We start from the raw sequence: 187,985 nt of genomic DNA, 5'->3' as shown, positions 1-187,985 counted from the left end.
CCGGGAACTCGTACTTGGACAGAAGCTCGCGCACTTCCATCTCCACCAGCTCCAGCAGCTCGGCGTCGTCCACCATGTCCGCCTTGTTCAGGTAGACCACGATGTACGGCACGCCCACCTGACGCGCCAGCAGGATGTGCTCGCGCGTCTGCGGCATCGGGCCGTCAGCGGCCGAGCACACCAGGATCGCGCCGTCCATCTGCGCCGCACCGGTGATCATGTTCTTCACGTAGTCGGCGTGCCCGGGGCAGTCGACGTGCGCGTAGTGGCGGTTCGCGCTCTCGTACTCGACGTGCGAGGTCGAGATCGTGATGCCGCGCGCCTTCTCTTCCGGCGCCATGTCGATCTGGTCGTAGGCGCGGAACTCGCCGCCGAAACGCTCCGCACCGATCTTCGTCAGCGCCGCCGTCAGCGTCGTCTTGCCGTGGTCCACGTGACCAATCGTGCCCACGTTCACGTGGGGCTTGGTGCGCTCGAACTTACCCTTTGCCATGACTGTGACTCTCGCTGACGGTTGTGACTGCTGGTGGTGGACGTCCCGGCTGGGGGGAGCCGGACGCTTGCGGGAAGACCCGCCTGAATGGTGCTCACGAAAGGAATCGAACCTTCGACCTCCTCCTTACCAAGGAGGTGCTCTACCGACTGAGCTACGTGAGCGCTGGAACTGGTTTGCGTGTCGCAAGGTGCAATGGAGCGGGAGACGGGGATCGAACCCGCACCATCAGCTTGGAAGGCTGAGGTTCTACCATTGAACTACTCCCGCGCCGCGCGGTTGCCTGGATTTTACCGATTGATGACTGGTGGAGGGAGGTGGATTCGAACCACCGAAGGCGTAAGCCAGCAGATTTACAGTCTGCCCCCGTTGGCCGCTTGGGTATCCCTCCGGTCATCGAAGAGCCGGTGAAACAGCCCGTTATTTTGGAGGTCGGGGACGGGCATGTCAACGCATTCCGGAAGCGGGTACCGAAATCGCCCGCCACGGTACCCGACGCCCACCCGCCCGGCACCCAGGCCAGGACTCAGACGTTGAACCGGAAATGCAGGATATCGCCCTCCTGGACCCGGTATTCCTTGCCCTCCAGGCGCAGTCGACCGGCGTCCCGCGCGCCCGACTCGCCGCGGTAGCGGATGAAATCGTCGTAAGCCATGGTTTCTGCGCGGATGAAGCCCTTCTCGAAATCGGTATGGATCACTGCGGCGGCCTGGGGCGCGGTGGCGCCCGCCTTCACCGTCCATGCGCGGACCTCCTTCACGCCAGCGGTGAAGTACGTCTGCAGGCCGAGCAGCCGGTAGGCCGCGCGGATCACCCGGTTCAATCCCGGCTCCTCCAGGCCATAGCTGGACAGCATCTCGTCGCGGTCGGCGTCCTCGAGCTGGCTGAGCTCCTCCTCGATCGCGGCCGAAACCGGCACCACCTCGGCGCCCTCCCCGGCCGCGCGTGCGCGCACCGCGTCCAGGTGCGGATTGCCCTCGAAACCGTCCTCGAGCACGTTGGCGATGTACAACACCGGCTTCATGGTCAGCAGGAACAACTCGCGCACCAGCACCCGCTCCTCGTCGTCCAGCGACACCGAGCGCGCCGGCTTGCCGTCATCGAGCGCGGTGCGCAGCTTCTGCAGGATCTCGATGCGGGCCTTGGCGTCCTTGTCGCCGCTCTTGGCCACGCGCTCGTAGCGCGCGATCGACTTGTCCACCGACTCCAGGTCGGCCAGCGCCAGCTCGGTGTCGATGGTGTCGATGTCGGCGAGCGGGTCGACCCGATTGTTGACGTGGATGACGTCGGGATTCTCGAAGCAGCGCACCACGTGTGCGATCGCATCGACCTCGCGGATGTGCGCCAGGAACTTGTTGCCCAGGCCCTCGCCGCTGGCAGCGCCGGCGACCAGTCCGGCGATGTCGACGAACTCCACCGCCGTCGGCACCACCCTCTCTGGCTTGACGATTTCCGCCAGCGCGCCCAGCCGCGGGTCCGGCACCGGCACCACGCCCAGGTTCGGTTCGATCGTGCAGAAGGGGAAATTGGCCGCGGCGATGCCCGCCTTGGTCAGCGCATTGAAAAGGGTCGACTTGCCCACGTTCGGCAGGCCGACGATGCCACATTGGATGCCCATGTCTTGATCCGTCAGTCGGCGGTTGCGCCGCCTGTAAGGGGTTGAGTCAGTCGGCGGTTGCACCGTCTGTCAGGGGGTAAGGGTGTGACCGAGAGCGTCTGACGGCTACCCGCGCCACAGGCGCGGCTGACAGCGAGCACGCGAGCCACTCACTGCGGCGCCACCGTGTGCAGCCGCTTCATCGCCTCGTTGAAGTCGCCCTGGACCGCCAGCGGCAGCACGTCGATGGCGTCGTCGACGGCGCGGTTGATCATGATGTCGTCGCCGCTTCCAGGCCGGCCCAGTACCCAGGACACCACGCGGTCCTTGTGGCCAGGGTGGCCGATACCGACGCGCAGGCGGTGGAAACGTCCGTGGCCAAGCAGCTTCATGGTGTCGCGCAGGCCGTTCTGGCCGCCATGGCCACCGTCGAACTTGAGCCGGGCCACGCCGGGCGGCAGGTCCAGCTCGTCGTGCGCCAGCAGCGCCTGTTCGGGCTCGATCTTCCAGTAGCGCAGCGCCGCGGTCACCGATTTGCCGCTGAGGTTCATGAAGGTCGCCGGCCGCAGCAGCCAGACCGGGCGCCCGTCAATATCGATCTTCGCCGCCTCACCGAACAGCCTGGCCTCCAGGCCAAACCGCGCACCCGCCCGCTCGGCGAGCGCGTCGACGAAGCGGAACCCGGCGTTGTGCCGGGTCCGCGCATGTTCCGGCCCCGGGTTGCCGAGGCCGACGATGAGTCGCAATCCTTCCATCGTGACGTATCCGGGCCGCAAGGCAGGACCCGACTGCAGGACCGGCGGGCGCGCAACGCGCTGCGCCGATCCTGGACGGGATCCCTCGCCTGCGGCTCGGGATGACCTTCGCTACGCGAAGGTCACTTGTCGTCGCCGGCCTTGGTGGCAGGCACGTCGCCGCCTTCACCGTCTTCGCCCTCTTCTTCAGCCGGCTCCTCGCGGCCAAGCTTGGCGATCACGACGGCGTCGTCATGGTCCTTGCCAACCTTGAGCTGCGGGATTTCCACGCCTTCGGGCAGCTTGAGGTCGGACAGGTAGATGATGTCGCCGAGCTTCAGCTCCGACAGGTCGACTTCGATCATCTCGGGCAGGGCGGACGGCAGGCACTCGACCGCGACTTCCTTCAGCTCGTGGGTCACCACCACGTCGGCGGACTTGCCGGCGGGCGAGGTGTCCTCGTTGGTGAAGTGCAGCGGCACCGAGGTACGCAGCAGTTCCTTCTCGTTCACGCGCTGGAAGTCCAGGTGCATGATCAGCTGCTTGTACGGGTGGCGCTGGATGTCGCGCAGCAGCACCCGCTGGATGTCGCCGCCCAGGCTCAGGTCGAGGATCGACGAATAGAACCAGTCGTTCTGGCTGGCCAGCCACACCGGCTCGTGGTCGAGCTGGATGCTGACCGGATCGTTGTCGCCACCGTAGACGATGGCCGGGATCTTGCCCGCGTGGCGAAGGCGGCGGCTCGCACCCTTACCTTCGTCTGCGCGGCGCTCGACCTTCATTTGATGTGTCGTTGCCATGTTTGCTTCTCTTGTTTACGTAGGATTACCGCCTCGCGGCGGTTGGAAACGCTCACCCGCGACCAGGTGAGCGGCAGTGTCAGTCCAGGTAGAGCGAACTGACGGATTCTCCGAAGGCGATCCGGCGGATCGTCTCGGCCAGCATCTCGGCGACGCTGAGCTGGCGGATGCGGCCACAGGCGCGGGCCGCTTCAGCCAACGGGATGGTATCGGTCACCACCAGTTCGTCCAGCTGCGAACGGGTGATGTTGTCGATCGCCGCGCCCGAGAGCACCGGATGGGTGCAGTAGGCGACGACCTTCTCGGCACCGCTGGACTTGAGCGCGCCGGCTGCGGCACACAGGGTGCCGGCGGTGTCGACGATGTCGTCGACCAGCACGCAGGTCTTGCCGGCGACGTCGCCGATGATGTTCATCACCGTGGCGACATTGGCCTTCGGGCGGCGCTTGTCGATGATCGCGAGGTCCGCGTCGTCCAGGCGCTTGGCCAGCGCGCGGGCGCGGACCACGCCGCCGACGTCGGGTGAGACCACCACCATGTTGTCGGTGCCGTGCGCGCGCCAGATATCGGCCAGCAGCAGCGGCGAGGCGTAGACGTTGTCGACCGGGATATCGAAGAAGCCCTGGATCTGGTCGGCGTGCAGGTCGACCGTCAGCACGCCGTCGGCGCCGGCGGCGGTGAACATCTTTGCCACCAGCTTGGCGGTGATCGGCACGCGCGAGGAGCGCATGCGCCGGTCCTGCCGCGCATAGCCGAAGTACGGCACCACCGCGGTCACCGAGGAGGCCGAGGCGCGCTTGAGCGCGTCGATCAGCGCCAGCAGCTCCATCAGGTGCTCGGCCGAGGGTGCGGAGGTCGGCTGGATGACGAACACGTCCTGCCGCCGCACGTTCTCCTCGATCTCGACCTGCGCCTCGCCGTCGGAGAACGTCGAAACCTGCGCCCTGCCCTGCCGCACCCCGAGCTCGCGACACACCGACTGCGCCAGCGGTCTGTTCGCGTTGCCCGAGAAGATCAACAGGTTCCGATCCTCTCTCATCTCGACTACTCCGCTTCGCTCTGACCTTGCGGTGGTTCCATGATTCGCAATCACGGCGGCGATGGAAAAGCGGAGCGTGCCGCTCCCGCGTTTCGACCAACCAGCCTGATCACTCCTCGATGGCATATGGCAGGGGCGGAAGGATTCGAACCTACGCATGCCAGGATCAAAACCTGGTGCCTTAACCGCTTGGCGACGCCCCTATTGTGTTCTTGCTTCCAGCGCATCCAGCAGCGGCGAACGCACAACGCCGGCCGCCACCCAGGCACGAAGGCCCGATGGCAACGCGGCGAGCGCGGCTTCGGCGGATTCGCGCGTGGCGAACTCGACGAAACAGCCGCTGCCCGAGCCGGTCAACCGCGGCGTGCCGATCCGCGCCAGCGCAACGAACGCCGCCTCGACGGCGGGTTCGCGGCGGCGCAGCACCGGCTCGAACGCATTGCCGAGCCCAGCTCCCGAAACGAAGTCCGATATTGTCGCGGGTGCAGCATTTCGCGTCAATTCAGGCGCTTGGAACAGGACAGCCGTGTTCACGTGCACGCCCGGATCGACCAGCACGTACCAGGCCGGCGGCAGCTGGACCGGGGTCAGCAGTTCGCCCACCCCTTCGGCCCAGGCGTGATGGCCACGGACAAACACCGGCACGTCGGCACCGAGTGTCAGCCCCAGGGCAGCGAGCTCATCGGTATCGAAACCCACATCCCAGAGCTGGTTCAGCGCACGCAGGACGGTGGCGGCGTCCGACGATCCCCCGCCGAACCCGGCGCCGGCGGGAATGCGCTTTTCGATGCAGATATCGACACCTTGCGCGATCTTGCCGGATTTTTGGAGCAAGTTGGCAGCCAGAATGCCCAAATCGTCGGCTTCCGCGACCCCACTCACGGAGATGCCGACACGGCGTATCACGCCGTCGGCGCGAGGCCGCAGGCGGACCGTGTCGCCCCAGTCGAGGATCCGGAACACGGTCTGCAGCTCGTGATAGCCATCGGCCCGGCGCCGGGGAATGTGCAGGAACAGGTTCAGCTTGGCCGGCGCCGGCCAGGACGACCAGCCATCGCCGTCGGAACGCGAGAGCATGCCCTCAGTCCGCCGACGCGGCGTCGCCAGCGTCCGCACGCGCCCGAAACCAGGCCGCGAGTGCGCGGTTGTAGGTCTCTGCATAGGCCTGGGCCTGCAGCTTCAGCGCCATGTGCCGGTCGCCGATGATGGCATCGCCGCTGCCGTCGATGATCCGCATCTCCACGCCCTGCGCGACCGCCGCGCCTTCGGGCCCGAAGCCGGGCGCGAGGCAGGCAAAGCCGCAGACCGCCACCGGACGCAGGTCGCCGGCGGCGGCCCGCTCGCGCATGTCGGCGCCGGCATCGTCCAGACGCAGGGTCTGCAGCGTCCGCGCAAGCGCCTGGTCCGGGGAATCCGTGCCGGCATCCCCGGGAGGCGGGACTGCGCCCGGCACCAAGGTCCAGCTGTCGACGATCAGCCGCACCCGCGCATCGTCGCGCGTCGCTTCGATCCGCCGCGGCAGCGCCGGCTGGCCGGGGCCGGCCTCGTACCAGTCCCGGTATTCGACCTGCCATCCGGCCTGCCCGATCAGCGCAGGCAGGTTGCCGGCGCCGTGGCTGACCTTCGCCGGTCCGTATGCGGCCTCGGGCGCGACCACGGCGCGGGCCCAGTCGACCATCGCCCGGACCGGGACCTCCCAGCCGGTGGCGGCGCGCAGCAGGTCCTCGACATCCGCGCTTTCGCGGGGTCCGCCCTCGATGCCCTCGAGCCGGGCCGAGGCCGCGTCCCCGCTGAGGCGCCAGCCCTGGCGCGTCACCGGCGCGGACAGGGTGATGTCGTAGCGGTCACCGCGCTGGGTCCAGTCGATGCGGCCACTGCCGCCCTGGCGGCCACCGGAAATCGCGACCCGACCCGACAGGTTCCAGTCGGCGAGCGCGGCGCGGTGGGCAGCGGACTGCCGTGCCTGCTGCGGATCGACCGGCACCGGCGTGCGCACCGGCTGCGAGGCGCAGGCCGAGAGCAACAGCGCCGCGATCACGGCCGCGGCGTGGATGCGCAAATGGGTCATGCCCCGGTGTTCTCCAGCGCGCGCTGCAGCGAGCGGTTGTCCGGATCGAGCCGGCGCGCGTCGTCGAAGTAGCGTCGCGCCTCGTCGCGGCGGCCGAGCTTCCACAGCACCTCGGCGATGTGGGCGGCGATTTCGGCATCCTTCTGCAGGCTGTAGGCACGGCGCAGCTCGACCAGCGCCTCGTCCAGACGCCCCAGCCGGTAGAGCACCCAGCCGTAGCTGTCGACGATCGCGGCGTTGCCCGGCTCGGCCACGCGGGCGCGGTCGATCAGCTCCAGCGCCTCGGCGTAGCGATCGGTGCGGTCGGCCAGGGTGTAGCCCAACGCGTTGAGTGCGGCGACGTTTTCCGGTTCGGCCACCAGGATCCGGCGCAGGTCGGCCTCGGCACGGCCGATGTCGTCGCGGCGCTCCCACATCAGCGCGCGGGCGTAGAGCAGCGAGGGTTCGTCCGGCCAGTCGCCCAGGCCGCGTGCGTAGGCCTCGTTCTCGGCCTCGAAGTCCTGGTCCTTGGCGTGCAGCTCGCCTTCGAGCAGGTAGGCCGCGCGGCGTGCGTTCTCGTCGATCGCGGCGTCCACCTGCAGGCGCCGGAGCGCGGCGAAGGCCTCGTCCCGACGCTCCAGTTCGTGCAGCACGTTGGCCGCGCGCAGCCGCGCCTGCAGCCGCGGCTCGCCGCCGGGCACGCTGTCGTACCAGTCCAGCGCCTCGGCATCGCGATCCAGGAATTCGGCCACCTGGCCAAGCAGCAGGCGCTGCTGCGGGTCGGGATTGGCGGCATCACGGCGCAGCTCGTCGTACAGCGCCGCGAGCGTCTCCTTGTCGTCCGCACGCGCCAGCAGCGAGGCGCGCAGCGCGTAGCTGCGGCGGTCCTGCGGGCCCTGGGCCAGCACCTGTTCGGCGGCCGCGGGATCGCCGAGGGCATCGTATTCGGCCGCCATCGCCAGGCGCAGCTCGGGCACGATGGCCATCGCGTCGCGAGCCCCGGCCAGCGCATCACGCGCACCGTCCAGATCGCCGGACTCGCGCAGCAGGGACGCCCGCAGCAGGGCGATGCGCGGCTCGCCGGGGAAGCGCTCGACGATGCGCTCGACCACGTCGCGGGCCAGTTCGCCCTGCTCCAGCCGCTGCGCCAGGTCACCGAACGCCAGCCAGGCCTGCAGCTGGTCCGGCACGGCACCGGCGGCGAACAGGCGTCGCATGATCCGTCCGGAGACCTCGGGATCGCGCGGCCCGGTGGCGATCACCAACAGCGCATGGCGCCAGCCGGCCGGATCGGGCTCGGCAATCAGCGCGCGCAGCTTGCGCAAGGCCGCGCGCTCGCGCCCCTGGCGCAAGGCCAGGGTCGCCTCGGCGGCGTGCATCGCCAGCGAACCGGGCGCGCGTTCGCTCCACAGCGCCAGCGCGCGGGCGCCAAGCCGGTCGTCCTTGCCCAGCAGGGCAATGCGCGTGGCGCGCTCGGCCAGCCCCGCTTCGCCCTCGCCGGCGGCGCGGGCGGCGTCCAGGTACCAGGCTGCGGCCTCGTCCAGGCGCCCGGCCTGCAGTGCGAATTCGCCGGCCATGGTCGCGCCGAGCACGTCCTCGCGCAGCGGCGCGTCAACCGCGCTGGCGGGCGCCAGCGGCAGCGCCAGAAGCAGGCAGAACAGGGTGATCCGGCGGGCGAATTTCGGAAAAGCGGGCATCGACGTCGGCCGGGCCTTAAAATGATGTCCTGACGACCCGGAAGCTTATCGCAAGCGCCTGAACGGCAAAACGCCGGACGGGCCGCCAGCCAGCACGCAATGACCCTGTACGCCCTCGGCATCAACCACCAGACCGCACCGGTCGCCCTGCGCGAACGCGTCGCCTTCGCCGACAGCGCGGTTCCCGCCGCGCTCGCCGAACTGCGCGCGTTGCCGGGCGTGCGCGAAGTGGCGCTGCTGTCGACCTGCAACCGCACCGAGCTGTACGCGTCGGCGGACGACGATCAGGTGCTCGCCGACTGGCTGGGCTCGCATCCGGGGGAAGGCGACGACGACGCGGATCCGGGGCAGGCCCTGCATGCCTACCTGTACCGGCGTTCGGGCGACGAAGCCGCGCGACACCTGTTCCGCGTCGCCTGCGGCCTGGATTCGATGGTGCTGGGTGAGCCGCAGATCCTCGGGCAGGTGAAGCAGGCCTGGTCGATGGCGCGCGCGTCCAGCGCAATCGGCGGCGAGCTCGACCGCCTGTTCCAGCACGCCTTCGTCACCGCCAAGCGCGCGCGCACCGAAACCCGCATCGGCTCCAGCCCGGTGTCGGTCGCCTCGCTCGCCGTGCGCCTCGCGCAGGAGTCCTTCGCCCGGCCGGACGATTCGGTGGTGCTGCTGATCGGTGCCGGCGAGACCATCGAACTGACCGCGCGCCACCTCACCCAGGCACGGGTGAAGCGGCTGCTGATCGCCAACCGCACCTATCGCCACGCCCAGGAGCTGGCCGAACGCCATGGCGCGGTCGCGCTGCCGCTGGATGAGCTCGAACGCCACCTGTTCCTGGCCGACGTGGTGTTCTCGGCCACCGCCAGCCAGTCGCCGATCCTCACCCGTCCGCAGGTCGCGCAGGCGCTGGCGCTGCGCAAGCGGCGGCCGATGCTGCTGATGGACCTGGCGGTGCCGCGCGACATCGAGCCTGACGTTGCCGAGCTCGAGGACGCCTTCCTCTACACCGTCGACGACCTCGACCGCGTGGTCGAGCAGAACCGCCGCAGCCGCGGCGACGCCGCCCAGCAGGCCGAGACCATCGTCGACCTGCAGGTCGGGCGCTATGCCCAGGCGCTGGCGCTGGGCGCACGCAACGAGCCGCTCAAGCGCCTGCGCGCGCATGGCGAGGCCGCAAGGGTCGAGCTGGTCGCCCGCGCGCGCCAGCAGATCGCCGCCGGCCAGGATCCCGGCGCCGTGATCGACCAACTCGCCCACACGCTGACCAATCGCCTGCTGCACGTACCCACCGCGGCGATGCGCGACGCCGCCGCACGCGGCAACCTCGACCTGCTGCGCGCCTTCGAACCCCTGCTGCGGCCTGTCCCGCGCGACGACGATGCTGCCGACCCTGCGCCGTAAGCTCGAAGCGCTGGCCGAACGCCGCGACGAACTGGAACGCCTGCTCTCGGATCCCGGGGTGGCCGGCGACCAGACCCGCTTTCGGGCGCTGTCGCGCGAGTTCTCGCAGCTTGCGCCGCTCGCGGCCGCCCTGGCCGACGAGGGCCGCGCACGCGCCGACCTGGCCGCAGCCGAGGCCATGCGCGTCGATGCCGAACTGCGCGATCTGGCCGAAGAAGAGATCACCGCTGCGCAGGCGCGCCTGGTCGCGCTCGACGACACGCTGATGGCGCTGCTGGTGCCGCGCGACGCGCGCGACGATGGCGGCCTGTACCTGGAGATCCGTGCCGGCACCGGTGGCGACGAAGCGGCGATCTTCGCCGGCGACCTGCTGCGCATGTACACCCGTTACGCCGAGCGTCAGGGCTGGCGGGTGGAGGTCGAATCGGCCAGCCCGGGCGAGCACGGCGGCTTCCGCGAGGTGATCGCGCGCGTCGACGGCGAAGGCGCCTACGCCAGGCTCAAGTTCGAATCGGGCGCCCACCGCGTGCAGCGCGTGCCGGAAACCGAATCGCAGGGCCGCATCCACACCTCGGCCGCGACCGTGGCGATCATCCCGGTGGAGGAGGAAGGCGAGCCGATCGAGATCAATCCGGTCGACCTGCGTGTGGATACGTTCCGCTCCTCCGGCGCCGGCGGCCAGCACGTCAACAAGACCGACTCGGCGATCCGCATCACCCACCTGCCCAGCGGCGTGGTGGTGGAGTCGCAGACCGAGCGCAGCCAGCACGCCAACCGCGACAAGGCGATGAAGCGCCTGCGCGCCACCCTGGCCGATGCCGAGGCCGAGCGCCGCGCCGCCGCCACCGCCGCCAACCGCAAGCTGCAGGTCGGCAGCGGCGACCGCAGCCAGCGCATCCGCACCTACAACTACCCGCAGGGCCGGATCACCGACCACCGCGTCGAAGGCCTGACCCTGTACGACCTGCCGAACGTGCTGGAGGGCAACGTCGACGCACTGGTCGATCGCCTCTCGCGCGAGCATCAGGCCGATGAACTGGCGCGGCTGACCCATGGAACCTGATCGATGAGCAATACCGTCACCCACGCGCAGCCTGCCGACCTCGACGCGCTCGCGACCCTGTTCGACGCCTACCGCCAGTTCTACGGCCAGCCACCCGATGTCGCCGCCGCGCGTGACTGGCTGCGCAACCGCCTGCGCTTCGGCGAATCCAGGGTGCTGCTGGCGCACCGCGACGGCGTGCCCGCCGGCTTCGCCCAGCTCTATCCGATGTTCTCGTCGCTGCGGATGGCGCGCATCTGGATCCTCAACGACCTGTTCGTGCTGGCGGCCACGCGGCGGCAGGGCGTCGCACGCAGCCTGCTGGATGCCGCGGCCGCGTTCGCGCGCGAGGACGGCGCCGCGGGGATCCAGCTGGAAACCACGCAAGACAACGCCGCCGCACGTGCCACCTACCGCGCCGCCGGCTGGCAGGAGGATGCGACGCAGTGGTATTCGCTGTCGTTCACCTGACCTCTCCGGCCGGCGACACCGGGATCGCCGGTCGATGAACGACCAGGGCGGCGTCGGGTCCTTTCCCGGCGGGCGCGACCCGCGCGCCCAGGCCCGCGAGGCGGTGCAGCGCGACCCGCGCAACGCCTTCGCCTGGATCCTGCTTGCCGATGCCGAGATCGAGGCCGGCGCAGCGCAGGCCTGCATCGATGCCGCACAGCGCGCGCTGCAGCTGGCCCCCGGTCACCCTGAGGCGCTGGCGCGACTGGGGCGTGCACAGTGGATGCTCGGCCGCATCCAGGACGCCGTAGCCAGCCTGCGCGCGGCCGCGCGCAATGCGCCCGCGCATCCGGGCATCGCAGTGTGGCTGGCGCACATACTCGAGGACGCGGGCGACGCGGAAGGCGCCAACGACACCTATGCCCACGCCCATGCGCTGGCCCCCGCATCGCCGGAGATCGCCGCCTATCTGCTGGCCTGGCGACGCCGGCTGTGCGACTGGCGCGGACTCGATGCGCTGTCGGCGCAGGTGCGCGCCGCCGTCGCCGCCGGACGCGCGGCGGTCGAGCCTTTCGCCTTCCTGAGCGAGGACACCAGTGCCGCCGAACAGCTGCAATGCGCGCGCCTGCGCGCCAGTGCGATCGCCGCAGCGGTCCGGCCGTTGCCACCACCGCCGCCACGCGCGGCCGGACCGCTACGACTGGGCTTCATGTCCAACGGCTTCGGCGCGCATCCCACGGGCCTGCTGACGGTCGCCTTCCTCGAGGCCCTGCGCACCCAACCCGGTATCGAGACGCACCTGTTCGCGTTGGCGCGCGACGACGGCAGCCCGATTGCAAAGCGATTGCGCGCGTCGGCGCACTGGCACGACGTGGCAAACCTGCGCCACGTGGAAGCGGCGGCGCGTATCCGGGCGGCCGGCATCGACGTGCTGTTCGACCTGCGCGGCTGGGGCGGCGGCGGCCGCCCCGAGGTGCTGGCACTGCGGCCGGCCAAGGTGCAGGTCGGCTGGCTTGCCTACCCCGGCACCAGCGGCGCGCCCTGGCTCGACCATGTCATCGCCGACCGCTTCGTGCTGCCCGAAGCGCTGGTGCCGCACTTCTCCGAGCGCGTGGCCTGGCTGCCGCGCTGCTTCCAGCCTTCCGACACGACCCGTGCGCTGCCGGCGCCGCCGGCGCGCAGCCAGTGCGGGTTGCCGGATGGGACAACCGTGCTGTGCTGCTTCAACAACAGCTACAAGCTCAATCCCGCCAGCTTCGCGCGGCTACTCTCGGTTTTGCGGGGAGCGCCGGACAGCGTGCTGTGGCTGCTGTCGGGCCCGGGCCGCGCCGATCAACGCCTGCGCGAAGCGGCGATGGCACAGGGGCTGGATCCGGCGCGCCTGGTGTTCATGGCCAAGCAACCGCACGAGGCCTACCTGGCGCGGCTGCAGCTGGCCGACCTGTTCCTCGACACCAATCCCTACAACGCGCACACCACGGCCTCCGACGCACTGTGGGCCGGGTGCCCGGTGCTGACGCGGCCCGGCGCGACCTTTGCCTCGCGCGTGGCCGGCAGCCTCAACCACCACCTCGGCCTCGACGCGATGAACGTCGCCAGCAACGAGGCCTTCATCGCAACTGCCGTGCGCCTGGCGCACAACGCCGACGAACGCGCCGCGCTGCGCGAGCGGCTGGCCCGCGCCCGCCGGGTGTCGGGTGTGTTCGACATGGCTGGATTCGCGCGCGACTTCGCGGCACTGGCGCTACGCCTGGCCGATGGCGCGCCGGCCGCGTGATCCGGCACGCCCGCGCTTGCGGTAGGCTTTCGCCATGACCGCCATCAACGACAGGATCCCGCTCGCGCTGTGCGTGCTGACGGTGTCCGATTCACGCACGCTGGCCGAGGACGGGTCGGGCGAATACCTGGCCGCCTCGCTGCAGGCCGAGGGCCACCGACTGCACGAGCGCGCGCTGCTGCCGGACGATCGCTACGCGATGCGTGCGCTGGTGTCGAAGTGGATCGCCGACCCGGCCGTGGACGGCATCCTGGTCACCGGCGGCACCGGCTTCACCGGCCGTGATTCCACGCCCGAGGCGCTGCTGCCGCTGCTGGACAAGCAAATGCCCGGATTCGGCGAGCTGTTCCGCGCGATCTCGTTCGAGGAGATCGGCACCTCCTCGCTGCAGTCACGCGCGTTCGCTGGCCTGGCCAACTCGACCTTCCTGTTCGCCCTGCCCGGCTCGACCTCGGCCTGCCGCACGGCCTGGGGAAAGATCATCCGCAGCCAGCTCGATGCGCGCACCCGGCCCTGCAACCTGGCCACGCTGAGGCCGCGGCTGGCGGAGACCACGTGAGCGGGCCGGACGCCGGCCCCGAACCGCTCAAACGCAAACCCTACGAGGCCGCGCTCGAACCGATGCAGCACGTGCTGGTGGCGATGGCGCGATGGGTGCAGTACAGCGGGCAGCGGCTGGTGGTGGTGCTTGAGGGCCGCGACACCGCGGGCAAGGGCGGCACGATCGGCGCCATCGCCGAGCGCCTGAACCCGCGCCAGTGCCGGATCGCCGCGTTGCCCAAGCCCACCGAGCGCGAATCCGCGCAGTGGTATTTCCAGCGCTACGTGCCGCACCTGCCGGCGGCCGGCGAGATCGTGCTGTTCGACCGCAGCTGGTACAACCGCGCCGGCGTGGAGAAGGTGATGGGCTACGCGAGCGAGGCGCAGGTGCAGGCGTTCCTCGCGCAGGCGCCGGTGTTCGAAAAGCAGTTGGTCGACGATGGCATCCTGCTGTTCAAGTACTGGCTGTGCTGCGACCAGGCGCGGCAGGAAGAGCGTTTCCAGGAGCGGCTGGACGATCCGCTCAAGCGCTGGAAGCTGTCGCCGGTCGACCTGGCCGCGCGCACGCGCTACGCCGACTACACCCGGGCGCGCGAGGAGATGCTGGCGGTCACGCATACCGCGCATGCGCCGTGGACCCTGGTCGACTTCAACGACCAGCGGCGCGGGCGGCTGACGCTGATCCGCGACCTGCTCGACCGGCTGCCCGAGAGCTGCGTGCCGCCGTCCGCAATTGAACTGCCAGCGCTGCCGGGCCAGCCACTGCAGGAACGCTACGGCGTGCTCGCCCCACTGGCGCCGTTCGAGGCCTGAACGATGCGCGCGATGCTCCTGGCCGCGTTCTGCGTGCTTGCCCCTGCTGCCCGTGCGCAGGGCGCGGACCAGGGCGACGCAGCCGGTGGTATCGGCAAGAGCCAGGCCACCGACCTGGCACCGGTGCGCGTGGTGGGAAGGCGCCAGCCCGTCGATCCATTCGCGTTCCGCAACCCGGTCGAGGCCGAAGCCACGGTGTTCAGCCGCAGCTGGGACGAGCCGCCGAGCATGGAGGAAATCGGGATGCGCGGCGGCATCGTGCAGATCGGCATCAACAAGGGCCTGGAGCTGACCGCAAAAGGCATCCGCAAGCTGCCCGGCTGGCAGAACCAGATCGTCGACGCGGAAGCGCGGCCGCCACCGCTGGACCAGGCGCAGCTCGAGCGCGCGATCCGGCTGCACGAAGAGCGCGCACCGCCGCGCACCGGCCAGGAGCCTCCCCGGTAGGCGCCGTCGGACTCATGACCGTCGCCCAGACCGCCCCGGCGGCCGGGTGGGCGCGCGGAAGCGACGGGAGCGCCCATCGCTTTCATTTCGACCGGAGAACGCTGTCATTTCGACCGCAGGGAGAAATCCCGTCCGGCCGCGGGGGACGCAGATTTACCGGCTTCGCCGTTGTAAAGCACTTCTCCCTGCGGTCGAGTGACAATCGCCACCTTGCCCCGGAGGCCGCGTGATCAGAGAACGGCGAAGCCGTCCGGGCACTGTCCGGCATGCGTGAAACGCCCCACCGCCGACACCCGGGCCGCTGGCGGCCCGTCCTCCAGCCATCGCGCCAGTGCCTCGATCGCCTGCGCTTCGCCGACGGCGAGTACTTCGACGCGGCCGTCATCGAGGTTGCGCGCATGCCCAGCCAACTGCAGGCGCAGCGCCTGCTCGCGCGTCGAGGCGCGAAAATACACCCCCTGCACGCGCCCGCTGACCAGGAAGCGTGCCGCCGCCATCAGGCCGGATCCGGCTCCGCGGCCGACAGCGTGTCGAGCTTGGGCCCGCCGCTGACCTCGATCGCGGTCTCGATCTCCTTCGCCGTGACCGGGCCCAGGAACTGGCGCGCGACCTTGCCGTCGGGCGCGATCAGGTAGGTCATTGGCAGGCCGCGCGGGGTTTCGAAGTCGGCCGGCGGCTCGTACACGTCGATGATCGCGATCGGGTACGCCACCGGGTGCTCGGTCAGGAACGACTGCATGGCCGGCACGTCGATCTCCTCGTAGGCCAGACCGACCACGCTGATGTGTTCGCGCATGGTGTGCAACGCGGAGAGCTCCGGCATTTCCTTCAGGCAGGGCGAGCACCAGGTCGCCCAGAAGTTGACCACCACCCACTGGCCGCGGAGCTCGGCCAGGTCGTACTGGCTGCCGTCGATGGTGGTGACGTTGAGACCCGGCTGGTCCGGGCGCTCGGGTTCGGTGCTGTCGCCGGCGGCGGGATCGGGCTGCGCCACGTCGGGTGCGGTCAGCGCAGGAGTGCCGTCCGCAGGTTCCGATGCGGCATCGGTCGGCGCGTCGGATGCCGGCCGGCAGGCGGTCAGCAGCAGTGCTAGGAGGATGGCGGCAAAGGCGACGCGATTCATGCGGAATTCCCGGCAGATGGGTAGACGTGGGCGACGTTGCGCTTGAGGAGGTTGCGCATCGGCAGGCGGAGCTCGTCGAGCGCCGCGATCGCAGCGGTGCCAAGCGCATCGTCGCGGCACGGCAGCCAGGCTTCGGAGACCGGTACACGCAGCTGACAGGCCTCGTAGAGGTCGGCCATGGTCAGCGTGTCGAGGTCGCGCGCCAGCAGCCATTCGCCGGTTTCGGCGCGCTGCAGCAGCTGGATCTCGGTCAGTTGACACAGGAACTGCTGCAGCTGGCTGTCGGTCAGCATCGGCTCGAGGTCGAGCATCTGTTCGGTATGCAGCCCGCGGCCCTCGCTGCGCGCTTGGGTGAAGCGGCCGAGCAGGCGCAACAGCCCGTACACCTCGTAGCCTTCCGGCAGGCGCATCGCGGCCGGCTGGTAGCGGAAGGCAGAGACCGCCGAGGCGAACGAGGCACCCAGCAGCACCGCCACCCAGCCCAGGTAGATCCAGATCATCAGGATCGGCAGCGCCGCCAGCGCGCCGTACAGGCGCTGGTAGGTGGTGAACATGCCGAGGTACACGCCCAGGCCCCACTTCACCAGCTCCAGCAGGAAAGTCGCCAGCAACGCGCCCGCGAAGGCGTGGCGCAGCGCCACCGAGCGGTGCGGCACCACGCGGTAGAGCGCGGTGACCAGCAGCAGTTCGATCGTGAACGGCGCCAGCCGCAGCGCGAAGCCCGAAAGCACCTGCCCCTCGCTGGTGCTGAACACGGGCAGCGCGAACACCCAGGCCGACATCGCCAGCGAGGCCGCGGCCAGCAGCGCGCCGAGCGTGAGCACCGTCCAGTACACGAGGAAGCGGCCCAGCTGCGGCCGCGACGAAGGCACGCGCCAGATCTGGTTGAAGGTCGCCTCGACGCTGTTGAGCGTGATCAGCAGCGAGGCGATCAGGCCGATCGCACCGGCCACGGTGAGCGTGGTGGCGTCGCTTACCAGGCGCAGCAGGGTTTCCTTGACGGTGCTGGCCGCGCTGGGCACGAAGTTGGAGAAAATGTACTCGGTGAGCTGGTCGCGCCATTCGCCGAACATCGGGAAGGCCGAGAGCACGCCCAGCACCACGATCGCCAACGGCACCAGCGCGAAGATCGTGGTGTAGGCCAGCGCGGCCGCGGCCTGGAACAGTCGGTCGTCGAGGAAGCGCCGCGCCAGGAAACGCGCGAACGTGCCCACGCGCTCACGGTCGCGCACGCGGTGGATCCAGTGTTCGAGCGTTGCCAGCGATTGCATCGACGCAGCGTAGCAAAGCCGCGCCCGCCGGTGAGCCATGCGGCAAAGCCTGTCAGAATTGCCGGCCTGTCCCGCGGAGCTGCACATGCCCGACATCCTGGTGCTCTACTACAGCCGCAACGGCTCGGTCGCGCAGCTGGCGCGGCAGGTCGCGCGCGGGGTCGGCGAAGTGCCGGGCATGAATGCACGCCTGCGCACCGTCCCCCCGGTCGCCGCCGTGACCCGGACCGCCGAGCCGCCGGTGCCGGAAAGTGGCGCGCCCTACGTCGAAGCAGCCGACCTGGACGAGTGCGCCGGCCTGCTGCTCGGCAGCCCCACCCGCTTCGGCAACATGGCCGCGCCGCTCAAGCATTTCCTCGACGGGCTGGGCGCGCAGTGGGCCAGCGGCACCCTGGTCGGCAAGCCCGCGGGGGTGTTCACCTCGACCGCGTCGATGCACGGCGGGCAGGAATCCACCCTGCTGACCATGCTGGTGCCGTTGCTGCACCACGGCTGTGTGATCGCGGGGATTCCCTTCACCGAACACGCGCTCTCGAGTACCCGCAGCGGCGGGACGCCCTATGGTGCCAGCCACGTGGCGGGCCAATCGGACGACCCGACGCTGACCGACGAGGAAGCAACGCTGGCGCGTGCGCTGGGCCGGCGCGTGGCGATGCTGGCGGCGAGGCTGGCCTGATGGCCAGATCCACGCGCACGCCGCGGCGCATGCTGTCCGCGGTCCTCCTCGCGCAGGCCGCGCTGTACGTGGCGTGGTTCCATGACGACCGCAATGCGCTCGCCGCGATGCTTGTGTTCGTGCTGCCGGTGCTGCTGCTGCTCGCCGGTGCGCTGGCGGGCAGCGCCCGGGCCGCATTCTGGGCCGGCGTTCTGGGCCTGCTGCTGTTCTGCCACGGGGTGATGACGGCCTGGGCCGATCCGGCGCAGCGCTGGTTCGCCGTCGGCGGCATCGTACTGTCGGTACTGGCGGTGTTCGCATCGAGCTGGGACGGGCTGCGCGCACGCTTTGGCGGACGGGGATGAGCCGCGCCGACATGGCGTCGCGGCATCCGCGCTGACTGCATTTGAGCCCACGCGTCGACGCGCGGGCAGGAGTACGAAAATGGAAGAACTTCTGATCGTCACCACCGGTGGCACGATCGACAAGATCTACTTCGACGACAAGTCGGACTATCAGGTCGGAGACCCGCAGATCGCGCGCATCCTGGAAGAGCTGGGCGTGGCGTTCCGCTTCCGGGTGATCCCGATCCTGCGCAAGGATTCGCTGCACATCACCGAGGCCGATCGCGAACTCGTGCGCGACACGATTGCAGCGCAGCCGGCGCGCCACGTGCTGCTCACCCACGGCACCGACTCGATGGTCGAGACCGCGCGCGTGCTGGCCTCGATCGCCGACAAGACCATCGTACTCACCGGTGCACTCAATCCTGCCCGCTTCCGCGGATCGGACGCCGAGTTCAACGTCGGCACTGCCGTCGGCGCGGTGCAGTCGCTGCCCGCGGGCGTCTACATCGCGATGAACGGCCGCATCTGGAACCCGACCAAGGTGCGCAAGAACGTGGACGCCAACCGCTTCGAAGCGGCCGACTGACAGCGACGCGAAGCTTCAGTCGCCGTCGCGCATGCGCGCCTGCGGCATCGGCCCGATTCCCATCATCCGGTCGACCTCGATGTACTCGACGTCGGGGTCGCGGCGGAACGCTTGCATCAGCGCCGAGGCGGCCTCGCGATCGAGCGGCCGGTCCGCGGCAAACACGTCGGCCTCCACCGCCAGGCGTCTTTGCCAGCGCAGTACGGGCGTGGGCGACAGCTTCGCCTCCGCGGCCGTGCGCGCGAGGCGGTCCGGCACCTCGGCCTTGTCACGGGCCGGCGCGCTATCGTCGCGATAGCGGACGATGAAGCGCTGGAACGGGCCATCGCCCTGCAGTTCAAAGGGTGCCATCGCGTCCTCCCCGGTCGCCGTCGCACATGCTCCCACGAGCAACCAGGGCAGCAAAAGCAGCACGGCCAGCCGGTATTGCAGCGTGCTCGTCATCGCCTGGTTCCGCTCGTGGACATCTCGCGATCCTGGGCGGTGCCGGGTTTGCGGAGGGTGAATGATGCATCGCTCCCGGTCGCTCCCTGCCTTCGGCGAAAAGGCTGTTCTCTGGTTCGAGGGGAGAGTCTGGACAAGGTGGAATGGGTCGGATTCAGTCCTTACGGCGGGGGGGTCGTCCCGGGCCGGGGGTTGCTCTTCGGCTCGGTCAGCCATCCATGGCTGACTCGCCGCCGCAGCGCATCCATGCGCTGCTTTCCGCAACCCCCGGCCCGGAACGACCATGCCCAGTCACCGACGTCGCTTCGAAGAACTGACCATCGAAGCATCACAGCCAAAGCAGCGAGGAGCCACGTCCTGGCGGTCGGGGATCGCGGAAAGCAAAACATGGATGTTTTGCGCGCGAGTCAGGGCAGGATGCCCTGACCGAGCGAAAAGCGATCCCCGGCCGACAGGGCGTGGCGTCCATTCGAAGCCTGGCCTTCTTCAACTACGCCCAACCTCGCCTCAGCTGAGAGAAGAACCAAAAAAGACCCCGGCAAAAGCCGGGGTCCGGGGCAACTGTTGCCGTTGGGTGGCACGCATCGATCAGAAGGTGATGCTCCACTGGTTCAGCGTGCCGGTGTCGGCGCCGGCGTTGTCGGACACGTGCAGGCGCCAGCTGCCGTTCTTCGGCTCGCTCGACAGGTCGACCGTGTAGGTCGCGTTGATGTTGTCGGTGCTGCCGCCGGTGCGGTTGTGTAGCACGTAGGCCGAGCCGTCCGGCGCACGCAGGGTGACGATGAGATCACCGATCCAGGTGTGGGTGATGTTGACATGCACCTGGGTCTGCGTCGATGCGTTGCCGTTGGCGCCCGACACCGTGATCGGGCTCTCCACGCCCGCGCTGCTGTTGTCCGGGATCGGGAACGCGGTGTTGTTGCTGTAGGTCTCGCTCAGCCCGTGCGACGCGACCAGGCGCACGCCCGAGTACGCCGTCTCACCGCGCACCAGCACGTAGTAGATGCCCGGCTCCGGGTCGACGATGACGATCGTCTCGTTGTTGCCGGGACGGGTCGAGCGCCAGTCGTAGTCGGTGGTGGTCGGCACTTCCCCGTGGCTCACGTACAGCGAGACATTGCCGCTGCCGGTGTAGCTGCGGAAGCTGAGCGGGCCGGTGCCGTTCTCCGGCACTTCCAGCCGATACAGCGTGTCGCTGCCGGCTGCGCCCGAGACGATGCTCACCACGCCATTGACCAGGTCGGTCGCGTCGGGCGTGGCCTCCACGTCCACCGTCGCGGTGTGCGTATCGGTATTGGCGTCGCCATCGGTCACCGTCAGGGTCACCGTGTAGCTGCCGTCGGCGGCATAGGTGTGGACCGGGTTCTCGTCTGTCGAGCTGTTGCCGTCGCCGAAGTCCCACGCGTAGGTCAGCGTTGCGCCATCGTCGGCCGAGGTGTTGCTGAAGCTGACCATCAGCTCCTCGGCCGTCCACGTGAAGCCGGCGACCGGCAGGGTCGGGTCGGTCGGGGTCGAATCCAGGCCGTCGATGAACTCCGCGCCGGTGGTGGCCGGATCCAGCCAGTTGCTCAGGCGGGTGCTGTCGCTGCCGCCGCCGGTCCACGAGGTGAACACGCGGCCGTACCAGTCGGCGTGGTCGGTCGGGCCGGAGGTCGAGCACGAGGCGTAGCCGCCGTGCAGCTGGCCGATCACGCGGCCGTCGGGGCTGTACAGCGGCGAGCCGGACGAACCGCCTTCGGTCGTGCCCGGCTGGTTCCAGTACACGTACAGGTGGTTGCTGCCGGCGGCGCCGAGGTAGCCCTCGATGCGCAGCGGATTGCTCGAATGGGTGATGCGCTTCTCGGCCACGCGCGGATGGTGGATGCCGGTCGCGCCGGCGAAGGCGATGTCGCGGCGGTCCCAGCCCGACCAGTACAGGTTGAACTCCTCGTTGGCCGGGTCGTCCAGTTCGAGCAGGGTGAAGTCGGAGCCGGAGAAGCTCGCCAGCGGCGTCGCGCCGGTCTGGTTTTGCGCCAGGCTGCCATCGCCGTTCTGGCCGCTTTCCGCGCTGCCCGGGGTGCGGCAGTAGGAGTTCTGGTAGTTCCAGTACACCACGATGCTCGCGGCCGCGTCGGCCGTTCCCATGCTGCAGTGGTTCGCGGTCAGGAAGTACATGCTCTGGTCGTTGGCGGTGTTGTTGACCAGCGAGCCGGAGCAGTAGAACGTGCCGAAGCGCGAATACGCGCCGGCCGAGCGGATCTGCTCGCGCCAGCCGTCGCCGGCCGGGCACGCCACGTCGATGTTGCAGCTGCCGGACACGCCCTGCGGCTGCACCAGCCCGGTCCGAGCCAGCCGGTCGAAGCCGACGTAGTCATGGTTGACGCTGGTCAGGCGCAGCTTGAGTTCGCCCGCGCGCGCCTTGGGCACGGCCACCTCGATCACCGCATGGTCGCCCGGCACCACCGGCGTCCACAGCCGGCCATGGGCCTTGTTGTCGGCGCTGGTGAAACTGCGGATCAGCTCCGGGCTGGCGTTGCTGCGCAGGCCGGCCGGATAGACCAGCATGTGCCCGCCCTCGGGCATGTGGTACTGGCTGAAGCCGAAGTTGAGGGTCAGCGCGCCCTTCGACTGCACGCGCAGGCGCCAGACCAGCATCTCGCCGGCCTCGTCCCAGTCGCCGTCGGTGGCCGGTGTGATGTCGACTGCCAGCGGCGCGGCGAACCGCACCGGGGCCTCGGCGAGCTTGGCCGAGCGCCTCGCATCCTCCGCCCTGAGCCGTGCCACATCCACGCCGGGCATGCTCCGCATGTCCACGGTGTGCTCTGCCGGCAGCCTGTGACTGAACGCTGCGGGCCGTGCATCCCCGGTCGCGGCCTGCGCCGCTCCCGCTGCGAGCAAGCTCGCGATGATCCAACCGGTGAACCGTTTCATTCCATCGACTCCTCTTGCGGAGGGCTTCGCCCCGGATAAGAAAGACGGCACGCCGGTTGCCCGGCGTGCCGCCCTGTCACTTCGCCTTTCGGTAGTGCCTGCGCGCGCGCATCAAAATGTGATGCTCCAGCTGTTGATGTAGCCGGTGTCGGCGCCGGCGCGGTCGCTGGCGCGCAGGTTCCAGGTGCCGTTCAAGGGTTCGCTCGACAGGTTCAGCGTGTACGTCGAGTTGATGTTGTCGGCGCTGCCGCCGCTGCGGTTGCTGAGGTTGTAGACCGACCCGTCCGGCGCCACCAGGTCGACGACCAGGTCGCCGCGGTAGGTGTGCACGATGTTCACCGCCGCGGGCACGCTGCTGCCGGCGTTGCCGCTGCGTCCGGACACGGTGATCGGGCTGCGGATGCCGGTGGCGTTGTTGTCGGGGATGGCGTAGTCGGTGCCGTTGCTGTAGGTCTGGCTGCCGCCACCGCCGCCGCTGCCGTAGCTGGCCACCAGGCTCACGCCGGAGAACGTGCTGTAGGCGCGCAGCGAGACATGGTACGTCCCGGCCTGCGGCGTGGCGAAGCTGCAGGTTTCGGCATTGCCCGACTGGTACGGGCGGCAGTTGTAGGCGCTGGTCGTGGGCTGGCTGCCGGAGCGCACGTACAGGTCGGCATCGCCGCTGCCACCCGAGGCGGCGACGGTGAGGTTCGACGCACCGGCCGGGACGTTGATCGTGTAGTGCAGCCAGTTGCCGCTGCTGGCCGACAGTCCGGTCACGGGTACGCCGTTCTGCAGCACGCTGCCGCCGCCCCCGCCGCTGCTCACCGTCACCGACTGGGTGCGGGTATTGCTCGCCGCGTCGTCGTCGGTCACGGTCAGCGACACGCTGTAGGTGCCGGCCGCCGCGTAGGTCTTGCCTGGGTTGGTGGCGGTCGAGCTGGTGCCATCGCCGAAGTTCCAGCTGCGCGAGGCGATCGAACCGTCGCTGTCGGTGGAGGTGTCGGTGAACTGGACGCTGAGGCCGTTGACCGTCGAGGTGAAGCCCGCAGTCGGCGGCGTGTTGCCGGGCGTACCGCCCATCACCGCCGTCACTGCCGCGTTCGCGTCGATGATGCCCGCGCCGATTGGCTGGCTCGGCGTCGACGGGAACGCACGCGCGGTCTGCTTGATGATTGTTTCGATCTCCGCCGGCGTCTTCGGCGAGGGCGCTGCGGCCTGCATCAGCGCCACCACGCCAGCCACGTGCGGCGTCGCCATCGATGTGCCGCTGTTGTTGGCATACGAAGGCGTGGAGCCGGAACGGTAGGTCGACAGGATGCTGGTGCCGGGCGCGGCGATGTCGATCAGCGCGCCGTAGTTGGACGCCTGTCCACTGGTCCAGATCGAGCGCGCGCCGTTCTGGTCGTTGGCCGCCACCGAGAGGATGCTGTTGCAATTGGCCGGAGACGCGCCGGAGACGTTGACGTTGCTGTTGCCTGCGGCGATGACCACCGTGCTGCCGCGCGAGACCGCGCTGTTGATCGCGTTCTGGTAGGTGGCGCTGCACGAGCCGCTGCCGCCCAGGCTGAGGTTGATCACCTCGGCGGGATTGGCATTGGCCGGCACGCCGGACACGCTGCCGCCCGAGGCCCAGACCAGCGCATCCACGATGTCCGAAGTATTGCCGTAGCCGCTGTTGCCAAGCACGCGCAGGTGCAGCAGCTTCGCGTTGGGCGCGGTGCCGGCCACGCCGGTGCTGTTGTTGGTCACCGCCGCCACCGTGCCGGCCACGTGCGTGCCGTGCAGCACGCCGGACGCGTCGGTCGGGTCCGGGTCGCGGCCATTGCCGTCACCCGAGCCTGCATTGCCGGAGCTGGTCGAGCTGACGAAGTCATAGCCGCCGACCGAGTTCGCGTCCAGGTCGGGGTGGGCGATGATGCCGCTGTCGACGATCGCCACCACCACGCCGGCGCCGGTGGACTTGTCCCACGCAGCCGGCCCACGGATGCCGCCGGCGCTGCTGTGGAAGCCCCACTGCTCGGCGTAGCGCGGATCGTTGGGCGTCATCAGCGCACGCATGAGCTGGTCGACCTCGACGTACTCGACGTTCGGGTCGGCCGCGAGCTGCCGCATCAGGATCTCGGCGTCGGCCCGGTCGAGCTTGCGGTTGACGCGGACCACGTCGGCGCCGACCGCCAGCCGCCGCTCATGCGCCACGCGCAGCGCGCCGGCGCGCACGCCCTGCCGCTGCAGGCTGGACGAGATGCCGACCAGCGAAGCGGCGGCGTTGTCGAGGCCACGGCTGCGCAGCGCCGCATCGGCGTGTTCGGGCGCCCCGGCGCGGTACTTGACGATGAACTGGTCGAACGCGACGTCCGACTGCAGGCCCTCGAGATTGGCCTGGCCGGCGGACGCCGGTGCCATCGCGAGGGCGGACAGGGCGACGGCGGTCGCGGCCGCGAGCGCATGCAGGCGGATCTGCCGCCTGGAAGAGTGATTCATCTGGATGACCCCCGGAAACGGAGCAAGCCGCCTGTGCGGCGAAATGCCGGCGGGCACGGGACCAGATAGATGGACGATGCGTGGAACATCCCTGTGTCTCTCGCGTCAGTCGGACGTGTGCGGACTGACAAAATCGTCCGCAAACTGACGCTACACGACAGCTGAACCGTGCCGCAACGGGATGACGAGAATCAGTTGCATGTGAAATCGAGACTACCGTCACGAATCCAAAATGTCGTGCGCTGTCTGCTGCCCTACAGCATCCCGGTTTCGAGGCGCGCGGCTTCCGACATCATCGAACGGTTCCACGGCGGATCGAACACCAGCTCGACATCGGCCTCTTCGACCGTGGGGATCAGCTCGAGCTTGCTGCGCACGTCCTCGACCAGGATGTCGCCCATGCCGCAGCCGGGTGCGGTCAGGGTCATGCGTACGTCCACGGCCCGCCGCTCGTCTCCCAGCGGGCGCACCTGGGCTTCGTACACCAGGCCCAGGTCGACCACGTTGATCGGGATTTCCGGGTCGAAGCAGGTGCGCAGCTGCTTCCACACCAGTTGCTCGACCGCGGCATCGTCGGCGCCCTCCGGCAGCGCCAGTGGCTCGGGCGGCTCCTTGCCGATGGCGTCGCCGTCCCTGCCCGCGATCCGGAACAGGTTGCCCTCCACGAATACCGTCCAGCTGCCGCCCAGCGCCTGGGTGATGTAGCCGACGCTGCCCGCGGGCAGGGTCACCTCGTCGCCCTGCGGGACAAGGACGGCATCGCAATCGCGCTCGAAGCGCACGGGTTCACTGCTGCGGGAATACATGTTGGGAAGATGGGGCCGCCGGCCCGAAGTGCAATGCGCCATTGTACCGCCGCGCGCCCGGTATCCTGTGCGACCGTCCGCAACGCAGCCTCCCGATGCCGCCATCGCGCCGTCCTGTTTCCCCCGTGTTGGCCGCAGCAGTGTTGACCCTGGCGAGCCTCGGCGTGGCCGCGGTCTGGGTGCTGCTGTCGATGCGCCTGGATAGCCAGTGCAGCTGGATGGCGGTGGTCGCCGCGGCCGACGCCGCCCTGGTGGTGCGACTGCTGCGGATGCGTCCGGGCACACTGCGCATGCTGCTGGGCGTGCTGGCGACGCTGGTGGCGATCCTCGCGGCGAACTGGCTGATCGTGGCGAGCTGGCTGGGCCGGCACATGGGCCTGCTGCCGTGGGAATCGATGGTCAAGCTGGGCCCGGGGTTCGGCACGCTGCTGGTGCGCCTGTCCAACAGCCCCGCCGACCTGGCCTGGATGGCGGCGGCCCTCGTGGTGGCCGCCGTTGCCTCGCGCTGATGCGGCTCAGTGCCCGCTGTCGAGCGCCTTGAGTTCGCTCACCAGCGCGCTGGCCATCTCCGCGCCGTCGCCGTAGAGCATGCGCGTGTTGTCGGCATAGAACAGCGCGTTCTCGATGCCGGCAAATCCCGTGCCCTTGCCGCGCTTGATGACGATGGTGTTCTTCGAGTTCACCACGTCCAGGATCGGCATGCCGTAGATCGGACTGGCCGGATCGGTCTTGGCCACCGGATTGACCACGTCGTTGGCGCCGATCACCAGCGCAACGTCGGTGTTGGCGAACTCGGGGTTGATGTCGTCCATGTCGGCGATCAGGTCGTAGGGCACGCCGGCCTCGGCCAGCAGCACGTTCATGTGCCCGGGCATGCGCCCGGCGACCGGATGGATGGCGAATTTCACCTTGACCCCGCGCTCGGTCAGCCGCTGGGTCAGCTCCCAGATCTTGTGCTGCGCCTGGGCCACGGCCATGCCGTAGCCGGGCACGATCACCACGCGCTCGGCGTAGGCCATCATCGCCGCGACGTCGCCGGCCTCGATCGGCTTCTGCGCGCCCTCGATCGCCTGCGCCTCGCCGCCGCCGCCGCCGAAGTTGGAGAACAGCACGCTCTTGATCGAGCGGTTCATCGCCTTGGCCATCAGTCGCGTCAGCAGGATGCCGGCCGCGCCGACCATCATGCCGGCGATGATCAGTGCCTCGTTGCCGAGCACATAGCCCTCGAAGGCCACCGCCAGGCCGGTCATCGCGTTGTACAGCGAGATCACGACCGGCATGTCGGCGCCACCGATGGGCAGCGTCATCAGCACGCCCAGCGCGAGCGCCGCAACGAAGAACGCCACGATCCAAGGCACGCCCAGCGACCAGATCACCAGCCCGCCCAGCACCACCGTGCCCAGCGCCACCAGCGCGTTGAAGGCCTGCATGCCGGGGAAGGAGTAGCGTTTGTCCATGCGCCCGTCGAGCTTGGCCCAGGCGATGATCGAACCCGACAGCGCCACCGAGCCGATCAGCGCACCGAGCACCGCCAGCGTCAGCGGCACCGGCCCGCTGGCCTGGCCGAGCGCCGACCAGCGCAACAGCTCGACCGCGCCGATGGCCGCGGCCGAGCCGCCGCCCAGGCCGTTGTACAGCGCCACCATCTGCGGCATGTCGGTGATCGCCACCCGCTTGCCCGACACCCAGGCCAGTGTGGTACCGATCGCGAGCGCGGCGAGGATCAGCGGAATGTTGTGCAGGTCGGGCAGGAAGAAGGTGGCGACGGTGGCGATCACCATGCCCAGGCCAGCCCAGCGGATGCCGCTGCGCGCGGTCATCGGCGAAGCCATGCGCTGCAGGCCAAGCAGGAACAGGGTGGCCGCGACCAGGTAGCTGGTCTTGACCACGAGGTCGAGGATGTCCGCGCCGCTCATGCCTTCGACCCCGGCTTCCTGGACGACTTGAACATGTCCAGCATGCGCTCGGTAACCACGTAGCCGCCGGCCGCGTTGCCCGCGCCCATCAGCACGGCGATGAAGCCGATCGCCTTCTCCAGCGTGGTGTCGGCGTGGCCCAGCACCACCATCGCGCCGATCAGCACGATGCCGTGGATGAAGTTGCTGCCCGACATCAACGGCGTGTGCAGGATCACCGGCACCCGCGAGATGATCACGTGGCCGGCGATCGCCGCCAGCATGAAGATGTACAAGGCCACGAACCCGTCGATCATCCCGTCCCCCGGAACCGCTGCGTGAGGTCAGCATCATAACCGCGGCTGAACCCGGCGGGCGGCGGTCAACCGGACCGCGCCTTGCGCGTTGTCATCCCCGACCCTTCGGGAGTTCCGGCTGCAACCAGATGAGCGATGGCGGATACGACATGAGGCGGAACGCGACGGCGCAGGCCGCGCCCGCGGATGCGGCAGCGGTTAGGCTGGACGGCGTGGACAGCCCAGCACCCGCCGCCGCACCTCCGCCCGCGGTCGCCATGACGCTCGAGGCGTTCCTTGCCGGCGTTTCGACCCGTGCCTTCCGCTTCGCCGAGCTGGGTCTGCGCCACCGCGAGGATGCGCTGGATGCCGTGCAGGACGCGATGGCGAAGATGCTGGGCTATCGCGACCGCAGCCCGGCGGAGTGGACACCGCTGTTCTGGTCGGTGCTGCGCAGCCGGATCATCGACGTGCAGCGCAGGCGCACGTTCCGGCTGAAATGGCTGACCGATGCGCGTGACCCGGATGGCGGCGAGATCGACTGGGCCGATGAATCAACGCCCGACCCGTCCCGCGCCCACGACGGCCGCGAAGCCTGGGGCCAGCTGTCGTCCGCACTGCGCGGCCTGCCGACGCGCCAGCGCGAGGCGTTCACGCTGCGGGTGCTGGAGGAGCTGGACGTCGAGGCGACCGCAAAAGTGATGGGCTGCAGCGCCGGATCGGTGAAAACCCACCTGTTCCGCGCCCGCGAGGCCCTGCAGAAACAACTGGAGGATTTCCGATGAACACCCCCGACCCGGGCCACGACCGTTTCGACCAGGCCGCACGTGCCGCGCATGCCGATGCGCTGGCCCATGTGTCCGCCGCAACCATGGCCCAGCTGCATCGCCGTCGCCATGCCGCGCTGGCATCGACGCCGGCGCGCGGATGGCGCTGGCCGCTGCCGGCGGCGGCGTTCGCTTCGCTGCTGGTGGTCGCGGTCGGACTCGGCTTCGGCCTGCGCATGGCCGACGAGGCACCACCGATCCCCGCCGCGCCGGCACTCGCCGCGGCCGGCGCGGAGCCCGGCATCGAGGCCGTGCTCGACGACCTTGCCCAGAACCCCGACTTCTACGTCTGGCTCGCCTCGGGCGATGCCGACCTGATCGCGATGGAGTAAGACGAATGTCGCCCCGTACCCGCCTGCTTGCCCTGCTCCTTGCCCTGGCCCTCTTTGCGGCCGTTGCACAGGCCCAGTCCACCGCCCCTGCACCGCTGCCGGCCTGGGATCAGCTCAGCAGCGAACAGCGTGAACTGCTGCTCGCGCCCGTGCGCGAACGCTGGAACCGCAGCGAACCCGGAAAGCGCACGCACATGCTCGAGCACGCGCGCCGCTGGCAGTCGATGACTCCGGAACAGCGCGAGCACGCGCGGCACGGCATGAAGCGCTGGCGCGACCTTCCGCCGGAAAAGCGCGAGCAGGCTCGCGCCCTGTTCGAACACACCCGCGAGATGCCCGAAGCCGAACGCAAGGCAATGATCCAGCGCTGGAAGGCGATGACGCCAGACCAGCGCAAGGAGTGGGTGGACGCGCATCCGCCGCAGGCGCTGGAACGCCCGAGGTAGTCCTGCCGCAGTCCTTCGGCCCGTCGATCATGGTGCGGCGCGCCGGCCGCAGTGTCGCGAGTCAGACGGCGTTGTCGCCAGGGTCGGCCAGAGATTTCTCCCTTCGGTCGAAATGACAGATTTCGGTCAAATGACTGGCTCCGTTCGAAACGCCAGACGCCGGCCTCAGTCCGTCCCGCTCCGCTCCGGCCACACCGTCCTGGCCAGCAGTTCGTCGTCCCAGTCGAAGGCGACCGCGCCGTCCTTGAGCAGCAGCGACACGAAGTTGTAGAGGTTGCGCGCATACATCTCGCTGGCGTGCAGCGCACCCTGGCTGGCGAGGTCGAGCGGACCGGCGATGGTCACGCCGCCGCTTTCGATCGTCTTGCCAGGAACGGTCAGCTCGCAGTTGCCGCCGGTCTCGGCAGCGAGGTCGACGATCACGCTGCCGGGCTTCATGCCGGCCACCATCGCCGCGGTGATGATCTTCGGCGCCGGGCGACCCGGCACGGCCGCGGTGCAGACGATCACGTCGATGCCCTTGAGGTGTTCGGCCAGCCGCTGCTGCTGCAGCGCGCGCTCCTCTTCGGTGAGCTGGCGGGCGTAGCCGCCCTCGCCTGCGGCGCTGACGCCGAGATCGAGGAACTTGCCGCCCAGCGATTCGATCTGCTCGCGCGTCTCCGGACGCACGTCGAAGCACTCGACCTGCGCGCCCAGCCGCTTCGCTGTCGCCACCGCCTGCAGGCCCGCGACGCCGGCGCCGATGATGAGCACCTTGGAGGGCCGGATGGTCCCGGCCGCGGTGGTGAGCATCGGGAAGTAGCGCGGCACCAGCTGCGCCGCGATCAGCACCGCCTTGTAGCCGGCGATACCGGCCTGGGAGCTGAGGATGTCCATGGCTTGCGCGCGCGTGGTGCGCGGCAGTCGCTCGAGCGGGAAGGCGAGCACGCCGGCCGTGCGGATGGCTTCGGCACGCGCTTCGTCGGCCTGCGGCTGCAGCGCGCCGACCAGCACCGCCCCGCGCTGCATCCGCGCGATCGCCGCGGGCGGCGGCGGCTGCACGCACAGCACGATGTCGGCCTCTTCGAAGCCGTCGCCATCGACGAGCGCCGCGCCTGCATCGGCATAGGCCTGGTCGGGGAAGTGCGCCAGCGCGCCCAGGCCCTGCTGCACGCGCACCGTGGCACCGGCGCCCACCAGCTTCTTCGTCGTTTCGGGGGTCAGCGCCACACGCCGTTCGCCAGGCGCGCTTTCGCGCGCGACCGCAATGATCACCGCCATGCATCCATCCCCTGCGAAAGTCGCGCCATCGTAGCGAATCGACACCGCGGGCGCGATGTGCGCGCGCCGCCTGGCGCGCGACAGGGAGGACAGTTCGCCCAGGCGCGACGCCCGGCTGCTCAGCCGTGCCTGCGTTCCTGCTTCACGGCGGATACCTCGTCGGAGGCGACGTTGATCCGCTGCCACAGCTGCTTCATCGCCTCGTCGAACGGAGAATCCACCGAGCGGACCTGGGCGCGGCCTTCGGCCACCATCACCGCGAGCTCCTCCGGCGAGACCACCGTCTTGCGCAGGCCGCGGCGGTTGACGATCAGGAAGCGGCCGGTCAGCGGGCTGATCCAGGCCACGCGCCCGGCGCTGTCCTGGCCTTCCTCGTCGACCAGGCGCAGGCCTTGGCCCACGCGCAGGCGACGCATGCGCGTGGCGATGCCCGGGTCGAACTCGATCTGGGCGCTGCCGCCGGCCACGCGCAGCACGCCGTCGGCCTCGCCCGCCACGTCCTCGAGCTGGGGCTGGTGCACGGTGCGAGACGTGTCGGGCAGCGCAAGCGCCGAGATGATGCGGGCCATCGCGTCGCTGGCGGCGCCCGCCTCCATGCCGCAGCTGGTGTAGCACTCGCCCAGCGGCACCTGCAGCGCCAGCAACTGCCGGGCGACGACCGCGCCGCGCACTTCCGCCGCGTCGGCGTCCACCTGCACCATCGCGTCGCCGAGGTTGACGGCGGCCAGGTGGCGCTGGGAATCGGCGCCGTCGCGCAGCCAGGTCTGGGTGAGGTGGTGGCGCCAGTGGCGGTCGAGGAAATGCGCGACCGCCGCGGTCAACGGCCGACCGGACAGGCGCGAGGCGACCAGATCGGCCGCACTGCGCCGCGCCTGCTGCAGGCGCTCGCGGCCGTGGATGGCCTCGGCGGCGCGCTTTTCGGTCAGTTCGGCGCGGCGCCGCTGCTGGTCGAGGTGGTCGCGCAGTTCGGCAGCAGCCAGTTCGAAGATCGCCTGGTCGTCCTGGTATTCCTCGACCACCCGGTCGACCGCGTGCCCGGCCTGGTTGAGCGTCTCCTGGTCCTGCGGGGTCCTGCCGGCGTTGCCGTCGCAGGCCTCGGTGACCGCATCCAGCAGGCGCCGCGCGGGATGGCTGCGGCGGTTGAACAGCGAATCGTCGGTGAGCGCCACCTTCAGATACGGCACCACCAGCTTGCCGTAGAGCTGGCGCGCGTCGCCGACCAGGTCGTTGGCGTCGAACAGCGACTGGAACAGGATCCCGATCAGGTCGATCGCGTCCTCCTCGTCGCCGCTGAAATGCGTATTGGCCGGATCGAAGCCGATCTGGCGCACGCCGTCGAGCAGCGAATGGCGGATCACGTCGGCCAGGCGCCGTGTGTCCTCGCCGGCCAGGACCTTCTCGAACGGCGCCGGATCATCGCCCTGCAGCAGCGAGGCGAGGCTGACCAGCTCATGGGTGTCCAGTACGTGGCCGCCCGATCGGGACGTGTCCACTGGATCGTCCGGCAGTCCGGAACGCCCCTGCATGCGCGGCCCGACGTCAGGCGCTGGCGCGCGTGCACGCCAGGCGCGCAACTGGTCGCGCACCAGGTCGCGGTAGCGCAGGGGGCGGCCGCTGGCCAGCGCCTCGGCGACAACCTGCTCGCGCACGCGGCTGGTCGCCGCGCTCTCGCCACCATGGTCGGCAGCCGGGGAGTCCGCCCACGCGCCGGAGAAAGCCGCCGCGCCGGGATGATCGGCATGGAAGTCGCCTGCCGCCTGCGCGGCGGTCGCGCCGGACGCGAAGGCTGCCCCGGCGTGCGGCACCACCCCGCCGTCCGGGACCCATTCGCCGGATTCGCCGGACCCGGCCGTGCTGGCCGGAGCCTGCGACGTAGCCGACGCGGGCGCACCGCGTTGCCGGCGGACCGGCGCGCCGGCGCTGAATGCGGCGGCGTCCAGGACCGCGTTGGCCTTGTCGTACAGCTCGCCCAGCACCTTGGGCAGGCGCTTGTCGAACTGCTGGAACACCATCGAGCGCAGCCCGGCGGTGAGGTCATCGGGTTCGAACAGCGCCACGAACGCAGTCACCGCCACTTCCGGACGCATCGGGTTCGGGCGGCGGCGGCGAACGCCCAGCGCCTCGGACAGCTGGCCCAGGCGTTCGTCGAGCTGGGCCAGCGGGTGCAGGAACTGGTGGTCGAGCAGTTCGGCGATCTGTTGCCCGGCCAGGTGGATCTCCAACTCCGACTCGGACATCAGCGTCAGCGAGCGCTCCCGCTGCGGCGTGTCGTCCGGATCCTGCCAGCGCGCGAACTCTTTTTCGATCGATTCGCGGAACCGCGTTGCGAGTTCCAGCGCGCGATGGCTGAGCGCCATGACCGAGACCCGGTCTTCCTGCGCGGCGACGTAGTCGTGCCCGGCCAGCGCGGCCAGTCGCACCTGCTCCTCGATCGAGCTCCAGAACCCGGACAGGACCCCGCCCAGTTCGGTCATGGCGTCGTGCTTCAGCGTCTCCAAAACGCGAGCAGGGGCGCGCGCGGGACCTGCCCGGCTGGCTGACTGACCTGTCGGAACGGAACGAGGCATGATCTAGGGGACAATACTGCAGAGTTGAATCGCCATCACATCATTCAGTTTTAACCGGCCAGAGTCTGTGACTGCCTCCGCAAATAGCTCCCCCACCGGCCCGATCCCGCTGGATCAGCGCCGCTCCGTCCCGGCCCGCCAGCTCAGTGAGCCTGGACCCGACGACGCCACCCTGCTGCGCATGCTGCGTTCGGCGGTGCGCGTGCCCGACCACGGCAAGCGCGTGCCGTTCCGCTTCCTGCGCATCGCCGGTGGCGCACGGCAGCGCCTGGGCGAGGCGCTGGCGCAGATGACGCTGGAGCGCGATCCCGACGCTGCGGAAGCGGCGCTGGACAAGGACCGCCAGCGTTTCAGCCACGCGCCGCTGGTGATCGCCGTGGTCACGGTGCAGGACCCGGAGGACCGGCAGATCCCGCCGCAGGAACGGCTGCTGACCGCGGGCTGCGCTTGCTTCGCCCTGCTGCAGGCCGCGCAGTCGCTGGGCTTCGGCGCCTGCTGGCTGACCGGCTGGCCGGCCTATGACGCGGAGGTTGGCGCGCTGCTGGGCCTGGGCGCGGACGAGAGCGTGGCTGGTTTCATCCATATCGGCACGCCACTGCTGGAGGCGCCCGAACGCGGCCGCCCCGATCCGGCCGCGCTGCTCACCGATTTCACGCCATGAACGTTCCCGCAGACAACCTGAAGCCGGGAACGCCGGTCTATCTGGTCGACGCCAGCCTGTACGTGTTCCGCGCATGGCATTCGATGCCCGACCAGTTCCACGATGCCGACGGCCGGCCCAGCAACGCCGTGCACGGTTTCGCGCGCTTCCTGCTGGAGCTGCTCGAGCGCGAGCGCCCGCGGCATATCGCCGTGGCCTTCGACGAGGCGCTCGACAGTTGCTTCCGCAACGCCCTGTATCCGGCCTACAAGGCCAATCGCCCGCCCGCGCCGGACGAGCTGCGCCACCAGTTCACCCACTGCAAGGCGCTGGCCGACGCGCTTGGCCTGAACGTGCTCGCCCACGGCGAATACGAGGCCGACGACCTGATCGGCAGCGCGCTGCACCACGCGCGTGCGCAGGGACATCGCGGGGTGATCGTCTCTGCCGACAAGGACCTGTCGCAGTTGCTCGACGCACACGACGAGCAGTGGGACTTCGCCCGCGGCCAGCGCTGGGGCGCGGCCGGGGTGAAGGCGCGCCAAGGTGTCGAGGCGCGACAGGTCGCCGACTACCTGGGGCTGTGCGGGGACGCGGTGGACAACATCCCGGGCGTGCCGGGCATCGGTGCAAAGACCGCAGCGGTGCTGCTGGCGCATTTCGGCACGCTCGATGCGCTGCTTGCACGTATCGACGAGGTCCAGTTCCTGCGCTTTCGCGGTGCCGCGCAGGCGGCGGTGCGCTTGCGCCAGCATCGCGAGCAGGCGCTGTTGTGCCGGCGCCTGGCGACCATCGCCTGCGACGCGCCGGTGGGCGATGCGGCGCCGGCGTTCGCGCGCGCGGCCGCCGACGGCGCAGCGGTCGCCGCGCTGTGCGAACGGCTGCGGTTCGGCCCGCTCACGCGCCGGCGGCTATACGCCGCGGCGGGGCTGGAGTACCAGCCGCCGCAGGCCGACGCCGATCCGATGGATGCGGCCATCGCAGGTACCATGCCGGCATGAACACGCCTGCGCAGGACGCCGAGCTGCTGTACGAAGGCCAATGGCTGCGGCTGGTACGCCGCGGCCACTGGGAATCATGCGAGCGCACCCACGGCCGCGACGGCCTGGCGGTGCTGGTGATCGCGGTGACGCCGGACGACGAGGTGCTGTTCGTCGACCAGTACCGCGTGCCGCTGGGCGCACGCACCATCGAGATGCCGGCCGGCCTGGTCGGCGACGACCACAGCCACGACACGCTTGAATCCGCTGCGCGGCGTGAGCTGATCGAGGAAACCGGCTGGGAGGCCGGGCGCGTGGACGTGCTGCTGGTCGGGCCGACCTCGTCTGGCATGAGCAACGAGCGCATTGCGTTTGCCCGCGCGCTCGACCTGCGCAAGGTCGGCGAAGGTGGCGGCGTGGGCGACGAGGACATCATCGTCCACGCCGTGCCGCGGACGCAGGCACCGGCCTGGCTGATGCGCAAGCATGCCGAAGGCTACGAACTCGACCTCAAGCTTTGGGCCGGACTGTGGATGATCGACCATGAGCCCGATGGCTCGCCGCGCCGCTGAGCCCGTGCGCGCACCCTCCCTGCTGGCCGCAGGCGATCCGCCACCGGTGCAGGTGTTGCGCGCGGGCGCCAGTTCGCCCTGGCTGCTGATCTCCGACCACGCGGGCCAGGCGGTTCCGGCGAAGCTCGACCGGCTCGGCCTGCCGCAGCACGAGCTCGACCGCCACATCGGCTGGGACATCGGCATCGCCGGCGTCACCACAGGCCTGGCCGAACGCCTGGATGCCTGCGCGATCCTGCAGGCGTATTCGCGCCTGGTGATCGACTGCAACCGCCCGCTCGACGCGCCGGGCTCGATCGTGGCCCGCAGCGACGGCACCGATGTCCCGGGCAATGCCGCGCTGGATGCCGATGCACGCGACAGCCGCATCGGCGAGATCTTCGCGCCCTACCACGCGCGCATCGAGGCCGAGCTCGATCGGCGTGCGCACGCCGGCCAGCCGACGATCCTGGTCGCGATGCACAGCTTCACCCCGGAGATGTCCGGGATCGCGCGGCCGTGGCACGCGGGCGTGCTGTACCAGCGCGACGCGCGGTTGGCGCACGCGCTGCGCGACATGCTGCGCGAGGAAGGCGACCTGGTAGTCGGCGACAACGAACCCTATGCCGTCAGCGACGCCACCGACTACGCGATTCCAGTCCACGCCGAACGGCGCGGCCTGCCGCACGTTGAGCTTGAAATCCGCCAGGATCTGATCGCCGATGCGGCCGGACAGCAGGCCTGGGCCGAGCGGCTGGCGCGCCTGTTCGGCGCGCTGCAGGAGCGGTTCGCCGCGCGCTGAGCACCAACGCCGGTGGCGCGCCTCAGGCGAAGCCGTCGGTCGCGCGCACCAGCGCGTCGATGTTTTCCGCCTCGAAGGCCGAGTGACCCGACGCGGCTGTGATCACCAGTTCGGCCTTGGGCCAGACCTTGTGCAGGTCCCAGGCGTTCTGCACCGGGCAGACCACGTCGTAGCGGCCATGCACGATCACGCCGGGGATGCCGGCGATGCGGTAGGCATCGCGCAGAAGTTGGTCGTCGACCTCGAAGAAGCCCTTGTTGGTGAAGTAGTGGTTCTCGATGCACGCGAACGCGAGCGCGAACTGCGCGTCCTCGTGGCCGCTGACGAAATCCTGGTCGACGTGCAGGAACGAGGTCGCGCCTTCCCACACGCTCCATGCGCGCGCGGCGGCCAGGCGCGTGGCTTCGTCATCCGAGGTCAGGCGACGATGGAAGGCACCGACGAGGTCGTCGCGCTCGTCTTCCGGGATCGCGGCGATGTAGTGGTCCCAGGCCTCGGGGAACAGGCGCGAGGCGCCCTCCTGGTAGAACCACTGCAGCTCCCAGTGGCGCAGCATGAAGATGCCGCGCAGCACCAGTTCGGTCACGCGCAGGCAGTGCGCCTGGGCGTATGCCAGCGCGAGCGTGGACCCCCAGGAGCCGCCGAACACCTGCCAACGTTCGATGCCCAGGTGCTCACGCAGCGCCTCGATGTCGGCGACCAGGTGCCAGGTGGTGTTGTCGACCAGGTCTGCATGCGGCCTCGAGCGGCCCGAGCCGCGCTGGTCGAACAGCACGATGCGGTACTTCGACGGGTCGTGGAAGCGGCGCATCTTCGCGTTGCAGCCGCCGCCGGGGCCGCCGTGCAACAGCACTACCGGCTTGCCCTTCGGGTTGCCGCACTGCTCGAAGTACAGCGTGTGGCGGTCGTCGACCTGCAGGCTGCCGGTGTCGTACGGCGCGATTTCGGGGTAAAGCGTGCGCATGCGGCGCCTCCGGTAAAGAGTCGTGCCAGTCTAGTGGGGCCGTCGCATGGGTGCGACACCGTGATCTGGACGACACCGTCTCATTCCGGGCCAACGCCGGGTCCGATCCGCATCGGGCAGAGTTCTAGCTGCGGTCCAGATGACAGCACGCCGCCTCGGCCTCGCGTTGGGCCTGAAGCCTTCCTCCGGACCAGACCGTCATCCCCGCAGTCCAGCAGAGCGCCCGAGGCTCACCCGGTCGCGCTCCTCGAGGTCGCGGTGCGTGGAGACCTCGGACAACCCGGCCGCCTCCAGCAGCTCCCGCACCGCGGCGCCCTGGGTCCAGCCGTGTTCGAGCAGCAGCCAGCCGCCGGGCAGCAGGTGCGCTGCTGCGCCGGCGACGATGGTGCGGATGGCATCGAGGCCATCCGCTCCGGAGGCCAGTGCGCCCGGTGGCTCGTAGCGCAGGTCGCCCTGCACCAGGTGCGGATCGTCCGCGGCGATATAGGGCGGGTTGCTGGCGATCAGGTCGAAGCGGAGGCCCGGCAGCGCGTCGAACCAGTCGCCGCGACGGAACTCCAAGTTGCCCAGCCCGAGCCGGCCCGCGTTGGCACGTGCCACCCCGAGCGCGCCGGGGCTGGCGTCGGTGGCCAACACCCGTGCGCGCGGGCGCTCGCTGGCCAGGGCCAGCGCGATCGCGCCGCTGCCGGTGCCAAGGTCGGCGATGTGCAGCTCGCGATCGCGCGGCAGGCGCGCCAGGGCCAGTTCGACCAGCAGTTCCGTTTCCGGCCGCGGGATCAACGTATCGGGCGTGACCGCCAGGTCCAGCGTCCAGAATCCTCGCTGCCCGCATAGATAGGCCACCGGCTCTCCGCCTTCGCGACGGGCCAGCAAGACCTCGAACCTGGCCTCTGCCCCGGCCTCGATGGCATCGCTGTCGTGGGCAAACAGCCAGCCGCGGGACTGGCCCAGCACGTGGGCCAGCAGCAGCCCGGCCTCGTCAGGAGCGATCCGCCCGCGGGCGGAGTCGAGGAGGCTGCGGACGGTGGGTACGGGTCGAGGATCGGTCATCGCGGGCATCGTAGCGGCTGCACCTCCGCAGCCCGCCGCCGCGGGACCAAAAATGAAGGCGGCCGAGGCCGCCTTCAAAGATTCCGTATGCGTGTGGGAGGGAGGAACGGATACGGAACTCGACAGGACCAGCGCCATTGCGACGCCAGGTCCGATGCCCGGCCCTGCCCCGCGGTTCGAACTTTCGACTGCCGCGGACTGCAGTGCGTGATCGAAATATGCTGCACTGCAAAACCGGATGCAAGCGTTTCCGCAGTGCAAACAGGTGGAAATTCCGCCTAGTTTGATAGATAATAACTATCGTTTCGATTAATCCAATCGATTTTACATATCGATAGCCCGTGCCTATGATTCTTCCGTCGACCCGCCTACGGGTCGGATCAAGCCAGTCCTGCCAACCACAGAGGTGTCCATGTCCCTGATCAATACCGAAATCCAGCCGTTCAAGGCCTCCGCCTACCAGAACGGTGAGTTTATCGAAGTCACCGACGCGAGCCTGAAGGGCAAGTGGTCGGTCCTGATCTTCATGCCGGCTGCCTTCACCTTCAACTGCCCGACCGAGGTCGAGGACGCCGCCAACAGCTACGCCGAGTTCCAGAAGGCCGGTGCCGAGGTCTACATCGTCACCACCGACACGCACTTCTCGCACAAGGTGTGGCACGAGACCTCGCCCGCGGTGGGCAAGGCCCAGTTCCCGCTGGTCGGAGACCCGACCCACAAGCTGACCCGCGCCTTCGGCGTGCACATCGAGGAAGAAGGCCTGGCCCTGCGCGGCACCTTCGTGATCAACCCCGAAGGCGTGATCAAGACCGCTGAGATCCACGACAACGCGATCGCCCGCGACGTCTCCGAGACCTTGCGCAAGCTCAAGGCCGCGCAGTTCGTCGCCGCGCATCCCAACGAGGTCTGCCCGGCCAAGTGGAAGGAAGGCGAGAAGACGCTCAAGCCGTCGCTCGACCTGGTCGGCAAGATCTGACCACGCAGCGCGTGATCGCCTGAGTCACTGCTCCACGCTCCACCCCGCCCCGTGCCGCTTGTGCGGCGCGGGAGCGGATCGGAGCCGATGCCGGCCAGCCAGCGGGTGGAAGTCCTCCCTCCCCTCCCCTCCGCAAGCCAGCCGGCGTCGGTTCCGATCCGCTTCCGCATTGCCTCCCCCAGGAGTTTCCGTGCTCGACAACGACCTCAAGGCCCAGCTCAAGGCCTATCTCGAACGGCTGCAGCGCCCCGTCGCGATCATCGCCTCGGTTGACGATGGCGACAGCTCGAAGGAAATGCTGGAGCTGCTGGAAGACATCCGCAGCCAGTCCGACATGGTCACCGTGGAGGTGCGCCACGACGATGCGCATCGCAAGCCGTCGTTCGCGCTGACCTCCCCGGGCCACGACATCTCGTTGCGCTTCGCCGGCCTGCCGATGGGCCACGAGTTCACCTCGCTGGTGCTGGCGCTGCTGCAGGTGGGCGGGCATCCGTCCAAGGCCGCGGCCGAGCTGCTCGAGCAGGTGCGCGGGCTGGAAGGCGAGTTCCGCTTCGAAACCTATTACTCGCTGAGCTGCCAGAACTGCCCGGACGTGGTGCAGGCGCTGAACCTCGCCGCGGTGCTGAACCCCGGCATCTCGCATGTCGCGATCGACGGCGCGCTGTTCCAGGACGAAGTCGAGGCGCGCCAGGTGATGTCGGTGCCGACCATCTTCCTCAACGGCGAAGTCTTCGACCAGGGCCGCATGAGCCTGGAGCAGATCGTCGCGCGCCTGGACACCGGCGCCGCGAAGCGCGAGGCGGCGAAGATCGCGGGCAAGGATCCGTTCGACGTGCTGGTCGTCGGTGGCGGTCCTGCAGGTGCCGCCGCCGCGGTGTACGCCGCGCGCAAGGGCATCCGCACCGGCGTGGCGGCCGAGCGCTTTGGTGGCCAGGTGCTCGACACCATGTCGATCGAGAACTTCATCTCGGTGCCGCACACCGAGGGCCCGAAACTGGCCGCGCAGCTCGAGCAGCACGTGCGCGACTACGACGTGGACGTGATGAACCTGCAGCGCGCGACGCAGCTGGTGCCGGCCGGTGCCGATGGCCTGGTCGAGCTGAAGCTCGAAAGCGGCGCCTCGCTGAAGTCGAAGACCGTCATCCTGTCGACCGGCGCGCGCTGGCGGCAGATGGGCGTGCCCGGCGAGGACCAGTACCGCAACAAGGGCGTGGCCTACTGCCCGCACTGCGACGGCCCGCTGTTCAAGGGCAAGCGCGTGGCGGTGGTCGGCGGCGGCAACTCCGGCGTCGAAGCGGCCATCGACCTGGCCGGCATCGTCGCCCACGTCACCCTGATCGAGTTCGATTCGGAGCTGCGCGCCGACGAAGTGCTGCAGCGCAAGCTGCGCAGCCTGGACAACGTGCGCATCATCATCAGCGCGCAGACCACCGAAGTGCTGGGCGACGGCAGCAGGGTGACCGCCCTGGTGTACCGCGACCGCAGCGGCGGCGATGTGCACCGGATCGAACTGGAGGGCGTGTTCGTGCAGATCGGCCTGTTGCCCAACACCGAATGGCTCAAGGGCACGATTGGCCTGTCGCCGCGCGGCGAGATCCTCGTCGACGACCGTGGCCAGACCAACGTGCCGGGCGTGTTCGCCGCCGGCGACTGCACCACCGTGCCGTACAAGCAGATCGTGATCGCGATGGGCGAGGGTTCGAAGGCGGCGCTGGCCGCGTTCGACCACCTGATCCGGGCTTCGGCGCCGGCGCCGGCGCCAGCTGCGCTCGAAGCCCATACGGCCTGACCGGGTGAACCTGCGCGACCTCAAGTACCTGATTGCGGTCGCCGACCATCGCCACTTCGGCCGCGCCGCCGCGGCCAGTTTCGTCAGCCAGCCCACGCTTTCGACCCAGGTGCGCAAGCTCGAGGACGAGCTGGGCGTGTCGCTGATCGAGCGCGCGCCGCGCAAGGTGATGCTCACCCCGATCGGCGTGGAGATGGTCGAGCGTGCGCGCCGGGTCGTGTCCGAGATCGAACAGATGAAGGAGGCCGCGCGGCGCAGCCAGCGGCCCGAGGCCGGCGTGGTGCGGCTGGGCATCTTCCCCACGTTGGGCCCGTACCTGCTGCCGCACGTCATTCCGCCAATCCGCGAGCGCTATCCCGACCTGCAGCTGCTGCTGGTGGAGGAAAAGAGCGACGAATTGCTGGCGCGCCTGCGCGACGGACGCCTGGACGCGGCGATCCTGGCGCTACCGGTGCACGACGACCAGCTGCACCACGAATTCCTGTTCGAGGAGCCGTTCCTGCTGGCGGTGCCGGAAAGCCATCGCCTCGCTGCGCAGGCCACGCTGGGCATCGACGAACTCGCCAGCGAGGACCTGCTGCTGCTCGAGGACGGCCACTGCCTGCGCCGGCAGACGCTGGACGTCTGCCACCTTGCGGGCGCCCAAGAGAAGAGCGAGTTCCGCGCCACCAGCCTGGAGACGCTGCGGCAGATGGTCGCGGCGAACGTCGGCATCACCCTGCTGCCGGCGCTGGCCGTGCAGCCGCCGGTGGCGCAGCCGCGCCATATCCGCCTGCTGCCGTTCACCGGCGCGCAGCCCAGCCGCCAGATCGCCATGTTCTGGCGGCGCAGTTCGGCCATGTCCGGGTTCCTGGCCGGGCTGGCGACCGTGTTCCGCGCCCTGCCGCCCTCCCTGCGCGCCCCGCCGGACCCCGACACCGGGCGGGCAGCGACGCCACCGCCTCCCGATATGCTCTGAAGGCCCGGCCCGCCCACTTGATGCGGGCCGCCGGGAGCGCTACGTTAGCGGCACCACGAGCGGGCGACGCGCTGGACGCGCCGTCCGTTTTTCTTTGGGCCTCGGCATTCGCCGCCGCCCCGACCTGCCATGGAGCAAGACCGAGATGACCCCCCAATCCAGCGGCGGCCTGCCGCCCCCGATCGTCGTCTCACGCCGCGACGCGGCGCGGCTGGACGCCCTGCTTGATTCGCCGCGCTGGCAGAACGACGCGACCGCCGCGGCGCTGATGGGCGAGTTGACCCGTGCCGAGGTCGTCGACAACGACGCCATGCCCACCGACGTGGTCGGCATGCATTCGCGGGTCGAGTGCGTGGACGAGAACAGCGGCGAGAAGCACACGCTGACCCTGGTGTTCCCGCACGAGGCCGACGCCGGCGCCGGGCGGATCTCGATCATGGCCCCCGTGGGCTCTGCCCTGCTTGGCCTGTCGGTCGGGCAGTCGATCGACTGGAGCACGCCGCAGGGCCGTCCGCTGAAGCTGCGCGTCACCGACGTGCACCCCGCCGCCGCCTGATCCCGCGTGTCGCTGCGCACGCTGGCGCTTGCCGGCCTGCTGCTTGGGGGCCTGGGCTGGTGGTATTCGCCCTGGTCCCCGCGCACGCCGGACGCGCCAGCACCTGCCGTCGGCACGACGCAGCGGTGTCCAACGCCCGCCGGCACGCCGCCCTCCGATGGCGCACAACAGACCGAAGTCCCGCCGGGGCTGGCGCCATTCAGCCTGGAAGCCGGGACGCTGGTGCCGCTGGCGGGCTTTCGCATCGATGCGCGCGTGCTGTCGCGCGAGGACTACATGCTGGGCCGCGAGGCCCACTTCTCACCGACCGACCTCGCCCTGGGCTGGCAGCGCATGCGCGAGGATGCGGTGCTGGCGCACCTCGAGGTCGCCCAGTCGGCGCGCTGGTACCGCTACCGCTGGCGGGACGCACCGCCGCTGCCACCGCGCGAGATCATCCGCAGCAGCGCCAACATGCACATGATCCCGTCCAGCCCCGAGGTGGCACGTGCGCTGCGCGCCGTGCGCAGGGACGACCGCATCCGGATCGACGGCTGGCTGGTGCAGGCCGAAGCGCCTGACGGCTGGCGCTGGCGCAGCTCGCTGACCCGCGAAGACACCGGCAACGGCGCCTGCGAACTGGTCTACGTCTGCGCGATCCACGCCACGCCATAGGCGCAGCGCCAGCCGCGAACAGGTCCTGTTCCGCTCGAATACGCCTCTGCAGGAGCGGCTTCAGCCGCGACAGATGCTCAAGGCCCGACCAAGCCCCCCGCCTCGCTCCCGCCTCGACTAGCCGGCAATCCCGACCGCGCAACTCACCCCCGTCCCACCCAGTCCGCAATACCCCCCCGGATTCTTCGACAGGTACTGCTGGTGTTCGTCCTCGGCGTAGTAGAAGGCCGGACCCGGGAACACGATGTCGGTGGTGATCTCGCCATAGCCCGCGTCCCGCAGGCGGTGCTGGAAGTCGTCGCGGCTGCGCAGCGCCTCCGCGTACTGGGCTTCGGTCCGGCAGTGGATCGCGGAGCGGTACTGGCTGCCGAGGTCGTTGCCCTGGCGCATGCCCTGGGTGGGATCGTGGCTCTCCCAGAAGGTCTGCAGCAGGGTCGCAAACGGCAGCTTCGCCTCGTCGTGGACCACCAGCACCACTTCGGCGTGGCCGGTCTGGCCGGAACACGCTTCACGATAGGTCGGGTTCGGCGTCTGTCCCCCGGCATAGCCGGCCGCCGTCGAGTACACGCCCGGCAGCGACCAGAACTTGCGCTCCGCCCCCCAGAAGCAGCCCATGCCGAACTGCACCTGGGCGAGCCCGTCGAAGGTTTCGCGCAGCGGCGTGCCGAGCACGTGGTGGCGGTTCTCGCGCAGCGGCATGGCCGTGGACCGCCCCGGCAGTGCCTCGCCGGGCTGGGGCAGGTGTTGTTTCCAGGCTCCGATTCCAGTCATTGCCGCAACTCCGATGGGGGCCTGGGAATGTGCGGCCTTGCGGCGCGTCTTCAACCCGTCGGCGCAAGGTCAGCTGAATACCGCGGGCGCCACCTGCACGCAATTGCGCCCGTGGGATTTCGCGGCGTACAGGGCGCGATCGGCCCGCGCCAGCGCGCCTTCGGGCGTGTCCTCGGCCTCCAGCCGCGTGGCCACGCCCACGCTCACGGTCAGGCGCAGCTGCTGGCCGTTCCAGACCGGCCCCAGGTTCTCCACCGCCATGCGCAGCCGCTCGGCCGTCACGCGCGCGGCGGCCCCGCTGCGCCCCGGCAGGATGGCGATGAATTCTTCGCCGCCGTAGCGGCCGAACAGGTCGCCTTCGTCCAGCGCGCCGCGCAGGGCGACGGCGACGTGGCGCAGGCAGAAGTCGCCGCCGGCGTGGCCGTGGCGGTCGTTGACGGCCTTGAAGTGGTCGAGATCGATGAACAGCAACGAGACCGGCTGCTGTTCGCTGGCGGCCTCGCTGAAGGCGCGCGCCAGCCAATGGTCGATGGTGCGCCTGTTGAGGCTGCCGGTCAGCGCGTCGAGCTCGGCCGAGCGGCGCAGGTGGACTGCGGCGATGGCCTGGTCGACATGCTGTACCGCCAGCCGCACGAACTCGCCCGCCAAGGTCAGCTCCTCGGTGGCAAAACCGTCGCCACCCGTGCGTCGCAGCAGCAGCGCGCCCCAGGCCGGCGCACGGATCTGCAGCGGCACAACCGCCTCCATCGCCACGATCGACTGTTGCCCTTCCTCGGTCACGGGCTGCTGCAGGGGAATGCCGCTGGCCGCCTGCCGCTTGAGCGCCAGCTGGCGCCTGGCCAGCTGCGGCTGCACGGCCACCAGCTGGTGCGATGGCTCGACCAGCAGCAGGTCGTGGCCGTGGTAGCCCTGCACCACCACGATGCAGGACTGCACCGGAAGCAGCGGCATCAGCCGCTCGATCAGCAGGCGGAAGGCGGTGGCCTGGATTTCGGCCACCGGCAGCGTCCGCAGCTGTGTCTGCAGCTCCGAGGCCAGGTCCGAGCGCACGGCCTCGCGTGCCATCCGGCGTTCGCTGTCGGCACGCGCGAGCAGATCGCGGTCGCGCTGGTAGCGGTATTCGCGGATCCTGCCGACCAGGCCCACCGCGAGGAACGCCACGCCCATCGCGATCGCCAGCTGGTAGCCATAGCGCACCACCACGGTGTCGAGCAGGTGGCCGCGGGTTGCCAGGTCGGCCAGGACCACGCCGGCAAACGTCAGCAGGGCCAGCGCCGCCAGCGGCCAGGCCATCGCGATGCGCCGCCTGCCCGCGTCGACCAGCAGCGCCACGCCCAGCAGCAGCGAGATCCCGTAGGGCAGGAGCTGAAGTTGCTCCATCACCCCCGCAATCGGCGCCAGGTTGAGCAAACACAGGGCCGCCAGCGCCGCCACGCCCAGCGACACGCCGTCGACCCAGGCCTTCCAGGCCGTGGCCCCCTGCCGCGTCCCCGCATACTTCAGCAGCATCTGCAGCCAGGCCGCGCACAGCAGCAGCGAGAGCGCGATCACGCCCTGGCCGCGCCAGAACGCGAACAGCCGCAGGCCGGGCAGCTGGTAGAGATGGCCGTTGCCGGCCGAGAGCGTGAGCAGGACGACCATGGTGAAGCCGAACAGCCCCAGGAACAGCCGATCGCGCGCGGCCGAGTACAGGGCCAGCGCCAGCAGGCCGATGGTGAACAGGCTGGCGTAGATCATCGCGCTGGCGGCGACGCCGTAATGCTCCAGGTGCATGGCCTGGGCCTGGGCCATCACCTCCGGACGCAGCGCACGGCCGCCGGCGCCATGGGCGTGCAGTTCGAGTTCGACCGGTCCCTGCCAGTGCGCGGGCAGCGGGAACAGGAAGCTGCTGGGCAGGGTGCCGGCGCCCTCCTCGGGCACGAAGAAGCGCTGCGTCGGGCTCTGCCACTGGCCGCGCTGCAGCCACACCTCTTCGAGGGCGTCGCGCTCCAGGCGCACCACCCAGCGCTCGCCCTCAGCCGGCGGCGGCAACTCGAACTGCAGCCGCACCGACGAGTGTCCCGCGGGCTGCGGCTGCGACAACTCGCCAGAGCCCCCGATCGCCGTCGCCACGGGCAGCGGCGACAGTACGACCGCCACGCCCTGCGGCTGCGGCACGTCGCTGGCCACCGCGGCGGCAAACAGCACCAGCAGCAGCGCCAGGCAGACCGTGACCAGTCCTTCGTGGCGCGGGCCTGCTTCGCGGGGCACGGTCAGGGCACGCCTCCCGCACCGCGCGACGACTGCCCGGCAGGGCGGTGCCGCGAAGGGGGCGATGACGCCGCGAAGGGTCGGACAGCGGACATGCCGGGCTTCTCCTGCGCTCAGTGCGCTCCCGAATGGTAAGCAAGCATCGTGCCGACGAGCATAGCGCCGACCGGGCCCGCCGTGCGGGGGCAGCCCAGCCCCCGGGTCGTGCTGGCCGCTCGGCTACACTGGCGTTTTCCCCCGATGCGCGTCATGACCCCTCCAGACCCGGCCGCGGCCGCAACGCCGCCGACCGCCGAGCCCATCGCGGCCCGCCAGGATTTCATCCGCCAGATCGTCCGCGACGACCTGGCCAGCGGCAGGCACAGCGCGATCCGCACCCGCTTCCCGCCCGAGCCCAACGGCTACCTGCACATCGGCCACGCCAAGGCGATCTGCCTGGACTTCGGCATCGCCGAAGAGTTCGGCGGGGTGTGCAACCTGCGATTCGACGACACCAACCCGGCGAAGGAAGACCCCGAGTTCGTCCAGGCCATCCAGGACGACGTGCGCTGGCTGGGCTTCGACTGGGCCGAGTTGCGCCACGCCTCGGACTATTTCGAGGTCTATTACCTGGCAGCGGAGAAGCTGATCGCCCAGGGCGATGCCTTCGTCTGCGACCTCACCGCCGAGCAGGTGCGCGAATACCGCGGCAGCCTGACCGAACCGGGTCGCAATTCGCCCTTCCGCGACAGGTCGGTCGAGGAGAACCTCGACCTGTTCCGCCGCATGCGCGCCGGCGAGTTCCCCGACGGGGCGCGCACCCTGCGCGCCAAGATCGACATGGCCAGCGGCAACATCAACCTGCGCGACCCGGCCCTGTACCGGATCAAGCACATGCCGCATCCGATCGCGGGCGCCGGCTGGTGCATCTATCCGATGTACGACATCGCCCATGCGCTGGGTGATGCGGTGGAAGGCATCACCCACTCGCTGTGCACGCTGGAATTCGAGGACCACCGGCCGCTGTACGACTGGTGCGTGGACAAGGTGGACCTGGCCGGTTCGCCCGAGTTGCTGGCGCCGCTGGTCGCCAAGGGCCTGCCGAACGTGGCCGCGCGGCCGCGCCAGATCGAGTTCTCGCGGCTCAACATCAACTACACGGTGATGAGCAAGCGCAAGCTCACCCAGCTGGTGGCCGACGGCCTGGTGGATGGCTGGGACGATCCGCGCATGTACACCCTGCAGGGCCTGCGCCGGCGCGGCTACACGCCGTCCGCGCTGCGCCTGTTCGTGGACCGGATCGGCATCAGCAAGCAGAACTCGGTGATCGACTTCTCGGTGCTCGAGGGCGCGCTGCGCGAGGATCTCGACGCCTCCGCGCCGCGGCGCATGGCGGTGGTCGATCCGCTCAAGCTGGTGCTGGCCAACCTGCCCGACGCCCACGAGGAAACGCTTTCGTTCTCCAACCACCCCAAGGACGAGTCCTTCGGCATGCGCGACGTGCCGTTCTCGCGCGAGCTGTGGATCGAACGCGAGGATTTCGCCGAAGTCCCGCCCAAGGGCTGGAAGCGGCTGGTCCCCGGCGGCGAAGTGCGCCTGCGCGGCGCCGGAATCGCCCGCGTGGACGAGGTGGTGAAGGACGCGGACGGCAACATCGTCGAACTGCGCGGCTGGCTGGATCCGGAATCGCGGCCGGGCATGGAAGGCGCCAACCGCAAGGTCAAGGGCACGATCCACTGGGTCAGCGCACGGCATGCGGTGGAGGCGGAGATCCGGCTGTACGACCGCCTGTTCTCGGTCGCCGATCCGGACGACGAGCGCGAGGGCAAGGGCTACCGCGACCACATCAACCCGGATTCGAAGCGCAGCGTGCGCGGCTACGTCGAGCCCGGGGCAGCGGTCGTGGCATCCGAACAACCACTCCAGTTCGAACGCCTGGGTTACTTCGTCGCGGACCGCCGCGACCACGGCGGCGATGCACCGGTGTTCAACCGCAGCGTCTCGCTGCGCGACACCTGGGCGGCGAAGGCCTGAGCATGGCGACCCTGCGCTTGCGCTGTCTGGTCGGCACCTGCCTCGCGCTGTTGCTTGTGGCCTGCGCGCCGCGCGCAGACGTGGCGGCGAGTCCGGCGCCTGTGCCCACGCCGGCGCCGGTGTCTTCCCCGGCAGCGCCGACTGTGCCCGGGACGCCGGACGCGTCCTGCCGCGTCGCCAGCGACTGCGAGGTCAAGAACGTCGGCAACTGCTGCGGCCATTTTCCTGCCTGCGTGAACAAGGACGCGACGGTGGACCCGGACGCCGTGCGCGCGCAGTGCGAACGCAACGGCATGGCTTCGGTCTGCGGCTGGCAGGACATCCAGTCCTGCGACTGCGTGCAGAACCAGTGCCGCGCGGTCGGCGGCACGCTGCCGGTGGAGCGCTGATGCTGTACGCACAGGTCCACCTGACCCTGCCGGCGTGGGTGCATGAGCACGTCGATATCTCGCGCGCGTATGCGGGCGACGAAGACAAGGTCGCGTTCGCGATCGAACTGTCACGCATGAACGTCGACGCCGGCAGCGGCGGACCGTTCGGCGCGGCGGTGTTCAACGCCGACAACGATCGCATCGTCTCGATCGGCGTCAACCGTGTGCTGCCGCAGAGCTGCTCGGTGGCGCACGCCGAGACGATGGCGTACATGCTCGCGCAGCAGCGCCTGCAGCGCTCGCGCCTGAACCGCGACCTGGACGACAACGTGGTCGGAAGATTCGTGCTGGCTACTTCCGCCCAGCCCTGCTGCCAGTGCTACGGCGCGACGGTCTGGGCCGGCATCGACCGGTTGCTGATCGGCGCGCGCTCGGAAGACGTGGAGGCGCTGACGCCCTTCGACGAAGGCCCGCTCCCGACCGACTGGACCGGCGAGCTGCAGCGGCGCGGCATCGAGGTGGTGCGCGACATCCACCGCAGCGCCGCCTGCGACGTGCTGCGCAGCTACGGCGAGTCCAATGCCGGCCGCTACTGAATCCGGCCACCCGGTAGACCGCGCGCGATGCAGCCCGGGCGCCTGCGGTCCATGAACGGCCTGCTCTGCTATTGCCGTGCCGGCTTCGAACCCGATCTGGCCGCCGAACTCGGCGAGCGTGCCGCGGAGGCGGGCGTCGTCGGCTATGCGCGCGCCGAGCGAGGCAGCGGCTACGTGCTTTTCCTCGGCGACGACGAGGCGATGGCCAAGCGCCTGCCGTGGCGATCGCTGGTGTTCGCCAGGCAGTCGTTGCCGCTGTTCGCGGAACTGCGTGGGCTCGACCCGAAGGACCGCATCGCCCCCATGATCGAGGCGATCGAGGCGGCTGTAGACGAGAACCGGGCTTCGCGGCGCCATGGCACGCTGTGGGTGGAGCATCCCGATTCCGATGCCGGCAAGCCGTTGTCGGGTCTGGCGCGCAGCTTCGGCAATGCCCTGCGTCCGGCGTTGCGCAAGCGCGGCCTGCTCAGCCAGGTCGAGGATCCGGCGCTGCCGCGGCTGCACGTGTGCTTCCTCGACGGCGACCACGCCCTGCTCGCCAGCGCCGACCCCGCGCACAGCTCGCCCTGGCCGCTCGGCGTGCCGCGGCTGAAGCTGCATGCGGACGCGCCATCGCGCTCGGCGCTCAAGCTCGAGGAAGCGCTGCATGTGCTGCTTGATCCAGTGCAGCGGCGCGACCTGCTGCACCCGGGCATGACCGCGGCCGACCTTGGCGCCGCGCCCGGCGGCTGGACCTGGGTGCTGGCGCGGCAGGGTCTGCGCGTCATCGCCATCGACAATGGCCCGTTGCGCGAACACCTGTTCGACACCGGGCTGGTGGAACACTTGCGCGCGGACGGATTCCGCTGGCAGCCGTCGCGTCCGCTCGACTGGATGGTCTGCGACATGGTCGAACAGCCATCGCGCGTCGCGCGGCGCATGGGCGACTGGTTCCGCGAAGGCTGGTGCCGGCAGTCGATCTTCAACCTCAAGCTGCCGATGAAGAAGCGCTGGCTGGAAACGCGCCGCAGCCTGGACGGTTTCATGGAAGCGGCCGCAACGCCGGTCACGGTGCATGCGCGCCAGCTGTATCACGACCGGGAAGAAATCACCGTCTTCGCGCGACGCACGGGCGGCAGCTGAACCCGACCAGCGCATTCAGCCGCGAGTCGGCGACGATTGACGCGTGTTTCATGCGTGCCTGTCGAGGATGGACCCCCGTACCACACCGGAGTCCACCATGAACCGATCCATCCTGCACCGTAGCGTGCTGACCACTGCGCTGGCGCTGGCGACCGCCGCCGCGGGCGCCCAGACCGTGGGCACTGCCCAGGCAAAGGCCGTGAGCGATGGGGCGACGGAATCGGCACGCGCCGAGGCCGCAGCAGCGCAAGAAGTCGCGCAGGAAGCCCGCGAGGCGGCTTCGCATGCCGCAATGGCCGCGCAGGCAGATGCGATGACGGCACGCGGGGAGGCGAGCGCCGAATATCACGCCCACGTCGCCCATCAGGCGTCCGTCCAGGCGCAGCAATCGGCGCAGCTGGCCGCCGAGGCAGCCAACGATACCGGCGCCGCGCGCAGCGTCGCGCATGGCGGCACTGCCCAGCCGGTCGACGCCCTGGTCGATGCCCGGGTCCAGAGCCAGCGCGCGCAGGCGGCGGGGCTGATCGCGCAGCAGGCGGCAGCCGAGGCAGTGGTGTCTTCGCGCGCGGCGGTCGAAGCGGTCAACGCGCCGCCCGCACCGCCGCCGCAGCCGCGCACGCCGACCGCCGCCCAGCTTGAGCCGGACGTCACCGTCATCTCGCACGTATCGGATCCAGCCATGGTCGCGGCAAGCCGCGCTTTCGAGCAGCTCGATGTCGACGGTGACGGTGCGGTATCCGCTGCCGAGGCGGCGGCGGAGTCCGCGCTCGCCAGCGGATTCGAGGCGGTGGACAGCAATCGCGACGGCCGCATCGATCGCGACGAGTACACCGCGCGCCTGCGCTGACATCCCGCCTGGCGTCGAGGCTGCGAGACAGGCTTCCAGCGCCATACCGTGACCGACGCCGCCGGCATCCGGCGGCGTCATGCCGTCAGCCTGCCGCCCATCACCCTTCCCGATACGCGCGCGGCCCTACAATCGCCCTCCCCGGTTCCGGCACCCTCCATGGCCTCCAGCCTGCTTGTCCTGCTCGACGACATCGCCACCATCCTCGACGACGTGTCGGTGATGACCAAGGTGGCAGCCAGGAAAACCGCCGGCGTGCTCGGCGACGATCTGGCGCTCAACGCCGAACAGGTCAGTGGCGTGCGCGCCGACCGCGAGCTGCCGGTGGTCTGGGCCGTGGCGAAGGGCTCGGCGCGCAACAAACTGATCCTGGTGCCCGCGGCGCTGGCGATCAGCACCTTCCTGCCCTGGCTGGTGACCCCGCTGCTCATGGTCGGCGGGCTATTCCTCTGCTACGAGGGCGCGGAGAAACTGCTGCACCGGTTCCTGCACAGCCGCGATGAAGACCAGCAGCGCCACGTGGCACACGCGGCGGCCCTGGAACAAACCGACACCGAACTGGTCGCCATCGAGAAGGGCAAAATCAAGGGTGCGGTGCGGACCGACTTCATCCTGTCGGCCGAGATCATCGTCATCTCGCTGGGCACCGTCACCAACCAGCCGTTCTCGGTGCAGGTGGGCGTACTGATCGGCATCGCGGTGCTGATGACGGTCGGCGTCTACGGACTGGTCGCCGGCATCGTCAAGCTCGACGACCTCGGCCTGTACCTGAGCCGCGGCAATAGCGGCTTTTCACGCGCAGTGGGCACCGGCATCCTGCGCATGGCGCCATGGCTGATGAAGGGCCTTGCAGTGGCCGGCACCGCGGCGATGTTCCTGGTGGGCGGCGGCATCCTGACACACGGTTTCCATGCGGTCAGCGAGTGGATCGGCGACGCAGCGGTCGAGGCCACGCATGTGCCTGGCGTAGGCGTGGTGCTGGGCGCGCTCACGCCGATGCTGATCAACGCGGCGGTCGGCATCGTGGCAGGTGCCCTGGTGGTCGGCGTGGTCACGCTGGTCCAGCGGCTGCGCGGCAGCACGGCACCGGCGGCGCACTGAGGCTGCCGCCAGGCCTGCAGCAGCGGGTCATCCGCCCGCGGCGCGGCGCCAGAACAGGTCCAGCAGCGGCGGCATGCGCCCGGCGATGCCGAGCAGCTGCCCGCGCAGCAGGGTCGGCGCGAGCGCGTCGTTGGAGAACAGCCGGTTGATGCCTTCGAAGGTGTAGGCAGCGACCGCGTTCTCGCTGCGCCGGGTACGCGCCCAGCGCGCCAGCCGCTGCGGCGCATCCCAGGCGGCGCGGCGATCGCGCGCCTCCAGCACGCTCGCGCGCAGCGCGGCGACGTCACGCAGGCCGAGGTTCACGCCCTGCCCCGCAAGCGGATGCACGGCATGGGCCGCATCCCCGATCACCAGCACGCGGCCTCGCTGCTGGCTCGCCGCGAGCTGGCGCCGCAGCGGGAAGGCGACGCGACGACCCAGCGCCACGATGGCGCCAAGGCGCGCCTCGAAGGCGGTGGTGAGTTCGCGCCCGAACGCGTCGTCATCCAGCGCCAGCACGCGCGCAGCCTCGTCATCGGGCAGCGTCCAGACGATCGAACAGCTGCCGTCGGCGCAGGGCAGCAGCGCCAGCGGTCCGGTCGGCAGGAAGCGCTGCCAGGCGGTGTCTTCGTGGGGCTGCTGCGTGCGCACGTAGGCGACCACGCCCTGCTGGGCATAGTCGCGTGCGTCCACCTCGATGCCTGCAAGGGATCGCAGGCGCGAGGCCGCGCCGTCGGCGGCGACCGCGATGCGCGCGTCGACGCGGCTGCCGTCGTCCAGGCGCAGGCGCACGCCGTCGGCGTCGTCCTCCAGCGCTTCGACCGCCGCTGGACAGCGCAGGCGTACGCCTGCCTGCTCCAGCCGCTGCCAAAGCGCGTCCACCAGCAGGCCGTGCTCGACGATCCAGCCCAGGCTGGTGCGGGCCAGTGCATCGACATCGAACACGATGGGACTGCCGGCGGCCGCGTCCCAGACGTGCATGCGGCGGTAGGGATGCGCGCGCGCCTCGCGCACCGCCCGCCATGCACCGAGCGAATCGAGCAGCGCGGCGTTGTCGGGCGCGAGCGCGTAGACGCGCAGGTCGGGCGTGTCGCGCGACCAGTCCGGCGGACGCCTGGATTCGACCAGGCAGGTGTCCAGCCCCATCTGCGCCAGCGCCAGCGCGCAGGCAGCGCCGACGACGCCGCCGCCCACCACCACCACGTCGTGCGGATCGCGGCGGCTCATGCGGCGCTGCCGCGGCACAGGGCCGGCAAATCGCCGCGATAGCCCATCGCGCCGCCGGCCAGCAGCGATTGCAACGAAGGCACCGCCCCGATCGCCATCAGGCCCAGGCTGCGCAGCGGCCGCAGCAGGGGCGCGGGATTGGCGGTGATCCGCGCCAGTCCGTCGGAAAACGCAAGGGTGCGGCTGCGGTCCTCGTGTCGACGCCGTACGTAGACCTCGAGCAGCGCTTCGGCGCCGGGGTCCTCCGCGCCGGCCACCAGTTCGGCCAGGGTGAGGGCATCGCGCAGCCCGAGGTTGAAGCCCTGCGCGCCGATCGGATGCAGGGCCTGGGCCGCGTTGCCGACCAGGACCACGCGGCGCGCGATGGTGCGCTCGGCGACGACGCGCAGCGCGGGATACACGCTGCGTTCGCCCACCTCCAGGAAACGTCCCGCGCGCCAGCCGAATGCCTCCTGCACGCGCGCGAGAAACCCGCGCGCATCCAGCGCCGCCACCGCCGTGGCCTCCTCCGTCGCCACGCCGTGGACGATGCCGTAGCAGCCGTCGCCGCGCGGCAGCAGCGCCGTGGGACCGGCATCGCGCAGGCGCTCGTAGGCGGTGCCATCGGGCGCCCGTTGCGTGCGCAGGCGCGCCACGAACAGGCGCTGGCCGTAGTCGTGCGTCGCCGCCTCGATGCCCAAGTTCTGGCGCACCAGGCTGGCGGCCCCATCGGCCGCCACCACCAGGCGCGCGGCCAGCACGCGCTCGCCATCGGCATCGGCCACGCGCACCCGCTGCACCGCTTCGTCCCGTGAGCCGTCGAAACCAAGGAAGCGCGCCGGCCGCAGGCGCGTGAGGTGGCCTGATTCCGAGAGCCGCGACTCCAGCGCTTCGCCGAAATCGCGCGCCACCACCACCTGCCCGAACGCGTCACGCCCGAAGTCCGGCGCCTGCAGACAGGCCTGCCCGAAGTCCCCCTCGCGACTGATGTGGATGCGGCGGATCACGCCGGCGGGCCGCTGCAGGCGCGCCATCACGCCCAACGCGCCGAGCGCGTTGACGGTGGCCTCGGCGAAGCTGAGGTTGCGCTGGTCGAACACCTCCGGCATCGCGACCGGCGGCGTGGCCTCGAGCAGGGTGGCGGGCACGCCGGCACGGTCGAGCGCAAGCGCCAGGCTGGCGCCGACGAGGCCGCCGCCGATGATCAGCACGTCGTGGATCTGCGGGTCTGTCATGCCGCGGCATGATACCGGCAGCGGCCAGGCCGCCAGCGCGAAGGCCGGGCCGGCCGGCGTCTGCCCGAACGGGTAGAATGGCGGGGTTTCCACCGCCCCGCGACCACACGCCATGACCCGACCCGCCTCCGACACCCCGCTCGCACCCGGCCCCCTGGTCCTGACGGCGATGATCCTGCTGGCCGCGTTCTCGCGCCTGCTGCCGCTGCCGCCGAACTTCGCGCCGATCGAGGCGATCGCGCTCTTCGGTGGCGCGTACTTCGCCAGCCGCCACCTCGCGTTCGTCGTGCCGGTGTTGGCCATGCTGGTCGCGGACCTGGTGCTCGGCATGCTCCGCGGCGACACCTACCTGGCCTATTTCACCACCACCGCCTACCTGCCCAGCCTGCTGGCCAACTACCTGTGCATCGCCGCCACGGTGGCGCTGGCGTTCGGGCTGCGCGGCCGGGTCAATGGCGCCCGCGTGCTGGGTTACTCGCTGGCCGGCTCGGTGCTGTTCTTCCTGGTCAGCAACTTCGCGGTCTGGCTGACCTCGTTCATGGTGCCTGGCTACCCGGCCTGCAGCGCGGGCCTGCTGCCCTGCTACGTGGCCGCGGTGCCGTTCTTCAAGACCACCCTGCTCAGCACCATGGCCTATTCTGCGCTGCTGTTCGGCGGCTTCGCCCTGTTGCGCGGCCGCCTGCCCGCGCTGCGCGCACAAACCGTCTAGCCCATCGGCCGCGACGTGGGCAACCGTCTTTCCAAGATCTACACCCGCACCGGCGACGACGGCACCACCGGGCTGGGGGACGGCACCCGGATCGCCAAGGATGCGGCGCGTGTAATCGCCTACGGCACCGTGGACGAGGCCAACTCGGCCATCGGCCTGCTGCTGGCGGCGCAGTTGCCCGAGGACGTGCGCGACCTGCTGGTCTCGGTGCAGCACCAGCTGTTCGACCTCGGCGGCGAGCTGTGCATCCCCGGCCACGCCGCCATCGCCGATGCGGACATCGAGCGGCTGGAAGAACGGCTCGACCACTACAACGAGGCCCTGCCCCCGCTCAAGGATTTCATCCTGCCGGGCGGCGGCGAGGCGGCGGCGCGCTGCCATGTCGCCCGCACCGTGGTGCGCCGCGCCGAGCGCGAAACGGTGACGCTGTCGTGCAAGGAACGCGTGCGCCCGCAGGCGATCGGTTACCTCAACCGGCTCTCGGACCTGCTGTTCGTGCTGGCACGGGTGCTGGCGCGTGCCGATGGCCACGGCGAGGTCCTCTGGCGCCACGAACGCCGCTAGGGATACCGCCATGGCGCGCATCCTCGGCTACACCCATCCCGCGTGCCTGGAGCACGACACCGGGCCGGGCCACCCCGAATGCGCCGACCGCCTGGGCGCCGTGCTCGAAGCCCTGCACGAGGCATTGCCGCAGCTGGAATGGATCGAGGCGCCGCGGGCCACCCGCGGACAGCTGCTGCGCGTGCACGACCCGCGCCTGCTGGCCACGGTCCTGTCACCACACCCACCGGGCAGGACCCGGCTCGATCCCGATACGGTGGCCTCGCCCGGCTCGCCCGAGGCGGCGCTGCGCGCGGTCGGCGCAGGCATCGCCGCCACCGAGGCGGTGATGCAGGGCGAAGCCGACGTCGCCTTCTGCGCCGTGCGTCCGCCGGGGCACCACGCCACCGTCGACGCCGCGATGGGCTTCTGCCTGTTCAACAACATCGCCGTTGCCGCGGCGCATGCACTCGACCGCTTCGGCCTGGCGCGCGTGGCGATCGTCGACTTCGACGTGCACCACGGCAACGGCACGCAGGCGATCTTCGAGCAGGATCCGCGCGTGCTCTACCTCAGTTCGCACCAGTCGCCGCTGTATCCAGGCACCGGCGCCGGCAACGAACGCGGCGCCGGCAACATCGTCAACGCGCCGCTGCCGGTCGGCAGCGGCAGCGAGGCGTTCCGGCGCAGCTGGCAGGACCTTCTGCTGCCGGCGCTGGACGCGTTCGCGCCGCAGCTGCTGCTGGTGTCGGCCGGCTTCGACGGCGACCGCCGCGATCCCCACGCGCAGCTGGCGCTCGGCCCGGAGGACTTCGGCTGGCTCACGTGTGAACTGGGCCGGGTGGCCGCCCGCCACTGCGGGGGCCGCGTCGTCTCGATGCTCGAGGGTGGCTACCACCTGCAGGCGCTGGGCGAAGGCGCGGTGGCACACGTGGCTGCGCTGGCGGCAGGCCCCGCCCCGGCTGCATGAACCGGTACTGGTGGCCTGCATTGCCGCTGCACGAGGCTTGCGGCAAGCTAGCGACCTTTCCGCCCCCGGGATTCGTCGCGTGCGAGCTGCGTTCCGCCTGCTGCCCCTGCCGCTCTGCATCGCCCTGTCGCTGGCAGCCCACGCGGATGACGACATCCCGGTGAACTGGGCCCTGTGCCCGGTCGAGGATGCCGTGCCGCTGTTTCCCGACGCCCAGGCACCGGTCGGCAGCGTCGCCGATCGCGAGAACCTGCCCACCGACATCCAGGGTGACGAGACCCTGGGCGTGGACGGTGGCATCTACAACGTGACCGGCAACGTCACCCTGCGCCGCGGCGACCAGTTCCTGGGCACCGACGACATCGCGTTCTCGCAGGCCACCGGCACCTATACCGCCACCGGCAACGTGCGCTACCAGGACTCGGGCATGCGGGTGGTGGCCGAGCGCCTCGAGGGCGACCAGAACACCGACTCGCACCGCATCGACAACGTGCGCTACCAGCTGACCGAACGCCGCGGCAACGGCGGCGCAGAGCGTATCGAGATGCAACAAGCGCAGGGGCGGATGTTCGAGTCCACCTACTCGACCTGCCCGCCCAGCCAGCGCTGGTGGGAGCTGCGTGCGCAGCGCATCGACATCGATACGGATGAAGGCACCGGCGTCGCCCGCAACGCGACCCTGCGCGTGGGCAAGGTGCCCGTGCTGTACGTGCCGTGGGTGGCGTTCCCGATCGATGACCGCCGCCGCACCGGCCTGCTGTATCCCAGCATCGGCCTGTCCAGCCGCAACGGCTTCGACTGGCGCCAGCCGATCTACTTCAACCTCGCGCCCAACTACGACCTCACCCTGACCCCGCGCTGGATGAGCAACCGCGGCCTGCAGCTCGACACCGAGTTCCGCTACCTCACCGATCGCGGCCGCGGCACCTTCGAACTGCAGGCATTGCCCTCGGACGATCTGACCTGGCGCGAGCGAGCCGAGGAAATCGCCGACGGGATCCCGGTCGAGAACTACCGCGAGGACAACCGCGGGATGTTCCGCTACACGGGTGCGCAGAACCTCAACCGCACCTGGCAGGCGCGCGCCAACATGTACTGGATCAGCGATCCGCGCTGGATCGAGGATTCGAGCAGCACTGCGGAAGGACTGGCCGTGTCCTCGCTTCTCAGCAGCGCCGGGGTCTATGGACGCGGCCGGTTCTGGAATGCCGCCCTGCTGGGCGAGTACCGCCACCTCACCGACTACACGATCGACGAGTCGCGGCTGCCCTACAACCGCCTGCCGCGCGCGTATTTCCGCTGGGAGCAGCCGTTCGGCCTGTTCGTCGCCGGCGCCGACACCGAGGCGGTACGGTTCGCCCACGTCGATGCCGAGATCAAGCCAGGCGGCAGCCGCCTTGACCTCAAGCCCTGGCTCAGCATGCCGCTGGAAGGCCCCAGCTGGTATGTCACGCCGACCATGGCCTGGCGGTATACCGGGTACCAGCTGGACGATGCGTTCGCCAACCGCACGCCTTCGCGCAGCCAGCCGATCGGCACCGTCGACGCCGGCCTGTTCTTCGACCGCGACACGCGCTTCCGCGGCGAGACCTTCCTGCATACGCTCGAGCCGCGCGTGTTCTATCTCAATTCGCCCTACCGCGAGCAGGGCGACATGCCGCTGTTCGACACCCGGCCCATGACCTTCAGCTGGGGCCAGTTGTTCCGCGACAACCGCTATTCCGGCGCTGACCGCCAGGGCGACGCCAACCAGCTGACGACGGCCCTCACCACGCGCCTGATCCGCGAGGCCGACGGTCGCGAGAAGCTGTCCGCCAGCGTCGGCCAGATCCGCTACTTCGAGGATGCGCGGGTCACCCTGGGCAACGAGGTTCCGGTCCAGAAGGGCAGCTCGTCCTGGGTGGCTGATGCGAACTACGCGATCAACGATCGCTGGACCGTCGGCGCCTCCTACCAGTGGAACCAGACCAGCCGGCGCGAGGACCTGGCCAGCGTCCGCACCCGCTACCTGGTCGGCGACGACGGCATCATCAACCTGGCCTACCGCTACCGCCGCGACGTGCTGCGCCAGACCGACCTGCTCGAGCAGGTCGACCTATCCTTCCTGTATCCGATCAACCCGTCCTGGAGCCTGGTCGGCCGCTACTACTACTCGATCAAGGACCGGCAGGTGCTCGAAGGCATCGCCGGCGTGCAGTGGGAAAGCTGCTGCATCGCCGCGCGCCTGGTCGGTCGCCGCTACGTGCGCAATACCCGCGGCGAGATGAACGATTCGATCCAGCTCGAGATCGAACTCAAGGGCCTGGGCTCGGCCGGACCCGACAATCGGGGCCGGTTGCGCCGTGCTATCCTCGGCTATCACCGCGACGACCTCTATCTCGTCCCGCCGTCGGAGCTGCGCAGCGGCCTGGACGACGACGAATCTCCCGCAGAACTCTCCCCATGAAGACCCGCTTCGCATTCCTGTGCGCCGCCCTGCTGTTCGTGGGCACCCTCCAGGCGCAATCCGTCCAGCCACTCGAGCGCATCGCCGCGGTGGTCGACGAGGACGTCATCCTGCAGAGCGAGCTGGACCGCGCGGTCGCCAATATCGTGGCCCAGTACGCCAGCCGCCAGGGCCAGCTGCCGCCGCGCGCCGTGCTGGAGCGCCAGGTTCTCGAGCGCCTGGTCCTGGTCAAGCTGCAGACCGCGCGCGCGGCAGAGACCGGCGTGCGCGTGAGCGATGCCGAACTCGACACCGCGGTCGGCAACATCGCCCAGCAGAACAACCTCTCGCCCGACCAGTTGCGCCAGCAGTTGATGCGCGACGGCATGTCGATCGAGGACTTCCGCAGTTCGCTGCGCGATGAAATGGTGATCCAGCGCATGCGCCAGCGCTTCGCGCAGAGCCGGGTCAGCGTCAGCGACGCCGAGGTGGACGCAGCAATGGCCTCGCAGGCGGGCGGCGCGCAGTACCAGCTGGCCCACATCCTGGTGGCGCTGCCGGAAGGCGCGACACCCGAGCAGATCGCGACGGGACAGCAGAAGATCGACGGCATCAAGAGCCTGCTCGACCGCCGTGAAATCGAGTTCGCGGCTGCGGCGGTGCGCTATTCCGACAGTCCAAACGCCCTCGAAGGCGGCAGCCTGGGATGGCGCAGCCTCGATGAAATCCCCGTGGCATTCGCCAACGCGATCCGCACCATGTCGCCCGGCGACGTGATCGGCCCGACCCGCGGGCCGAGCGGCTTCCAGCTGCTGCAGCTGGTGGACACGCGCGAAGGTGAACAGGCTGCAGGTGGCGGTACGGTGACCCAGTACAGCGCCCGCCACATCCTGATCCGCCCGGCCGAAGGCGCCGGCGGCGATGGCGAGGCCAAGGCCCGGATCGACGGCCTGCGTGCGCGTATCGCGGGCGGCGCCGACTTCCAGGAAGTCGCGCGCGAAAGCTCCGATGACACGGTCAGCAAGGCCGAAGGCGGCGATCTGGGCTGGTTCACGCAGGACGAGTTCGGCCCCGAGTTCGGCGGCCAAGTCTCGTTGCTGGAAGACGGCCAGGTCTCCGCCGCGTTCAGGACCCAGGCCGGCTGGCACATCATGCAGCGCGTAGCCGTGCGCCAGGCCAGCGCCGGCGACGACAACAGGCGTGCGCAGATCCGCGAGTCGATCGGCCAGCGCAAGCTGGAAGACGAGTGGGACCGCTACGTGCGCGAGATGCGCGGCGAAGCCTATGTCGACATCCGCGCGGGCAACGCACAGGCCGACAGCGACGGCGGCTGAGATGTCCCGTCCGCGGCTGGCGCTGGTACCGGGCGAACCGGCCGGCGTCGGACCGGAGCTGTGCGTACGCGCCGCGCAGCGCGACTGGGAGGCGGACCTCATTTGCTTTGGCGATCCTGCGACGCTGCAGGACGCCGCCGCGCGTCTCGGCCTGCCGCTGACGCTGCTCGCGCCGGACGCCAAGGCCGCTGCACCGGGTGAACTGCGCCTGGTCGCGATCCCCGCGCCCGTTTCCTGCGCGCCAGGCCAGGCCGATCCACGCAATGCGAGCTCCGTGATCGAGGCGCTGACGCGTGCGGCGTCCGCCTGCCAGGACGGCATTTGCCACGGCATCGTCACCGGCCCGGTGCACAAGGCCACGATCAACCTCGGCGGTATCGCCTACTCGGGTACCACCGAGCTGCTGGCTGCGCACGCTGGCTGCGACGTGGTGATGATGCTGGCCAACGATATCGTGCGCGTCGCGCTTGCCACCACCCACCTGCCGCTGCGCGAAGTCGCGGACGCGATCACGCCCGCAGCGCTTGAGCGCGTGCTGCGCATCCTGCATGGCGCCCTGCAGCGCGAGTTCGGCATCGATGCGCCGCGCATCGCGGTCCTCGGCCTCAACCCGCACGCGGGCGAGGCCGGACACCTGGGGCGCGAGGAGATCGAAGTGATCGAACCACTGCTCGAACGGCTGCGCGCCGAAGGCATGTGCCTGCACGGCCCGCTGCCGGCCGATACCGCCTTCCTGCCGGCAAAACTGCGCGGGTTCGACGCGGTCCTGGCGATGTACCACGACCAGGGCCTGCCGGTGCTCAAGTACAGCGGCTTCGAGCGCGCGGTGAACCTGACCCTGGGCCTGCCGTGGCCGCGCGTCGCCGTCGACCACGGCACCGCCTTCGATCTTGCGGGCAGCGGCCGGGCGGATCCTTCGAGCCTGTTCGCCGCGATCGAAACCTGCGCACGGCTGGCGCGGCGCAATTGCTGAGGCCTGCGGACGTCGGGTTTGTTCTACCGCCTGCAGGGCTTGAAGCGCCTTGCAGTCGTTCGTTCCCGCGTGGCGACAAATCCCGCTCCCACACCCGGGTTCCCGCTATCCTCGCCATGACAGCTTCAGGCGACTGCCGATTCCCGAACATGCAATCAATCGACTGGGCCGATTTCGACAATCGCGATGTGTCGTCCGCGGCGCGCGCGCTGTGAGCGGCTTCAGCGGACCTGCCAAGAAGTCCCTCGGGCAGCACTTCCTGCACGAGCGCGGCGTGGTCGCAAAGATCATCCTCGCGGTCGATCCGAAGCCGGGCGACCGCATCGTCGAGATCGGTCCCGGCCAGGGCGCCATGACCTTCCCGCTGCTGCAGCGCCACGGCAGCCTGACCGCGATCGAGTTCGACCGCGACCTGCTGGCGCCGCTCACCGAAGCGGCACGCCCGCACGGCGAACTCACGCTGGTGCACGCCAACGTGCTGGACGTCGACTTCACCGCGCTCGCGCAGGGCGAGCCGATCCGCCTGGTGGGCAACTTGCCCTACAACCTGTCCTCGCCGATCCTGTTCCACGCACTCGACCACGCCGCGATGGTCCGCGACATGCACTTCATGCTGCAGAAGGAAGTGGTCGACCGCATGGCCGCCGCACCGGGCAGCAAGGTCTACGGCCGGCTGAGCGTGATGCTGCAGGCCTCGTGCCGGGTGACGGCGCTGTTCACGGTCGGACCAGGCGCGTTCCGGCCGCCCCCGAAGGTCGATTCTGCAGTGGTGCGGCTGGTGCCGCGAGCGCCCGACACCGTCGGCATCGACGATCCGGCACGCTTTGCCGCGATCGTCCGCGACGCGTTCGGCCAGCGCCGCAAGACGCTGCGCAACGCCCTGTCCAGGTTGTGTGACGAAAGCGTGATCCGTGCAGCTGACGTCGATCCGCAGGCCCGCGCCGAACAGTTGGCGGTGGCCGACTTCGTGCGCCTTGCAAACCGCACCGCCGAGACCTGAGCGCGGGTGCGGCGGACCGGCCGCGTGCCGCAATTCGCGCAGGCGATGCCGCAAACGTAGTCGAACCATTCACGGCCAACGCATACACTGGGCGCATGAGCCGTACCGCCGACTATAGCCTCGAGATCCAGATCGCAACGCAGTTCCTCGACGAGGAATCCGCGCCCGAGGACGACCGTTACGTATTCGCCTACACCATCCGCATCCGCAACCTCGGCCGCCTGCCCGCGCAGCTGGTGTCCCGCCATTGGGTGATCACCGACGCCAACGGCCGGACCGAGGAAGTGCGCGGCGACGGCGTGGTCGGTGAACAGCCGCGGCTGGAGCCCGGCGAGCAGTTCGTCTACACCTCCGGCGCTACCCTGCCCACCGCGGTCGGCACCATGGAGGGCCGCTACGACATGGTCGGTGACGACGGCACCCGCTTCGACGCACCGATCCCGCCGTTCACGCTCGCCGTGCCGCGCACGCTGCACTGACGCGCGCATGGCCGTCTGGGCGATCGGAGACCTGCAGGGCTGCTACGGCCCCACGCAGCGGCTGCTGGAGAAGATCCGCTTCGATCCGACCAGCGACCGGCTGTGGTTCTGTGGCGACCTGGTCAATCGTGGCGGCGAGTCGCTGGAAACCCTGCGCCTGGTGCATTCACTGCGCGACAACGTCGTCAGCGTGCTTGGCAACCACGATCTGTCGCTGCTCTCGATCGCCGAGCGCAGCGTTCCCGAGCAGCGCAAGGTCAAGCCCGACCTGCAGTCGGTGCTGTTCGCGCAGGACCGCGACATACTGCTCGACTGGCTGCGCATGCAGCCGCTGGTGCATGTCGATCGCGGGCTGGGATGGATGATGGTGCACGCCGGCCTGGCACCCAAGTGGACCACCGCCATCGCCGAACAGCACGCGCGCGAGATCGAGCACAAGCTGCGCGGCGAGGAAGCGCGCAAGCTGCTCAGGAACATGTATGGCGACCAGCCCATCTGGTCGCCGAACCTGCGTGGCTCCGACCGCGACCGCGCGATCATCAACGTGTTCACCCGCATGCGCTACTGCTCGCCGCGCGGACGCATCGCGTTCGAGGAAAAAGGGGCGCCGGGAACGCAGCAGCCGGGCCTGTATCCCTGGTACGAAGTGCCGGGGCGGGTCGAGCGCGACCTGAAGATCGTCTGCGGGCACTGGTCGTCGCTCGGGCTGTTCATCGGCCACGGTGTGCATGCGATCGATACCGGCGCCGTCTGGGGCGGCACGCTCACCGCGCTCCAACTCGACGCCGAAGGGCTGAACATCGTGCAGGTGCCGGGCCGCGACGCGTCGCACTGACCGGCGGCGTGGGGTCGTATCGTTCTCTCGAGCACCGCAGGATCGTCATGCGGGAGGACTTCCACCCGTTCGCGCCTGAAGGCGCTCCTACACGTCGCGACCCTCGCTCGTCCGCTCTTCGCAACGTACGTAATCGACAAACTCGAAATCGAACGCATGCTTCGCGTCGGCACCATGACGTTCGCGTGCGATCGCTTGCCAGGCGTTTTCATCGTACGCGGGGAAGAACGTGTCCGCGTCTTCAACCGCGGTATCGACGCGGGTCAGCCGCAGATCCGTTGCCCGCGGCAGCGCCTGCGCATAGATTCCCGCGCCGCCGATCACGCACAGTTCCCGCGCGCCCTGCTCCGCCACGATCCGCAGCGCCTCGTCCAGCGACGACACCGCACGCATGCCCTCGAACGGCACCCGGCCACTGCGCGTCATCACCAGGTTCAGTCGACCCGGCAGCGCGCGTCCCAGCGAGTCGGCGGTCCTGCGCCCCATCAGCACCGGCTTGCCGAACGTGAGCGCCTTGAAGCGACGCAGGTCGTCGGGCAGGTGCCAGGGCAGCGCATTGCCTTTGCCGATCGCGCGGTTGCGGTCCAGCGCGACGATCAGGACCACGCGCAGCGGCTGCCTGGCGATGTCGGATCCGGAACTGTCCGCCGGCCCGCCATCCACCACGACCGGCCGGCCCACGCTCACACCGCCACCGGGGCCTTGATCGCCGGATGCGGGTCGTAGCCCTCGATCACGATGTCGTCAAAGCCGAACGCAAACAGGTCGCCGACGTCCGGATTGAGCCGCAGCCGCGGCAACGGCCGCGACGCGCGCGCCAGTTGCTCGCGCGCCTGGTCGTAATGATTCGAATACAGGTGCGCATCACCCAGCGTGTGCACGAAATCGCCCACGCCCAGCCCGGTCGCCTGCGCCACCATGTGGGTGAGCAGCGCGTAGCTGGCGATGTTGAACGGAACGCCGAGGAAGATGTCGCCGCTGCGCTGGTAGAGCTGGCAGCTCAGCTTCCCGTCCACCACGTAGAACTGGAACAGCGAGTGGCAGGGCATCAGCGCCATCTGCGGCAGCTCGGCCACGTTCCATGCACTGATCACCAGCCGGCGCGAGTCGGGATTGCGGCTGATCTCGTCGACCAGCCACTGCATCTGGTCGATGTGGCCACCCTTCCCGTCGGGCCATGCGCGCCACTGGCGGCCATAGACCGGGCCGAGTTCGCCCTGGTCGTCCGCCCACTCGTCCCAGATGCCGACGCCGTTGTCCTTGAGGTAGGCGATGTTGGTGTCGCCCTTCAGGAACCACAGCAGCTCGTGGATGATCGAGCGCAGGTGCAGCTTCTTGGTGGTGACCAGCGGGAAGCCTTCGCCCAGGTCGAAGCGCATCTGCCAGCCGAACACGCTGCGCGTGCCGGTGCCGGTGCGGTCGGACTTCTCCGCGCCGTGCTCCAGCACGTGCCGCAGCAGATCGAGGTATTGCTTCATGGCGTACCGCCTGCCGGCGACGGCTGCAGGGTCGGCGCGCTGTGAGACTTCCACAGCAGGAACAGGCCCAGCGCGATGAGCGGAAGCGACAGCAGCTGTCCCATCGTCAGCCAACCGAGGGCCAGATAGCCGATGTCGGCATCGGGCACGCGCACGAACTCGACCACGAAGCGAAACACCCCGTACAGCAGTGCGAACAGTCCGGTGAGCGCATAGCGCGGACGCGGCTTCGACGAATACCACCACAGCACCACGAACATCACCAGCCCCTCCAGGAAGGCCTGGTAAAGCTGCGAAGGGTGACGCGCGAATGCGTCCAGCGCACCGGACGCGAACTGCGCCTGCATCTGCTCGGCGCTCCAGCCTGCGAAGCGCGGATCGGTCGGGAATACCACGCCCCAACCGGCCTGCGTGTATTTGCCCCAGAGCTCGGCGCCGATGTAGTTGCCGATGCGGCCCAGGCCCAGGCCCGGTGGCACCCACGGGACGATGAAGTCGAGCACATCGACCAAGTGCAGCCCCTGGCGCCGTGCCCAGTACCAGGCGGCCACGAGCACGCCCAACAGCCCACCGTGGAAGCTCATCCCGCCTTCCCAGATCTTGAGCATCCGCACCGGATCGGCCAGGTAGCCGCCGAGATCGTAGAACAGGATCGAGCCCAGCCGGCCGCCCAGCACCACGCCGATCATGCCGTAGAACAGCAGGTCGCCGAAGGCGTTGGCGTCCACCGGCAGGCGCCCGTCGCGGATCCGCCGGTTGCCCAGCCACCAGGCGCTCGCGAAGGCCAGCAGGTACATCAGCCCGTACCAGTGCACGCGCACCGGGCCGAGCGCGAACGCAACCGGATCGATCTGGTGGAGATGGATCATGGGATGCGCGTCACTCCGGGCCGGTTGCCGTCATTGTGCCCGACGCCCAAGCGCCGGGCACCACCTGCGCCTGCACTGCTCAGAGCCGCACGTCCACGCCGGTCGTGGCCCGCTCGCCGCGCCCGCGTGCATTGCGCTTGACCCAGAGGTTGAGGCATTCCACCAGCGCCGAGAAGCCCATGGCGCCGTAGATGTAGCCGCGCGGGATATGCACTTCCAGGCCTTCGGCGATCAGATAGGCGCCGATCAGCAGGATGAAGGCCAGCGCCAGCATCTTGATGGTCGGGTTGTTGTCGATGAAGTGGCCCAGCGGACGCGCCGCGAGCAGCATCACCGCCACCGCGATCAGGATCGCCGCGACCATCACCGGGATGTAGTCGCCGGCCATGCCGACGGCCGCGATCACCGAGTCCAGCGAGAACACGATGTCGATGACGGCGATCTGCGCGATCACGCCCGCGAACGACACCTTGGGTTTCGCATCCACGTCCTCCGACTCAGGCTCGCCGACGATGAGGTCGCGGATTTCCATCGCGCCCTTCACCAGCAGGAACAGGCCGCCCAGGACCAGCACCAGGTCGCGCACCGAAATGCCCTGGCCCAGGACCACGAACAGGTCCGAGGTCAGGCCCGCCAGCCAGGCCAGCGTCAGCAGCAGCCCGATGCGGGTGATGCAGGCCACCGCGATGCCGAACTTGCGCGCGAACTCGCGCCGCTCCGGCGGCAGCTTGCTGACCGCGATCGAGATGAACACCAGGTTGTCGATGCCCAGCACGATCTCGATCGTGCTCAAGGTCAACAGCAGGATCCAGACCTGTGGATCAGTCACCAATTCCAGCATCGAAGCACTTCCTCTTTTTCGGTTTCTACAGCCAGCGCGGGAGCAGGACCAGGCCCCACACCAGCAAAACGTTGAGCATGCTCACGAACACAGCGGCCGAACCCATGTCCTTGGCGCGTCCGGCCAGCTCGTGGTGCTCGGGGCCGTAGCGCTCGATCACCGCCTCGATGGCGGAATTGAGCAGTTCGACCACCAGCACCAGCAGGCAGCTGCCCAGCAGCAGCGCGCGTTCCACGCCGTCGGCGCCCAGCCACAGCGCCAGCGGAGCGAGGACGACCAGCAGGTACACCTCGAGCCGGAACGACGACTCATGGAGCCACGCCGCCTTGAGCCCCTGCAGCGACCACACGGCTGCCATCAGGATGCGGGCGGGACGGCGGGGCAGGTGTCCGGTTTCGTCGGCCATCACGCGGCGCCGGCTTCGCGCCCGGGACCGTAGCCTTCGATCAGGTGACCGGCGACATCGGAACAGGACTGCCACGGGATCGACAGCATGCGGGATTCAGCAGCGCGGCCACTGCCGCAACCCCGCAATTTTGCCACAGCGGCGCGTGATTCCCACGTCTTCCAGCGCGGGAAAGCGTTGGAAGCACGCGGCAAGCGGCTGACGACTGCGACCACCATTCCACGGGCCGGGAAAGGCCTTCAGCGCGACTGGTGACCCCGCCAGCGGGCGCGCGCGAAGTTTGTCCGGAAAGCCGACCCCCGCACCGCCCCGCGCTACGGCGACAGCTGCAGCGCGTCTCAAGCGACGCCCGGGACCGGTCGATTCAACCCTGCGTGCGCCGTGAAAGCGCGCCTTTGGCTAGTGCTACTGCTGCCGCAGCGCCTCGATCGGATCGAGCTGACTGGCCTTGCGCGCCGGGTAGTAGCCGAAGAACAGCCCGGTGGCGATCGAGAATCCCGCCGCCAGCGCGATGACCTGGCCGTTGAGTTCGACCGGCAGCTCGCTGTTGAACTGCCCGACCAGCAACGCGCCGGCGATTCCGATCAGGATGCCGAGCAGGCCGCCGCCCAGCGACAGCAGCATGGCCTCGGCCAGGAACTGGCGGCGGATATCGGTCGGCCCGGCGCCGACCGCCATCCGCAGCCCGATCTCGCGGATGCGTTCGGTCACCGACACCAGCATGATGTTCATGATGCCGATGCCGCCGACGATCAGCGAGATCGTCGCCACCGCACCCAGCAGCCACGACATCAGGCGCGTGGTGGCGGTGCGCGTGGCCACGATCTCGGACATGTTGCGCACGCGGAAGTCGTCGTCCGCACCCGGCGTGATGCGATGGCGCTGGCGCAGCAGCGATTCGATCTCGCCCTGCACCCAGGCCAGGTCGTCGGGGTTGGTGACCGCCAACGAGATTTCCATCACCGCGCCCGGCGGCATGCCCATCGAACCCATCAGCCGACGGCGCGCGGTTTCCAGCGGCACCATCACGATCTCGTCCTGGTCGCGCCCCCAGCTGCTCTGGCCCTTGGGCGCAAGCGTGCCGGCTACCGTCAGCGGCACGCGGCCGATGCGGATGGTCTCGCCGATACCGCTCTCTTCGCCGAACAGCTCGCGGCGCACGGTCTCGCCGATCAGCACCGACTTGTCGCCGCCGGCTTCGTCGAAGCCCTGGCCATCGCTGAGGGCCCAGCCGTTGATCACCAGGTAGTCCGGCTCGACGCCTTGCCAGCTGCTGTTCCAGTTGCGCTCGGCATAGACCACCTGGCTGCTGCCGCGCAGCGAGCCGGAGATGTACTGCACTTCGGGCATCTCGCTGCGGATCGCATCGACGTCGCCCTGGTTCAGAGTGTAGAAGCTGCTCGCGCTCATGCGCACACCGCCGCTGCTGCGCGCGACGTTGGGCGAGATGTCCAGGCGCTGCGAGCCCAGGCCCGCGACCATCTTGTCGATTTCCGCCTGCGTGCCCTGCCCGACCGACACCATCACGATCACCGAGGCGATGCCGATGATCACGCCCAGCGAGGTCAGCGCGCTGCGCATCCAGTTGCCGCGCAGCGCGAACAGGGCGGTGCGCAGGACGTCGCTGAACTTCATGCGGAATGCTCCGGTTGTTTCCCGCGGCCATCCATGGCGCAAGCCAGACCGCTCACGGATCGCCTGGCCCGGCCATCCCAGGCCGGGCGCTCGCAGCCGCGGCCGATGCCGATAGGGCATCGGCCAAGCGCGGCTCCTCGCCCTCGTGCAGTTGGCCGTCGTGCATCACGCAGGTGCGGTCGGCGTGGGCGGCGACTTCGGGATCATGGGTGATCAGGACCACGGTGTGATCCTCGTCGCGCAGCCGCTTGAACAGGGTGAGGATCTCCTCGCCGGTCTTCGAGTCGAGCGCACCGGTGGGCTCGTCGGCGAGCAGGATCGGCGGGCGGTTGATCAGCGCACGCGCGATCGCGACGCGCTGCTGCTGGCCGCCCGACAGCTCGCTGGGGCGGTGGTGGCTGCGGCCCGACAGGCCCACCGCCGCGAGCGCCTCCTGCGCCAGTCGCCTGCGCTCGGCCGGGGGCACCTGGGCATACCCCAGCGGCATGGCCACGTTGTCCTCGGCCGACATGCGCGGCAGCAGGTTGAAGCCCTGGAACACGAATCCGATCTTGTCGCGGCGCAGCGCGGCCAGCTGCTCGCGGTCCAGCGTCGCCACGTCGATGCCGTCGCACAGGTACTGGCCCGAGGTCGGCGTGTCGAGGCAGCCGACCAGGTTCATCAGGGTCGATTTGCCGGAACCGGACGGTCCCATGATGGCGATGAACTCGCCGCGCGCGATGCGCAGGTCCACGCCCACCAGCGCGACGACCTCGGCCTGGCTGCCTTCGGCATAGACCTTGCGCAGGCCGCGGGTTTCGATCACCGGGATGGCGGGCGTACTCATCTGCGCGCGCGCTCGCCGGTGATGATCTCGTCGCCGGCTTCGACGCCGCCGCGGACCTCGGTGCTGGTGCCGTCGCTCGCGCCCACGCGCACCTGCACCGCCTCGCGCCGGCCATCGGCCAGCCGGTACAGGGTGGCGCGGGTGGCACCGAGGGACGAGGCCAGCGCCGCATTCCAGCGCGCGCGCTGCGCCTCGTCGAGCGTACGGGTGAAACCGGCGAAGCTTTCCTGCATGCGCTCGAGCATGCGCTGGCGCATCTGCGCGCGCATGGCCGGATCGGGTGCGCCCCCGGGCCTCGCCATGCCCGGCGGGCCGCCGGCGCCTGGGCGCGATTGCCCCTGGGGGGGCGCGGCCTGGCGCTGCGCCTCGGCGCGCTCGCGTTGTGCCGCCAGCGCCGCATCGAAGGCGGCGCGCTGGCTGTCGTCAAGCTCCAGCTCCGCCGCCACGCGCTCGAGTTCCTCGAGCATGCCAGCGCCACCGCGTGCCGCGCCGCCCTGTCCAGGCTCGGCCTCGCCCACCGGCTTGTAGCGCAGTGCCGCATTGGACACCTTCAGCACGTCCTGGCGATTGCTGACCTCGATCTCGGCGTTGACGGTGAGTCCGGGCAGCAAGGTGTTGTCGGAATTGTCCACGCTCACCACCACCGGGTAGGTCACCACGTTGTTGGTGGTGGTCGCGGCGAGGCGCACCTGGTCGACCACGCCGCGGAACTGGCGGTCCGGGAACGCATCGGCTGTGAACGACACCGCCTGCCCTGCCTTGACCTGGCCGATGTCAGCCTCGTCGACCGCCAGCTCGATCTTCATCTTGGACAGGTCTTCGGCGATGGTGAACAGCTCCGGCGACTGCAGGCTGGCCGCCACGGTCTGGCCTGGCTCGATGGTGCGGGTCAGCACCACGCCATCGACCGGTGAAGTGATCACCGTGCGCTCGAGGTTGACCCGGGTGGTCTCGGTGGACGCGGTCTGCTGGCGGATCTGCGCCTGGGTCGAGGCGATCTGCGCACGCGCCTGGTCCAGCGCTGCGCGCGCCTGGTCGACGTCGGACTGCGCGACCAGCTTCTGCGTGCCGAGGTCGGCCTTGCGGCGATAGTCCAGTTCGGCGTTGCGCAGCGTCGCCTGCGCCTGGGCCAGCGAGGCGCGCGCACTGGCGATCTGCGCGGCGCCCTGCTCGATCTGCGCCTCGTAGGTGCGCGGATCGATGCGCGCAAGCACGTCACCCTGCTTGACCTGGCTGTTGAAGTCGACCAGCACGTCGGTGACCTGCCCGGAGATCTGGCTGCCCACGGTCACCGTCGAGATGGCGCTGAGCGTGCCGGTGGCGGAGATCGCCACACGGATGTCGCCGCGCTCCACCTGCACCGTGCGCCAGGGCGATTCGTCGCCACCTTCGCGCGAACCCGACCACCACAGCCACGCGACGATCGCAAGCGCGACGACTGCGATCACGACCACGAGTGAACGGGGGAACGATCGCCGGCGGCGGGTCGTGGGTTGCTTCATGCGTAGGGTCCGGAGACAGTCTGGCGTCGTTGGAGGCTAACGCGCGGCCTCGGCGCCGGTTGACAGCGCCGGCACGCGATCCATCCGCGGCTCAGGAAGACGCGGGCGGCGTGAAGCGCAGGGTCGCGACGGTTCCCTGCTCCTGCACGCTGTCGAGCCTGAGCTGCCAGCCGAACCTGCGCACCAGGCGGTTGGCGATGGTCAGGCCGAAGCCCTTGCCCAGCGGGCTGAAGGCATCGGCGCGGAAGAACGGATCGTAGACATGCTGCAGGGTGTCGGCCGACATACCGATCCCGCTGTCGCGCACGATCACGGCGTCCGCCTCCACCCGCACTTCGACGCTGCCCTCCTGGGTGAAGTTGCAGGCGTTCTGCAGCAGGTTGCGCACCACCATGCCCAGCACGCTCGGCGGCGCGAAAAGCTGCGGCGCGACATCGGCCGAGACGTGCAGCTCGACCGGCTTGCCGGCAAGCAACGGACGCGCCCGCTCCACTTCCTCCAGCACCATCTCGCGGACATCGATATCCTCGCTCACCGGTGCGACGCCGCTCTCGCGCGCGAGCACGAGGAAGGCATCGATCACCGCCTCCATGTCGCGCGCGGCGCGCTGGATACGCTCGAGCGAGCGGCGCCCGTGCGGCGGCAGCGACGGGTCGGCGTACAGCATGTCGCTTGCGACCCGGATCACGGTCAGCGGCGTGCGCAGCTCATGGCTGGCATCGCGGGTGAAATCGCGCTCACGCTGCACGAACTCCGCCACGCGTCCAGCCAGCCCGTGCAGGGCGTTCGAAAGCGCCTGGACCTCATGGCTGGGCTCCCCGGAAAAGCTCGACACCGCCAGCGGCGTGGTCAGGTCGCCCTGCATCGGATCCCAGCGCGAGACTTCCTCTGCGAGGCGGTTGACGGGAAGCACGATGCTGCGCGACTTACGGTAGGTCAGCGAGGTGATCACCAGCGCGGTGAGCAGTCCCAGCAGGGTCATCACCCCGGCCGAGGTCCACATCAACTCGTCCACCGCGTGCGTGCGCAGGACCAGGTAAAGCACCCCCTCTGGCCGCCGCTCCACAAGCACGGCCTTGTGCGAGCGGTAAATGAAGTTCACGCCCTCGGGCAGCGATTCCACGTAGGGAGGGATCGCCTCCCGGTCCCGGTCCGAGGTGAAATAACCCTGGATCGTGCGCGTCGAAGGAAGGGGCGGGGCCAGGCGGCCGTCCGTCTGCCGGTCCCAGAACGCCTGTGCTTCGACGACCAGTCGCTGTCGGATCAGCGCGTCACGGGTGAGCAGGGTGAGCATGCTCACCCCAAACACCACCGCGAGGATCAGCAGCAGCCCCTGGGTGACGAACGCATAGCGGATCTTGCGGGGCAACCCCTGCGGCATTGCGTGGTCCGCAGGGTCAGGTCGGTGACTGGTCGATGTCGGCGATCCGGTAGCCCGCGCTCTGCACGGTGTGCAGCAGCGGCTTGTCGAAGGGCTTGTCGATGATCTTGCGCAGGTTGTAGAGATGGCTGCGCAGGGTGTCCGAATCGGGCAGCCCGTTGCCCCAGATCTCGCGCTCGATCTCCTGGCGGTTCACCACGCGCGGCGACTCGCGCATGAGGATGGTCAGCAGCTTCATGCCGATCGGCGACAGCTGCAGCTCGGTGCCGCCGCGGGTGGCGCGCATGCTGGCCGGATCGAGCACGAGGTCGGCGACCTTGAGCACTTCCGAGCCGACCTGTCGGCGCTCGCGCCGGATCAGGGCACGCAGCCGGGCTTCGAGCTCCTGGATGGCGAAGGGCTTGGTCAGGTAGTCGTCGGCGCCCGAAGACAGGCCGCTGAGCTTTTCGTCCAGCGTGTCGCGCGCGGTCAGCATCAGCACCGGGGTCGACTTGCGCGCTTCGGAACGGAGCCGCTTGCACACTTCCACCCCGTCCAGGCGTGGCAGCATCAGGTCCAGCACGATCACGTCGTAGCTGTTCTCCACGGCCAGCCGGTAGCCGTCCAGGCCATCGGAGGCGTAGTCGACCTCGAAACCGCGCCCTTCCAGATATTCACCCACCATTTCCGAGATGTTGCGGTTGTCCTCGACGATCAGGACCAGCCCGCCGGTTTCCTGCCCTGCACGCATGTTTGATTTCCTCGAAGGGGTCTTCAGCTTTGTGAAAGGTGCCAGCCGGACTGTACAAGCGCCGTGAAGATCGATGCTCTTCTGCGCGTCCCGCCACCTCCGGATTGCCCCATGCCCCCCGTTCGACCGCCTGGTCCCGATCCTGCTGCTGATCGGCTCCAACATCTTCATGACCTTCGCCTGGTACGGGCACCTGAAGTACAAGTCCTCGGCGCTGTTCCCGGTGATCCTGATCAGCTGGGGCATCGCGTTTTTCGAGTACTGCCTGATGGTGCCGGCCAATCGGCTCGGCTCGGCGTTCTATTCGGCGCCGCAGCTCAAGGGCATGCAGGAGGTCATCACCCTGCTGGTCTTCGCCGGGTTCTCGGCCTGGTATCTCGACCAGCCGCTGAAGTGGAACCACTGGGCGGGCTTCGGCCTGATCGTGGTGGCCGCGTGGCTGATCTTCCTGGATTAGCCGCGCCCTCGCCTGTCATCTCGACCGCAGGGAGAGATCTGCGGCCGGGATTTCTCCCTGCGGTGGAAATGACATCAGGTTGTGCGAATGGCATCGGTGCGAATGGCATCAGGCAGTGGAGGCAAGGCCACGAACGCCGCACCGTGATCTGTCGAGCCCGCCCTCAGAACCGGATCTTCCCGATGAGGATGTCCTTGAACATCACCCAGTCGCCGGCGAAGGAATAGAACGGGTGGTGGAAGGTTGCCGGCCGGTTCTTCTCGAAGAAGAAGTGCCCGATCCAGGCGAAGGCGTAGCCGCAGGCCAGCGCCGCCAGCAGCCACCATGGGTTGCGCCCGACGACGGCCAATGCGACCAGGACCAGCGCGCCGCAGCTGCCGATGAAGTGCAGCCGGCGCGAGCTGCGGTTTGAATGTTCGCCCAGGTAGAACGGGTAGAACTCGCGGAAGCTGGCGAAGCGGCGCATCTGCTCTCCGGTCAGGCGGGCCTTGGCGAGAACATGATGACCGCCATGCCGAGCAGGCACAACGCCGCGCCCAGCAGGTCCCAGCGGGTCGGCTTGACCGCGTCCACCGCCCACAGCCAGACCAGGGCCACGCTGACATAGACGCCGCCATAGGCGGCATACACGCGCCCCGCTGCAGTGGGATGCAGGGTCAACAGCCAGACGAAGAGCGCCAGGCTGGCCGCGGCCGGCAGCAGCAGCCAGCTGCTGCCGCTCTTGCGCAGCCACAGGTACGGCAGATAGCAGCCGAGGATCTCGGCGAGGGCTGTGGCGGTGAAGAGCAGGAAGGTTTTCATGTCGCGATTGTGCGGTGGATGGCGCGGACTGTCCGGGCCGTGGCCGATGCCTCGCGTGTGGGCTGGATTACTCGCCCGCTTTCACCCGCTGCCAGTATCCCTCCTGCTGTTGCAGCGTCATGTCCTCCAGCCGCACGCCATCGGCCGCCGCCAGCACTTCCATCTGCCGGAACCGGCGTTCGAACTTGAGGTTGGCGCCACGCAGCGCCGATCCCACGTCCACGCGGGCGTGGCGGGCAAGATTCGCTGCGACAAACAGCAGGTCACCGATCTCTTCCTGCAGCCGCGCCTGCGCAGCGGTATCGGCAGGTGCCGCGGCCACCGCGGCGAATTCGGCGCGTACCTCATCGATCTCTTCGTGCAGCTTGTCGATGACCGGCGCGGGGCCGGGCCAGTCGAAGCCCACGCGTGCGGCGCGCCCCTGCAGTTTCAGCGCGCGCTGCCACTCCGGCAGTCCGCGCGAAATTCCCGCCAGCGCCGATGCGTCCGCATGGCCGGCGGCCTCGCGCTCGGCGCGCTTGATCTGCTCCCAGCTCGCGGTCTGCGCCTGCGCATCGCCGATCTCCGCATCGCCGAACACATGCGGGTGCCGTCGCAGCATCTTGTCGGAGATTGCCGCGACCACGTCGCCGAAAGCGAACGTGCCCTGTTCCTCGGCCATGCGCGCATGGAACACCACCTGCAGCAGCAGGTCACCCAGCTCGTCCTTCAGCGCGGGCATGTCCCCCCGATCGATCGCATCGGCGACCTCGTAGGCCTCCTCGATGGTGTACGGGGCGATGGTCGAGAAGTCCTGCTCCAGGTCCCAGGGACAGCCGCCGTCGGGATCGCGCAGCCGGGCCATGATCGCGAGCAGTTCCTGGATGTCGCGCTGCGGCCGGTTCAATGCGGTCTCCTGCGTACAAGAATTGGCCACGGATGACGCGGATTAACGCGGATGGAAAAGCGCAAGAGGATGGACCAGCGCTCATCTCTCTCTCACAAGTATTCCTGCCTTGATCCGCGCTTATCCGCGTGATCCGCGTGATCCGCGGCAAAATCATTCTTCCAGCCACGACCGCCAAGGCAGCGAGGGATCACCCATCGCGATGAAATCGCCATTGAGCACGGTGTCGCGCTGGTTGTAGCGGAACGGCCGACCCCGCGGATCGAGCAGCGCGCCACCGGCGGCTTCGAGGATGGCCTGGCCGGCGCCGGTGTCCCATTCGCTGGTCGGGCCGAAGCGCGGGTAGACGTCCATCGTGCCCTCGGCGAGGCGGCAGAACTTGAGCGAAGAGCCGAGACCGACGGGCTCGACCTCGCCCATCCGCGCCATCAGCGCCTCGGTGCGAGCGCTGCGATGCGAGCGACTGGCGGCCACGCGCAAGGGCGCGGCGGCGGGCGCACGCACGCGCGCCGGACGCTCGCCATCGTTGTCGCAGCGGAATGCGCCCTGCCCCGGCGTGCCGTGCCAGAGCACGCCGGTGACCGGCGCCTGGATCACGCCGAACACGGCCACGCCCTCGTCGATCAGGGCGATGTTGACGGTGAACTCGCCGTTGCGCTTGACGAACTCGCGCGTGCCGTCGAGCGGGTCGACCAGCCACAGCCGGCTCCAGCCGCGGCGCGTCGCGGTATCGACCAGGTGCGCCGATTCCTCCGACAGCACAGGGATGTCGGGCGTGAGCAGCGCCAGTCCGTCGACGATGCAATGGTGGGCGGCCAGGTCGGCCTCGGTGAGCGGGCTGGCGTCGGCCTTGTGGGTGACGTCGAAGCCGCCCTCGTAGATGCGGATGATCGCGGCGGCCGCCTCGCGCGCGATGGCGATCACGCCCTCGCGCATGGCCGGGGTCACGAGGCCTGCGGAATCAGGCACGGGCTTCGCGCTGCAGGTACTGGCGGGCGGCGAACAGCGCCGCGATGGAGCGGCCTTCGGAGAAGTCCTCGCGCAGGGCCAGCTCGTCCAGCGCGTCGAAACGCCAGGGCACCACTTCCAGCTCTTCCGGCTCGTCTCCGGGCAGGCGCTCGGGATACAGGTCGCGCGCCAGTACCACCGTGGTTTCATGGCTCATGTAGACCGGCGCGAGGGTCAGCGTGCGCACCACATCGAGGCGGCGCGCACCGTAGCCGGCCTCTTCCTTGAGTTCGCGGTCCGCGGCCTGCAGCGGCGTCTCGCCGGCGTCAACCCGGCCCTTGACCAGCCCGAGCTCATAGCGGTGCAGGCCCGCGGCGTATTCGCGCACCAGCAGCACGGTGTTCTCGTCGAGCATCGGCACTACCGCAACCGCGCCGTGGCCGCGCCCGCGCAGGCGTTCGAACTGGCGGCGTTCGCCGTTGCTGAACTCCAGGTCCAGCCGTTCCAGGCGGTAGGGGCCGGCGTCATGCTCGGTGATGCCATGGATCGTCGGCAGGCGGCGGCTCAAGGCGCCACCCCGGACGGGTCACGGGCAATAATGGGGGCATGTCGACTCACGATGGCTCCATTCTAGACGAGGCCGACCGCTGGCGTTCGCGCGATCTGGCCGTGCTGTGGCACCCGTGCACGCAGATGCGCGAGCATCCGGACGTGCTGCCGCTGCTGACCGTAGCGCGAGGCGACGGCGCCTGGCTGGTGGGCCACGACGGCAGCCGCACGCTCGATGCGGTGAGCAGCTGGTGGGTCAACCTGCATGGGCACGCGGAGCCGCGCATCGCCGCGGCCATCGCGCGCCAGGCCGGCACGTTGGAGCAGGTGATCCTTGCCGGCTGCTCGCACCCGCCTGCGGTCGAACTGGCCGAGCGCCTGCTGGCGATCGCCCCGCGCCAGGTCGGTCGCGCGCCACTGTCGAAGGTGTTCTACGCCGACAACGGTTCGGCCGGGATCGAAGTCGCGCTGAAGATGGCCTTCCACTGGTTCCGCAATCGCGGCGACGAACCGCGGCGCACGAAGTTCATCGCGCTGCACAACGGCTACCACGGCGAGACCATCGGCGCGCTGTCGGTTGGCGACATTCCGCTGTACCGGCGCATCTATGCACCGCTGCTGATGGCATCGGTGTTCGCGCCCTCGCCCGACGCGTATCTCGCGCGCGAAGGACAGAGCCCGGAAGCCTGCGCCGAGGATGCCGCCGATGCGCTGGCGCATCTGCTCGACGAGCACGCCGGCGAGATCTGCGCGCTGGTGCTCGAGCCGCTGGTGCAGTGCGCCGGCGGCATGCGCATGCACCATCCGGCGTACCTGCGGCGTGCGCGCGAGCTGTGCGACGTGCACGGAATCTTCCTGATCGCCGATGAGATCGCGGTCGGCTTCGGCCGCACCGGCACGATGTTCGCCTGCGAGCAGGCGGGCATCCAGCCAGACCTGCTGTGCCTGTCCAAGGGCCTGACCGGAGGCTTCCTGCCGCTGGCCGCGGTGCTGGCCACCGGCGTGATCTTCGATGGCTTCCTCGACGACTCGCGCGAGCGCGCCTTCCTGCATTCGCACAGCTACACCGGCAACCCGCTGGCCTGCGCCGCCGCACTGGCGTCGCTGGACATCTTCGAATCCGACGGCGTGCTGGCCCGCAACCGGCGCACGGCCGCGCGCATGGCGGAGCTGGCGGCGCCGCTGACCGACCATCCGCACGTGGCCGAGGTGCGGCAGACCGGGATGATCGTCGCCATCGAGCTGGCCCGGGACGGCCGCAAGGCCACCCCGTTCGATTCCGCGCGCCGCATCGGCCTGCATGCCTACCGGCATGCGCTCGAACACGGCGTGCTGCTGCGCCCACTGGGCGACGTGCTGTACTGGATGCCGCCCTACTGCATCGACGACGACCAGCTCGACCTGTTGGCCGCCGTCACACGTTCCGCGATCGAGGCGGCGACGACGTGAGGCACGGGGGGTTTTGCCACGGATTGCGCGGATGGACGCGGATCAGGAGCAAAGGCGTGTGGTTCGTGCCGCCACCATCCGCCGGCCGGGCTCACCAGTGACCGCTTTCATCCGCGTTGATCCGCGCAATCCGTGGCCAAACACATGCGCCTGACCCGAGCCCACGTCGACCTGCCCCTCACGCCCGGCGCGCGCATCAGCCTGCCCGAGGACGCCGCCACCCACCTGCTGCGTGTGCTGCGCCTGCGCGAGGGCGATGCCTGCGTGCTGTTCAACGGCGATGGGCATGACTACGACGCGCGCATCGTCGCCACCGGCAAGCGCGGTGGCGAGGTCGAGGTGGTCGGCCGGCGCGTCGTCGACAGCGAGTCGCCGCTGCGCCTCACCCTGGTCCAGGGCATTGCACGCGGCGAGAAGATGGACCTGATCCTGCAGAAGGCCACCGAACTGGGCGTGGCGCGGATCGTTCCCGTGGACGCCGAGCGCACCGAGGTGCGGCTGGAAGGTGCGCGCCTGGCCAAACGCATCGCGCACTGGCGCGGCGTGGTGGCCTCGGCCTGCGGGCAATGCGGCCGTGCGCGCGTGCCGGAGGTGGCCGACCCGGTCGACATCGCGCGCATCGCCGGCGAGGCGCCGGAGTCGACGCTCAGGCTGACCCTGGATCCGGCCGGCACGCAGACGCTGTCGACGCTGGCCGCAGCAGTGACCGTCGGCATGACCCCAGCGATCGCGCTCGCGATCGGGCCCGAAGGCGGCTGGGCGCCGCGTGATCGCGGCCACCTGCACGCGGCAGGCTACGAAGGGCTGCGTCTGGGCCCGCGGATCCTGCGTACCGAAACCGCGGGCCTGGCGGCGATCGCCGCGCTGCAGGCGCTGTACGGCGACCTGCGCGGCTGAGACAGGCTCAGGCGGCCAACGCCCCGCGCAGCGCCAGTTCGATCCCGTCGATGTCCGGGACCAGCGCGGCCTCGTCGTTGAAACGCACGCGCGCACGCACGCCTGGCGCCAGCGGCGCGCTGTCATCGGCGTCCTCAAGGCGCTCGCGCGAAACCGTCACCAGTCGCGGGAAGCCCTTGGTCAACAGGGCGAAGTACGGCATCGTCGGCTGTCCGCCGAGGGTCTTGAGCACGACCACCTTGTGGCCCAGGCCACCCTCTTCTGGGCCCTGTCCGGTGAACGGCGCGAACGCCACCAGCGGAAGCCGCCAGCCACGCCACCGGATGGTGCCCAGCAGCCAGTCCGGGGCCGCATCGACCGGATCGGGCTCGGCGTAGGACAGCACCTCGGAAATCGTGGCGTTGGGCAGCAGCAGCCGCGCGGCTCCGGTCTGGATCAGTACGGCGCGGATGTCGGAGGGGACTGAATTCATCACTGCATCCCGTTCGGATCAGGGTTGGGGCGCTCGCCCGGCGCCGACCAGCGGTCGAGCAGGATGTTGGCCAGTTGCGTCGGGCTGCCGTGTCCGGCCCCTGCATCGATCGCGGCGCGCGCGGCGGCCGGCTCGTAGCAGCCCTCGTCGGGCGTCTGGCCCAGGACCAGTCCGCCCCAGCTGCCGTCCGCCACCGCCGGCACCAGCGCTGCATCGGCGCCGCTCAGGAACAGCACCGCGCTGTCGCCTGCGGGCAGGAGCGCGGCAGGGTCGAGCGCCTGGCCGGCATCGAAGATCCAGCCCGACGCAGCAGCGCGGATACCCAGGCCTGGCGGAACGAAGTAAATGCTTCCAGGAGAGGCCATCTGACCCGCCTCGGCCACGCTCACCGGCGCCGAGGTCGCGCGCGTCATCTGCTTGACCAGCCGGTCGTAGCGACCACCGTCCAGCGGCAGCCGGATCAGGATCGGCCTGGCGAATTCGCCGGGCAACGCCGACAGCAGCTGGCGGACCGCATCGGGTCCGCCCAGGCCAGCCTCGATCAGCACCAGCCCATGCCGCGGCCTGCCATGGCCGTAGCTGTCCGGATCCACCAGCGACAGGCCGCCGGCCAGTGCATCCACGTCGAAGGATTCCGTCGGCATCCGGTGCGCGGCCGGGGCGACCGGGGCGTGGCCGTCTTCGACCAGGCTCAGGCTCGAGAAATCCACGCGCTCCGGCGATGCAGCCGGCGTCTCCGTGGCGCGCTCGTCCGGTGCGGGCACGGTCGCGCCGGTTTCATCAGCGTCGTCCGCCGCCGTCCGCGCGTGCGCGGCCAGGAACTCCTCGATCCCGGCGGGCGCGTCCTCGGCCTGGCCAACACGGCTGAAGCGCTCGGGGTCATACGACAGTCCGTCCAGCTCCATGCCATCGCCGTCGTCGAGCGACAGGGTCAGCGTGCTGAAATCAAGGCCGGCATCCGCATCTTCCTGCTGCGCAGGGTCCACGGTCTGCGCGTCGCTTCCCGACGCGAACTCCAGGGCAGACGCCGACGCATCGTCCGCCTCGATGTCCAGATCCGGCGCGCCGGTAAAGTCCAGGTCGAAGCCTGCGTCGTCCGCGGGTTTCGGCTCGCGCGCCGCCTCGACGGCGAGCTGCGGGTCCTGCCCCAGGCCGGACTCGGGATCGGTCTCGCGGTCGCGCGGTGCGGCCAGCAGGCCTTCCAGCGCGTCCTGCGGCACCTCGTCGGCGCGCTGCTGGGCCTCGTCGGTGAGCGCGACGATGGCGTCGTTGAAATCGGCGTTGACCGGGGGCGCCTGCATCGGCTCCCCGGTCAGCTGCAGGTCGTCGTCGACCTCGGCGCCGGCCGGCAGCACGTCGTTGTGCCGGTGCAGCTTGGCCGACAGGTGGCGCAGCCAGCGTGCCGCGTCCCAGCCGGTGCGCAGGGCGGCCTGCTCGGCCTCCTCGAAGATGACCATGTAGCCCGGGTCGGCCAACACATCCTCGAAGCGCTCGATCGCGTCCTCGATGGCCGGCTCCAGCGCGACCAGCACCGCCTGCGGCTGCGCCTCGCGCACCTGGGCGGGCTCGGCCTGCATCGGATCGGCCACGAGCACCAATTCGGCGCCGGCCTCGCGCAGCGCGGTGGCGATGCGTTCGCAGGCGTCGCCGGCCCTGGCCAGCAGCGCGACGCGGGGCGCGCCCTCACTCGCGGCCATGCGAGACCTTCAGCAGCTCTTGCACGTTGCGCATCAGCTCCGGCTCCTGGTACGGCTTGCCGAGGTAGCGGTCCACGCCCAGGTCGAAAGCGCGCTGGCGGTGCTTCTCGCCGGTACGCGAGGTGATCATCATGATCAGCACGTCGCGCAGTCGCGGGTCGGCCTTCATGTGCTTGGCCAGCTCGTACCCGTCCATGCGCGGCATCTCGATGTCGAGCAGCATCAGATCGGGCACGCGCTCGTCCATCCGCTCCAGCGCATCGAGGCCGTCCTTCGCGGTGAGCACCTCGAGGTTGTGGCGTTCCAGCACGCGCCCGGTGACCTTGCGCATCGTCACCGAGTCGTCGACCACCATCACCAGCGGCACGCGGCGGTGCTCGATCCGGGGCTCGGGCTCCGCCTCGCGCGGGAGCACTACCTGGCGGCGCGCCAGCGGCGCGACGTCCAGGATCACCACCACGCTGCCGTCGCCCATGATGGTGGCGCCGAAGATGCCCGGGATCGAGGCGACCTGCGGACCCACCGGCTTCACCACGATCTCGCGGCTGCCGATGATCTCGTCCACCGCCACCGCGGCACGCAACTCGCCCGAACGCACCAGCAGCAGCGGCATCTGCAGGTGGCCCTCGGCGCGCGCCGGCGCGTGGCCGACGAGCTGCCCCAGGTCGTGCAGGACATAGTCCTCGCCGCCGTACGGATAGGCCACGTCGCCGGCCGCGAGCAGGTCGCGCTCGATCCGGCCAACGCCGCGCACCGATGCGATCGGCACCGCGAACTGGACCTCGCCGATGCGCACGAACACCGCCTGGGTGACGGCAAGCGTCTGCGGCAGGCGCAGGGTGAAGGCGGTGCCTTCGCCGCGGCGCGTGGCGATGTCGAGCGAGCCGCCCAACTGGCGCACCTCGCTGGCCACCACGTCCATGCCCACGCCGCGTCCGGCCAGGCGGCTGACCTCGTCGACGGTCGAGAAGCCCGGCTCGAAGATCAGCGCGTCCAGGTCGCCGTCGCCCAGGGCGATGCCGGCGCGAACCAGGCCACGATCCTCGGCGCGGCGGCGGATCGCCGCGCGGTCGAGTCCGGACCCGTCGTCACCGATCTCCAGCACGACTTCCGAACCTTCGCGACGTACCGCGATCCGGACCGTGCCTTCCTCACGCTTGCCCGCCTCGCGACGCTGCTCCGGTGTTTCGATGCCGTGCGCGACTGCATTGCGCAGCATGTGTTCCAGCGGCGCGGTCATGCGCTCGAGCACGTTGCGGTCGAGCTCGCCCTGCGAGCCGTCGAGCTTGAGCTGGACCTGCTTACCGGTTTCCGAGGCGGCCTGGCGCAGCACGCGGCGCAGGCGCGGCACCAGCGCGTCGAAGGGCACCATGCGCGTGCGCATGAGGCCTTCCTGCAGGTCGGAGCTGACCCGCGACTGCTGCAGCAGCAGCGTCTCGTACTGACTGGTCAGGTCGTCCAGGGTCTGCTGCAGGCTGGTCATGTCGGCCGCGGACTCGCCGAGCGCGCGCGAAAGCTGCTGCAGGTTCGAGAAGCGGTCGAGCTCGAGCGGATCGAAGGTCGGGTCGTCGACGTCGCTTTCGCGCTGGTAGCGGGCAATGATCTGGGCTTCGGTCTCGATGTCCAGGCGGCGCAACTGGTCGCGCAGACGCGTGTTGGTCTGCTCCATTTCGTTCATCGCCGAGCGGAACGCACCCAGCTGCTGTTCCAGGCGGGCGCGGTAGATCGCAACCTCGCCCGCGTTGTTGACCAGGCGGTCCAGCAGGTCGGCGCGGATGCGCACCTGCTCCTGCGGCGCGCGGATCGCGGCATCGTCGTCGGGCGCGGCGTCGGCAAAGGGTGTCGACAGCGGCGCCAGCACGCGCTTTGGAGCGGCGGGCGCGGCCTCGCCGGAGTCGGCTTCCAAGTCGAGCAGGGGACGACCGCGGGCCAGCGCATTGAACGCGTCGATCAGCGCATCGGGCATCGCGATCGCGCGTCGCTCGGCGACCCGCGTCACCATCGCATGCAGGCGGTCGAAGCCACCCTCCAGCAGGCCGATGCCGGTACGGTCGAGCTCGCAGCGCTGCTCCACCACGGCTTCGAGCATGGACTCCATGCCGTGGCCGAGCTCGCCGATGGTGAACACGCCGGCCATGCGCGCACCGCCCTTGAGCGTGTGCAGGTCACGCTGCAGGCCGATCAGCGGCTCGCGTGAATCGGGCGCCTCGCGCAGCTCGGCGAGCAGGCCATCGGAGTGGTCGAGCAGGTCCCCGGCTTCTTCCAGGAAGATGTCGAGCAGCTCGGTGTCGAGCCTGGATGTGTCAAATTCTTCGTCCGGGTCCGTGGTGGCCAGCACGCGCGCCAACAGCGCAGCGACGGCCGGGTCGACGCCAGACGCGAGCGCCGAACGCGGGACCTGTCCTGCCTCTTCGACCGGGTCGGCGAGGACTGCTTGCTGCCCTGCCGCAGTGTCGGCTTGGGGTTCGGGCGCCGTGGACTCGTCTTCCAGCGAAGGACCGGCCGCAGCTTCGAGGCGTTCTGCTTCGAGGCGTTCGGCTTCGAGGCGTTCTGCTTCGAGGCGTTCGGCTTCGAGGCGTTCTGCTTCGAGGCGTTCTGCTTCGAGGCGTTCGGCTTCGAGGCGTTCGGCTTCGAGGCGTTCGGCTTCGAGACCTTCGGCTTCGAGACGTTCTGCTTCGAGGCGTTCTGCTTCGAGGCGTTCTGCTTCGAGGCGTTCTGCTTCGAGGCGCTCGGCTTCGAGGCGCTCGGCTTCGAGGCGTTCGGCTTCGAGGCGTTCGGCTTCGAGGCGTTCGGCTTCGAGGCGTTCGGCTTCGAGGCGTTCGGCTTCGAGGCGTTCGGCTTCGAGACGTTCTGCTTCGAGGCGCTCGGCTTCGAGACGTTCGGCTTCGAGGCGTTCTGCTTCGAGGCGTTCTGCTTCGAGGCGTTCTGCTTCGAGGCGCTCGGTTTCGAGACGTTCGGCGTCGAGACGATCGGCTTCGGGACTGTCTGCTTCGACACCGTCGGCTGCGATGCCTTCCGCTGCGACACGTTCGGCTTCGAGGCGTGCGGCTTCAATGTATTCGGCTTCGACGCGCTCGACCTCGACGCGTTCGGCTTCGACGCGTTCGGCTTCGACGCGTTCGACCTCGACGCGTTCGACCTCGATGCGCTCGGCTTCGACGCGTTCGGCTTCGACGCGTTCGGCTTCGACGCGTTCGGCTTCGACGCGCTCGACCTCGGCGCGTTCGGCTTCGACGCGCTCGACCTCGGCGCGTTCGGCTTCGACGCGTTCGGCTTCGACGCGTTCGACTTCGACGCGTTCGACTTCGATGCGCTCGGCTTCGATGCGCTCGGCGTCGATGCGCTCGGCTTCGACGCGTTCGGCTTCAAGACGTTCGGCTTCGACGCGCTCAGCTTCGACGCGTTTGGCTTCGAGACGTTCGGCCTCGGCGCGTTCGGCCTCGACGCGTTCGACTTCTAGACGCTCGGCTTCGAGGCTTGCGCCGTCCATCGGCGCCGCGTCGGCGGAGCGCTCGTCCGGCGCCCACTGCGTCGACTCCGGACCGATCTGCAGGCCGGCAGTGATGAAACCGCCGTAAGCGCTGAGGTCCTCGGTGGTCAGTCGGTGCTCGGCCTCGGCGGCCGCGCGCGCATCGGCGTCGGCAGCCTCCTCCAGGCCCTGGGCGTCGACCAGCGCGGCCAGGCCACTGGCGGCCTCGGGCAGGCTGTCGCGCAGCACGACCAGCCGCGCGGCGAGTGCGTCCTGTCGTGCAAGCGCGGGCGCCGGCCGCTTCAGGATTTCGACGGTTTCCCGAACCGTTTCGGCCAGGTCCGCGATCGCATCGATGCCCTCGGGCACGGCGATCGCACGTGAAGCGAGCAGGCGCCGCGCATAGTGCTCGGCCGGGCCCAGCACGCTGTTGATGACCGGAATTTCGGTCATCGCGAACGCACCGTTCATCGTGTGCAACGCGTGCAGCAGCGGATCGCTGCCGTAGGCTTCACCTGCCCGCGCACGGGTGATCCAGCCTCCAACCGTCTGCAGGTGGCCCTGCATTTCGGCATCGAGGATTTCCAGCAACAGCGCCTCGATGCTTGCCGGCACCAGGTCGGCCGCCGGCTCCTGCGCCGCGCCGACATCGACCGATTCCGGCTCCTGCACCGGCGCAACAGCGGCAGCTTCGGTCGCAACGACCTGCGTCGCTTCGGGCGGCATGGCGTCGTCGCCCGCCGCGATCCTGTCGGCCGCGTCCTGCAGTGGCGCCAGGTCGGTGGTGAGGCTGCGCTCGCGGCGCAGCGCCGCCTGCAGCTCGGGCAACGTATAGAAGGCGCGATCGACCATCGCGATCACCGCGGCACTCGGCGGGCGCGACCGGTCGAGCACCCGGTTGAGCATGTTCTCGATCTTCCAGCTGAACTCGCCCAGCACGCGCGCGCCGACCAGCCGTCCGCTGCCCTTGAGGGTATGGAACACGCGCCGGATCGGGCGCAGCTTCTCCATGTTTTCGGGCGCGGCGCGCCATTGCGGCAGCATCGCATCGAGGTTGTCGATTTCTTCGGCGAACTCCTCGAGGAAGACCTCGCGGATTTCCTCGTCGATCTCTTCGCCCACGATCTCGAAGCCGCCGATGATCGGCGCTTCGGGTTCCGCCGGCGCTTGCACGACGGGCGAAGACGATTGCGGCGGCACTTCGACAGCAGGCAGCTGCGCTGGCACGGCCGCAGCCGCGGTCGATGCCGCATCGAACCGGGCTTCCGCGCCATCCTGCGGCGCGGCGACGACGGGCGCTTCGACCACCGACTTCACCGGTTCGGGCAGCGGCCAGTAGCCCAGCGCCTCGAGGCTGCCGCGGGCGATGTCGAGGATCTCGTCGCGGTTGCCGCGCTGTTCGCGCAATGCTTCGAGGTAGTACTCCAGGCTCGCCAGCGCGTCGGCCAGCGTGTCGAGCTGGCGGCCGTTGGGCACGCGCTGGCGCGCGATCAGTTCATGTTCGGTATAGCGGCTGACCGCGATGAGGTAGTCGGCCGGCTGCACGAGTTCCATCATGCGCAGCGCACCCGCGACCTCGTCCAGCAGGCGCGGCACGTCCGACAGCTGCTCGTGCTGCCAACTGGTTTCGACGAAGGCGACCAGCGCCTGCCGTGCCTGCACGAAGTTGGCGATCGCCTCGCGCACGATGGTGTCGACCACCTGGCGGGCTTCGCCGGCAAACAGTTCGTTGCCCGCGCCGCCATCGACGGCGTCGGCCGCACCCAGGCGCGCCACCTGGTCGTCCAGGGTGGCATCGACATAAAGCAGCGCACCGGCCACGTCCAGCAATGCGTCCTCGTTTGCGGCAACCGTGCCGTCGAGGATCGCCAGCATCGCGTCACGCTGCTGCTGCACCACCTTGCGCGCGACGCCGAGGCCGAGCATGCCGAGGGTGTCGGCGACACGGCCCAGCGTTTCGGTGTGCGGCTGCAGCGCGGCCAGGTCGTCGGACCCGGTGCGCAGGTGGAGGTCGAGCGCGTCCTTGACGTGCAGCAGGTCGTCCTTGACCGCGGCCGATACGGTGTCGAGCAGCGCGCGGTTGCGTCCGCTGATGCTGCCCTGTGCGTGTTCGAGCTCGGACTGCGTGGGCAGCGCGGCTTCCAGTTCGAAGACCTGCCTCAGCTCCTGCAGCGCCGGATGGGCGCCGTCGGGATGGTGGGCGACGTGATAGAGCAGCTGTCGCGTCGGCTCCTGGGTCACCTCGCCGCGGGCTGCGGCAAAACCGTCGCTGTCGATCAGGGCACGGCGCGCTTCACGCTCCACGCCCGAAAACACCTTGCGCAGGCCGGTCGAGATCGGCAGCGCGCCGTCTGCCAGCGCGCGCGCGACGTTCGAAGCCACCCACAGCATGCGCCGCACCGGCACCTGCCGCACGTTCGCCAGCACCGCGTCCAGCGCGGGCGCCAGTGTCGACAGCGCATTCGCCGACGTGTGCTCCTGCCACTGCGCGATCTCGCGCTGCAGCGCATCCAGCAGCGGCTGCATGTCGTCGTTGGAAGCCTTCTCCAGCCCCGATGCAATGGGCGCGGGCAACGGACGCTCCAGGTCCGGCGAGAACAGCACGCTCTCGCTGAGCACGCTCTCGCCGCGCGTGGTGCGCAGCTCGTTGAGCAGCGGCAGCAGCACGATCGGGATATCGCGGTGACCGCCCTGCAGGCGCTCGAGATAGTCGGGCAGCAGCACGATGCCGCGCAGCAGCGCGGCGCAGGCGGCGTCGCGGTCGCCGACGGTGCCGGCGTGCAGCGCCTGCGCGACCAGCTCCATTTCCTCGGCGACCATCGACGGCGCGTAGAGCTCGACCATGCGCAGCGTGCCCTGCACCTGGTGCAGGTAGCCCGCGCACAGCCGCATGCGGCCGACGTCGGCAGGATCCTCGACGTAGTCCTCGAGTTCCGCCTTGGCAAGGCGCAGCGTCTCGTCGAGCTCGGGCTTGATCCACCCCAGCGCGGTGTGTTCGAGGGCTTCGCGCAGCGCAGTCATCGCTGCACCTCGCACGTGGTCCCGGCATGCATCGGCCTGCGACCGGTCGTCGACGCGTTCATCCCGTGTCCTGGCTCCGTACTCAGACCGGCAGCTTGAAGTCGGCAACCGAGCGACGCAGGTTGGCGGCCAGCTGCGCGAGGTTTCCGATCGACTGCGCCGTCTGGTTCGCACCCTGCGAGGTCTGCGCGGTGATCGACTGGATCGTGTTCATGGTCTCGGTGATGTTGCTCGCCGCCGCCGACTGCTGCTTGGCGGCCGTCGAGATCCCGAGAATCAGGCTGGCCAGGTTGCTCGAGACGTTTTCGATCTCGCCCAGCGCGGTGCCGGCGTCCTCGGCCAGGCGCGCACCCGCGACCACTTCCGAGGTCGTCTGCTCCATCGAGCTGACCGCCTCGTTGGTGTCGCTCTGGATGGTCTGCACCAGCGTCTCGATGCGCTTGGTCGCGTTCGATGCGCGTTCCGCCAGTCGCTGCACTTCGTCGGCCACCACCGCGAACCCGCGGCCCGCCTCACCGGCGGAGGCTGCCTGGATGGCCGCGTTCAGCGCCAGGATGTTGGTCTGTTCGGAGATGTCATTGATCAGTTCGACGATCGAGCCGATTTCCTGCGAGCTTTCGCCCAGGCGCTTGATGCGCTTGGAGGTTTCCTGGATCTGGTCTCGGATCGAGTCCATGCCGGCGATCGTTTGGCGCACCACGCCCGCGCCCTTGGTCGCGATCTGCACCGAGCGCTGCGCGACGTCGGCCGATTCGGCCGAGTTGCGCGAGACCTGGTCAATGCTCGAGGCGATCTCGGTGATGCGGCTGGAGGCGGAGTTGATCTCCTGCGCCTGGTGCTCGGCGGCTTCGGCCAGGTGCATGGCGGTTGCCTGCGTTTCCTGCGCGCTGGAGGCCACCTGCGCCGAGGTGTCGTTGATCGTGCCGACCAGGTCGCGAAGGTTTTCCACCGCGAAGTTGATCGAGTCGGCGATGGCGCCGGTCATGTCCTCGGTGACCGTGGCCTTGACCGTGAGGTCGTTCTCGGCGAGCGCACCGATTTCATCCAGCAGGCGCATGATCGCCTCCTGGTTGCGGTTGTTGAGCTCCATCGTGTCTTCGTAGCGCTTGCGCTGGGCGCGGTTCAGCGACCAGAGCAGGCCGACCAGCGACAGCAGCGCGAGCAGGCCGCTGATGATGCTGATCCAGACGTTGCCCAGCACGCTCTTGTCGTTGAGCGAGCCGAACGCGGTGAATGCCGAGAACAGGTCCTGGCTGTCCGACAACAACTTGTCGGAACCGCCGGTCAGCGCGGTGGAGGCGGCCTGCGCCTGGAACAGGGCCGGCGCGTTGGCGATGATCGCGTCCAGGTCCTGCTTCATTGCCGTCCAACGCTCGGACGCCAGCCCCAGCGCGGCGACGGCACCGGCGTTGCCGAGCGCCTGCACGTTCATGCCCTGGTCGCCCTGGCGCAGGCCTTCGAGCACCTGCTCGAACACGCCCACGTCGCGCGCCAGCGCGTCGCCGGCGATCGATGCGCCGCTGCCACCCGCCTGGATCTCCGCGACGCGGCGCGCCATGTTGCCGGCCAGCACGTTCTGGCGCAGCGCGATGTAGACCTGCGAGGCGGGCGAACCGCTCGAGGACATCGCGCGCACCAACTCGTCGAGCTGGGCCTGCAGCTGCGGCACCGCCTGGCTGAAGCGGTCGGCGTTGGCGGCGAAACCGCTCACCGCCTGCTCGCTCGAGGCCACCTGCTGGGCGCTCGCCGCCAGCGGGGTCCACGTCGCCGTCACCGTCTGGATCGGCCCGGCGACACCGGTGGTCGCACCGAAGTTGGCATTGAGCTGCGCGATGTCGCGGTCGATCCGCTCCTTCGTGTCCTTGAACGCCGCGAACGAGGCGGCATCCCCGGCCACCGCCTCCCGGCCCTGGTTGGCGAGGCGCTGCGAGTTCACCTGCAGGCTCGATGCCGCGGTACTGGCACCGCCCAGCCGTGCTGCCTTCCAGCCCGCATAGCCCGTGTTGGCGCCGAAGATCACGAGCGTGGCGACCAGCGCCGCGATCCAGAAGTTGCTTCCCAGCCCGCGTCCCTTGCCGGCGACCGTATCGACTACTGTGCTCATCGTCCTACCCCTGCCCCTAGCTCTGTCTTGCTGGACGCGACCGTCAGGCCGCGGCTTGTCTGAATTCCGGCGTGCGGGTCAGCCTGCTCAGGCTGAACACGCCCCAGTCCTGCTCCGCGTGCCGGTATGCGCGCTCGATGAAGTTCACGTAGCGGCCCTGCGCGACCGGTTCGGCCTCGACCAGTTGCTCGTCGTGGAAGCTGCGCTGCCCGTACAGCTCGTCGATGGTGACCGCGACGTCGCCGTCGGGCTGGCGCACGATCAGCACGCGCTGCGCTTCATGCAGCACGGTGCGCTCGCCTTCGAGGAACTGGCGCAGGTCGACGATCGGCAGCAGGCTGCCGCGCACGTTGCCCACGCCCAGCAGCCATGCCTGCGCACCGGGCACCGGCGTGATCTGCGGCAGCGGCAGGATCTCGACCACCTCGTCGAAGGACGAGGCGAGCCTGCGATCGCCGACCCGGTAACCCACGCCGCGCCACAGGCCGGGCGCGTCGAACTGCTCCGGCAGGCCGGCGACGTGCGTCAGGCTGCGCTGCTCGTAGTCGAGCAGCATCGCGAACGGGTCGCGATGCGGATTCATCCCGCCGAGCCCAGCAGGCGGTTGACTTCGCCGATCAGCACGTCTTCCTTCACCGGCTTGACCAGGTAGCCCTTTGCGCCCTGGCGCATGCCCCAGGCCTGGTCGGTTTCCATGCCCTTGGTGCTCACGATCAGCACCGGGATCTCGCTGGTGCCGCCGTCGCGACCGAGCGCGCGGGTGGCCTGGAAGCCGTTCATGCCCGGCAGCACCACGTCCATCAGGACCAGGTCGGGCTGCTCGCGCTTGCAGGTTTCGATGCCGTCCTCGGCGCTGGACGCGGCCAGCACCTCGTGCCCGTTGCGTTCAAGCAACTGGGTGAGCACCGCCGTATCGGTCGGTGAGTCTTCAATCAACAGGATTCGAGCCACGGCGGTTCCCCCTCTCACGCCTTGACATGGGTACGGATCGCGTCGAGGAGTTCCTCGCGCGTGAATGGCTTGGTGACGTACTGCTCGGAGCCGACGATGCGGCCGCGCGCCTTGTCGAACAGGCCGTCCTTGGAGGACAGCATGATCACCGGTGTGTTCTTGAACAGCTGGTTGTTCTTGATCAGCGCGCAGGTCTGGTAGCCGTCCAGGCGCGGCATCATGATGTCGACGAAGATGATCTGCGGCTTCTGGTCGGCGATCTTGGCCAGCGCCTCGAAACCGTCGACGGCCGTGACCACGTCGGCGCCCTCGCGCTTGAGCAGCGTCTCGGCCGTGCGGCGGATCGTCTTCGAATCGTCGATGACCATCACCCGCAGGCCATCGAGGCTGCCGGTGCGGCTTTCGTGTCCCGTCATGCGTCCTTCCCCCGGCGTGCAATATCGGGCCACTGCCCGCATTGCCGCGATCGCCGTATATTCCAGCCTCCTACGATACTGTCAAGCCTTGTTGAAGAAGATTGCGCAAGTTGGCGCCGCCACGAACGAAACCGGCGCGCGGCGACTGCTAACATTTGTCAGAAAGTGCCACTGGTGGTTCATATGCAACTGAACGTCGTCGTGGTGATGGATCCGATCGGATCGATCAACACCGCAAAGGACTCGACCTTCGCCATGCTGCTGGAAGCACAGCGCCGCGGCCACGCGCTGCTGTACGTGCAGCCGGGCAGCCTTGGCATGGTTCATGGTGAAGCGCACGCGAATCTCGCGCCGTTGACGGTGCGCGATGATCCGTCCGGCTGGTATGAACTGGGACGTGCGTCACATCGTGCGCTGGGCGAAGGCGACCTGGTGCTGATGCGCAAGGATCCGCCGGTGGACGCGGACTTCATCCACGACACCCTGATCCTGAGCACGGCCCAGCGCCAGGGCGCGCAGGTGGTGAATGATCCGCGCGGACTGCGCGACATGAACGAGAAGCTGGCCGCGCTGGAGTTCCCGCAGTGCTGCCCGCCGACCTTGGTCAGCCGCGAGGCCGCCAGGCTCAAGGCCTTCGTCGCCGAACACGGCGAGGCGGTGCTCAAGCCGCTGGACGGCATGGGCGGGCGCTCGATTTTCCGCGCAAGTGCTGGCGACACCAATCTCAACGTGATCCTGGAAACCCTCACCGAGGATGGACGCCACCTGGCGATGGCGCAGCGCTACCTGCCCGAGATCGTGGATGGCGACAAGCGCATCCTGCTGATCGATGGCGTGCCGGTCGACTACTGCCTGGCGCGCATTCCGCAGGGCGACGAGTTCCGCGGCAACCTCGCCGCCGGCGGTCGCGGCGAGGGCCGCCCGCTGGGCGAACGCGACCGCTGGATCGCCGCCCAGGTCGGGCCGGAGGTGAAGCGTCGCGGCATGCGCTTTGTCGGCCTGGACGTGATCGGCGACTGGCTGACCGAAGTCAACGTCACCAGCCCGACCTGCATCCGCGAGCTGGACAAGGAGTTCGGGCTGAACATCGCAGGGATGCTGTTCGACGCGCTGGAGCGTGGCTAGGGTCACGCCCATCCCCCGCCTCGCCGTCCACCCATGTCCAGCCTCGCCCTTCCACCACCTCCCGTCATCGGCGAACGCGAACGCCTGAGCGCGACGCTGGTGCTGTCGCTGCTGCTGCACGGCATGCTGGTGCTGGGCGTGGGCTTCGCGCTTGACGACGTCGCGCCGCTGCCGCCCACGCTGGACGTGATCATCACCGAGACCACCAGCCCGCTGACCCAGGCGCAGGCCGACTTCCTGGCCCAGGCCAGCAACCAGGGCGGTGGCGAGCACGAGCGCAGCACGCGGCCACGCGATGACCAGGCCGGCCTGGTCGCGCAGGCCGAGTCGGGGGTGACGCCGGTCGAAATGCGCGCGCAATCGCCTTCAGCACAGCCGCCGCCGCAGGCACGCGTGGTCGCCAGCCAGCGCGGTGAGGCGCCGTCGCCGACCGCGGATGCGCGCCCGCAGGCCGACGACAGCGCGCTGCCGCGCGGTCGCGAAAGGATCGAGCGCGATCTGTCGATGGCGCGGCTGGCCGCGGAAATCCACCTGCGCTCGGAGCGCTACGCCAAGCGGCCCAAACGCAAGTTCGTCTCGGCCAGCACCCAGGAGTGGGCCTATGCCGGCTACCTGCGCGACTGGGTGGACCGGGTGCAGCGCGTGGGCAACCTCAACTACCCGGACGAGGCGCGCCGGCGGCAGCTGTCGGGCGAACTGGTGATCAGCGTGGCGATCCGCCGCGACGGCTCAGTCGAGCGCGCCGACATCCTGCGCTCCAGCGGCATCAGGCTGCTCGACGATGCCGCGCTGCGGATCGCCCGGCTTGCCGAACCGTATCCGCCGCTGCCGCAGACCGAGGAGGCGGTGGACGTCCTGCACGTGACGCGTACCTGGCAGTTCCTGCCGGGCGGCGAACTGCTGGACGATTGAGGGGCAATCAGGGGTTCGCAGGCCCTACAACGGCTTCCACACCGGCCCCTGCCCGCGTCGCCAGTACACCCCCAGCGCCTTGCCGTAGAACGTTTGCTCCGGCACGAGGCCGAAGTAGCGTCCGTCGGCGCTGGCACCGCGGTGATCGCCCAGTACCAGCACCATTCCCTCGGGAATCTTGTCCGGGGCGATGTCCGGGCCGCCGCCGTCAGCAAGATCGAGCCGGACCATGCGCCGGCCAATCCGTTCGACGGGCACGTCGTCAGCGTGCGAGAGCGGGCGCCCGTCGACGTACAGCCGCCCGTCCACCAATGCCACCGTCTGCCCGCCCACGGCGACCACGCGCTTGATCAGGCGGGTGCCGTCGACCGGCGACTTGAACACCACCACCTCGCCCGGTGCGGGACGGCCGCGACCCAGCAGCTCGATCGCGGTGAAAGGCACGCGCAGGCCATAGGCGCTCATGTCCACGACGACGCGGTCGCCCGGCACCAGCGTCGGCATCATCGAGCCGCTGGGCACCTGGTAGTGGTTGGCGAAGGACGAACGGGCCAGCACCAGCAGGGCGATCATCAGCAGCAGCGGCGGCAGTTCCCTGCGCAGCCAGTGCCGCAGGCTGCCGGTGTCGTCGCTGGTCCGGGTGCTGGTGCGCATGGCGTGTCTCCCTCCTGGTCCGGAAGCCTGACCGCCGGCGGGGCCGCAGGTTCCCCTCAGCTGCGCGCGTCGCGCAGCGCCTGCTGTTCGCGCGTGGTCAAAGCGACGTTGTCGCGCAGGTAGGCGGGTTCGAGTCGCTCCGGCGCGATGCCCTCGCCGCGCGCGAGCGCCAGCGCAGCCAGCCGGGCGACATCGCCGGCGCGCGGCAGTGCGGACGCGTCCACGCCGGCAAGCGTGCCGCCCAGCCGCTCGCGCAGCGCACCGCCCGCGGCGTCGAAACCGGTGCCCACCCCCTGCCAGCCTTCGCCCGCGGGCAGGTCGGCAAGATCCGGGCGCACCACCAGTTCTTCGGCCAGCGACAGCACTTCGCCGTCGCGGCGCTCGAACACGCCCAGGTAGACCTCGCCCATGCGCGCGTCGATCGCGGCCACGACCCGGTCGCCGATGGCGCCTGCGGCCAGCGCCGCCAGGGTCGATACGGGCAGCACCGGCCGGTCCAGCGCCAGCGCGATCCCCTGCGCCAGCGCGACGGCCAGGCGCACGCCGGTGAACGCGCCCGGGCCGCGCCCGACGGCGATGGCGTCAAGCTGCGATTTCGCCACGCCGGCTTCGCCCAGCAGCACCTCAGCCCAAGGCAGCGCCAGTTCGGCGTGGCGCCGGGGCGCGAGTTCGAATCGTTCAAGCACCTCGCCGTCGACGTAGACGGCAACGGAGCAGGCTTCGGTGGCGGTCTCGAAGGCGAGCAGTTTCATCGCGACATGGTAGCGGGCCGCCGTGCTTGCGGCAGGCGGGACCGCTCGCGACGATCGCTCAGGGCGCGGGCACCTGGATCTCGCCAAAGGCGACCTTGCCCTCGGGCGACTGCAGGCAGGGGGTGTTGAAGAACGCGGCGAGATACGCCTCCGGCGCGGGCTGGAAGCCCGAATCCAGGGTGTAGGTGTTGCCGCTGGCCGGATCGATGGCAGTGAGGTTGACGCCGCCGCTGTCGAGACGGCGGAAGCGCGTGATCTCCCAACCCTGCGCCTGCCAGCGCGCGTGCGCGGCCTCGATCTGCCTGGCGATGTCGTTGCCGGGGGCCAGGCCGCGCAGGCCGACCCAGATGTAGAACAGGTCGTCGGCGGTTTCGCCTTGCTGGCCCTCGCAGCGGTTGGCGCGAACCTCCATCGATTCGCGCTGGATCGTCAGCCCGGCCAGGGCTTGCTCGACATCGGGCAGGAATCCGGCGGCGGCCTGTTGCGGCGTCTTGTGCTGCATGCGGTCGGTGTCCTTGGCGCCGGCGCAGCCGGCAAGCAGCAGGCACGCCAGCGCGCCCGCGATGGGGAGACGACGCCTTGCAGGTGCGGATCCGGTCTCCATGGTCCCGAGCATAGCGCCGGGCGCGTGATCAGCCGACCCGCCGACCGACCGTATCCACCTGGTCGTAGTTGCCGGTCAGGATGTAGGCCTGGTTGCGCAGCGACTCGGTGCCGGTGTTCCAGTAGTCGCTGTGGCCGGACGCGCCCTCGGTGGTGATGCGCTGGCCGCCAAAGCTCCAGTCGACCGGGCTGTTGCCGTGCACTTCGGTGTAGGTGACCACGTCGTCGCTGGCTGCGCCGGCCCAGAAATGGTCCGAATCGATGTGCATGTCGCTGACGTCGTCGACCAGCGGGCCGTCGAACCAGCCCTGCCGCTCGGAGGCCTCGTAGCCCATGCCGGGGCTGCCCATGGCGATGATGTCGTCGACCGCCAGGCCCTCGCCCGCCAGCGCATCGGCGGTACCGACGACGGTCGAGCCGTAGGAATGGCCGATCATGGTGACCCGCGCATCGGGGCCCTGGTGGGATTCGCGCAGGCCGAAGCTGAAATCGCGCAGGTCGCCCGCGCCGTCCTTCGCGTAGCCGGCGCCGAGCGCGTCGGGAAAGATCGAATCGGGCGCGTCGTAGCCGAGCCAGACGATGGTGGAGGTTTCGCCGGAGCCCGGGATGATCTCGGCCTGCGCCTGCAGGTCGGCCATGCGGTCTAGGTTGCCGCCGATGCCGGCCACGTCGGAGCTGGTGCCGGGCACGAAGATCGCCACGTTGTCGGCGGTGTCGGGATTGCTGATCGCCACGATCGCCTGCGCGTCGGCGCCGTCGGCGGCCGGCTGGAAGCCCAGCAGCAGCAGGCGGTCGCTGGCCGGGCCGGACTGCGAGGTCTCGACCCGGTCGAGCAGCGCCTGCGAAGCCTGGCGGTCCGTGCCGCCGGCGGCGTCCTGGCGCAGCGCGGCGAGGTTGGCTTCGTGCCGCACCTCGGAGGGCAGTCCGTCGAGGTTGCCGACCAGCGCGCCATGAGTGGACAGGTAGTTGGCCTGCTCCTGCGCCGAAAGATCGCCCCACCATTGCGCGTTTTCGCGCGCGCTGCCGGCGGGCGGGAGGCCGGCCGGGCAGGCGTTGGGCGGCGGCAGGTCGAGCTGGGTGGATACCGGGCCTATGGTCGGGCTCATGCGGCGCTCCGGACGTCAACGGGGAAACTGCGCCAAGCCTGCGCGATGCGACGGTCGCGAAACAGCTAGGGCGTACCCTTGGCCGGCACCGCGGCGGGTGCGAAGAAGCCCTGCACGTCGTCGACGCTGCGGGTCGTGGCGAACGGCGGCAGCGAATCGAGGAAGGTTTCGCCGTAGGACTTCTGCGTCAGCCGCGGATCGCACAGCACCAGCACGCCGCGATCGCTCTCGGTGCGGATCAGGCGGCCGACGCCCTGCTTGAGCGCGATCACCGCCTGCGGCAGCTGCTCATCCCGGAACGGGTTGCCGCCGGCGCGGCGGATCGCCTGCAGCCGGGCCTCGAACACGGGGTCGTCCGGCGCGGCGAACGGCAGCTTGTCGATCACCACCACGCTCAGCGCCTCGCCGGCCACGTCCACGCCCTCGCGGAAGCTGGCCGCGCCCAGCAGCACGCCGTTGCCGGACTCGCGGAAGCGCTGCAGCAGCACGTGGCGCGGCGCATCGCCCTGCACGAACAGCGGCCACTCGCCCTCCTCGCGCAGCAGTTCGGCCGCTTCGCGCAGCGCGCGGTGCGAGGCGAACAGGACGAAAGCGCGGCCGCCCGAGGCCTGCAGCACGGGGCGGATGGCCTCGATCACCGCCCAGGTGTAGTCGCGATCGGCCGGCTGCGGCATGCGCGTGGGCAGGTAGCACAGCGCCTGCTGCGGCCAATTGAAGGGGCTGGGCACGAGCAGGGTCTCGGGATCGTCCAGGCCCAGTCGCGTGGCCAGGTGGCCGAAGTTGCCGTCGACCGCCAGCGTGGCCGAAGTGAACACCCAGGCCGCGTGCGACTGCTCGCGATGCGTGCGCAGCGGGCCGGACACGTCCAGCGGCGTGCGCTGCAGGCGGAAGCCGCGCGGCGAGAGTTCGTACCAGCGCACGTCGTCGGAAGAACCGGGGTCAGAATCGACTTTTCCCTCAATGCCGGCAGTTGCCGCCGAATCAGGAGGAAAAGCCGACTCTGACCCCGGTTTTCCCACCCAGCGCGCCAGCCTTGAGGCGTTTTCCTGCGCGCGCGCATGGCAGGCGTCGAAACCGGGCGAGGATTCGCGCAGCGGCGCAAGCGCATCGCGCAGCGTCGAAACGGCGGCGGACACCGCCTCCAGGCCGCTATCGAACGCGGGCCAGTGCAGCGCTCGATCGCGGATGCCGCGGTTGGGCAGGCCTTCCATCGTGGCGCGCAGCGCACGCGTGGCGTGTTCGAGTTCGCGCACCGGCTGCTGCAGCACGGCGAGCGCGCCGGGCTGGTCCTTGCACTCGCCCAATGCATCACGCGCCAGTTCCACCAGCGGTCGCGCCGACAGGCTTTCGCCAAAGAACTGCGCGGCCAGCTCCGGCAGCTGGTGCGCCTCGTCCACGACGAAGGCCTGCGCGCCTGGCAGGATCTCGCCGAATCCTTCCTGCTTGAGCGCCAGGTCGGCCAGCAGCAGGTGGTGGTTGACCACCACCAGGTCGGCCGACTGCGCGCGCTGGCGCGCCTGCACCACGAAGCATTCGTTCCACATCGGGCATTCGCTGCCCAGGCAGTTGTCGGCGGTCGAGGTGACCATCGGCAGCAGCGGCGAGTCCTCGGGCAGCGCCTCGAGTTCGGCCAGGTCGCCCATCCGCGTGCGCCCGCTCCAGGCCACGATGCGCTGGAACTGGCCGATCTGTTCGCGGGTGCTGAAGCGTGGTTCGCCCTTCGCGTGCTCCAGCCGGTAGTGGCACAGGTAGTTGGCGCGGCCCTTGAGCAGCGCGGTCTTCAGGCCGGTGCCGAGCGCATCGCGCACGCGCGGCAGGTCGCGGTGATAAAGCTGGTCCTGCAGCGCGCGCGTGCCGGTGGACACGATCGCCTTCTGCCCCGACAGCAACAGCGGCACCAGGTAGGCGAAGGTCTTGCCAGTGCCTGTGCCGGCCTCGGCCAGCAGGGTGCCGCGCTGGTCGAGCGCGCCGGCCACGACTGCGGCCAGGCGCTGCTGCGCATCGCGCACGACAAACGCCGGGATGCGCTCGGCCAGCAGCCCACCTTCGGCCAAGGCCGCGACACTGCGCCTGGCCAGCGCGCTCGCCGGGGTGGTGCTCTGCGTCGCGGACATCTCAGAAACGATTCGGCCCCTCGACCCTGCAGCCCTCGACCTGGGCGCGGGCCGAGGCGGCGCCTTCCGCATCGCCGTCCACCAGCCGCACCTGCCCGATCGTGGCCCAGTGGCGCCGGCACAGCGGCCCGACCTGCGCGCCCAAGGCGAAGGCGCGTTCGGCGAGCTGGCCGGCGCGTTCGAAATCGCGCTGCAACAGCGCGGCTTCGGCGCGCTCCTGCAGCAGGGCCGGATCGTCGGCGATGATGGCCAGCGCACGGTCGAGCTCGGCCGCGGCCTCGTCGTAGCGGCCCTGCGCGCGCGCGCGCTGCGCCTGCTCGCGCAAGTCCTCGACCGTCGCATCGCGCAGCGGCTGCACCGCCAGCTCACCCTCGCCGCTGCCGGCGGCGGCATCGATGGCGGCCACCATCTCCTCGGGCGTGGCCGCGGTCAGGGACACCGGGCCAGGCTCGGGCGGCGTGCTCGCGCAGCCGGCGACCAGGACGGCGGCAAGCGCCGCGAGGGCGTGGATGGGTTTCATGCGTGCTACTCGCTGGGCGGGGGAATCGGCTGTGGCGGGGCCGGCTGCGCAGGCGCAGGCGGCGCCTGCGCCTGCGGCGCGGGCTCGGGCTGCGGCTCGCGGCGGCCAATCCCGAACCACTCACGCCAGCCGCGTCGCTCAGACTGACCGTCCTCGCCTTCCTGCGCTGGATCGGCAAACGGGTCGGTTGGCATGAACGAAGCGCAGGGTTCGAACGGCGGGGCGAATCCGGACACGAAGGCGAAGCGGCGCGCGCCGGGGCATTCGGCATCGGTGGCATTGGACTGCAGCACCCACTGCCAGTCCAGTCCTTCGCCGCCCACGCGCAGCGCGGCGCTTGGCAGGTGCTTGAACAGGCCCGACCAGATCCGCATCGCACCGGTGGCGCCGTACAGGCCAGTCTGTTCGTTCTGGTCGTTGCCCACCCAGGCCACGGCGAGGTGATCGCCGGTCCAGCCAGCGAACCAGCTGTCGCGGCCGTCGTTGCTGGTACCCGTCTTACCGGCGGCGTTGAGCCTGCCGAGGCCGTCGTTGACCAGCTGGCGGCCCGTGCCCGAACTCACCGCGTGCTGCAGCGCCAGGGTCACCAGGCGCGCGGCGATGGCGTCGCCCTCGGTGGCCGGTGCGGGGTCCTTGTCGTAGCGCTTGACCACGTTGCCTTCGGGATCGAGCACGCCGCGCACCGCGTGCAGCGGCTGGATCTCGCCACCCGAGGCCAGGAACTGGTAGAGCTGCGCCATCGCGTACGGGCTCTGGTCGACCGAGCCCAGGATCAGCGCCGGGTTGGGGTCGGCCTGGATCCCGGCCAGCGTCGCCAGCAGATCGGCCAGTCGGCGCGGATCGACCTGCATGCCGATACGCACGGTGGCCTGGTTGTAGGAGCGCGCCAGCGCGTCGATCGTGCGCACCGTGCCGTGGCTGCGCCCGTCGGAGTTGCCCGGCGTCCAGCGTTTGCCGTTGTCGAGGGTGACGGTGACCGGCGAATCGTCCACCCAGGTCGCCAGCGACCAGTTGCGCGGGCTGGCCAGCGCCAGCAGGTAGACGAAGGGCTTGAGCAGCGAACCCACCGGGCGCCGCGCCTCGATCGCACGGTTGAAGCCGTGCACGGTCGGCGTGCCGCTGCCGACCACCGCCACCACCTCGCCATCGTGCACGTCGGTGAGGACTAGCCCGGCCTCGAGCGGCGGGCGCTTGCCCGTCTGCAGGGCCTTGAGCGTGCGCGTCACCGAAGCCTCGGCATACGCCTGCGCCGAAGGCGACATGCCGGTCATCACGCTCAGGCCCGCGCCCTGCAGCGCATCGGCCGGGTAGTCGCGCGCCAGTTGCCGGCGCACCAGGTCGACGTAGGCGGGGAAGCGGTTGGCCGCGACGCTGCCGGGCGAGCTGGTGATGCCCAGCGGCGCGGCCACGGCGCGGTCGTGCGCCTGCTGGTCGATCAGCCCGGTCTCGAGCATGTTGGCCAGCACGAAGTCGCGGCGCTCCTTCGCCCGCTCTGGATTGCGCCGCGGATCGTAGTGCGACGGTCCGCGCACCATGCCCACCAGCAACGCGATCTGCTCGGTCTCCAGGTCTTCCAGCCGGCGGCCGAACCAGAACTCGGCGCCCGCGGCCATACCGTGGATCGCCTGCGCGCCGCGCTGGCCGAGGTAGACCTGGTTGAGGTAGGCCTCCAGGATCGTGCCCTTGTCGTAGCGCGCCTCCATCAGCAGCGCGTACAGGATCTCGTTGAACTTGCGGCTCCAGGTCTGCTCGCGGCCGATGCCGAGCAGGCCGCTGCGCGCCAGCTGCTGGGTCAAGGTGCTCGCGCCCTGGCGCTTCTGGCCCGAGCGCAGGTTGACCCAGGCCGCGCGCGCCATGCCGCTGAAGTCGATGCCGATGTGGTGGGCGAAATCGCGGTCCTCGACCGCCTGCAGGGTGTCGGTGAGCAGCCCGGGCACGTCCTCGACCCGCACCAGCCGCCGCTCCTCCTGCTTCTGGCCGTAGAGGGTCGCGATGCGCGCCGCGTCCAGCCGCGCCGACTTGATCGCGCGCTTGCCGGCCACGTCCTTCAGCGCACCCACGCGCCCGCCCGAGACCGTCGCCTCGATGCGGCTCGGGCCGACCTCGCCGACGACGTCGCGAAAGCCGCGGCTGGCAATCGTCCAGCGGCCGCCATCGCGCACATAGGTCCCCGCGCGCACGCCATCGCCTTCCCGATAGGACGCCGCATCGAGCTCGGTCTTGAGCGTCTGCGCGTCCATCGCCAGGCCCGGCGCCAACCGCAGCGGCCGCGCATACACGCGCGTAGGCACCTGCCAGCGCAACTCGCCGAAGCGCTCGCTGATCTGGTGGTTGAGATAGAACGTGTACGGGACCAGGAAGCCGATTCCCAGGCCGATCGCGGCCAGCATCCAGGTGACCAGCCGGCGGCGCCAATCGCCTGCTGGCGGGCGTGCGTCGCCTTGTTCGTCTTCGTCGTATTCGATACGGGCCATGGGCTCCTCGTGCCTGCCCCTGCGGGCGGCCGGGGATGCGAGAATAGTGTCTTTCGAGTCTAGCGTAGCGCCCGCAGCGGACCGCCGCGCGACGTGACCGTTCGTTCAGGCTGCCAGGAAAGCGGATCCCGCAACGTGCGTCTCCCCGTGTCGTACCACCTGCGCCGCCTGCGGTCGCGCCTGCACCGGATGCGGATCGCCTTGGCGGTGCGCGGATGGAGCGGCCTGCTGGCCCGTGTGTTCGACCGCCGCGTTGCCGCGCCGGCCGCGGACCCGCCATCGGCACTACCCGGCGCGCTGCCATCGCGGCAGCAGCAGGGGATGCCACGCCGCTGGCTGCTGGTCGACGTGACCACGCCACGCCCGGACCGCGATTCCGGTTCGCTGCGAAGCTGGAACCTGATGCGGCTGCTGCGCGCCGACGGGCACGCGGTCGACTTCCTGCCCGATGACGGCGCCGACGCTGGCGGCTACACCACCGCACTGCGCGCCCTTGGCGTGGCCGTGCACGCCGGGCCTGGCCGCGCATCGCTCCGGCAGTGGTTCGCGCGCCATCTCCCGGACTACGACGTGCTGGTGATCAGCCGCTACCATCTCGCCGAATTCCTGGTTCCGCTGGCGCGCCACGTCGCGCCCGGGCTGCGCGTGGTGCTGGACACGGTCGACCTGCACCACCTGCGCGAGCAGCGCGAAGCCGGACTGCGCGGTGACCGGCGGCTGAAGCGGCTGGCACAGACCACCCGCGTGCGCGAGCTGGCCGCAATCCAGGCCGCGGACATGGCCTGGGTGGTGAGCCCGGTCGAGGCCGCAATCCTGCGCGAGGCCCTGCCCGCCGCGCGCGTGGCGCTGCTGCCGAACATCCTCGAGCCGCTCGACCAGCCGCATGGCCGTGCAACGCGCAGCGGGCTGCTGTTCGTGGGCGGCGCCCGCCATCCGCCCAACGTCGATGCGGTTCAATGGCTGGTCGACGACATCTTCCCGCGCATCCGGGCACAGCTTCCCGGGATCACGCTGCACCTGGTGGGCGATGGCCTGGCCGGACTGGCGGCGGCACGGAGTGCCGGGGCCGGCGTGATCGTCCACGACCATGTGCCCGACCTCGCGCCGCTGCTGGACACATGCCTGGTCGGGCTCGCGCCGCTGCGCTACGGCGCCGGGGTCAAGGGCAAGGTCAACATGTACATGGCGCACGGCCTGCCGGTGGTGGCGACCGCCAGCGCGGCGGAGGGCACCTTCCTCGAACACGGCCGCGACGTGCTGCTTGCCGACGATGCGGCGGGCCTTGCCGCTGCCGTGGTCGACGCCTGCCGCGACCGTGGCTTGTGGGAACACCTGGCCGGCAACGGCTTGCGCAACGTCCACCGCCACTTCTCTTTCGACACCGCGCGGCTTGCCGTCGCCGACACCCTCGAGATGCTGCGCTGATGCGCCTGCTGCTGATCGCCTACGAATTCCCGCCCAGCCCGTCGCCGCAGTCGTTGCGCTGGACCTATCTGGTGCGCGAGCTGGCGCTGCTGGGCCACGAAGTGCACGTGTTGACCGTCGACCTGGGCGGTGAGACGCCGGGCTTGCCGGAGCTGCCCGACAGCGTCCATGTCCACCGCACCTTCCCCGGACCGTTGCGCGGCGCCCTCGCTCTGCACCGCGATTACCGCCAACGCAACCCGCGCAAGACGGCGCCAGCGCCGGCCCGGACAGAGCCGTCCGCCGCGCCGATCACCGCACTGCGGCCACCGCGCAACTGGAAGCAGCGCGTGTCCGAGACTGTGCAGGCGCTGGCCGGCGTGCTTCATTTCCCGGACATCCGCGGCGAGTGGCGACGCCACGGCCGCCGCGCGCTGCGCCGCCTGCTCGCGGAGCTGCAGCCCGACCTGGTGATCAGCTCGCACGAGCCGGCCACCACGCTGGAACTCGGGCTGGCGGTGCACCGCGCGGGAATTCCGTGGGTCGCCGACCTCGGCGACCCGGTGTTCGCGCCCTACACGCCGCGGCGCTGGCGGGCGCGTTCGCAGCGCCTGGAGCGCGCCGTGTTCCGGAACGCCGCGCACGTCATCGTCACCAACCCCAGGGCGCTGGAGCAGATGCGCCGGCGGCACGGCAACGCCACTCCGATGAGCGTGGTGACACAGGGCTTCGACCTTTCGCCTGCGCCGATGGACATCGGTGCAGGGTTGTTCGAGCCTGACCGGCTCGAGCTGCTCTACACCGGCAGCCTGTACGCGTTCCGGCGGATCGACGTCCTGCTCGCGGCGCTGCGCTGCGATCCGCGGATCCGGCTCAGCATCGCCGCGGTGACGGTGCCCGAAAGCATCCTTGCCGCCGCCCGGGCCGCACCCGAACAGCTGCGCCTGCTCGGGTTCCTGCCGCATCGACAGGCGCTGGCGCTGCAGCGCCAGGCCGACGTGCTGGTCAACATCGCCAACGACGATCCGGCGCAGATCCCCGGCAAGTTCTACGAATACCTGGGCGCCGGGCGGCCGGTCCTGCACCTGGCCGACCAACCGGACCTGGTGGCGGAGCGGATCACCGCGCTGCGTCGCGGCTGGACTTGCCCGAACGATGAGGCGGCCATCTGCGGGCGCCTGCTGCATCTGTGCGAAGCGAAGATGCAGGGGCGCCTGGATGAAGGGCTGTCGCTGGACACTGCACAGGTTCGGGGGCACAGCTGGCAGGCGCTTGCCGTGGAGCTGGCGACGCTGCTGCAGGGTGTCGTCGCCCGGGGCAAGGCAGCACGACGGAGCGGCTCCTCACTCGCGTGAGGCCACTCGCAGGCGCTGCTGGAACTCGTCAAGGCCGGGGGCGTGCGGATCGATCGCACGTGCCGACGCCAACGCCGCGGACGCGGCGTCGACCTGGCCCGCGCCAAGACGTTCATCCCCGATCGCCAGCCAGCGCAGCGCCAGCCGGCGCTGCGCCGCGGCAAGCTCGCGCGGCTCCTCGCCGAGTGCGTCGCGCGCCTCCAGGCATCGCCTGGCGTCGCCCAGGCTGTTGGCGCTGAGCGACCGCTCGAAGCATGCGCGCGCGGAAGGCAGCAGGCGCGCGATCGCCCGCCGCACCTCCGCATCGCGCGGAGCCAGGGCCTGCGCCGCGCGCAGGCGGTCGTAGGCGCTCTCGCCCGGCGGCGTCAGCAGGTCGCCGCGGGCCTGGGCCTCGGCGGCCTGGCGCAGCAGTTGCGGAAGCAGGCGCGCCCGCTCGGCGGCGGGAGCAGAGGCCTGCAGCCGGACGTGGCTGCGCTGGGCGCGTTCCAGCGCGGCCTGCGCCACGGCGAGGCCCGGCGCGTCGGCGGCCAGCGCGCGGGCCTTGTCCAGTTCGCGCCGGGCCTCGGCGAAACGGAAGTCCGCCGCCAACCGCCGCGCCGTCGCGGCGTAGGCCTCGGCCGCGTGGCTGAGACCTTCGCTGGCAGCGGGATCATCCGGCGCCAGCGCCTGCAGCCGCCGCCAGGCAGCGACGGCCGCGTCGATGCGGCCACGCTGCAGGTCGGTGTCGGCACGGCGGCGCAGTGCGTCGAGTTCCTCCGTCAAGCGTGCTTCGGTGTCCGGGAGGTCGACGTGCCCCGCGTCGTAGCGGCGCGCCGTCGCGATGGCGGCTGCGGCGGCGGTGAATTCGCCGCTGCGCAGGTCGTCGCGTGCCTGGTCAAGCAACGCGCCAAGCGCGTCGTCACGCCCGCGCAGGGCCTGCGGGTCGGAGGGCCGCAGCTGCAGCACGCGCGCATACAGCGGCAGGGCGGCGCCGTCGTCGCCCTGCAGGCGACCCTCGGCATGCGCTGCCGCGGCGCGCACGAGCAGTCCGTCGATGCCCGCCAGCGCGGCCTCGCGTTCGCGCAGCTGCGCGGCCAGGAGGTCGGCCTGCACGCGCGGGACGGACAGTTCGCGCGCCAGCCGCAGATGCGCGTGGGCCGGTGCGATCCGGTCCGCGGCCAAGTCTTCCCGCGCCTGCGCCAGCGCCGCCGCGGCAACCCGCGCCAGGCCGGCGCGCGGCTCGATGCGGTCGGGGTCCATCGCCAGCGCCGCTTCGTAGAGTTCGCGCGCTCCGCTGCCGTCGGCGTCGCTCAGGTGGCCGCGCGCCAGCGCCTGCGCGCCCTGCACAGCAAGCTCGTGCACGCGCGCCTGGGGCCAGAGGCGGTCGCCCAGAGGACCGTGCGCCAGGGTCAGCATCAGCAGCAGGGCCGCAGCTGCCGCGGCGCCGGCAATCCACCAGCGTCGTGCGCCGTGGCCTGCGACAGGCGCCCGACGATGGCCGTGCGCTGACGGGTCCAGGCGCAGGCCGCGCAGGTCGCCCACGACCGGCTCGCGACGTCCGCCAGCGTCTGTTTCCCCGGAGATGTGTTTCCTGCGCACGCCGCCAGAGTACGCACTGCGACTGAACGCGTGCGTGACCCGGCCACCCTACTCGCGGCGCGCCTGCTCCACGCCCGGCAGGCCATCGAGTTTCGCCAGCACGCGCGACAGCTGCTCGTAGCCGTCCACGCGCAGGCGCAGTCGCAGGCGCACGCGGCCATGGCGCCCGGCCTCGCTTCGGATCGAGACCACGTGCGCGTCCTCCTGCGCGATCACGTTGCTGACGTCCTTCAGCAGGTACCTGCGGTCGACCGCATCCACCAGCGCGGTCGATTCGTGCACCCCCCCCTGCCGACCCCATTCGACCGGCAGCACGCGCTGCGGCTGCGTGGACGCCAGGCGCAGGAATGCGGCGCAGTCGGCGCGGTGCACGGTCAGGCCGCGCGCGCGGGTCAGGTAGCCGGCGATCGCGTCGCCGGGCAGCGGATGGCAGCAGCGCGCCACCTGCACCAGCAGGTTGCCCACGCCGACCACGGTGAAGCCCGAGGTCGCCGCCTTGGGCACGCGCCTGCGCGGCTGCGGCTGCTCGGGTTCGGACTCGCCATCGCTGCGCGACTGCGCGCGCTCGTGGTCCTGCAGCGCGCGACCGACCTGGTGCGGGCCGACGTCGCCCAGCGCCACCAGCACCAGCAGCTCGTCGACCGCGGCCACGTTGAACTTCGCCAGCACCGGCTGCAGGTCGGCATGCAACAGGCCCATGCGCCGCAACTCGCGGTCCAGCATCTCGCGGCCGGCCTGCAGGTTGCGCTCGCGGTCGAGCCGGTGGAACCAGGTGCGCACCTTCTCCCGCGCGCGCGGGCTGGCGAGGAATCCGTTGGCGGCGACCAGCCAGTCGCGGCGCGGCTCGGGCTCCTTCGCGGTCATGATCTCGACCCGGTCGCCGCTGTGCAGCCGGTGATCGAGCGGCACGATGCGGCCGTCGACCTTGGCGCCGCGGCAGCGGTGCCCGACCATGGTGTGCACGTGGTAGGCGAAGTCGAGCGGCGTGGCGCCGCTGGGCAGGTCGATCACCTCGCCGGCCGGGGTGAGCACGTAGATGCGGTCCTCGACCAGCTCGGTATCGAAGCCGCGCGCCAGCCCGGCACCCTCCTCGCCCTCGGCATGCGATTCGAGCAGACGCCGCATCCACTCGATCTTGCGCTCCAGCGCGGCATTGCCGGCGGCCGACCGCTGCGAACCGCCGGTCTCCTTGTAGCGCCAGTGGGCGGCCACGCCGAGTTCGGCCTGTTCGTGCATCTCGCGGGTGCGGATCTGCACTTCAAGCGTCTTGCCCTCGGGGCCGACCACCGCGGTATGCAGCGAGCGGTAGTCGTTGTGCTTGGGCCGCGCGATGTAGTCGTCGAATTCGCCCGGCACCGGCGCCCACAGCGCGTGCACCACCCCCAGCGCCGCATAGCAGGCGGGGATGTCGTCGACCAGCACGCGCACCGCGCGCAGGTCGTAGAGCTCGCCGATCGGCACGTCCTTCTTCCGCATCTTCTTCCAGATGCTGTAGATGTGCTTGGCACGGCCGGCGATGTCGGCGGCGACACCCTGGGCCCGCAGGGCCTGGTCGAGTTCGGCGGCCACCTGGGCGATATAGCGCTCGCGGCCTTCGCGCTTGTCGTCGAGCAGGGCGGCGATGCGGCGATAGGTGTCCGGCTCCAGGTGGCGGAACGCGAGGTCCTCCAGCTCCCACTTGAGCTGCCAGATGCCCAGGCGGTTGGCCAGCGGCGCGAGGATGTCGCGGGTGAGCCGGGCCAGCGCCTGCCGGTCATCTTCCGGCAACGCTTCGGCATGACGCATGCGCGCGAGCTGGCGCGCCAGCAGGATCGGCACCACGCGCAGGTCGCGCACGATCGCCAGCAGCAGCCGGCGCAGGCCTTCGGTGTTGCCGCGCCCCGGCGCTTCGGCATGCAGGGTCCAGACCTGGTTGGCTGCGCGCTGGCCGTCCAGCAGGGCGGCAACCGGCGCGTGCCGCGCGGGCAGCGCCGCCTCCACCCGCGCCGCCAGCTGCGGCAGTTCAAACAGGATCGCCGCAGCGGTCGAATCACCATCCGCGCCCAGCAGGGCGAGCGATGCAAGCGTGTCGCGCAGCACGGCGTCCGAAGCCGGGACCTCGTCCAACCCGTCGTCCGCCGCGCACAGCGCTTCGCGCAGCGCCGGCGCGATTGCCGCCGCCGCGGGCGCGGCAAGCCAGGTCTTGAGGCCGGAGGTCACGAGGGGCGCCGCATCGTCCATGTGGGGACGTCTACACTATCTGCCTCCCGCCACGAGGAACAGCCATGCGACCGATCCGCGCCCTGCTGCTGGCCACGCTGCTCGCCCTGCCCACCTTGGCCGCTGCCCAGCAGGCGCCGCCGCTGGAGCAGGCGATGAGCAGCACCGAGTTCAAGGCCGCCGGCCTGGACAAGCTCAGCGCGGAGGAACTGGCCCGGCTCAACGCCTGGCTCGACCGCCGCGTCGAGCAGCAGACCTCTGCCGCGGTGGCGGCCGCCGTCGAACAGGCGCGCGAGGAAGGCCGCAAGGAGGTCGTGACGGAGAACCGCGGCTTCTTCCACTTCGGCTCGCAGGAGCCGATCGAGGCCAGCATCGCCGGCGAGTTCGCAGGCTTCGGCAGCGGCAGGCGCTACACGCTCGACAACGGTCAGGTTTGGGAACAGACCGATTCGGCCACGCTGTCGGGCGTGCGCAAGACCAACCCCAAGGTGCGCATCAAGCCGGGCGTGATGGGCGTGTGGTGGCTGCGGATCGACGGCTACAACACGCAGGCGAAGGTGCAGCGGATCGAATAGGTCGCGGGCGCCTGGACAGTCACGCCAAGCCAGCATCTTTTTTAAGTTTGAGGGGGAAATCCCGCGACGGCGCGAGGTCGAGATTTCTCCCTGCGGTCGAAATGACAAGAGGTTTCGCGGCGGGAATGACGGGAGCTGTAGCGCCCCCGCGGTCGCAATGACAACGGGCTGCAGCGCCGCAATCGAAATGACGACGTGTGTTGCCCCGCCGCTTCGCGGCCGGCTCAGTCCAGCGCCGCGATCCGCGCCGCCAGCTTTTTCGCGGTCGTGCCGCCGCGGGCCGCCAGTTCCTGCGCGTAGGTGGCCACGCGCACTTCCTCCAGCTCCCAGCGCAGGGCGGCACGCGCTTCGGCGCTGCCACGGCTGGCCGACCCGGCTTCGTCCAGCGCGTCGACCAGCGGTTTGAGGTCGAGCATGCGCTGCTGGTCGCGCAGCGGATCGCGCTGGGCGCGTTCGGCGCGGACCGACAGCGCCTTGAGGTAGCGCGGATACGACTCCAGCGCGGCGGCCGGCGCGTCACGCAGGAAGCCCGGATGCGCGAGCGCGGACAGCTGCGCCTGCATGTCGTCGAGGTTGGCGCGCGCCCAGCCGATGAGCTTCGATTCCAGCCGGGCGCGCACTTCCGCCACCAGCGCCAGGATCGCTTCGGCCTGGCGCAACCGCTCACCTGCCTCGCCAAACAGGGCACGGCCGGCGGCGTCGCGGCGCGCGGCGAACGCGGCCGGATCGCGGATCTCGCCCAGACCCTCTGCCAGCAGCGCGGCCAGCGCCCCGTCGACCAGGTCCTCGCGCAGGCGGTCGCCGCCGCGTGCATCTCGACGAAGGTCGCCGGCGGACTCGATCGCGGCATACAGCAACGCCGTTTTCGGAGGCACGGGCAGCTGCTTGCGTGCCTGCTTCACCCGATCCTGCAGGGCGATGACGAGCAGCCGGCGAACGCCGCCCGCGTGCAGGCGTTTCGCGCGCGCCGGATCGGCGTGCACGGCCAGCGTCACGCTGTCGCCCGCGTCCTCGAGCGCCGGCCAGGCCGGCACGCCGCCTGCCCCGGGCACCGAGACGGGAATCGGCGACTCGGGGAACTCGCGCAGCCCGGTGCGCGCGAGTCCTTCGGCCGCGTGCGCGGAAAACGCATCGGCCGCACGCGCGCCGAAGCGTTCGCGCAACTCGTCCAGGTCGCGCGATTCGGCCAGTACCACGCCGCCGCCACGGCCGCGTGCGTCCACCAGCCGCAGGTTCGCGCGCAGGTGCGGCTCCAGTGCGGCCTCGTCGAAATCGCTGCCCAGCAGCTGCACGCCGGTCATGCGCGCCAAGAAACGCGCCAGCGTGCCGGTGAACGCATCGGCCTCGTCCGACCCGTGCGCCTGCGCGAACGCGCGGGCGAAGTCCGGCACCGGCACGAAGTTGCGGCGCAGCGCCTTGGGCAGGCCGCGGATCAGGGCCGCGGCCCTGTCGGCGACGAAGCCCGGTGCGAGCCACGACAGGCGCACCGGATCCAGCGCATTGAGCAGGTGCAGCGGCACCGACACCGTCATGCCGTCGTCCGGCGCGCCGGGTTCGAAGCGGTAGCGCACCGCCAGCCTCGCTTCGCCCAACGCCAGGAATGCGGGAAAGCGCACCGCGTCGGCGCCCTCGCCCATCAGCAGGTCGTCGCGCGACCACTCCAGCGCGCGCTTGCGCTCGGCCGGCTGCTTGCCGTACCAGGCATCGAGCGAGCGCGTATCGACGATCTCCGCCGGGATCCGGTCGGCATACCACTGGTGCATCCAGTCCTCGTCGACCACCAGCCCGGCGCGGCGCTGCTTGGCCTCCTCCTCGTGCGCGGCCTCCAGGGCCTTCAGGTTGCGCCCGATGAAGGGACTGCGCAGGTTGATCTCGCCCGTGACCAGCGCGTCGCGCAGGAACAGTTCGCGCGCCTCGGCCGGGTACAGGCGTCCATAGTCGACCGGCTTCTTCGGTGCCAGCACCAGGCCGAACAGGCTGACCTGCTCGCTGCCCAGCACCCGCCCCTGCGCGCGCGACCAGCGCGGATCATGGTGGCGACGCGCCAGCAGGTGCGGCAGCTCGGCGATCACCCAGTCCGGCTCGATCGCGGCATTGGTGATCGCCCAGACCTTTTCGGTGTCGAGCAGGGTTGCCGAAAGCACCCACGGCGGCGGCTTGCGCGCAAGCACCGAGCCCGGAAACAGCTGGAAGCGGCGTCCGCGCGGGCCTTCGTAGACCGTGCGTTCGCCCAGATGCCCGATCTGGGTGGGCAGGCCTGCGATCAGCGCGCGATGGAGCAGCGCGTAGCGCCTGGCAACTTCGCCCGGCGCGGAAAACCCGGGGCCAGAGTCGACTTTTCCTCCGTTTGCGGCGCCATCGACTGGATCTCCGGGGGAAGTCGACTCTGACCCCGGCTTTTCGTCGGCACGCGCAGCCCTGCCCCGCCGGCGGCCCGACGGCGCTGCCGCCTCCTCCGCCCACAGCTCCCCGGTCTGCAGCTTGAGCTGGCGATGCAGCTCGCGCCATTCGCGCATGCGCAGGAAGCCCAGGAAATGCTTCTCGCACCACTTGCGCAGCTGCGACTGGGTCAGCTCCTCGTGCGCTTCTCGATAAGCCTCCCACAGCTTCAGGATGCCGACGAACTCGCTTTTGGGATCCGCGAACAGCGCATGCGCATTGTCGGCCGCGGCGCGCTGGTCGGCGGGGCGTTCGCGCGGATCCTGGTTGCCCAGGAACGATGCGATCGCCAGCATCTCGTGCAGGCAGCCGTGGTGCTTTGCTGCGATCAGCATGCGTGCCAGCTTCACGTCCACCGGCAGGCGGGCCATCTGCCGGCCGATGTCGGTGAGCCTGCGCTCGCCGTCGACGGCGCCAAGTTCGGCCAGCTGCTGCCAGCCATCGGCCACCGCACGCGGATCGGGCGGCTCGACGAAGGGAAAAGCATCGATGTCGCCCAGGCCCAGCGACAGCATGCGCAGGATCACGCCGGCCAGCGCCGCGCGGCGGATCTCCGGATCGGTGTACTGCGGCCGCGACAGGAAATCGGCCTCGGCGTACAGCCGGATGCAGGTGCCCGGCGCGATGCGTCCGCATCGGCCCTTGCGCTGGTCGGCGCTGGCCTGCGACACGGGCTCGATGTGCAGGCGGTCGAGCTTCTGCCGCGGGCTGTAGCGCTTGATCCGCGCCAGGCCCGGGTCGACCACGTAATGGATGCGCGGCACGGTCAGCGAGGTCTCGGCGACATTGGTCGCCAGCACGATGCGCCGCTGCGGGCCGGGGTTGAACACGCGGTCCTGGTCGCGCGCCGACAGCCGCGCGTACAACGGCACAACTTCGGTATGGCGGTACTTGCGCCGCTCCAGCGCCTGGTGCGCGTCGCGGATCTCACGCTCGCCAGGCAGGAACACCAGGGTGTCGCCGGTGCCGCGCTCGCGCATGATTTCGTCGCAGGCGGCAACAATGCCGTCGAGCACGGAGATGGGGTCGGAGTCACTTTCCCCGGCGCGCTTCTTCGTGTCGATGTTCGCCTGGGGCGGAAGTGATTCCGGCCCCGAAGGCCCGTCCAGCGGCCGCCAGCGCAGCTCCACCGGATAGCCGCGTCCCTCCACGTCCACCACCGGCGCATCGTCGAAATGTTGCGAGAAGCGCTCGGTGTCGATCGTGGCCGAGGTCACGATCAGCTTGAGGTCGCGGCGCTTGCGCAGCAACTGCTTGAGATAGCCCAGCAGGAAGTCGATGTTGAGGCTGCGCTCGTGCGCCTCGTCGATGATGATCGTGTCGTAGCGCGAGAGCCAGCGGTCGGACGCGATCTCGGCCAACAGGATGCCGTCGGTCATGAACTTGACCACGGTGTCCTCGGAAATGTTGTCGTTGAAGCGGACCTGGTAGCCGACCAGGCCGCCCATCGGCACCTGCAGCTCCTCGGCCACACGCCGGGCCACCGCGCGCGCGGCGATGCGCCGCGGCTGGGTGCAGCCAATCATGCCGGCGGCGCCGCGCCCGGCCTGCAGGCACAGCTTGGGCAGCTGGGTGGTCTTGCCCGAGCCGGTCTCGCCGGCGACCACCACCACCTGATGGGCGCGCACCAGCTCGACGATCCGCTCGGCCTGGGTCGCGATCGGCAGGCCCTCGGCCACCGGCGCAGCCGGCAGCCGCGCTGCGCGTGCCTCGCGCGCCGCAACCGATGCCTGCAGCGCCGTGGCGAACGCCGCCTCCGCATCGGCATGGGCGGGCTTCGCGTTCCAGCGCGACCACAGCCCCAGCAGGCGGCCACGGTCGCGCGACAGCGCGCCGTCAACCGCGCGCCGCGCCTGCGTTAACGCCGCCGTCGCGGGTCCGCGCCTAGACTCCATCGGCACCCTTGCAAGCGCGGCAACCGTTCGCATATTCGTTGTGCATGGCCGTATTGTCGCCAAAACCACCTGACCGGAGTTCCACCATGTCCAAGAGCACGTCGACCAAGTCCAAGTCCGCCAAGGGCGGGAAGACCGGCAAGCCCGGGAAGTCCGAAAAATCATCCAGCCCCGCCAAGCCCTTAGAAGCGGCGGCGGCGGACAACGGCAAGTCCGGCGGCCGTGCAGCGACCCTCGTACCGTCCGCCTCGCCCGCGGCGGGCAGCAGCGGCCCCGCGATCGACATCGGCATTTCCACCGAGGACCGCCAGGCCATCGCCACCGAGCTGGCGCGCTTCCTGGCCGACGCCTACACCCTGTACCTGAAGACCCACAACTTCCACTGGAACGTGACCGGGCCGATGTTCAACGCCCTGCACAACATGTTCGAAGCCCAGTACACCGAACAGTGGAACGCGCTGGACGACATCGCGGAGCGGATCCGCGCGCTCGGCTACAACGCGCCGGGTTCGTACGCCGAATTCATCAAGCTTTCCTCGATCAGGGAAGAGCCGGGCGCCACCGAGGCACCGGACTGGCGCGAGATGGTGCGCCAGCTGGTCGTCGGCAACGAGGCGGTCTGCCGCAGCGCACGCAAGGCGCTCGACGTCGCCGATGACGCCGACGACGCGCCGACCGAGGACCTGCTGGTGCAGCGCCTGCAGACCCACGAGAAGTACGCCTGGATGCTGCGCTCGCTGCTGCAGTAGGTATCCGGCCCATCGCGCCCGCAGGGCGCAGCACCCTGGCGACGGCGCGGCAACGCGCCGTCGTCGTATCACGGGTCGGCCGCTTTTCCTACAAGCCATGCCGTCCCGGGCTGGCTATCCTGTGCGCATGAGTTCGAACGCGCACCACCTGCTTGAAAAGATCTTCGGCCACCGCGAGTTCCGCGGCGAGCAGGGCGAAATCGTCCGCCATGTCGCCGAAGGCAACGACGCCCTGGTGCTGATGCCCACCGGCGGCGGCAAATCACTGTGTTACCAGCTGCCGGCGCTGCTGCGCGATGGCGTGGCGATCGTGGTCTCGCCGCTGATCGCGCTGATGCAGGACCAGGTGGACGCGCTGCGCCAGCTTGGCGTGCGCGCCGCCTTCCTCAATTCCAGCCTGGATGCCGCCGCCGCGCAGGCGGTCGAACGGCAGCTGCTGGCCGGCGAGCTCGACCTGCTCTACGTCGCCCCCGAGCGCCTGCTCACGCCGCGGTTCCTGTCCCTGCTCGAGCGCGCCACGTTGGCCCTGTTCGCCATCGACGAGGCGCACTGTGTGTCGCAGTGGGGCCACGATTTCCGCCCCGAATATCGCGAGCTGACGATCCTGCACGAGCGCTGGCCCGGCGTGCCGCGCATCGCCCTGACCGCCACCGCCGACCCGCCCACCCAGCGCGAGATCGCCGAGCGCCTGCAGTTGCAGGACGCGCGCCGCTTTGTCAGCTCCTTCGACCGACCCAACATCCGCTACACCGTGGTGCAAAAGGAGAACGCGAAGCGCCAGCTGCTGGATTTCCTCGAGCCCCACCGCGGCGCGGCCGGCATCGTCTACTGCCTGTCGCGGCGCAAGGTCGAGGAGACCGCCGAGTTCCTCGCCGGCAACGGCATCGACGCGGTGCCCTACCACGCCGGCATGGATTCGGCGCGGCGCTCCGCCAACCAGCGCCGCTTCCTGCGCGGCGAGGGCGTGGTGGTGGTCGCGACCATCGCCTTCGGCATGGGCATCGACAAGCCGGACGTACGCTTCGTGGCCCACACCGACCTGCCCAAGTCGATCGAAGGCTACTATCAGGAAACCGGCCGCGCCGGCCGCGATGGCGAGCCCGCAGAGGCATGGATGTGTTACGGCCTGGGCGACCTGGTGCTGCTGCGGCAGATGATCGAGCAGTCCGAGTCCGGCCCGGAGCGCAAACGACTGGAGCACCGCAAGCTCGACTCGCTGGTGGGCTACTGCGAAACCATGCGCTGCCGCCGCCAGGTGCTGCTGGACAATTTCGGCGAGACGCTGCCGCAGGCCTGCGGCAACTGCGACAACTGCATCGCGCCGCCCGAGTCCTGGGACGGGACCGAGGCCGCGCGCAAGGCACTGAGCTGCGTCTACCGCACCGGCCAGCGCTTCGGCGCCGCGCACCTGATCGACGTGCTGCGCGGCGGCGACACCGAGCGCATCCACCAGTTCGGCCACGACCGCCTGCCCGTCTACGGCATCGGCGGCGATATCGACGCACGCGCCTGGCGCGGCGTGTTCCGCCAGCTGGTCGCGCTGGGACTGCTCGAGGTCGATGCCGAAGGCCACGGCGGCCTGCGCCTGGCCGAGGCCAGCCGCGCGGTGCTGCGCGGCGAGCAGCCCGTGCTGCTGCGCAAGGACTCGCTGCGAAAGCGCGGGCGCAGCGAGTCGCGCGCGGCCCGCCGGGCGGTCGAAGTTGCGGCCCAGGACCAGCCACTGTTTGAAGCGCTGCGCGCGCTGCGCACCCGGCTGGCGCGCGAACAGGGCGTGCCGCCCTACGTGATCTTCCACGACGCCACCCTGCGCGAGATCGCGCGCCTGCGGCCGCACACGCCGGGCGACCTGGCCCTGATCGGCGGCATCGGCGCCGGCAAGATCGAGCGCTATGGCGACGAGGTGCTGGATACGGTGGCGGAGAGCGAGGCGGCCTGAGCCGAAGACGAGCGGCCGTCCCCGGGCCGGCGGCTGTACAAGCCCGCGTGCAACTGGTCTGCTGGCGGCCGGACCAAAGTCGATGGAGCCAGTGTGCCAGTACGAATGCGTTGGATGAGGCAGCTCGAGGCCTGGTTCCGCCGCCCGCCGATCGAGGATCCAGTCGACCGGCGCAACGCGCCGATGCTGCAGATCGTGTTGATCGTGCTGGGAACGACGCCGGTCCTGGCCTGGCTGTACCGCATCTTCGGCACCGACATTCCGTGGCGGCCAGGCGAAAGCGCGAGCCTGGCGGCGAGCCTGGTGATCGTCGCAGTCGCGCTGTCGAGCCTCTACCTCGTGCGGCTGGGCCGGTTCCAGTGGGCGATCCGCCAACTGCTGGCCGTGGTCGCCGCGAGCATGCTGTTCACCTACGCCGCCGGCGGCCTCAGCGCCCAGGTGTACGAGCAGCCGATCCAGGTGATGTGGATGTTCGTGGCCGGGATGGCGATCGGCCGCCGCGCACTGTGGGCGATGTACCTGGTCCTCGCGCTGGCCATGTTCCTGGGCGCATGGACCGAGGCGACGCAGGCAGGCAACCCAGCCGCCGCCCTGCTGGTCGATGCCGCCATCCGCTCTGTGATCTTCCTGGTGATCGCCGTGGTGGTCGACCGCAGCACCAGCGCGCTGCGTGACAGCCTGGAGGCTGCCACCCGCCGCGGCCGCGAGCTCACGCTCGCGAACCTGCAGCTGCAGGCGGAGATCGCGGCCCGCGAGCGCACCCAGGAGCAACTGCTGCATGCGCAGAAGGTCGAGGCGATCGGGCGCATGGCCAGTGGCCTCGCACACGACTTCAACCACCTGCTTGCGCTGATCCTGGGCCATGTCGACCAGGCCCGCCATGCCGGAGACCCGGGGCGCGCGACCGAGGCGGTGACCGGCATCGAACTTGCCGCGCGTCGCGCCGGCGCTCTCACCCACCAGTTGCTCAACTTCAGCCGCTACGACGCCACGCGCGCGGTCCGTTTCGATGCCCGCGACGCGATGGCCGAACTCGAGCCGATGTTGCGGCAGACGTTGGGGCGCCGGATCCAGCTCGCGCTCATCCTGCCGCCCCAGCCCTGCCCCATCATCTTCGACGAGGCGCAGTTCGGCCTGATGCTCCTCAACCTCGCCAGCAACTCGGCCCAGGCGATCGAAGGTGCAGGCACGTTCGAGGTGCAACTGCGGCCACGGCCGGCGCAGGATTCGCTCGAGATCCTCGTGCGCGACGACGGGCCGGGCATTCCCGGGGAACTGCAGGCGAGGGTCCTGGAGCCGTTCTTCACCACCAAGCCTGCGGGACAGGGGACCGGTCTGGGACTGTTCCTGGTGCAACGCCTGGTGCAGGAATCAGCCGGCGACATGCACCTTCGCAGTACACCCGACACAGGGACCTGCATCACGATCCGGCTGCCGCTCGCCGCGGTCGAAGACGAGGCCGAAGACCCCGCGGACGAAGTGGAGGCCAGTTACCAGACCAGCGCGTAACCCAGCCCGCGGACCGCCCTCAGCGGCAGTTCCACACCGGCCTGCTGCAGGCATTTGCGGCGCAGCCGGTAGACCAGCGTCTCCAGCCTGTGCGAGTCGAAATCGTGCGCGTCCACGGTCAGCTGCCCCATCAGCGCCTTGCGCGATACCGGCACGCCAGGTGCCGCGGCCAGCGCGAGGAGCACCTGCCGTTCGGCCATGTTGAGTTCCACTTCCCCCTTGCCCGCCGCCAGAATGCGCCAGCCATCGGCATCCAGCCGCCAGCGGCCGGAGGTGTCCTCCGCGGTCGCCTCGTCGTTGGCCTCTCTGCCCGGCATTGCCGGCACGTCGCCCAGCGTCCTGGTGGCAGCGACCCGGGTGGCCAGGTTGCGCAGCACGGCGACCAGTTCGGGCATGCCCACCGGCTTGCCCAGATATGTATCCGCACCAGCCTCCAGCCCGCGCACGCGGTCGGCCGGCGCAACGTGGCCGGTCAACATCACGATTCCCATCGTTGGCGCCACCTCGCGCAGGTGCCGGGCGATGGCATAGCCGCAGTCATCGGGCAGGCCGACGTCAAGCAGCACCAGGTCGAAGGAACGCGAGGCCAAGGCCCGGTACAGTTCCAGCGCACTGCCCATCGCAGTGACCTCGAATTCCGAGCGCTCCAGCGTCGGCGCCAGGATCGCATCCCGGTATTCGGGATCGTCCTCCACAACTGCAATGCTCGTTCTGCCCAACGTCGCGATCGCTCCCGGTTCCGGGCCAGGGACGCACCCTGGCCGCGTGTCCCGACTGGTGGGCCGTGATGGATTCGAACCATCGACCAGCGGATTAAAAGTCCGATGCTCTACCGACTGAGCTAACGGCCCCTGCAGTCACGGAATTATATGTCATGCGTCGTGCGGACCCGCGGCTGACCTGGGTCAAGGCCCGTGCAGCGGCGCATGGGCATACTGGTCGCATGCTCACTCCAGGCACCCGCTCCCCGTCGCCCCAGCCGCCCGGCGATGGCGACCACGTTCCCGACGAAGCCGCCATCGCGCGTCTGGTGCACGCGTTCTATGCCCGCGCACGTGCGGACTGGCTGCTGGGTCCGGTGTTCGAGACCGCGGTGGACGACTGGTCCGAACACCTCGACACGCTGGTGCGTTTCTGGTGCTCGGTGCTGCTGCGCGCGGGCAGTTACCGCGGCAACCCCATGGCCGCGCACCGGCCGCTTGACGTGGGCGATCAGCATTTCGCGCGCTGGCTGGCGCTGTGGGACGCAACCGCGCGCGACGTACTCACCCCGGTCCAGGCCCGGCACGTGTTCGAGACCGCACAACGCATCGCCCGGTCGCTGCGCATCGGGCTGGACATCGATCCGCTGCGGCGCGACCGGCGCGATGCGGGCGGCCCGGGTTGCGCCCACGCGCATGCCCACGCCAGCGGGCGCGATCAGCCCGCGTAACGGGTCGGATCGGCAACGCCCGCAGTCTCGAAGCCTTCGGCGCGCAGGCGACAAGCATCGCAATGCGCGCAGGCGCGGCCGGCATCATCGGCGCGGTAGCAGGAGACGGTTGCGCCGAAGTCCACGCCCAGGCGCGCGCCCTCCTGCACGATCTCCGCCTTGCCCAGGTGCAGCAGCGGCGCATGCACGCGGATCCCGGCACCCTCGACCCCGGCCTTCGTCGCCACGTTGGCCAGCCGCTCGAAGGCTTCGATGAATTCGGGACGGCAGTCCGGATAACCGGAATAGTCGACCGCGTTGACGCCACAGAACAGATCGCTGGCGCCCAGCACTTCGGCCCAGCCCAGGGCCAGCGACAGCATGATGGTGTTGCGCGCCGGCACGTAGGTCACCGGGATGCCGGGCCCGCCGGCTTCCGGCACCTCGATGTCGTCGGTCAGGGCGGATCCGCCGAAGGCGCGCAGGTCGACCTTGACGGTCTTGTGTTCGACGGCGCCCAGCATCGCGGACACGCGGCCGGCGGCCTCGAGCTCGGAGGTGTGGCGCTGGCCATAGCTCAGGCTCAGGGCGTGCACGGCAAAGCCCTGCTCGCGCGCGATGGCCAGGACGACGGCGGAATCCATGCCGCCAGAGACGAGGACGACTGCTTTTTTCATGGGATTCTGACTTCGGATCGTGGATTCAGTCTGGGTCAGCGGTGCTGGCGAGCCGCGGTTGTCATCCCGAGCGCAGTGAGGGACCTGCATTCCCCGGCACTGCCGGGATCCCTCGCTGCGCTCGGGATGACATTCCGGTGTCTGGAACTTTCACGGGAACGCTCGGGTCCGTGACGACGCTTCCAGGCACGCCTCGCGCACCCGCACGACAACCGCCTGCGAACGTCGCTTCAGCGCCCGGGTTCGTCATTCCACAGCAGCTTGTGCAGTTGCATCTGGAATTTCACCGGCAGGCGGTCGGCGACGATCCAGTCGGCCAGGTCGGTCGGCGAGAGCTCGGACTTGCTCGGCGAGAACAGCACGTCGCAGCGGGCATGCAGTGCACGCGCGTGCAGCACCTCGCGCGCCCACTCGTAGTCGGCACGGCTGCAGATGACGAACTTCACCTGGTCGTGCGGCGTGAGTAGCGGGACGTTTTCCCAGCGGTTGCGCGCCACCTCGCCCGATGCCGGCGTCTTGATGTCCAGCACCCGCGATACCCGCGGGTCGACCCCTCCGATGTCGATCGCGCCGCTGGTTTCCAGCGATACCACGTAACCGGCGTCGCACAGGCGCGAGAGCAACGGCAGGCAGCGCTTCTGCGCCAGCGGCTCGCCGCCGGTCACGCAGACGTGGCGCACGCCGAAGCCGGCCACCTCGGACAGGATCGAGTCGATCTCGCGCCACTCGCCGCCGTGGAAGGCATAGGCGGTGTCGCAGTACACGCAGCGCAGCGGGCAGCCGGTCAGGCGCACGAACACGGTGGGCCAGCCTGCGTCGCGGGCTTCGCCCTGCAGTGACAGGAAGACCTCGGTGATCTTCAGCCGGTCAGCCGTCGATGCGGCGGCCGCATCGGGCACGACGGCATCCATGGCTCAGCGGCTGGCGCGCGCGAGCTGGATCGCGTGCAGGCGATCTTCGGCAGTGCGCGCCGCGTCGGTGCCGGGATACTGGGCCAGCACCTGCGACAGGGTCGCCTCGGCGCCGTCCAGGTCGCGCAGCCCGTATTGCGACAGGCCGATCTTGAGCAGCGCGCCCGGCGTCTTGTCGTGGGTCGGGTGCCGCGCCACCAGCGCCTGGAACTGCTCCCGCGCCAGTTCGTAGTTCTGGGTGACGTAGTAGCTTTCGCCCAGCCAGTAGCGGGCGTTGGGCGCATACACACCTTCAGCGTGCGTGCGCAGGAAATCCTGGAACAGCTGGGCGGACTCGGCATAGTTGCCGGCCTTGAGCGCGTCGAACGCAGTCTCGTAGGCACCGCGTTCGCCGGCCGTGTTCACCAGCAGGCCGGCATCACCGTGCACCGCCGGCGGGGTGTCGCGTGGGGCGGCGGCAGGCGCCGCTCCGACGGGTTGCTCGCCCAGTGCAGGCGGCGGCAGGCCCGCGCCCTCAAGCCGGTTGAGGCGGCCGTCGAGGTCGAGGTACTGGCTACGGCCGGTCGACTTGAGCTGCTCGTTCTGATGCTGCAGCTCTTCCACCTGCGAGCGCAGGGACTGGACCTCGCTGCGCAGCTCGGTCAGCTGGTTGAGCAGGTCGACGTTGCCGCGGTTGTCGGCAGCCCGCTGCTCGAGCACGGCGACGCGATCGGCCAGGCTTGGCCGTTGGGCGGACGCGGGCGCGGCGGCCATGAAGGCCGCCGCGAACGCGATTGGAACAAGGAAAGCACGCATCTTCGCGTCTTACTTCGCCGTGTAGACGATCTCGACGCGACGGTTCTTCGCCCAGCAGTCCTCGTTGGAGTCGGTGCAGCTCGGACGCTCTTCGCCATAGCTGACCACGGTCAGCTGGCCACCGGAGCCACCGTTGGCCTGCAGGGCCGACGACACCGCATTGCCGCGACGCTCACCCAGGCCGAGGTTGTACTCGCGGCTGCCGCGCTCGTCGGCATGGCCTTCCAGCGTGGCGCGCGAGGACGGACGATCACGCAGGTACTTGGCGTGGCACGACATGGCGGCCTGGAACTCCGGACGCAGGGCGTCACGATCCAGGTCGAAGTACACAACGCGCTGACGCAGGCAGGCGTCGGTGTCGAGGTCCGAGGGGCCATATGCACCCGGAGCGGTGGTTCCATCCGTCTGGGCTGGCGGCGTCGCCGTGTCGACCGGGGGGGCTTCCTTGACCTTCTTGGAGCAAGCGGCCATGGCCACGCACATCATTGCGATGAGCAGGGCCTTGCCAAACACGGCAGACTTATGGGTGTTCATTCTCGTCGATCCTCGGGCGTTGAAACGGACGTTCAGGTTGATTGAATGGCTGTGCAGAACGTGTCAGCGCGGGGTCCGGTAAGGTCCCCATGCGGGCTCGCGTACATCTCCGTCGGCCAGGACCAGGCGCTGTCGCACGCGGCCATCGGCTGACACAGCATACAGGACACCCCGCCGCCCTTCACGCGCCGCATAGAGGATCATGCTGGCGTTGGGCGCAAAGCTGGGGGACTCGTCGAGCGAGCCCGGGGAGATGGTCGACCAGCGTGGCGAACCCATGCTGCGGTCCATCACCGCGACGCGGTAGGAGTTGCCTGCGCCCTGTGCCACTGCGATCTTCTGGCCATCCCAGGAGATGCTTGGATCGGCGTTGTAGTTGCCCTCGAACGTCACCCGGCTGGCGCCGCCGCCCGAGGCCGGCGCCTGGTAGATCTGGGGCCGGCCACCGCGGTCGGAGGTGAAGTAGATGCTGTTGCCGTCCGGGCTCCACGCCGGCGAGGTGTCGATGCCGAACTGGTTGGTGATCTGGGTCAGCGCCTTGCTGCCCAGGTCCATCACGTAGATCTCGGGGTTGCCGCTGCGCGAGAGGGTCAGCGCCAGCTTGCGGCCGTCGGGCGAGAACGCCGGGCCACTGTTGATGCCGCGGAAGCTCGACACGAGCTCGCGGCTGCCGGTGGTGATGTCCTGGATGTAGATCGAGGAGTTGCCGCGCTCGAAGCTCACATAGGCCAGCTTGCGTCCATCCGGGCTCCAGGCGGGCGACAGCAGCGGCTCGTTGGAGCGCACCACGGTCTGCGGGTTGTAGCCGTCCGCATCGGCAACCATCAGCGCGTAGCGCGAGCCCTGCCCCACGCCGGTAGCGGTGACGTAGGCGATGCGCGTCCAGAACGCGCCACGCACGCCGAGGATCTTCTCGTAGATGGCGTCCGAGATCTGGTGGGCGACGTCGCGCATGGCGCTGCCGCGCGCAGTCAGCGCAAGGCCGAGCAGGCGTTCCTGCCTGGCGACGTCGAACAGCTCGTACTCGACACGGTAGCTGCCTTCGGCCGCGTCGGCCACGCGACCGACCACCAGGAAGTCCTGGCGCAGCGCGCGCCAGGCGGGATAGTCGACCTCCGAGCCGCGCGTCGGCCGGCTGGCCATGTCGCGTTCGGGCAGGGAACGGAACTGGCCCGAACGCTCGAGGTCGGCGCGCACCACTGCGGCGACGTCGGTCTCCGGCGCGGTTCCACCGCCCTGGTAGGGCATCGGCACGATCGCGATCGGCAGGGCCGAGGCGTTGCCGCCGATGATGTCGATCTCCAGTCCCTGCTGCTGTGCGGCCGCGGCGAACGGCAGCAACAGTGTGAGCATGGCGAACAGGCAGCGTTTGGCGAAGGTCATCGGGGAGGTCCCTTGCAGCGTTTCAGTAGGCGGACGACAGCTTGGCCGCGAATCGTCGCATGAAGATGAACGGGGGATGGATTCCGGCAGCCGCGAGGCGGGCCGTCGAGCTCTGTAGGAGCGGCTTCAGCCGCGATCGCCCTGACAGCCTCGCAGAGCATCCGGCATCCTTCGCGGCTGAAGCCGCTCCTACAGCACGCGACAGGCACTCGGCGCACGATATCTGCACGGTCGTGAAGGCGCGATGCGAAGCTCAGCGATCCTGCGCCTGGAAATTCAGCGTGATCGTGCGCTGGAACACCGACTCGAAGCCGACATAAGGCAGTGGCTGCGCCTTGAGCACCGCCGCTTCGACCGAGCGACGGCCGAGTTCGTCGTAGGGACAGGATGGATCCACCCTGGCTTCCACCACTTCGCCGCCGGGAATCTGGCGAATGACGATGCGGCAGCGCTGTCCGATCGCGACCGTGTCCGGCCTGGTCCAGTTGCGCAGGATCGCTTCCTGCAGCGCGGCCGCGTAACGCGCCGACAGCCCGGTATCCACGCCCTGGTTGCCGGGAGGCGGCGGCGCCGAAGCGGACTGCTGGGACTGCTGCGAGGCCTGCCGCGCCTCGCGGTCGGCGATCTGCTGCAGCCGCTGTTGCGTCTGGCGCTGCTCTTGCTCCAGCTTCTTCTGCTCGGCGCGGATCTTCTCCAGCCGCTGCAACGCCAGGCGGCGCTTCTGCTCGGCCTCTTCCTGGCGCTTGCGCTCGGTCAGGTCGATCTGTTCCTGGCGGCGCTTCTCCTCCTGCTCGCGCAGCACGCGCGCCCGTTCGAGCTCGCCGTCGCGGCGCACCTCTTCCTGGTCGACGGGCGCGGGCTCCGGCACGCGCGCCTGCGGGGTGGGCTGCGGTTCGACCGGCGCCTCCTCCGGCAACGGCGCGGGCAGCGGCTGCGGAGGCGGCGGCACCACCTCCTCCAGCACCGGATCGGGCAACGGCTGCACGACAGGTTCGGGCAGCGGCTCGGGCTCGATCGCCAGCGCACGCTCCACGGCGCGCTGGTCGGTGCTGGACACGTCCAGCACCGCCTCCATCGACGGCGCGCCGGCCACGCTGATGCGGTCCGGGTCCCAGTTCAGCAGCGGCGACAGCAGCAGGATCGCCAGCACCAGCACGTGCACGACGATGGCCCAGGCGATCGCTCGGCCCAGGCCTTCCTCTTGCTGCGCCCCGCCGGGACGCTGGAAAGCGTCAGCGTGCATCACCGCCCGCGTTGGTCATCAGGCTGACATTGCTGACCTTGGCACGGCGCAGCACGTCCATCGCATCGAGCACGGTCTGGTAGGGGGCGCTGCCCTGCGCGGCCACCATCACCCGCAGCTCGTTGCCCTGCTGCTCGCGGATCGGCGCGAGCATGGCCTCCATCTGCGTGGAATCGACGATGCGGGGGCCGCCGTCGCCGGGCAACTGCAGGCCCAGGCTGCCGTCGGGATAGGCGATCACGATCACCGGGTCGGTGCGCTCCTGCGTCGCCCGCGCCTCGGACGAGGGCAGCTTGACGTCCACGCTCAACGTCAGCAGGGGCGCGGTCACCATGAAGATGATCAGCAGCACGAGCATCACGTCGATGTAGGGCACGACGTTGATCTCGGACTTCAGCTTGCGCCGCTTGCGGTGGATGATGTTTCCGGCCATGGCCTGCCCCACCTACTCGATCGTGCTCTGGCGCTGCAGGATGGTGCTGAACTCCTCGGCGAAGTTCTCGTAGCGCACCGCCAGGCGTTCGACCCGCGTGGTGAACCGGTTGTAGGCCCACACCGCGGGGATCGCCACGAACAGGCCGATCGCGGTGGCGAACAGCGCCTCGGAGATGCCCGGCGCGACCGCGGCGATGCCGGTCTGCTCGCCGCTGTTGAGCATGTCGTGCATGGTCACCATGATCCCGAACACGGTGCCGACCAGGCCGACGTAGGGCGCGGTGGAACCGATGTTGGCCAGCAGCTCCAGGTTGCGGTCGAGCTGGTCGACCTCGCGGGTGTAGCTGACCCGCATCGCGCGCTGGGCACCCTCGAGCTGTGCGCGCGCATCGAAGCCGCGCTTGTCGCGCAGGCGGGCGAACTCGCGGAAGCCTGCCTCGAAGATCGCCTCCAGCCCGCCGAACTGGCGGTTGCGCTCGGTCGCGGCGGAATACAGCTTGCCCAGGTCGGCGCCGGACCAGAACCGGCTCTCGAACTCGTCGGCGTCGCGGTTGGCGAGCTTGAAGATGCGCGCCTTGCGGAAAATGATGACCCAGCTGACCACCGAGCCAACCAGCAGCAGCAGCACGATCAGCTGCACCGGCAGGCTTGCCGTGAGCATCAGGTCAACGTAGTTGATGCCCTCGTGCGCGGTGACGGCTGCGGCGGCAGTGGCGGTATCGGCCAGTTGGGTCGCAGTCGCGGCCGCCTCATCCGGCAAGGGCTCGATCTGGGTGGCCTGCAGCAGCATTGCGAGGGGAATCATTCGTCCTGGGCTCCGGGTTCAACGAGTCGGGTCAGTTCCTGGTACAGCATTTCGGGGATCGCACGTGGTCGGAACGTCGACGCTTCCAGCGCCGCGCACCGCACCTCCGCATCCAGCAGCAGCTCGCCGTCGCGCAGGATCGACTGCGCGAACACGACGCTCGCGTGCCGGCACCGGCGCAGCGACACCGTGACCTGCAGCGCATCATCCAGCCGCGCCGGCCTGCGGAAATCGATCCGCATCGCCCGCACCGCGAACACCAGCCCGTGGGTCAGGCGCAGCGCGTCCTGTCCGTACCCCAGCGCCCGCACCCATTCGGTGCGCGCCCGCTCGAGGTACGCGACGTACTGCGCGTGGTACACCACACCACCAGCGTCGGTATCTTCCCAGTAGACCCTTGTCGGGATGCTGAACGCGGGGGAATCGGGACCCAGTGCCCTGGACCCGGGACTCAAGCGCGGTTCTCCGGCACGCACGATTCGATAACGATGGGTGGCATCAGAACAGTTCCTCCGTTTCCGGAACGCCGGTCCCGGACTCGCGCGGCGGCGGCTGCAGGCCCAGGTGGCGCCACGCCTTCGCGCTCGCCATGCGCCCCCGCGCGGTGCGGACCAGGAAGCCCTGCTGGATCAGGTAAGGCTCGATCACGTCCTCCAGGGTGCCGCGCTCTTCGCTTAGGGCGGCGGCGAGCGAATCCACGCCGACCGGGCCGCCGTCGAAATTCTCGATGATCAGGCGCAGCAGGCGCCGGTCGAGCTCGTCGAAACCTTCCGGATCGACCTTGAGCATCTTCATGGCAGCGTCTGCGACCTCGCGGTCGATGCGGCCGCCGGCACGCACCTGGGCGTAGTCACGCACGCGGCGCAGCAGGCGGTTGGCGATACGCGGCGTGCCGCGCGAGCGTCGCGCGATCTCGGTCGCGCCCTCTTCGCCGCAGTCCACGCCCAGGATCGTCGCCGCGCGGCGCACGATGCGGGTGAGTTCCGCGGCGCTGTAGAACTCCAGCCGCTGGACGATGCCGAACCGATCGCGCAGCGGCGCGGTCAGCAGGCCGGCGCGGGTGGTGGCGCCGATCAGGGTGAAGGGCGGCAGGTCGATCTTGATCGAGCGCGCGGCCGGGCCCTCGCCGATCATGATGTCGAGCTGGAAATCCTCCATCGCCGGGTACAGCACCTCTTCGACCACCGGCGAAAGCCGGTGGATCTCGTCGATGAACAGCACGTCGTGCGGCTGCAGGTTGGTCAGCAGCGCGGCCAGGTCGCCGGCCTTCTCGATCACCGGGCCGGAAGTGCCCCGCAGGCTCACCCCCAGTTCGTTGGCGATCACGTGGCTGAGCGTGGTCTTGCCCAGCCCGGGCGGGCCGAAGATCAGGACATGGTCGAGCGCCTCGCCGCGATGCTTGGCCGCCTCGATGAACAGGCCCATCTGCTCGCGCACCGGCTGCTGGCCGAGGTATTCGGCCAACCGCTTCGGGCGGATGCTGGCCTCGATGGCCTCGTCCTCGCGGGTGGAATCCGCGGCGATGATGCGTTGTTCTTCCATCGCGCTATGGTCGCACGGCGCATTGGCGGGTGTATCGGCTGCGTCAGCCTGGTGCCGGAGCTTGCGACGGGTCGCGGTTGAATCACCCCTGCAGGTCGATCCCCTCCGCCGCCCGTGTAGGAGCGGCTTCAGCCGCGAACGGAAACGACCTTGCCTCGTGCGTCCGGATCGATTGCGGCTGAAGCCGCTCCTACAGTGGCGCTTCGGTGGCTGGCAGCGCCTGCACGCCCTGCTGCACGCCGGCCATGTTGGGCAGCTTGTGGGCGATGCCCTTGTGGCAATCGATGCAGGTGGCCTCGCCGGTGGCCAGGTAGGTGCGGTGGGTGCGGGCGGCGCGGCTGGCCTGGCGGGTCAGGTCCATCGAGTCATAGTCGTGGCAGTTGCGGCATTCCAGCGAGTCGTTGGCCTTGAGCCGGACCCACTCATGGGTGGCCAGCACCAGGCGCTGGTCGAGGAACTTCTCGCGGGTGTTGATGGTGCCGAAGATCTTGCCCCACACCTCCTTGGAGGCCTGCATCTTGCGCGCGATCTTGTCGGTCCAGTCGTGCGGCACGTGGCAGTCCGGACAGGTGGCGCGCACGCCGGAGCGGTTGCTGTAGTGGATGGTGGTCTTGAGCTCCTCGAACACGTTGTCGCGCATCTCGTGGCAGCTGGTGCAGAACGCCTCGGTGTTGGTGGCGTCCATCGCGGTATTGAATCCGCCCCAGAACAGCACCCCGGCCAGGAAGCCACCCAGGGTCAGGAAACCCAGGCTCAGGTAGCGCGCCGGCGAAGTGAATTGCCGCCAGAACGCGAGGGCCGTGCGGCCCGCGCGGCGCAGCAGCCTCATTGCATGCGCTCCGATCGCAGCAGGGTGTCGATGTCCTGGAAGCCGTTCTCGACCAGTGGCCGCGCGTCGGTCTGCACCACATGGCACTGCACGCAGAAGTAGCGCCTCGGGGAGATCTCTGCCAGGAACTGGTCGTTGCGGTCCATATAGTGGGTCACGCTCACTTCCGGCGCCTGGAACTGCGCGGCCGTGCTGCGCGCATGGCAGAGCATGCATCGGTTGGAGTTGAGGTCGACCTGGTAGCCGTCGATGTTGTGCGGGATGGTCGGCGGCTGCATCGGATAGGCGCGACCGCGACGCACGTCGAAGTTCTCCACCTGGGCCATCGGCAGGGGCGTGATTTCGGTGGTGATCGGAACGTTGCGGCGCAGGCCGTCGATGTCCTGCCCGGGGTTGCCGCGCGCGCCCACCTCGGGCGCCGGCGCGACCACCTGCGGACGGGGTTCGTCGCGACCGCAGGCGACCAGCATGAGCAGGGCCAGCGCCAGCAGGGGCATCACGAGGATCGCGCGCATGTCAGGCCCCTCCCACCGCGACCACCTTGGCCGCGCACTTCTTGAAGTCGGTCTGCTTGGAGATCGGATCGGTCGCATCCAGCGTGACCTTGTTGATCAGCTGCGCCGCATCGAACCACGGCACGTAGATCACGCCGCGCGGCATTCGATTGCGCCCGCGCGTCTCGACCCGGGTGCGCATCGCGCCGCGGCGCGAGGTCACCGCCACCTCGTCGCCGCGCTTGAAGCCGCGTTCATGCGCATCATCTGGATGCATGAACACCACCGCCGACGGGAATGCCCGGTACAGCTCGGGGATGCGCATGGTCATCGAGCCCGAATGCCAGTGCTCGAGCACGCGCCCGGTGACCAGCCACAGGTCGTATTCGGTGTCCGGCGATTCTGCCGGCGGCTCATAGGGCAGCGCCCAGATCACTGCGCGGCCGTCGGGGTTGCCGTAGAACTCGAAGCCCGTCCCCTCCTTGACGTACGGATCCTCGCCCTCGCGATAACGCCAGCGGGTTTCCTTGCCGTCCACCACCGGCCAGCGCAGGCCGCGCACCTGGTGGTAGACATCGAAAGGCGCCAGGTCGTGCGCATGCCCGCGTCCGAACTCGGCGTACTCCTCGAACAGCCCCTTCTGCACGTAGAAGCCAAATGCATCCGACTCGTCGTTCGCGTAGCCCGCCTCGATCTGGTCCACGCCGAAGGCGTCGACCTTGCCGTTGCGGTAGAGCACGTCGAACAGGGTCTTGCCCTTGAACTCCGGGTTCGCGGCCAGGAGTTCGGCCGGCCAGCATTCGTCGGTGGTGAAGCGCTTGGAGAACTCCATCAGCTGCCACAGGTCCGAGCGCGATTCGCCGGGTGCATCGACCAGCTGGTGCCAGAAATGGGTGCGGCGTTCGGCGTTGCCGTAGGCGCCCTCCTTCTCCACCCACATCGCCGAAGGCAGGACCAGGTCGGCCGCCTGGCAGGTCACCGTGGGATAGGCGTCGGAGACCACGATGAAATTATCCGGGTTGCGGTAGCCCGGATAGCCCTCCTCCAGCATGTTGGCCGCGGCTTGCATGTTGTTGTTGACCTGCACCCAGTAGGCGTTGAGCTTGCCGTCCTTGAGCGCGCGGTTGTGCTCGACGGCGTGGTAGCCGACCTTTTCCTTGATGATGCCGCGCGGGATCTTCCAGATGTCCTCGGCCATCGCGCGGTGCTCGGGATTGGTCACCACCATGTCCGCCGGCAGCCGGTGGCTGAAGGTGCCGACTTCGCGCGCAGTGCCGCAGGCCGAGGGCTGGCCGGTCAGCGAGAACGGGCTGTTGCCCGGCGTGGCGATCTTCCCGGTGAGCAGGTGGATGTTGTAGACCATGTTGTTGGCCCACGTGCCGCGCGTGTGCTGGTTGAAGCCCATGGTCCAGAACGACATCACCTTGACGTCGGGGTTGGCGTAGAGCTCGGCCAGCTGCTCCAGCCAGCCGCGCTCGCTGCCGGTCATTTCGATCGTGTGCTCCAGGGTGTAGGGCGCCACGAATCGCGCGAACTCCTCGAAGTCGATCGGAGAACCGCCGTTGGCGTCATCGGCGTTCTTCGCGGCGACCTGCAGCGGATGCTCCGGGCGCAGGCCATAGCCGATGTCGTCGTTGCCGCGCTTGAAGGTCGTGTGTTTGTCGACGAACTCGCGGTTGACCTTGCCCGTCTTGATGATGTGATTGGCGATGTAGTTGAGGATCACCAGGTCCGTCTGCGGCTTGAAGATCATCGGGATGTCGGCGAGGTCGAAGCTGCGGTGCTCGTAGGTCGACAGCACCGCCACCTTGACGTGCGGATTCGAGAGCCGGCGATCGGTCACCCGCGTCCACAGGATCGGATGCATCTCCGCCATGTTCGAGCCCCACAGCACGAACGCGTCGGCCGCCTCGATGTCGTCGTAGCAACCCATCGGCTCGTCCATGCCGAAGGTGCGCATGAAACCGGTGACCGCGGACGCCATGCAGTGGCGTGCGTTGGGGTCGATGTGGTTGCTGCGGAACCCGGCCTTCATCAGCTTGTTGGCCGCGTAGCCTTCCCACACCGTCCACTGGCCCGAGCCGAACATGCCGATGCCGTCGCCACCCTTGGCCTTGAGCACTGCTCGGAACTTCTCCTCCATCACGTCGAAGGCCTCGTCCCAGCTGACCGGGGTGAAGTCGCCTTCCTTGTCGTACACGCCGTCCGTCTTGCGCAGCAGCGGCGTGGTGAGCCGGTCGACGCCGTACATCACCTTGGACAGGAAGTAGCCCTTGACGCAGTTGAGCCCGCGGTTGACCTCGGCGTGCACGTCACCGTGGGTGGCGACCACGCGGCCCTTGTGGACCGCGACGTTGATGCCGCATCCGGTGCCGCAGTAGCGGCACGGCGCCTTGCTCCACTTCAGCTCGTTGCCGCCTTCCACCACCGGCTCGGCGACCTGGGCGGGCAACGGCATCCCCGCCGCGGCGGCGGCGCTGGCGATGGCGCTGTTGCGGATGAAATCGCGGCGGCTGGTACTCATCGCAAGGACTCCTGGAGTGCGTTGCCAGGCGCGGACGGCACGGCATCGGCCGGCGCCTGCGCTTCGATGTGGTGGTAGACGAGGTTGACGGCGTATACGCCAGGCACCGATTCGATCAGGCCGATGTTGTCCATCAGGCCGGCGGTGCCGTCGCTCTCCTGCAGCAGCACGCTGCGGGTGTCGTCCTGCAGGGCGAGCTCCAGGCCGTCTGCGCCTTCGATGGCGGCGGCCAGCGCGGGGATCGCATCGGGACGGTGGCGCACCACCAGGCTGGCGAGGTGCCATTCGGGAGCGCGCTCAGGCATCGATCGACTCTTCGCGTTTCGCAGTGAGCGAGATGGCGGCCGTCGGGCAGCCGGATACGCAGGCGCCGCAGCCGGTGCAGCGGTCGGCCAGTATCTCGGGGACCGGCACGGTACGCGCCGGTGCGAAACGGATTGCCGATGCGCCGCAGGCGTCGCGGCAGCTGAAGCACACCACGCCATTTGCAGCCAGGCAGCTGTCGCCGACCAGCGCACGCAGCGTCCAGGGGGCCTGGTCCGACTGTGCGAACAGCCCGACGCGGCAGGCCGCCGCGCAGTCGCCGCAGAAGCTGCACTCGCCACGCGAAGGCTCGAAGACCGGCAGCCCGCCCGCACCGCGGACCAGGACCTGCTCGGGGCAGGCACTGATGCAGTCGCCGCAACCAGTGCAGGCATCGGCGAAACGCGATTCGTCAAAGGCCCATGGTGGACGCAGCACCGGCGCGTCCCGCAGCCGTCCGCGGAGCAACGATCTGCGTCTGGAACCGGTCTGTCCGGATGCGGTGACAGGCACGTCCGGTCTCAGCCGACCGGCGGTCCGGGCGGGCCGGCGATCATCTGGTAGATCCAGACCGCAAAGCCGTAGCCGCCCACGATCATCACCGACAGCACCGGGAACAGGACCACGGTGATGAACAGGAACAGGAGGATTTCCCGTCGTTTCCTTGGCTGGCCGGGACTCGTCTCCAACGCGCGTCACTCCTGCTGGCACCATCGGCTTGCTGTGCGTAGCCTACCGCCGCTGCGCGACAAGTCCAAGGGCCATCGCATCATTGCCGTGACGGGCAACGCTCAGGCGCGTGGCATGCACGCCAACGGCGGCGAGGGGCGATGCGTCATCAATGCGCGCTACACGCGCGCCGGAAGCATGGCCCGCCGTGTCAGTTCCGGGCAGCCGCTTCAGCGTTGCTGGAACGCCTCGGCGGCGAGCGCGAACGAGTGGCGCCGCGCCTGGTGATCAAACACGTTGGCGGTGAGGATCAGTTCGTCCGGCCGATGGCGCGCGGCGAACTCGGCGATGCCTTCGCGCACGTCGGCAGCGTCGCCCACCACCGAACAGGCCAGCGCCTGCTGCACCATCGCTTTTTCCTGTGGCGTCCAGAACGCTTCGATGTCGTCGATCGGCGGCGGAATCAGCCCCGGTGGCCCGCTGCGGCGCAGGCGCACGAAGCTCTGCTGCTGGGTGGTGAACAGCCGCTGCGCCTCGGCGCGCGTGTCGGCCGCGACCACGTTGAGGGCGAGCATCGCGTAGGGCGCGCGCAGCCGTTTGGACGGCTTGAAATCGCGGTGGTACAGCGCCAGCGCCTCGGTCATCGCGGCTGGCGCGAAATGCGAAGCAAACGAATACGGAAGCCCCAGTGCCGCCGCCAGCTGCGCGCCGAACAGGCTCGAGCCCAGGATCCACACCGGCACCTCGATGCCCGCACCCGGCACAGCCTGCACCGGCTGCCCGGGCTGGACCGGCTCGAAGTAGCGCAACAGTTCCATCACGTCCGAAGGGAAGGCCTCGGCGCCGCTGTAGTAGCGGCGCAGCGCCTTCGTCGTGGGCTGATCGGTGCCCGGCGCACGGCCCAGGCCCAGGTCGATGCGGCCCGGATACAGCGAAGCCAGCGTGCCGAACTGCTCGGCCACCTGCAGCGGCGCGTGGTTGGGCAGCATCACCCCGCCCGCGCCGACGCGGATGGTCGAGGTGCCACCGGCGATGTGTCCGATCAGCACTGCCGTCGCCGCACTGGCGATCCCCGGCATGTTGTGGTGCTCGGCCAGCCAGAACCGGCTGTAACCCAGCGCCTCGGCATGGCGCGCCAGGTCCAGCGAATTGGCAAAGGCCTGCGCGGGCGTGCTGCCCTCGCACACCGGCGCCAGATCAAGGAGGGAATACGGGATGGCGGGGGCGGGATTCTTCGACATGGCCCAGACATGGGGGCGGGTCCGCCGTTATCCACATCGACACCGGCTGGCGGCAACGCTCCGCAGACACGGCGTCCCTGGGGGCCGGCCAGCAAAGGACCGGCTGGGGACGCGCCTACCCCGACGCCACCACGCAGTTGCGCCCGCCGGCCTTGGCCAGGTAGAGACGCCGGTCGGCGTCGGCCAGCAGCCGGTGCAGGTCGTCGCCGGGTACGGCGGTGCGCACGCCGATGCTCACGGTCATGCGCACCTCACCGCCAGGGGTCTGCACCTCGAGATCCTCGACCCGCTGGCGCAGTGCATCGAAGTAGACCTCGAGGGCGCTGGCGTCGAGATCGGGGACCAACATGCAGAACTCCTCGCCGCCGAAGCGCGCCACCTGGTCCCCGGGGCGTGCATGCTGCGACAGCACCGCGGCCAGGGCGCGCAGCGCGTGGTCGCCGGCCTCGTGGCCCCAGCCGTCGTTGATGTGCTTGAAGTGGTCGACGTCCAGGATGGCCATGGTCAGCGGCCGGCACGCGGTCCGCATCTCGGGCACCAGGCGCTCGGCCTGCTCGAGGAAGTGGCGCCGGTTGGGCAGGCCGGTGAGGAAGTCGCGGGTGGCCAGGTCCTGCAGGCTGCCGATCAGCTCCAGCTGGTCGACGTTCTGCGAGACGCGGCAGAAGAATTCCTCGCGCGAAAAAGGCTTGCGCAGGAAGTCGTTGGCGCCGCTCTTGAGGAACCGGGCGACGAGGTCGGGATCGTTGCGTGCGGACACGCCGATCACCGCCACGCGGTCGCGGGCGCGCAGCGCGCGCAGCCGGCGGGTGAGTTCGACACCCTGCATCCCCGGCATCTCCTGGTCGACCATCGCCAGACGGATGGTCGGGTCGCGTTCGAGCAGGTGCAGCGCCGCGTCGCCATCTGCCGCCTGGACCACGCGGTAGCCGTAGGTTTCCAGCAGGCTCGCGGTATGCATCCGCGCGGAGGCCGAGTCGTCGACCACCAGCGCGGAGATGCGCCGGTTGCGCTCCAGGCGCTTCACCAGCCAGACGATGTAGTCAAGGCTGCCGGGGGTGTTCTTGAGCACGAAATCGATGACACGCCGCCGCAGCAACCGCTTGCGCAGCTCCTCGTCGTACACGCCGGTGACCACCACGGTCGACAGGCCGCGCTCCTGCAGGCAACCGACCACCTCGTCGCGGTCGCCGTCCGCCAGCACCAGTCCGGTCAGCGCGAGAAACCAGTCGTCGTACTGGTCGAGCAGCGCGCGCGCCTCGGCCAACGTGGAGGCGACCATGACCGGAAGCTTCAGCTGCTGCTCGATCGCACCGGCGACCGCCTGCATGTAGGCACGCGAGTTCTCCAGCAGCAGCACGCGCTGCGGCAGTGGCGAACTAGGCACGATTGGCTGGAGCACGGTCATCCCGTACCTCCGGTTGCGTCGCGGGAAATAACGGCCACCGCGCACCGGACTTGAGGCGCGCGGCGCGCGCACCACAGGTTTCAACGCATCACGCGCGCTGGCGCGTGGCGGCCCGACCCGGCCTGGAATTCAATGCATTTTCAGCGGAGCAAACGGACGCTGCCGGTCAGATCTCGACCTGCGCGCCCAGCTCCACCAGGCGGTTTCCGGGTATCCGGAAGAACTGGTTGGCCGGCGCGGCATTGCGGTGCATCACCGCGAACAGCCGGTCGCGCCAGACCGGCATGCCGCGCTTGGCGCTGGAGACGATGGTCTCGCGGCTGACGAAATAGGTCGTCTCCATCGGGTCGAAGCCGAGCGTGCTGTGGTCGGCCGCCTGCATCAACGCCTGCGGTACGTCGGGGGTTTCCATGAAACCGAAGCGCACGGTCACCCGGTAGAAGCCATCGCCGATCGACTCGATCGACAGGCGCTTGCCGGACGCGGCATAAGGCACGGTCAACGTCTCCACGGTGAGGAACACGTTGATCTCGTGCAGCACCTTGTTGTGCTTGAGGTTGTGCAGCAGCGCGTGCGGCACCACGCCCTTGTCGCTGGTCATGAACACCGCGGTGCCCTCCACCCGCACCGGCGGGGCCAGCATCAGGCCGGGGAGGAAGGCGTCGAGGCGGATGCCTTCCTTCTGCATCTCCTCGCGCAGGGTCTCGCGGCCGCGGCGCCAGGTGCGCAGCAGGGTGAACAGGACGATGCCCAGCACCACCGGGAACCACGCACCCTGCAGCACCTTGGCGGCATTGGCCACCAGGAACGCGATGTCGATGACCAGGAACAGCGCACACAGCGGCAGCACCCAGCGCCGCCATTCCGGCCACAGCACGTGCGCCACCAGGGCCAGCAGGAGCGTGTCGATCAGCATCGTCGCCGACACCGAGATGCCGTAGGCGGCGGCCAGCGACGAGGAGTTGCCGAACGCCAGCACCAGCCCGACCACGATCACCATCATCGTCCAGTTGATCGCCGGGATGTAGATCTGGCCGATGGTCTCGCTGGAGGTGTGCTTGATCCGCATGCGCGGCATGTAGCCCAGCTGCATCGCCTGGCGCGCGATCGAATAGCCGCCGGTGATCACCGCCTGCGAGGCGATCACCGTGGCCATCGTCGCCAGCACGATCATCGGCCACTGCGCCCAGCCCGGCACGCCGATGTAGAACGGGTTGCGCACGGCGGCGGGATCCTCCAGCACCAGGGCGCCCTGCCCCAGGTAGTTGAGCATCAGCGCCGGCAGCACGAAGAAGTACCAGGCATGGCGGATCGGCCGCGGGCCGAAATGCCCCATGTCGGTGTAGATCGCCTCGCCGCCGGTGACCGCCAGCACCACCGCGCCAAGGATGAAGATGCCGCCCCAGGTGTGGTCGATGAAGAAGCGCGCCGCCCACCAGGGATTGATCGCATGCAGCACCTCGGGCTGGTGCAGGATGTTCATCACGCCCAACGCGGCGAGCGCGAGAAACCACAGCACCGTGATCGGGCCGAAGATCCGCCCCACTTTCTCTGTCCCGAAACGCTGCGTGGCGAACAGTGCGACCAGTACCACCAGGGTGATCGGCACGATCCAGTCGTGCATGCCCGGCGCGACCACTTCCAGGCCCTCCACCGCCGACAGCACCGAGATGGCCGGCGTGATCACGCCGTCGCCGAAAAACAGCGAGGCACCGAGGACGCCGAGGATGCCCACCGTGTACGACGAGCGCGAGCCCTTGGGAAAGCAGCGCTGGGCCAGCGCCATCAGCGCCATGATCCCGCCCTCGCCGTCATTGTCGGCGCGCATGATGATGGTCACGTACTTGGTCGTGACCACCAGGCTCAGCGCCCAGAAGATCATCGACAGCACGCCGAGCACGGTGTCGTGGTCGGCGATCAGGCCGTAGTGCGGTGAAAAGGCCTCGCGGATGGTGTAGAGCGGGCTGGTGCCGATGTCGCCGAACACCACGCCGATGGCGCCGACGACCAGCCCGGCCAGGCCGATGTGGCCATGGCCGTGCGACGGCGCCCCGGGCGCTGCAGGTTGGGCGGCTGGCTGCGACATGTGTGTTGGGGGCCGGGTGTGGCGGGTCAGCGAAGCGCGGACTGTAGCGCCTTGCGGATGATGGTTTCAGCAGCATCGCCATCCGCGGCGGCAGCCTTGGCCATCCTCAGCGCCTCGACCGGCTTGTAGCCCAGCTGCTGCAGGGCGATGGTCGCCTCCGACAGCGGATCGGTCGGCAGCGGACCGCCCGCGCCGGGCACGGTGCCGACGGCCAGGCTCGCGGCGCGATCACGCAGTTCGACGACGATCCGCTCGGCGGTCTTCTTGCCGATGCCGGGAATCCGGGTCAGCGCGGTGACATCGCCCGCCTGCACCAGCAGAGCGAACTGGTTGACCGACGACCCCGACAGGATCGCCAGCGCGATCTTCGCGCCGATGCCGGTCACCTTCTGCACGTCGCGGAACAGGCGCCGCTCGGCCTCGGTGAGGAAGCCGTACAGCGACACGCTGTCCTCCTTCTGCGCGTAGTGCGTGCACAGCACCACTTCGCGCCCGACCTCTGGCAGGTCGTAGAAGGTGCTCATCGGCGCTTCGAGCTCGTAGCCGACGCCTTGCACGTCGACCACCAGCCATGGCGGCTGCTTGTGCACGATGATGCCTTTCAATCGTCCGATCATTCGCTGTCCCTCGTCGCACGACTTGCCGTCATTCCTGCATCCCCGTGCCCTTCGTTACTGCCCGTGCCCGTCATTCCTGCGAAAGCAGGAATGAAGACGCACTCGAATTCACTTCCTGCTCCATGCCTGCTGCGTGCTGACGCCAAGCCGCTTCGCGGTGGCACGCACATGCGCGTGGGTGATGGCGATGGCCAGGGCATCGGCAGCGTCGGACTGCAGCTTGCCATGCAGGTTGAGCATGATCCCGACCATGTGCTGGACCTGCGTCTTCTCCGCACCGCCCTTGCCGACCACGGCGAGCTTTACTTCCGTGGCCGCGTACTCATGCACAGGCAGGTCGCGCAGCACCACCGCGCTGATCGCCGCGCCGCGCGCCTGGCCGAGCTTGAGCGCCGAATCGGGGTTGCGCGCCATGAACACGCGCTCGATCGCCACCTCCTGCGGCTGCCACTGTTCGATCACCTCGGCCAGCCCGAGCAGAAGTCGCTTGAGGCGCAGCGAAAAGTCGCCATCGCCCAGCAGCACCAGCGCGCAGTTGTGAACATGCGTCGTCCGCCCCGCCGCATCGACGTCGATGATGCCGATGCCGGTGCGCTGCGAGCCCGGGTCGATACCGAGGATGCGGGTCATCGAACGGGCGTCGGCAACAGGCGACACGGCGTCGCCATCGCGCACGCGTGGACAATCCGCGAACAGCCGCGCGGCTGTTCCCGATTCCCCACGCACACTTCCCGGCCCTCAGCCATACACGGCATCGCCCAGCTCGGCATTTGAATGGACGCTCTGCACGTCGTCCATGTCCTCCAGCCAGCGCAGCAGCTTGACGACCTGCTGCGCGGTGTCGCCGTCGACGGCGACGTCGTTGTCGGCGCGCATGGTCACTTCGGCCAAGTCCGGCGGCAGGCCGGCGGCTTCCATGGCGTGCTTCACCCCGACGAAGGTTTCGGGCGTGGTGACCACGTCGATCGCACCATCCTCCGGATAGACGACCACGTCGTCGGCGCCGCCTTCGATCGCGGCATCGGTGACCTTTTCCTCGTCCGCGCCGGCGCCGTACGACAGCACGCCCAGTTTGCGGAACATGAAGGCCACCGAGCCTTCTGTGCCCATGTTGCCGCCGAACTTGCCGAATGCGTGGCGCACGTCGGCGACGGTGCGCACGCGGTTGTCGGTGAGGCAGTCGACGATCACCGCCACCCCGCCGGGCGCATAGCCCTCGTAGCGGATCTCCTCGTACTCGATGCCTTCCAGCTCGCCGGTGGCCTTCTTGATCGCGCGCTCGATCACGTCCTTGGTCATGTTCAGCGACAGGCCCTTGTCGATCGCGGCACGCAGGCGCGGATTGCCGCCAGGATCACCCCCGCCGGCGCGTGCGGCCACGCCGATCTCGCGGATGATCTTGGTGAAAATCTTGCCGCGCCTCGCGTCGACGGCGTTCTTGCGTGCTTCGATGGAAGGACCGCGCCCCATGGATCGATGACCGGTTCGGGAAGACCCGCCGATTATACGTTTTGCGGCCTGTCTCCATGTTCGAAGCGGCCCTCGCGCAGGAATGCGGCCGTCTGCCGCGCCGCGGCGGCCGAGAGCAGCAGGCCAGAATGGCTGGCCGGGACCAGGCAATGGTCGCGCAGGCCGGGCATCCGCGTTTCCTCGACGGCCACCGTGCCGTCGGACGCGGCATCCACGGACGACAGCAGGCGGCCGACGCCGCGCGGCACGCAGCCCGCCACCACGCCGACCTCGGCCTTTCCGGCCCAGCCGTCGAGCCCGCGTCGCAGCAGGTTCGCGCTGCGGCCCAGCGCCAGCGACGACCAGTGGCGCGCACACAGCGCGCGGGCGGTGCAGCTGCCGCACAGCGGCGAACCCAGGCAGACCACCCGCTGCACGGGCAGGTCCGGCGCGATGCGCAGTGCGTCCAGCGCCACCAGGCCGCCGAGGCTGTAGCCCACCAGATCGACAGGCGGACCGCCAGCCAGCCTGTCGACCAGGGCCTGCGACGCCCGCGCGGGGTCGCCCAGCACGCTCGGGTAGCCCCAGATCCGCGCATCGAATCCTTCCGCGCGCAGGCGCCGGGCGAGCGGCAGCAGCCACAGGCGCGTGTTCCAGATGCCGTGGATCAGCAGGACCGGGCGCGTGGCAGCCACATCGTGGAGGCGAGGGGACGGCGAGGAGGACATCGCCTGATTGGGCAACGGCGCGACGGCGCTTGCAAGTCCAGCCGAGGGAATGCCCTCGATCGCACCAGGGAAAAAGGGGGCCGTCGCCGGGCTGCCGGAAGCGGAAACCCGAACCGGACAAAGTGCCCCGACGCCAGGCGCCGGCAGCCGTCTACCCTCGATAGCGCGGTCAGCCGGCCGGCAGCGCGTCCGCGGGCCGCCGCAGGATGAACTCGAGGTCCTGGGTGGCACCGACCGCGAACAGGTACTCGCCAACCTTGTCGAAACCGCGTCGTGCGTAGAAGCGCTGCGCGCCGGCGTTGCCGGACCAGACGCCGATCCACAGCGTGCGCGGGCCATCGCGCAGCAGCCAGTCCATCACGGCGTCCATGACCCGCCCGCCGTGGCCGCCGGCTTGGTGGCTGTGCAACAGGTACAGGCGCTTGAGCTCGCCGTCGCCGGGCGCGACATCCGGATGCGGCAGGCCGCAGGGGCCGGCGGCGGCATGGCCGACCGCGACGCCGTCTTCCTCCAGCAGCCAGACCGCGTAATCCGGATGGGACAGGATGGTGTGCTGGCGCTCGACGCAATAGGCCTCGCCGATGAAGCCGGCGAGGTCCTGCGGCGGATAGAGGTGACCGAAGGTTTCGGTGAACGTATGCGCAGCGAGCGCCGACAGGGTCGTGGCGTCTTCGACGCTGGCGCGGCGGATCTCAACGCGCATCCGGCGGCCCCCACCCCAACCCTCCCCCGCAGGCGGAGGAGGGAGCAAAAGATGTCGCGCGACGTCCGCCTTCCCGGCCCACGCGCTTGGCAGAAGGGGCAGAAGACCTCGCGCCCTGGCTCCCTCCCCCGCTTGCGGGGGAGGGCTCCGGACGTGCCCTTCCGCGACGGGCGGCATCTCCTCCCTCCCCCGCCTGCGGGGGAGGGTTGGGGTGGGGGCCTGCAGGTCGCCGCGCGCCCATCGCCCTTACGCTTTCGGCCGCACCTGGACGTGCACTTCGGCCAGCTGTGCGTCCGGGATCGGCGACGGGGCGCCGGTCATCAGGCACTGCGCGGAGGTGGTCTTCGGGAAAGCAATCACGTCGCGGATCGACTCGGTGCCCGCCATCAGCGCGGCGATGCGGTCGATGCCGAAGGCGATGCCGCCATGCGGCGGCGCGCCGTACTTGAGCGCGTCGAGCAGGAAGCCGAACTTCAGCTCCGCCTCTTCCCGGCCAATGCCCAGCAGCTCGAACACCGCGCTCTGCAAAGAGGCGCGGTGGATGCGGATCGATCCGCCGCCGATCTCGTTGCCGTTGAGCACCATGTCGTAACCGCGCGACACTGCGGTGGCGGCATTGGCGCGCAGGTCGGCCTCGTCGTCCACGGCTGGCGCGGTGAACGGATGGTGCAGGGCCACGTAACGCTGCGCCTCTTCGTCCCATTCGAACATCGGGAAGTCGGTGACCCACAGCGGACGCCAGCCGTCCTCGACCAGGCTGAAATCCTTGCCTGCCTTGAGCCGCACCGCGCCCATGAAGCCGCTGACCGTCGAATACGTGCCGGCACCGAAGAACACGATGTCGCCGTTGCCCGCGCCCACGTGCGCGATCAGCGCGGCAAACGCGGCCTCGTCGAAGAACTTCTGGATCGGCGAGCTGATCTCGCCCGACTCGGCGATCTTGATGTAGGCCAGGCCCTTGGCGCCGTACTTGGCCGCGTGCGCGCCGTAGTCGTCGATCTGCTTGCGGCTCAGCGAGGCGCCACCCGGGATGCGCAGCGCCGCAACGCGACCGCCCGCCTCGTTGGCCGGGCCGGTGAACACGGCAAAGCCGCTGTCCCTGACCAGTTCCGCCACGTCCACCAACTCGAGCGCGATGCGCAGGTCGGGCTTGTCCGAACCAAAGCGGCGCATGGCTTCGGCCCAGGTCAGGCGCGGGAACTCGGCGGCCAACTCGACGTCGACCACTTCGCGGAACACGTCGCGGATCATGGCCTCGACCGTGTCCTGCACATCGCGCTCGGACACCCAGGCGAACTCCATGTCGAGCTGGGTGAATTCCAGCTGGCGGTCGGCGCGCAGGGCCTCGTCGCGGAAGCAGCGCGCGATCTGGTAGTAGCGGTCGAAGCCGGCCATCATCAGGATCTGCTTGAACAGCTGCGGGCTCTGCGGCAGCGCATAGAACTCGCCCGGATGCATGCGCGCGGGCACCAGGAAGTCGCGCGCGCCCTCGGGCGTGGCCTTGGTCAGGATCGGCGTCTCGATGTCCTGGAAGCTGCGCGCATCCAGCCAGTGGCGCAGCGCGCTCACCAGCTTCGTGCGCGTGCGCATGCGGCGCTGCATCTCCGGATGGCGCAGGTCCAGGTAGCGGTACCTGAGCCGCGTCTCCTCGCCCGGGTTCTCGTGGTGATGGAACGGCAGCGGCTCGGCCTTGTTCATCACCTCGATGACCTCGGCCACCACTTCCACCTGGCCGGTGGCGATCTTCGCATTGACCGAATGCCGGCGGCGCACCGTGCCGGTGATGCGCAGGCAGTCCTCGTAGCCCACCTTCTCCGCTGCGGCGACGACGCCGGCGTTGCCAGCCGCATCGGACGGCTCGGCCACCACCTGGACGATGCCCTCGTGGTCGCGCAGGTCGATGAAGCAGACCCCGCCGAGGTTGCGCGCGACGTCGGCCCAGCCGCACAGGGTCACGCTCTGCCCGATCAACGTCTCGTCGACCAGGCCGCAGAAGTGGGTACGCATGAACGGAACTCCGGCTCGTGCCGGCCGAGCCGGCAAACCGCGAAGTTTAAAGCGCTTTGCCCGGGGACGCGCCCCGCGCGTGCACAGCGGCGGGCGCCGCGAGACGCCAGCAGCCCACATGGAAGTGCGATTCAGCCATATGACGGCATTGTGTCAGCCAGGTCCCGTCGCGCGGGCACCGGCCCCGTCCCACAGGAAGCCTCGCTGCATGCCGACGATCCTCCTGCTGTCGCTGTTCCTGCTCGCCTATCTGCTGCTGGCCGCCGAGCGGCGTGCCTGGCTCAAGGCCGCCCTGCTGTCTTCCCTGCTGCTGGCGCTCAGCGCCTGGTGGCTGGTCGACCGCCTCAGCGGCAACGGCATCGACCCGGCCACGCTCTATCACCTGCAGGCCGGCATGCAGGGCGCCGGCATCGGTGATTTCAGCGGCGACATCGCCCGCTTCCTGGGGCTGGCGCTGCTTTCGTCGCTGCCACTGGCGCTGGTCCCGCTGCTGCGCGGGCGCCTGCAGCGCTTCCGGCGTCAGCACCCGGCGCCGATCGTGTCCGTGGGCTTTGCCACCGCCTTCGTCGCCGCCGTCCTGGCCAGCCCGATGTATGCGGATGCCCAACGCCTGCAGCGCCATCTGGCGCCAGTCGATGCCACTGGCGTGGCGGCGCAGTATCAGGTGCCGGGCGGCGAACTGCCCCGGCGCCCCAACATCGTCTGGATCTACGCCGAGAGCCTGGAGCGCACCTACCTCGACCCGTCGGTCTTCCCGGGCCTGATGCCGCAGCTCTCGCGACTGGTGAAGCAGGGCCTGGACTTCCGCGACATCGCCTCGCCCGAAGGCGGCGGCTGGACGATCGCCGGCCTGGTCACCTCGCAGTGCGGCATCCCGCTCACCGCCGCGCGCGGCGACGAGAACAGCCTGGGGCGGATGCGCGAGTTCCTGCCCGGCGCGCACTGCCTGGGCGATTTCCTCAAGGGCCAGGGCTATCGCAACCTGTTCCTGGGTGGCGCCGATTCGGGGTTCGCCGCCAAGGGACGCTTCCTGCACCAGCACGGTTTCGATGAGGTGCGCGACCTCGCCCATTACCGAGAAGCCGGCATCGACCGCGCCCACTTCTCCAACTGGGGCCTGCACGACGACGTGCTGCTGGACGATGCGTTCGAGACCTTCATGCAGCTCTCGGCCGCCGGCACGCCGTTCATGCTCAACGCGCTGACCATGGACACCCACCATCCGGCCGGCCATCTCCCGGTCGCCTGCAGCGACGTGCGCTACCGCAGCGAGTTGGGCGACATCGACCTGCTGCACGCGATCAAGTGCAGCGACATGCTGATTGCCGGGTTGATCGAGCGCATCCGCAGCAGCCCCTACGCCGACGACACCCTGATCGTGCTCGCCTCCGACCATCTGGCGATGCCGAACGACCTCAGCCACGTCCTGGCCGGCATGCGCCGCGAGAACCTGCTGCTGTTCCTGGCGCCGGGGCTCGCCGGCCAGCAGCTGGCGGTCCCGGGCACCACGCTCGACTCCGGCGCGACGCTGCTGTCGCTGATCGACCCGGCCCGCGATGCGCTCGGCTTCGGCCGCTCGCTGCTGGTGCCCGGTGCGGCGTCGAGCGCGAGCCTGGCCGCGCTGGACGAGGCCGACACCGGCTACGCGCCCTACCTGGCCTATGCGCGCGCGCTGTGGACCGGCGGCGACACGCGCACCCTGCGCATCGACGGCGACCAGATCCGGATCGGCCTGCAGCACGTGCGCCCGCCGGTGATGATCGAGTACGACGAGGACTGGGCACTTGGCGCGATCACGATGGAGGATGCGCCACGCCAGTTCGGCATCGACGATCCGGCCAACGTGCGCGCCTACGTCGACCGCTGCACGGCTTTCGACGACGACGCGCTGAGCGGCGAATGGTGTGCGCTGCTGGTCGACGCACACGACAACCGCAAGCTTTTCGCCGACGCAGACCTGCAGCGCGGCGTGCGCGTGGATGCGCCGCTGGAAGCCGCGACCGGCCCGCGACCCAGGCCGCGGCGCTCGATCTGGCTGGGCCACGAAACCGAGCTGGTCGCCGGCCAGTATCAGCTGCGGCTGCGCACGCGCGAGTGGCCGAGCCACCCGTTCTGGCTGGAGGCGGTCGCCTCGGACGGGCGCGTGGTGGCGCGCGAGTGGATCCAGCCCGCACGCCATCCCACCGGTTCGATCCGGCTGCAGATCGGGCTGGACGACACGACCAACGACCTGGAATTCCGCGCCTGGCTGGACTGGGCCGAGTACATGGAGCTCACCAGCCTGGCGATGGTGCGCACGGCCGAACGCTCGCGGTCCTGAGGGGAGGTCCGCAGTATCGGTTGGGGTAAACGGGGCCGCGCGCGAGTTGCCGCGCGGCACGCGACGGGATCAGGCGTCGGCAGCCTTGGTCGCAGGCGCGGCGGCCGGCGTGGCCGCGGGCTTGGCCGCATCGGGCGATGAGCCGCCGGTGTCGCCCTTCGAATCGCCCTTGGATTCTTTCGACCCGCCATCGCCGCCATCGGCGATGTTGCGCTTGCGGTCGCCGTCCTTCTTGAAGTCGGTCTCGTACCAGCCGCCACCGGCCAGGCGGAACGAAGGCGCGGTCAGCGTGCGCTTGACCGACGCGGCGCTGCAGGACGGGCAAGCGTCCGGGTCCGGGTCTGAAAGCTTCTGCAGGCGGTCGAAGCTGTGACCGCACTGCTCGCAGCGGTACGCATAGATGGGCATGGCGATATCGGTTGGTGGTTCGTCTCGAGCGCGCAGTGTGGGGGCGGCGCCGCGGAAAGCAAGCCGGCAGCGCCGCCGCCACTTACTCCTGCGGCGCGCTGCCCCACGGTGCGGGCGGCAGGTCCACGGCCTGCGACAGGTCGAACTCGACCTTGAACTCGCGGCCGCCCGGACGGGTGAGCTCGTAGAGGAAGCGCTGCCCGGGCTCGACTTCCATCGCCCAGGTGTTGGTCACCGAGACGTCGAGACCCTCGCGCTCGAACACCGCGATCGATTCGGCATCGACCGGGAACTCCTGGCGCACGGCGGTGCCGGCGCTGGCGGTATCGCCGCCGTACATGGTGACCGCGTCGTCGCTGCCGTCCTCGTGGCGGTGGTCGTGCTTGAGTCGCAGGCCGTCGCCGGTGCGGGTCAGCACCCAGGTGCGCGAGTGGTCATCGCCCACGTGGAACGGCACGCGCAGTTCGCGCGCGGGCGCCTCACAGCCGCGCACGTGCATCACCAGGCGCTTGCCCTCGAACGCGTCCGGCTCGGCCGAGGCAGGCTGGTTGGCGACGACGCGCCCTTCGAACGCCTGCCCGCAGTGGCGCGCGAGCGCTGCCAGGAACTGGTCGGCGGGTGCCTGCGCGTCGGACGCCTGCGACGGGTCGATGCCTTCGGCCGCGGCATCGGCCTGCGCTGCCGCATTGTTGTCGCCGGCATCGGTGCTGGTTCCGCTGCAGGCGGACAGCGCGAGTGCAAGCGCGGCGAGGGGAAGGATGCGGTGCGTGATGTAGCGATGTGTTTTATTCATCGCTGCACCGTAACCGCGCAGGTGTGGCATCGCAAGTTGCCGGATAGCGGCCGAAGCCCCTTCTGCAGATACTCGATTGCGACGGAGGCGCCGCACGAAATCCATTGTCCTCGCGGCGAGGCCGCGATTGCACTCAGCCGTACAGCGACAGCAGTTCGCCTTCCGCATCGTCCAGCTGCGCGCGCAGTGCCGCCTGCTTCTGGCCGATGTCGACCACCCGGGCACCATCGGCGTAGATCGCGGGCTCGGCCAGTTCGGCTTCCAGGTCCGCCAGCGCCTGCTCGAGTTCGGCCACGCGCGCTTCGACCTTGCCCAGCCTGTGCGGGTTGACCTTCGCCGCCGGCCTGGCTGGCTCGGGCGGCGGCTCCGCAACCTTGGGCATCGCGGGCGCACGCGCCTGTTCGCCGGAGGGTCGCGAACGCAGCCACGCCGCGTATTCGTCCAGGTCTCCGTCGAACGGCTTGACCACGCCATCGGACACGCGCCAGAAGGTGTCGCTCACCAGTCCGATCAGGTGCCGGTCGTGCGACACCAGCACGATCGCGCCCTCGAAATCGCTCAGCGCTTCGGCAAGTGCCTCGCGCATGTCGAGGTCCAGATGGTTGGTCGGTTCGTCGAGCAGCAGCACGTTCGGCTGGCGCCAGGCGATCAACGCCAGCGCCAGCCGCGCGCGCTCGCCGCCGGAGAAGCCATCGATGCTTTCGAACGCGCGCTCGCCGGGGAAATACCACTTGCCCAGGAAATCGCGGAAGGCCTGCGTCGACGTGTCCGGTGACAGCTCGCGCAGGTGGTCGATCGCCGAAGTGCCGGCAACCAGTGATTCCACCGTGTGCTGGGCGAAGTAGCCGATGCGCAGGTCCGGATGGGCATAGCGCTCGCCGGCCAGCAGCGGCAGCTCCCCGACCAGCGACTTGACCAGGGTCGACTTGCCGGCGCCGTTGGGACCGAGCAGACCGATGCGGTCGCCGGCCTCGAGGCCGAAACCGACGTTTTCCAGAATGCGTATTGCGCCCTTCCCTTCAAGGGGCTTTGGGACGTAACCGCACACGCCATCGTTGATCCGCAGCAGCGCATGCGGCAGCTTCGCAGGCGCAGGAAACTCGATGCGGAACTCGCGCTCGGCGCGCACCGCCTCGGTGCCGGCCAGCTTGGCCAGTCGCTTCATCCGGCTCTGCGCCTGGCGCGCCTTGCTGGCCTGGGCCTTGAAGCGGTCGATGAACTTCTGCAGGTGGGCGCGCTCGGCCTGTTCCTTCTCGTGCACGACCTGCTGCTGGCGCAGGTGCTCGGCGCGCTGACGCTCGAAGGCGGTGTAGTCGCCGACGTACAGCTTGGCCTTGCCGTCGTTGAGGTGCAGCGTATGGGTGCTCACGCCATCGAGGAATTCGCGATCGTGGCTGATCAGCAGCAGCGTGCCCGGGTACTTGAGCAGCCACTGCTCCAGCCACAGCACCGCGTCGAGGTCGAGGTGGTTGGTGGGCTCGTCGAGCAGCAGCAGGTCGCTGGGCATCATCAACGCGCGCGCCAGGTTCAGGCGCACCCGCCAGCCGCCCGAGAACGAACTCACCGCGCGGCGATGGGTCTCGGCGGGGAAGCCCAGACCGTGCAGCAGGCGCCCGGCGCGGGCCTCGGCGTCGTAGCCGTCCAGCTCCGCCAGGCGCTGGTGCGCGACGGCCACGGACTCCCAGTCCTCGCGCGCGGCGGCTTCGGCCTCGGCGCGGATCACCGCGGCGACCACGTCGTCGCCGCCAAGCACGAACTCGATCGCCGGGTCGGGCAGCGACGGGGTTTCCTGCGCCACGCTGGCGATGCGCACCCGGTTGGGCACGTCCAGGTCGCCCTTGTCGGGTTCGAGTTCGCCGCGCACGGCGGCGAACAGGGAGGACTTGCCGGTGCCGTTGCGCCCGACCACGCCCGCCCGGTAACCGGCGTGCAGGGTGAGGTCGACGTTGGACAGCAGGAGGCGTTCGCCGCGGCGGAGGGCGAAATTGCGGAAAGCGATCATGACCGACCATTCTAAAGGAGTAGGCCGGGACGCCGCCAAAGCAGTCGCTCATGCCCGAAAGGAATAAGGCGATCGGGATTGCCCCTTTGGCGATTTGTTACGTAGGGGTTAATTTCACACCCACCCCTCTCCCCCCTAGGAGCCGACATGATCCGCCACCCCCTCACCGCCGCCCTGTTGCTGACCTTGACTGCTTCCGCAGCCCACGCGCAGTCGCAGGACGCTCCGGCCGACGCCGGCAGGACCCTGGATACGGTCATCGTGACCGGCACCCGCGTCGCCGACCGCACCGTCGCCGAGTCCCAGTCGCCGATCGACATCCTGACCCCTGAAGCCCTGCAGGCCACGGGCACCGTGGAGCTGGCGACCGCGCTGTCGCGCGCCCTGCCCTCGCTGAATTTCCCGCGCCCCGCCGTCACCGACGGCACCAGCGGCGTGCGCCCGGCGCAGCTGCGCGGCCTCTCGCCGGACCAGGTGCTGGTGCTGGTGAACGGCAAGCGCCGCCACATCTCCGCCCTGGTCAACGTCAACGGCAGCATCGGCCGCGGCTCCTCGGCGGTCGACCTCAACGCCATTCCGATCGCGGCCATCGCGCGGGTGGAAGTGCTGCGCGACGGCGCGTCCGCGCAGTACGGCTCCGATGCCATCGCCGGCGTGGTCAACGTCGTGCTCAAGGGTGCCGAACGGGGCGGCAGCCTGCAGGTCGACCTTGGCCAGTATTCGGCCGGCGACGGCAAGAACGGCCAGATCTCCGGCGATGCCGGGATCACCTATGCCGGCGACCGCGGCAACCTGCACGTGGCAGCCCAGCTCAGCGACCAGGACTCCACCAACCGCGCGCGCCCCTACCACCCCGATCCGTCCCAGGGCGTGACGCCGGCGCCGCACACCGGCAACAACCCGGGCGTCGGCGAGGTCGGTTTTGTCTACGGCGACCCCGCGGTGCAGGCGGCCAGCGTCTCGGCGACCACCGAGTTCAGCTTCAGCGAACACCTCACCGGCTACGCCAGCACCATCGCCAGCAACCGCGACATCGTGTCCTTCGCCTTCTACCGCTCGCGCAACCACAGCAGCCAGGGCGCACTGCTGGCCCTCGCCTATCCGGACGGCTTCGTGCCCGAGATCAACCAGGTTTCGCGCGACCGCTCGCTGGCCGCGGGCCTCAAGGGATGGACCGACAGCGGCTGGAACTGGGACCTGAGCTACAACTACGGCAGCAACGATCTCGAGTTCTACACCCAGAACTCGATCAACTATTCGCTCGGCGCCGACAGCCCGCGCCGCTTCTACGACGGCACCCTGGAATACAGCCAGCAGGTGGCCAACCTCGACGTGACCCGGGCGCTTGAACTCGGCCTGCCCTACCCGGCCACGCTGTCGCTCGGCGCCGAGTACCGCCAGGAAGAGTGGAGCCAGTCGGCCGGCGAGCCAGCCTCGTACAGCGGCTCGGGCGCACAGGGCTTCGGCGGATTCACCGCGCTCAACGCGGGCAGCTTCGACCGCTCCAGCTATTCGGTCTACGCCGGGCTGGAAGCGGACGTGAGCGACCGCTTCTCGGCCGGTGTCGCCGCCCGCTACGAGGACTACGACGATTTCGGCAGCGAACTGTCTGGCAAGCTGTCCGCACGCTTCGCGTTCAACGATGCGGTCGCCCTGCGTGGCACCGTGGCCAGCGGCTTCCGCGCGCCGGCGCTGGGCCAGCAGTACTACCAGGCGGTCACCAGCAACAGCATCAGCGGCGTGTTCTACGAATCCGGCACCTTCCGCACCACCAGCGCGGCGGCGCTCGCCCTCGGCGCGGAACCGCTGCAGGCCGAAACCTCGCTGTCGTATGGCCTCGGCCTGGTGCTGCAGCCGGTCGAGCGCCTGTACGTGACCATCGACGCCTACAGCATCGACATCGACGACCGCGTCGTGCTGTCGTCCAACCTGATCGCCAACCAGGCCGTGACCGATCTGCTGGCCGGCCTCGGGATCACCAACGTCACCAGTGCGCGCTACTTCACCAACGCGGTTGACACGCGCACGCGCGGCATCGACATCGTGGGCAGCTACTCGATCCCGCTGCAACGCGGCGCGCTCAACCTCACCGCCGGCCACAACTACAACAAGACCGAGATCACCCGCATCGCCGAGAACCCGGTGGAACTCGAGACGCTGGGCGTCGAGCTCGAACGCATCGGCCGCGACGAGCAGGGCCGCATCGAGGAAGGCTATCCGCGCACCAAGACCATGATCGGCGCGTCGTGGAACCTGCAGCAGTGGGACCTGAACCTGGGTGCGACCCGGCACGGCGACTACACCACGCGCCAGTCCAGCGCGGCGCTGGCCGCGCGCGATCAGACCTTCGATGCCAAATGGCTGCTCGACGCATCCGTCAGCTACCGCCCGGCGGATCGCTGGACCCTGACCCTGGGCGCGGACAACATCCTCAACGAGTATCCGGACGAGAACCTTTACCTCAACTCGACCACCGGCCAGTTCCCGTACAACAGCCAGTCGCCGTTCGGCTTCAACGGCGCCTATGTGTACGGGCGTGTCGGCTACCGCTGGTAGGCGACGCCCGCGCTTGATCCGAAGGCCCGGCATTGCCGGGCTTTCGCGTTTCAGGGCGCACGCAAGCGCGTACAAACGCGCGATTTGCCCGGAACGGGCGCATTCGGCGAAACTGCGTTCCCGGAAGCGACGATCGCCGCATATTCGATGCCCCATGACACCGACCTGATCAGTATCATCGCAGTCGGCCTTGCCGTGGCGTTCGTGCTCGGTGCGCTGGCCAACCGGCTGCGCATGTCTCCACTGGTCGGGTATCTCGTCGCCGGCATCATCGTCGGGCCGTTCACACCTGGCTTCGTCGCCGACCAGGAGCTGGCCAACCAGCTCGCCGAGATCGGCGTGATGCTGCTGATGTTCGGCGTCGGCCTGCACTTCTCGCTCAAGGACCTCATGGAGGTCAAGGCGATCGCGATCCCGGGCGCGGTCGCCCAGATTGTCGTGGCCACCCTGCTCGGCTGGGGCCTTGCGGCGATCCTCGGCTGGCCCACCCTGCACGGCATCATCTTCGGCTTCGCCCTGGCCACCGCGAGTACGGTCGTCCTGCTGCGGGCGATGGAGGAGCGGCGCCTGCTCGACACCACGCGCGGCAGGATCGCGGTGGGCTGGCTGATCGTCGAAGACCTGGCTTGCGTGATCGCGCTGGTGATGATGCCGGTGATGGCCGACATCTTCGTCGGCACCGATGGCGCGCCGCCGCCGACGTTCCGCGCGGTCTCGCTGACCGTGCTGTGGACCCTGCTCAAGGTCGCCGCCTTCGTCGCGGTGATGATGGTGGTCGGTCGGCGCCTGATCCCGTTGGTGCTCGAGCGCGTTGCCGGCACCGGCTCGCGCGAGCTGTTCACCCTATCGGTGCTGGCGATCGCGCTTGGCATCGCGTTCGGCTCCGCGTTGCTGTTCGGCGTGTCGTTCGCGCTGGGCGCGTTCTTCGCCGGCATGCTGCTCAACGAGTCCGAGCTCAGCCACAAGGCGGCCAGTGATTCGCTGCCGCTACGCGATGCCTTCGCGGTGCTGTTCTTCGTCTCGGTGGGCATGCTGTTCGACCCGATGATCCTGGTGCACCGCCCGCTCGAGGTGCTGGCCACGGCCTTCATCATCATCTTCGGCAAGTCGGCGGTCGCCTTCTTCATCGTGCGCGCCTTCGGCCATCCGACCTCCACCGCCCTGACCATCTCGGCGAGCCTGGCGCAGATTGGGGAGTTCGCCTTCATCATCGCCGGCCTCGGCGTGGCGCTGCGCATGCTGTCGGTGGACGAGCAGTCGCTGGTGCTGGCTGGCGCGCTGATCTCGATCATGCTCAACCCGATGATCTTCCGCCTGCTCGACCGGCGCCTGGCGAAGAAGGCCGCGGCCGAAGCCGCGGTAGCCGCCGCGCTGGCGGGCGAGCCCGAGGAGGATCCGCTGGAGCACCCCGCGCTCGACGTCGACGACCACACCATCGTGGTGGGCTATGGCCGTGTGGGCCGGCAGCTTGCGCTGCTGCTGCGCGATCGCGGCGTGCCGGTGGTGGTCGTCGAGGAGGACGCCGACCTCGCCCATCGCGCACGCGAGGAAGGCATGTTGACCGTACGCGGCAACGTCGCGTCCGAGCCGGTGATGCACGAGGCGCTGCCCAAGCGCGCCAAGCTTGCGGTGTTCGCGATTCCGCGCGCGCTCGAGGCCGGCGAGACGATCGAGCGCATGAAGAAGGTCAACCCTGCGCTCACCGTGCTGGCCCGCGCGCACAGCGAAGCAGAGGTGCGCCACCTGCTGCAGCACGGCGCCGACGGCGCGGTGCTGGCCGAGCGCGAACTGGCGTTCTCGCTGGCCGAGATGGTGATGTCGACCCCACCCTACCGACCCGCGCGCAAGGTGGCCGGCGACGATGCCGCCCCGCCCAGCGATCCGGCGCCAGCGGCGGCGTGAATCCACGTCGGCCGCTAGCAATCGTGATCCGGTCCCGACGGCTGTCATCCCGAACGCAGTGAGGGATCCCTGACCGCAGGAGCTGACCCATGCGCATCGCCTTCCTCACCGGCGCGGGCATGTCCGCCGAAAGCGGCATCCCCACCTTCCGCGACGCCTTGACCGGACTGTGGTCGCGCTACGACGCCGAACAGTTGGCGACGCCGCAGGCCTTCCGCCGCGATCCGGCGCTGTGCTGGGGCTGGTACCGGTGGCGGGCGGCGATGGTGCGTCGCGCCCGTCCCAACGCCGGACACCTGGGCATCGCCGGGTTTGCGCAGCGCGGACATGCGGTGTCGGTGATCACGCAGAACGTCGATGACCTGCACGAACGTGCCGGCTCCGACGACGTGGTGCACCTGCACGGCAGTCTGTTCGCTTCGCGCTGCCTGGACTGTGGCCACACGCTCGCGCCTGATCCGATCCTCGACGGCCTGGATGCGCTGACCGAAGGCGCACGCGAGTCACCGCCGTCCTGCCCTGCCTGCGGCGGCCCGTTCCGGCCGGGCGTGGTCTGGTTCGGTGAGGCGCTTCCGGACGAGGCCTGGCAGCAAGCCTGCGCGGCACTGGATGCGTGCGAACTGCTGGTCGTGGTCGGCACCTCGGGACTGGTGCATCCGGCAGCGTCGCTGCCGCAGCTTGCGCGCCGCCGCGGCGTGCGCGTGGTCGAGATCAATCCGGTCGAGAGCGCGGTGTCGGCCTACGCGGACGAGCGGCTGCGGATGACGGCGAGCGCGGGTGTGCAGAAGTTGCTGGAACGCCTGGGCTGATGGGGCACACGCGGCGCATGTCGGAAGGCGTGCGAGCACATCGCGGCTGCGGGCAAGTCGCATCATGCCGGGTCAGGCGTCGTGCCGGAGATCCCTCGCTGCGCTCGGGATGACAGGCGGGAAGCCGCGCCGCGTCAGGCAAGCCAAGCCTGGGGCGCAGCGCAGCTCTGGCCGGGGCTGCCAGCTTCCGGATCAGGCCTGGGCCAGCGCCTGCTCCAGATCGGCAAGCAGGTCGTCGACGTGTTCGATGCCGACGCACAGGCGCACCGTGTCCTCGGTCACTCCGGCCTGCTCGAGTTCCGCCGGCGAGAGCTGGCGATGGGTGGTCGACGCCGGATGCGTGGCCAGCGAACGCGTGTCGCCGATGTTCACCAGCCTGGTGAACAGCTGCAGTGCGTCGAGGAAGCGCGCGCCCGCCTCGCGGCCACCCGCCAGTCCGAAGGTGAACAGGCCCGACGCGCCGCCATCGCGCAGGTACTTCTGCGCGAGTGCATGGTCCGGGTGGCCCTCGAGGCTGGCGTAGTTCACCCACTCGACCTTGGGGTGCGCCTGCAGGTGCCGCGCGACGGCCAGGGTGTTGGCATTGATCCGGTCCATGCGCAGCGGCAGCGTCTCGATGCCCTGCAGGATCAGGAACGCGTTGAACGGTGACAGCGCCGCGCCGGTATTGCGCAACGGCACCACGCGCGCACGGCCGATGTAGGCGGCCGGGCCCAGCGCCTCGGTGTAGACCACGCCGTGGTAGCTCACGTCCGGCTCGTTGAGGCGGCGGAAGCGCGCCTTGTGCTCGGCCCAGGGGAACTTGCCCGAGTCGACGATGGCACCGCCGATGCTGTTGCCGTGGCCGCCCAGGTACTTGGTCAGCGAATGCACCACGATGTCGGCGCCGAAATCGATCGGCCGCAGCAGGTACGGGCTGGGCACGGTGTTGTCGACGATCAGCGGCACGCCGTGGGCGTGCGCGACCTTCGCCACCGCCTCGATGTCGGTGATGTTGCCCAGCGGGTTGCCGATCGATTCGACGAACACGGCCTTGGTGCGCTCGTCGATCAGCTTGGCGAACGACTCCGGATCGCGATGATCGGCGAAGCGGGTCTCGATGCCGAACTGCGGCAGCGTGTGCGCGAACAGGTTGTAGGTGCCGCCGTACAGCGCGGCCGAGGAGACGATGTTGTCGCCGGCCTCGGAAATCGTCTGGATCGCGTAGGTGATCGCCGCCTGGCCCGAGGCCAGCGCCAGCGCGCCGATCCCGCCCTCCAGCGCCGCGACGCGCTGCTCCAGCACGTCGGTGGTCGGGTTCATGATGCGGGTGTAGATGTTGCCCGGCACCTTGAGGTCGAACAGGTCGGCGGCGTGCTGGGCGCTGTCGAAGGCGTAGGCCACGGTCTGGTAGATCGGCACCGCGACCGCGCGCGTGGTGGGATCGGGCGAATAGCCGGCGTGGACGGCGATGGTTTCGGGCTTCCAGTTGGCGTTGGACATTGGCGCTGCGCGGTTGGGACAAGGGCTGTCGACCATACGCCAAAGGGATCGCGCGGGGGTGTCAGGTTGCAGGGGCAACCATGGGGTTGGCTGCGGGGGTTGGGCTGCGGGGGCTTTGAGGCTGGCGAGGCGATGTTGCTTCGGCGGCCCCGCGGACCAATCACTCCTTGTCGAACACCAGCTTCCCGCCCTCGGCGTCCACGCGCACCGTATCGCCATTGCCGAACGCGCCCGACAGGATCTGCTGCGCCAGCGGGTTCTCCAGCTGCTGCTGGATCGCGCGCTTCAGCGGCCGCGCGCCGTACACCGGATCGAAGCCGACGTTGCCCAGCAGGTCGAACGCCTTCTCGGAAATCTCGATGCGGATGCCGCGCTCTCCCAGCCGCCGCTCCAGACCGCGCAGCTGGATGCGCGCGATCGAGCGGATCTGCGCCTTGTCCAGCGGATGGAACACCACGATGTCGTCGAGCCGGTTGATGAACTCCGGCCGGAAGTGGGCCTGCACCACGCCCATCACCGCCGCCTTGATCTGCACGTAGGCCTCGGGCGAATCGTCCGCCGACAGCTCCTGGATCTGGTGCGATCCCAGGTTGGAGGTCATCACGATGACCGTGTTGCGGAAGTCCACGGTGCGCCCCTGGCCATCGGTCAGGCGCCCGTCGTCGAGCACCTGCAGCAGGATGTTGAACACGTCCGGATGCGCCTTCTCGACCTCGTCGAGCAGGATCACGCTGTAGGGCCGGCGCCGAACCGCCTCGGTGAGGTAGCCGCCCTCCTCGTAGCCGACGTAGCCCGGGGGCGCGCCGACCAGGCGCGAGACCGCGTGCTTCTCCATGAACTCGCTCATGTCGATGCGCACCATGGCGTCGGTCGAATCGAACAGGAACTCGGCCAGCGCCTTGCACAGCTCGGTCTTGCCCACGCCGGTCGGGCCCAGGAACAGGAACGAGCCGCTGGGACGATCGGGATCGGACAGCCCGGCGCGCGAACGGCGCACCGCATCGGACACGACCTTGATCGCCTCGTCCTGCCCGACCACGCGGCCGTGCAGCGCCTGCTCCATGTTCAACAGCTTCTCGCGCTCGCCCTCGAGCATCTTGCTGACCGGGATGCCGGTCCAGCGCGCCACGACTTCCGCGATCTCCTCGGCGGTCACGCGATCCTGCAGCAGCTGGAATCCGGTCGTCTCGACCTCCTGCGCGGCCTTGAGCTGCTTCTCCAGTTCCGGCAGCGTGCCGTACTGGATTTCGCTCATCTTCGCGTAGTCCTGCTGGCGCTGCGCGGCCTCGAGCTGCAGGCGCGCCTGCTCGATCTGCTCCTTGATCCTGGTCGCACCCTGCACCATGGCCTTCTCGGCCTTCCAGATTTCCTCGAGGTCGTTGTACTCGCGCTCCAGGCCGTCGATCTCGGTCTGCAGGTCGGCAAGGCGCTGCTTCGATTCGGCGTCCTTCTCCTTCTTCAGCGCCTCGCGCTGGATCTTGAGCTGGATCAGTCGGCGCTCCTTGCGGTCGAGCTCCTCCGGCTTGGAGTCGATCTCCATGCGGATGCGCGAAGCCGCCTCGTCCATCAGGTCGATGGCCTTGTCGGGCAGCTTGCGGTCGGCGATGTAGCGGTGCGAGAGCGTGGCCGCGGCGACGATCGCCGGGTCGGTGATCTCCACGCCGTGGTGCACCGCGTAGCGCTCCTTGAGCCCGCGCAGGATCGCGATGGTGTCCTCGACGCTGGGCTCGCCGACGAACACCTTCTGGAAGCGCCGCTCCAGCGCCGCGTCCTTCTCCACGTACTTGCGGTACTCGTCGAGCGTGGTCGCGCCGATGCAGTGCAGCTCGCCGCGCGCCAGCGCCGGCTTGAGCATGTTGCCCGCGTCCATCGAGCCTTCGGCCTTGCCGGCGCCGACCATGGTGTGCAGCTCGTCGATGAACAGGATGATCTGGCCCTCGTTCTTGGCAAGGTCGTTGAGCACGGCCTTCAGCCGCTCCTCGAACTCGCCGCGGAACTTGGCGCCGGCGATCAGCGCGCCCATGTCGAGCGAGAGCACGCGCTTGCCGCGCAGGCCTTCGGGCACCTCGTTGTTGACGATGCGCTGGGCCAGGCCTTCGGCGATCGCGGTCTTGCCCACGCCCGGCTCGCCGATCAGCACCGGGTTGTTCTTGGTGCGGCGCTGCAGCACCTGGATGGTGCGGCGGATCTCCTCGTCGCGGCCGATGACCGGGTCGAGCTTGCCGCTCTCCGCGCGCGCGGTCAGGTCGATGGTGTACTTCTCCAGCGCCTGCCGCGATTCCTCGGCGTTCGCGTCGCGCACGCTTTCGCCGCCGCGCACCTTGTCGATCGCCGCTTCCAGCATCTGTTTGGTGGCACCGGCGGCCTTGAGCGCCTTGCCGGCCTCACCGCCGTCCTCGATCGCCGCGAGCAGGAACAGCTCGCTGGCGATGAAGGCATCTCCGCGCTGCTGCGCCAGCTTGTCGGTGACGTTGAGCAGGCGCATCAGGTCGTTGCCGACCGACAGCTGCCCGGCCTGGCCGGTCACCTTGGGCAGGCGTTCGAGCGCCTCGCCCAGGCGCTCGCGCAGCAGCGGCACGTTGACGCCGGCCTGCGACAGCAGCGGCCGCGTGCCGCCGCCCTGCTGGTCGATCAGTGCCACCAGCAGGTGGGCCGGTTCGATGAAATTGTGGTCGCGGCCCACGGCCAGCGACTGTGCGTCCTGCAGGGCCGCGGTGAAGCGCGACGTCAGCTTGTCCATCCGCATGGGAATCGCCTCGGGAAGGGTGGCCGGACGTGCCGGCAATGGTTTCCAGATGCGGGTGGGTGGCGGCGGATACAAGACTGCGTGGCTGTAGTGGCCACTCCACCCACCTGGATCGGCTGACCCACGCGCGTCCGCGACGCCGCCGGATGCTCAGTCGACGATGAACCGGTGCCGGTGCGCCGGGTCCGGCAGCCGGCACGCATCGCGGCGTCCGAACAGCCGATAGCGGTTGCGCGCGACGACGCGGTACAGCCGGTCGCGCACCGCAAGCGGCAGCAGCCGGCCCAGCGCGGCGAGCCGCCACGCCCCGCCCAGCCCGGACAGCACGCGCGCGATCGCGTCGGTATCGGTATGCGCGCCCTGCCCGTCCAGCAGCAGGAACGAAGCCGGGTCATCGGGATCCAGGCCGTGCGTGGCCAGCAGGCGCCGGCCGGCGGGGCTTTGCATCGCGGCGAAGCGGTAGCGGTGGCGCCGGTCGCGCGCCAGTAGGAAGTCCACCCAGCCGTTGCACAGCGCGCAGACGCCGTCGAAGACGATGATGCCGACGCCGGCCTCGGACTTGCCCATCGCGGCCGCCTGCGCCGGATCGCCAGGGCCGCGGCCGTCGGCCTTGCCGCTCATGCCGGTTCCAGCCAGCCCGCGTAGCGGATGATGCGCCCGGCCAGCGGCAGCGCCGCGTCGACCTCGAACCGGTAGCGTTCGTCCTGTTCGTACTCGCGGCAGCGCACGCCGTCGAACATCGACGCCGGCAGGGGCAGGATGCCGAACAGGCGCGCGCCCGCCACGGTCCACCAGATCACGCCTGCGTTCGCATACAGGGCGAAGCGGAACTGCAGCGGCCCGAGCCGTTCGCGCAGCAGGCCGTCGCGGAGGGTCAGGGTCGAGGTCATGCGCGCGCCGCCGAACTCGCGGCGCCAGGTTTCGCGGCGTGGCCCGCAGTCGAACTCGATCACGGTCGCCACCTCCTCGCCGGCGGCCGGCAGGCCGGCGATCCACGCGCACAGCCGCGCCAGCGGGTTCCTGCCGCGTTCGATCGTCGCCATGCCGGCGTAGCGGACGCGGCCGCGGCTCGCATGGAGCCGGCGCAGGCTCTCCGGCAAGCGGAAGAACGCGGCGCCAAGCGCCAGCTGGAACACGGTGGGCTGCATGCACTGGATCGGCGGAACGGGTGGCAAGGATAGCGGTTGCGATGCGCGGACTCGCGCCGGGTTGCAGCCACGCTGCGGACGCGGATGGGAGCGGTCGCGGGTGCGGGCGGGCGGGACCGGCCTGCAATGACGCTCGTCCGCTACGGGCGAGGCGGCCGCCCTGGGCTCAACCGGCTTGGATCCACGCCAGGGTCGCGATGCGTCCGCTGCGGCCATCGCGGCGGTGCGAGAAGAAGCGATCGGGTTCGGACATGGTGCACAGGCTGCCGCCGTGGATGTCCCCCGCGTCCATGCGCGCTGCCGCGAGGCGGCGGCGCGCCAGCGCGGGCAGGTCTGCCAGCCAGTGTCCCTCGCGGGTGGGCACGAACGCGCCCGCCGCGCCGGCGTCCAGCCCGACAAAGGCATCGAACACATTGCGCCCCACTTCATAGCGCAACGGGCCCGCACAAGGACCGATCCAGGCGACAACATCGGCGGGCGGCGTACGCATCGCCGCGAGCGTGGCTTCGAGCATGCCCTGCGACAGGCCCGGCCAGCCGGCATGCGCCGCGGCGATCTCGCTGCCGTCCTTCGCCGCGAAGACCACCGGCAGGCAGTCCGCGGTGAGGATGGCCAGCACGACACCGGGCGTGGAGGTGGTGGCGGCATCGGCCTGCGGCTCGGGCTCGCCCGCGGCCGGCCCATCGAACCCCACCACCCGCGTCCCGTGCACCTGCCACAGCCAGTGCGGCCACGACGGCAGCCCGAACCTCTCCACCAGCTCCGCCCGGTTGCGCGCGACCACCTCCGGGTCATCCCCCTGCGCGTCGCGGAAATTGCCGAGGTTGAACGTATCGAACGGCGCCGCGGAGCCCCCCGCGCCAGACCGCAGCGTGGTGAACGCACGCACGTTCGCCGGCAGCCCGGCCGCTTCGATGCGGTCGCCTACCACCGCCGCCCGCGCTCGGCTTCGGCATGCGCGGCCGCATCCGCGCGCAGGGCCGCCATCAACGCCAGCATGTCCTCGGGCACCGGCGCGCTGAAGCGCACCGGCTCGCCGCTGGCCGGATGCGCGAACTCCAGCGTCTCGGCATGCAGCGCCTGTCGGCGGAAGCCGCGCAGCGCCGCCACCAGTTCCTCCGACGCGCCCTTGGGCAGCTTGAGCGGCCCGCCGTACAGCGGATCGCCGACGATGGGATGGCGCACGTGGGTCATGTGCACGCGGATCTGGTGGGTGCGGCCGGTCTCTAGCCGGCACTCGACCGCGGTATGCGCCCGGAAACGTTCGCGCAGGCGGTAATGGGTCAACGCCTCGCGGCCGTCCTCGCGCACGGCCATGCGCACGCGGTCGCGCGGATGGCGGTCGATCGGCGCATTGACCGTGCCGCCGGCCACCAGCGCGCCGGTCGCCACCGCCAGGTACTGCCGGTGCACGCCGCGCGCCGACAGCTGCGCCACCAGCGCGGTCTGCGCCTGCAGGGTGCGCGCGACCACCATGACGCCGGAGGTGTCCTTGTCCAGCCGGTGGACGACGCCCGCACGCGGCACCGAAGCCAGCGCCGGATGGCGATACAACAGGGCGTTGACCAGGGTGCCGTCGGGATTGCCCGCGCCCGGATGCACCACCAGGCCGGCGGGCTTGTCGATCACCAGCACCTCGTCGTCCTCGTACAGGACCTGCAGCGGGATGTCCTGGGGCTCGGCCCGGGTTTCCGCCTCCAGGCGCACATGCAGGCTGACCTGCTCGCCGCCGCGCACCGGATCGCGCGGCCGCACCTCGCGGTCGTCCAGGCGGACGTCGCCGGAGCGGATCCATCCGGCCAGGCGCGAGCGCGAAAACTCGGGGAACAGCTCGGCCAGCACCGCATCGAAGCGGCGCCCGGCGGCGGTTGCGGGGACGCGGGCCACGCGCGGAGGGGTGGTGTCGGGACCGGGATCGGACATGGACGGCTGCGATTCAGGCGATGGACCCGGGCGACCGGGACGGGCTGGTATTATCCGCGCTTCGTGCCTAGCCTGCCTCCGGTGCCCATGACCGTCCGCCTGTCCCCGTTTCTCCGCACCGTGCTGCTGCTGCTCGTGATCGCCATCACCGCTTCCGGCTGCGCGCGCCTCAAGGGCGTCTTCAAGGACAAGGACGAGCACGAGGGGGTCCCGGTCGAGGAGCTCTACGACAAGGGCCTGTCGCAGATGCACAACGGCAACTGGTCCGGCGCGGCCGTCACCTACCGCCGCCTGCTCGCCCAGTATCCCTACGGGCCCTACACGGAGCAGGCGCTGATGGAAAGCGCCTACGCCCACTTCAAGATGGGCAACAACGAAGAGGCGATCTCCACGATCGACCGCTTCCTGCGCACCTATCCCACGCACAGCAACACGCCGTACATGTACTACCTGCGCGGGCTGGTGAACTCCAACCGCGACACGGTGTTCCTGCAGCGCGTGTGGAAGCTCGACGCCAGCCGCCGCGACCTGGCCACGCCCAGCCAGGCCTATGCCGACTTCAACACCCTGGCCGATCGTTATCCCTCCAGCCGCTACACCCCCGATGCGCGCCAGCGCATGGTCGCGCTGCGCAACATGTTCGCCCGCCACGAGATCGAGATCGCGCTGTACTACATGCGCCGCGACGCCTGGATCGCCGCCGCCGAACGCGCCACCTACCTGCTGGAAACCTACCCGCAGAGCGAGTTCCAGAACGATGCCGTGGCCGTGCTCGCCGCCGCCTACACCGAACTGGGCAACGAGACCCTGGCCGCCGACGCCCGCCGCGTGCTGCAGCAGAACGAGCCCGATCACCCGTTCCTGGCTGGCGACTGGCCGAACTATCCCTGGAACGTCCGCAAGCTCAATCCGTTCGCGGGCGAGAAGTCGGCGCTCGACAACGACGGCCGCGACCTGGACTGAGCGCGGGGTTGTGGAACGTGCAGACGCCGCCTCCGGGCGGCGTCTTTCGTTTGGGGCGCGCGGCTGCGCCTGCGAACGGCTCCCTCCCCCGCTTGCGGGGAGGGTTGGGGTGGGGGCAAACCGGTCGCGACGCCACCGCCCGCGCCTTCGGCGCGCCCCCATCCGCCTTCGGCACCTTCCCCCGCATGCGGGGGAAGGAAGCAGGCACCGCGTCGTGGAGCCCTCCCCCGCATGCGGGGGAAGGAGGCAGGCGCCGGCGATCAGTCGCCCACTGCCCCGTCCCAGTCGAATCCGCTGATGCGCGCCAGGCGCTCCGGCGCCAGCACCTCGCCGTAGTGCTGGCGATCGATCACCCAGGTCGGGTAGCCGCCGACCCCGGCGCTGATGCACTCGAAGGCGACGCCACCGTTGCGGCCGTTGGGCGAACACTCGACATAGGGCAGATGCCTGGCTGCCGCGCCAAACGCGTTCTTCTGCTCGTTGCAGGCCGGACACCAGGACGCGCCGTAGAACTTCACCTGCGACTGCGCCAGGTGCTCGGCCAGCGCGCGCAGGCGCGGGTCTTCGCGCCGTTCCAGCAAGCCCATCGCCGACATCTGCAGCGCGGCCAGCATGCCCAGCGCAAGCAGGCCGTTGCCCAGCCACCACGTCGACCACGGCGTGCCGGGGGCGGCGTCGGGGCGCCCCGCGTGGACCAGCCCGAATACCGTCGCCATGATCGCCAGCGAGGCCAGGCACCAGACGCACACCGCCTGCAGCGCCACCAGGCCGGCCACCGTGAGGTAGACGCTGACCGCCAACCCGATGAAGGCCAGCCGCCACAACCGCCGCCACCGCACCAGCCGCGGCGCCGGCCGCCACGCCGTCCATGCCAGGGCCGCATACAGCAGCAGGCCCCAAGCCGCGATCGGCAGCCCGAGGAAGCGCGACCAGCGGCTGCCCTGCACCAGTTCGCAGCCAGAACCTTGGATGCACAGGGCCGCGCTGCCGCTGCCCCAGGCAATCCAGGTCAGATAAGCGGTCAGCAGCAGGCCGACGATGGTCAGCACGCGCAGCGCGAGGTCCGTTCGTGTCAGCGCAACTGCGGATGATGTTGCAGCTGGCTGCGACGTTCCGGCTTCGCGCCTGGTTGCCGCCGATCTGCGGCGCTTGCCGCCGGACTTCCTGCTCATGTGTTGCGTCGTCCTCTGCCTCTGGCCACCGGGCATTATGCCGGCGCGCGATAGTGGCGGGGTTTTGTGGGGAAATCAGCGTGCTGCGGACCGGTCCGCACTTCGCAGGCCTCCCGACCGAACGGGAGAGAGGCGTCAGCCTGAAATCCTGGGGGAGCATCAGTCATCTGCGGGACTATCAGCCTGTCATCTCGACCGCAGGGAGAGATCTGCCTTGCCGACGATGCGATCTGTTCCGCGCTACGCCGGATAGCGGTTGCTGATCGGGTACCGCCGCTCGCGGCCGAACGCCCGTCGCGACACCTTCGGCCCGGGCGCAGCCTGGTGGCGCTTCCACTCGCTGCTGCGCACCAGGCGCAGCACCCGGTCGACCGTGGCGGCGTCGAAGCCCGCGCCGACGATGTCATCGCGCGACTGCTCCAGATCGACGTAGCGCCGCAGGATCGCATCGAGCACGTCGTAGGGCGGCAGCGAATCCTGGTCAAGCTGGTTGTCGCGCAGCTCTGCCGAGGGCGCACGTGCGATCACGTCCGGCGGGATCACCGGCGCGCCACCCACCGTGTTGCGCCAGCGGGACAGGCCATAGACCTCGGTCTTGTACAGGTCCTTGATCGGCGCGTAACCGCCGCACATGTCGCCGTAGATCGTGGCGTAGCCGACCGCGTACTCGCTCTTGTTGCCGGTGGTCAGCAGCAGCCCTCCGAACTTGTTGGACAGCGCCATCAGCAGCGCGCCGCGTGCACGCGACTGCAGGTTCTCTTCGGTGACGTCGGGCGCCTGGCCTTCGAACTTCTCCGACAGCGCATCGATGAAACCCTGGAACGGCTGCTCGATGGGGATCGTCAGCAGCTCCACGCCCAGCGCATCACACTGCTCCTGCGCCAGGTCGTTCGACAGACGCGCGGTGTAGCGCGAGGGCATCCGCACCGCGGTGACGTTGCCCGCACCCAGCGCATCGACCGCCAGCGCCAGCACGATCGACGAATCGATCCCGCCCGACAGTCCCAGCCATACCTTCGAGAACCCGTTCTTGCCACAGTAGTCGCGGATCCCGCGCACCACCGCGCGCCAGGCCAGCGCGTCCATGCTCTCGTCGCCGTCATCCATCCACACCACCGGCGCGAACCGGCGCGCGGCCACGTCGTAGTCCACCACCAGCCACTGGTCGGTGAAGGCAGCGGCCGCCGGATGCACGGTGCCGTCGGCATCGGCCACCAGCGACGATCCATCGAACACCAGCGAATCCTGCCCGCCCACGACGTTGAGATAGGCCAGCGCCACGCCGCTCTCGCGCGTGCGCTCGGCCAGCATCGCGTCACGCCGGGCGTGCTTGCCGCGCTCGAACGGCGAGGCATTGGCGATCAGTACCAGCTCCGCCCCGGCCCTTGCGGTGTCAGCCAGCGGTTCCGGGAACCACGCGTCCTCGCAGACCAGCACGCCCACCGGCACGCCCTTGACCTCGACCACGCAGCTGCCGCCATCGGGATCCACGTGGAAGTAGCGACGCTCGTCGAAGACATCGTTGTTGGGAAGCTCGCGCTTGCGATAGGTCGCCTCGAGCTTGCCGCCGCGCAGCACGCTGGCCGAGTTGTAGAGGATGCTGCCCACGCTTTCGGGCCAGCCCACCACCGCGACGATACCGGTGGCCGCCTTCGCCACCTCGCGCAGCGCCTGCTCGCAGTCGATCAGGAACGAGGGCCGCAGCAGCAGGTCTTCCGGCGGATAGCCGCTGATCGCCAGCTCGGGAAACAGCACGATGTCGGCGCCGTACTCGTCGCGCGCGTCGGCGATCATCGTCGCGATGCGCTCGGTGTTGCCGGCGACGTCCCCGACCGGGAAGTCGAACTGGGCCATGGCGATGCGGAGCGTGTCGGTCATGTCAGATTCCAGAGATGAGCATGTCGAGTGCCGCCATGATGGCGGCACGCTCGTGCGAAAGATCAGCGACTTCGCTTCCGAATCGCCTGACCGACACGCCGGACGCCTGGGCCGTCAGCATGACGCAATCGGCACCCTCGATCCGGAGCATCGGCATCAGGCTACCGAGGCGCTTGCCCTTGAACGCGTCCGCGGGCGCCAAGGGCACCATGATCCGCGAGCCGATTCCTTCAATCAGGTCACTCTGCACGTTCAGCAGATAGGGGTAAGCGGTCTTGGTGGCGGCATTTGGATTCGGATAGACGCAGAACTGGCGCATCAGAACGACCGCACGTGATCGCCGAAGACGCCGTGCTCCTCGATATGCGCGTTGTAGGCAGCGATCGCTTCACGGTTCTCCGCCAACCATTTCTCGCGCCTGCGCGCACGCACTTCCGATTCCAGCGCCTTCTCGAGCGTCGCCGACAGGTTGATCCCGAGCACCCTGGCTTCCTCCAGCAAGCCCTGGTTGACGCTGACGTTCGTGGCCCGCTTGCCGTAGCCGGCATAGTCTTCACGGATGCGCATGATCACCCTCCATACGATGCGCATTGATCATGCGCATCCTGCAGATCGATGTCAACAGATCACGGATTCAAGGCCCCAAAACGCAGAAGGCCGCCCGAAGGCGGCCTCCCACACACATCAGGTCAACGCGCGAATCAGCCGTTGAGCCGCTTCGCAATCGCCGCACCCAGATCGCCAGGCGACTTCACCGTGGTCACCCCCGCCTTCTCCAGCGCGGCGAACTTGCCCTCGGCCGTGCCCGAACCACCCGACGCGATCGCGCCTGCATGGCCCATGCGCTTGCCCTTCGGGGCCGAAGCGCCGGCGATGAAGCCGACCACCGGCTTGGTCACGTACTGGCTGATGTACTCGGCCGCTTCTTCTTCCGCGCTGCCGCCGATCTCGCCGACCAGGATGATGCCTTCGGTCTGCGGATCGTCCTGGAACAGCTTCAGCGCGTCGATGAAGCTGGTGCCGTTGATCGGGTCGCCGCCGATGCCGATGCAGGTCGACTGGCCGAGGCCGGCATCCGTGGTCTGCTTGACCGCTTCATAGGTCAGCGTGCCCGAGCGCGAGACGATGCCCACCTTGCCCTGCTTGTGGATGTGGCCCGGCATGATGCCGATCTTGCACTCGCCGGGGCTGATCACGCCGGGGCAGTTGGGGCCGATCAGCACCGCGTCGGGATAGCCCTTGAGGGTGTTCTTAACGCGCAGCATGTCCAGCACCGGGATGCCCTCGGTGATGCACACGATCACTTCGATGCCGGCATCGGCCGCCTCGAGGATCGCGTCGGCCGCGAACGGCGGCGGCACGTAGATCACCGACGCGTTGGCGCCGGTTTCGTTGACCGCCTGGCGCACGGTATTGAAGACCGGCAGGCCGAGGTGCTCGCTGCCGCCCTTGCCGGGGGTCACGCCGCCGACGACCTTGGTGCCGTAGTCGAGCATCTGCTCGGCGTGGAAGGTGCCCTGCTGGCCGGTGAAGCCCTGCACGATCACCTTGGTGTTCTTGTTGACCAAAACGCTCATTGGATTGTCCTGTTGCTGTCATTCCGACCGCAAGGAGGAATCTGCTTCCAAACGCCCGCTACCGGGCAAAGCAGGTCTCTCGCTACGCTCGAGACGACAAGATGAAAGTGTGGGTGTCAGGCAGCCTGCTTCACGGCCGCGACGGCCTTCCGGGCGCCGTCGTTGATGTCGTCGGCAGGCGTGATCGCAAGCCCGCTCTCGCGCAGCAGCTTCTTGCCTTCCTCGACGTTGGTGCCTTCCAGGCGCACGATCACCGGCACCTTGACGTCCACTTCCTTGACCGCGGCGATGATGCCCTCGGCGATCATGTCGCAGCGCACGATGCCGCCGAAGATGTTGACGAAGATCGCCTTCACGTCCTCGTCCGACAGGATCAGCTTGAACGCCTCGGTCACGCGCTCCTTGTTGGCGCCGCCGCCCACGTCGAGGAAGTTGGCCGGTTCGCCGCCCTCGAGCTTGATCACGTCCATCGTCGCCATCGCAAGCCCGGCGCCGTTGACCATGCAGCCGATGTTGCCGTCCATGGTCACGTAGTTGAGGTCGTGCTGGCTGGCGGCCACCTCGGTCTCGTCCTCCTGGCGGACGTCGCGCATCGCGACCAGGTCGGCGTGGCGGAACGAGGCGTTGTCGTCGGAGTTGACCTTGCCGTCGAGCACGGCGAGGTTGCCGTCGGTGAGGATCGCCAGCGGGTTGAGTTCAACCAGCGCCAGGTCCTTCTCGTTGAACAGCTTGTACAGGCCCAGCATGATCTTCGACAGCTGGTTGACCTGCTTGGCCGTCAGGCCCAGGCCGAAGCCCATGTCGCGGCACTGGTAAGGCTGCAGGCCCTGCACGTAGTTGACGTTGAGGGTCTGGATCTTCTCGGGGGTCTCGGCGGCCACCTGCTCGATGTCCACGCCGCCTTCGCTGGAGGCGATGAAGGTGATCGACTGCGTGCTGCGGTCGACCAGCACCGACAGGTACAGCTCCTTGTCGATGTCGGTGCCCTCGGAGATCAGCACCGAGTCGATCGGCAGCGCCACGCCGGCCGACTGGTAGGTCTCCATCTTCGTGCCGAGCATGCCCTTGGCGTACTCGCGCACCTCGTCGAGGGTGCGGGCGAGCTTGACGCCGCCGGCCTTGCCGCGGCCACCGGCGTGGATCTGGGCCTTCACCACCCAGAGGTCGCCGGGGATGGCCTTGGCGGCGTCGACCGCTTCTTCGGGAGAGCGCGCAACGCGGCCGGCCGGCACCGAGATGCCGTAATCGGCGAACAACTGCTTGGCCTGGTATTCGTGGAAGTTCATGTGGGGTCCGTGCTGGGGAGGATCGCATCGCGCGTCCCGGGACCCGGAGGCCAGCAGGCTGCACGCGGCCGCCTATTCTCGCCCATGCGTCGCCAGCGGGCAAAACCCGCGGTCCGCCGCCCCGCCCCGGGCCGCTCCGACCCTATACTCCGGGCTGCTCCCGCGCCGACGCCGCCCTTGCCCGCTCCCGACGCAGCCCACCCAGACCAGACCCTGTCGCCCGCCCGCGAGCTGTACCTGTTCGCGCTGTACCGGATCCTGGTGGCCTCCCTGCTGGCGCTGGTGGTGTTCAGTCCGGCCGGGGCGCTGATCGGCGACATGCACCTGCCGCAGCTGGCACGGACTGTTTCAGTCACCTACCTGGCGATGTCGGTCCTGCTGCTGGTGCACGCCCGCCGGACCGACGACGTGTTCACGCCGCACGTCGTGGCCGCTCTGTCGATCGACATCACCGTGGCCCTGCTGGCAACCCACGCCATGCCCGGCGCCGGCCCCGGCATCGCCCTGATGCTGGCGTTCAACCTGGCCGCCGGCTCGCTGTTCGTGTCGATGGCCTGGAGCATGGCGTTCGCCTCGGCGGCCACCCTGGCGCTGCTGGCCGAGTACGTCTGGGATCGGATCGAACAGGTCCACGCCTACCGCCCGCTGGCCGAAGTGCTGATGTTCGCGGTGGCCTATTTCGCCGTGGCCGGGCTCATGCGCCACCTCGGCCGGCAGATGCGCGAGGTGCGCCAGCTTGCAGACCGGCGCGGCGCCGAGGCGGCCAACCTCGCCGAAATCAACGAGCTGGTGATCCGGCGCATGCGCACCGGCGTGATCCTGGTCGACGGCCCCGGCCGCGTGCGCATGGCCAACGAGGCCGCGCAACTGCTGCTGCGCGACGACAGCGACGCCGACCACCCGGGCATGCACGGCCAGGTGCTCGCCAAGATGGCGCCGGAGCTGGCCATGCGCCTGGCGCACTGGCTGCAGGACGGCAAGCAGGACGACTCGCCCATGGCCTGCGGCCCCGACCGTCCCGACGTGCTGCCCCGCTTCGCCCGCCTGCTTGCCACCAGCGACTCCACCCTGATCTTCCTCGACGACACCTCGCTGGTTTCGCGCCGGGCCGAATCCATCACCCTGGCGGCGATGGGCCGTTTCTCGGCCAGCCTTGCCCACGAGATCCGCAACCCGCTGGCCGCGATCAGCTACGCGACCCAGCTGCTCGAGGAATCGCACGACCTCACCACCAGCGACCGCCGCCTGCTGCAGATCATCCACCAGCAGTGCATGCGCACCAACGGCATCGTCGAAAGCGTGCTGGGCCTGGCCCGCCGCGAGCGCGCCAAACCCGAGCACATCGAGCTGGTCGGCTTCATGCGCAGCTTCATCGACGACTACCGCATGATCGTCCCGGAAGAGAACGCGCAGCTGCGGCTCACCGACGGCCCGTCCCGGCTGCCGGTGATGTTCGACCCGCGCCACCTGCAGCAGATCATCTCCTCGCTGGTCAACAACTCGGTGCGCTACGGGCACATGCCCGGCGAGATGCCGCGCATCGCCATCCACATCGAAGGCGACCAGCGCGCGCCGGTGATCAGCGTGCTCGACCGCGGCCCCGGCATCCCCGACACCGTCCTCAGCCAGCTGTTCCGGCCATTCTTCACCACCTCTGAAAACGGCACCGGCCTGGGCCTCTACATCGCCCACGAACTGTGCCGCGCCAACGAGGCCACGCTCGAATACGTCCCGGTCCCGGGCGGCGGCGCCTGCTTCCGGGTCGCCCTGTCGTCGCAGCACGCGCTGCGGAGGAGTTGAGCGACGCCGCCACCGCCACCGCCACAGGAATCGCCACGGCGGCCGATAGGACAATCATGACCGGGCTTTACCGACCGCAGCGCAGTACGCCTCCGTACCCTGTCCACGCCTGCCTCGTCACTCGCGTCAAAAAGTGTCAATATTGGTCACCTTTGAGACTCTGCCCCATTTCATGAACGAAGCCCGCAGCGCCCTGATCGTTGATGATGAGCAAGACATTCGCGAACTGCTGGTGCTGACCCTGGGGCGAATGGGCCTGCGCACCGACACCGCCCCCAACCTGCACGCCGCCCGGCAGATGCTGGCCACCGTCTCCTACGACCTGTGCCTGACCGACATGCGCCTGCCCGACGGCTCGGGCCTGGAGCTGGTCAGCGAGATCTCCACCCGCTTCCCCTCCACCCCGGTCGCGGTGATCACCGCCTACGGCAACGTCGAGGCCGCGGTCGAGGCCCTGAAGGCCGGCGCCTTCGACTTCGTCAGCAAGCCGGTCGACATCAACGTGTTGCGCGGCCTGGTCCGCCAGGCGCTGGAACTCAACGCCAAGCGCCTCGCACAGCCCGAGGACACCAGCCGCCTGCTCGGCTCCTCGCCGCCGATGGTCAGCCTGCGCCAGACCATCGCCAAGGTCGCCCGCAGCCAGGCGCCGGTGCACATCCTTGGCGAATCGGGCACCGGCAAGGAGCTGGTCGCACGCACCATCCACGCCCAGGGCTCGCGCGCCGGCGGCCCGTTCGTGCCGGTCAACTGCGGCGCGATCCCGTCCGAGCTGATGGAAAGCGAGTTCTTCGGCCACAAGAAGGGCAGCTTCACCGGCGCCACCAGCGACAAGCCCGGCCTGTTCCAGGCCGCCGACGGCGGCACCCTGTTCCTGGACGAAGTGGCCGAGCTGCCGCTGCCGATGCAGGTCAAGCTGCTGCGCGCCATCCAGGAAAAGAGCGTGCGCGCAGTCGGCGCCCAGGGCGAAGTGCCGGTGGATGTGCGCATCCTCTCGGCCACCCACAAGGACCTGGCCACCCTGGTCGCCGAAGGCCGCTTCCGCCACGACCTGTACTACCGCATCAACGTCATCGGCCTGGTGGTGCCGCCGCTGCGCGAGCGCGACGGCGACCTCACCCTGCTCTCGGCCGCCATCCTCGACCGCCTCTCCCGCGCGATGAAGGTGCAGCCGCCCACGCTCGCGCCGGACGCGGTCGCGGCCCTGGAGACCTACCCCTTCCCCGGCAACGTGCGCGAACTGGAGAACATCCTCGAACGCGCCCTGGCCCTCGCCGACGGCAGCACCATCCACGCCAGCGACCTGCAGTTGCCCGCCAGCAGCGGCCATGCCGGCGCGCAAGCGGGCGCATCGTTCGCATCCCAGTCCGCGCCGCCACACAGTGCCCCAAGCACCCCCGCCGCCGACCCGCGTAACCTGAGCCCCTTCGACACCTCCAGCAGCGCCCTTCCCTCGTACATCGAAGAGATCGAGCGCACCGCCATCCAGCAGGCCCTGCAGGAAAACCGCTACAACAAGACCAAGACCGCAGCCGCGCTGGGGATCACCTTCCGGGCGCTGCGATACAAGTTGAAGAAGCTCGGGATCGACTGACTCCTGCTTCTTATTCCTGATAGAGGAAGAATCGCAGTTGAGCGCTGCCGGCCACCCCGAGGCACGCCGGCTGCCGACGCCTCCGAAAGATTGCCCCGCACGGGAAGCGAACGTTCAACGCATCGAAGATGCGTCCGCTAGGAGGGTTCGACCCCCGATTCAACTTGGGCCGGCGCCATCCCGTGTCCAAACCGCGAAGCGAGACGCGCCACCGTCGCAGCCATGATGGACGCAACCAGCAACATCTCGAACGGGCGATACGGCACTGAATAGCGCGGTTCTGCCTGAAGGACCGTATGCAGCAGAGTGAAGTACGCGAACGCCACCGCGACCATCCGCAGAGGCGCCGGCCCCTTCCACAGCCCATGCACGCACGCAGCCAACGCCAGCCAGAACAGGACCGGGTTCATGGCCTTGCCCACGGCCAACCACGCAGATCGCTTGTCCAGGGGTGAATTCTCCACCGCATGGACATAGGGGCCGTGGGCATCACTGATCCTGATGTCCCAATCCCAGAGCAGGTACGGCTTGCCCGCATACCATCCGGCATATCCCAGCGGCGATTGGGACATGCGCTCCAGCATGCGGGTCACGCCGGCCACGGGATACTGGTTGGTCAGCAGCACCTCGCCATCGATCGTGGCCATGATCTGGGCAGGTTCCGGATGCGCGTTCCGCGACAGGTACGCACGGTGGTAAAGGGGCCATGATCCCTGGACCAGGTTCGTCCATAGCCTCTCAGACCCTCCATCCACCGGCCGAAAACTCCACAGGGAAGGAACGAGCAGCGCGGGCACGAGCAGCGCCACGATCGCCCTTCGCTCCCGCAGGCACGGTACCAGCGCCAGCGGCAGCAACAGCACGACCGGGTTCACCAGGGCGCCCGCGGCGAACGCGAAGCCGGCCGTTAGCCATTGCCGCCTGGCCGCAAGCAGGGCCGCCAGCATGAGCAGGAAGGCGAATAGCGTTTCGGAAAGCACTTCGGCGGTCATTGCGATGCTGTGTGGCCAAAGCGCCAGCAGCAGCCCAGCCACCAGGGCACTCCACGCGGGCAGCCATGTGCGCGCCAGCATCATCGTGCCGGCGACGGTCAGCGAGCCGAGGCCGGCCTGCCACACCAGCAGCAAAGCCGGCCAATCCGCCGCGAGCGCCTTGGCGCCCGCGATCAGGACGGGATAGCCAGGCGAGCGATACGCATCCGGCGCATCTTCCCGACCGAAGTAGCCACGCAGCAGGTTGTCGGCGTAGCGCACGTAATCCAGCGCATCGCCGCCGAGCGGGTTCACGACCGTCACCGCAAGCACGTAATGCAGGCGCAGGATCAGCGCCAAAAGGGTGACGGCGACCGCAAGGGCGACAAACAAGCGCTTGGACATGTACAGATCTTACAGACACCGCATTGATGCCGTGCCGGTCCGAACGCCGACCGCAACCTCCACCCGGACGCCGTCTCGAAAACGATCGCGCCATTCGCGAGCGGACACAGAAGATGACGTTTTAGGTCAACTCCTGACGCATTTTTGTCACCCTACCGCTTGGCTTTCGGACCCCGGACTGTGACTCCGTCCACCTTTGCCCTCAGATCCATGCGCGTGCAGCGAGATGGCACGCATCCTGCGACAATCCCCTGCACGTGCACCGCTGCACGGAAACCCACTGGACCCGGCGCGACCGCACCAGCGGGACACGTAAAAGTCGACTTGTCAAAAACCTAGGGGACACACCATGAAGATGCAGAAGGGCTTTACCCTCATCGAACTGATGATCGTTGTTGCGATCATCGCCATCCTGGCCGCCATCGCGCTGCCGGCCTACCGTGACTACACCATCAAGGCCAAGATCACCAACGCCATCGGCTCGGTCGCCGGCGAGAAGATCAAGATCGGCGAGAACATGGGCTCGGCCAACCCGACCTGCCAGAACGTGGCGACGCAGGCATCCTGCCAGGCCGCCACCGGTCAGATCACCGGCACTTATGACGGCTATTCTGCCCAGCTGACACCCAACACCACAGGTGGACGCATCAACTGGGCGTGCGTTGCGAGCGGCCAGAACGTTAGTGCCGCGAACGTGCCGGACCCCTGCACATTCTAATCTGCGTTTTGTGAGCAAAAACCCCGGCTTCTGCCGGGGTTTTTTTTGTGCTCTAGTACCTTGGCCAAACTGGGGATTCGATCTTGCCTGCTCCCGTCCGCTGGAATGCCTCTTCGGCGCTGCTAGCAATTGCCTGCGTCCTGACAGCCGTTGCGTACTGGATCGGCCTGAAAGGCCCATTCTTGCTTGACGATCCCTTCAACCTTTCGGCCATCCCGCTATGGTTGAACGGTGAGCTGTCATTGACGGCGCTACTCTTTGAACGCGCGGCAGGTACCTTCGGGCGCCCGCTGTCGATGGCAAGTTTTGCGCTCAATGCATGGATCGGCGGGTATAACCCCTACTCCTTGAAGATTGGCAACCTCATTACACACTTGTTGTGTGGAGTGACAATATTCGGCTTCCTCAGACTTCTGCTACGGCAAGACGCGCTCCTGCAAAGCCGCGCATCATTATATGCAGCCGTGGTAGCCGCACTTTGGATGTTGCATCCGCTACACGCCAGCACCGTACTTTACGTTGTGCAGCGCATGGCGCAGCTCTCGACATTGTTCGTCTTGCTCGGCCTCTGGCTATACGTTGCCTCGCGCCAACGGCTCGACCTGGGGCCATCACTGACCGCTTCCTCTGCTTTGCTAATCGGTGTGCCCGCGCTGACTGGCCTAGCGTTCCTTGCAAAGGAGAATGGGCTACTGCTGCCCCTCTTATGCGCAGTGGTCGAAGGAGCGTACTTTCGGCGGGAAAGACGACCCAAGAGTGTCCAACTGTTCCACTGGATATATGTGGCCCTTCCAGGTCTCGTAGGAATCCTCGCCTTTGCGTTAGCTCCCCAGCGAATACTGGGCGGCTATATCAATCGCGACTTTACCTTTGTCGAGCGTTTGCTGAGTCAACCGCGCGCCATCTGCGACTACTTGTCGAAGCTCTTGCTGCCCAATCCGCCAAGCATGGGCGTCTACACTGACGATTTCGTTGTCTCGACAGGCATCCTCAGCCCGCCAACAACGCTGGCGGCAGCCGCAGCAATACTCATTATCACAGCTCTCGCTTGGCGTTGGCGGGACCGGCTGCCCGCGCTCCTTTTCGGCTGGCTGTTCTTCTTGGCTGCGCATGCGCTCGAATCAGGCGTGATTGCACTTGAACTCTACTTCGAGCATCGCAACTACCTGCCGTCCGTGGGAATCTTTACAGCCGCAACCGCACTAGCCGCTGCTACGGGCAAGAAACTTTCTGGCGATGCCTTCCGACCCAGGCGCGTGGGACTAGTTCTGCTATCCGGCACACTGTTAGTACTGGCTTTCAGCACACATGGCCGGGCGCGGGTATGGCAAAGTGACTTAATGATTGCCGAATCAGCCCTTATCTCCCATCCAGACTCCCTTCGGGCAAATGCCGCCGTCCTATCGGCTGCCATCACAAGAGGCGATGATGGCAGGGCGAATGAGATTCTGAACAGCATGATCACTTCCGAAAATGTCCGAACGAAATCTCTGGGTCACCTGTATCGCTTGTACATGAACTGCTCATTAGATCACGACGGCAACCCGGTTGATCTGACGGAGTTCCTCAAGGCGTCCCCACTGCCTCTCACAAGCGCTGAAACCAAACCATTTAGCTATATTTACGAGGCCACCAACGGTTCTGGATGCGGGCGCGTCACTGACCATATGCTCGCCGGGGCTCTAATCCACCTCACAGACCGCGCGAAAGCACAGGCAGACTCGGACCAGCGGAAGTGGAAGGCGCGCTACTACGCAGCCAGCTTTCTTGCACGGGCTAATGACTGGGAGGCGACGCTCACACAGGCCACACTGGCTTGGCAAAGCGACGCTGACCCGCCAGTAGCTATGCCTTTGATCCTTGCGCAGCTGTACACCGGAGATGTCGCCGGGGGACGCCAGACGTTGCTCCAGCTAGAAGCGCGGGCTGATCTTTCGAACAAGGCCGAGCAGAATCACATTCGCTGGCTGCGCGAACAGGTTGAGGCCGCGCAAGCCGCCTTCGGCGAGAAATCCGCCCTTGCGAGCCCGAGCGCTTCAGAGCGCGTCATCGCGAAATGAGTTCGCATCGCTTGCTTAGGTGGCGGCCGGGCGGCCTCGCCCGTGCCGGCAGTGAGTTACTCACCTGGTTCGTGTTGCGCGCTGCAGCACAGGCAATCGCCTTGCTACTGCTAGCCAGACTGCTAGGCGCCACCGATTACGGTTCTTTCGTCGCCGTATTGGCTATCGCCGGGATATCTGCCTCGATCGCCGGACTGGGCCTCCCTAGCGTACTGCTGCGGGACGTCGCGCAGAACCGCGCGGAGTTGCCGACGCTTCTGGGTCGCGCGTTGCGCGTCTGGTGGCGCAGCACTCTGATCTTCGCAACCGCAACAAGCATCGTCGCAATGCTCGCACTGCCCCAAGTTGCGGCCCCAAAAGCGGCGGTCTTCGCACTGATCCTTGCGGAAATCGCCACCACCTCACTGATAGAGCTTCTTGGCCGCTCGTTTCAGGCAATACAACGAATCAGAGCCTACGGCTTAATGCAGGCCGGGCTGCCGATCTCACGACTTGCGGTTCTCTTGGGTCTGGCTGCCTTCGGCAACGGCAGCCTCACCATCTGGCTATGGGCATATGTCGCCGTCAGCCTTGCCTACGCATGCACCTCGGCTTGGCTGACCCGAGCCAGCATTGGCTGGACAAGCTCCACGGAGCCGCTCTGGCCTTTGGTCAAGGAGGGCATTCCTTTCACCACCGGGGGCGTCTCCGTACGGATCCAAGCCGAATACAACAAGCCACTGCTTGCGCAGGCTGCGTTTGCGCAAGCCGGCGTGTTCAACGTGGCGCAACGTGCGGTGGACCTGGTAAGCCTGCCCATTTTGGCACTGCAGGAGGCACTATGGCCCCGGTTGTACGCCGACACGGACCATCGCCGCCGCCTTGTCACCGCGGGCGCCGCATTGATCTTGATGTCCCTAGTGGGTGCGGTAGTAATAGTCGCGGCATCTTTCCTGATTCCGCCCATTCTGGGGGAAGAGTTTGAACCTGCTGCACGATTGATGATCTGGCTCGCCGGGCTACCATTGCTGGCCGTACTCCGAAACCTCGGCAACTTCCATTTGATCGCAACCGGTCGCACCCATCTACTGACTTGGGTGTACCTGATCGGAGGATGCGCGGGAGTTGCATTCGCCACCCTACTGATTCCAGCTTATTCCTTGCAGGGCGCCGTCTGGGCCAGCTACGCGACGGAAGCGACATCATTGGCATGCATCTGCGTACTGATCTACAGAAAGGATTGAGCCATGACCTTGTTCGAGTCCATCCGCAACTCGACGCTACTTCGCTGGCCGTTGATCGCTACGACGAAGCTGCTGCTGCGGCCTCTCGTAACCACCATCCCGCTCTTCAGACGCGCCACCTACGACGCGTCGCCCACGCCATACCTTGTCATCAGCAAGCGGGAGCTGTACATCGTCTCCACACGCGACAGGACGATCGGCCGTGAACTCTTCCTTCATGGCGAGTTCGACTTCTACAAACTTGCAGCGGCGCTGGAAATTATCCAACGCGAGGGCGCCCCGGCGCCCGAACACCTGGTCGATGTTGGTGCCAATATCGGTACCATCCTGATTCCCGCCATCAAGAGGGGGCTTGTGAAATCTGCAACGGCAATCGAGCCGCATCCGGATAACATCAAACTGCTTCGCGCGAATATAGCGTTGAATGGAATTTCCGAACTTGTCACAGTGCATCAGGTTGCTGTGGGCGACAGGTCGGATGAAGTACTGAAATTGAAGGAATCGGCCAGCAACAGCGGCAATCACTCGATCGGGGCACATGGCATTTCAATCCACTCAACTCGCCTCGACGACATCGAAGCTGGGAAGAAAACCTCCATGCTGTGGATGGATATTGAAGGCTACGAGGGCCATGCACTTGAAGGCGCCCGGTCATTCATTGCAGCAGGGTCTCCCATCGTTTCCGAGTTCAATCCAAGCTACCTCGCGGCATCGGGCGGGATGCCCCTCTTCCAACGGAACTTGGAAGGCAGGAGAATCTACGACCTTGGCTGCCCCCCTTTTTTACAAACCTCCCTTGAGGACCTGACCCGGGCTCACAAGACGACGTTCACGGATATTCTTGCGCTGTAGGATTTCACGCCCCTGGTCGTGAAGCCTCGAATTCTTCGTCGCAATGAACCCATGGAAATGGCCAAGACTATCGAAACAGATACAACTTGCCAGAAGAGAATCCTGCTGTTCATCAGTTCAATGAACTGTGGAGGCGCGGAGCGCGTGGCGATACTCCTTGCATCGGCGATGACGGGTCTGGGCAGCAAGGTCTGGTTGGTTGTCTGTCGCAATGAAGGCGAGTTTCTGCGATCCGTACCCGAGGGGGTCGAACTCGTCAGCCTCGAATGCGGGAAGCCTATTCGCGGAACGAAAAAGCTGGCAGCCCTTGTCAGCGAGATCAGCCCGGATGCGGTCATAGCGTTCGGGATCTACGCCGGGATAGCCGCGGCCATATCGAAGGTAAGGGCCGGCTGGCCGCCTCCTCTGCTGATCAGGAACGAAAGCAACATCTCGGTCGAGTGGACGTATGGAGGGCTTCACAATCGCATCATCGGCCCGGCGCTCTCAAGATTCGCAGCACGACACTCCAAGGTCATTTGCGTATCGCAGGCATTGCATGGACCGACCGCCAGGTTCCTGCGCGTGCCCGAGTCGGAGATAGACGTCATTCCTAATCCCGTGATCCCGGCATTGCTGCCGTCCCACGGCTGGGAGGATCTACACCCATGGCTGAGACAGAAGCCGGCTCCAACATTTGTCGCCATGGGCCGCCTTGAGCCGCAGAAGGATTTCGATACGCTGCTGCGCGCCCTCAGGATCGCTCGCAATCAGATGAATTGCCGCCTAATCATATTTGGCGAAGGTTCGCTCCGATCCGATCTCAACCAGACCATTCACTCACTGGACCTGACCGACTGCGTTGACATGCCCGGCGTCACAGGCGCGCCCCTGCTGCAGATGCAACATGCTTCCGCCTTTGTTCTAAGCTCGCGCTATGAAGGGTTTGGCCTGGTCCTCGTCGAGGCACTTTTTGCCCGGACGGCGGTGATCTCTACCAACTGCGACTACGGTCCTTCAGAAGTACTTGAAAATGGCAGGTTCGGCACGCTTGTACCTGTTGGGGATGCACTTGCCCTGGCAGAAGCAATGGTCGACGTGGCAAATGGGACGCAAGCACACGACGCGCCCGATCCGGAGTGGTTCGAGAAGTTCAGGCCCGAAGTTGCGGCCAGAAAGCATCTTCAAATCGTACGGGAACTTTGCTCAAGCAGCTGACTAGTCGCGTGCGCGCCACACTTAGTTGGCTGGCGGCTTCCTGGTAGCCGGTGGAGTCAATGTGCGCCTGATTCCAGAAAGGAGGTCAGAGGTAGCCATACAGAATCCCTTCAACGGATTCAGACTCCCGTGTCTGATTGAACGCACGGTTGCTCGTGAAGGAAGGAACAACAGTCGTCCGGCCAGATATAGGAACAAGCTGATTCTTCCGGTCGGCAACTTCAGCGCAAGCAGCCAATGGCCACGATTGATGTGGTACTCGTAGAACACCGACCCATTGCGCGCACTTCCCGCTCCCTCATGCACAATCCTGCTCTCTGAAACAACGGCGCAGACCTTGCCCTCCCTCTCCATCCTCGCACCGAGCATTACATCTTCGCCGTAGAAGAAGAAATCTTCATCGAACAGTCCATCCCTCGCAACCCCGGGAGCAAACAGGACACACGCACCGGTGATGTACGGGAACGATCCTCTGAGGCGATCTTTCGTCAGGATCCCCAGGCATCTGTGGTAGTGGGACACCGGCATGGACAGGCCAGCGGTCGACGAAACGACGAGCGGGGCCGCCGCATCCGCGCCGGCGCGCAGCGCCTCGCGCAAACCGCACAGCGCACCTGGTTCCAAGCGTGCATCGGAGTTCAGCAGCAGGACGTCCCCACCCTGCCGGTCACGAATGAGGCCCAGGGCACGGTTGACTCCTGCCGCGAACCCAAGGTTGCGCCCCTCGTCAACGATATCGATCCCCACTCCCTCGCCCTTGAGGCCTTCAATTCCGGGCCGCATCGTCGACAGGGACACACCGCCATCCTCTGAATTCTCGACGAGAACGACATGTCGGATCGTCTCTTGCGCAAGCGAACGCAAGCATTCCAACGTCTTCTCCGGTGTCCTGAAGTTCAGGACAATGGCCGTCACTTCGGTCATTGCAGCCCCCTTGCGTCAGTACAAGTACCCGCCACACGGCGGGCCCGCCGAGCACGGCAAGTGCCCGCCAGCGGGGAAATTTCTTTCACCAATTAGGACTTCCGCCACAAGCATACCGATAGCGCCCGTTCGCCGTTAGCCGCCGACGCGACCTTGCGAAACCAGCCCAAGATAGATTTTCAGATACGCGTCCAGCGCATCGCCAGCCGCGAAGGCGCGTTCTGCACGCCTCCGGCCAGCCATACCCATCTCCGCCAGAAGCCCTGGGGCATCTCGCAACAGCCGGCAGTTCGTCGCTAACTGGGCCACATCGCCGATCGGAGCCATCAGCGCCGTGCGGCCATGCTCGACGACCTCGCTCAAGCCGCTCCCTGCGAAACCAAGGAATGGCTTGCCGCATGCCATCGCCTCCAGGGCTGTATAGCCAAAACCCTCGTAACGAGACAGCGACGCCACTGCGTCGCATTCCTGATACTCGCGAATCAGTTCGCGTGCGCTGATCCGGCCAAGCTCCGTCGGGTTGCCGAAAGGAGACGTTGACCTCGCCTTGCCGCCGGCATACCGGATCTCAAAGCCCGCGCCCAATGCCCGTGAGAACGCAGGAAGCAGGTCGTATCCTTTGCGAAAGGACTGCGTGCCTGCCATGAACAGGCGGAACGGCCCAGCGGAACGTCTCCCGGCATCGGGCGCGGGAGTGAATACACTGGGATCGATCCAGTTTCCGATTACGGTCACCTTCTCCCGCCCGGAGAACTCATTGACCGTCCACTTCACATAGTCGGAAACAACCGTCACCGCGCCCGCATTCCGGATGGCCGCCAGTTCGCGTCGACGGATCAGCAGGCCGTGATAGACGGCCTGGGGAATCGAACGGTAAGGCTTGTACGCCGGATCGTGTACGAGGTGATGCACTGTCACGACCGTTGGCAAGCCCTTTGGCCAGAACCTTTGCGGCAACCAACTGTTCACATGTGCCACGTTTGCCCATTCCGGAGGCCGCGCTACTTGAACCGTCCATGGCAGGTATTCCGCGCGACGCGGCAACCATGTGATCTCCGCGCGTACGCCACGCGCATTCAAACCCGCGCAGAGCCGCATAGTGAACACGTCAGCGCCGGTGCCGGCACGAATGGTTGGAAGCCAGACCGCAGGCGTAAGTTCAACACTCATCCTGGGCACCCGGTCGCCAAGACCCGCTCCTGTTTGAGGGGCACCATTGTCATCCAGATTCAGGCAGATCACCGCAAGCGAAGAACTCGCGTCTGGACTCTACAGTCATTGAGGCCGAGTGGAATCTTCCTTCTCTGCACACCCCGAAGTACGGGTCAGACGCACCCCATCGCTTCCAACCCCGATCCGACCCCATACCGCCCCCTTTCAATCCGTCGCTGCAAGCAGACGCGAGTAGCTCTCGGCGACCGTTTTCCAGTCAAATCGCGTCTGGACCATGCTGCGCAGTTGCGTCGCGCGCGTGCGCGCGCCAACTGGGTCACTCAACACGGCAGTGATCCGCTCCGACAGTTGTTCCGCATCCCGTACATCCACAGCCATGTCGCCATACCCGTGGCCCAGCACTTCCGTTACGGCTGGCACGTTACCGACGAGGATCGGGCATCCGCAGCCGATGGCTTCCACCAACACGAGGCCCAACCCTTCCTCGTCGCCCGATGTCGCGCGGACGAACGGCGCAACGAACAGGGCCGCCCTGCGATAGAGCGCGGGAAGGTCTGTCTGCGGCACCGCCCCGATAAAGCGCACCGAGGCCTCCAGCCCAAGCGCATGCGCCTGGGACCTGAGAGCGGCTTCCTCGGGACCGAACCCGGCGATGGTGAGCTTCGCACCGGGAACATGCTGCAGCGCGCGCGGCATCGCATCCAGCAGGAAACGCAATCCCTTCTTCTCCACCAGACGCCCGACGAACAGGATCTCCCATTGCGAACGCTCCGCGCCCTGCCCTGGCGTGAAGCGTTCTTCCATGTCGACCCCCATAGGCTGCACGGATACCTTTGCCATGTCCGTCCCCATCGCCTGCAGGCGTTCGCGCATCGCGCCGCTGACCACGGTCGCCGCCGATGCCTTTCGCAGCACGAAACGTTTGAGCGACGCCAGCATGCGGCCGCGCAGCGCATAGAGGTCCGCACCGTGTGAAGTCACCACGAAGGGAACCTTCCGACCGGGCAATGATTGCAGCAAAGCGGCGATCAGGCCTTGGGGCAGTAACCAGTGCGCATGAATTACGTCCACGTCCAGACGCCGCATGATCCGCCATGCCCACCATCCCTGCACGAGGACGAAGCCCGGAACCAGCAGGAGCTTCCACCTGCTTCGCCGAAGATTCGCAACGATGCCGCCGTCGTTGACCAGCGTTTCCCACCGCTCGGGCGCGTAGCGGTAGCGGTGGATTTCCACTCCATCCAGCACTTCCAGGACGGATGCGCCTGGTGCATGTGGCCCCAGCGCGATCACGCGGAACTGGCCAGTCAGCCGCTTTGCCAACTCATGCACGAAACCAGGTTCCGGATCCCCCGGCCACCGCGGGTAGGTGGACGCCAGGACCAGGACGCAAGGACGCGACCTGGCACCCGGTTCAGGCATCGCCCAGCGCCTCGACGCTCTTGCCGAAGAAGGATGCGTAGGCTGGACTGGGTTGGATATCCAACCCCGCATGCGGCTGGCGGAAGTCCTCAGCCATTCCGGCTATAGATCAGCGAGGTGATCTGCTCCGATATCAGACCGATCAGGAAGATGATAACGGCGGCGCTAAACAGCAAGGTGCTCATGTTCGTCAAGCGCCCTTGCGTGAAGAAGGTATAGCCGTAATACCCCAGTCCCGTCAGAAAGAACGCTGTTGCAGTCGGGACGAACAGCTTGAGCGGCGAGTACAGCGTGGCGATCTTGAAGATAATGAGCAGGAAGCGTATGCCGTCTCGGAGCGGCCGGATGTGGCTCTTGCCGAGACGCTTTGCCACCGGAATCGGTACGTAAACGACAGCGTACGCGCTCCGGAAGAACGCCATCGTGCTGGTGGTCGGGTAACTGAATCCGTTGGGCAGCAGATGGATGAACTCGCGGAACTTGTCCGCGCGCACAGCGCGAAAGCCGGAAGTCAGGTCCTTGACGTCGAACCCGGTCATTCGGCTGGCCAGCCAGTTGTAGAAGGCATTGGCCGCGCCGCGGTGCACGCCTGCCTGGCCGGCCCAGTCGCGGGATCCCACGACCATGTCGTAGCCCTCGTCCAGCTTGGCCAGCAATCCCTCGATCGACGCCGGATCGTGCTGCCCGTCCGCATCCATGAACACCAGGATGTCGCCGGTGGCCGCGCGCGCGCCGCGCTTGATTGCCGCGCCATTTCCCATCGAGTAGGGCGCCGACAGGGCCCTGGCCCCGTTTTCCGTCGCCACGGCGGCCGTCTCGTCGGTCGACCCGTCGTCGACCACGATGATCTCGGCGTCCGGCATGCGGGCCCGCAGGGCCGGCAGGACGCGCCGCAACCCCTCGGCCTCGTTCTTGGCAGGCAGGATGATCGATACCGGCATGAGTCTCCCCTTTCCGCAGAGGGTAGCCGGAAGCGCCTCGCGCGGGAAACCCTCCGGCTGGACGGAACGCCCCTGGTGGTGCGCGGCATGATCCTTGCGCTAGAGTCTTGACAGTCCAGAAGAGAGCCAATCCATGAGTGCAGTCCCGTCCGCCAACCTTGTCGGCATCACCGGAATCGCCAGACGCCTGGTGCTGGACGGTGCCCTGGATGAGACCACCGCCCGCGAGGCGCTGGACAAGGCAACTGCGGAACGGCAGCAGGTGTCCGCCTACCTGCGAGCCCACAAGCTGGTCACCGCCGCGCAGATGGCGGCGGCAAACTCGATGGAATTCGGCATGCCGGTCCTCGACACGTCCGCGATGGACGCTGCCTCGAGCGCGATCAAGCTGGTCAACGAAGAGTTGCTGAACAAGCACCACGTGCTGCCGCTGTTCAAGCGCGGCGCGAAGCTCTTCGTCGGCACCGCGGATCCCACCAACAGCCAGGCACTGGACGAGATCAAGTTCCACACCAACCTGGTGGTGGAGCCCATCCTGGTCGACGAGGACAACATCCGCCGCTCGCTGGAGCTGTGGCTGCAGGCCAGCGACAGTTTCGGGGACGCACTGGACGACACCGAGGGCCTGGACAACCTCGACATCGAAGGGGGCGACGAAGATCAACGCGATACCGGGGTGGAGGGCAAGCAGGACGATGCGCCGGTCGTCAAATTCGTCAACAAGGTGCTGATCGACGCGATCAAGCGTGGCGCCTCGGACATCCACTTCGAGCCCTACGAGAACGACTACCGCGTGCGCCTGCGCGTGGACGGCATCCTCAAGCAGACCGCGAAGATGCCGGTGAAGCTCCACCAGCGCATCAGCGCGCGCCTGAAGGTGATGGCGCAGCTGGACATCGCCGAGAAGCGCGTGCCGCAGGACGGGCGCATGAAGCTCAACCTGAGCAAGACCAAGCAGATCGACTTCCGCGTGAGCACCCTGCCCACCCTGTTTGGCGAGAAGGTGGTGCTGCGCATCCTCGACGCCAGCGCCGCCAGGCTGGGCATCGACAAACTGGGCTATGAGCCGGACCAGCAGAAGCTGTTCGAGGAGGCAATCCAGAAGCCCTACGGGATGGTGCTGGTCACCGGCCCCACCGGCTCGGGCAAGACGGTCAGCCTGTATACGGCGCTCGGCATCCTCAACGACGAGCAGCGCAACATTTCCACGGTCGAGGATCCGGTTGAAATCCGCCTGCCCGGCGTGAACCAGGTGCAGCAGAACGAACGTCGCGGCATGACCTTTGCCGCCGCGCTGCGCAGCTTCCTGCGCCAGGATCCGGACATCATCATGGTCGGCGAAATCCGCGACCTGGAGACGGCCGAGATCGCGATCAAGGCCGCCCAGACCGGCCACATGGTGCTGTCCACCCTGCACACCAACGATGCGCCACAGACCATCGCGCGCCTGATGAACATGGGCATCGCCCCCTACAACATCACCAGCTCGGTCACCCTGGTGATTGCGCAGCGCCTGGCGCGGCGCCTGTGCGACAAGTGCAAGCGCAAGGCCGAGCTGCCCGATCACGCATTGCTGGCCGAAGGCTATACCGAGGCCGAGATCGCCGAGGGATTCAGCTTGTACGAGGCGGTCGGCTGCGACGACTGCACCAACGGCTTCAAGGGCCGGACGGGCCTCTACCAGGTGATGCCGATGACGGACGAGATCTCGACGATCGTGCTGGGGGGCGGGAATGCGCTCCAGATCGCGGAGGCGGCGCAGCGTTCGGGGGTGCGCGACTTGCGGCAGTCGGCGCTGCTGAAGGCGAAGAAGGGTGTGACGAGTCTGGCGGAGATCAATCGGGTGACGAAGGATTGAGGTTGGGGTGGGGTTGCGTTGGGGCGGGGAGTCTGGTCGCGGTTGAAGCCGCTCCTGCAGGGATGGAGGGGCGTGGGGTGCTTGCGAAACCCTGCTGGCCGTCACAGAGACAAATTTAATTTCCACTTGTAAGGGGTTACCATGCAAGGGAATTCCGTCTGGCTGGGGAAGCTAGGCGACACCAGAGGAAGGGGAATGCCGATGGGCGTCACACGTTCCGCCGCCAAGACTGCCGCCGCGAACAGACCGGTGCGGGAAGGCGTGACCTCGCCGATGTTCGTCTGGGAGGGGGTCGACAAGCGCGGCAAGAAGATGAAGGGCGAGCAGCAGGCGAAGAACGCCAACATGCTGCGCGCCGAGCTGCGCAAGCAGGGCATCCAGCCCGGCGTCGTCAAGGTCAAGCCCAAGCCGTTGTTCGGAGGTTCGGGCAAGAGCATCACGCCCAAGGACATTTCGGTCTTCAGCCGCCAGCTTGCGACGATGATGAAGTCCGGCGTGCCGATCGTGATGTCGCTCGAGATCATCGGCAACGGGCAGAAGAACCAGAAGATGAAGAAGCTGGTCGACGGGTTGCGCCTCGACATCGAGGGCGGCTCGTCGATCTACGAGGCCTTGAGCAAGTACCCGGTGCAGTTCGACGAGCTGTACCGCAACCTGGTGAAGGCGGGCGAGTCGTCCGGCGCGCTGGAAACGGTGCTGGAGACTATCGCCACGTACAAGGAAAACATCGAGTCCATCAAGGGCAAGATCAAGAAGGCGCTGTTCTACCCCGCCGCGATCATCGGCGTTGCCATCCTGGTCTGCGGCATCCTGATGGTGTTCGTGGTGCCCGTGTTCAAGGACTCCTTCGCGGACTACGGCGCCGACCTGCCCGCATTCACCGAACTGGTGTTCAACCTTTCAGGCTACATGGTGAAGTTCTGGTGGTTGCTGCTGATCGTCGTCCTGGCGGCGTTCACGGGGTTCACGTACGTGTACAAGCGCTCCGAGAAGCTTCAGCACTTCGTGGACCGCATGCTGCTGAAGATCCCGGTGATCGGCATGGTGCTGCACAACTCGGCCATCGCCCGCTTCGCGCGCACCCTGGCGGTCACCTTCAAGGCGGGCGTGCCGCTGGTCGAGGCGCTGGATGCGGTGGCAGGCGCCACCGGCAACCGCGTCTATACCAATGCGGTGCTTGAGATGCGCGACGACGTCTCGGTCGGCTATCCGGTCAACGTGGCGATGAAGCAAACCACCCTGTTCCCGCACATGGTGGTGCAGATGACCGCGATCGGCGAAGAGGCCGGCGCGCTGGACACCATGCTGTACAAGGTGGCCGAGTTCTACGAGGAAGAGGTGGACAACGCGGTCGACGCGATCTCCAGCCTGATCGAGCCGATGGTGATGGTGGTCATCGGCACCATGGTTGGCGCGATCGTGATCGCGATGTACCTGCCGATCTTCAAGCTTGCGATGACGGTGGGCTGAGAACGGCGGATGGCGTTCCTTGATCAGAATCCCGAGCTCGGCTACCCGCTGGTGGCCGGGCTCGGCCTCCTCGTCGGCAGCTTCCTCAACGTGGTGATCCTGCGCTTGCCCAAGCGCATGGAGTGGGAGTGGAAGCGCGACGCGCGCGATGCGCTGGGCGAGCCGGAGCTCTATGACCCGCCGCCACCGGGGATCGTGGTCGAGCGTTCGCACTGCCCCCACTGCGGCCACCAGCTGTCGTGGTACGAAAACATCCCGCTGCTGAGTTGGCTGGCGCTGCGCGGCAAGTGCCGCAGCTGCAAGGCGCCGATCTCGGTGCAGTACCCGCTGGTGGAGCTGGCCACGGCGCTGCTGTGCGTGGCCAGCGTGTGGCAGTTCGGCTTTGGCTGGCAGGGCTTTGGTGCCTGCGTGCTGGCCTGTTTCCTGGTGGCGCTGTCGGGCATCGACCTGCGCACGCAGCTGCTGCCCGACTCGCTGACGCTGCCGCTGATGTGGCTGGGCCTGGTGGCCTCGCTCGACAATCTGTACATGCCGGCGAAGCCCGCACTGCTGGGCGCCATTGCCGGCTACGTGAGCCTGTGGTCGGTGTGGTGGGTGTTCAAGCAGGTGACCGGCAAGGAAGGCATGGGCCACGGCGATTTCAAGCTGCTGGCCGCGCTGGGGGCGTGGGTGGGCCTGGCGGGCGTGTTGCCGATCATCCTGCTGTCTTCCGTGGTGGGGGCGGTGGTGGGTTCGATCTGGCTGGCGTCGAAGGGGCGCGACCGCGCCACGCCGATTCCGTTTGGGCCGTATCTGGCGGTGGCGGGGTGGGTCGTGTTCATGTGGGGCGATCAGTTGATCGGGGCGTATCGGGATTACGCGGGGTTCTAGCGACACGCGCGCTTTGCGCGCACCCCCATCCCGGCCTTCCCCCGCGAGCGGGGGAAGGCCGGGATGGGGGCGCTTTTCCCCAAAGCCCAATGCACAATCGCCCAATGGCCAACTACATCGTGGGACTCACCGGCGGCGTCGCCTCCGGCAAGAGCGAGGTGACGCGACGCTTCGAGGCGTTGGGCGTGACCGTTGCCGATGCCGATGTCGCGGCCCGCGATGCCGTGGCGGTGGGCAGCGAGGGCCTGGCCGCGGTGGTCGCCGCATTCGGTCCGGAGGCGCTGGCGGCAGATGGGGCGCTGGACCGCCCCGCGATGCGGCGGCGCGTATTTGCCGACGATGCGGCCAGGCTGGCGCTCGAGGCAATCGTGCACCCGCGCGTGCGCGCATTGCTGCGCGCGCAGTGCGAGGCGGCGCAGGGGGTTTACGCGATCGCCGCGATCCCGCTGCTGGCCGAGGCCCTTCCCGGCACCGATGGCGGCGAAGGCGGACGCGCTGTGTATCCCTGGGTGCAGCGCGTGCTCGTGATCGACGTACCGGTCGAGGTGCAGCGCGCGCGCCTGCTCGCCCGCGACGGGATCGACGAAGCCCTTGCCGACCGGATGATCGCCGCGCAGGCCACGCGCCAGCAGCGCCTGGCAATCGCCGACGACGTGATCGTCAACGATGGCGCCCTGGAGGATCTGGCGCGGCACGTCGCCGCGCTGGATGCACGCTACCGGATGCTCGCTGCGGCGTAGCGAGCAGCCGCGACGGTGCTGCCCCGCGCAGCCTCCACTGCGATCTGTAGGAGCCGATCGGGCACACCAGTCCCGTCGAACCTGGGAGTTCGATCGCGGCTGAAGCCGCTCCTACGGAAGGACGCTGTCCTGCGATGGCAGCCAGAGGCCACGGATCGCGGCGATGCCTTGGGCGCCGTGGCTGCGTGCGGTGGGAATGTCGTCAGGTGTCAGCCCACCAATGGCGTACATCGGCAGCGAAACGCGCGCGCGCAGTTCCTCGAACCGGGCCCAGCCGATGCCGGGCTGGCCGGGATGGGTGGGCGTGGGCAGGATCGGGCCGACGATGGCGAAGTCGCAGCCCAGCGCCTGGGCCAGGTCCAGCTCCGTCGCGTCGTGGCAGGAGGCGGAAAGCAGCTGGTCCGCGGGCAGCGGGCGCTCCGCGTGCTCGCGCAGTTTGGCCGCAGGCAGGTGCAGCCCGATTCCGTGCTGTCGCGCCAGCTCGACGTTGCCGTTGACCAGCAGCTGGGCTCCGCCGCCGCGGCACCGGGCGACGGCCTGATCCAGCAGCCG

Annotated in this window: 170 protein-coding genes, 5 tRNA genes and 2 pseudogenes (1 of these 177 cut by a window edge); 67 read left to right on the top strand and 110 right to left on the bottom strand. The window is 68.9% G+C overall.

Annotated features, from left to right (window positions below):
• The 12 genes from ACW5DW_RS13615 to ACW5DW_RS13560 form a co-directional block, all read right to left on the bottom strand.
• Positions 1 to 493, bottom strand: a 493-nt coding sequence (locus ACW5DW_RS13615) for a GTP-binding protein (protein ID WP_457019569.1), incomplete at its 3' end; no start/stop codon positions are given.
• Between the two features lie 88 nt (positions 494 to 581).
• A tRNA-Thr gene (locus ACW5DW_RS13610) sits at positions 582 to 657 on the bottom strand.
• Positions 658 to 689: 32 nt separating this feature from the next.
• Positions 690 to 763: transfer RNA gene (locus ACW5DW_RS13605), tRNA-Gly, on the bottom strand.
• A 35-nt stretch (positions 764 to 798) separates the two neighbouring features.
• Positions 799 to 884 (bottom strand) — tRNA-Tyr (locus ACW5DW_RS13600).
• Positions 885 to 1,019: 135 nt separating this feature from the next.
• Positions 1,020 to 2,111: a redox-regulated ATPase YchF gene (gene ychF, locus ACW5DW_RS13595; RefSeq protein ID WP_457019568.1), complete on the bottom strand. Its 1,092-nt coding sequence runs from the start codon at positions 2,109 to 2,111 to the stop codon at positions 1,020 to 1,022.
• A gap of 149 nt (positions 2,112 to 2,260) precedes the next feature.
• Positions 2,261 to 2,845: an aminoacyl-tRNA hydrolase gene (gene pth, locus ACW5DW_RS13590; RefSeq protein ID WP_457019566.1), complete on the bottom strand. Its 585-nt coding sequence runs from the start codon at positions 2,843 to 2,845 to the stop codon at positions 2,261 to 2,263.
• 122 nt (positions 2,846 to 2,967) lie between these two features.
• Positions 2,968 to 3,624, bottom strand: a complete 657-nt coding sequence (locus ACW5DW_RS13585; RefSeq protein WP_457019565.1) for a 50S ribosomal protein L25/general stress protein Ctc — start codon at positions 3,622 to 3,624, stop codon at positions 2,968 to 2,970.
• A gap of 79 nt (positions 3,625 to 3,703) precedes the next feature.
• Positions 3,704 to 4,663, bottom strand: coding sequence for a ribose-phosphate diphosphokinase (locus tag ACW5DW_RS13580; protein WP_457019564.1), 960 nt, complete (start codon positions 4,661 to 4,663; stop codon positions 3,704 to 3,706).
• A gap of 127 nt (positions 4,664 to 4,790) precedes the next feature.
• Positions 4,791 to 4,866 (bottom strand) — tRNA-Gln (locus tag ACW5DW_RS13575).
• Positions 4,865 to 5,740 carry a 4-(cytidine 5'-diphospho)-2-C-methyl-D-erythritol kinase gene (gene ispE, locus ACW5DW_RS13570; protein WP_457019563.1) on the bottom strand — a complete coding sequence of 292 codons (876 nt, stop codon included), beginning with the start codon at positions 5,738 to 5,740 and terminating at the stop codon, positions 4,865 to 4,867. Before ispE ends, ACW5DW_RS13575 begins: the two co-directional genes overlap by 2 nt.
• A 4-nt stretch (positions 5,741 to 5,744) precedes the next feature.
• Positions 5,745 to 6,731: a lipoprotein insertase outer membrane protein LolB gene (gene lolB, locus ACW5DW_RS13565; protein WP_457019562.1), complete on the bottom strand. Its 987-nt coding sequence runs from the start codon at positions 6,729 to 6,731 to the stop codon at positions 5,745 to 5,747.
• Positions 6,728 to 8,407, bottom strand: coding sequence for a tetratricopeptide repeat protein (locus tag ACW5DW_RS13560; protein ID WP_457019561.1), 1,680 nt, complete (start codon positions 8,405 to 8,407; stop codon positions 6,728 to 6,730). Before ACW5DW_RS13560 ends, lolB begins: the two co-directional genes overlap by 4 nt.
• A gap of 99 nt (positions 8,408 to 8,506) precedes the next feature.
• Between ACW5DW_RS13560 and hemA the strand changes: the two genes are divergently transcribed.
• The 7 genes from hemA to ACW5DW_RS13525 are packed head-to-tail and all read left to right on the top strand — an operon-like array spanning position 8,507 to position 14,871.
• The gene (gene hemA / locus ACW5DW_RS13555; RefSeq protein ID WP_457019560.1) at positions 8,507 to 9,802 is read left to right on the top strand and encodes a glutamyl-tRNA reductase; all 1,296 of its coding nucleotides are present in this window, start codon (positions 8,507 to 8,509) and stop codon (positions 9,800 to 9,802) included.
• On the top strand, positions 9,780 to 10,865 hold the full coding sequence (prfA, locus tag ACW5DW_RS13550; RefSeq protein WP_457019559.1) for a peptide chain release factor 1: 1,086 nt from the start codon (positions 9,780 to 9,782) through the stop codon (positions 10,863 to 10,865). The genes hemA and prfA overlap by 23 nt, the downstream gene beginning before the upstream one ends.
• 3 nt (positions 10,866 to 10,868) lie before the next feature.
• Positions 10,869 to 11,315, top strand: coding sequence for an N-acetyltransferase family protein (locus tag ACW5DW_RS13545; RefSeq protein WP_457019558.1), 447 nt, complete (start codon positions 10,869 to 10,871; stop codon positions 11,313 to 11,315).
• 34 nt (positions 11,316 to 11,349) lie between these two features.
• Positions 11,350 to 13,071, top strand: a complete 1,722-nt coding sequence (locus tag ACW5DW_RS13540) for an O-linked N-acetylglucosamine transferase, SPINDLY family protein (protein ID WP_457019557.1) — start codon at positions 11,350 to 11,352, stop codon at positions 13,069 to 13,071.
• Positions 13,072 to 13,105: 34 nt separating this feature from the next.
• Positions 13,106 to 13,630, top strand: coding sequence for a molybdenum cofactor biosynthesis protein B (moaB, locus tag ACW5DW_RS13535; RefSeq protein WP_457019556.1), 525 nt, complete (start codon positions 13,106 to 13,108; stop codon positions 13,628 to 13,630).
• Entirely contained in the window at positions 13,627 to 14,424 is a 798-nt protein-coding gene (gene ppk2 / locus ACW5DW_RS13530) for a polyphosphate kinase 2 (protein WP_457019554.1), read from the top strand. Before moaB ends, ppk2 begins: the two co-directional genes overlap by 4 nt.
• Positions 14,425 to 14,427: 3 nt before the next feature.
• Positions 14,428 to 14,871 carry a hypothetical protein gene (locus ACW5DW_RS13525; protein ID WP_457019552.1) on the top strand — a complete coding sequence of 148 codons (444 nt, stop codon included), beginning with the start codon at positions 14,428 to 14,430 and terminating at the stop codon, positions 14,869 to 14,871.
• A gap of 230 nt (positions 14,872 to 15,101) precedes the next feature.
• On the opposite strand, the gene ACW5DW_RS13520 is transcribed toward ACW5DW_RS13525, so the two are convergent.
• From ACW5DW_RS13520 to ACW5DW_RS13510, 3 genes are read right to left on the bottom strand one after another with little or no spacing between them, the layout of a single operon-like run.
• Positions 15,102 to 15,368, bottom strand: a complete 267-nt coding sequence (locus ACW5DW_RS13520; RefSeq protein ID WP_457019551.1) for an acylphosphatase — start codon at positions 15,366 to 15,368, stop codon at positions 15,102 to 15,104.
• A complete protein-coding gene (locus ACW5DW_RS13515; protein ID WP_457019550.1) occupies positions 15,368 to 15,994 on the bottom strand; it encodes a TlpA family protein disulfide reductase in 627 nt (208 codons plus the stop codon). Before ACW5DW_RS13515 ends, ACW5DW_RS13520 begins: the two co-directional genes overlap by 1 nt.
• Positions 15,991 to 17,265 (bottom strand): YihY family inner membrane protein, encoded by a 1,275-nt coding sequence (locus ACW5DW_RS13510; RefSeq protein WP_457019548.1) that lies wholly within the window; start codon positions 17,263 to 17,265, stop codon positions 15,991 to 15,993. Before ACW5DW_RS13510 ends, ACW5DW_RS13515 begins: the two co-directional genes overlap by 4 nt.
• Positions 17,266 to 17,350: 85 nt before the next feature.
• On the opposite strand from ACW5DW_RS13510, the gene wrbA reads away from it, so the two are divergent.
• The 3 genes from wrbA to ACW5DW_RS13495 all read left to right on the top strand — a co-directional run bounded on the left by wrbA (position 17,351) and on the right by ACW5DW_RS13495 (position 18,853).
• Positions 17,351 to 17,941, top strand: a complete 591-nt coding sequence (gene wrbA / locus ACW5DW_RS13505) for an NAD(P)H:quinone oxidoreductase (protein ID WP_457019547.1) — start codon at positions 17,351 to 17,353, stop codon at positions 17,939 to 17,941.
• Entirely contained in the window at positions 17,941 to 18,285 is a 345-nt protein-coding gene (locus ACW5DW_RS13500) for a DUF2069 domain-containing protein (protein ID WP_457019545.1), read from the top strand. The genes wrbA and ACW5DW_RS13500 overlap by 1 nt, the downstream gene beginning before the upstream one ends.
• Positions 18,286 to 18,364: 79 nt before the next feature.
• Complete coding sequence (locus ACW5DW_RS13495; RefSeq protein ID WP_457019544.1) at positions 18,365 to 18,853, top strand: asparaginase domain-containing protein; 489 nt, start codon at positions 18,365 to 18,367, stop codon at positions 18,851 to 18,853.
• 15 nt (positions 18,854 to 18,868) lie between these two features.
• Here ACW5DW_RS13495 and ACW5DW_RS13490 read toward each other — a convergent pair whose 3' ends face one another.
• The 4 genes from ACW5DW_RS13490 to sufT form a co-directional block, all read right to left on the bottom strand.
• A complete protein-coding gene (locus tag ACW5DW_RS13490) occupies positions 18,869 to 19,297 on the bottom strand; it encodes a hypothetical protein (protein ID WP_457019542.1) in 429 nt (142 codons plus the stop codon).
• Between the two features lie 588 nt (positions 19,298 to 19,885).
• Complete coding sequence (locus ACW5DW_RS13485; RefSeq protein ID WP_457019540.1) at positions 19,886 to 22,084, bottom strand: proprotein convertase P-domain-containing protein; 2,199 nt, start codon at positions 22,082 to 22,084, stop codon at positions 19,886 to 19,888.
• A 234-nt stretch (positions 22,085 to 22,318) separates the two neighbouring features.
• On the bottom strand, positions 22,319 to 24,670 hold the full coding sequence (locus ACW5DW_RS13480) for a S8 family serine peptidase (RefSeq protein WP_457019538.1): 2,352 nt from the start codon (positions 24,668 to 24,670) through the stop codon (positions 22,319 to 22,321).
• A gap of 254 nt (positions 24,671 to 24,924) precedes the next feature.
• The gene (gene sufT / locus ACW5DW_RS13475) at positions 24,925 to 25,476 is read right to left on the bottom strand and encodes a putative Fe-S cluster assembly protein SufT (protein WP_457019537.1); all 552 of its coding nucleotides are present in this window, start codon (positions 25,474 to 25,476) and stop codon (positions 24,925 to 24,927) included.
• Between the two features lie 125 nt (positions 25,477 to 25,601).
• On the opposite strand from sufT, the gene ACW5DW_RS13470 reads away from it, so the two are divergent.
• On the top strand, positions 25,602 to 25,985 hold the full coding sequence (locus tag ACW5DW_RS13470; protein WP_457019535.1) for a hypothetical protein: 384 nt from the start codon (positions 25,602 to 25,604) through the stop codon (positions 25,983 to 25,985).
• Positions 25,986 to 25,991: 6 nt separating this feature from the next.
• Here ACW5DW_RS13470 and ACW5DW_RS13465 read toward each other — a convergent pair whose 3' ends face one another.
• Both ACW5DW_RS13465 and ACW5DW_RS13460 read right to left on the bottom strand, forming a co-directional pair.
• Complete coding sequence (locus tag ACW5DW_RS13465; protein ID WP_457019533.1) at positions 25,992 to 27,392, bottom strand: NAD(P)(+) transhydrogenase (Re/Si-specific) subunit beta; 1,401 nt, start codon at positions 27,390 to 27,392, stop codon at positions 25,992 to 25,994.
• Positions 27,389 to 27,688, bottom strand: a complete 300-nt coding sequence (locus ACW5DW_RS13460; protein ID WP_457019531.1) for an NAD(P) transhydrogenase subunit alpha — start codon at positions 27,686 to 27,688, stop codon at positions 27,389 to 27,391. Before ACW5DW_RS13460 ends, ACW5DW_RS13465 begins: the two co-directional genes overlap by 4 nt.
• Before the next feature lie 257 nt (positions 27,689 to 27,945).
• Here ACW5DW_RS13460 and ACW5DW_RS13455 point away from each other — a divergent pair, with 257 nt between their 5' ends.
• The 3 genes from ACW5DW_RS13455 to ACW5DW_RS13445 are packed head-to-tail and all read left to right on the top strand — an operon-like array spanning position 27,946 to position 29,272.
• Positions 27,946 to 28,452 carry an RNA polymerase sigma factor gene (locus ACW5DW_RS13455; protein ID WP_457019590.1) on the top strand — a complete coding sequence of 169 codons (507 nt, stop codon included), beginning with the start codon at positions 27,946 to 27,948 and terminating at the stop codon, positions 28,450 to 28,452.
• The gene (locus ACW5DW_RS13450) at positions 28,449 to 28,826 is read left to right on the top strand and encodes a hypothetical protein (protein WP_457019529.1); all 378 of its coding nucleotides are present in this window, start codon (positions 28,449 to 28,451) and stop codon (positions 28,824 to 28,826) included. The genes ACW5DW_RS13455 and ACW5DW_RS13450 overlap by 4 nt, the downstream gene beginning before the upstream one ends.
• 5 nt (positions 28,827 to 28,831) lie before the next feature.
• A complete protein-coding gene (locus tag ACW5DW_RS13445; RefSeq protein ID WP_457019528.1) occupies positions 28,832 to 29,272 on the top strand; it encodes a DUF3106 domain-containing protein in 441 nt (146 codons plus the stop codon).
• 165 nt (positions 29,273 to 29,437) lie between these two features.
• Here the strand turns inward: ACW5DW_RS13445 and ACW5DW_RS13440 are convergent, their stop codons facing one another.
• Positions 29,438 to 30,532, bottom strand: a complete 1,095-nt coding sequence (locus ACW5DW_RS13440; RefSeq protein ID WP_457019526.1) for an NAD(P) transhydrogenase subunit alpha — start codon at positions 30,530 to 30,532, stop codon at positions 29,438 to 29,440.
• A gap of 119 nt (positions 30,533 to 30,651) precedes the next feature.
• A complete protein-coding gene (locus ACW5DW_RS13435) occupies positions 30,652 to 33,099 on the bottom strand; it encodes a DUF1631 family protein (RefSeq protein ID WP_457019524.1) in 2,448 nt (815 codons plus the stop codon).
• Positions 33,100 to 33,166: 67 nt separating this feature from the next.
• On the opposite strand from ACW5DW_RS13435, the gene ACW5DW_RS13430 reads away from it, so the two are divergent.
• Genes ACW5DW_RS13430 through ACW5DW_RS13415 form a run of 4 tightly spaced genes read left to right on the top strand, consistent with a single transcriptional unit; the run spans position 33,167 to position 36,072 of the window.
• Positions 33,167 to 33,760, top strand: coding sequence for a nitroreductase family protein (locus ACW5DW_RS13430; protein ID WP_457019522.1), 594 nt, complete (start codon positions 33,167 to 33,169; stop codon positions 33,758 to 33,760).
• Entirely contained in the window at positions 33,757 to 34,740 is a 984-nt protein-coding gene (locus ACW5DW_RS13425; RefSeq protein WP_457019521.1) for a 5'-3' exonuclease, read from the top strand. Before ACW5DW_RS13430 ends, ACW5DW_RS13425 begins: the two co-directional genes overlap by 4 nt.
• Complete coding sequence (locus tag ACW5DW_RS13420) at positions 34,737 to 35,291, top strand: NUDIX hydrolase (RefSeq protein ID WP_457019519.1); 555 nt, start codon at positions 34,737 to 34,739, stop codon at positions 35,289 to 35,291. Before ACW5DW_RS13425 ends, ACW5DW_RS13420 begins: the two co-directional genes overlap by 4 nt.
• Positions 35,272 to 36,072, top strand: coding sequence for an N-formylglutamate amidohydrolase (locus ACW5DW_RS13415; protein ID WP_457019588.1), 801 nt, complete (start codon positions 35,272 to 35,274; stop codon positions 36,070 to 36,072). Before ACW5DW_RS13420 ends, ACW5DW_RS13415 begins: the two co-directional genes overlap by 20 nt.
• Before the next feature lie 22 nt (positions 36,073 to 36,094).
• Here ACW5DW_RS13415 and pip read toward each other — a convergent pair whose 3' ends face one another.
• Positions 36,095 to 37,036: a prolyl aminopeptidase gene (gene pip / locus ACW5DW_RS13410; RefSeq protein WP_457019518.1), complete on the bottom strand. Its 942-nt coding sequence runs from the start codon at positions 37,034 to 37,036 to the stop codon at positions 36,095 to 36,097.
• A 198-nt stretch (positions 37,037 to 37,234) separates the two neighbouring features.
• On the bottom strand, positions 37,235 to 38,095 hold the full coding sequence (prmC, locus tag ACW5DW_RS13405) for a peptide chain release factor N(5)-glutamine methyltransferase (protein WP_457019517.1): 861 nt from the start codon (positions 38,093 to 38,095) through the stop codon (positions 37,235 to 37,237).
• Between the two features lie 403 nt (positions 38,096 to 38,498).
• Here prmC and ahpC point away from each other — a divergent pair, with 403 nt between their 5' ends.
• From ahpC to ACW5DW_RS13380, 5 genes are all read left to right on the top strand, one after another.
• Entirely contained in the window at positions 38,499 to 39,062 is a 564-nt protein-coding gene (gene ahpC, locus ACW5DW_RS13400; protein ID WP_457019515.1) for an alkyl hydroperoxide reductase subunit C, read from the top strand.
• Between the two features lie 190 nt (positions 39,063 to 39,252).
• Positions 39,253 to 40,851, top strand: coding sequence for an alkyl hydroperoxide reductase subunit F (gene ahpF, locus ACW5DW_RS13395; RefSeq protein WP_457019513.1), 1,599 nt, complete (start codon positions 39,253 to 39,255; stop codon positions 40,849 to 40,851).
• 4 nt (positions 40,852 to 40,855) lie between these two features.
• The gene (locus ACW5DW_RS13390; RefSeq protein ID WP_457019511.1) at positions 40,856 to 41,809 is read left to right on the top strand and encodes a LysR substrate-binding domain-containing protein; all 954 of its coding nucleotides are present in this window, start codon (positions 40,856 to 40,858) and stop codon (positions 41,807 to 41,809) included.
• Positions 41,810 to 41,954: 145 nt separating this feature from the next.
• Positions 41,955 to 42,365 carry a nucleoside diphosphate kinase regulator gene (rnk, locus tag ACW5DW_RS13385; RefSeq protein ID WP_457019510.1) on the top strand — a complete coding sequence of 137 codons (411 nt, stop codon included), beginning with the start codon at positions 41,955 to 41,957 and terminating at the stop codon, positions 42,363 to 42,365.
• Between the two features lie 6 nt (positions 42,366 to 42,371).
• Positions 42,372 to 43,019, top strand: coding sequence for a hypothetical protein (locus ACW5DW_RS13380; RefSeq protein ID WP_457019509.1), 648 nt, complete (start codon positions 42,372 to 42,374; stop codon positions 43,017 to 43,019).
• Positions 43,020 to 43,136: 117 nt separating this feature from the next.
• Here the strand turns inward: ACW5DW_RS13380 and msrA are convergent, their stop codons facing one another.
• Positions 43,137 to 43,790 carry a peptide-methionine (S)-S-oxide reductase MsrA gene (gene msrA / locus ACW5DW_RS13375; RefSeq protein ID WP_457019507.1) on the bottom strand — a complete coding sequence of 218 codons (654 nt, stop codon included), beginning with the start codon at positions 43,788 to 43,790 and terminating at the stop codon, positions 43,137 to 43,139.
• A gap of 69 nt (positions 43,791 to 43,859) precedes the next feature.
• Entirely contained in the window at positions 43,860 to 46,040 is a 2,181-nt protein-coding gene (locus ACW5DW_RS13370; protein WP_457019505.1) for a diguanylate cyclase, read from the bottom strand.
• A 249-nt stretch (positions 46,041 to 46,289) separates the two neighbouring features.
• Between ACW5DW_RS13370 and ACW5DW_RS13365 the strand changes: the two genes are divergently transcribed.
• From ACW5DW_RS13365 to ACW5DW_RS13340, 6 genes are all read left to right on the top strand, one after another.
• Positions 46,290 to 48,053, top strand: a complete 1,764-nt coding sequence (locus tag ACW5DW_RS13365) for a glutamine--tRNA ligase/YqeY domain fusion protein (RefSeq protein WP_457019504.1) — start codon at positions 46,290 to 46,292, stop codon at positions 48,051 to 48,053.
• Positions 48,054 to 48,055: 2 nt separating this feature from the next.
• Positions 48,056 to 48,442 carry a hypothetical protein gene (locus ACW5DW_RS13360; RefSeq protein WP_457019503.1) on the top strand — a complete coding sequence of 129 codons (387 nt, stop codon included), beginning with the start codon at positions 48,056 to 48,058 and terminating at the stop codon, positions 48,440 to 48,442.
• Positions 48,442 to 49,020 (top strand): nucleoside deaminase, encoded by a 579-nt coding sequence (locus tag ACW5DW_RS13355; RefSeq protein WP_457019501.1) that lies wholly within the window; start codon positions 48,442 to 48,444, stop codon positions 49,018 to 49,020. The genes ACW5DW_RS13360 and ACW5DW_RS13355 overlap by 1 nt, the downstream gene beginning before the upstream one ends.
• A gap of 51 nt (positions 49,021 to 49,071) precedes the next feature.
• Positions 49,072 to 50,142, top strand: coding sequence for a 23S rRNA (cytidine(2498)-2'-O)-methyltransferase RlmM (gene rlmM, locus ACW5DW_RS13350; protein ID WP_457019499.1), 1,071 nt, complete (start codon positions 49,072 to 49,074; stop codon positions 50,140 to 50,142).
• 97 nt (positions 50,143 to 50,239) lie between these two features.
• A complete protein-coding gene (locus ACW5DW_RS13345) occupies positions 50,240 to 50,989 on the top strand; it encodes a hypothetical protein (protein ID WP_457019498.1) in 750 nt (249 codons plus the stop codon).
• A gap of 159 nt (positions 50,990 to 51,148) precedes the next feature.
• Positions 51,149 to 52,090, top strand: a complete 942-nt coding sequence (locus tag ACW5DW_RS13340; RefSeq protein ID WP_457019496.1) for a DUF808 domain-containing protein — start codon at positions 51,149 to 51,151, stop codon at positions 52,088 to 52,090.
• 27 nt (positions 52,091 to 52,117) lie between these two features.
• On the opposite strand, the gene ACW5DW_RS13335 is transcribed toward ACW5DW_RS13340, so the two are convergent.
• Together ACW5DW_RS13335 and ubiH are read right to left on the bottom strand one after the other, a co-directional pair.
• On the bottom strand, positions 52,118 to 53,296 hold the full coding sequence (locus tag ACW5DW_RS13335; RefSeq protein WP_457019494.1) for a UbiH/UbiF family hydroxylase: 1,179 nt from the start codon (positions 53,294 to 53,296) through the stop codon (positions 52,118 to 52,120).
• Positions 53,293 to 54,510 carry a 2-octaprenyl-6-methoxyphenyl hydroxylase gene (gene ubiH / locus ACW5DW_RS13330; protein ID WP_457019587.1) on the bottom strand — a complete coding sequence of 406 codons (1,218 nt, stop codon included), beginning with the start codon at positions 54,508 to 54,510 and terminating at the stop codon, positions 53,293 to 53,295. The genes ACW5DW_RS13335 and ubiH overlap by 4 nt, the downstream gene beginning before the upstream one ends.
• A 112-nt stretch (positions 54,511 to 54,622) precedes the next feature.
• Between ubiH and ACW5DW_RS13325 the strand changes: the two genes are divergently transcribed.
• From ACW5DW_RS13325 to ACW5DW_RS13285, 9 genes are all read left to right on the top strand, one after another.
• Positions 54,623 to 55,219: a DUF6580 family putative transport protein gene (locus ACW5DW_RS13325; RefSeq protein WP_457019492.1), complete on the top strand. Its 597-nt coding sequence runs from the start codon at positions 54,623 to 54,625 to the stop codon at positions 55,217 to 55,219.
• 15 nt (positions 55,220 to 55,234) lie between these two features.
• Entirely contained in the window at positions 55,235 to 55,783 is a 549-nt protein-coding gene (locus tag ACW5DW_RS13320; protein WP_457019491.1) for a cob(I)yrinic acid a,c-diamide adenosyltransferase, read from the top strand.
• A 19-nt stretch (positions 55,784 to 55,802) separates the two neighbouring features.
• Positions 55,803 to 56,732, top strand: coding sequence for a histone deacetylase family protein (locus ACW5DW_RS13315; RefSeq protein ID WP_457019586.1), 930 nt, complete (start codon positions 55,803 to 55,805; stop codon positions 56,730 to 56,732).
• A 79-nt stretch (positions 56,733 to 56,811) separates the two neighbouring features.
• Complete coding sequence (lptD, locus tag ACW5DW_RS13310; RefSeq protein ID WP_457019489.1) at positions 56,812 to 59,178, top strand: LPS assembly protein LptD; 2,367 nt, start codon at positions 56,812 to 56,814, stop codon at positions 59,176 to 59,178.
• Entirely contained in the window at positions 59,175 to 60,491 is a 1,317-nt protein-coding gene (locus ACW5DW_RS13305; protein WP_457019487.1) for a peptidylprolyl isomerase, read from the top strand. The genes lptD and ACW5DW_RS13305 overlap by 4 nt, the downstream gene beginning before the upstream one ends.
• A gap of 1 nt (position 60,492) precedes the next feature.
• Positions 60,493 to 61,464 carry a 4-hydroxythreonine-4-phosphate dehydrogenase PdxA gene (gene pdxA, locus ACW5DW_RS13300; protein ID WP_457019485.1) on the top strand — a complete coding sequence of 324 codons (972 nt, stop codon included), beginning with the start codon at positions 60,493 to 60,495 and terminating at the stop codon, positions 61,462 to 61,464.
• Between the two features lie 211 nt (positions 61,465 to 61,675).
• Complete coding sequence (gene rsmA / locus ACW5DW_RS13295) at positions 61,676 to 62,464, top strand: 16S rRNA (adenine(1518)-N(6)/adenine(1519)-N(6))-dimethyltransferase RsmA (RefSeq protein WP_457019483.1); 789 nt, start codon at positions 61,676 to 61,678, stop codon at positions 62,462 to 62,464.
• A 95-nt stretch (positions 62,465 to 62,559) separates the two neighbouring features.
• A complete protein-coding gene (gene apaG / locus ACW5DW_RS13290; RefSeq protein ID WP_457019482.1) occupies positions 62,560 to 62,943 on the top strand; it encodes a Co2+/Mg2+ efflux protein ApaG in 384 nt (127 codons plus the stop codon).
• Between the two features lie 7 nt (positions 62,944 to 62,950).
• Positions 62,951 to 63,778, top strand: a complete 828-nt coding sequence (locus ACW5DW_RS13285) for a symmetrical bis(5'-nucleosyl)-tetraphosphatase (protein ID WP_457019480.1) — start codon at positions 62,951 to 62,953, stop codon at positions 63,776 to 63,778.
• 87 nt (positions 63,779 to 63,865) lie between these two features.
• Here ACW5DW_RS13285 and ACW5DW_RS13280 read toward each other — a convergent pair whose 3' ends face one another.
• The 10 genes from ACW5DW_RS13280 to ACW5DW_RS13235 all read right to left on the bottom strand — a co-directional run bounded on the left by ACW5DW_RS13280 (position 63,866) and on the right by ACW5DW_RS13235 (position 73,446).
• Complete coding sequence (locus ACW5DW_RS13280) at positions 63,866 to 64,390, bottom strand: dihydrofolate reductase (protein WP_457019585.1); 525 nt, start codon at positions 64,388 to 64,390, stop codon at positions 63,866 to 63,868.
• 71 nt (positions 64,391 to 64,461) lie between these two features.
• Positions 64,462 to 65,256, bottom strand: a complete 795-nt coding sequence (locus ACW5DW_RS13275) for a thymidylate synthase (RefSeq protein WP_457019478.1) — start codon at positions 65,254 to 65,256, stop codon at positions 64,462 to 64,464.
• Positions 65,253 to 66,125: a prolipoprotein diacylglyceryl transferase gene (lgt, locus tag ACW5DW_RS13270; protein ID WP_457019477.1), complete on the bottom strand. Its 873-nt coding sequence runs from the start codon at positions 66,123 to 66,125 to the stop codon at positions 65,253 to 65,255. The genes ACW5DW_RS13275 and lgt overlap by 4 nt, the downstream gene beginning before the upstream one ends.
• A 79-nt stretch (positions 66,126 to 66,204) precedes the next feature.
• Positions 66,205 to 66,966 (bottom strand): TerC family protein, encoded by a 762-nt coding sequence (locus ACW5DW_RS13265; RefSeq protein WP_457019476.1) that lies wholly within the window; start codon positions 66,964 to 66,966, stop codon positions 66,205 to 66,207.
• A gap of 25 nt (positions 66,967 to 66,991) precedes the next feature.
• On the bottom strand, positions 66,992 to 67,372 hold the full coding sequence (locus ACW5DW_RS13260) for a diacylglycerol kinase (protein WP_457019474.1): 381 nt from the start codon (positions 67,370 to 67,372) through the stop codon (positions 66,992 to 66,994).
• Between the two features lie 405 nt (positions 67,373 to 67,777).
• Positions 67,778 to 69,007 carry an ABC transporter permease gene (locus ACW5DW_RS13255; protein ID WP_457019472.1) on the bottom strand — a complete coding sequence of 410 codons (1,230 nt, stop codon included), beginning with the start codon at positions 69,005 to 69,007 and terminating at the stop codon, positions 67,778 to 67,780.
• Between the two features lie 52 nt (positions 69,008 to 69,059).
• Entirely contained in the window at positions 69,060 to 69,833 is a 774-nt protein-coding gene (locus tag ACW5DW_RS13250) for an ABC transporter ATP-binding protein (protein ID WP_457019470.1), read from the bottom strand.
• Positions 69,830 to 71,335, bottom strand: coding sequence for an efflux RND transporter periplasmic adaptor subunit (locus ACW5DW_RS13245; RefSeq protein WP_457019468.1), 1,506 nt, complete (start codon positions 71,333 to 71,335; stop codon positions 69,830 to 69,832). Before ACW5DW_RS13245 ends, ACW5DW_RS13250 begins: the two co-directional genes overlap by 4 nt.
• 91 nt (positions 71,336 to 71,426) lie before the next feature.
• Positions 71,427 to 72,704, bottom strand: coding sequence for a sensor histidine kinase (locus tag ACW5DW_RS13240; protein WP_457019466.1), 1,278 nt, complete (start codon positions 72,702 to 72,704; stop codon positions 71,427 to 71,429).
• Positions 72,705 to 72,732: 28 nt separating this feature from the next.
• Positions 72,733 to 73,446, bottom strand: coding sequence for a response regulator transcription factor (locus ACW5DW_RS13235; protein WP_457019464.1), 714 nt, complete (start codon positions 73,444 to 73,446; stop codon positions 72,733 to 72,735).
• Between the two features lie 73 nt (positions 73,447 to 73,519).
• Here ACW5DW_RS13235 and ACW5DW_RS13230 point away from each other — a divergent pair, with 73 nt between their 5' ends.
• Positions 73,520 to 73,903: a DMT family protein gene (locus ACW5DW_RS13230; protein ID WP_457019462.1), complete on the top strand. Its 384-nt coding sequence runs from the start codon at positions 73,520 to 73,522 to the stop codon at positions 73,901 to 73,903.
• 163 nt (positions 73,904 to 74,066) lie between these two features.
• Here ACW5DW_RS13230 and ACW5DW_RS13225 read toward each other — a convergent pair whose 3' ends face one another.
• From ACW5DW_RS13225 to nudE, 5 genes are all read right to left on the bottom strand, one after another.
• Positions 74,067 to 74,369, bottom strand: a complete 303-nt coding sequence (locus ACW5DW_RS13225) for an Mpo1-like protein (protein WP_457019461.1) — start codon at positions 74,367 to 74,369, stop codon at positions 74,067 to 74,069.
• An 11-nt stretch (positions 74,370 to 74,380) separates the two neighbouring features.
• Positions 74,381 to 74,704 carry a YnfA family protein gene (locus ACW5DW_RS13220; protein WP_457019460.1) on the bottom strand — a complete coding sequence of 108 codons (324 nt, stop codon included), beginning with the start codon at positions 74,702 to 74,704 and terminating at the stop codon, positions 74,381 to 74,383.
• A gap of 67 nt (positions 74,705 to 74,771) precedes the next feature.
• Entirely contained in the window at positions 74,772 to 75,590 is an 819-nt protein-coding gene (gene mazG / locus ACW5DW_RS13215; RefSeq protein ID WP_457019458.1) for a nucleoside triphosphate pyrophosphohydrolase, read from the bottom strand.
• Between the two features lie 153 nt (positions 75,591 to 75,743).
• The gene (cysQ, locus tag ACW5DW_RS13210; RefSeq protein ID WP_457019583.1) at positions 75,744 to 76,526 is read right to left on the bottom strand and encodes a 3'(2'),5'-bisphosphate nucleotidase CysQ; all 783 of its coding nucleotides are present in this window, start codon (positions 76,524 to 76,526) and stop codon (positions 75,744 to 75,746) included.
• Positions 76,527 to 76,551: 25 nt separating this feature from the next.
• Positions 76,552 to 77,106 carry an ADP compounds hydrolase NudE gene (gene nudE / locus ACW5DW_RS13205; RefSeq protein ID WP_457019457.1) on the bottom strand — a complete coding sequence of 185 codons (555 nt, stop codon included), beginning with the start codon at positions 77,104 to 77,106 and terminating at the stop codon, positions 76,552 to 76,554.
• 38 nt (positions 77,107 to 77,144) lie between these two features.
• Between nudE and bioA the strand changes: the two genes are divergently transcribed.
• Both bioA and ACW5DW_RS13195 read left to right on the top strand, forming a co-directional pair.
• Positions 77,145 to 78,536 carry an adenosylmethionine--8-amino-7-oxononanoate transaminase gene (gene bioA / locus ACW5DW_RS13200; RefSeq protein WP_457019456.1) on the top strand — a complete coding sequence of 464 codons (1,392 nt, stop codon included), beginning with the start codon at positions 77,145 to 77,147 and terminating at the stop codon, positions 78,534 to 78,536.
• A gap of 144 nt (positions 78,537 to 78,680) precedes the next feature.
• Positions 78,681 to 79,433 (top strand): 16S rRNA (uracil(1498)-N(3))-methyltransferase, encoded by a 753-nt coding sequence (locus ACW5DW_RS13195; RefSeq protein ID WP_457019455.1) that lies wholly within the window; start codon positions 78,681 to 78,683, stop codon positions 79,431 to 79,433.
• 7 nt (positions 79,434 to 79,440) lie between these two features.
• On the opposite strand, the gene ACW5DW_RS13190 is transcribed toward ACW5DW_RS13195, so the two are convergent.
• The 3 genes and pseudogenes from ACW5DW_RS13190 to ACW5DW_RS13180 form a co-directional block, all read right to left on the bottom strand.
• A complete protein-coding gene (locus tag ACW5DW_RS13190) occupies positions 79,441 to 79,905 on the bottom strand; it encodes a chemotaxis protein CheW (protein WP_457019453.1) in 465 nt (154 codons plus the stop codon).
• On the bottom strand, positions 79,905 to 81,602 hold the full coding sequence (locus ACW5DW_RS13185; RefSeq protein WP_457019452.1) for a chemotaxis protein CheB: 1,698 nt from the start codon (positions 81,600 to 81,602) through the stop codon (positions 79,905 to 79,907). The genes ACW5DW_RS13190 and ACW5DW_RS13185 overlap by 1 nt, the downstream gene beginning before the upstream one ends.
• Positions 81,589 to 83,907, bottom strand: a pseudogene (locus ACW5DW_RS13180) (response regulator); the annotation flags it as partial. The pseudogene ACW5DW_RS13180 and the gene ACW5DW_RS13185, both read right to left, overlap by 14 nt.
• Here ACW5DW_RS13180 and ACW5DW_RS13175 point away from each other — a divergent pair.
• Positions 83,901 to 85,166, top strand: a complete 1,266-nt coding sequence (locus ACW5DW_RS13175) for a pentapeptide repeat-containing protein (protein ID WP_457019582.1) — start codon at positions 83,901 to 83,903, stop codon at positions 85,164 to 85,166. The pseudogene ACW5DW_RS13180 and the gene ACW5DW_RS13175 overlap by 7 nt on opposite strands.
• A gap of 745 nt (positions 85,167 to 85,911) precedes the next feature.
• Here ACW5DW_RS13175 and ACW5DW_RS13170 read toward each other — a convergent pair.
• The 5 genes and pseudogenes from ACW5DW_RS13170 to pilG all read right to left on the bottom strand — a co-directional run.
• Positions 85,912 to 86,625, bottom strand: a pseudogene (locus ACW5DW_RS13170) (Hpt domain-containing protein); the annotation flags it as partial.
• Positions 86,626 to 88,174: 1,549 nt separating this feature from the next.
• On the bottom strand, positions 88,175 to 90,196 hold the full coding sequence (locus ACW5DW_RS13165) for a methyl-accepting chemotaxis protein (protein ID WP_457019451.1): 2,022 nt from the start codon (positions 90,194 to 90,196) through the stop codon (positions 88,175 to 88,177).
• A gap of 43 nt (positions 90,197 to 90,239) precedes the next feature.
• A complete protein-coding gene (locus ACW5DW_RS13160) occupies positions 90,240 to 90,779 on the bottom strand; it encodes a chemotaxis protein CheW (protein ID WP_457019450.1) in 540 nt (179 codons plus the stop codon).
• A complete protein-coding gene (locus ACW5DW_RS13155; protein WP_457019448.1) occupies positions 90,776 to 91,147 on the bottom strand; it encodes a response regulator in 372 nt (123 codons plus the stop codon). The genes ACW5DW_RS13160 and ACW5DW_RS13155 overlap by 4 nt, the downstream gene beginning before the upstream one ends.
• Positions 91,148 to 91,161: 14 nt before the next feature.
• A complete protein-coding gene (gene pilG, locus ACW5DW_RS13150; protein WP_457019447.1) occupies positions 91,162 to 91,563 on the bottom strand; it encodes a twitching motility response regulator PilG in 402 nt (133 codons plus the stop codon).
• A 183-nt stretch (positions 91,564 to 91,746) separates the two neighbouring features.
• Between pilG and gshB the strand changes: the two genes are divergently transcribed.
• Complete coding sequence (gshB, locus tag ACW5DW_RS13145; protein WP_457019445.1) at positions 91,747 to 92,688, top strand: glutathione synthase; 942 nt, start codon at positions 91,747 to 91,749, stop codon at positions 92,686 to 92,688.
• Positions 92,689 to 92,721: 33 nt separating this feature from the next.
• Entirely contained in the window at positions 92,722 to 93,600 is an 879-nt protein-coding gene (locus ACW5DW_RS13140) for an energy transducer TonB (RefSeq protein ID WP_457019444.1), read from the top strand.
• A 24-nt stretch (positions 93,601 to 93,624) separates the two neighbouring features.
• Here the strand turns inward: ACW5DW_RS13140 and lepB are convergent, their stop codons facing one another.
• From lepB to mrcB, 7 genes are all read right to left on the bottom strand, one after another.
• Positions 93,625 to 94,254 (bottom strand): signal peptidase I, encoded by a 630-nt coding sequence (gene lepB / locus ACW5DW_RS13135; protein WP_457019443.1) that lies wholly within the window; start codon positions 94,252 to 94,254, stop codon positions 93,625 to 93,627.
• Positions 94,255 to 94,310: 56 nt separating this feature from the next.
• Complete coding sequence (gene tsaB / locus ACW5DW_RS13130; protein WP_457019442.1) at positions 94,311 to 95,006, bottom strand: tRNA (adenosine(37)-N6)-threonylcarbamoyltransferase complex dimerization subunit type 1 TsaB; 696 nt, start codon at positions 95,004 to 95,006, stop codon at positions 94,311 to 94,313.
• Between the two features lie 58 nt (positions 95,007 to 95,064).
• Entirely contained in the window at positions 95,065 to 95,610 is a 546-nt protein-coding gene (locus tag ACW5DW_RS13125) for a hypothetical protein (RefSeq protein ID WP_457019441.1), read from the bottom strand.
• A 28-nt stretch (positions 95,611 to 95,638) separates the two neighbouring features.
• On the bottom strand, positions 95,639 to 96,715 hold the full coding sequence (locus tag ACW5DW_RS13120; RefSeq protein ID WP_457019439.1) for an alpha/beta hydrolase: 1,077 nt from the start codon (positions 96,713 to 96,715) through the stop codon (positions 95,639 to 95,641).
• A 65-nt stretch (positions 96,716 to 96,780) separates the two neighbouring features.
• Positions 96,781 to 98,829, bottom strand: a complete 2,049-nt coding sequence (locus tag ACW5DW_RS13115; protein WP_457019438.1) for an ATP-dependent DNA helicase — start codon at positions 98,827 to 98,829, stop codon at positions 96,781 to 96,783.
• Position 98,830: 1 nt separating this feature from the next.
• Complete coding sequence (locus ACW5DW_RS13110; RefSeq protein WP_457019436.1) at positions 98,831 to 99,349, bottom strand: hypothetical protein; 519 nt, start codon at positions 99,347 to 99,349, stop codon at positions 98,831 to 98,833.
• Positions 99,350 to 99,354: 5 nt separating this feature from the next.
• A complete protein-coding gene (gene mrcB / locus ACW5DW_RS13105) occupies positions 99,355 to 101,823 on the bottom strand; it encodes a penicillin-binding protein 1B (RefSeq protein ID WP_457019435.1) in 2,469 nt (822 codons plus the stop codon).
• Between the two features lie 135 nt (positions 101,824 to 101,958).
• Here mrcB and ACW5DW_RS13100 point away from each other — a divergent pair, with 135 nt between their 5' ends.
• Both ACW5DW_RS13100 and ACW5DW_RS13095 read left to right on the top strand, forming a co-directional pair.
• Positions 101,959 to 103,248, top strand: a complete 1,290-nt coding sequence (locus tag ACW5DW_RS13100; protein ID WP_457019434.1) for a glycosyltransferase — start codon at positions 101,959 to 101,961, stop codon at positions 103,246 to 103,248.
• Positions 103,248 to 104,582 (top strand): glycosyltransferase, encoded by a 1,335-nt coding sequence (locus ACW5DW_RS13095; RefSeq protein ID WP_457019432.1) that lies wholly within the window; start codon positions 103,248 to 103,250, stop codon positions 104,580 to 104,582. The genes ACW5DW_RS13100 and ACW5DW_RS13095 overlap by 1 nt, the downstream gene beginning before the upstream one ends.
• Here ACW5DW_RS13095 and ACW5DW_RS13090 read toward each other — a convergent pair.
• On the bottom strand, positions 104,571 to 106,160 hold the full coding sequence (locus ACW5DW_RS13090; protein ID WP_457019431.1) for a hypothetical protein: 1,590 nt from the start codon (positions 106,158 to 106,160) through the stop codon (positions 104,571 to 104,573). The two genes, ACW5DW_RS13095 and ACW5DW_RS13090, sit on opposite strands and share 12 nt — an antisense overlap.
• Before the next feature lie 48 nt (positions 106,161 to 106,208).
• Positions 106,209 to 108,380 carry a RelA/SpoT family protein gene (locus tag ACW5DW_RS13085; RefSeq protein ID WP_457019430.1) on the bottom strand — a complete coding sequence of 724 codons (2,172 nt, stop codon included), beginning with the start codon at positions 108,378 to 108,380 and terminating at the stop codon, positions 106,209 to 106,211.
• A gap of 44 nt (positions 108,381 to 108,424) precedes the next feature.
• On the opposite strand from ACW5DW_RS13085, the gene ACW5DW_RS13080 reads away from it, so the two are divergent.
• Entirely contained in the window at positions 108,425 to 108,934 is a 510-nt protein-coding gene (locus tag ACW5DW_RS13080) for a hypothetical protein (protein WP_457019428.1), read from the top strand.
• Positions 108,935 to 109,158: 224 nt separating this feature from the next.
• Here the strand turns inward: ACW5DW_RS13080 and hrpA are convergent, their stop codons facing one another.
• Positions 109,159 to 113,268: an ATP-dependent RNA helicase HrpA gene (gene hrpA / locus ACW5DW_RS13075; RefSeq protein WP_457019426.1), complete on the bottom strand. Its 4,110-nt coding sequence runs from the start codon at positions 113,266 to 113,268 to the stop codon at positions 109,159 to 109,161.
• An 86-nt stretch (positions 113,269 to 113,354) separates the two neighbouring features.
• Here hrpA and ACW5DW_RS13070 point away from each other — a divergent pair, with 86 nt between their 5' ends.
• The 3 genes from ACW5DW_RS13070 to ACW5DW_RS13060 all read left to right on the top strand — a co-directional run bounded on the left by ACW5DW_RS13070 (position 113,355) and on the right by ACW5DW_RS13060 (position 117,462).
• On the top strand, positions 113,355 to 114,017 hold the full coding sequence (locus tag ACW5DW_RS13070) for a Dps family protein (RefSeq protein WP_457019425.1): 663 nt from the start codon (positions 113,355 to 113,357) through the stop codon (positions 114,015 to 114,017).
• Between the two features lie 127 nt (positions 114,018 to 114,144).
• Positions 114,145 to 115,953, top strand: coding sequence for a DNA helicase RecQ (gene recQ / locus ACW5DW_RS13065; RefSeq protein WP_457019423.1), 1,809 nt, complete (start codon positions 114,145 to 114,147; stop codon positions 115,951 to 115,953).
• A 114-nt stretch (positions 115,954 to 116,067) separates the two neighbouring features.
• Positions 116,068 to 117,462 (top strand): sensor histidine kinase, encoded by a 1,395-nt coding sequence (locus ACW5DW_RS13060; RefSeq protein ID WP_457019422.1) that lies wholly within the window; start codon positions 116,068 to 116,070, stop codon positions 117,460 to 117,462.
• On the opposite strand, the gene ACW5DW_RS13055 is transcribed toward ACW5DW_RS13060, so the two are convergent.
• Together ACW5DW_RS13055 and ACW5DW_RS13050 are read right to left on the bottom strand one after the other, a co-directional pair.
• Positions 117,444 to 118,157 carry a response regulator transcription factor gene (locus ACW5DW_RS13055; protein WP_457019420.1) on the bottom strand — a complete coding sequence of 238 codons (714 nt, stop codon included), beginning with the start codon at positions 118,155 to 118,157 and terminating at the stop codon, positions 117,444 to 117,446. The two genes, ACW5DW_RS13060 and ACW5DW_RS13055, sit on opposite strands and share 19 nt — an antisense overlap.
• 80 nt (positions 118,158 to 118,237) lie before the next feature.
• Positions 118,238 to 118,313, bottom strand: a tRNA-Lys gene (locus ACW5DW_RS13050).
• Positions 118,314 to 118,405: 92 nt separating this feature from the next.
• On the opposite strand from ACW5DW_RS13050, the gene ACW5DW_RS13045 reads away from it, so the two are divergent.
• Complete coding sequence (locus tag ACW5DW_RS13045; protein WP_457019419.1) at positions 118,406 to 118,894, top strand: group III truncated hemoglobin; 489 nt, start codon at positions 118,406 to 118,408, stop codon at positions 118,892 to 118,894.
• Here ACW5DW_RS13045 and queC read toward each other — a convergent pair.
• The 25 genes from queC to aspS form a co-directional block, all read right to left on the bottom strand.
• The gene (gene queC / locus ACW5DW_RS13040; RefSeq protein ID WP_457019417.1) at positions 118,882 to 119,550 is read right to left on the bottom strand and encodes a 7-cyano-7-deazaguanine synthase QueC; all 669 of its coding nucleotides are present in this window, start codon (positions 119,548 to 119,550) and stop codon (positions 118,882 to 118,884) included. The two genes, ACW5DW_RS13045 and queC, sit on opposite strands and share 13 nt — an antisense overlap.
• A 230-nt stretch (positions 119,551 to 119,780) precedes the next feature.
• Complete coding sequence (queE, locus tag ACW5DW_RS13035) at positions 119,781 to 120,461, bottom strand: 7-carboxy-7-deazaguanine synthase QueE (RefSeq protein ID WP_457019415.1); 681 nt, start codon at positions 120,459 to 120,461, stop codon at positions 119,781 to 119,783.
• A gap of 3 nt (positions 120,462 to 120,464) precedes the next feature.
• Positions 120,465 to 121,256 carry a tol-pal system protein YbgF gene (ybgF, locus tag ACW5DW_RS13030; protein WP_457019414.1) on the bottom strand — a complete coding sequence of 264 codons (792 nt, stop codon included), beginning with the start codon at positions 121,254 to 121,256 and terminating at the stop codon, positions 120,465 to 120,467.
• A 9-nt stretch (positions 121,257 to 121,265) separates the two neighbouring features.
• Positions 121,266 to 121,742 carry a peptidoglycan-associated lipoprotein Pal gene (gene pal / locus ACW5DW_RS13025; protein ID WP_457019580.1) on the bottom strand — a complete coding sequence of 159 codons (477 nt, stop codon included), beginning with the start codon at positions 121,740 to 121,742 and terminating at the stop codon, positions 121,266 to 121,268.
• 111 nt (positions 121,743 to 121,853) lie between these two features.
• On the bottom strand, positions 121,854 to 123,173 hold the full coding sequence (gene tolB, locus ACW5DW_RS13020) for a Tol-Pal system beta propeller repeat protein TolB (protein ID WP_457019412.1): 1,320 nt from the start codon (positions 123,171 to 123,173) through the stop codon (positions 121,854 to 121,856).
• A 253-nt stretch (positions 123,174 to 123,426) separates the two neighbouring features.
• A complete protein-coding gene (locus ACW5DW_RS13015) occupies positions 123,427 to 124,416 on the bottom strand; it encodes a TonB C-terminal domain-containing protein (RefSeq protein ID WP_457019410.1) in 990 nt (329 codons plus the stop codon).
• A complete protein-coding gene (locus ACW5DW_RS13010; protein WP_457019408.1) occupies positions 124,406 to 124,849 on the bottom strand; it encodes an ExbD/TolR family protein in 444 nt (147 codons plus the stop codon). Before ACW5DW_RS13010 ends, ACW5DW_RS13015 begins: the two co-directional genes overlap by 11 nt.
• 12 nt (positions 124,850 to 124,861) lie before the next feature.
• Positions 124,862 to 125,656, bottom strand: a complete 795-nt coding sequence (gene tolQ / locus ACW5DW_RS13005) for a protein TolQ (RefSeq protein ID WP_457019406.1) — start codon at positions 125,654 to 125,656, stop codon at positions 124,862 to 124,864.
• A complete protein-coding gene (gene ybgC, locus ACW5DW_RS13000; RefSeq protein ID WP_457019404.1) occupies positions 125,653 to 126,111 on the bottom strand; it encodes a tol-pal system-associated acyl-CoA thioesterase in 459 nt (152 codons plus the stop codon). The genes tolQ and ybgC overlap by 4 nt, the downstream gene beginning before the upstream one ends.
• Positions 126,112 to 126,154: 43 nt before the next feature.
• Complete coding sequence (gene ruvB, locus ACW5DW_RS12995; RefSeq protein ID WP_457019403.1) at positions 126,155 to 127,198, bottom strand: Holliday junction branch migration DNA helicase RuvB; 1,044 nt, start codon at positions 127,196 to 127,198, stop codon at positions 126,155 to 126,157.
• A gap of 190 nt (positions 127,199 to 127,388) precedes the next feature.
• Positions 127,389 to 128,027 (bottom strand): cytochrome c3 family protein, encoded by a 639-nt coding sequence (locus ACW5DW_RS12990; RefSeq protein ID WP_457019402.1) that lies wholly within the window; start codon positions 128,025 to 128,027, stop codon positions 127,389 to 127,391.
• Positions 128,024 to 128,542, bottom strand: a complete 519-nt coding sequence (locus ACW5DW_RS12985) for a nitrate reductase cytochrome c-type subunit (protein WP_457019400.1) — start codon at positions 128,540 to 128,542, stop codon at positions 128,024 to 128,026. Before ACW5DW_RS12985 ends, ACW5DW_RS12990 begins: the two co-directional genes overlap by 4 nt.
• Before the next feature lies 1 nt (position 128,543).
• Positions 128,544 to 131,045 (bottom strand): periplasmic nitrate reductase subunit alpha, encoded by a 2,502-nt coding sequence (gene napA, locus ACW5DW_RS12980; protein ID WP_457019398.1) that lies wholly within the window; start codon positions 131,043 to 131,045, stop codon positions 128,544 to 128,546.
• A complete protein-coding gene (locus tag ACW5DW_RS12975; protein ID WP_457019397.1) occupies positions 131,042 to 131,350 on the bottom strand; it encodes a chaperone NapD in 309 nt (102 codons plus the stop codon). Before ACW5DW_RS12975 ends, napA begins: the two co-directional genes overlap by 4 nt.
• Positions 131,343 to 131,861 carry a ferredoxin-type protein NapF gene (gene napF, locus ACW5DW_RS12970; protein WP_457019396.1) on the bottom strand — a complete coding sequence of 173 codons (519 nt, stop codon included), beginning with the start codon at positions 131,859 to 131,861 and terminating at the stop codon, positions 131,343 to 131,345. Before napF ends, ACW5DW_RS12975 begins: the two co-directional genes overlap by 8 nt.
• 8 nt (positions 131,862 to 131,869) lie before the next feature.
• The gene (gene napE, locus ACW5DW_RS12965; protein WP_457019394.1) at positions 131,870 to 132,037 is read right to left on the bottom strand and encodes a periplasmic nitrate reductase, NapE protein; all 168 of its coding nucleotides are present in this window, start codon (positions 132,035 to 132,037) and stop codon (positions 131,870 to 131,872) included.
• Between the two features lie 210 nt (positions 132,038 to 132,247).
• Positions 132,248 to 133,258, bottom strand: a complete 1,011-nt coding sequence (locus ACW5DW_RS12960) for an LLM class flavin-dependent oxidoreductase (protein ID WP_457019392.1) — start codon at positions 133,256 to 133,258, stop codon at positions 132,248 to 132,250.
• 115 nt (positions 133,259 to 133,373) lie between these two features.
• Entirely contained in the window at positions 133,374 to 134,663 is a 1,290-nt protein-coding gene (locus ACW5DW_RS12955; protein WP_457019390.1) for a diguanylate cyclase, read from the bottom strand.
• Positions 134,664 to 134,829: 166 nt separating this feature from the next.
• The gene (locus ACW5DW_RS12950; protein ID WP_457019389.1) at positions 134,830 to 136,749 is read right to left on the bottom strand and encodes a potassium transporter Kup; all 1,920 of its coding nucleotides are present in this window, start codon (positions 136,747 to 136,749) and stop codon (positions 134,830 to 134,832) included.
• 26 nt (positions 136,750 to 136,775) lie between these two features.
• Complete coding sequence (ruvA, locus tag ACW5DW_RS12945; protein WP_457019387.1) at positions 136,776 to 137,366, bottom strand: Holliday junction branch migration protein RuvA; 591 nt, start codon at positions 137,364 to 137,366, stop codon at positions 136,776 to 136,778.
• Positions 137,367 to 137,474: 108 nt separating this feature from the next.
• Positions 137,475 to 137,996, bottom strand: coding sequence for a crossover junction endodeoxyribonuclease RuvC (gene ruvC, locus ACW5DW_RS12940; RefSeq protein ID WP_457019385.1), 522 nt, complete (start codon positions 137,994 to 137,996; stop codon positions 137,475 to 137,477).
• Positions 137,997 to 138,104: 108 nt separating this feature from the next.
• The gene (locus tag ACW5DW_RS12935; RefSeq protein WP_457019383.1) at positions 138,105 to 138,836 is read right to left on the bottom strand and encodes a YebC/PmpR family DNA-binding transcriptional regulator; all 732 of its coding nucleotides are present in this window, start codon (positions 138,834 to 138,836) and stop codon (positions 138,105 to 138,107) included.
• Positions 138,837 to 138,868: 32 nt separating this feature from the next.
• Positions 138,869 to 139,543 carry an esterase/lipase family protein gene (locus tag ACW5DW_RS12930; RefSeq protein ID WP_457019381.1) on the bottom strand — a complete coding sequence of 225 codons (675 nt, stop codon included), beginning with the start codon at positions 139,541 to 139,543 and terminating at the stop codon, positions 138,869 to 138,871.
• Between the two features lie 169 nt (positions 139,544 to 139,712).
• On the bottom strand, positions 139,713 to 140,246 hold the full coding sequence (locus ACW5DW_RS12925; RefSeq protein ID WP_457019380.1) for an N-acetyltransferase family protein: 534 nt from the start codon (positions 140,244 to 140,246) through the stop codon (positions 139,713 to 139,715).
• 246 nt (positions 140,247 to 140,492) lie between these two features.
• A complete protein-coding gene (gene aspS / locus ACW5DW_RS12920) occupies positions 140,493 to 142,253 on the bottom strand; it encodes an aspartate--tRNA ligase (protein WP_457019378.1) in 1,761 nt (586 codons plus the stop codon).
• 208 nt (positions 142,254 to 142,461) lie between these two features.
• On the opposite strand from aspS, the gene ACW5DW_RS12915 reads away from it, so the two are divergent.
• Positions 142,462 to 144,573, top strand: a complete 2,112-nt coding sequence (locus tag ACW5DW_RS12915) for a phosphoglycerol transferase I (RefSeq protein WP_457019377.1) — start codon at positions 142,462 to 142,464, stop codon at positions 144,571 to 144,573.
• Between the two features lie 69 nt (positions 144,574 to 144,642).
• Here the strand turns inward: ACW5DW_RS12915 and ACW5DW_RS12910 are convergent, their stop codons facing one another.
• From ACW5DW_RS12910 to ACW5DW_RS12900, 3 genes are all read right to left on the bottom strand, one after another.
• On the bottom strand, positions 144,643 to 144,981 hold the full coding sequence (locus tag ACW5DW_RS12910; RefSeq protein ID WP_457019375.1) for an FmdB family zinc ribbon protein: 339 nt from the start codon (positions 144,979 to 144,981) through the stop codon (positions 144,643 to 144,645).
• A gap of 82 nt (positions 144,982 to 145,063) precedes the next feature.
• Positions 145,064 to 145,774, bottom strand: coding sequence for a hypothetical protein (locus ACW5DW_RS12905; protein WP_457019374.1), 711 nt, complete (start codon positions 145,772 to 145,774; stop codon positions 145,064 to 145,066).
• 133 nt (positions 145,775 to 145,907) lie between these two features.
• Positions 145,908 to 147,776, bottom strand: a complete 1,869-nt coding sequence (locus ACW5DW_RS12900) for an ABC-F family ATP-binding cassette domain-containing protein (protein WP_457019373.1) — start codon at positions 147,774 to 147,776, stop codon at positions 145,908 to 145,910.
• Positions 147,777 to 147,923: 147 nt separating this feature from the next.
• Between ACW5DW_RS12900 and ACW5DW_RS12895 the strand changes: the two genes are divergently transcribed.
• The 3 genes from ACW5DW_RS12895 (at position 147,924) to ACW5DW_RS12885 (ending at position 153,043) form a co-directional block, all read left to right on the top strand.
• Positions 147,924 to 150,332 (top strand): TonB-dependent receptor plug domain-containing protein, encoded by a 2,409-nt coding sequence (locus ACW5DW_RS12895; protein ID WP_457019372.1) that lies wholly within the window; start codon positions 147,924 to 147,926, stop codon positions 150,330 to 150,332.
• Positions 150,333 to 150,479: 147 nt separating this feature from the next.
• Complete coding sequence (gene ybaL / locus ACW5DW_RS12890; protein WP_457019370.1) at positions 150,480 to 152,234, top strand: YbaL family putative K(+) efflux transporter; 1,755 nt, start codon at positions 150,480 to 150,482, stop codon at positions 152,232 to 152,234.
• An 89-nt stretch (positions 152,235 to 152,323) separates the two neighbouring features.
• On the top strand, positions 152,324 to 153,043 hold the full coding sequence (locus tag ACW5DW_RS12885) for an SIR2 family NAD-dependent protein deacylase (RefSeq protein ID WP_457019368.1): 720 nt from the start codon (positions 152,324 to 152,326) through the stop codon (positions 153,041 to 153,043).
• 192 nt (positions 153,044 to 153,235) lie between these two features.
• Here ACW5DW_RS12885 and ACW5DW_RS12880 read toward each other — a convergent pair whose 3' ends face one another.
• The 6 genes from ACW5DW_RS12880 to rluD all read right to left on the bottom strand — a co-directional run bounded on the left by ACW5DW_RS12880 (position 153,236) and on the right by rluD (position 160,342).
• A complete protein-coding gene (locus tag ACW5DW_RS12880; RefSeq protein WP_457019366.1) occupies positions 153,236 to 154,525 on the bottom strand; it encodes an O-acetylhomoserine aminocarboxypropyltransferase/cysteine synthase family protein in 1,290 nt (429 codons plus the stop codon).
• A 160-nt stretch (positions 154,526 to 154,685) separates the two neighbouring features.
• Positions 154,686 to 157,271, bottom strand: coding sequence for an ATP-dependent chaperone ClpB (gene clpB, locus ACW5DW_RS12875; protein WP_457019365.1), 2,586 nt, complete (start codon positions 157,269 to 157,271; stop codon positions 154,686 to 154,688).
• Positions 157,272 to 157,421: 150 nt separating this feature from the next.
• Positions 157,422 to 157,838 carry a thiol-disulfide oxidoreductase DCC family protein gene (locus ACW5DW_RS12870; protein WP_457019578.1) on the bottom strand — a complete coding sequence of 139 codons (417 nt, stop codon included), beginning with the start codon at positions 157,836 to 157,838 and terminating at the stop codon, positions 157,422 to 157,424.
• Between the two features lie 50 nt (positions 157,839 to 157,888).
• The gene (locus ACW5DW_RS12865) at positions 157,889 to 158,419 is read right to left on the bottom strand and encodes a DUF4166 domain-containing protein (RefSeq protein ID WP_457019364.1); all 531 of its coding nucleotides are present in this window, start codon (positions 158,417 to 158,419) and stop codon (positions 157,889 to 157,891) included.
• A gap of 166 nt (positions 158,420 to 158,585) precedes the next feature.
• Positions 158,586 to 159,350 (bottom strand): peptidoglycan editing factor PgeF, encoded by a 765-nt coding sequence (gene pgeF, locus ACW5DW_RS12860; RefSeq protein WP_457019362.1) that lies wholly within the window; start codon positions 159,348 to 159,350, stop codon positions 158,586 to 158,588.
• The gene (gene rluD / locus ACW5DW_RS12855; RefSeq protein WP_457019361.1) at positions 159,344 to 160,342 is read right to left on the bottom strand and encodes a 23S rRNA pseudouridine(1911/1915/1917) synthase RluD; all 999 of its coding nucleotides are present in this window, start codon (positions 160,340 to 160,342) and stop codon (positions 159,344 to 159,346) included. Before rluD ends, pgeF begins: the two co-directional genes overlap by 7 nt.
• Positions 160,343 to 160,429: 87 nt before the next feature.
• Between rluD and ACW5DW_RS12850 the strand changes: the two genes are divergently transcribed.
• Complete coding sequence (locus ACW5DW_RS12850; RefSeq protein ID WP_457019360.1) at positions 160,430 to 161,305, top strand: outer membrane protein assembly factor BamD; 876 nt, start codon at positions 160,430 to 160,432, stop codon at positions 161,303 to 161,305.
• A gap of 260 nt (positions 161,306 to 161,565) precedes the next feature.
• Here the strand turns inward: ACW5DW_RS12850 and ACW5DW_RS12845 are convergent, their stop codons facing one another.
• The 6 genes from ACW5DW_RS12845 to sucC form a co-directional block, all read right to left on the bottom strand.
• Positions 161,566 to 162,354 (bottom strand): vitamin K epoxide reductase family protein, encoded by a 789-nt coding sequence (locus tag ACW5DW_RS12845; RefSeq protein ID WP_457019358.1) that lies wholly within the window; start codon positions 162,352 to 162,354, stop codon positions 161,566 to 161,568.
• A 363-nt stretch (positions 162,355 to 162,717) separates the two neighbouring features.
• Positions 162,718 to 164,355: an NAD+ synthase gene (locus ACW5DW_RS12840; RefSeq protein WP_457019356.1), complete on the bottom strand. Its 1,638-nt coding sequence runs from the start codon at positions 164,353 to 164,355 to the stop codon at positions 162,718 to 162,720.
• Between the two features lies 1 nt (position 164,356).
• Positions 164,357 to 164,674: a CcdB family protein gene (locus tag ACW5DW_RS12835; RefSeq protein WP_457019355.1), complete on the bottom strand. Its 318-nt coding sequence runs from the start codon at positions 164,672 to 164,674 to the stop codon at positions 164,357 to 164,359.
• The gene (locus ACW5DW_RS12830) at positions 164,674 to 164,922 is read right to left on the bottom strand and encodes a type II toxin-antitoxin system CcdA family antitoxin (RefSeq protein WP_457019353.1); all 249 of its coding nucleotides are present in this window, start codon (positions 164,920 to 164,922) and stop codon (positions 164,674 to 164,676) included. Before ACW5DW_RS12830 ends, ACW5DW_RS12835 begins: the two co-directional genes overlap by 1 nt.
• A gap of 134 nt (positions 164,923 to 165,056) precedes the next feature.
• Entirely contained in the window at positions 165,057 to 165,932 is an 876-nt protein-coding gene (gene sucD, locus ACW5DW_RS12825; RefSeq protein ID WP_457019352.1) for a succinate--CoA ligase subunit alpha, read from the bottom strand.
• Between the two features lie 116 nt (positions 165,933 to 166,048).
• Positions 166,049 to 167,218 carry an ADP-forming succinate--CoA ligase subunit beta gene (gene sucC, locus ACW5DW_RS12820; RefSeq protein ID WP_457019351.1) on the bottom strand — a complete coding sequence of 390 codons (1,170 nt, stop codon included), beginning with the start codon at positions 167,216 to 167,218 and terminating at the stop codon, positions 166,049 to 166,051.
• Positions 167,219 to 167,395: 177 nt separating this feature from the next.
• On the opposite strand from sucC, the gene ACW5DW_RS12815 reads away from it, so the two are divergent.
• Both ACW5DW_RS12815 and ACW5DW_RS12810 read left to right on the top strand, forming a co-directional pair.
• Positions 167,396 to 169,018, top strand: a complete 1,623-nt coding sequence (locus ACW5DW_RS12815; protein ID WP_457019350.1) for a sensor histidine kinase — start codon at positions 167,396 to 167,398, stop codon at positions 169,016 to 169,018.
• Between the two features lie 172 nt (positions 169,019 to 169,190).
• The gene (locus ACW5DW_RS12810) at positions 169,191 to 170,609 is read left to right on the top strand and encodes a sigma-54-dependent transcriptional regulator (RefSeq protein ID WP_457019349.1); all 1,419 of its coding nucleotides are present in this window, start codon (positions 169,191 to 169,193) and stop codon (positions 170,607 to 170,609) included.
• Between the two features lie 137 nt (positions 170,610 to 170,746).
• On the opposite strand, the gene ACW5DW_RS12805 is transcribed toward ACW5DW_RS12810, so the two are convergent.
• Positions 170,747 to 171,985: a hypothetical protein gene (locus ACW5DW_RS12805; RefSeq protein ID WP_457019347.1), complete on the bottom strand. Its 1,239-nt coding sequence runs from the start codon at positions 171,983 to 171,985 to the stop codon at positions 170,747 to 170,749.
• 349 nt (positions 171,986 to 172,334) lie between these two features.
• Between ACW5DW_RS12805 and ACW5DW_RS12800 the strand changes: the two genes are divergently transcribed.
• From ACW5DW_RS12800 to ACW5DW_RS12780, 5 genes are all read left to right on the top strand, one after another.
• Positions 172,335 to 172,703: a pilin gene (locus ACW5DW_RS12800; RefSeq protein ID WP_457019346.1), complete on the top strand. Its 369-nt coding sequence runs from the start codon at positions 172,335 to 172,337 to the stop codon at positions 172,701 to 172,703.
• A gap of 182 nt (positions 172,704 to 172,885) precedes the next feature.
• The gene (locus tag ACW5DW_RS12795) at positions 172,886 to 174,763 is read left to right on the top strand and encodes an ArnT family glycosyltransferase (RefSeq protein WP_457019345.1); all 1,878 of its coding nucleotides are present in this window, start codon (positions 172,886 to 172,888) and stop codon (positions 174,761 to 174,763) included.
• On the top strand, positions 174,760 to 175,986 hold the full coding sequence (locus ACW5DW_RS12790) for an oligosaccharide flippase family protein (RefSeq protein WP_457019344.1): 1,227 nt from the start codon (positions 174,760 to 174,762) through the stop codon (positions 175,984 to 175,986). Before ACW5DW_RS12795 ends, ACW5DW_RS12790 begins: the two co-directional genes overlap by 4 nt.
• Before the next feature lie 3 nt (positions 175,987 to 175,989).
• On the top strand, positions 175,990 to 176,838 hold the full coding sequence (locus ACW5DW_RS12785; protein ID WP_457019343.1) for an FkbM family methyltransferase: 849 nt from the start codon (positions 175,990 to 175,992) through the stop codon (positions 176,836 to 176,838).
• Positions 176,839 to 176,889: 51 nt separating this feature from the next.
• Complete coding sequence (locus ACW5DW_RS12780; RefSeq protein WP_457019342.1) at positions 176,890 to 178,035, top strand: glycosyltransferase; 1,146 nt, start codon at positions 176,890 to 176,892, stop codon at positions 178,033 to 178,035.
• Positions 178,036 to 178,056: 21 nt separating this feature from the next.
• Here ACW5DW_RS12780 and ACW5DW_RS12775 read toward each other — a convergent pair whose 3' ends face one another.
• The 4 genes from ACW5DW_RS12775 to ACW5DW_RS12760 form a co-directional block, all read right to left on the bottom strand.
• Positions 178,057 to 178,959, bottom strand: a complete 903-nt coding sequence (locus ACW5DW_RS12775) for a glycosyltransferase family 2 protein (protein ID WP_457019341.1) — start codon at positions 178,957 to 178,959, stop codon at positions 178,057 to 178,059.
• A gap of 135 nt (positions 178,960 to 179,094) precedes the next feature.
• Positions 179,095 to 180,129, bottom strand: a complete 1,035-nt coding sequence (locus ACW5DW_RS12770; RefSeq protein ID WP_457019340.1) for a glycosyltransferase family 4 protein — start codon at positions 180,127 to 180,129, stop codon at positions 179,095 to 179,097.
• A 207-nt stretch (positions 180,130 to 180,336) separates the two neighbouring features.
• Positions 180,337 to 181,464 (bottom strand): glycosyltransferase, encoded by a 1,128-nt coding sequence (locus tag ACW5DW_RS12765; RefSeq protein WP_457019339.1) that lies wholly within the window; start codon positions 181,462 to 181,464, stop codon positions 180,337 to 180,339.
• A gap of 179 nt (positions 181,465 to 181,643) precedes the next feature.
• Positions 181,644 to 182,495: a glycosyltransferase family 2 protein gene (locus tag ACW5DW_RS12760; protein ID WP_457019338.1), complete on the bottom strand. Its 852-nt coding sequence runs from the start codon at positions 182,493 to 182,495 to the stop codon at positions 181,644 to 181,646.
• Positions 182,496 to 182,628: 133 nt separating this feature from the next.
• Between ACW5DW_RS12760 and pilB the strand changes: the two genes are divergently transcribed.
• From pilB to coaE, 4 genes are all read left to right on the top strand, one after another.
• On the top strand, positions 182,629 to 184,353 hold the full coding sequence (gene pilB, locus ACW5DW_RS12755) for a type IV-A pilus assembly ATPase PilB (RefSeq protein WP_457019337.1): 1,725 nt from the start codon (positions 182,629 to 182,631) through the stop codon (positions 184,351 to 184,353).
• A gap of 273 nt (positions 184,354 to 184,626) precedes the next feature.
• Positions 184,627 to 185,823: a type II secretion system F family protein gene (locus tag ACW5DW_RS12750; RefSeq protein WP_457019576.1), complete on the top strand. Its 1,197-nt coding sequence runs from the start codon at positions 184,627 to 184,629 to the stop codon at positions 185,821 to 185,823.
• 9 nt (positions 185,824 to 185,832) lie between these two features.
• Positions 185,833 to 186,693, top strand: a complete 861-nt coding sequence (locus tag ACW5DW_RS12745) for a prepilin peptidase (protein ID WP_457019336.1) — start codon at positions 185,833 to 185,835, stop codon at positions 186,691 to 186,693.
• Positions 186,694 to 186,797: 104 nt separating this feature from the next.
• Positions 186,798 to 187,433: a dephospho-CoA kinase gene (gene coaE, locus ACW5DW_RS12740; RefSeq protein ID WP_457019334.1), complete on the top strand. Its 636-nt coding sequence runs from the start codon at positions 186,798 to 186,800 to the stop codon at positions 187,431 to 187,433.
• A 111-nt stretch (positions 187,434 to 187,544) separates the two neighbouring features.
• Here coaE and ACW5DW_RS12735 read toward each other — a convergent pair whose 3' ends face one another.
• On the bottom strand, positions 187,545 to 187,985 hold the final stretch of the coding sequence (locus ACW5DW_RS12735; protein WP_457019575.1) for a Nudix family hydrolase. The gene runs 546 nt beyond the window's last position; 441 of the gene's 987 nt are visible here — the last part of the coding sequence; its start codon lies off the right edge, out of view; it ends in the stop codon at positions 187,545 to 187,547.

The organism is Luteimonas sp. A482, from assembly GCF_054072655.1.
The sequence above is the reverse complement of the archived record's forward strand: the minus strand, read 5'-3'. Positions and strand labels throughout refer to the sequence as shown.

Bases quoted from the DNA above. Each gene is read 5' to 3' on its own strand.
- ACW5DW_RS13450 (WP_457019529.1), top strand. From the start codon at position 28,449: ATGAACACCCCCGACCCGGGCCACGACCGTTTCGACCAGGCCGCACGT.
- ispE (WP_457019563.1), bottom strand. From the start codon at position 5,740: ATGCTCTCGCGTTCCGACGGCGATGGCTGGTCGTCCTGGCCGGCGCCG.
- ACW5DW_RS13275 (WP_457019478.1), bottom strand. From the start codon at position 65,256: ATGAAGCAATACCTCGATCTGCTGCGGCACGTGCTGGAGCACGGCGCG.
- ACW5DW_RS13010 (WP_457019408.1), bottom strand. From the start codon at position 124,849: ATGGCCGGAAACATCATCCACCGCAAGCGGCGCAAGCTGAAGTCCGAG.
- lepB (WP_457019443.1), bottom strand. From the start codon at position 94,254: ATGCGCACCAGCACCCGGACCAGCGACGACACCGGCAGCCTGCGGCAC.
- lgt (WP_457019477.1), bottom strand. From the start codon at position 66,125: ATGATCCATCTCCACCAGATCGATCCGGTTGCGTTCGCGCTCGGCCCG.
- ACW5DW_RS13355 (WP_457019501.1), top strand. From the start codon at position 48,442: ATGCTGTACGCACAGGTCCACCTGACCCTGCCGGCGTGGGTGCATGAG.
- ACW5DW_RS13095 (WP_457019432.1), top strand. From the start codon at position 103,248: ATGCGCCTGCTGCTGATCGCCTACGAATTCCCGCCCAGCCCGTCGCCG.
- hemA (WP_457019560.1), top strand. From the start codon at position 8,507: ATGACCCTGTACGCCCTCGGCATCAACCACCAGACCGCACCGGTCGCC.
- ACW5DW_RS12835 (WP_457019355.1), bottom strand. From the start codon at position 164,674: ATGCGCCAGTTCTGCGTCTATCCGAATCCAAATGCCGCCACCAAGACC.
- ACW5DW_RS13110 (WP_457019436.1), bottom strand. From the start codon at position 99,349: ATGAAACCCATCCACGCCCTCGCGGCGCTTGCCGCCGTCCTGGTCGCC.
- ACW5DW_RS13195 (WP_457019455.1), top strand. From the start codon at position 78,681: ATGCGCCTGACCCGAGCCCACGTCGACCTGCCCCTCACGCCCGGCGCG.
- queC (WP_457019417.1), bottom strand. From the start codon at position 119,550: ATGAAAAAAGCAGTCGTCCTCGTCTCTGGCGGCATGGATTCCGCCGTC.
- ACW5DW_RS13230 (WP_457019462.1), top strand. From the start codon at position 73,520: ATGCTCTTCTGCGCGTCCCGCCACCTCCGGATTGCCCCATGCCCCCCG.
- ACW5DW_RS12910 (WP_457019375.1), bottom strand. From the start codon at position 144,981: ATGCCCATCTATGCGTACCGCTGCGAGCAGTGCGGTCACAGCTTCGAC.
- pdxA (WP_457019485.1), top strand. From the start codon at position 60,493: ATGTCCCGTCCGCGGCTGGCGCTGGTACCGGGCGAACCGGCCGGCGTC.
- ruvA (WP_457019387.1), bottom strand. From the start codon at position 137,366: ATGATCGGACGATTGAAAGGCATCATCGTGCACAAGCAGCCGCCATGG.
- ACW5DW_RS13340 (WP_457019496.1), top strand. From the start codon at position 51,149: ATGGCCTCCAGCCTGCTTGTCCTGCTCGACGACATCGCCACCATCCTC.
- napA (WP_457019398.1), bottom strand. From the start codon at position 131,045: ATGAGTACCAGCCGCCGCGATTTCATCCGCAACAGCGCCATCGCCAGC.
- ACW5DW_RS12780 (WP_457019342.1), top strand. From the start codon at position 176,890: ATGGAAATGGCCAAGACTATCGAAACAGATACAACTTGCCAGAAGAGA.
- lolB (WP_457019562.1), bottom strand. From the start codon at position 6,731: ATGACCCATTTGCGCATCCACGCCGCGGCCGTGATCGCGGCGCTGTTG.
- pilG (WP_457019447.1), bottom strand. From the start codon at position 91,563: ATGACGGGACACGAAAGCCGCACCGGCAGCCTCGATGGCCTGCGGGTG.
- prmC (WP_457019517.1), bottom strand. From the start codon at position 38,095: ATGCCCGCGATGACCGATCCTCGACCCGTACCCACCGTCCGCAGCCTC.
- ACW5DW_RS12840 (WP_457019356.1), bottom strand. From the start codon at position 164,355: ATGACCGACACGCTCCGCATCGCCATGGCCCAGTTCGACTTCCCGGTC.
- ACW5DW_RS13455 (WP_457019590.1), top strand. From the start codon at position 27,946: ATGACGCTCGAGGCGTTCCTTGCCGGCGTTTCGACCCGTGCCTTCCGC.
- ACW5DW_RS13365 (WP_457019504.1), top strand. From the start codon at position 46,290: ATGACCCCTCCAGACCCGGCCGCGGCCGCAACGCCGCCGACCGCCGAG.
- ACW5DW_RS13125 (WP_457019441.1), bottom strand. From the start codon at position 95,610: ATGGAGACCGGATCCGCACCTGCAAGGCGTCGTCTCCCCATCGCGGGC.
- ACW5DW_RS12915 (WP_457019377.1), top strand. From the start codon at position 142,462: ATGCCGACGATCCTCCTGCTGTCGCTGTTCCTGCTCGCCTATCTGCTG.
- ACW5DW_RS12955 (WP_457019390.1), bottom strand. From the start codon at position 134,663: ATGACCGTGCTCCAGCCAATCGTGCCTAGTTCGCCACTGCCGCAGCGC.
- ACW5DW_RS12745 (WP_457019336.1), top strand. From the start codon at position 185,833: ATGGCGTTCCTTGATCAGAATCCCGAGCTCGGCTACCCGCTGGTGGCC.
- ACW5DW_RS13480 (WP_457019538.1), bottom strand. From the start codon at position 24,670: ATGAATCACTCTTCCAGGCGGCAGATCCGCCTGCATGCGCTCGCGGCC.
- ACW5DW_RS13580 (WP_457019564.1), bottom strand. From the start codon at position 4,663: ATGAGAGAGGATCGGAACCTGTTGATCTTCTCGGGCAACGCGAACAGA.
- ACW5DW_RS13085 (WP_457019430.1), bottom strand. From the start codon at position 108,380: ATGGACGATGCGGCGCCCCTCGTGACCTCCGGCCTCAAGACCTGGCTT.
- sucD (WP_457019352.1), bottom strand. From the start codon at position 165,932: ATGAGCGTTTTGGTCAACAAGAACACCAAGGTGATCGTGCAGGGCTTC.
- moaB (WP_457019556.1), top strand. From the start codon at position 13,106: ATGACCGCCATCAACGACAGGATCCCGCTCGCGCTGTGCGTGCTGACG.
- ACW5DW_RS13165 (WP_457019451.1), bottom strand. From the start codon at position 90,196: ATGAGCACAGTAGTCGATACGGTCGCCGGCAAGGGACGCGGGCTGGGA.
- ACW5DW_RS13235 (WP_457019464.1), bottom strand. From the start codon at position 73,446: ATGCGTGCAGGGCAGGAAACCGGCGGGCTGGTCCTGATCGTCGAGGAC.
- ACW5DW_RS13420 (WP_457019519.1), top strand. From the start codon at position 34,737: ATGAACACGCCTGCGCAGGACGCCGAGCTGCTGTACGAAGGCCAATGG.
- ACW5DW_RS13415 (WP_457019588.1), top strand. From the start codon at position 35,272: ATGGCTCGCCGCGCCGCTGAGCCCGTGCGCGCACCCTCCCTGCTGGCC.
- ACW5DW_RS12990 (WP_457019402.1), bottom strand. From the start codon at position 128,027: ATGAGGCTGCTGCGCCGCGCGGGCCGCACGGCCCTCGCGTTCTGGCGG.
- ACW5DW_RS13225 (WP_457019461.1), bottom strand. From the start codon at position 74,369: ATGCGCCGCTTCGCCAGCTTCCGCGAGTTCTACCCGTTCTACCTGGGC.
- ACW5DW_RS12775 (WP_457019341.1), bottom strand. From the start codon at position 178,959: ATGACCGAAGTGACGGCCATTGTCCTGAACTTCAGGACACCGGAGAAG.
- ACW5DW_RS12790 (WP_457019344.1), top strand. From the start codon at position 174,760: ATGAGTTCGCATCGCTTGCTTAGGTGGCGGCCGGGCGGCCTCGCCCGT.
- ACW5DW_RS13560 (WP_457019561.1), bottom strand. From the start codon at position 8,407: ATGCCCGCTTTTCCGAAATTCGCCCGCCGGATCACCCTGTTCTGCCTG.
- aspS (WP_457019378.1), bottom strand. From the start codon at position 142,253: ATGCGTACCCACTTCTGCGGCCTGGTCGACGAGACGTTGATCGGGCAG.
- cysQ (WP_457019583.1), bottom strand. From the start codon at position 76,526: ATGCGCGAGGGCGTGATCGCCATCGCGCGCGAGGCGGCCGCCGCGATC.
- ACW5DW_RS12760 (WP_457019338.1), bottom strand. From the start codon at position 182,495: ATGCCGGTATCGATCATCCTGCCTGCCAAGAACGAGGCCGAGGGGTTG.
- ACW5DW_RS13120 (WP_457019439.1), bottom strand. From the start codon at position 96,715: ATGAGCCCGACCATAGGCCCGGTATCCACCCAGCTCGACCTGCCGCCG.
- bioA (WP_457019456.1), top strand. From the start codon at position 77,145: ATGTCGACTCACGATGGCTCCATTCTAGACGAGGCCGACCGCTGGCGT.
- prfA (WP_457019559.1), top strand. From the start codon at position 9,780: ATGCTGCCGACCCTGCGCCGTAAGCTCGAAGCGCTGGCCGAACGCCGC.
- ACW5DW_RS13335 (WP_457019494.1), bottom strand. From the start codon at position 53,296: ATGAGCCGCCGCGATCCGCACGACGTGGTGGTGGTGGGCGGCGGCGTC.
- tolQ (WP_457019406.1), bottom strand. From the start codon at position 125,656: ATGATTCCCCTCGCAATGCTGCTGCAGGCCACCCAGATCGAGCCCTTG.
- ACW5DW_RS13445 (WP_457019528.1), top strand. From the start codon at position 28,832: ATGTCGCCCCGTACCCGCCTGCTTGCCCTGCTCCTTGCCCTGGCCCTC.
- ACW5DW_RS13185 (WP_457019452.1), bottom strand. From the start codon at position 81,602: ATGGCCGCGAGTGAGGGCGCGCCCCGCGTCGCGCTGCTGGCCAGGGCC.
- gshB (WP_457019445.1), top strand. From the start codon at position 91,747: ATGCAACTGAACGTCGTCGTGGTGATGGATCCGATCGGATCGATCAAC.
- ACW5DW_RS13070 (WP_457019425.1), top strand. From the start codon at position 113,355: ATGTCCAAGAGCACGTCGACCAAGTCCAAGTCCGCCAAGGGCGGGAAG.
- ACW5DW_RS12850 (WP_457019360.1), top strand. From the start codon at position 160,430: ATGACCGTCCGCCTGTCCCCGTTTCTCCGCACCGTGCTGCTGCTGCTC.
- ACW5DW_RS12865 (WP_457019364.1), bottom strand. From the start codon at position 158,419: ATGCAGCCCACCGTGTTCCAGCTGGCGCTTGGCGCCGCGTTCTTCCGC.
- sufT (WP_457019537.1), bottom strand. From the start codon at position 25,476: ATGTATTCCCGCAGCAGTGAACCCGTGCGCTTCGAGCGCGATTGCGAT.
- ACW5DW_RS13545 (WP_457019558.1), top strand. From the start codon at position 10,869: ATGAGCAATACCGTCACCCACGCGCAGCCTGCCGACCTCGACGCGCTC.
- hrpA (WP_457019426.1), bottom strand. From the start codon at position 113,268: ATGGAGTCTAGGCGCGGACCCGCGACGGCGGCGTTAACGCAGGCGCGG.
- ACW5DW_RS13540 (WP_457019557.1), top strand. From the start codon at position 11,350: ATGAACGACCAGGGCGGCGTCGGGTCCTTTCCCGGCGGGCGCGACCCG.
- ybgF (WP_457019414.1), bottom strand. From the start codon at position 121,256: ATGCGTGCTTTCCTTGTTCCAATCGCGTTCGCGGCGGCCTTCATGGCC.
- tolB (WP_457019412.1), bottom strand. From the start codon at position 123,173: ATGACCTTCGCCAAACGCTGCCTGTTCGCCATGCTCACACTGTTGCTG.
- ACW5DW_RS13440 (WP_457019526.1), bottom strand. From the start codon at position 30,532: ATGGCGGTGATCATTGCGGTCGCGCGCGAAAGCGCGCCTGGCGAACGG.
- ACW5DW_RS13140 (WP_457019444.1), top strand. From the start codon at position 92,722: ATGTCCAGCCTCGCCCTTCCACCACCTCCCGTCATCGGCGAACGCGAA.
- rluD (WP_457019361.1), bottom strand. From the start codon at position 160,342: ATGTCCGATCCCGGTCCCGACACCACCCCTCCGCGCGTGGCCCGCGTC.
- ACW5DW_RS13585 (WP_457019565.1), bottom strand. From the start codon at position 3,624: ATGGCAACGACACATCAAATGAAGGTCGAGCGCCGCGCAGACGAAGGT.
- ACW5DW_RS12960 (WP_457019392.1), bottom strand. From the start codon at position 133,258: ATGTCGAAGAATCCCGCCCCCGCCATCCCGTATTCCCTCCTTGATCTG.
- ACW5DW_RS12900 (WP_457019373.1), bottom strand. From the start codon at position 147,776: ATGATCGCTTTCCGCAATTTCGCCCTCCGCCGCGGCGAACGCCTCCTG.
- ACW5DW_RS13160 (WP_457019450.1), bottom strand. From the start codon at position 90,779: ATGAATCCGCATCGCGACCCGTTCGCGATGCTGCTCGACTACGAGCAG.
- ACW5DW_RS13255 (WP_457019472.1), bottom strand. From the start codon at position 69,007: ATGAAGTTCAGCGACGTCCTGCGCACCGCCCTGTTCGCGCTGCGCGGC.
- ACW5DW_RS12885 (WP_457019368.1), top strand. From the start codon at position 152,324: ATGCGCATCGCCTTCCTCACCGGCGCGGGCATGTCCGCCGAAAGCGGC.
- pilB (WP_457019337.1), top strand. From the start codon at position 182,629: ATGAGTGCAGTCCCGTCCGCCAACCTTGTCGGCATCACCGGAATCGCC.
- ACW5DW_RS12930 (WP_457019381.1), bottom strand. From the start codon at position 139,543: ATGTCCTCCTCGCCGTCCCCTCGCCTCCACGATGTGGCTGCCACGCGC.
- ACW5DW_RS13265 (WP_457019476.1), bottom strand. From the start codon at position 66,966: ATGCTGGAATTGGTGACTGATCCACAGGTCTGGATCCTGCTGTTGACC.
- ACW5DW_RS12800 (WP_457019346.1), top strand. From the start codon at position 172,335: ATGAAGATGCAGAAGGGCTTTACCCTCATCGAACTGATGATCGTTGTT.
- clpB (WP_457019365.1), bottom strand. From the start codon at position 157,271: ATGCGGATGGACAAGCTGACGTCGCGCTTCACCGCGGCCCTGCAGGAC.
- ACW5DW_RS13245 (WP_457019468.1), bottom strand. From the start codon at position 71,335: ATGAAGCAACCCACGACCCGCCGCCGGCGATCGTTCCCCCGTTCACTC.
- ACW5DW_RS13045 (WP_457019419.1), top strand. From the start codon at position 118,406: ATGCTCACTCCAGGCACCCGCTCCCCGTCGCCCCAGCCGCCCGGCGAT.
- ACW5DW_RS13425 (WP_457019521.1), top strand. From the start codon at position 33,757: ATGAACGTTCCCGCAGACAACCTGAAGCCGGGAACGCCGGTCTATCTG.
- ACW5DW_RS13495 (WP_457019544.1), top strand. From the start codon at position 18,365: ATGGAAGAACTTCTGATCGTCACCACCGGTGGCACGATCGACAAGATC.
- ACW5DW_RS13515 (WP_457019550.1), bottom strand. From the start codon at position 15,994: ATGAATCGCGTCGCCTTTGCCGCCATCCTCCTAGCACTGCTGCTGACC.
- ACW5DW_RS12810 (WP_457019349.1), top strand. From the start codon at position 169,191: ATGAACGAAGCCCGCAGCGCCCTGATCGTTGATGATGAGCAAGACATT.
- ACW5DW_RS13285 (WP_457019480.1), top strand. From the start codon at position 62,951: ATGGCCGTCTGGGCGATCGGAGACCTGCAGGGCTGCTACGGCCCCACG.
- ACW5DW_RS13015 (WP_457019410.1), bottom strand. From the start codon at position 124,416: ATGCACGCTGACGCTTTCCAGCGTCCCGGCGGGGCGCAGCAAGAGGAA.
- recQ (WP_457019423.1), top strand. From the start codon at position 114,145: ATGAGTTCGAACGCGCACCACCTGCTTGAAAAGATCTTCGGCCACCGC.
- ACW5DW_RS13360 (WP_457019503.1), top strand. From the start codon at position 48,056: ATGGCGACCCTGCGCTTGCGCTGTCTGGTCGGCACCTGCCTCGCGCTG.
- ACW5DW_RS13500 (WP_457019545.1), top strand. From the start codon at position 17,941: ATGGCCAGATCCACGCGCACGCCGCGGCGCATGCTGTCCGCGGTCCTC.
- tsaB (WP_457019442.1), bottom strand. From the start codon at position 95,006: ATGAAACTGCTCGCCTTCGAGACCGCCACCGAAGCCTGCTCCGTTGCC.
- ACW5DW_RS13060 (WP_457019422.1), top strand. From the start codon at position 116,068: ATGAGGCAGCTCGAGGCCTGGTTCCGCCGCCCGCCGATCGAGGATCCA.
- ACW5DW_RS13520 (WP_457019551.1), bottom strand. From the start codon at position 15,368: ATGGCGGCGGCACGCTTCCTGGTCAGCGGGCGCGTGCAGGGGGTGTAT.
- pth (WP_457019566.1), bottom strand. From the start codon at position 2,845: ATGGAAGGATTGCGACTCATCGTCGGCCTCGGCAACCCGGGGCCGGAA.
- ACW5DW_RS13080 (WP_457019428.1), top strand. From the start codon at position 108,425: ATGCGACCGATCCGCGCCCTGCTGCTGGCCACGCTGCTCGCCCTGCCC.
- ACW5DW_RS13250 (WP_457019470.1), bottom strand. From the start codon at position 69,833: ATGAGTACGCCCGCCATCCCGGTGATCGAAACCCGCGGCCTGCGCAAG.
- ahpC (WP_457019515.1), top strand. From the start codon at position 38,499: ATGTCCCTGATCAATACCGAAATCCAGCCGTTCAAGGCCTCCGCCTAC.
- coaE (WP_457019334.1), top strand. From the start codon at position 186,798: ATGGCCAACTACATCGTGGGACTCACCGGCGGCGTCGCCTCCGGCAAG.
- ruvB (WP_457019403.1), bottom strand. From the start codon at position 127,198: ATGGAAGAACAACGCATCATCGCCGCGGATTCCACCCGCGAGGACGAG.
- rnk (WP_457019510.1), top strand. From the start codon at position 41,955: ATGACCCCCCAATCCAGCGGCGGCCTGCCGCCCCCGATCGTCGTCTCA.
- ACW5DW_RS12805 (WP_457019347.1), bottom strand. From the start codon at position 171,985: ATGTCCAAGCGCTTGTTTGTCGCCCTTGCGGTCGCCGTCACCCTTTTG.
- ACW5DW_RS12985 (WP_457019400.1), bottom strand. From the start codon at position 128,542: ATGCGCGCGATCCTCGTGATGCCCCTGCTGGCGCTGGCCCTGCTCATG.
- ACW5DW_RS13485 (WP_457019540.1), bottom strand. From the start codon at position 22,084: ATGCGGAGCATGCCCGGCGTGGATGTGGCACGGCTCAGGGCGGAGGAT.
- queE (WP_457019415.1), bottom strand. From the start codon at position 120,461: ATGGATGCCGTCGTGCCCGATGCGGCCGCCGCATCGACGGCTGACCGG.
- msrA (WP_457019507.1), bottom strand. From the start codon at position 43,790: ATGACTGGAATCGGAGCCTGGAAACAACACCTGCCCCAGCCCGGCGAG.
- apaG (WP_457019482.1), top strand. From the start codon at position 62,560: ATGAGCCGTACCGCCGACTATAGCCTCGAGATCCAGATCGCAACGCAG.
- ACW5DW_RS13525 (WP_457019552.1), top strand. From the start codon at position 14,428: ATGCGCGCGATGCTCCTGGCCGCGTTCTGCGTGCTTGCCCCTGCTGCC.
- ACW5DW_RS12770 (WP_457019340.1), bottom strand. From the start codon at position 180,129: ATGAGTGTTGAACTTACGCCTGCGGTCTGGCTTCCAACCATTCGTGCC.
- wrbA (WP_457019547.1), top strand. From the start codon at position 17,351: ATGCCCGACATCCTGGTGCTCTACTACAGCCGCAACGGCTCGGTCGCG.
- ACW5DW_RS13305 (WP_457019487.1), top strand. From the start codon at position 59,175: ATGAAGACCCGCTTCGCATTCCTGTGCGCCGCCCTGCTGTTCGTGGGC.
- ACW5DW_RS13345 (WP_457019498.1), top strand. From the start codon at position 50,240: ATGAACCGATCCATCCTGCACCGTAGCGTGCTGACCACTGCGCTGGCG.
- ACW5DW_RS12950 (WP_457019389.1), bottom strand. From the start codon at position 136,749: ATGTCGCAGCCAGCCGCCCAACCTGCAGCGCCCGGGGCGCCGTCGCAC.
- ACW5DW_RS13220 (WP_457019460.1), bottom strand. From the start codon at position 74,704: ATGAAAACCTTCCTGCTCTTCACCGCCACAGCCCTCGCCGAGATCCTC.
- ACW5DW_RS12975 (WP_457019397.1), bottom strand. From the start codon at position 131,350: ATGCCTGAGCGCGCTCCCGAATGGCACCTCGCCAGCCTGGTGGTGCGC.
- rlmM (WP_457019499.1), top strand. From the start codon at position 49,072: ATGAACGGCCTGCTCTGCTATTGCCGTGCCGGCTTCGAACCCGATCTG.
- ACW5DW_RS13460 (WP_457019531.1), bottom strand. From the start codon at position 27,688: ATGATCGACGGGTTCGTGGCCTTGTACATCTTCATGCTGGCGGCGATC.
- ACW5DW_RS13190 (WP_457019453.1), bottom strand. From the start codon at position 79,905: ATGAATTCAGTCCCCTCCGACATCCGCGCCGTACTGATCCAGACCGGA.
- ubiH (WP_457019587.1), bottom strand. From the start codon at position 54,510: ATGACAGACCCGCAGATCCACGACGTGCTGATCATCGGCGGCGGCCTC.
- pip (WP_457019518.1), bottom strand. From the start codon at position 37,036: ATGCGCACGCTTTACCCCGAAATCGCGCCGTACGACACCGGCAGCCTG.
- ACW5DW_RS12905 (WP_457019374.1), bottom strand. From the start codon at position 145,774: ATGAATAAAACACATCGCTACATCACGCACCGCATCCTTCCCCTCGCC.
- ychF (WP_457019568.1), bottom strand. From the start codon at position 2,111: ATGGGCATCCAATGTGGCATCGTCGGCCTGCCGAACGTGGGCAAGTCG.
- ACW5DW_RS13435 (WP_457019524.1), bottom strand. From the start codon at position 33,099: ATGCCTCGTTCCGTTCCGACAGGTCAGTCAGCCAGCCGGGCAGGTCCC.
- ACW5DW_RS13490 (WP_457019542.1), bottom strand. From the start codon at position 19,297: ATGACGAGCACGCTGCAATACCGGCTGGCCGTGCTGCTTTTGCTGCCC.
- ruvC (WP_457019385.1), bottom strand. From the start codon at position 137,996: ATGACCCGCATCCTCGGTATCGACCCGGGCTCGCAGCGCACCGGCATC.
- ACW5DW_RS12880 (WP_457019366.1), bottom strand. From the start codon at position 154,525: ATGTCCAACGCCAACTGGAAGCCCGAAACCATCGCCGTCCACGCCGGC.
- ACW5DW_RS12895 (WP_457019372.1), top strand. From the start codon at position 147,924: ATGATCCGCCACCCCCTCACCGCCGCCCTGTTGCTGACCTTGACTGCT.
- ACW5DW_RS13465 (WP_457019533.1), bottom strand. From the start codon at position 27,392: ATGAGCGGCGCGGACATCCTCGACCTCGTGGTCAAGACCAGCTACCTG.
- ACW5DW_RS13325 (WP_457019492.1), top strand. From the start codon at position 54,623: ATGACCCGACCCGCCTCCGACACCCCGCTCGCACCCGGCCCCCTGGTC.
- ACW5DW_RS13260 (WP_457019474.1), bottom strand. From the start codon at position 67,372: ATGGCCGACGAAACCGGACACCTGCCCCGCCGTCCCGCCCGCATCCTG.
- ACW5DW_RS12750 (WP_457019576.1), top strand. From the start codon at position 184,627: ATGTTCGTCTGGGAGGGGGTCGACAAGCGCGGCAAGAAGATGAAGGGC.
- ACW5DW_RS12935 (WP_457019383.1), bottom strand. From the start codon at position 138,836: ATGGGGCGCGGTCCTTCCATCGAAGCACGCAAGAACGCCGTCGACGCG.
- ACW5DW_RS12785 (WP_457019343.1), top strand. From the start codon at position 175,990: ATGACCTTGTTCGAGTCCATCCGCAACTCGACGCTACTTCGCTGGCCG.
- ACW5DW_RS12925 (WP_457019380.1), bottom strand. From the start codon at position 140,246: ATGCGCGTTGAGATCCGCCGCGCCAGCGTCGAAGACGCCACGACCCTG.
- mrcB (WP_457019435.1), bottom strand. From the start codon at position 101,823: ATGGCCCGTATCGAATACGACGAAGACGAACAAGGCGACGCACGCCCG.
- ACW5DW_RS13175 (WP_457019582.1), top strand. From the start codon at position 83,901: ATGTGTCAAATTCTTCGTCCGGGTCCGTGGTGGCCAGCACGCGCGCCA.
- ACW5DW_RS13510 (WP_457019548.1), bottom strand. From the start codon at position 17,265: ATGCAATCGCTGGCAACGCTCGAACACTGGATCCACCGCGTGCGCGAC.
- ybaL (WP_457019370.1), top strand. From the start codon at position 150,480: ATGCCCCATGACACCGACCTGATCAGTATCATCGCAGTCGGCCTTGCC.
- ACW5DW_RS13115 (WP_457019438.1), bottom strand. From the start codon at position 98,829: ATGTCCGCGACGCAGAGCACCACCCCGGCGAGCGCGCTGGCCAGGCGC.
- ACW5DW_RS12830 (WP_457019353.1), bottom strand. From the start codon at position 164,922: ATGCGCATCCGTGAAGACTATGCCGGCTACGGCAAGCGGGCCACGAAC.
- ACW5DW_RS12870 (WP_457019578.1), bottom strand. From the start codon at position 157,838: ATGGGCAAGTCCGAGGCCGGCGTCGGCATCATCGTCTTCGACGGCGTC.
- pal (WP_457019580.1), bottom strand. From the start codon at position 121,742: ATGATGTGCGTGGCCATGGCCGCTTGCTCCAAGAAGGTCAAGGAAGCC.
- sucC (WP_457019351.1), bottom strand. From the start codon at position 167,218: ATGAACTTCCACGAATACCAGGCCAAGCAGTTGTTCGCCGATTACGGC.